We start from the raw sequence: 223447 nt of genomic DNA on the forward strand, positions 1-223447 counted from the left end.
CAGTACCCCGGGGTCGAGCAGCGCAATCACCGCGGCCGGGGGGCTGCCGCAGGGCGATCTTGGCATCGGGTAGAGTTTCCTCCGTCGCCGGCGCAGCCGGTGACGACGCGGACGTAGCGCAGCTGGTAGCGCATCACCTTGCCAAGGTGAGGGTCGCGGGTTCGAATCCCGTCGTCCGCTCGCGAACCGCCCGGGCGATTGGCGCAGTGGGAGCGCGCTTCCTTGACACGGAAGAGGTCACTGGTTCAAACCCAGTATCGCCCACTCGTTCTCCCCGACCGCCGCTCGACCCGCGGACATCTCCCACCGGCCGGACAAGACCGGCCACATCGGTCACCCCATCCCACCGAGGACCCGGTACGGGTCCACCGTGCGGGTTATGGAGCGCTCGACCGCCGCGTGTCAGGGTGAGGCCCGATACGCAGGGAGGCGGTCACATGGGGACGATCGGGCAGGGACGATGGCGGCGCACGGCCGCCCGGCTGGGCGTGGCGGTGGTCGTCGCGGCGGCCGGGGTGACGGTGGGGGCCGCGCCGGCGCAGGCCACCGCGACCCGCACCGTGGCGTTCTGGAGCATGGACGAGCCGGCGTCGTCGACCGTGCTGAGGGACAGCAGCGGCAACGGCCGGCACGGCGCGGTGGGCGGCGAGGTCGTCACCGGCGCGCTCTACGCCGGCGCCACCGCCCACCGGTTCGCCACCCACCTGCCGCCCGACCAGGAGTACGTGCCGGAACACGTGGACCTGGTGCCGCACAGCACCGACTTCAACCCCGACGCCGGGGACTTCTCGGTGACCATCCGCTACCGCACCACCCACTCCTTCGGCAACATCCTCCAGAAGGGACAGGGCAACGCGGTCGGCGGCTACTGGAAGTTCGAGGCGCCCGCCGGCAAGCCGAGGTGCCTGTTCCGGGGCGGTGACGGCGCCTCGCGCACCGGCTACACCGGAGTGTCGATCGCCGACGGCCAGTGGCACACGGTGACCTGCAACCGCACGTCCGCGTACGTGGAGATGTACGTCGACGGTGTCCGGACCAGCCGGCTGAACGGGCCGACCGGCACCATCGCCAACACGTGGCAGGTCTCCGTCGGCGGCAAGAGCCAGTGCGACGGTACGAAGGTCACCTGCGACTACTTCGCCGGCGACATCGACTACATCAAGATTCTGAAGGGTTCCGGCGGTCCGGCCAACCAGGCGCCGGTGGCCGACCTGGCGCCGTCGTGCTCCGGGCTGGTGTGCACGTTCTCCGGCGCGGGCTCCACCGACGCCGACGGCGCGATCCAGGACCACCGCTGGGACTTCGGCGACGGCGGGACCGCCGACACCGTCTCCGTGCCGACCACCTCCCACACGTACGCGACGGCCGGCACCTACCCGGTCACGCTCACGGTCACCGACGACCGGGGCGCCACCGGCACGGCGACCGTCGACGTCACCGTCGCGCCGGTCGCCGAGCGGATCTCCTTCGTCGGCCAGGCCACCGCGAACACCAACTGGACCAGTCACACGGTGACCGTCCCGGCGTCGGTGCAGCCGGGTGACACGCTACTGCTCCTGCTCAGCCAGAACACCCACACCGGCACCGGTGAGCCGACCGGCGTGACCGGCTGGACCCGTCTGGACCGGCTCGACGGCGGTTTCGCCACCACGACCGCCTGGTCGAAGACCGCGGTCGCCGGGGACGCGGGGACGCCGGTCAAGGTGACACTCGACGGCCAGGCGAAGGGCAACCTGGTGGTGGCCGCCTACCGGGGCGTCCGGCCGGGCGCGCCGGTCTTCGCCCGGGCCACCGACCCGGCCAGCAGCGCCAGCCGGATCACCCCGTACGCGCCGGTGACCGTCGCGCAGAGCTGGGCCGTGTCGTACTGGCTGCACGGCGACGGCACCTCCACCAGCCTCACTCCGCCGGCCGGCGTCGCGGTCCGCAGCAACAGCTCGCAGAGCGGCGGCGGCCGGGTGACCGGGCTGCTCGCCGATTCGGGCAGCAGCGTGCCGGTGGGCAGCTACGGCGGTCTGACCGCCACGGCCGCCGCCGCCAGCACGACCACCACCACGTGGACGTTCGTCCTGCCGCCGGCCTGACCCCTTTCCGGTACGCGTGAAGGCCGGCACCCCGGGTTCGGGGTGCCGGCCTTTCGCCTTGGTCTTACTTGGTCCAGTGCTGGGCCACGATGTCGGTGGCCTGCTTCTCCCACTGCGCGTACGCGTCGGGGTAGGCGGAGACCTGGACGGTCTGCGCAGCCTCGGTCAGCGGCATCTTCTCCCAACCGTCGACCTGCTTCAGGCCCTTGAGGAACGCCAGGGTCGAGTACTCGGGGTCGGTGATCTGCTCCGGCGTGCCCCAACCCGAGGACGGGCGCTGCTGGAACAGGCCCAGCGAGTCGTGGTCATTCTTGTCGCCGAGGTGCCCGAGGTTCTCCAGCTTCGACTCCTGCAGTGCGGTGGCGATCGAGATGACCGCGGCCCACTCCGGCAGACCGGCCTTCTTCGTCGCGGCGATGATCGCCTTCGCGTTGGCCAGCTGCTCGTCGTTCAGCTTGATGGTCGACTGCTCACCCTGCACGCTCGCGACAGCCACGACGGGCTTACCGGCGGCGGCATGGGCGGTGTCGGCGTGGGCGGCGACCGGACCGGCGAACACACCACCGGTGAAGGCCAGACCAGCGATACCAAGGATGCTCTTACGCAGGATCGTGTTCATCAGCGGGCTCCATTCGGGGGTCAACACACCGGGGGGTGTGGGCACCGTCAGGCGCTCGAAAAAGTCTTGGGGGGGTCCGGCACGCTCGCGGGGCCGGGGGGCCTGCTCACGGGGGCCGGGGTGTCCGGCTGGCTCGCGGGGCGGGGGCCTCGTCGCGGCGCCGGGATGATGTGTAACGACCGGCGGCCCGCCGTCATTCCCCGCCGGGGGCAGGGCGGCTCGGGGGTCGCCTGCTCGGTCGTTCACCCGTCTACAACGCCGCCGACCCGCCGTCGATTCCGCCGCCGGGGTGCCGCCCACCACCACCGAACCGGACACCCCACCCCACCCGGGCCGCGCGGGTGGAAGATCACGGGTGCATCCGGACCCCGCAGACACCCATGACGTTCCACCCACCGCCCGCCGAGCCCGTCGGTGGAACCCCATGGGTCCATCCCGCCCCCGCAGACACCCATGACGTTCCACCCATCGCACGCCAACCTCACGAGTGGAACAGCATGGGTGTGTCCCGGCTCCGCAGACACCCACCACGTGCCACCCACCGCCCGCCAACCCCGTTAGTGGAACGCCACGTGGTGTGTCCCGGCCCGGGAGACACCCACTCCTTTCCACCGGCGCCGTCTCCTGACCGACGCACCCTTTCCGATCCTCATGCTTGGGTTGATCGACTCCATCGCGGGGAGGTGGCGGCATCACGGCCCCACCGACCCCTCTACCTCCCCGACCTGGCGGCCCATCCGTGCCCACGGGCGCTGACTTGTGTGCGGGTGTCCGTTTCTGCGGGAGATCTTGGAAGTTCGGGGCCCCTCTGGGGGCCGTTTCCTTCCAAGATCTCGGCGGGGCGGGGATGTGGCGTCCCGCCCTCGCCGGGCGGTGGGAGGGAAGGGGGCGCAGACGTGTGCGGAGACGTCCCGGGCGGACGGCCGGCAGGTGCCGGTGCCGCAGGCCCCCGGGATGCACGCCGCCCGGACCGGGCAAGGTCACCGTCCGGTGGGCGTGGGTGGAGGGCGTGATCTCCTGTTCTGCCGTTGGCAGACGCGCTGTCCGGAACGGGGGACCGGCGGGCAGGCTGGGACGCATGCGACTGCTGATGCTGGGTGGTACGGGATTCGTCGGTGGAGCGGTGGTGGCCGAGGCGGTGCGCCGGGGCTGGTCGGTGACCGTGTTCAACCGGGGGATCCACGGGGACGTGCCGGCCGGCGTGCACCGGTTGCGGGGTGACCGCACCGCGCCGGACGGTCTGGCCGCGCTCGCCGGCGGCGAGTGGGACCTGGTGGTGGACACCTGGGACGGTGCGCCCCGGGCGGTCGGGGACGCGGCGCGGGCCCTGGTCGGGGCGGTGCCGCACTACGTCTACGTCTCCAGCGGCTCGGTGTACGCGCCGCCGGTGGGACTGGGCACCGGTGAGGAGGCGTCGACCGTGGCGGCCGAGCCGGACGCGGACGACGGCGACTACCCGCATAACAAGGCCGGCGGGGAGCGGGCCGCGGTGCGGGTGTTCGGGGACCGGGCGCTGCTGGTGCGGGCCGGCCTGATCCTCGGCCCGGGGGAGGACATCGGACGGCTGCCGTGGTGGCTGCACCGGGTGGCGTGGGGCGGCGACGTGCTGGCACCGGGGCCGCGGGACCTCCCGGTGCAGTACGTCGACGTCCGCGACCTGGCGGTGTGGATGCTGGATCGGGGGGTCGAGGGCGTCGGCGGGGCGTACAACGTGGTCGGTCGCACCGGGCACGCGACGATGGGTGAGCTGCTCGACGCGGCGGTGGCGGTGACCGGGTCGGGCGCGACGCTGCGCTGGACGCGGCCGGAGCCGATCCTGGCGGCGGGCGTGGAGCCGTGGAACGACCTGCCGATCTGGGTACCGCGCGGGCACGAGTACCGCTGGTTGCAGGAGCGCGACGTCGAGCGGGCGTACGCGGCGGGTCTGGTCTGCCGGCCGGTCACCGAGACCGTCGCCGACACCTGGCGGTGGCTGCGCGAGGTCGGCCGGGTCCCGGCCCGGGCGGGTCGGCCGGCGCGCGCGCCGGTGGGTCTGGCTCCCGAGCGGGAGGCGGCGCTGCTGGCCACCCCGGCGGTCTGACGCGCACCTGCCGGTCACCCCGGGTCGAGGGGCCGGGTGCGGCGGGGCCGGGTCCCGGCGGCCCCGCCGCTTCCCCGCACGCCGCCGTCGCACCCGGCGGCGCGCCCCGGGGTCCGTGTCATCGGCGCCGGCCGGTCTGCGGCGGGCCCGTGACACGGGCGCTAGGGGTGGGTGCCGACCTGGTTGGCCTCGGCCTCCCAGATGCCGTACTCCCGTTCGGCCGGGGGCAGGCCGTAGAAGCAGACGCTGTCCACCTGCCCGGACGTCTCGTTCGCCACGGACGAGCCGAAGTTGACGTAGCGGTAGCCGCGGTCGGACTTCGCCCCGTCGATGCCCGCCTCGGTGATCTTCATGCTGATGCCCGGGTTCCAACCCCGGACGTAGTCGATCATCTTGTACGGGTTGCGTTCGCCGCCGCCGTCCGCGCCCCGGGTCAGATAGCTGGAGCTGTAGCAGTGCACGGTGGCCACGTCCGGGCGGTACGGGCCGGTGAGCAGCGCGCCCAGCCCGTCGCCGGTGTCCCGGACGAACGCGTCGAACCAGCGTCCGGAACTGCCGAAGGTGAACCCGGAGCCGTCGCCGTTCCAGCGCCCGGCCGGCATGTTGATCGCCCAGAGCAGGTTGCCCCGGTCCTGGGCCGGCTTGTTGTCGCGGATGGTCGCCAGCCGGTTCCACCGGGCCAGCCACGGGTTGTCGGGCTGGTGCCAGTCCGGCTCGTTGCCGATCTCCCAGACGAAGAGCGTGTCCGGGTGCGCGTCCACGTAGGGCAGCAGCAGGTCCAACTGGCGGCGCGCCAGGCCCGGGTCGGGATCCTCCGAGGACTGGATGATCATTTCGGTGAGGCCGGTGCCCCGCAGCGCGTCGAGCTGCCCGTCGCTGAACTGGCGGCGGTTCGGGTCGCCCCAGAACATCGAGATCCGGGCGGTCTGGGGGCGCATCCGGCGCAGCAGGTCCACCTTGCGGGCGAAGTCGATGTTGTTGGTCGCGCTGCCCGGCGAGACCACCGCGCCCCACTTCATGTAGTAGGCGGCGGACGCCGGCGTGGCGGCGCCGAGCACGCCGCCGGCGCCCAGCGCGGCGGCGGACGCCCCGACGCCGCCGAGGAACCGACGACGGGACATCCCGGTCGCGTCGGCCGGTGCTGTGGTGATGCGGTCGGTCATCGGGAGCCTCCCCTGGTCCGATGCGGTTCGGCCCTCACCGTGCCGTCCGCCGGCCGCCTGGTCCTCTCACCCCGCTCTCACCGCGCTCGCGCTCCGCTCCGCCTCGCCCTCCCCGGTTCGGGCCCCGGCCTCACCGAGCAGCCGCAGCGCCCGCTCGCGTTCCTGGTCCTCGCCGTGCTCGCGGCACAGGGCCAGGCAGCCGTGCAGCGCCGACCGGGCCGCCGGAAGCCGGCCCAGGGCGAGGTGGGCCGCCCCGAGGCGGCGCAGCGCGATCAGCTCGCCGATGCCGTCGCCGACCTCCCGGCTGCCCGCGACCGCCTCGGTCAGCTCGGTCACCGCGCGGTCGTACTCGCCGGTGCGCAGGTGCAGGTCGCCGAGGTGGCCCAGGGAGATGGCCGCGCCCCGCCGGTAGCCCAGCTCCCGGCAGAGCGCCAGCGCCCGGCGCAGCAGGCGGGCCGCGTCCGCGTCCGCGCCGTCGCGACCCAGGACCAGGGCCAGGCTGGTGGAGGTGTACGCCTCACCGAACCGGTCGTCGAGCCGGCGGAACAGGCCCAGCGCGGCACGGAAGGCGCTCTCGGCCGCGCCGGCGCGCCCGGCCACCCGGTGCGCGGCACCGAGTCCGAACAGGACCTGCGCCTGCCCGGTCAGGTCGCCCAGCTCGACGGTGACCGTCTCGGCCCGGCCCAGCGCGGTCATCGCCGCCGCGTCGTCGTGACGCAGCCGGTGCGCGGTGCCGGCGGCGCGGAGCGCCAACGCCTGCCCGGCCCGTTCGTCGAGCCGTTCGAAGCCGGCCAGCGCCGCGTCGAGGCAGTCCAGCGCGTCGTCCAGCCGGTCCAGGTTGAGATGTCGCTCGCCGCGGGCGCGGAGCAGCCAGGCCCGTCCGGTCTCGTTGCCGGCGGCCTCGCACGCGTCGAGGGCCAGGCGGGTGGTGACGTCCCAGTCGTCCAGGTGCTCCCGCAGTTCGTGGAAGCGGCCGAGGGTGTTCGCCAGGTTCCAGGCGGCCTCGTCGAGCCCGGCGGACGCGGCCCGGCGGACCGCGCCGGTGAGGTGGCCGCGCGCCGCCTCGAACCAGGCCACCGGGTCGGCGAGCAACACCTCCAGGCCGGCCGGCGTCCATCCGGACCAGCGCGGGGCGGTGCCGGCCGCGCCGCGCCGGAAACCGCCAGGGGTACGCCGGTACGCCTCGTCGGTCAGCGTGAGCCAGCCGCCGACCAGGCGGCCCAGCGCCGCCCGCCGAACCTCGGCCGGCTCCTCCACGGCGCCGAGTTCCCCGGCGTACGCCCGGACCAGGTCGTGCAGCCGGTAGCCGGTCGGGTCGACGTCGACCAGCCGCGCCTCGACCAGCCGTTCGGTGAGTTCCTCGGCGGCGGCCGGCGGCAGGTCGAGCAGGGCGGCGGCGGCCCACGGTGGCACCCGGGGCAGGTTGACCGCGCCGAGCAGGCGCAGCAGCCGGCGTTCCTCGGCGGTCAGCTCCTGGTAGCTGGTGGCCAGGCTGGACCGGACGGCCAGGTCGCCGGTGCGCAGCACGTCCAGCCGGGCGCGTTCGTCGGCGAGCTGCTCGGCGAGCCGCCGTACCGGCCAGTGCGGGCGGGCGGCGAGCCGGGCGGCGGCGATGCGGATGGCCAGCGGCAGGTGGCCGCAGCGTTCGGCGACGCGCAGGCAGTCGGCGTGCTCGGCGGCCACCCGGGCCGGGCCGAGGGCGTGCCGGAGCAGGTCCACGGCCTGTTCGGGGGTGAAGATGCCCAGGTCGACGTGGACGGCGCCGGGCAGGGCGGTGAGCCGGCGGCGTGCGGTGATCAGCACCGCGCAGGCCGGTTCGGCGGGCAGCAGGGGGCGGACCTGGTTCTCGCCGGCCGCGTTGTCCAGCACCACCAGCAGTCGTCGCCCGGCGGTGCGGGCGCGGAACAGCGCGGCCCGGTCGTCCGTGCCGGCGGGCACGGCGCGGGGTTCCTCGCCGAGCGCCTGGAGAAACCGGCCGAGCACCGCGCCCGGGTCGAGAGGCTCGCCGCCGCCACGCAGGTCGACGAAGAGCTGCCCGTCGGGGAAGGCCGCCCGGGCCCGGTGTCCCACGTGGACGGCGAGGGTGGTCTTGCCGCCGCCGGCGACGCCGGACACGGCGACGACCCGCGGCGCGGTGCCCGGCTCGGCGGTCAGCCGGGCCACCAGGCCGGCGGCCACCTCGCCCCGGTCGACGAAGTCGGGAGCGTCCATCGGCAGCTGGGCGGCGGGGGGTGGGGGCGGGCCGGCGTCGTCGGGCAGCGGGTCCCCGTCGAGGATGCGCCCGTGCAGCGCCCGCAACGACGGGCCGGGTTCCAGGCCCAGGGCGGCGACACCGGCGGCGCGACCCTGCCGGTAGACCTCCAGCGCCTCGGCCCGCCGGCCGGCCCGGTGCAGCGCCCGCATCAGTCGTTCCCGCAGCTCCTCCCGGAGTGGTTCGTCGCGCACCATGCGGTGCAGCCGGGGGATCAGCTCGACGTGCCGGCCGAGGCCGAACTCGACGTCGATCCGGTCCCGCTCGACGGCGAGTCGCTGCTCGGTCAGCTCGGCCACGGCGGCGTGGAAGCCCGCGACCCCCGGGTGGGCGGGCAGTCGCACGTCGGCCAGCACCGGCCCGCGCCAGGCGTCGAGCGCGTCGCCGTAGCGGCGGGACGCTTCGGCCGGTTGCCCGGCGGCGGCCAGCGCGGCGGCCTCGGCGGCGGTGGCGGTGAACACGGTCGCGTCGAGGTCGCCGGGGGCGACGGTGAGTCGGTAGCCGCCGGGTCGGGTGTCGATGGCGTCGCCGAGCGCGCCGCGTAACCGCCAGATGAGCGTCTGCACCTGGCCGACGGCGGTCTCCGGCGGGTCGTCGCCCCAGAGCGCGGCGAGCAGCACGTCCAGCGAGGCGACGCGGCCGGCGTGCACCAGCAGGACGGCCAGGACCGTCCGCTGTCGGGGGCTGCGCAGCGGGACCGGCTGCCCGGCCCGGGTCACCTCGAGCGGGCCCAGGATCCGATAACTGACCATGCCGGCGTCACCGTACCACCGGATCGACCGCTGTCGCTGCGGTCGGGTGGCGCGGGTCAGGCCGGCACGACCGGCAGGTCGAGCACCTCCTCGACCGGGCGGCGCGGGGTGGCGCGGCCCGGCTGTCCGTACCCGACCCGCATCACCATCTGCGGGGTGCCGAAGCGGCCCAGGGACAGCCGCAGCGCCTCCCGCGCCGCCGGGACCTCGATCGGCTGGGAGAGCATCGAGGCGCTGAGCCCGGCGTCGGTGGCGGTGAGCAGCACCCGCTGCAACGCCTGCCCGGCGACGACCTGGTCGGTGGCGGTGTTGCCGGCGGTGCCGAGCACGGCGACCAGCGGCTCCGGCTCGAAGTCCCGGCCCGGGGCGCGGTTGCGGCCGCCGAATCCGCGTTGCGGCAGCAGGTCCTGCGGCTCGCTCTGCGGCCCGCCGGCCACGGCGGGCACCCCGTCGGGCGAGGGCTCCGAGCGGATCCACTCCACCCGCTCGGCCACGTACGCCGGGTCGCGCTCCAGCACCCGGTGCGCGCTGCGGGCCACCTCGGCCAGCGCGTTGACCGCGCTGGTGCCGATGACCAGTTCCAGCCAGCACTGCTCGGCCCGGGCCGCCTCGCCGAGACGCCAGCGGGCCTCGGCCGGCACCGGGTCGGGCCAGAACGGGGCCCGGTTGCTGAACCGGCGGCCGATCGCCGCGTACAGGCTCTGCTCGGTCGGGGTGGGCCGGCGCGGCACGTCGGGCACCAGCCGGGCCACCACGTCCGGGTCGGCCGGGTACGGGCGCAGCCGGACCGTGGCCGGGGTGCCCGCCACGGCGAGCGCCAGCCGCAGGTTGAACAGGGCCGCCCCGCAGGCGATCCGCGCGCCCCAGCCGCTGGGGTCGGTGGCCGGCAGCCCGCGCAGCGGGTCGACCGCGACCTCGATGCCGCCGTCGTGCAGCCGGAACCGCCACGGCTGGGTGTTGTGCAGCGACGGCGCGCGTACCGCGTCGGCGACCGCGGCCCGCAGCTGCGGGACGGTGTATCCGGTCGTCATGGTCGTGCTCCCTCCGTGCGGTGCCCGGCCGGCCGGTCGGTCCACCCCCACGGTGCGTCACCGCCGTGGGCCGTGAGCAGGGCCGGAGGTCCCCACCTGAGGAGGTCCGACCGGCCCGGCGACGCGGGACGTCGGGACCTTCGACCCATGCGCGGGTGCGGGGGAGCCGGTAGAAAGGACGGATGATCCGGGTGTTCCTGCTCGACGACCACGAGGTCGTCCGTCGTGGCCTTGCCGACCTGCTGCAGAGCAGCGGCGACATCGAGGTGGTCGGCGAGTCCGGCCTCGCCCAGGAGGCGGCGCGGCGCATCCCCGCGCTCCGCCCCGACGTGGCGATCCTCGACGCCCGGCTGCCCGACGGCAACGGCATCGACGTCTGCCGGGACGTACGGGCCGTCGACTCGTCGATCAAGGGGCTGATCCTCACCTCGTACGAGGACGACGAGGCGCTGTTCGCGGCGATCATGGCCGGTGCCGCCGGCTACGTGCTCAAGCAGATCCGCGGCACCGACCTGGTGGACGCCGTCCGCCGGGTGGCGGCCGGACAGTCGCTGCTCGACCCGGCGATCACCACCCGGGTGCTGGAGCGCATCCGCAGCGGCGTGGAGCAGCCGCGGGAGCTGAAGTCGCTCACCGAGCAGGAGCGCCGGATCCTGGAGTACGTGGCGGAAGGGCTCACCAACCGGGAGATCGCCGGCAAGATGTTCCTGGCCGAGAAGACGGTGAAGAACTACGTCTCCAGCGTGCTGGCGAAGCTGGGTCTGGAGCGGCGCACCCAGGCGGCGGTGCTGGCCACCCGGCTGCTCGGCAAGACCCACTGACCGCGGTCAACCGGCGGGACGCCCCGGTCAGTCCAGCGGGACGCCCCAGCGCAGCTCGGTGCCGTGCGGCTCCGCCCGGCGCAGCGTGAACTCCCCGCCCAGCCGCTCGGCCCGCTCCCGCAGGTTGACCAGGCCGCTGCGGGCCGCCTCCGGGTCGCAGCCGACCCCGTCGTCGGTGACCGTGACGTCGACCCGGCCGGCGTCCACCGCCACCCGCACCGCCACCCGGTCGGCGTGCGCGTGGCGGACGGCGTTGGACAGCGCCTCGCGCAGCACGGCGGTGAGTTCGGGGCGCAGCTCGTCCGGGACGGCGCTGTCGATCGGGCCGACCAGCTCCAGCTCGGGTCGCCACCCCAGCGACTCGGCGGCCACCTCGATCGCCTCGCGGATCTCGGTGCGCAGCGCCGCGCTCATCGGGGTGCGCAGCTCGAAGATGGTGCGGCGGATGTCGCGGATGGTGGCGTCCAGGTCGTCGACCGCCTGGTTGATCCGCTTGGCCGCCTCGGGGCGGGCGTTCATCGCCCCGCTCTGCAGTTGCAGGCCGGTGGCGAACAGCCGCTGGATGACCACGTCGTGCAGGTCGCGGGCGATCCGCTCGCGGTCCTCCAGGACCACCAGCAGTTCCCGTTCCTCCTGCCCGCGGGCCCGTTCCATGGCCAGCGCGGCCTGCCCGGCGAAGCTGGCCAGCAGGGCGAGGTCGTCGTCGGCGGCCGGGCCGTGGTCGGGCCGGTGGGCGATCACCAGCACGCCGTGCAGCGTGTCGGCGGCGGCCAGCGGGGACACCACCGCCGGGCCGGCGATCACCGGCCGGGGCCAGGGCGCCGCGGCGGCCAGGTCGTCGACCTGCTCGTGCCGGCCCTCGGTGACCGCCCCGGCGAAGCTGGTCTCGTCGGCCGGCAGCACCGTGCCGACCAACTCCCGGGCGACCGGGTCGGTGCCGTCGACCACCTCGACGGTGAACTGCGCCTCGTCCTCGTCGTAGAGCAGCACCAGGGCCAGCTCGGCCTCGGCGACCTCGCGGGCCCGGCGGGCGACCAGCGTCAGCGCGTCGGTGCGGCGCACCTCGCCGAGCAGCACCGAGGTGATCTCGGCGGCGGCGGCGAGCCAGCGTTCGCGGCGGTGCGCCAGCGCGTAGAGGCGGGCGTTCTCGATCGCCACGCCCGCCGCGGCGGCGAGCGCGACCACGATCTCCTCGTCGTCGTCGGTGAACTCGGCGGCGCCCTGCTTCTCGGCCAGGTAGAGGTTGCCCCAGACGTGGTCGCGGATGCGCACCGGGACGCCGAGGAAGCTGTGCATCGGCGGGTGGTGCGGGGGGAAGCCGTACGAGTTCGGGTGCTGGGTGATGTCCGGCATGCGCACCGGCTTCGGGTGGTCGATGAGCAGGCCCAGCACGCCCCGGCCGTGCGGCAGCTCGCCGATCTTCGCGTGCAGCTCGGGGCTGATCCCGTGGACGATGAAGTCGTGCAGCATCCGGTCGGGGCCGATCACCCCGAGCGCGCCGTAGCGGGCGCCGGCCAGGTCGCACGCGGACTGCACGATCCGTTGCAGGGTGCTGCGCAGGTCGAGGTCGGAGCCGATGCCCACCACCGCGTCGAGCAGCGCACGCAGGCGTTCCCGGCTGGTCACCACCTCGCCGACGCGGTCGAGCATCTCCTGGAGCAGCTCGTCGAGGCGGACCCGGGACAGCGGAGTCAGCCCGAGCGACGGCGTGACGTGCTCGTGCCGGGGGTTCGGTGCGGCGGTCACCGGGCGATGCTATCGCCCGGTGACGTACGCCGACGAGCCCGTCAGGACAGCTGGTCGCGTACCGCCGAGGTGTCGACGGTCTGCGCGGCCTCCAGGCGCGGGGTGTGCGGCGGGCCGGCGTGCGTCGGGTCGGCCACGCCGAGCCGCATGCTCAGGTAGGGGAAGCCGAGCCCGGCCAGCATCTGCCGGAGCACCTCGCGGGTGCCGTCGACCTCCACCACGCCGGACAGCGGCACCAGGGACACCCCGTGGCGGGTGGCGGCCAGCCAGGCGGCGGAGAGCGCCTCGCCGGCGCGCAACCAGCTCAGCGGCTCGTCCTCGGCGCCCCAGAGGATGGCGTAGACGGCGGCCTTGTCGTGGCCGGGGCCGATCGGCAGCGATCCGGGGTGGCCGAAGTCGCGGCCCGGCACGGTGGTCTGCGCCGGCTGGTCGGGCAGCACCTCCGGCGGCAGCCCGGTGCCGGTGCCGGCCCGGTTGACCCAGTAGGCCAGCTCCTCGCGCAGCTCCGGGCTGTCCGCCTCGACGGCGGCGGCCTGCTGGGCGGCGCCGGCCAGCTCGATCTTCTGCATGTCGTCGAGGAGTTGCAGGTTGACGCCCTCGGCGGTGGCGGCCCGGTCGATGTCGCCGAGTGCGGCGGTGGGGATCGGCTCGTCGCTGACCGGCCGCCGGTCGGTGTGCCGCACCCGCATGCACTGCACGAGGTGCATGGCGTCGGGGTCGGCGCCGGTGTGCCGCAGCCCGGTGATCCGGGCCAGCAGGTCGGGCTGGTTCGGGTCGGGCAGCCGCTCCACCACCGGGGTCCAGCCCTCGGCGGCCAGCGCCGTCCGGGCGTGGTGCAGCGCCGCGCCGCAGCTGACCACCAGCAGGCGGCCCTCCGGGTCCATGGCGCTGAGGTGCCGTTCCCGGACCACCCGCAACTCCAGCGCGTCGGGCAGGACCGTCCAGTGCCACGGCTGCGTGTTGTGCACCGAGGGGGCGTGGCCGGCCATTCCGGCGGCCTCCGCGAGCGCGGTGGTCAGCGGGCGATCGGTAGCCGGCGTCTCGTGGCTCATCGTCACGACCTTTCCTGTCTCTCCCCATCGTGCCTGACACCCGGGACGCCCGGGTGGGGTTGCCCGCTCCATCCTCGGTCATGCCCGGCCGGCCCGCACGGGGCCCTTCGACCTGTCGGATCGCCCGGTTCGCCCTACCTGGCCCGCGCCGACGCTGAGACGATCGGCACGTGGGGACCGAAGCGCCCGAGTGCGTACCCGAACGGCCGGCCCGGGCCCGGCGGCGGGCCTGGGTGCAGTGGGCCCCGCTGGCCCTGCTGACCCTGGCCGTGCTGGCCGGGGTCGCGCTCTGGTTCGCCGGGGCGCCCGGCGCGGCCCGGCTGGTGTGGGCGGCGGTCACCGTGGTCGCCCTGGTGCCGGCCGTCTGGACCACGCTGCGGCAGCTGTGGCGCCGGCAGTTCGGCGTCGACGTCATCGCCGTGCTGGCGCTGCTGGGCGCGTTGCTGGTGCGGGAGTACCTGGCCGGCGCGGTGATCGCCGTCATGGTCGCCACCGGGCAGGCGCTGGAGGAGTACGCCCGGCGCCGGGCCACCCGCGACCTGCGGGCGCTGCTGGAACGCGCGCCCCGGCAGGCCCGCCGCCGCACCGCCGACGGCGGGATCGAGGTGGTCCCGCTGGACGCGGTACGGGCCGGTGACCGCCTGGTGGTCGGCCCCGGCGACGTGGTGCCGGTGGACGGCACCGTGGAGGAGCCCGCCACGCTCGACGAGTCCGTGGTGACCGGCGAGTCGCGGCTGGTCGGGCGGGCGGCGGGCGAGCAGGTGGCCAGCGGCGTGGTCAACGCGGGCGCCGGCTTCGGGCTGCGGGCCCGTCGGAACGCGGCGGAGAGCACGTACGCCGGCATCGTCCGCCTGGCCGGTGAGGCGACCGCCCGCAAGGCTCCGATGGTGCGCCTCGCCGACCGGTACGCGGCGGCGTTCGTTCCGTTCACCCTGCTGCTGGCCGGCGCGGCGTGGCTGCTCTCCGGCGAGTTCGTCCGGGCGGTGGCGGTGCTGGTGGTGGCCACCCCGTGCCCCCTGCTGCTGGCCACCCCGATCGCGGTGGTCTCCGGGCTGTCCCGGGTGGCCCGCCGGGGCGTGCTGGTGCGCGACGGCGGCTCGCTGGAGCAGCTCGGTCGTGCCCGCACCCTGCTGCTGGACAAGACCGGCACGCTGACCGCGGGGCGGCCCCGGGCCGCGGAGACGGTGGTGGCGCCCGGCGGCGACCGGGACGAGGTGCTGCGGCTGGCCGCCTCGGTCGAGCAGCTCTCCCCGCACGTGCTGGCCGCCGCGCTGGTGCGGCAGGCCCGCGAGCGGGGGTTGCCGCTGGCCGAGCCGACCGGGGTGACCGAGGAACCGGGGCGCGGGGTGACCGGGCACGTCGACGGCCGCCTGGTCCGGGTGGGCCAGCTCGCCGGCGAGCCGCCGGAGTGGGCGGACCGGGCCCGGGAGCGGGCCGAGCGGGCCGGCCTGTCCACCGTCTGGGTCAGTGACGAGCACGGTCCGCTCGGCGCGATCCTGCTGGAGGACCCGGTCCGCCCGGACGCCCGGCGGACCGTGCGGCGGCTGCGCGAGGCGGGGCTGAGCCGGCTGGTCATGGTGACCGGCGACCGGCCGCGCACCGCGGCCCAGGTGGCGCAGGTCGTGGGCGTCGACGACGTGATCGCGCGCTGCTCGCCGGGGGAGAAGGCCCAACGGGTACGCGAGGAGTCCGCCCGGGCGGTGACCGTGATGGTCGGCGACGGCGTGAACGACGCCCCGGCGCTGGCCGAGGCGCACGTCGGGGTGGCGATGGGCGCGACCGGGGCCACCGCCTCCGCCGACGTGGCCGACGCGGTGCTCACCGTGGACCGGCTGGACCGGCTCGCCGACGCCGTGGAGATCGCCCGGTACGCCCGCCGCATCGCGGTGCAGAGCGCCACCGTCGGGATGGGGTTGGCCGTGCTGGCCATGCTGGTGGCCGCCGCCGGCCGGTTGCCCCCGGTCGCCGGCGCGTTCCTCCAGGAGGGCATCGACGTGCTGGTGATCCTCAACGCGCTGCGCGCTCTCGGTGGCGGCCTGCGGCGGCGCGAGGTCCCCCCGCACACCCGGGAACTGCTCGACCGGTACTCCGGCGAGCACGGCGGCGTCCGGGACGTGCTGGCCCGGCTGCGGGACACCGCCGACCTGGTCGCCACCCGCCCGGACGACCCGGGGTGCGTGCCGGCGCTACGGGACGTGCACCGACGCCTGGTCGACGAGGTGCTGCCGCACGAGACGGCCGAGGAACGGCAGCTCTACCCGGCCCTGGCCGGGCCGCTGGGCAGCGACGAGGCGACCTCGACGATGAGCCGCGCACACATCGAGATCGCCCGGCTGGTGGAGCGGATCGGCGGGCACCTCGCGGCGTCGCCGGACGGCCGGCTGCGCCGCGAGGAGGTGACCGACCTGCTGGCCGCGCTCTACGGCCTGGACGCGGTGCTGCGGCTGCACCTGGCCCAGGAGGAGGAGGACTACTTCTCCCTCAACCCGTCCGACGGTGAGGCGTCCCCCGACCGCTGACGGTCACCCCGGCGGTGCGGCGTGGCCGTCCCGGCACGCGGCCGTCCGCGCGGAGAGGGCACGCCCCGCGAGCGATATGACTGCTGGTCATATTCATGCCTCACAGTCATATCGCTGAGAAGGGCCATCCCCCCGCTCGGGCCGCACGCACGGTGAGGACGGTGCCCACGGGCACCGTCCCGGGTCCGAGCACCGGCGGATCAGGGCTCGCGGACCACCGCCACCGGGCACTGCGCGTGCTGGATGAGCTGCTGACTGACCGAGCCGAGCAGCATGCCGCGCAGCCCGCCCCGGCCCCGGCTGCCGACCACCACCAGCTGCGCCGACCGGCTCGCCTCCACCAGCAGCGCGGCCGCGCTGCCGGGCACCGCCTCGATCTCCACCGGCACGTCGGGGAAGCTCTCCCGCCAGGGCGCCAGCTCCGCCTCGGCGGCGGCGCGTTCGGTCGCGGCGGTCTCCTGCGGGTCGAAGTCCGGCGGCACCCAGCGGTCGCCGGGCGGCTCCCAGGCCCGCAGCACCCGCAGCGGCACGTCGCGCTGGGCGGCCCGCTCGACGGCGAAGCCGAGCGCCCGCAGCGCCGAGGGGGAGCCGTCCGAGCCGACCACCACCGGCCCCGACGTGGCGGCCTGGCCGTCGCGCACCACCACCACCGGGCAGTGGGCGTGCGCGGTCACCGACACCGCGGTGGAGCCGGCGAGCAGCCCGCCGAACCCGCCGTGCCCCCGGCTGCCGAGCACCAGCATCCCCGCCTCGGCGGAGCGTTCCTGAAGCACCAGCGCGGGCGGCCCGTCGAAGACCTCGCCGTGCACGGTGAGGCCGGGCCGCTCGGCGGCGGCGTCCGCCGCCGCCTTGCGGACCAGCTCCTCGACCTGCCGGCGGGCCGTCTCGTCCGGCCACACCCCGGGGGCCACGCCCGGACCGATCCACCCGGCCACGGTCAACCACTCGAAGACGTACGCCAGCCGCACCGGCCGACCGGAGCGGCCCGCCTCGTCCAGCGCCCAGTCCAGCGCCACCGACGCGTCGGTGGACCCGTCGTAACCGACCAGGATCTCGTCGTCGCTCATTCGGCACTCCGCACCGCGGGATCGGTCTCCCGGATCCAACGCCACTCGGCGACCCGCGGGTCGTCCTCGCCGAAGCGGCGGGTGTAGTCGCGGCAGGCCTGGCGGGTGTCCACCATCTCCTGACGCAGGTGCGCGGCGCGCGAACGCAGCCCGGGCACCCGGTCGATGACGTCGATGACCAGGTGGAAGCGGTCCAGGTCGTTGAGCATCACCATGTCGAACGGCGTGGTGGTGGTGCCCTCCTCCTTGTAGCCGCGCACGTGCAGGTTGTCGTGGTTGGCCCGGCGGTAGGTGAGCCGGTGGATCAGCCACGGGTAGCCGTGGTAGGCGAAGATGACCGGCCGCTCGCGGGTGAAGATGGTGTCGAACTCGTTGTCCGGCAGCCCGTGCGGGTGCTCCGACGGCGGTTGCAGGCGCATCAGGTCGACCACGTTGACCACCCGGACCTTCAGGTCGGGCAGGTGGCGGCGCAGCAGGTCGGCCGCCGCGAGGGTCTCCAGCGTCGGCACGTCGCCGGCGCAGGCGAGCACCACGTCCGGCTCGGCGTCGTCGTCGGTGCTGGCCCAGTCCCAGATGCCCAGGCCGCGGCGGCAGTGCTGGACCGCCTCGTCCATGGTCAGCCAGTTCGGCGCCGGCTGCTTCCCGGCCACCACCACGTTGATGTAGTGCCGGCTGCGCAGGCAGTGGTCCATGGTGGAGAGCAGCGTGTTGGCGTCCGGCGGCAGGTAGACCCGGACGACCTCGGCCTTCTTGTTGACGACGTGGTCGATGAAGCCCGGGTCCTGGTGCGAGAAGCCGTTGTGGTCCTGCCGCCAGACGTGGCTGGAGAGCAGGTAGTTCAGCGAGGCCACCGGCTCCCGCCAGGGAATCTTGCGGGTCACCTTGAGCCACTTGGCGTGCTGGTTCACCATCGAGTCGACGATGTGGATGAACGCCTCGTAGCTGGTGAAGAGGCCGTGCCGGCCGGTCAGCAGGTAGCCCTCCAGCCAACCCTCGCAGAGATGCTCGGAGAGCACCTCCATCACCCGGCCGTCGGGGGAGAGGTGGTCGTCGCCGGGCAGCCGGCGGCCGACGAACGCGCGGTCGGTGACCTCGAACGCGGCGCCGAGCCGGTTCGAGGCGACCTCGTCCGGGCCGAACAGGCGGAACGTCTGCGGGTTGCGGACGATCACGTCGCGCACCCACGGGCCGAGCGCGCCGGCCGCCCCGGCCACCGTGCCGCCGGGCTCCTCCACCTCGACCGCGTAGTCCCGGAAGTCGGGCAGGTCCAGGTCGCGCAGCAGCTTGCCGCCGTTGGCCACCGGATTGGCGCTCATCCGCCGGTCACCGGTCGGGGGCAGCGCGGCCAGCTCGGCCACCGGGCCGCCGGTGGCGTCGAACAACTCCTCCGGGCGGTAGCTGCGCAGCCAGCGCTCCAGCTCGGCCAGGTGCGCCGGGTTGTCGCGCACCTCCGCGATCGGCACCTGGTGGGCACGGAACGTGCCCTCGACCTGCTTGCCGTCGACGTCCGCCGGGCCGGTCCAGCCCTTCGGCGTCCGCAGCACGATCATCGGCCAGCGGGGACGCTCGACCTCGCCGCCGGAGCGGGCCCGGCGCTGGATCTCGGCGATCTCGTCGACCGCCCGGTCCAGCGTCGCGGCGAGCAACTGGTGCACCGCCACCGGGTCGTCGCCCTCCACCACGTACGGCTGGTGGCCGTAGCCGCGCATCAGGTCGAGCAGGTCGTCGGTGGGGATCCGGTCCAGCACCGTCGGGTTGGCGATCTTGTAGCCGTTGAGGTGCAGGATCGGCAGCACCGCCCCGTCCCGGGCCGGGTTGAGGAACACGGTGGACAGCCAGCTGCCGGCGAGCGGGCCGGTCTCCGCCTCGCCGTCGCCGATCACGCAGGCGACCAGCAGGTCCGGGTTGTCGAACGCGGCGCCGTAGGCGTGGCTCAGCGCGTATCCCAGCTCGCCGCCCTCGTGGATCGAACCCGGCACCTCCGGCGCCACGTGGCTGGGGATGCCGCCGGGGAACGAGAACTGCCGGAACAGCCGCTGCATGCCGGCCTCGTCCCGGGGGATGTGGTGGTACAGCTCGCTGTAGGTGCCCTCCAGCCAGGTGTTGGCGACCAGCGCGGGGCCGCCGTGGCCGGGGCCGGTGACGAAGATGGCGGACAGGTCCCGGTCGACGATGACCCGGTTGAGGTGCGTGTAGAGCAGGTTGAGACCGGGGCTGGTGCCCCAGTGGCCCAGCAGGCGCGGCTTGATGTGCTCGGGCTTGAGCGGCTCGCGGAGCAGCGGGTTGTCGAGCAGGTAGATCTGCCCGACGGTGAGGTAGTTGGCCGCCCGCCAGTAGGCGTCGAGCCGGCGCAGCTCGTCTTCGGTCAGGGGGCTGTGCAGGTCGAGAGCGGTGTCCATGCTGCGTTGGCCTCTCGTGGCTCGGGGTCGTCTGCCACTCGGGGACGGGATCGTCGTCCCCGGCGGGTCCAGCCTGGCCCTCCGCCGGGGTGGACGGTCAGGGCCGTTGGTCCCGCCTCGCGCGGGCGTCATGGCCCGTCCCCGGCGTCGTCGCCGACGCCCCGCACGACGATCAGCGGGGCCGGCGAGTGGTAGAGCAGGGCCTGGCTGACCGCGCCCAGTGTGGACCGTACCGGCCCGTCGCCGCGCGCGCCGACCACCGCGAGCTGCGCCGACCGGGACCGGTCGAGCAGGACCGCGCCCGGATCGCCGCGGACGGTCTGGCAGGCGGCGGCCACCCGGGGATGCCGTACGGCGTGCCGGTTGACCGCCTCCTCCAGCAGGCCGTCGTCGCCGTCGTGCCGGTCCGTCTCGACCACCCGGACGGCGAGCAGCCGGGCCCCCCGGCGTTCGGCGCAGTCGAAGGCGTAGCGGAGTGTGGCCCGCGAGCCGGGGGAGCCGTCGTAGCCGACCAGCAGCGGCCCGGGCGGCGCCGCCTCGGTGCGCCCGACCAGCACCGGGCAGCCGGCCCGGGAGGCCAGTTCCACCGCCGGGGCGTCGGCCGGGACGCAGGTGGGGCAGCTGGCCATGCCGCCGTCACCGAGCGCCACCAGGAACGCGGCGTCGGCGGCCCGCAGCAGCGCCTCGACCGGCGAGCCCTCGACGATCTCGCCGCTGACCGGCACGTCCGGCGCGGCGTCGGCGGCCACCTGCCCGGCCTTCTCCAGCAGGTTCTCCGCGTCGACGCGGGTGCCGCCGGCCGGCGCCGGTCCGGTGGACGCGGCCCAGTTGAACGCGTGCAGCAGGTGCAGCGGCCGGTCGTGGGCCGCGGCCTCGCCGGCGGCCGTCCGGACCACGGTCAGGTCCTTCGCCGACCGACCGACGCCGACCACCACCGCGCCGTGGCTCGGTGCGGCCATCCCGGCTCACCTCCCGACCGCGCTTTTTCCCCACCGTAGTCGTGGGGCCGGGCCGGCCGGACCGGGTCAGCGGAACTGGAGCCGGTTGACCGCGTCGAAGAGCCGGGCGCCGAGCAGCCGGCGGGTGTGCACCATCGCCCACGCGGCGGCGGTGACCAGGTAGCGGGTGCGCGGGCGGCGGGCGACGACGGACCGCTCGATCACCCGGGCCACCGCCTCCGGCGGCGCGGCGAGCAGCGGGTTGCGGTAGGACTTCGCCATCGCCGCGTCCACCGCGGCGACCATCCGACCGTACGGGCCGGTCTTGTCGGCGCCGGCGCCGAGCGAGGACGCGGCCACCGCGCCGAAGCCGGTGCGGATCAGACCCGGCTCGATGATCGCCACGTCCACGCCGAACGGGCGCACCTCCTGCCGCAGGGCGTCGGAGAGCGCCTCCACCGCGTACTTGCTGGCGTGGTAGTAGCCGCCGCCGGGGAAGACCAGCCGGCCGCCCATGGAGCTGACGTTGACGATCCGGCCCCGGCCGGCCCGGCGCATGCCGGGCAGCACGAGCTGGGTGAGGCGGGCGAGCCCGAAGACGTTGGTCTCGAACTGGGCGCGCACCCGGTCCATCGGGGTCTCCTCGACCGGGCCGTACTCGCCGTAGCCGGCGTTGTTGATCAGCACGTCGACCTGGCCGTGCGCGGCCTCCACCGCGGCCACGGCGGCGCGCATGGAGGCCTCGTCGGTGACGTCGAGGGGGAGGAGCCGGGCGCCGGCGTCGGCCAGGTCGGCGATCGCGTCGACCTTGCGCGCGGTCGCGTACACGGTGAGGTCGGGGCGGCGGGCGAGCCGGCGGACGGTGGCCCGGCCGATGCCGGAGGAGGTGCCGGTGATCAGGACGGCGGTCATCTGTGGTCTCCCTGAGGTCGGGGCAGGCCCGCGACGACCAGCGCGACGCCGTCGCGCAGCCGCCGTCGGGGCAGGTCGGGGTCGGTGAGGTCGGCCTCCAGGCCGCGGGTGAGCGCGACGAGGACGTCGGCCACCGCGCGGGCCCGCGGCCCGGCGGCGTCCGCCAGCGTGGCGGCCACCAGGTCGGTCAGCTCGGCGGTGTACGCGTCGACGAGGTCGCCGGTGAGCTTGCCGCTGGCGTCGAGCAGCTCGGTGGCGTGCCGGCTCTCCCGGTGCAGCGTGAGGGTGAGTTCCAGCTTGGCGGCGAGCACGTCGTGCACCCGCTCGGCCAGGTCGCCGCCGGGCGCGTCGGCCACCCGCCGGGCCCGGTCGAGCGAGTCGGCGAAGAGCCGCTCGGCCAGCCGCCGGTAGGCGTCGTCCTTGTTGCGCACGTACTGGTAGACCGCCGGCCGGGACATCCCGGCGGCCGCCGCGATGTCGTCCATGGTGGTGCGCCGCATCCCGTGCCGGGTGAAGCACTCGTACGCGGCGGTCAGGATCGTCTCCAGCCGGTCGTTCGACATGCTGACAAGTCTTGCACAAAATGTCAGACCGTCACACGTGTCCCCGGTCACGCCGGGGTGGGGAGGATCAGCGCGGCGCGGGCAGGGCGGGGTGGACGCGCAGCACCACGGCGGTGGCGTTGTCGTCGCCACCCGCGTCCAGGGTGGCGGCGAGCAGGGCGCGCACGGTCCGTGCCGGGTCCCGGCGGGCGGCGAGCAGGTCGCGCAGCCGGTGGTAGCCGAGCTGGTCGCTCACCCCGTCGGTGCAGAGCAGCCAGGTGTCCCCCCGCCGCAGCGGCACGGCGAGCAGGTCCGGTTCCGGCCGGTCCGGGTGCCCGACGTAGCGCAGCAGCTGGTAGCGGGCCCGCGCCGCCTCGGGGGAGTCCGCCGGCCACCACCCGTGCAGCAGGCCCAGCCATGCCATCGTGTGGTCCACCGTGACCAGCTCCAGCAGCCCGTCGCGCAGCCGGTACGCCCGGGAGTCGCCGAGCTGCGCCAGCCAGCCCTGGTCGCCGTCCGGCTCGACCACCAGCGCGGTGAGCGTGCACCCGGTCAGCCCGGGTCGACCGGCGCCGGCCCGGCGTACCCGCCGCTGGGTCTCGGCGACGGCGGCGCGCAGCCCGGCGGCGTCGACGGCGGGCCACCCGGCGCGGACCTGGGCCACGAACGTCTCCGCCGTGGTCGTGCCGGCCACCCGGCTGCCCTCGCCCTCGCCCATGCCGTCGCAGACCACGGCCAGCGGCAGCTCCGGGTCGAGGTGCAGCACGTCGTAGTTCTCCGGGTAGCGGTGCCCGACCACGCTGCCCCCGGCGATCTCCAGGGTGAGCCGCCCGGCGGTGAGCCGGCGGGCGGCCTCGACCGGCCGGTCCAGCGGACGGCGGCGGAACACCAGCGGACGGTAGCACCGGCCCGGGTCGCGGATGGGCAGGTCGCAGCCGTGTCATCCGTCAACCAGGGTTGACACGGGGCGGGTTGTCAACCTACATTGACAGCATGAGTCAGGCGACGGAACTCGCGGCGGCAGCCGGCAGCACCGACCCCAAGGTCGGCCTGCGGGCCGTGCTCGCCCTGCGCCGGCTGCTCGAGCGGCTCGAGGTGGTCCAGGTCGACAACGCCCGACGACAGGGCTGGTCCTGGCAGGAGATCGCCGACGCCCTCGAGGTCAGCCGGCAGGCGGTCCACAAGAAGCACGCCGGTCGACCGGCGGTGCCCGGAAGCTGGGAGGCGTGATGTTCGAACGATTCACCGACCGGGCCCGCGCGGTCGTGCACCACGCAATCGACGAGGCCCGGACCGAGGGCCGGCGCCCCGTCGGCACCGAGCACCTGCTGCTCGGGGTGTTGGCCGACCGCGACAACCTGGCGGTCCGGTTGCTCGCCGCCGCCGGCGTCACCGCCGACGACCTGCGCGCGGCCGTGGCCCGCCACGCGGCGCACGGCGTCGACGGCCTCGGCGCGGCGGACGCGGCGGCGCTGCGCGAGATCGGCATCGACCTCGCCGCGATCGTGGCCCGGATCGAGGAGTCCTTCGGCCCCGACGCGCTGCGTGCGGCGGCCCCGCGCCCGCGCCGCTGGTGGCGGCGCCGGCCCCACGTCGGCACGTTCTCGCCCCGGGCGAAGAAGGTGCTGGAGCTGTCGTTGCGCGAGGCGCTGCGACTGCGCCACCGGCACATCGGCACCGAGCACATCCTGCTCGGCCTGCTCCGGGAGGGCGACGGACTGGCCGCGCTGACCCTGACCGAGGCCGGGGTCGACCTCGACGAACTGCGGCGACGGGTCGAGGCGGCGCTGCGCGAGGCGGCCTGAGGCCGGGCCGGATCCCAAACCTGTTTGCGGTCCTCGCAACGTCCGCCTCCGCCGGGTCGCCGCCGCGCCCCGCGTCCTGCACACTGGCGCCGTGGACGGTGCAGACGACAAGCGCCCGGTGACCGCGGAGAACCGCACCCCGCGCTCGGCCGTGGTGGTCAACCCGGTGAAGGTGGCCGACCTGGACGAGTTCCGGCGGATCGTGGACGGCGCGCTCGACGCCGCCGGCTGGCCGGCGCCGACCTGGTACGAGACCACGGTCGAGGACCCGGGTCGGGGCCAGGCGGAGGAGGCGGTCAAGGCCGGGGCGGAGGTCGTCTTCGCCTGCGGCGGCGACGGCACCGTGATGGCCTGCGTGACCGCGCTCGCCGGCACCGACGTGGCGCTGGCCGTGCTGCCCCAGGGCACCGGCAACCTGCTCGCCGCCAACCTCGGCCTCTCCAACGACCTGGCCGCCGGGCTGGAGGTCGCCGTCGAGCGCGGGATGCGCCGCCTCGACGTCGGCGTGGTCGGCGACCAGTGCTTCGCGGTGATGGCCGGGATGGGCTTCGACGCCCAGATGCTCGACTCCACCTCCGAGACCACCAAGAAGCGGATCGGCTGGCCGGCCTACCTGGTCGGCGCCGCCCGACACCTGCGGGACCGGCCGATGCGGGTCTCCGTGCGCATCGACGGCCGCCCGCCGCTGCGCCGCCGGGCCCGCTCGGTCCTGGTCGCCAACGTCGGCCGCCTCCAGGGCGGCGTACGCCTGCTCACCGACGCCGAGCCGGACGACGGCTGGCTCGACGTGGCGGTGCTGACGCCGCGCACGCTCGGCCACTGGGTCGCCATGGGCTGGGCGCTGGTGCGCCGGCAGGGCAGCGTGCCCCGGATGGAGGTGTTCCGGGCCCGCACCGTCGAGATCGCCAGCAACCGTCCGCAGCCCCGGCAGCTCGACGGCGACCTGATCGATCCGGGCCGTTCGCTGACGGCCACCATCCGGCCCGAGTCGCTCTGGCTCTGCGTGCCGCGCCCGGCGGACGATCCCGACCTGGCGGTGGACGCCGACGCGGCCGCGGAACGCGGTGAGCAGCTGATCGAGGAGGCGCGCCGTGAGTAGCACCAAGCTGGTCCCCGAGACCCGGTTGATGACCTCCGACGAGCTCTCCGCCGACGACGCCTGGCACACGCTGCGCCGGCACGGCGGCTGGTGTCTGCTGCGCGACGCCTTCATCCGGTTCCGCTACGGCGACGGCTTCAGCCACTCGCGCGCCCTGGGCCTGCAACTGTGCCTGGCCGTGGTGCCGTTCCTGATCGCGCTCACCGGCCTGATCACCGACCTGGGCGTGGACGAGGGCGGCAAGGTCGTCGCCGACACCGTGCTGGCGATCACGCCCGGCCAGAGCGAGTCGATGGTGCAGGAGCTGCTGGCCGACACCGACCGCACCGAGGACGCCGGCGAGCTGGCGCTGACGCTCGGTCTGATCACCGGGCTGGTCGCGTTGACCACCACCATGGCGCAGATCGAGCGCGGCGCGAACCGGATCTACGGCGTCGAGCGGGACCGCCCGGCCCTCCCCAAGTACGTGCGCGCCACAGTGCTCGCACTGCTCGCCGGCGTACCCGCGCTGTTCGGCTTCCTGATCCTGGTCGGCGGCGGCGCGTTGGGCGACTCCGTGCGCCGCCACTACGAGTGGGGCGACGTCGCCACCGTGGTGTGGGACGTGGTCCGGTGGCCGCTCAGCCTCGGCCTGACCGTGCTCGCCGTGGCGGTGCTGTTCCGGCACGCGCCCCGGCGCAAGCAGCCCGGTCTGTCCTGGCTCTTCTTCGGCGCCGGCATCGCCATCGCGCTGTGGTGGCTGGCCAGCCTGCTGCTCGCCGCCTACGTGAAGTACAGCGGCGGATTCGGCCAGACCTACGGCGCGTTGACCGGCATGATGGCTCTGCTGCTCTGGGCCAACCTCACCGGGATGGCGCTCTTCGGCGGGCTGGCCTTCGCCGCCCAGCTGGAGGCGATGCGGATCGGGGTCGAGGAGCCGGCCCAGCCGGACCTGTGGGAGCCGGAGGCGCAGCGTGAGGAGCTGCTCGACACCGGTGAGATGACCGCGCTCTGACGCCGCGCCGGTGCGGCGTGTACGAGACACGCGGATCGGGTACAGCGCGCCTCGCAGAAGAACGAGGGAGGTGCGGTGTGACCGCGGTCAAGGAAACCGGGCGCCGGCCGCTCGGCCACTTCGCCGAGCGGAGCCTGGTGGGCCTGCTCGCGGTGGCCGGCGCGGGAGTCGCATTCGGTGTGCTGCTCATGCTCGTCCGGTTCCGCTGGAGCCCGCTCCAGCACGCCGACCACGAGGCGGCCGAGTGGTTCAACAACCTGGTGGCGCCGCACGGCCCGCTGGTCACCGTGCTCCAGGCGATCACCGACCTGGGCGGCCGACCGGTGCTCATCTGGCTGATCACCATCGCCGTGGTGGGCCTGCTGATCCGCCGCCAGTCGCGGCTGGCGGTCTACCTGATCGTCACCGGCGTGGGCGGCCTGATCCTCGACCCGTCGCTCAAGGCGCTGGTCGGGCGCCTGCGCCCGGTGGTGGACGTGCCGGTGGCCAGCGCCCCCGGCAACAGCTTCCCCAGCGGTCACGCGCTCGGCTCGTTCGTCGCGTACGGCGCGCTGCTGCTGGTGTTCCTGCCGGCCATGTCGCCGCGGTGGCGCAAGCCGGCCATCGCCATCGCCGCCGTGCTGATCTTCCTGGTCGGGCTGACCCGGATCGCGCTGGGCGTGCACTTCGTCTCGGACGTGTTCGGCGGCTGGCTCCTCGGCGCGGCCTGGCTGGGCGTCACCGCGTACGCGTTCCGGCTCTGGCGGCGCGAGCGCGGCCGGCCGGTGCCGCCGCTGACCGAGGGCCTGGAGCCGGAGGCCGGCGAGGAGATCGCGCCCGCCCCGGCCGAGGAGAAGGTGCTGGAGCACCCCCGCTCGGCGGTGGCCGAGCTGCTGGTCGGCTGGGTGATCGTCTTCGGCGCGCTGTACGCGTTCGGGATGTACGTCAGCTACCACGCCAAGGGCACCTTCTTCGCCACCCTCGACACCGAGGTGCCGCGCTGGTTCGCCGCCCGGCACACCGACGCGCTCACCGGGCTGAGCTGGTGGTGGAGCAAGTTCGGCGACACCCACGCCATCCTGCTGGTCTCGCTGGTGTTCTGCCCGATCGTGCTGGCCGTGTGGCGGCGCTGGCGACCGGTGCTCTTCGTGGTGCTGGCGATGTTCGGCGAGCTGAGCCTCTTCCTGGCCACCGCCCGGGTGGTCGAGCGCCCGCGCCCGCCGGTGGAGAACCTGGACGGGCAGATGCCCACCTCGTCGTTCCCGTCCGGGCACATCGCGGCGACCATCTGTCTCTGGGTCGCCATGGCGATCATCGTGTTCCCGCGCACCGACCGGTGGTGGCGGTGGCTGTTCGTGGCGATGGCCGTGATCATGCCGGTCGGGGTGGCCACCTCCCGGATGTACCGGGGGATGCACCACCCGACGGACTTCATGGGCGCGATCCTGCTCGGCACGCTCTGGCTGTCGCTGCTCTACTGGGTGATCCGGCCGAACGCCGACGTGCACGAGGGCAACCGGCCGGCGATCGAGTCCGAGCAGGTGGACGAGCTGGACGACGAGCTGGCCAAGGCCGGCCGGCCGGACTGACCCGATGCTGCGGGTGATGACCTGGAACATCCGGACCGGTGGTCGGGACCGCGACGGCACCGACCGCCGGGACCGGATCGTCTCGGTCGTCACCGCTCAGCGTCCCGACGTGCTGGCGTTGCAGGAGCTGCGCGGCATGGACGCCAGACTGGGCGGCCTGGCCGACCGGCTCGGGATGGAGGCGCACCTGGCCCGGTCCTGCTTCGGCCAGCCGGTGGCGGTGCTGGTCCGCCCGCCCCTGCGGGTGCTGCGCGCCGGGCGGGTCCGACGCCCGTTCCACCACGCCGCCGCCCGGGTCCAGATCGCCACCGGCGCGGGACCGCTGACCGTGTTCAGCACCCACCTGAACCCGTACTCGGGTGGGCGACGGCGGATGGAGGCGGACTGGCTCGCCGCCGCGCTCCGGCGTACCGGGGGAGCGCTGGCCCTGCTGGCCGGTGACCTGAACACGCTGGAACCGGCCGTCGACCACACCGCGCGGCTGGCCGGGCTCGCCACCCCGTACCGGCGGCGGCACCTGCGCCGCGACGGCCGGACGGTCGACACCCGGGCGGTGGCCCGGCTGCTCGACGGCGGTCTGGTCGACCTCTGGCCGCGATCCGGCGGCGACGAGCCGGGCGGGTGGACCGTGCCGACGCGCCACGGCGGCGCGGAGTTCGCCGGGATGCGGTTGGACTACCTGCTCGCCACCCCGGCGCTGGCCGGGCGCGTGCACGCGGTGCGGGTGGTGCGCGGCGGGGACGCCGACGACGCCTCCGACCACTACCCGGTGGTGGTCGAGCTGGACCTCGACCCCTAGGCCAGGTCGGACCCGACGATCGCCACGAAGATCAGGATGACCAGCTCGCTGATGATCCAGGAGTGGGCGTTGGACCAGTCGCGGACCTTCGGCAGCATCCGTTCGGCGCGCCCGCCGAGCAGTACCAGCGCGAGCAGCGGCAGCGCCAGCAGCAGCACGGTCAGCACCAGGAACGGCAGCAGGTGCCACCACGGCTTGTCGTGCCCGGCCAGGCTGCCCGCGACCGAGGCCATGGTGACCTCGTCGCTGGGCATGGCGAGGAAGAGCACCACGCCCAGGCCGAACGCGAACGCGGGCTTCGGGTCCTCCAGCCTGCGCATCCAGCCGGGTGGCTGGTTCCGTTTCCGCCGGAGGAACGTGATCACCATGAGGACCAGCAGCAGCGCCAGCACGATCCAGTCGATGAGCTGCCGGCTGCCGCTGTCCCTGGTCCCGTTGCCGGCGCTGTGCCGCACCAGCCGGAACACGCCGTACCAGACGGTCAGCGCGACCAGCATGCCCAGCGTGGCGCCCGCCAGGTAGGCCACCGAGCTGCGGCGTGGGTCGCGGCTGGCGGCCAGGAAGATCGCGCTCACCACCTGCGGCCCGGCGACCATCACGAAGGCCAGCGGCAGCACGCTCAGCAGGTTCATGACCACATTCTGTGGCCGCCGCCGGGCCGGAGCGGGAGCTTCTACAGGACCAGGTTGAGCAGGATGGTGAGCACCACCGACGCGACGATCGAGAAGAGGATCATCAGGAGGCAGCCGAACCCGCCGCCGGCGGGTCGGATCTCGGTGTTTCCGATACGCATGACATCAGCTCCTCGCAGCAGGCTCGGGCGTTGCCGCGAGTGCCGCGGCAACGCCCGAGCGGGTCACAGCTCGCGCAGCCGGGGCAGCAGTTCCTCCTGCGCCCAGTCGAGGAACATCGGCTGGCTGTCGCCGCCCACCTGGACCAGCGCCACGTGGGTGAACCCGGCGTCGACGAACTTCTTGAACGCCTCGACGTGCCGGTCGACGTCCGGGCCGCAGGAGATGCCCTCGGCCACGTCCTCCTCGCGGACGAACTGGGTGGCCGCGGCGAACGCGTCCGGGCCGGGCAGGTCGGCGTTGACCTTCCAGCCCATGCCGAACCAGCGGAACTGGTCGTGCACGATCTTGCGGCACTCGGCCTCGTCCGGGCCGTAGCAGATGGCGACCTGTCCGTAGCGGGGACGGCCCGCGCCGCCGGCCTCGTCGTACATGTCGACGAGGTGGGACAGCGGGTCGGTGGCGATCATGGCGTCCGCGTACTCGGCGGCCAGCGTCGCCGACTGCCGACCGGACGCGGCCACCGCCATCGGCACCGGGCGCTCCGGCCGGTCCCAGACGTACGCGTCGGGCACGTCGAAGTGGTTGCCGGAGAACGTCAGCGTCTCGCCGTTGAGCAGCGGCCGGATGATCTGGAGCGCCTCCTCGAACATCTCGTGCCGCTGCTGCACGTGCGGCCACCCGCCCACCACGTGCTCGTTGAGGTTCTCGCCCGCGCCGAGGCCGAGCGTGAACCGACCGTCCGAGAGCACCCCGATGGTGCTGGCCTTCTGCGCCACCACCGCCGGGTGGTAGCGCCGGATCGGGCAGGTGACGAACGACAGCAGCTCGGGTCGGCTGGTGGCGTGCGCGACCGCGCCGAGCACCGACCAGGCGTACGGCGAGTGGCCCTGCGACTCCAGCCAGGGGTAGTAGTGGTCGGACATGACCAGGTGGTCGAAGCCGGCGGCCTCGGCGCGGATGGCGTGGTCCACCAGCTCCTTCGGGCCGGCCTGCTCGCACATCAGGGTGTAGCCGACGTTCACCATGGCGCATCTCCTTCCGGGTGGATCGTCTCCGGATACCCCGCCTCAGGCGGATCAACCCGGGTGTCCGCTTCCCGGGCGACCGTCTTGACGCCGCGTCGGATGCTGCCTACAGTCCGGCTTAACCGGTTCAGACCGGGACGGCGCACCATCCTGTGGTGGGGATGACCGCCCCTGCGGCGGCCCGTGACGGCACGGGTCGCCGCAGGACTTAACCGGTTGCCTTCCGCGTCCCATCGGCCTACGCTGATGCCGGCGTCCGCCGGGAGTCACGGGCGCGGCTGTCGGGCTCAGCCGCCACCGCCTCGTCACCATCACCGCACCCCCGCTCGGGCACGGGGTGACACCTTCCCCTGAGGACAGCCATGAAGAAGATGCTCTCCGTCGCGGGCGCCGCCCTGCTGACGGCCCTCGCCGCCGTCTTCGCCTTCGGGCAGCCGGCGCACGCCGCCGCCGGTTTCTCCGTCTCGAACGGGCGGCTCTACGACGCCAACGGCACCGAGTTCGTCATGCGCGGCGTCAACCACGCGCACACCTGGTACCCGCAGCAGACCAGCTCGTTCGCCAACATCAAGGCGCTCGGCGCCAACACGGTCCGGGTGGTGCTGGGCAGCGGCGACCGCTGGACCAAGAACAGCGCCGCCGACGTGGCCAACGTGATCTCGCTGTGCAAGACCAACCGGCTGATCTGCGTGCTGGAGGTGCACGACACCACCGGCTACGGCGAGGACGGCGCCGCCACCACGCTGGCCCGGGCCACCGACTACTGGCTGAGCATCGCCGACGTGCTCAAGGGCCAGGAGAAGTACGTCATCGTCAACATCGGCAACGAGCCGTTCGGCAACCAGGGCTACAGCGCCTGGACCACCGACACCTCGAACGCGATCAAGCGGCTGCGCGCCGGCGGCCTCACCCACACGATCATGGTGGACGGGCCGAACTGGGGCCAGGACTGGTCGTTCACCATGCGCGACAACGCCGGCACCGTGTTCAACGCCGACCCGCAGCGCAACACCGTCTTCTCCATCCACATGTACGGCGTCTTCGACACCGCCGCCGAGATCAGCGACTACCTGGGGCGGTTCCGCTCCGCCGGGCTGCCGATCGTGGTCGGTGAGTTCGGGTTCAACCACTCCGACGGCAACCCCGACGAGGACGCGATCATGTCCTACAGCCAGGCCAACGGTATCGGCTACCTGGGCTGGTCCTGGAGCGGCAACGGCGGCGGCGTCGAGTACCTCGACATGACCACCGGCTTCAACCCGGCCCAGCTCACCAGCTGGGGTCAGCGCATCTTCAACGGGGCCAACGGCATCGCCGCGACCGCCCGGGAGGCGTCCGTCTTCGCCGGCAGCTCGCCCAGCCCGACCACCAGCCCGACCCCGACCACGAGCCCCAGCCCGACCACCAGCCCCAGCCCGACCACGCCGCCGACCACCACGCCCCCGCCGGCCGGTGGCTGCACCGCCACGTACACCGTCGTCAACTCGTGGCAGGGCGGTTTCCAGGGCGAGGTCAAGGTGACCGCGGGGTCCGCCGCGATCACCGGCTGGACCACGAAGTGGACGTTCGCCAACGGCCAGGCCGTCAGCCAGTCGTGGAACGCCACGGTCAGCAACAGCGGGTCGGCGTACACCGCCCGCAACGTGGACTACAACGGCCGGCTGGGCGCCGGCGCCAGCACCAGCTTCGGCTTCATCGCCAGCTGGAACGGCACCAACGCCGTGCCCGCGGTGACCTGCGCCGCGAGCTGACCGACCGGGTACGCCGGTGGCCGGGCCCGCACGGGCCCGGCCACCCCTGTCGTGCGTGGAACGACGTCTGCCACAGTGCTGAAGGGCGGGCGTCGGACGATCTCAGGTGTCCTCACTCACGAGCAGGGCTGCCTCTCTGCCCCGTACCCGAATCGCCGGCCGCGTCGAAGGGTGGTCGGCGGCCATCGTGATGATTGTGGATGCGAAGGTTGTGGCCGGCTTGGTTGATCTGGGCGTTGCCCGAGCCGTGGGCGTGCAGATTGACCGTCTTCCCCTGAGCCTGCGGGACCGCTGGCCGCAACTCCTCGCTGAGGAGGCGTCGGAGTTCCTCGGAAACTTGCGGATCCGCGGCGAGCAACCTCCGCACTCTTCCTTGCCACTCGCCGATCAGATCCCTCTCCGTGATCGAATCACCATCGTGGCGGGCCGTCATGAGTGCGGTACGAGCCTCCCCAAGCTCTTCCGCGATGAGGTCGGACCGCTGCGGATGAACTCGCTTCCACAGCGCGACCATGGCGTCTCGGGCAGTCGTCCAACTGTCGGTGGCGAGCAGGGTCACGACAGTCGTACCTGCGGTAGATGCCAAGGCCACCAATTCCGCTTCCACCACGCAACCTCCGGTTGGGGCGTCTGATCAGTCCGGTCAGCGAATCGAACGCGCGAAGTTCCGCACACGTCGGCGGCTCTCCCCGGACATCCTGCGCATGACCTCGCTGGATCGGCCGTAGGGCTGCATCGCCTCAAGTGCTGCCGCCGCCTCTCGGCCGGGCATCTCCTCGGCGACCACCGCTGCGAGTTCCAAGGAAAGTCGCGACAGTACGCGGGCAGCCTTGGCGGTTGGCATGCGACCGACGGCCAGGCCGCCGATCTCCGCCGGTAGCTCGCCGAGCACCTCGCAAACCATAGCGACGGAGAACTGGGAGACGGTCAGGACCGCCGACTCATCGGCCATCGTTGCCAGGGCCTCGACGGCTCTTGCGGGCGGGAACTGTGCCAGGACGGAGGCAGCCGCGTCGCCGGGAAGCGACCTGGCTATCGCGCCGGCGCAGCGTTCGGGGAGTCTCATCGCGATCGCCGCTGCCTGTGCTGCCGGCAGTAAGGGGGCCAACGCGACCAGCTGCGCCTCCGTCAGTAGAGACAATGCCTGGGCAGTGGACAACCGCTCGACGATGTCCGCCCGGCGTCGCTCAGTCAACCCGGTGATCAACGGTCGGAGGCGGTCCTTCGGGAGGACCGAGAAGATCGCTGACGCGTGGTCGGCGGTCGTGCCATCGAGGATCGCGGTAAGCGTCGAATCGGGGAGCCCCGAGATCACTTCCTGCAGCTCACAAAGATCTTGGGCGGACTGCAGGATGAGGGTTGTCTGGCGCAAGGGAAGGCCGGTCAACACCGCAGCGCCGGTTTCCGCCGGCATCGCGCGCAGCAGTTCCGCCGCGTGTGGTATCAGCATTGCCGAGAGAAGCGCGGACCTGTTGCTTGCGTTTATCGCGCCTATGAGTTCGGCCGCAGGTCGCGACGGCATTTCGATGAGGAGTGCCGCTAGGTGCGGGCGAGGAACCTCGGCGATGAGATCGCACGCAACGCCGGGTGGAATGTCCGCGAGCAGCGATGCAGCCACGTCGGTCGGCATGTGGGTGAGGCGCTCCGCCGCGAGTCGCTCGTCCATGGAGGTCAAGAGACGACCCGCGCGCTTCGTCGGCATCAGAACGAGACGCCGAACGGCGGCGGACACATCCATCTCCGCGACGACTGCCGCTGCCTCGGCCTCTTCCATCGCCAGCAGTGCGGCCGCTGCCGCCCGTGCGGGCATGGCCGTCAGCGTCTGTGCCTCGCTGCGTTCCTTGCCGAAGGTCACATAGGCGTCGCCGGCCGCCTGTACCACCCGTGCCGCGTCGGCCCCGGTGGCGGTCATGTTCACAGAACTGGGCGGAGGTGGTTGTTGGGGCAGGCCGATGTGGGCCGCGCGCGGCTCCGTCGTGTCGGAGAACGATTCCGGTTCCTCTTTAGGGCGAGGTGTGACTGGCCCGCCTGGCGCTCGGTCCTGTTCGTTGCTGTCCACCTTGAATCTCCGTAGCTGCGGTCTCTGCGGATCAGCTGTTGGCGAAGCGACAACTGACCGGTTCTTCACGGTTGCCTGGTTCGCATGGGCACTTGGTCACTTCCGAAGTGTCGTACCGCACGATCGCCGCTTAGAGGCGGCGAAGTTGGCCGGTTGCTTGCTCCGGAGCTTGAGGTCTTGTCATTGTGCACGCTGCGTCCGGAGTCAGCGCCGCCCGTTCCTGTCGGGCACACGACACTGTCTAGGGAAAGAGTGCGTGGGTGAAGACACTGCCCAGATGGAGAAATGGGAGTACGGCAGTCTCTTCACGCTGTATCCGCAGTTCGCTGGCACCATGTCGGGCCCGGTGTGCGTCTTCCAGACCGGCGCCGGGGAGCGCGTGATGGAGCATGTTGGTCTGTCCGCCTTCAACGAACTGGGCATGGATGGATGGATCATCGATTCGGCTGGACCGCTGCTCTCGAATCCGCCGGACTGGCTGATGAGTGCAGCTTTCAGTCCGGCAAGCGCGGTACGTTCGGCCCAATGGAGCATCCAGTTCTCACGCCGTCGTATTTCCTAGGCGACTCGCACACTGGGTCCCTCGAAGTCAGACGCAGACCACCTCCCAGCCGGCGGACGGGCAAGGGCCTGCGCCCTGCCGTACGATCTGCCGCGCGCCGGCCCGACCGGGCGGCGCGACCGTCGGGAGGGGACGCCATGACTGCGCCGGGGACCAGGGGACGACCGTCGGGGCTGGTGATCGGCTCGCTCGTGGCCATCTCGTTCGGGACCGTCTTCGTCCTGGTCAACAGCGGTGGCCTGGCCGCGCCGTGGCCGCTCGTGGTGCGGATGACCGGTCTGCTGGTGGCCGCGCTGCTCCTGGTCGGCGTGTTCCGGGTGGCCCGCCGGGAGACGCCGGCCCCGGAGCGGGAGGCGGCGGGCTTCATGGACCGCCGCTACTGGCTCGTGGTGGCGCTGGAGGCGGTCGCCCTCTTCGGCGGCCTGGCCGTGATCAACAACGTGCTGGACCGGCCCGCCGTGGCGGTCGCCTGGGTCGCGGTGGTGGTGGGTGTGCACTTCTTCGGCCTGGCCGCGGTCTGGCGGATGCCGCGCTACCACTGGCTGGGCGCCGTGATGACCGCGCTCGGCATCGCCGGCTTCCTGGTCCACGCGCTCGGCGGCAGCGCCGCCACGGTCGCCCTGGTCTCCGGCGTCGGCTGCGGCGCGGCCCTGTTCGCCACCGTCGCCCTGGCCCTGCGCGACGCCACCACCCCCCGCCCCACCGCCTGACGCTCGCGGAGTTCGTTGCGGCCCGACGCGAACTCCTGGATCAGCGCCGAGGGGGTGGCGTGGCCAGGTGGGCGGCGCGCATCTGGAGATACTCCTGCTCGGGGCGGCTGGTGGTCCGCGCGGCGGCGGCGCGGTAGTGGGTCACCGCGGCGTCGCGGTCGCGGGCCATCTCGTGCAGGTGGGCGCGGGCCGCGTCGAGCCGGTGCGAGCCGGCCAGCCGGGAGTCACCGGCCAGGCCGGCGAGCGCGTCCAGGCCGGCGGTCGGGCCGTGCACCATGGCGGTGGCGACGGCCCGGTTGAGCGCCACCACCGGGCTGCCGGTGAGGCGCTCCAGCACGCCGTAGAGCGCGAGGATCTGCGGCCAGTCGGTGTCCGCCGTGCTCGGCGCCTCGTCGTGCAGCGCGGCGACCGCGGCCTGGATCTGGTACGGCCCGACCGGCCCCCGGGCCATCGCGGCGGTGACCAGCGCCGTCCCCTCGGCGATCGCGGCGGCGTCCCAGCGGGAGCGGTCCTGCTCGGCCAGCGGGATCAACTCGCCCGACGGGCCGGTCCGGGCGGCGGCGCGCGCGTCGGTGAGCAGCATCAGGGCGAGCAGCCCGGCCACCTCGCTGTCGTCGGGCAGCAGCCGGCGCATCTCCCGGGTCAGTCGGACCGCCTCCTCGGAGAGGTCGACCCGGCGCAGGTCGTCGCCGAGGCTGGCGGTGTGCCCCTCGGTGAAGATCAGGTAGAGCACGTGCAGCACGGCGGCCAGGCGTGCCTGCCGGTCCGCCGGCTCGGGCATCCGGAAGGGCAGCCCGGAGTCGCGGATGCGCTGCTTGGCCCGGCTGATCCGCTGCGCCATGGTGGCCTCGGGGACGAGGAACGCCCGGGCGATCTCGGCGGTGCTCAGGCCGCCCACCGCGCGCAGGGTCAACGCGATCGCCGACGGGGTGCTCAGCGTCGGGTGGCAGCAGAGGAACAGCAGCACCAGCGTGTCGTCCCGCTCGCCGGTCAGCGGCTCGTCGGCGGCCGGCGCGGTCCGCCGGTCGCCGCCGGAGCGCCGGGCCGCGCGTTCCTCCCGGTCGCGCCGGGCCGTCTCGGCCCGCACCAGCTCGATCATCCGCCGGTACGCGACCTGCGTGAGCCAGCCGCGCGGATGCTCCGGCATCCCCTCGGCGGGCCACTGCCGGGTCGCCGCCAGCAACGCCTCCTGCACCGCGTCCTCGGCGGTGGCGAAGTCACCGAACCGGCGGGCGAGCACGCCGAGGACCTGCGGCGCCAGTTCGCGCAGCAGGTCCTCGACGGCGTGGTCGGTCAGCGTCACATCTCCTGCGGCGGGCCGGACATCACCGGGTGCACCTCGATCGGCATGTTCAGCGGCCGTCCGCCCGGGCCGGGCGCGGTGGAGATGAACGCGGCGATCTCGGCCGCCCGCTGCGGGGTCTCGCAGTCGACGATCCAGAAGCCGGCCAGGAACTCCTTGGTCTCCGCGAACGGGCCCTCGGTGACCACCGGCGCGCCGTTCGCGCCGGCCCGCACGATCCGGGCCTGCTGCGGCCCGCCCAGCCCCTCGCCCTGCACGAACTCCCCGTCGGCCACGAGCTTGGCGTTGACCTCGCCCATGAAGTCGATGTGGGCCCGGAACTCCTCCGTCGTCCAGGTGTCGACGGACGGGAACTCGGCCCCGGCGGCGCTGAACTGCATCAGCAGCATGTACTTCACGTCTCGCTCCTCACGCCCGAGCACCGATTGTCGGTGCCTGCACCCTCCGGTAGAAGCCGCCACCCCGGTTCTCGACATCCGCCGCCGAAGAAGTTCGGGGAGGTCCGGTCACCCCGTGATCGCGGTCGCCTCCAGTTCGACGAGCACGTCGGGCTCGAAGAGGTGCTCCACGCCGATCAGCGAGGCCGGCGGCAGCGGGCGGGGCAGATCCAGCTCCTCGGCGACCGACTCGATCCCGGCCATGAACGGCCCGATCCGCTCGGGCGTCCATCCGGTGACGTAGAAGGTCAGCCGGACCACGTCCGCGAAGGAGGCGTCGGCGCCGGCGAGGGCGCGGCCGGTGTTGCGCAGCACCTGCGCGACCTGCCCACTCAGGTCGTCCGGCGCCACCGGCGTGCCGTCGCCCCGTCGGGCGACCTGACCGCTGACGTGGATGTGGCGCGACCCGGTGGACACCGCCACGTGGTGGTAGGGCGTGTGCGGCTGAAGACCCTCGGGGCTGAAACGGATGACCGGCATCATGTCTCCTCTGGTGGAATCGCTGAGGTTTACCATTGATACCTAGTTGACGAAGGACACTTCAAGGAGACCTGGTTTCATGCGCGATACCACCGCCCCTCGGGCCGGTGAGCTGCGGATCGACGCGCCCCACCGCGACCTGCTCGACCAGGTGCTGGACAAGTGGTCGCTCAGCATCCTCAACGAGCTGTGCGAGCGGCCGTGCCGCTTCAACGAGCTGCGCCGCGCCGTTCCGGCCGTGACCCAGAAGTCGCTGACCGCGACGCTGCGCCGACTCGAACGCAACGGCATCGTCGAACGCCGCGTCGTGGCCACCCGCCCGGTCGCGGTGGAATACCGGATCACCCCATTGGGCAAGACGCTGCGCGGTCCCGTCGACGCCCTCCTCGAGTGGGCCGACGCGCACATGCCGCAGATCGAGAACGCCCGGCAGGCGTTCGACGCCGCGGAGGACTGACGCTCAGGCGGCGACGGCCTCCAACAGCAACGCCTGCTCCGGGTGCAGGGCGGGCAGTTGCAGACCGACCGACGCCAGCACCGACCCGCTCAGCGTCACCCCCGCGCCGGACGCCAGCCAGGCCGGGGGCGTCAGCTCCAGCAGCGCCGGCTCCGGCACCCCGGCCGGCGGGCGGACCCGATAGCGCCGGTGCGGGTCCAGCCCGGGCAACCGCACCGCACCCGGCACCTGGGCCGCGGAGGTGGCCAGCCGGCTGACCGCGTACACCGCCGCGGAGCGGTCGTGGGCGACCACGCCGTGGGCCTGCACGGCCGGGTCGGGGTGGTCGACCCGGACCACCCGGCCGCCGTGCAGCAGCGGACGCAGCCGCTTGTGCAGCGCCACCCAGGCGGTGAGTTCAGCGCGGGTGGTCGCGTCGATCGCGGTGATGTCCCACTCGATGCCGTGGTGGCCGAAGAGTGCGGTGACCGCCCGGAAACCCAGGTCGTGCACGCGGTGCGTGGTGTGCGAGCGCTCCGGCCCGATGTGCGTGCCGATCAGTTCCGGCGGGAGCAGCAGGCCGGTCCAGCGCTGGATGGACAGCCGTTCCAGCGCGTCGTTGCAGTCACTCGCCCAGACCCGGTCGGTGCGGCGCAGGATCTCCAGGTCGACCCGGGCGCCGCCGGACGAACAGCTCTCGATCTCCAGGCCCGGGTGGCGGGCGCGCAGCTCGTCGAGCAGCCGGTAGACGGCCACGGTCTGCGCGTGCACCCCGGGCCGGCCGGCGTGCCCGGCCTCGGTGAGGTCCCGGTTGTGGTCCCACTTCAGGTACGCGATGCCGTCGTGCTCGCGCAGCACCGCGTCGAGCCGGCCGAGCACGTACGCGTACGCGTCCGGGTTGACCAGGTCGAGCACCTGCTGGTGCCGCCACTCCGGCGGCAGCCGGCCGGGCGCCTGGAGCAGCCAGTCCGGGTGGGCCCGGAACAGGTCGGAGTCGGGGTTGACCATCTCCGGCTCGACCCAGAGCCCGAACTGCATGCCGTGCGCGCGGACGTGGTCGATCAGCGGTTGCAGCCCGTCCGGCCAGACCTCGCCGTCGACCCACCAGTCGCCGAGCCCGGCGAGGTCGTGGCGCCGGCCGCGGAACCAGCCGTCGTCGAGCACGAAGCGTTCCACCCCCACCTCGGCGGCCCGGTCGGCGAGCGTCCGCAGCCGGCCCAGGTCGTGGTCGAAGTAGACCGCCTCCCACACGTTCAACGTCACCGGTCGCGGCGTGCGCGGGTGCTCCGGCCGGGCCCGCAGGTGCGTGTGCAGCACGTCGCTGAGCCCGTCCAGCCCGTCGGCCGAGTGCGCGGCGTGGAGCAGGGGAGAGGCGTACTCCTCGCCCGGCCCCAGCACGATCTCGCCGGGGGCGAGCAGCTCGCCGCCGCCGAGCGTGGTCTCGCCGGTCGGGCGACGTTCGGCCACGGTGACGTGGTCGCCGCTCCAGGCGGTGTGCACCGCCCACACCTCGCCGTGCCCGAAGCCGAAGCCGGGGGTGCCGGCGACCAGCAGCAGCGTGGCGTCGTGCCCGGTGCGTCCGTGCCGTCCCTCGCGTACCCAGGCGCCCATCGGCCACGGGTGCCGCTGCGGCGCGCGTTCCCGGCACCAGCGGCCGGTGAGGTCGAGCAGCTCGGTGGCGACCGCCGGCACCGGCAGCACCGGCGTCAGCTCGCGCAGCTCGTAGCGTCCGTCGCCGTCGTTGCGCAGCCGGTGTCGCAGCGTCAGCAGCCCCGCCGCGTCCAGCGCGATCTCGACGGTCAGGCGCAACCCCGCCCCCGGGTCCACCGCCCGCACCTCGACGGTGGAAAGGAAGGGCCCCCTGTTAACGCCTGGTGCAGGTAAAGGGGCCCCTCCTAACAGCTCGGGCCCGACGGCCGCGGTGCCGCCGGGGGGTGGCGTCGCGCGTTCGTCGCGTACGTCGAGGTCGACCAGGCGGAACGAGGTGGACCAGTCCCGGCCGTCGCGGTGACCGGCCAGGCCGGGCCGGCCGCTCCAACCGGCGCTCGCCTCGGGCAGCAGCGACAGCACGGTTGGCGCGTCGAAGCTGCTCGGGACCACCGGCGGCACGGTGGCGTCGACCAGCGCGGGCAGGTCCTCGGCGGGCAGCGGCCCGAGGTCGGCGCCCCAGTGCACGACCCGGGGCAGGCCCGGTCCGCGCGCGTCGAGCACCAGGCTGGTCCGCGCGCGGCGCAGGTGGACGATCGTCATCCCTTGGAGGCTCCCAGCGTCAGGCCCCGGACGAACTGCCTCTGGAGCAGGAAGAAGATCACCAGGGTGGGGACCGCGACCAGCACCGAGCCGGCCGAGACCAGGTTGTTGTCGGTGAAGAACTCGCCGCGCAGGTTGTTCAGCGAACTGGTCACCGGGAACTTGTCGCCGGTACGCATGAGCACGGTGGCCCAGAAGAACTCGTTGTAGATCCAGGTCACCTCCAGCGTGGCCAACGCGGCCAGGGCCGGCCGGCACAGCGGCATGGTCACCTGCCAGTACTGCCGCCACACACTCGCCCCGTCGACCATCGCGGCCTCGTACAGCTCGTGCGGCAGCGCCTTCATGTAGTTGCTCAGCACGAACACGCAGAAGCCGCACTGGAACGCGACGTTGACCAGGATCAGCCCCCAGTAGCTGTCGTAGAGCAGCTCCGAGTCGCTCATCCAGGCCGGCAGCGGGATCTCGGTGAACATCCGGAACAGCGGGATGAGCAGGGCCTGCTGCGGCAGCAGGTTCGCGGCGGTGAACAGGCCGAGCAGCGCGATGTTGAGCTTCCAGCTGAACCGGGCGATCACGAACGCCACGCACGAGGCGAGGAAGAGCGTGAGCAGCACCGCCGGAACGGTGATGTAGACCGAGTTGAGGAAGTGCTTGCCGAACTCGGCGGTCCGCCACGCGGTGACGTAGTTGTCGATCGTCCACCCGCCGAGCGAGACGTAGCCGTTGGCGGCGGTGTACTCGTAGGAACGGAACGACGTGAGCACCGCCCAGATGATCGGGAACAGCCAGCCGATCGCGACCGTACCCAGGAAGAGGTGCAGGACCACCCGGGCCGGCCGCAGCGGCCGACGGCGCCCGGTGGAGACGGCGGCGGTCATCGCTTGTCCTCCCGCATCACGGTCCAGAGGTAGATGGTGATGAAGACCAGGGAGACCATCAGCATGATCGTCGCCAGCGCCGAGCCGAAGCCGATCCGGCTCGCCTCGCCGACCACGTTCTGGGTCACCAGCGCGGAGATCAGCTCCAGCCCGTTGCGGCCCTTGTTGATGACCCAGACCAGGTCGAACGCGCGCAGCGACTCGATCACGGTCACCACCAGCACGATGATGTTGATCGGGCGCATCACCGGGAACACGACCCGGAAGAACGTGCTCGTCTCGGAGGAGCCGTCCACCGCGGCGGCCTCGCGCAGCGACGGGTCGACGCCCTTGAGCCCGGCCAGGTAGAGCAACATGATGTAGCCGACGTGCCGCCAGCCGGCGGCCACCAGCACCGCCCAGATGTTGACGTTCGGGTCGCCGTACCAGTCGGTGTCGCCGCCGAACACGCCGTTGAGCAGGCCCTGGTCCCGGCTGTAGATGAGCTGCCAGACGAAGCCGATCAGCGCCAGCGACAGGACCACCGGCAGGTAGAGCGCGGTCTGGTAGAACCGGCTGCCGCGCAGCTCCTTGTCCAGCAGCACGGCGAGGAACATGCCGAACGGCGTGGCCACCACGAACAGCGCGGCCAGCCAGAGCAGGTTGTTCTGCACCGCGGGGACGAACGGCGGGTAGATGTTCACCACGTCGTCGTAGTTCTTCCACCCGACCCAGTCGATCTCGCCGATCGGGCCGATGCCGTCCCAGTCCGTGCCGGAGAGCAGCACGGTCGCCACCGCCGGCAGCCAGACCAGGGCGGTGACGAGCAGCAGGGGCACCAGCACCATCAGCGTGATCACCACGCGGTCGGTGCGGGACAGGAGCCGTAGCCGGCGACCGCGACCACCGGTGGTGGTGGTCGCGGCCGGCGGCGGCACGGCGCGATCCGCTTGGATCAGGGGCAGGTCGGACATGATGTCCTTCCCCCTTCCGCCGTCAGCTGGTGAAGATCGACTTCTTCTGGTTCTCGACGCTGGTGAGCAGCCCGCTGATGTCCTTCGGGTCCTTGATGAACTGCTGCAACGCCGGGATGATCACGGTGGAGGCGAAGTCCGGCCGGGTGTCCCGGTCGAGGAACTGGGCGATCTCGGTGGCCGAGCCGACCAGCTCGGCGGCCTTCTTCTGCAGCGCGGTGTAGCCGGCGGTGTCCGCGCCGCTGTTGGCGACCAGCGTGCTCGGGTCGTTCTTCACGGTGATGTTCGCGGCGTCCTTCGAACCCAGGTACGTCAGCAGCTTGGTGGCCGCGTCCTTGGACTTCGGCTTGCGCGCCATCATGTAGCCGTCGATCGGCGCGTCCAGGGCCTTCGCGCCGATCGTGGAGTCGATCTCGGGGAAGGTGAAGAAGTCCAGGTCCTCCAGGTCGGCGCCGCTGAACTGCTGGCCGACGAAGAGGCCGAGCAGGTACATGCCGCTCTTCTTCTGCTGCAGCGACTGGGCGGCCTCCTGCCAGGTGCGGCCGAGCGAGTCCGGCTGGTGCAGGGGGAGCAGGCCGGCCCAGGTGTCGAAGACCTTCTTGACCTTGTCGGAGGTCCATGCCTCCTTGCCGGCCATCAGGTCGATGTGGAACTGGTAGCCGTTGATCCGCAGGTTGAGGACGTCGAACGTGCCCATCGCCGGCCAGCCGTCCTTGTCGGCGAAGGCGATCGGGTTCAGCCCGTCTTTCTTCATCTGCGCGCCGAGCGTGTTCAGGTCGTCCAGCGTCTTGGGCACCTGGTAGCCGCGCTGCTGCCAGACCGACTTGCGGTAGAAGACCGCCCACGGGTAGTAGGACGCCGGCACGAAGTACTGCTTGCCGTCGTCGCCGGTCGACGCCTTCTTGAACGCGTCGGAGTAGCCGTCGAGCTTGCCCCACACGTCGCTGAGGTCACCGGCCAGGCCCTTGGCCGCGAAGAACCGCATCCGGTAGCCGGCGAACCAGGTGAACACGTCGTCCGGCTTGCCCTGCAGGTAGTTGTTGATGTTCTCCTGGAACGTGTTGTGGTCGACCGTGTTGACGGCGACGGTCACCCCGGAGGACGTCTTGAAGCCGTCCATCACCTTGGCGACGACGTCCTTGGGCTTCGGGTCCGACTGGTTCGAGCCGAGCGAGACGCTCTTGGCGTCCCCGCCGGAACCGGAGTCGGAGTCGCCGCAGCCGGCGAGCAGGCCGGTGCCGAGCAGCGCGCCCGCGCCGGCCGCGCCGGCCAGCAGGGAGCGCCGGTTCAGGCCGGCGACGGAGGGGGGTACGAGCCGGGCGAGGTACTCGGCCTGCGAGCGGGGACGGGACATTGTGCCTCCTGCGTGGAAGAGGTGCGCTACGAGATTCACCGAGAATCCACATGTCCGAACAGAAATAGCCGGTGGCGGTTGAAGCTACCCCTTGGTGCGGCGCTGTCAAGAGGGCAAACGGGCGGCGATAACCGAGCTGTGGCAGGGGAAAGAGTCGGTAAACGTTGTAACTTTTGTCGATGTTGGAAAGTGTTGACTTGGGTCGCGGCCGGGGGCACGCTCTGCTGTCATGCGGAACTGGCACGGCGAGGGCATCTGGTACGGCGCCGACTACAACCCGGAGCAATGGCCCGAGGAGGTGTGGGCCGAGGACGTCGCGCTGATGCGCCAGGCCGGGGTCAACCTGGTGTCGGTCGGCATCTTCTCCTGGGCCCTGCTGGAACCCGCCCCGGACCGGTACGAGTTCGGCTGGCTGGACCGCGCGCTCGACCTGCTGCACGCCGGCGGGATCCGGGTCGACCTGGCCACCGCCACCGCCAGCCCGCCACCGTGGCTGGCCCACCGGCACCCGGAGACGCTGCCCCGGCGTGCCGACGGCACCGTGCTCTGGCCCGGCGGCCGGCAGGCGTACTGCCCCAGCTCACCGGTGTTCCGGGACCGCTCGCTCCGCCTGGTCGAGGCGGTGGCGCGGCGCTACGCGGCACACCCGTCGGTCGTCCTCTGGCACGTCTCCAACGAGCTGGGCTGTCACAACGTGCACTGCTACTGCGACGTCAGCGCCGAGGCGTTCCGGCGCTGGCTGCGCGAGCGCTACGGCGACCTGGACGCGCTCAACGCCGCCTGGGGCACCGCGTTCTGGAGCCAGCGTTACCACGACTGGGCCGAGGTGAACCCGCCGCGCGCCGCGCCGACGTTCGCCAACCCGACGCAGCAACTGGACTTCCTGCGCTTCTCCTCCGACGAGCAACGCGCCCAGCTGCGCGCCGAGCGGGAGCTGCTGAACCGGCTCGTCCCGCAGCCGGTGACCACCAACTTCATGATCGGCACCGGCATCAAGTACCTGGACTACCACTCGTGGGCGTCGGACGTGGACGTGGTCGCCAACGACCACTACCTCACCGCCGCCGACCCGCAACCGCAGGTGAACCTCGCGCTCGCCGCCGACCAGACCCGGGGCGTGGCGGGCGGCGCGCCGTGGCTGCTGATGGAGCACTCCACCAGCGCGGTCAACTGGCAGCCCCGCAACATCGCCAAGACGCCCGGTCAGATGCGGCGCAACAGCCTCGCCCACGTGGCCCGGGGCGCCGACGGGGTGCTCTTCTTCCAGTGGCGCGCCTCCCGGGCCGGCGCGGAGAAGTTCCACTCCGCGCTGGTCCCGCACGCCGGGCCGGACACCAAGGTGTTCCGCGAGGTCCGCCGGCTCGGCGCCGACCTGCGGGCGCTGGCCGAGGTACGCGGCAGCCGGGTCGACGCCGACGTCGCGCTGCTGTTCGACTACGAGGCCTGGTGGGGCGCGGAACTCGACTCCCACCCGAGCGTCGACGTCACCTACACCGACCGGCTGGCCGCGCTGCACGGCGCGCTCTGGCGGGCCGGGGTCACCGCCGACGTGGTGCACCCGTCGGCGGATCTGTCCCGCTACCGGCTCGTCCTGGCGCCCACGCTCTACCTGACCCGCGACGCCGACGCCGACGCGCTGCGCCGCTTCGTCGAGGCGGGCGGCACCGCGCTGGTCACCTACTTCAGCGGCATCGTCGACGAGCACGACCACATCCGGCTCGGCGGCTACCCCGGCGCGTTCCGCGACCTGCTCGGCGTACGCACCGAGGAGTTCTTCCCCCTGCGCGCCGGCGAGACGGTCCGCCTCGACGACGGCGCCCGCGCCGACGTGTGGACCGAGTGGCTGCACGCCGAGGGCGCCGAGGTGCTCGCCGCGTACGCCGACGGGCCGTTGCCCGGCGTGCCGGCGCTGACCCGCCACGCGGTCGGCGCGGGCGCCGCCTGGTACGTCGGCACCCGGCTCGACGACGCGGCCACCGACCGGCTGGTGGCCCGGCTGCTCGCCGAGGCCGGCGTGCGGCCACCGGTGGCCGCGCCGGCCGGGGTGGAGGTGGTCCGCCGCCGCTCGGCCGAGCGGAGCTGGCTGTTCGTGGTCAACCACACCGACGGGTCGGCCCGGCTGCCGGCCACCGGTGTCGAGCTGCTCAGCGGCGAGCGGTGCGACGGTGAGCTGGTGGTGCCGGCGGGGGAGGTGGCGGTGGTCCGCGAGGTGGAGGTCTGATGCTGGCCCAGCAACGGCAGAGCGCCATCCTGGAACTGATCCGCCAGCGCGGCGGCGTCCGGGTCAGCCACCTGGTCAGCCGCTTCGGCGTGTCGGACATGACCATCCGGCGGGACCTGGAGGTGCTCGCCGAACGCGGCCTGGTCGACAAGGTGCACGGCGGGGCGACGCTGGCCGGCCCCGGCTCGACCGAGGAGCCCGGCTTCGCGGCCAAGTCGGCCCGACAGCGGGCCGAGAAGCAGGCCATCGTGGAGCGGGCCGCCGGGCTGGTCGAGCCGGGCATGGCCGTGGCGCTCTCCGCCGGCACCACCACCGCCGCGCTGGCCGCCCGGCTCGCCGAGGTACGCGGGCTGACCGTGGTCACCAACTCGATCCCGGTCGCCGACGCGCTCTACCAGAATCCCCGCGCCGACCAGACCGTCGTGCTCACCGGCGGTATCCGGACCCCGTCGGACGCGCTGACCGGCCCGGTCGCCGAGTCCGCCATCGCCGCGCTCAACGTCGACCTGCTCTTCCTCGGCGTGCACGGGATGAGCCAGCGCACCGGCTTCACCACCCCCAACCTGCTGGAGGCGGCGGTGAACCGCCGCCTGATCGGCGCCGCCCGCCGGCTGGTCGTGCTCGCCGACCACACGAAGTGGGAGACCATCGGCATCGCCACCATCGCCCCGCTGGAGGAGGCCGACGTGCTCATCACCGACGGTGGGCTCCCGGTCGAGGCCCGCCGTCAACTCGGCGAGCAGGTGGGCGAACTGATCGTCGTCCCCACCGACTGAGCGTCCCGGCGGCGCGTCCCGTCCGCTTTCAGGCACTTCTCAGCCGTCCCATTTAGGGTGCCCTGCACGGCCCGCGTGCTCCAGGGTGGAGCGCGCCTACGGCGGAAGCGGAGTTGCGATGGTCTTCAAGAAGATGCTGAGCGCGTTCGGCGTGGGTGGCCCGAGCGTCGACACCGTGCTGACCAACCCGAACACCCGGCCCGGCCTGGCCCTGGACGGGCACGTCAACCTGGTCGGCGGCGACGCTCCGGCGCGGATCGAGCAGATCACCCTCGGCCTGGTCACCCGGGTCGAGATCGAGGGCGGCGACACCGAGTACGCCGGCGTCATGGAGTTCCACCGGATGCCGGTCAGCGGCGCGTTCGAGCTGGCCCCGAAGCAGCAGCTCGCCATCCCGTTCCAGATGCCGGTGCCGTGGGAGACCCCGGTCACCGACGTCTACGGGCAGCGGCTGCGCGGCATGACCATGGGCCTGCGCACCGAGCTGGCGGTGGCCCGGGCGGTGGACAAGTCCGACCTGGACCAGGTGTCGGTGCACCCGCTGCCGATCCACGAGCGGATCCTGGACGCCTTCCAGGCGCTGGGCTTCCGGTTCAAGCACGCCGACCTGGAGCGCGGCCACATCCACGGGGTCCCGCAGACGTTGCCGTTCTACCAGGAGATCGAGTTCTTCGCCGCGCCGCAGTACGCGCAGACGGTCAACGAGGTCGAGCTGACGTTCGTGACCAGCCAGCAGGGCGTCGAGGTGATCCTGGAGTGCGACAAGCGCGGCGGCTTCCTCAGCGCCGGGCACGACGCCTTCGGCCGGTACTCGATCCCGCACAGCGACGCCGCGCGTACCGACTGGACCCAGGTGGTCGACGGCTGGCTGCGCGAGACCACGTCCCGCTACGGCGGCCTGCGCGCCCAGGGCTTCGGCGCTCCGCACGGCCACCACGGCTACCCGGGACACCACGGTCACCGGGGCTCCGGGATGGGCGGCATGATGGCCGGCGCCGCGCTCGGTATGGCCGGCGGTCTGGTCGCCGGCGAGATGCTCGAGGACGCCTTCGAGGGCGACGACGGCGGGGACTTCGGCGAGGAGTGACGGCACGCGACGACGCCCCCGGGACGCAGGTCCCGGGGGCGTCGCCGTTGGCGTGACCGTGCGGGTCAGTGCCGGCCTCGACGCTCCTTGCCGGAGCGACGCGCGCTGCCCGCCTTCGACAGGCCCCGGCTGACCAGGTACGCGCCGGTCAGCGCGGTCAGGTACCACCAGGCCTGGTTCGGGTTGTTGATGTTCAGGCCGTTGGTGGCGGCGCCCCGCCAGAACGCGGCGATCACGACGACCGCGACGGCCGCGGCGTACACCCAGAACTCGGTGGTGAGGAACGCCTGCTTCGTCTCGGTGCCGGGGCTGGGCATCTGCTCCCGGTGGCCGTCGTGCATCGACGGCATCTGACGGGTCGACGTGTCCTGCATGCTCGACCGGTTCTGGACGTCGGACATCGGCCGGTTCATCGGCCTGGTGGATGCAGCCTGCGTGCTCATCTGGTCCTCCTCAGGATTTGATGAGTCGTTACCTGCACACCCTCGCCCCGCTACCGCAGGTCGGCCACGGCACGGTTCGCGCTCTGTGGCGGGGGCACCCTCCGACTACCCGACCCCGGAGACAAGCTAACCGCCGGGTGCTCGGCCGTCGTCGCCCCGGCGGGGAACCGGACAGCGGGGCGTATATCCGGCGCCACCGGGGGTGGGCCGGTTTCAGCCACCGGCCCTCGGGCACGCATCACTGACACCCGACACCGGAGCGACGAGGTGGTTGACGTGCGTGAGGACGACATGCGGCAGGACGCCGCCCGGCAGGCCGAGCAGCGGGTCGCCGGCGGCGTGTACGGCGAGGGCGCGCTCGACGAGGTCACCGTGCCGCAGACCGACGTGGAGCGGATGATCCAGGAGTCGGATCCGGACGACCCGGCGCACGTTCCGGTCGACCCGACCGTGCTGCGCGACGGCGGCCCCACCCGGGGCCAGGGCGCGGTCACCACGACCGGTGGCACCGCCGGCCCGGCCAGCGTGCGGCGGGTGGCCCGGCAGCCGGAGCGGCACCCGGGCAAGGTGGCGCCGACCACCACCGGCGACGCCACGACCGGTGGGATGAGCACCCCGTCCGGCGGTTCCACCAGTGACGCCTCGGCCAGCGGCGCCCAGGTCGGCAACTTCACCGACGAGGGCGCCAACCCGGGCTGACAGTTGTTAAGAAGGGGCCCCTCCTCTACCGGATGCGTTAAGGAGGGGCCCTTCCTTACGTCCGCAGGACGCCGAGGCGCTGGGTGGCGCGGGTGAGCGCGACGTAGAGGTCGCTGTGCCCGCGCGGCGACTCGGACACGATCCGTTCCGGCTCCACCACCAGCACCGAGTCGAACTCCAGCCCCTTGGCCTGCTCGGTGGTCAGCACCACCACCCGGTTCGCCAGCTCCGGCTGCTCACCGACGGTCGCCTCGGGCAGCGCCGCGACGACGGCGGCGCCCAGCTCGGTCACCCGCCCGGTCGGCACGATCACGCCGAGCCGCCCGTCGCCGAGCCCGGCGGCCTCCCGCGCGGTCGCCTCGACCAGCGCGTCGACCAGCGAGGCCGCCGCGACGGTGCGGTCCCACGGCGGTACGCCGGTGGCGCGTACCGAGCGGGGCGGGCGCAGGGCCGGGTCGATCTCGGCGAGCACGTCGGCGGCGACCGCCATGATCTCGGCGGGGGTGCGGTAGCTGACGGTCAGCTCCTTTAGCCGCCACCGGTCCGCCACGTACGGCGCCAGCGCCTCGTCCCAGGACGGGGTGCCGGCCAGCGCGCCGGTCTGCGCGACGTCCCCGACGACGGTCATCGACCGGCTCGGGCAGCGGCGCATCAGCAGCCGCCAGGCCATCGGCGAGAGCTCCTGCGCCTCGTCGACGATGACGTGCCCGAACGCCCACGTCCGGTCCGCCGCGGCGCGTTGCGCGGTGGTGAGCCGGTCGGACTCCTCCTGCCGCTCGGAGAGCCGGGCGGCGTCGATCAGGTCGGTCACGCCGAGGATCTCACCGCCGTCGGCCTCGTCCTCCACGTCGATCGAGCGGGAGCCGCGCCAGATCTCCAGCACGCCCTCGGCGTACTCGCGTTCCATCGCGCGGATCCGTTCCCGGCGGGCGGCGGCGGCGCGTTCGTCCTCGCCGAGCAGTTCGGCGGCCTCGTCCAGCAGCGGCACGTCGGCCGGCGTCCAGCCGCCGGGCTCCCGGTGCAGGGCGGCCCGCTCGGCGTCGGTGAGCATCGGCGCGGCGGCGGCGATCCGCTCCGGCGACGCGAACAGGTCGGCGAGCAGGCGCTGCGGGGTGAGCACCGGCCACAGCTCGTCCAGCGCGGCCCGGATCTCCGGCTCCTCGCGCAGCTCGCGGCGGATCTCGGCCCGGTCCGCCTCGGAGAGCAGGTTCTCCCCGCCCAGCGGGTCCGCGCCGATGCGCTCGGCCACCTGGTCGGCGAGCGCGTGCACGATCTCGATGTCGAACAGCGCGCGGGCCAGGTTGTGCGCCCGGCCGGTGCGGCGGACCCGGTCGCGGGCCTGGCGGACCGTCTCCGGGTCGAGCGTGAGCACCTCGCGCTGGGGCAGCTCGATCGCGATCGGCTCGGCCGGCACCCACTGCCGGTCCCGGACCGCCGCGGCGAGCACCTCGGTCAGCACGGCGCGGCCCTTGAGCGCGGCGGTGGTGGCCGGCTCGACGCGCCGGGCGTGCACCCCGGGAAAGAGATCGGCCTGGGTACGCAGCAGCACGCCGGTCTCGGCCAGCGCCGGCAGCACCTGGGAGATGTAGCGCAGGAACGTGGCGTTCGGGCCGACCAGCAGCACGCCCCGGGTGGAGAGCTGCTGCCGGTGCGTGTAGAGCAGGTAGGCGGCCCGGTGCAGCGCCACCGCCGTCTTGCCGGTGCCCGGCCCGCCCTGCACCACCATCACGCCCGGCAGGTCGGCGCGGATGATCCGGTCCTGCTCGGCCTGGATCGTCTCGACGATGTCGCGCATCCGGCCGGTACGCCCGGCGTTGAGCGCGGCGAGCAGCGACGCCTCGCCGGTGACCTCCTCGTGGGCGGTGGGGGAGGCGGCGGTGATGTCCAGCACCTCGTCGTTGAGCCCGGTGACCTTGCGCTCGCGGGTACGCAGGTGCCGCCGCCGGCGTACGCCCTGCGGGTTGGCGGCGGTGGCCAGGTAGAACGGGCGGGCGGCCGGGGCGCGCCAGTCCATCAGCAGCGGGTCGTAGTCGCCGGAGGTGTCGAAGATGCCGATCCGGCCGATGTAGCGGGCGGTGCCGTCGTCGCCGTCGAGGCGGCCGAAGCAGAGGCCGGACTCGACCGCGGAGAACTGCTCGACCTGGTCGGCGTACATCGCGACGGTGGCGTCGCGCTGCGACCGCGCCTGCTGGGTGCCGCCGGTGTGGCGCAACTCCTCGTCGAGTCGGCGGGCGGCCTGGTCCCGCATGCCGTCCAGCCGGTCGTAGAGCATCGAGACGTACTCCTGCTCGCGACCGATCTCGTCGTCCTGGTGCAGGTCACCCGCCACGTCGGAGTGCATTGACAAGCCGGCTCCTCATTGACTAAAATTGCCGCAGGAATGGCATTCAAAAGCCATTCCTTTTTTGTGCCTGAACTGAGAAAGATAGCGCGTCGCCCGCCACCCGACCAAGCCCGGACACGGCTCGGGGCCCGGTCGACGTCCGCCGACCGGGCCCCGAGCGCGGCGGTTCAGCCCTTGGCCGCCTGGTAGAGCCGCTCCGGCGTGACCAGCCCGGCGAGCACCCGGCCGTCGTCGGTCAGCAGCACGCTGAACAGCTTGCCGCTGAGCAGCCGGCCGCTTCCCCAGTCGCCGCTGACCTTCGGCAGGTCACCGAGCACCCGGCCCAGCATCTCCGCGTCCGGCGCGTCCTTGCCGGCCTTCGTGCCGCCGGCGCCCGCGCCGAGCGCCTCGTCGAGCTTGGCGACCACCACGGTGGTCCAGCCGGTGCCGACGGTACGCACGTCGGGGTGGTCGGCGTCCGACCCGCCGGTGGCCTTGCCGGCCCCCGGCGCACCGGGCATCCGGCCGGCCGGCCCGGGCCGCTCGTCGGCCGGCGCCTCGGTGACCTTGACGCCGGGCGGCGGGTTGAAGCGGAACTGGTCGGCGTCCGGGGTCCGGAAGTCGACCTGGGTGAAGGCCACCTCGAACGCCGGCTCGTCGGCGCCGTCGGCGAGCACCTCGAAGCGCAGCGGCACGTGCTCCTTGGCATCCAGCGCGATCCGCACCTGGTGCACCAGCGACGCCTTGTCGCGCGGCGTGAGCACCAGCTCGTACACGTCCCGACCGGCCACCGTGGCCGAGCGGCCCACGGTCACCGCGGTGGTCGGGTCGATCGCGGCCAGCGCCTGCTCGGTGGCGTCGGCCGGAGTGGCCGGCGCGGACGCCAGGTCCTTGCCGTCGGCCGGCAGCTTCCGGTGGACGGCGGTGTTCTCCCGGCTGTTCCAGGTCCAGACGTCGCGCCCGTTGCGCAGCACGTCCTGCTCGCCGAGCGTGTCGACCAGGGCGAGCCGCTGCCGGTCCTCGCCGCCGTACCAGACGCGCAGCGTGTGCGTGCCGGAGACCAGGCCGGCGAGCTGGTTGCCGGTGGCCTGGCCGGCGAGCGCGGCGATCGGCGGCAGACCGAGGTCGGCGCGCTGCACCACGGTGCCGGAGAGCCCGTCCAGGCGGGACGTACGCAGGTCTTCCAGCAGCTGGGCCGCGCTGCGCGGCGGCAGGGCCGGGTCGGCGCCGGCGGCGAACGTGCCGACGGCGGCGCCACCACCGATCACGGCGACCCCCGCGGTCACCGGGACCAGCCAGCGCAGCACGGCGCGGTTCTTCATCACGGACATAGTGTGCACCTCCTGCGCTCCATGCTGCGCGATCGTCGCTGTGACGACGCTGAGGAGATCCCCTACGGGTGACCCCATGGTGGCACCCTGGACCGGTGCGGTTGCTGGTGGTGGAGGACGAGACGCGGCTCGCCGCGGCGCTGCGGCGGGGCCTGTCGGCGGAGGGCTTCGTGGTGGACGTGGCCGGCACCGGCCCGGAGGGGCTGGACGCGGCCCGGCACGGTGAGTACGACGCGATGATCCTCGACGTGATGCTGCCCGGCCTCTCCGGCTACGAGGTGGTGCGCCGGCTGCGCGCCGAGCAGCGCTGGCTGCCGGTGCTGATGCTCTCGGCCAAGGACGGCGAGTACGACCAGGCCGACGGGCTGGACTGCGGCGCCGACGACTACCTGACCAAGCCCTTCTCGTACGTGGTGCTGCTGGCCCGGCTGCGGGCGCTGCTGCGCCGCGGCGCGCCCCGGCGGCCGGCCGTGCTGACGGTCGGCGACCTGCGCCTGGACCCGGCCCGGCGGCGGGTCACCCGGGACGACGTCGAGGTGGTGCTGACCAGCCGCGAGTACGCGCTGCTCGACTACCTGATGCGCCGGGCCGGCGAGGTGGTGTCGAAGACCGAGCTGCTGGACCACGTCTGGGACGCCTCGGTCGACACCGCGCCGAACGCGGTGGAGGTCTACGTCGGCTACCTGCGCCGCAAGATCGGCCGGGAGCGGCTGGAGACGGTCCGCGGCGCCGGCTACCGGTTGGCCACGTGATCCGCCCGCTGCGCCGCCTGGGACTGCGGGCCCGGCTGCTGGCGCTGGGCGTGCTCGGGCTGGTGCTCGGGTTCGCGCTCGGCGGCGCGCTGCTGCTCGGCGCGCTCGGCTGGACGCTGCAACGGTCGGTGGACGAGGAGGCGCTGCGCACCGCCGACGCGGTCGCCCTGCTCACCGCCGAGGACGCGCTGCCGGACCCGTTGCCGGTGGCCGGCGGGCAGCTGCGGGTGCAGGTGGTCGACGGGCAGGCCCGGATCCGGGCCGCGTCGATCGACGCGGACCGCCTGGTGCCCATGCTCGGCCCGGACGAGCTGCGGCCCGGGCAGCGGCAGCGGCTGGTGGTGGACGGGCAGCGGGTCGGCATGTCCGGGCCGGTGCGGGTGGTGACGGTGCCGGCCGGCACGGCGCAGGAGCCGCGCACGGTGCTGGTGGCCAAGTCGCTCTCCGACGTCCGGCACAGCCTGCACGTGGTGCGCAACCTGCTGCTGGTCGGCTTCCCGCTGCTGGTGGCCGGGCTGGCGGTGGTGGCGTGGCGGGTGGTCGGCGCGACGCTGCGCCCGGTGGAGGAGCTGCGCAGCGGCGCCGCCGAGATCACCGGCCGGGCGGGGACGGAACGCCTGCCGGTGCCGGCCGGGCAGGACGAGATCCACCGGCTCGCGGTGACGCTCAACGACATGCTGGACCGGTTGGCCGCGTCCCGGGACCGGCAGCGGGCGTTCGTCGCCGACGCCGCGCACGAGTTGCGCAGCCCGCTGACCAACATGCGTACCGAGCTGGAGGTGGCCCGCCGGCTCGGCGGCGACACCGACTGGCCGGCGGTGGCCGACGACCTGCTGGCCGACACCGAGCGGCTGGGCCGCCTGGTCGACGACCTGCTGCTGCTGGCCCGCCTGGACGAGCAGGCGGCGCGACCGTCGCCGGTGGGTCCGGTGGAGCTGGGTGGGCTGCTGCGCGCGGTGGCCGCCCGCTACCCGTCCCCGCCCGTGCGGCTGGTCGTGCCGGACGGGGCGTGGTGGGTCGAGGGGGATCCGGGGGAGCTGCGCCGGGTGCTGGTCAACCTGGTGGACAACGCGCTGCGGCACGCGCACGGCGCGGTGGAGCTGGCCGTGACCGGCCCGGCCGGGGCGTACCACCTGGTCACCGTGACCGACGACGGGCCGGGCGTGCCGGCGGCGGACCGGGAGCGGGTGTTCGCCCGGTTCACCCGGCTGGACGACGCGCGGGCCCGGGACGCCGGCGGCGCGGGCCTCGGCCTGGCCATCGTGCGCGAACTGGTGCGCCGGGCCGGCGGCACGGTCGAGCTGACGGACGCGACGCCGGGCGCCGTCGCGCCCGGGCTGCGGGCGACGGTACGCCTGCCGGCGCTGGCCGAGCCGGACCCGGAGTGAGGCGTCAGCGGCGCCGTTTCGTGCAGACCGGCCCGGTCCGCGCGACGCTGTCGGTGGACCAGACGAGCGCCACGGTGAAGCAGTAGTCGGTGGTGCGGTCGAGGCCGTAGGCGATGTAGTCGGTGGAGCCGGCCGGCAGCGTGGCGAACGTGCCCTGCGGCTGGCCCGAGCGGCCCCCGGCGATCACCACCGGGCCCTCCGCGCCGGTCGGATAGGTCCAGCTCAGCACGATGCTGTCGCGCCGGTCGGTGAGCGCGAGCCGCCCGGGCGGGGTGCCCGGGGAGGCGGCCGGCGGCGTGGTCGGGGCGGGACGCGTCGAGGCCGGCGGGCCGCTGGACGCCGGCGGCGGCGTGTCGCGGGCGTCGTCCACCCGGGACACCCCGGCGATCACCGCGATGGTGCCGAGCAGCAGCGCCACCACCACCCCGAGCACCGCCAGCGGCAGCCAGGGCCGGGCGCGCGGCTCGGCGGCGGGCGGCCGGGGCACGTGCACCGGCAGGTAGCGCGACGGTGGCCCGGGCGGGTCGGCCGGCGGCACCCGGCGTACGCCCGGCGGCGGGTCGTCGGTGAGCCCGACCACGGTCGGGGGCAGCGCGTCCTCGCCGGGCCGCCACGGCTGGTCGACCGGGTCCTCCGGCGGCCACGGGTAGTCGTCGAACGCGTCGCCGTCGGCCTCGGGCGGGGTGCGGGGCGTGGGCACGTGCGCCGCGTCGGCGCCCCGGCCCGGTGGGTGGTAGAGCGGCGTCCGGACCGGGTCGTCGAGCGCGGGCGGGGAGTAGGGCGGCAGGTCGGGGGGACCCTCGGCGGGCGGGGGGACGCGGGCGGCGGGCACCACCGGGGTCTCCGGGGCGGGCGGCTCGGGCGCGGGGCAGACGTGGTCCGGGTCGGCGGCGGCCCGGGCCAGCCCGGCCACCTGCCCGGCGAGCGGGTCGTCGGAGTCCAGGTGGGCCCGGCACAGGTCCTCGGCGAGCGCCAGGTGCTCGTGCGCGTCGGCGTACCGGCCGCAGTCGCGTTCCATCGCGCCGAGCTTGGCCAGCATCTTGATGCCGCTGGGGTGGCCGTCGCCGTAGACCTCGCGGTGCAGCTCCCAGGCGTCCTGGAGCCGGTCGCGGGCCACCTCGCACTGGCCGCGCGCGTATTCCACCGTGGCCAGGTCGGCGTGGGCGGCCAGCACCCGCTGGGACTCCGGCCCGTCGCGGGCGGTCAGCTCGATGATGACGTCGGAGTAGAGGCGGGCCGCGCGGGCGTCGCTGCCGACCCGGTGCAGCACCGCGGCCAGGGTGGCGGCGGCGGTGACGGTGCGCTCGTCGGAGCGGCCGAACAGCCGGGTGGTCGCCGCGTACGCGAACGCGGCCCAGCCCCGGGCGGAGTGCGGCTCGCCGAGCGCGACCAGCAGCCGGGCCTGCAAGCCGGCGGCCTCGGCCAGCTCGGGGGAGGCGTTGGCGGGGCGGGGGTCGGCGTCGCTGAGCGCCTCGGCGAGGAGCCGTTGCGCGCCGGTCAGGTCGCCTTCGGACACCAGGTGGTGCGCCTGGACGGTCAGGTCAGCGAAGCCGGAGGACACGCCCCATCGTGCTCATCCGGCGACGGTAAGTACAACCCCCGGAGTGGATCAGTTTGGTCCCGATCCGGTCAGGTGGGCGGCGAGCGTCTCGCTGATCCGGCGGAGCTGGTCGACCTGGGCCGGGCTGAGCGCGTCGAACAGGTGCCGGCGTACCCCCTCGACGTGGCCGGGGGCGGCGGCGGCCAGGGTGGCGAAGCCGTCGTCGGTGAGCACGGCGAGCTGGCCGCGTCGGTCGGTGGGGCAGTCCTCCCGGCGGATCCAGCCGGCGGCCTCCAGGCGGGCGGCGGCGTGCGAGAGCCGGCTGCGCGAGGAGCCGGTGGCGTCGGCCAGGTCGCTCATCCGCAGCCGCCGGTCGGGGGCCTCGGAGAGCCGGACCAGGATCTCGTAGTAGGCGTGCGGCATGCCGGCGTCGCGTTGCAGCTCGCGGTCGAGCGTCTCCATCAGCGCCCGGGAGGCGGTGAGGAAGGCGCGCCAGGTCCGCTGCTCGTCGGGTTCCAGCCACCGGGTCATGACGACCATCATAACGCCGGTTGTTGAACGCTCAACCAAACCGGGGTACCGTCGGAGCCATGGGAATCCACCGGCTCAACCACGCCGTCCTCTACGTCAGTGACCTGGAGCGCAGCGTCGCCTTCTACCGCGACGTGCTGGGCTTCCGCCGGGTCCCGATGACGCCGGACGGCTTCCGCGGCGCCGCCTTCCTCCAGGCGCCCGACTCCACCAACGACCACGACCTCGGGCTGTTCGAGATCGGCGCGGCGGCCGGGGCGTCGCAGGCCGGCCGGGCCACCGTCGGCCTCTACCACCTGGCCTGGGAGCTGGACACGCTCGACGAGCTGGGCGCCACCGCCGAGCGGCTGGCTGCCGCCGGCGCGCTGGTCGGCACGTCGGACCACGGCACCACCAAGAGCCTCTACGGTCGCGACCCGGACGGGCTGGAGTTCGAGATCGTCTGGATCGTCCCGGCCGCCCTGCTCGACGACGCCGCGCTCACCGCCCGCAAGCGGATCGGCCGGCTCGACCTGGACCGCGAGCGGCAGCGCTACGGCGGCCAGACCCGCGGCGGCGTGGGCATCTCCGTCCCGGCCTGACCGGGGTACGCGGCCACCACGCCGCCCGGGTGCGGTAGAAACGGCACCATGTCGACCGACGCCGTCCTGCGCGAGCTGCTCGTCCGCCAGCTCGACCACTGGCTCCCCGCGGCGCTGCACCGGGCCCGGCGGGCCACGCTCGCGCTCGCGTACGCCGGGGGTTCCGCCGTCGGCGCGGAGGCGGCGCTGCGGGTGGTGGCCGAGTTCGCCGACCGGCTGCGCGGGCGGCGGCTGACCGTGCTGGTGCTGGCGGACGCCGACCCGGACCTGCCGGCGCGCCTCGGCGCCGCCGAGGCCGACCTGCCGAGCGACGTCGCCGTGCACGTGGTGCCCGGCTCGCCGGACCGGCTGCCGGTGGCGCTCAAGGCGGCCGGGGCGGCCGGCGCGCCGCTGTTCACCCTCGTCGACGGCGCCGAGCCGGACCCGGCCCTGCTGTCCGCCGCCGCGTCCGGCCGCCCGGCCGAGCTGCTGCTGGTCACCGCGCCCGGCCGGTCGCTGCGCCCGGCGCTGGCCGCGGCCGGCTTCCCGCTGGTCACCGAGGTCGAGCTGGTGGGGGACGGGCCGGCCCGGCTGCTCGGCTACGCCACCGGCTCCGACCGGGGCCTGGAGGCGGTCAAGGAGGCGCTCTGGGCGGTCGACGAATACGCCGGGGTGCGTTACCGCGACCCGGCCGATCCGCAGGGCCGGCTGCTCGACATCTCGCTGGAGCCCGAGCCCGGCCCGCTGCGGCGCGAGCTGCTGGCCGAGCTGGAGCGCTCCGGCCCGCTGACGGTCAGCGAGCTGCGCCGCTTCGCCGCGACGGACACGGTCTACCGGCCCGCCGACGCCAACCGCGCGCTGGCCTCGATGCTCGCCGCCGGCGCGGTGACCCGCGACCCGGAGCACGGCCGGCTCGGCGGCGACGTGCGGGTCAGCGTCGCCCGGCCCGCTGGGTCATCTGCCTGACCACCACGGACGCGCCGGTGGCGACCACGCCGATGCTGAAGACCATCTGGGCGCAGACGGCCACCCGGGCGATCTGCCCCTGGGCGTGCACATCGCCGTAGCCGATCGTGGTGAGCGTCGCCAGCGCGAAGTAGAGCGCGTCGATCCGGGTGTGCAGCCCGACGAACTCACCGGGCCGGGTGTCCGCCACCACGTAGTCGGCCAACGCGAAGACCAGCAGCCCGGCGATCAGCGCGACGGCGAGCCGGGTGAGCGCCCGGTCCTCCTCCCGGCCGGTCGGCTGCTCGCGGGTGAGCTGGCGGCGGACCTGGCCGGTGACCAGGAACGCGACCACGGCGACCAGCAGCAGCGTGCCGGCGGACCGCAGGGCCAGCCGCAGCCCGTTCGGGTCCGCCTCGACCGGCACCAGGAAGTAGCCGACCAGCATCAGCACGCAGGCCGCGACGGCCCGCCGCCGCATCCGCCGCAGGGTCAGATCCGCCATGTCGAGATTGTTCCGTCGGGGGGTCCTCGTCGGCGGCCGAACGGCGAACCCGGCCCGGACGACGAAGGGGACGACCGGCGAACCGCCGGCGTCCCCTTCGTCGTAACGGTCCGCGGACCGTCAGGCCTTGTCCTGCTTCCAGGAGAGCGGCCCCGGAAGGTCCACGCGGTGGGCGCGGGTGTTCGAGTTCCAGGACCAACGGCCGATCTTGATGCTCCACGAGGAGAACCCGTTCTGGGTGAAGTGGAGGATCAGCGGTCCGTACTTCTTGCGCTTGCGGAACTGGACGCCCATCGGGGGTGCCTCCTTCTTCGTCTCCCTGCCTCTGCGGCATCGAACATGCCCGGATCGACGTTCCGCGAAACCCGGTCGGATCCGCTCTGGACGGTGGGCCTACCGCCCGGCACAATCTCTATTTAAAGGGTAGGTGTTAAGGGGTGGTAAATGCTGGTGGCGACGGCTCGTAACAAAGCCAGCGATGAAAGTCTCACTGACTGGAAGGGCGTTGACCGGCGGAGAGAGCGGCCGGCAGCATGAGGACATGTCGCAGCGGAACGAGCTTCTCCTCACCGCTCGCGTGCACGTCGACCTGGTCCGGCACGCGAGCGCGCTCTGTTGAGCCGAGCGCTCGTCGTTCCCTCTCCGCCGGCCGACCTCACCACGCTCTCCCTCGCCACACCCCGGCGTCCCCTCGTCGCCGCCAACGCCCCGATCTGGTCAAGGTCCGGCCCGGTATCGCACCGGTGATCGGGGTACGGAGTCCGAAGCCCGTGCCCTCGCCGACGAACTGGAGGCGCTGATCGTGCCCGAGCACGCCCTCGCCCAACTCTCCGGCCGGCCCGCCGGGAACGGCTCACCCCGCAGGTTCACCCAGGGCGCCGCCGACGGCTTCAACGTCATCCCACCGCTGCTACCCCACGGACTGGAGGCCTTCGTGGATCACGTCGTACCACTGCTGCGCCGACGCGGGCTGTTCCGGTCGGAATACACCGGGCGCGCCCTGCGCGAGCACTACGGCCTGCCCCGACCGGCCAGCGTCCACGTCACCCGAGAGCTGGTGGCGTCGTGACCACCGTGGACCGCCCCGACGCCGGCACCGTCGAGCTGCGCCCGGTGGACGTCGACTCGTTCCGCGGCCTGCTGCGCCGGCAGGCGTCCACGGTCACCGTGGTCACCACGCCCGGCCTGCGCGGCAACCGGATGCGGGCGGACCTGCCGCCGGCCGGCTTCACCGCCACCTCGTTCACCTCGGTGTCGCTGGACCCGCCGCTGGTGTCGGTCTGCCTCGGCCGCACGTCGTCGAGCTGGCCCACCGTCGAGCAGGCCGAGCACGTGGCCGTGCACCTGCTCGCCTCCGGGCAGCAGGAGATCGCGCAGATCTTTGCCACCAGCGGCATCGACCGGTTCACCGCCCACCCGGGCTGGACCACCGGGCCGTTCGGCGTGCCGCTGATCGGCGACGCGCTCGCCGTGCTGCTGTGCCGGGTGGTCCGGCGGATCGAGGCCGGCGACCACACCATCCTGCTCGGCGAACCGCTCGCGCTGGGCGCCGGCGAGCACGGCGCCCAACCGCCGGACGCCTGCCGGGAGCGGCTGCCCCGGCTGCCCTATGAAGAGGTGGTCAGCACGCTGTGATCAGCGGGGCTCCCACGCGTCCGGCTGGGCGGTCAGCTTGCGCACGTGCGCCGGTAGCCGGCCGCTGACCAGCTCGTCCAGGCTCACCTCGTCGACCACCCGGCGCACCGAGGCGCGCACCGCCACCCAGAGCCGGGGCAGGTTCTCCGCCGCGCCCTCGTACCTCGTCTCCTCGGGGCGCAGCCCGCGGACCCCGGCGAGCGGGCCGTCGACGGCGCGCAACACCTGCCCGATGGTGGTCTCGCGCGGCGGGCGGGCGAGGGTGTAGCCGCCCTCGGCGCCGCGTTGCGCCCGGACGATCCCGGCCCGGCGCAGGTCGGCCAGGACCGCCTCGAGGAACTTGCGGGGCATGTCCTGCTCCGCCGCGATGGCCTGGGTGGACAGCAGGGTGGGGTACGCGGTGGCCAGGCTCAGGGCTGCCCGGACCGCGTAGTCGCCGCGCGCGGAGATCTGCACAGTGCCATCATGCCCGGCCGGCCGGCGCGGGGGAGTCGGCGGGCGGGCGGGGACGCACCAGACGGACGGGCAGCGGCCGTTCCCGGCCGGCCCGGAACGCGCCCGGGCTCACCCCGACCTCGCGGGTGAAGAAGCGCCCGAAGTTGGTCGGCTCGGGAAAACCGAGCCGCCGGCCGATCCGGGCGATCGGCTCGTCGGTGGCGGCGAGCAGCCGGCAGGCCTGCAACGCGACCCGCTCGTCCACCACCTGCTTCGCGCTGCGGCCGGTCACCGCCAGGCAGGCCCGGGTCAGGGTACGCACCGAGCAGCCGATCCGGGCGGCGTAGTCCTCGACCCGGCGGGTGTCCCGGTAGCCGCTTTCCACCTCCCGGCACAGCCGCCGGAACGTCTCCGCCTCGGCCCGTGGCGCGGGCGACCGGTCGGGGTGCGGCAGCAGGCTCAGCCGCAGCAGCAGCACGGCGAGCTGGTGGCGCAGCAGCGCCGCGGCGGCGGGCACCAGCGCGTGCCGGTCGGCGTCCACGGCCAGCTGGCTCACCTCGCCGATCACCGCGTCCTCGTCCTCGCCGGCGAGCTGACGGTGGGTCGGCACCGCGTCCGGGTCGACGTCGAGGCCGCGCAGCGCGTCCGGCCCCCAGCTCACCACCGTCGCGTCCAGCTGCGTGCCGACGCAGCGCAGCGCCTGGCCGGGGTGGGCGCGCAGCAGCGTGCCCGGCCGGCAGGGCACGGCCCGGAAGTCCAGCTCGGCGGTGCCGTGTCCGTGGGTGACCAGGATCAACACGTCCCGGTCGAGCAGGACCGGCCGGGACCAGCCGCGGTCGGCCGTGAGGTCGTCGAGCGCGCCGGTGACGATCTCGTCGGTGCCGAGGCGGGGCTCCGACAGGCCGGTGCGGGTGGCCGGGGAGGGCTGACCGGTAGTGACCATCATCCCGACGGTAACCGGCCCGGCGGCACGTTGCATCTCGACGCTTTCGCCCCGCTCGGGCCGCTCTTGTCGGCGCGTACGCCCGGCGGTTAGGTTACCGATCGGTAAGGCCCGGGCCGGGGGACCGGTCCGCGGCCCGGGCGACGGCGATGGGATGCGCATGACGGATCTGTTCTCGGTCGACGGCAAGACGGTGGTGGTCACCGGCGGCTCGCGGGGGATCGGGCTGATGATCGCCCGCGGTTTCGTCCGGGCCGGCGCCCGGGTCGTCATCTCCTCGCGCAAGGCCGACGTGTGCGAGTCGGTGGCCAAGGAACTCTCCGCCGAGGGCCACTGCGAGGCCATCCCGGCGGACCTGGGCAGCGACGAGGGCGCGCTCGCCCTCGCCGAGGCCGTGCGGCAGCGCCACGACCGGGTGCACGTGCTGGTCAACAACGCCGGCGCCACCTGGGGCGCGCCGCTGGAGGAATACCCGGAAGGCGCGTTCGACAAGCTCTGGGCGGTCAACGTCAAGGCCGTCTTCCGGCTCACCACCGCGCTGCTGCCCGAACTGCGCGCCGCCGCCGCCGACGACGACCCGGCCCGCGTGATCAACATCGGGTCCATCGACGGCATCCGGGTGCCGTTCATGGAGGTGTACGCCTACTCGGCCACCAAGGCGGCCGTGCACATGCTCACCCGCAGCCTGGCCCACCAGCTCGCCGGCGAGCGGATCACCGTCAACGCGATCGCGCCCGGCCCGTTCGAGAGCAAGATGATGGCGTTCGCGCTGGACGACCCGCAGTCGCGCGCGGTCATCGAGCAGCAGGTGCCGCTGGGCCGGATCGGGCGCCCCGAGGACATGGCCGGCACCGCGATCTACCTCGCGTCGCGCGCCGGCGCCTACCTGACCGGCGCGGTCATCCCGGTCGACGGCGGGATCACCACGCACGGCTGAGCGCGCGGCGGCGTACCCCCGGGGTGAGACGGCCCGGGGCCGCGCGGACTCGGCAGATCCGCGCGGCCCCGGGTGGTTGCCGTGTCAGCGCCCGGCGAGCAGCCGGGTCACCGCGGTGTCGACGTCCAGGTGCTCGGCCTCACGGCCGCGCGGGACGACGACGTAGGTCCGGCGCAGGAAGCGCACCAGCACGCTGCGCGGGACCTCGAACAGGGCGTTGCCGTCCGGGGACGACAGCGCGAGCGCGACGAAGTCGCCGCGCGGGGTGGCCCACGGCCAGACCCGGACGTCGCCGATGCCGGCCGGCTCGTCGAGCCCGGTGACCAGCAGTTCGCGGGCGAACGACCAGCTCACCGCCTCGCCGCCGGCGGACTCGGCATGGAACAGGACATGGACCGCATACGGGTCAGCAGGGTCGTAACGCAGGCTGGCACGCACCGGCAAGGCGGTGGCGTCAGGCGCGACGAGCCTTAGCGACGTCTCGACCTCTACGGTCGTCGGTCGGATGACACTCATGGACGTTCTCCCCCCGGCACCGCTGCGGAACGCGCGTGTCCCGCTTTTCCCATACTCAGGTGCTGCTCCTGGCTACGCTCCGCCATACGCTGACTTCACCCAGTGGTGGGAAGGGGGTCGGAAAGCCTTCGGGAACGTGAGAACCCTTGTAGGATTTCCGGTTCCGCCCACTCCGTCGTCCCGCCCGGCAACGGGTGGTTCAGTCGTCGACTTACTCCGGTAACGTCCAGTCGTCAGCAGGGGTGACGGTCCCGGGCGACACTGGGGGTGGAAATGGTCACGAGGGGATCCTCGGTGACGGCGCGGACCAGGGCCGAATCGCCGAAAGGTGCGGCCCGAGCAGCCAAAAGGCGGGGGTACGAGGTGTCGGTCGACGGGCGTTCGCAGGGCGCTCTGGCGGAGCGCAGGCGGGGCTGGCGAGGCCGCCTGCACACCACCCTGGAGCTGATCCGCGCCAACCCCACCGGCCGCGTCGCCCTCAAGGTCTTCATCGGCATCCTCGGCGCCCTCGTGGTCACCGTCGGCATCGCCCTCATCCCGCTGCCCGGCCCCGGCTGGCTGCTGGTCATCGCCGGCCTCGGCGTCTGGGCCGTCGAGTTCCACTGGGCCCGCCGGCTGCTCGCGTTCACCCGCCGACACGTCAACTCCTGGACGCGTTGGGTGACCAGCAGGTCGCTCGGCGTCCGCTTCGTGCTCGGCGCCGTCGGCCTGGTCTTCGTGTCGGTGGTGGTGTGGCTGTCGCTCAAGTACAGCCTCGGCATCGACGTGGTGGCGCGGGCGATGCACTACCTCGCGACGCACTGAGACCCGGTTTTTGGTCCGGGCCCTCGATCGGGTAGAGTCATGCGCGCTGAGGGCGATTAGCTCAGCGGGAGAGCGCTTCGTTCACACCGAAGAGGTCACTGGTTCGATCCCAGTATCGCCCACGCAGGTCAAAGGCCACTTCCCGGCAACGGGAGGTGGCCTTTCTGCTTGCGTACAGCAGCTTTGCGCAGCAGTTCTCGTCAGCGGCTCAGGGATTCGCCGAGGCGCTTGAGTGCTCTACTGATGGGATGCGTGCCCGACTTCTTCTCTGCGTCGCCTTGCTGGCTGCGGGCGTGACGGCGGCAGGGACCGGACTCATGGTCGCCTTGGGATACGTCGCGCAGCCAGGGCCCTTCAACGAGGCGATGCTGGGCGCGGTAGGCGGGGGGATGGCCGCGGCGGGCTTCCGCCGTTGGAGGAGGTACCACTCCTCGGCCTTGGGACACACACGGGGCACAAGACAGCGTGAAACGTCGGCAACCAACCGCCAATGACGTGAGCCCAAGACGGCACGGGACCAGCATGCGGAACGGGCCGGCGCAGGTCACGGGAGGACTCATCCCAGCTCCGCTTCAACGTCTGAGTTAGGAGTGCCTGGCCCGGACGAAGTCCGCGTAGTCCTCCCCCTGGCCGTCACGGACGTCGCGCGACCAGATGCCATATTCGAGGGCGCCGAGGATCGGTCGGTGTCGCAGCGGTCGGAGCACCGCCAGCCCACGATGCGGTTGGAGAACACATCCCGCACCGCGGCCAGCCAGAACACACCCACACCGCAGGGGATGCGGGTGGCGTCAGCGACCCACAACCGGTTCTGCGCCGCAGCCGTGATCTGCCGGTTCACCAGGTCCGGAGCCGGTGTCGCCCTCGGGTTCGACCGGGTGGACGGGATGCGCCACTTCTTGCGCAGGAACGCCCCTTGCAGGCCAGCGTCGCGCATCAACCGCTCGACCCGCTTGCGGTCCACGTGTCGGCCTTGGCGGCGCAGCATCGCGTGCACCCTTGGGCTGCCGTAGGTGCCGCCGGAGACGTCATGGGTCTCCGCGATCTCGACCGCCAGGTCGGCGTCCTCGCGTCGCCGCGCGGACGGGTTCGCGGTGTGGGCGAGCCAGCCGTAGTAGGTCGACACCGCGATGTTGAGGACCCGGAGGACGGGCTCGACCCCGAAGCGGTCTTTCAGCTCGTCGACGAGCGTCACGACCGTCGCCGGGTCGGGTCGAGTTCCGAGGCGAAAAAAGCCGACCGATACGCCGCGTCTGGACAGCGGAGGCATGACACACATAAACGTCGCTAACAGCAGGACGTCCCCGTCCAGCTTTCTCAGCTGGACGGGGACGTCGCTCTTCCTTCGGCTAGCTGGCGATCTTTTCGTAGGCGCCCCAGTTGAAGCCGAACTCGGTGCCGGTGCCGGGCAGGAAGCCTCCGCTGCCGTTGCCGGCGAAGAGGTGGAGGTTCGTGGTGGTGGCGTTGCGGGCGATGAGGTCGGCCTTGGTGTCGCCGTTCCAGTCGCCTACGGCGACGATCGTGTCGTAGGCGCCCCAGTTGAAGCCGAACTCGGTGCCGGTGCCGGGCAGGAAGCCTCCGCTGCCGTTGCCGGCGAAGAGGTGGAGGTTCTTGGTGGTGGCGTTGCGGGCGATGAGGTCGGCCTTGGTGTCGCCGTTCCAGTCGCCTACGGCGACGATCGTGTCGTAGGCGCCCCAGTTGAAGCCGAACTCGGTGCCGGTGCCGGGCAGGAAGCCTCCGCTGCCGTTGCCGGCGAAGAGGTGGAGGTTCGTGGTGGTGGCGTTGCGGGCGATGAGGTCGGCCTTGGTGTCGCCGTTCCAGTCGCCTACGGCGACGATCGTGTCGTAGGCGCCCCAGTTGAAGCCGAACTCGGTGCCGGTGCCGGGCAGGAAGCCTCCGCTGCCGTTGCCGGCGAAGAGGTGGAGGTTCTTGGTGGTGGCGTTGCGGGCGATGAGGTCGGCCTTGGTGTCGCCGTTCCAGTCGCCTACGGCGACGATCGTGTCGTAGGCGCCCCAGTTGAAGCCGAACTCGGTGCCGGTGCCGGGCAGGAAGCCTCCGCTGCCGTTGCCGGCGAAGAGGTGGAGATTCGTGGTGGTGGCGTTGCGGGCGATGAGGTCGGCCTTGGTGTCGCCACTCCAATCGATAGCACTCAGACGTCCACCGCCCCCGATAAGGTCGTAGCCGTACCAGTTGCTTCCGAACACGGTGCCGGTGTCTGGCAGGAATCCGCCGGATCCGTTGCCGGCGAAGAGGTGCATGTTCTTGGTGCTGGCGTTGCGGGCGATGATGTCTGGCTTGGTGTCGCCGTTCCAGTCGCCTGGGGAGAAGATGGTGTCGTAGCCGTACCAGTTGTTCCCGAACACGGTGCCGGTGTCTGGCAGGAATCCGCCGGATCCGTTGCCGGCGAAGAGGTGCATGTTCTTGGTGCTGGCGTTGCGGGCGATGATGTCTGGCTTGGTGTCGCCGTTCCAGTCGCCTGGGGAGAAGATGGTGTCGTAGCCGTACCAGTTGTTCCCGAACACGGTGCCGGTGTCTGGCAGGAATCCGCCGGATCCGTTGCCGGCGAAGAGGTGCATGTTCTTGGTGCTGGCGTTGCGGGCGATGATGTCTGGCTTGGTGTCGCCGTTCCAGTCGCCTGGGGAGAAGATGGTGTCGTAGCCGTACCAGTTGTTCCCGAACACGGTGCCGGTGTCTGGCAGGAATCCGCCGGATCCGTTGCCGGCGAAGAGGTGCATGTTCTTGGTGCTGGCGTTGCGGGCGATGATGTCTGGCTTGGTGTCGCCGTTCCAGTCGCCTGGGGAGAAGATGGTGTCGTAGCCGTACCAGTTGTTCCCGAACACGGTGCCGGTGTCTGGCAGGAATCCGCCGGATCCGTCGCCGGCAAAGAGGTGCATGTTCTTGGTGCTCGCGGTGCGCGCGATAATGTCATTTTTTCCGTCGGCGTCGAAATCGTCGCGACTGCTTCGACCCCCCTCGCCGATGATGTCGAAGGCCTTCCAGTCGTTGCTGAAGACCCCGCCGGTGCCGGCTTGGAAGTCGCCGGCTCCGTTGCCCTTGTAGAGGTGCAGGTTCTTGGTCTGGGCGTTGCGGGCGATGATGTCTGGCTTGCCGTCGCCGCTGAAGTCGCCGGGGGAGAAGATGGTGTCGAAGGCCTTCCAGTCGTTGCTGAAGACCCCGCCGGTGCCGGCTTGGAAGTCGCCGGCTCCGTTGCCCTTGTAGAGGTGCAGGTTCTTGGTCTGGGCGTTGCGGGCGATGATGTCTGGCTTGCCGTCGCCGCTGAAGTCGCCGGGGGAGAAGATGGTGTCGAAGGCCTTCCAGTCGTTGCTGAAGACCCCGCCGGTGCCGGCTTGGAAGTCGCCGGCTCCGTTGCCCTTGTAGAGGTGCAGGTTCTTGGTCTGGGCGTTGCGGGCGATGATGTCTGGCTTGCCGTCGCCGCTGAAGTCGCCGGGGGAGAAGATGGTGTCGAAGGCCTTCCAGTCGTTACTGAAGACGGCACCGCTACCAGCCTGGAAGCCGCCGGATCCGTTGCCCTTGTACAGGTGCAGGTCCTTGGTCCGGGCGTTGCGGGCGATGACATCCGGTTTGCCGTCGCCGCTGAAGTCGCCCGGAGAGAAGATGGTGTCGAACTTCGACCAGTCGTTGCTGAAGGCCGTGCCGGTACCAGCACGGAGACCGCCGGATCCGTTGCCCTTGTAGAGGTGCAGGTCCTTGGTCTGGGCGTTGCGGGCGATGATGTCCGGGTTACCGTCGCCGTCAAAGTCACCGCGCTTCCAACCCGGGCTTCCGCTGCCGCCGCCGGGATCGCCGCCGCCGCCCGGGTCACCGCCGCCGCCGCCGCCGCCATCACCTTCGGCGCAGCCATTGCCGTCGGTTGACCCGCAGCCCGCCTCGTGACCCCAGACGCCGGGGAAAGAATACCAACTAAAGAAGTTAACGTATGCGTAGTCCAGATACCTAGGCACCGTGCTCTCCCGGGAATACGCGGCGAACACGGCGGCCATATCTTGCACGCCCTCTTCAACGCAGGCGGCAAACCACCAGTAGTCCGGGCAATTCTGCCAGTTAAAGCTCATGTCGCCGGCATCGGCCGGCCTGTCAATATAGTCGATGTTGTAGGTCTCACAAGGAGTGAAGCTCGTAGCCACGTTGTACAAACCGACCTGCATGGGTTCACCGCAGTCTCCCTTATGGGGGCCAGGTCGGGGATCGAGACCACCCCAGCCCTCAAGGATTTCTCGCGAGGCGGCATCTGGATATGTCCGCATCCCCATGGTTTCGACGGCGTTATCTCGGCCCATGTTTGCGAACGGCGTCGCTACTGCCCACCGCTTGTACGCCCAGGCGTCACGATCCGTTCGTGTTTCGATGTAGTCTTTCTGCTGCTCCCAGTGGTAGTTGAGTTGCCCCCAATCGGTGCGCAATACAAATTCGCCCTCATTGTAATACGAGAACGTGTCGAAGCCCGGGCCGTTCGGGTAGACCAGCGTGTGGTTCTGTTGGCTGGAGACCGGCCCTCCAGTCGCGGCCGCCGATTCCGAATAGATCTTCCGGCCTTCAGCATCCGATTTGATACCAGCGCCGAAAACAACCGATTCGATCTTGTAGTCACGGGTAGCGACAACTTCGGCAACCTTGCCGTCGTCGCGCTCCAGGCGCAAGTAGTCCACTGAATCGGCGTCGAGGAACTTTCCAGAGGCGGCCGACTTGCGGAGGAACTTGTCTTTTAGTTCTGTTCCGCGCGCCTTGTTGCGGCGGCTTTCGGTGTACTGCTGCTTAAGGGTGGTGCGAGCGCCGGCAGTGGCCTCATCGTGGAACGTTACCGTTGAAAAGGCCTTTTCCTCAGGCTCTGGTTCGGCTGCCGTAGCGGCGGATGCAGGTACTAAGACTATGCCTGCCACGACAGATAGAACCAGCCCGATCCGGGCTCCTAGTTCTGATCCCAATTTTCCTGGGCTCCCTAGCTAGACTGAGGGGACGCAGATGCTGCGACAGGCGCAGGTAGCGACGCTCTCGTTGATGATCATCTGGACGCGGAGGATACACTCCGTCCGCACTTCTCGCTGACCCTCGTGGCGCCTGGCCTATTACTGCTGCTCAGGGGTGGTTTAGCGGCGCTCCCGCGAACGGGGTATGGCTGTCCATGAGGGCGGCATGTATCTTCACTCCTCCTGCGGTGAGCAGTACTGCCGACACACTCTTGACGGAATTGGACTTATGGGAAGAAGCGCCGGATCTCGGAGGCACCTCCGCTCGACCAGGCTGAACCAGATACTTATCGGTCTATTGCTGTTGGCCGGGCTGATTGCAGCGGCGGCGGCGTTTGTGCCCGATGGAGCGAGCTCGGATACGCCGACCTCCCACAGAAGTGGAGCCCCTGGCTCCGGCACCCGTCTCAATTCCGCTCGTGAATTTGACGCGTGCGCGGCGAAAACTGCAAGGTGCGGGAGCGTTCTGTCGGCAGATGCGGGCGCAGTTGAATATGCAATCATTGCGGGCAGTGGCCGTGCTGGGCTAATCCTGGTGGAAGTCGGCGGGCCTGGCGCGACTGCCCTTTCTCATCGCGATCTCGACTCCCTCGGTCTTCCGCCGGCTCTGTCCTCCTACGACATTCTCCTCGTTAACGAGCCGTGGCTGTCTAAGACCCAATCAAATCATTGCGAAGCAGTCTTGGCGGAATTCGTAGCATCGATTGGCAATCATCCGCCCGCCTCGCCTCTTGTCGTACCCGCATGCGACGTTCCGACGTGGACGTCTTCAACCTATACGGATGCAGTGCGCGCTATCCTCGCTCAGGAGAAGCGAACTCTCTCGGGGATCGTGGGACATTCCTATGGCGCGCTCCCGGCCGTTTCGGCTGCGCGAGAGCATCCGAGCGCCTGGCTGGTTCTTAATGCACCGATAGCCCCGTCTTCAACGTCAGGAAACTCGGTATTGGCGGCCCGAGTCCAATCCGTTTCTCGGGCACTCAACCGTAGTTACTCATCGACCTGCGGAAGCTTGGGTCTGGACTGCACTAAAAGCGGGACAGAAGTGGTGGCCAAGGCGATGCAGAGTGCATCTACCGATATTGCACGTGATGGGGAAAGCCAGATCACGCCAACTGATGTGGGAGGTGCGACGCTAGGCGCTGCCTATGCTCTGGGCGCCAACGAGCGGTGGTTGTGGACGACGTTATCGCGGCTGCCTCGCATCGATGCTGAGACGCTAGACCAGTTGCACAGAATGGCAAGCCAGGTCTTCATGCGATACGGATCCGGAGACGTCTCCCCCAACCTCGCTGCCTTCATAGCTGGCACGTGCCGCAGCTTTACTGGCTGGAGCAATGCAACCGGAAGCCGCGCCTCGGGCGCAGCTGCGCTCTTCGCGTCCATAATGCGCGAGTGCACCGCGGCTCCCACTAGTGTGGCAAGTTGGCCGGTTGCCAAGGTACCTAAACGCGCTGGGCAGGTTTGCCTGTTCCGAAACATCACCGACCCTGTAACCCCCGCAGAATGGGCTGACCAGTGGCAGGAAAATATTCCTGATGCAACGGTACTAACGTACCACCATAATGGGCATGCTAGCCTCTCCACCGCCGTCAGCCTTACGAAAACCTCCGGCTGCCGTGCACTCGCCGCCGTAAAGGCCAACCAAGGCTGACGTGCTCCATCTTCTTGAGCAAGAAGCACGTTCTGAGCTGAACGTCTTATTGGCAGGTGGTGCAGCATGAAAGCAGACCGTTGTAGATGTGGTGTCGGCAACTAGGGTCTGTCAAGCAGCGGCCGTCATCTCTCACCTCGCTCCTTGCGGTAGGTGCCGAGTGCGTTATCGAATCGCGTGCCGTTCCAGGGCAAGGTGTGGGTGTGGGTTTCGCCTGTAGAGCGATGCATCACCTCGACCGTAAGGGTGTCCCCCTCTACCTTCCAGCCGCCTGGGATTACGTATTGCCCGGCGTTCGCGATAGGCACATCAAGTACAACGAACTTGTCTGCGCCTTGGCCGAACAAGTAGAGAGAGTCGAAAGATCCCGTTGTATCTGTGCATTGCACCTGAGCTAGAAGCTCTTGGTTGCCGTCGTGGTCGAAGTCGGTAGGCCTGATTTTGCTTGTCATCCTGTACGTCGCGCCGTCAATTTGCAGCCCATGTACGTCGAATCGTGTGGTTCGACCCGGGCAGACGGACGCACCGTCCCGCAGGATCGTTGCCAGCTCCACGGGTGATCCAACCGATTGCTCCAATGACATCAAAAGCAGGGGGGACGTTCGGCCACCCACCTGTGTGAATTCGGTGCCGTTCCATTGGTAGGTGCGGGAGTGGGCCGGTGCGTACACCGCATTGGCCCTGGCGTCGGGGCCGATCCATCCGTACTGGACCTGCGCCATGAGTTTCTGGTTCTCCACCTTGAAAGATGGGTACTCGGCGTAAGGCTGCCCGGCATAGCCTAGACCGGCTAACGAATGGTCGGCTCGCATGGTGACCACGAGAAGTTGCCCGCCCCGAAGGCCGTTCCGCAGAGCCGTCGCGGGTAGGTCACTACACAAGATGTTGAGGACGGCCTCCGGCTCACCGTCGCCCGTGAGGTCGCCATAGGCGATGTCACGGGAATTCAGGATCAGTCTTTGGCCGCGATCTCCGGCTGGAGCCCATGCGAAGTCCGCCAGGGCCTCATCGCTTCCCACCGGCTGCATGTGCTGCCTGCCAGTGGGGCAGGGCATGTCGGAGTGCGTCGGTAGGTCGATCACTGCTTGCTGCCAGCGAACCTCGCCAATCACGCTGGCAGTCGGAACGTCGCCGGGCTCGTCCCCATCACCGACAACGAAGACCCCGACAACCAGGACCACCGCCAGGCTGACGATCACCGCAATGGCCGGAAGCCACCCTGGCCAAGGCCGGCGCGCGAACGGGGACTCAAGTTCAGGCACGGACGGCTCCCTTAGCGACCATAGGAATCCCAACCCGAGGCTGGGTGACCTATCCTGGCACGATCCGCTGCCCAGGCCGTACCTGCCTCGTCCCGGGACGACGCTGCGAACCTACCCCGCCGATGATCAACAGCCATTGGCCGAGGCAATCGAGACGGGGACGGCAAACCCCGCGAACGTGCCAGGCCCGCCAAAGACTGACAACAGGCGAGACGGAGACAGCGCTAAACCCCCAGCTGCGTAGACCAGGCAAAGGAAGTTCGCCGCGTCGCTTGGCGGCTCGACAGCACTGCTGACAGCAACGGCGCCACACGACAACAGTCCGACGAGCACTGGCACGGACGAAGCTCCGAGCATCCAGCCGGTCCTGGACGTGTGCGGACGAGCGGCACAGAGCTTGTAAGCGAGTGGTCCAGGCCGTGCCGGCTGACCTTGGGGAGGGCTACTCCGCGACGAAAACGCCCACGCCGGGCAGCGTTTCGGTCATCCCCTTGATCCGTAGTACCTGCATGGCCCGGTCAATAACCGGCTCGGTAACGCTGTAGTGCTCGATCAGCTCTCGCCGGCTGGGTAGCTTGGAGCCCGGCGGGAACTCGCCGTTAGCGATGCGTTCGGCGAGGTCGTCGGCGATCTGCTCGTAGCGGTAACGCGGTGGCACGGTGTTCCCCTCGGTTGGCAACACGAGTAGACCACCTACGTCAGCCCTGACTACCCAACGGTACCTATGGGTGTTGCGGAGGAGGTCGATTCCCCCGGTTGGCGCTGTGGGCCGTCCTCGCCGGCGTGGATGTCCGGCGCATCCCCCGCGATCGGGCATCCACGCCTCCGGACACCTGCGGCACCAGGAGGCGGCAGTGCTCCCTTCCCATTCCTCAATCCGGCGAATAGCGGACCCGATGGCTGTGGCGAGCCGATGAAGCGGGTCTCCTACGACGAGTACGTCCTGGCGGTAGCGCTGACCCTTGCCCGCCGCCATCGGCCTGTGTGGTCCTGGCGGCACTGGCGACACATCTACCGCTGCGGCGCCACTCTGCCGTGTGGAAGCCGCCACCGCATCCCGATCAACCGCGGCCACTGGCCCAGCCAGGGCGGTCCGCGATGACGACGCACCATCCGATCATGCCGGCCTGGACCTGCGGCGGCTGTGCGGGGGAGTGGCCCTGCCAGACCCGGCGGCGGGAGCTGCGAGCGGAGTACGACCGCGCCCTGGTGTCGCTTGCCCTGTATCTGGCCGCCCAGCTCGTCGACGCCGCCCAGGACCTGGCCCACGTCCCCGCCGGCCACCTGCACCACCGATTCCTGGGCTGGACGCGATGAGCATCCTGCGACGCGGTGATGAGAAGTTCCACTACAGCGATGGCTCCCACAAGTGGACCCCGCCGGACCCGGACTACGACCAGGAGGTCTGGGAGGAGCAGGTCCGCCAGCACAAGCAAGGCCACCTCAGAAACGAGCGCCCGAAGGTCCGCATCCAACGTCTAAATCTGATGCCGGCAATACAGCAGCGAAGTGCAGCAGCCGTGCCAGCCGAACCAGGCCGAGCAGCACACCAACAGGCCGTTTGACCTCGCATCGAACCCGATCCGACCGGCTCGCCGAGAGTTCACACCGAAGAGGTCACCGGTTCGATCCCCGTATCGCCCACGCAGGTCGAAGGCCACCTCTCAGCTTTGGGAGGTGGCCTTTCTGCTTGCGTACAGCAGTTCCGTCAGCGGCCGAGTGAGTCGCCGAGGCGTCTGAGTGCGTCTCTGCGGCTGTCGTACTAGCCGGCCACGAAGTGGCGTACCGAATCCTGGTCGGCCAGGTCCGGTGCTGTCGGTGAGCTCGGCGGCGGCCTGCTCGCCCGCACTGGTACGGCGCACGCCAGGACCATCGCTGCCGCCCGCACTGGCCAACGCCCGTCGGGTCTTGATTCCGATGCCCGCTCCGCCGCCGGTGACGACAGCGCGCCGGCCGGTGCGATCGACGCTGTCGACCACCCCGGCGGCGGTCGAGCGGAGTGGTGATCCGCTCCGCTGGGTCACGTCAATGCGACCTCAAGAGTTCGAGGCGCCTCGTCACTCGACCTCAATCACGATCTTGCCGGTACCGGTGCCGCCCTCCACGATGGCATGGGCGTCGGCCACCGTGGCGAGGGTGAACCGCCGTGGATCGACGAGCGGCTGCAACGCTCCCTGGTCAGCCAGGACGGCCGCCTCGCGCAGAATCTCGCCGTGGTGCTCGCGTCCCTTGCCGGTCAGCATCGGCAGCAGGGCGAAGACTCCGGAGTAGCTGGCACCACGGAACGACAGCGGCGCGAGGCTGTGCGTACCCCACCCCAGAATGCTGACGACACGGCCGGTGTAGGTGCGTACCGCGGTGAAAGACAGGTCCAGGCCAGCGCCGCCGACGGTGTCGAGGACCACGTCGAAGCCCTCGCCGCCGGTGTACTCGGTGACATAGTCCTCGACCGTCGTGCTCGTGTAGTCGATCGGAGTCGCACCGAGTCGAGCGATGGTCTCCAAGCTTCGGGTCGATCCGGTGGCGAAGACCTCGGCGCCGCGGGCGCGGGCGAGCTGGACGGCGATCCGCCCGACGCCGCCGGCGCCGCCGTGCACCAGTACCTGTTGGCCTGCCGTGACCCGCGCCCGGTCCACCAGCCCTTCCCAGGCGGTGATGACGGCCAGCGGCAGAGCTGCCGCCTCGCGCAGACTCAGCGACTCCGGCTTTCGGGCGAGCAACCGGGCGTCCACGGCGACGTACTCGGCGAGCGACCCTTGAAGATCACCCACGCCACCGGTCAGCCCGTACACCTCGTCACCGGCGTCGAAGCCGGTGACCTCCGGGCCGACCTCCGCCACGACACCGGCCAGGTCCAGACCGAGTACGGCCGGCGGCTGTATCCGGGCGTGGGCGGCCTTTCCAGCTCGGATCTTGGTGTCCAGCGGGTTGACGCCACTCGCCGCGACCCGGACCAGTACCTGTCCGGGACCCGGTACCGGCTTCTCGATCTCCGTCAGGACCAGCGGGGCGCCGAATTCCTTGAGCACTACCGCGCGCATGTTGCTACCTCTCCTTCCAGTTCCTGATGGGGGTGCGCCGGCGGGCCGAGCAGGGTACGCACGAACAGTACCGGCGCCCAGGAGGTCTGCCACCGGAATGCGATACCGGTCCGGGGCCGCGCCGACCAACTCGCCGGCCGGCTTACAACTCGATGACGAGCCGGCCTCGGACGCCGCCGGCCGCCAGGAGCCGATGGGCCTGCGCCGCCTGCTCCGGCGGGAAGGTGTCGGCGACCCGGAGGCTGAGCTGTCCTTCGTCGGCGAGCCGGCGGAGCAGGTCGAGCTTGTCGCGTCGCCCGTCGTAATCGTGCACGTGGGCGTAGACGAGGGTGACGCCGCTCGTCGCGGCCGCCCGCTCGAACGCCGCTTGGTCCGGCCCGCCGCGTACGTACGCCAGAGAGCCGCCGCGGCGGACGGCCGTGAGCAGCGGCGCGCCGATGACAGCGGCGTCGACGACGGCGTCGACGCCCTCGGCGGTGAGCGCGCGGAAGCGATCGGCGACCCCCGGCCCGCGGGCGACGACGCTGTCGGCGCCCAGCGACGCGACGAGATCGGCGTCCCGCGGGGCGGCGTCGGCCAGAACCCGGTGTCCGGCGGCCTTGGCCAGTTGTACGGCGTAGCCGCCGACCGCCCCGGCCGCGCCGGTGACGGCGAGCGTGCTGCCCTCCGCCAGGTGCAGCTGGTCCAGGGCGTGCAGGGCGGTGAGCCCGTTCATCGGGAGGGTGCTCGCCTCGGCGTGACTCGCCCCGACCGGTGCCGGGACGACCCACGACTCGGGAAGTACGACCCACTCGGCATAACCGCCGCCGGCGGGGCGGGTGGGGTTGACCATCGCCATCACCCGGTCGCCGACGGCGAGGCGGGTGTCGGTGCCGGGACCGATCTGGTCGATGGTGCCGGCCACGTCCAGGCCGGGGATGACCGGCTCGGTTCCGCGTTGCCGGATGGGCGTGACGCCGGCCCGGATCAGAGTGTCGGCGGGGTTGACGGACGCGGCGCGTACCCGGATCCGGACCTCGCTCGGTCCGGCGTGCGGGGTGGGCCGTCCGACGACCTCCAGTACGTCCGGTCCGCCGTGCCGTAGCAGTCCGATCGCTCTCATGTCATTGGCTCCAGATCTGTAGCGACCACCCGGCGCCCCGGGGTGCTGGCCGCCGGGTGGTCGCTACAGGGATTGGGCGATGCCGGTGGCCGACGAGCGCTCGACGGCGTCGATGAGTCGGTGCCGGTTGAGGGCGTGCGCGAAGTCGGGCACGGTGTGGGTGCCGTCGGCCAGGTCACGGGCCAACTGCGCGTAGAGCCGCGCGACGCTTCCGGCCGGGGTGCGGGCGAGATCCGCGGGGATCCCGTCCGAGTAGGACGCGGGGACTTCGATGGTGGTGGCGGTGGTGTCCGCGCCGCGGCCACCGGCGAGGGTGAGCTGGGCGACCTGCATGTTGCCCCAGTCCGAGGTCAGCACGAGGTCGCCGTCGCTGCCGTTGATCTCCCATCGGAGGTTGTCGCCGCGCGACGCGCCGCCCCGGTAGAAGACGGAGGCGGCCGCGCCGGAGGTGAGCGTGCCGATCAGGGCGACCTGATCGGGCACTGTGACGGGGATCCGGGTGCCGTCCTCGGCGATCGTCGTCTCCTTGCGCGCCACCACGAGGTTGGCCGCGACCTTGTCGAACTCACCGAGGACGAAGTGCACCGGGTCGAGGGCGTGCAGCGTGGCGGAGGTGAGCGGGGTGGCGCCGTTGGTGTTGTCGAACCAGTACGCCTGGCTGCGGTTGGCCACTCCGCCCCACACCATGCCGGAGCCGACCAGGGTGGTGCCGAGCACCTCGCCGACGTATCCGTCCCGGATCAGGTCACGGGCGTGCTGGACCTCGGGGGCGTAGCGTCCCTGAAGCCCGACCACGGTACGGACGCCGGCCTGGCGGGCCAGTTCGGCGAGGCGCTCGGCCTCGGCCAGGCCGTTGGCGAGCGGCCACTCGCTGTATACCATCTTGCCTGCCTCGAGCGCCGCCGAGATCAGCTCGAAGTGCTGGGTGACCTGCACCGCGACCACCACCAGGTCCACCCCGGGGTGGTTGATGAGGTCGCGGTGGTCGTCGTATCCGGGCACCCCGTACCTGGCCGCCGCGGCCTCCGCCGAGCTGCGCCGGGACGTGCTGACCGCGCGCAGGTCGAAGGACGGTGACGCCGCGATCGCCGGGATGTGCGAGACCGACGCCCACGCGCCGGGCCCGATGATGCCCACACCTGTCTGTTTCATTCTCTTCCTCCATCAGCTATCTTGAGTGTTCGTTACAGAATTGGTCCACGAAAAAGGGACAGGTGTCCCTGAATGGGTCAGTCCAGGCAGCTCAGCGCGACCTCGGCGGAACGCATCAGGGCCGACCGGTCGGGGTTGATCCCGCCCATCACCCGTAGGCCCTGAAGGCTGGTGACCAGGAAGGCGGCGAGGTCCGAGGCGCTGCGTCCGGCGCGGATCTGACCCCGCAGCTGTCCCTCGGCGAGCACGTCGAAGAGGGCGGACTCCAGCGAACGGGTGGTCGACCGGAGCCGCTCGGCGACCCGCAGGTCGTCGCGGGCCCGCTCGACCGTGGCGCTGACGATCAGGCATGCCCGGTGTTTCCCGTCCCGAGCGATCTCATCCACGGCGGCGACGAAAACCTCGCGGATCACCTCCCGGGCGTCGTTGCCCGAATGCAGCATGTCGATCAGGGGCGTCGCGTACCGCTGCCGGTAGAGGTCGAGCGCGGCCAGGTACAACCCTTCCTTGCTACCGAAGGCGGCATAGATCGAGCCGCTGCCCAGGCCGGTTGCCTCGCTCAGGTCGCGGATCGAGGTCCCCTCGTAGCCGTGGCGCCGAAACGCCTCCATGGCCGCGGCCACCGCCGCATCGACGTCGAACTCCCGGGTACGAGCCATGCGCCAACCGTACGGGAAACTGGAACGATCGACAAAGAATTGTGGCTCCGCCCACCCTTGGCCGCCAGACCCTCAGTTGGTGGGTGCGCCGGCGCGTAGGTCCGGGGCGATGTCACCGGTCGACTGCATGTGCCGGATGCCGTCGGTGATCGCCTTCTGCCAGCGCCACATGAGCCCGGTCCTGGGTGGTGAGCCCCGGCCTCGGTATCGGCGACAAGCCCGCCGGCTACGCCCCGCCGGTATTCAACGGCGCCACCCACCCCACCACGTGAAGGAACCCGACATGGCACCGAACAAGGACACCCTCGTTCGTGAGTTCGTCGAGGCGTTCAACACCAGAGACGCCGACCGCCTCGCCCCGTACCTGCACCCCGACGTGGTGTTCCACTGGCGCCGGTGATGAACATGGCGATCTACGAGATCCGGGACGGGAAGATCGCCGCCTGGCGGGACTACACCAACCCGCAGTACGCCAGCAAGCTCGTCAGCGGCTGACCCACCCACGTGCCCGTGGCCACGAACCCGCCGCCGGGTCTCGTGGCCACGGGCCGCAACCTTCTGGGGGACGACACGCGCAGGCTATGCCGTCGGCCTGGCGTCGTGCAGGATCTGGGCCAGCTCGGCCGGTCGGCTGAGCATCGGCCAGTGCCACGTCGGCAGTTCCTCGTAGCGCCACGAGTCGCCGGCCATGTGTCGGCACAGCGGCACGGCGGCGGCCATCTGGCGTGCCTGCTCGGCGCTGAAGCTCGACAGCACGCCGAGGCGGGGCAGCTTCTCCCACGCCCCGGTGAGCCGCACCGGGCTGGTGGCGGTCGCCCACGGTTGCGCCACCGACCGCTCGTCGAGCAGCGCGACGACCGAGTCGTCCACACCTGCTGCCGCCGCCAGTTGGGCCCACGGCGGGGGTGGCAGCCGCCAGCCGTCGCCGTGCTCGGCGACCAGCGCCGCGTTGCGGTCACGCTCCTGGGGTGGGTTGAAGTCGTCGTTCGCCGCCCCGTCGGGTAGCGGGCCGGTGTCGACGAAGACCAGTTGGGCGATGCGGTCGGTCATGCGGTCGGCGGCGGCGGTCGTCACCACCGCGCCGGCGTAGCTGTGCCCGACGAGGACCACGTCGTGCAGGTCCTCGTAGCGCAGCAGGTTGACCACGTCGGTGACGTGGACGTCGAGGTCGGTGTCCGGGCGGGCCAGGTGGGCGCGCTCGCCCAGGCCGGTCAGGCTCAGCGGATACACCTCGTGGCCCTGCCCACGCAGGGCGGCGGCGACCGGGCGCCAGGCCCACGCGCCGAGCCAGAACCCGGGAACCAGTACGAATGTCGTCATGCGTGCCACGCTACGATCAATACCGGACAGATTCCGCCCGGATGAGGAGTCGAACTTTGGCCCGGCCCACCGCGCGGGTGCTCGCGTTGCTGGAGATCCTCCAGGCGGGTGGCGGCTTCACCGTCGCTGACCTGGCCGGTCGGTTGGGTGTCGACGAGCGCACGGTCCGCCGCTACGCCGCGCACCTCGCCGACCTCGGCATCCCGGTCGAGGCCCGGCGCGGTCGCTACGGCGGGTACCGGCTCGCGCCCGGATACAAGCTGCCGCCCCTGATGCTCACCGACGAGGAGGCGGTCGCCGTCATGCTCGGGCTCGTCGCCGCCACCCGGGCGGGGCTGGTCACCACGGAGGGCGCGGCCGCCGAGAGCGCGACCGCGAAGATCCGCCGGGTGCTGCCGGCCGTCCTCGCCCGGCGGATCGATTCGCTGCTGGGCACCGTGGACTTCACCGCACCGATCCGCAGGTCCGCCCCGCCCGGCATCGAGGTGCTGCTGGTGCTCGCCGAAGCGGCCCGACACCAGCAACCGGTGAGCATCACCTACACCAGCTGGCGCGGCCGGTCCGGCGAGCGGCAGCTCGACCCGTACGGGCTGGTCTTCCACGCCGGCCGGTGGTACGTCACCGGTCACGACCACCACCGCGGGGCCGTGCGGACGTTCCGGCTCGACCGGATCGGGACGGCCCGCCCCACCCAGGGCAGGTTCGACGTCCCGGCCGGCTTCGATCCCACCACCCAGGTACTCGCCGGTCTGGCGGCCGTGCCGTACGCGCACGACATCTCCGTGGTCCTGCACACCAGCCTGGAGGAGGCGCGGCGACGGATCCCGCCGTCGGTCGGCGCGCTGACCGAGGTGCCCGGCGGAGTGCGCCTCACCACCCGGGTCGAACGGCTCGACGGGGCGGCACAGATGCTCGCCGGGCTCGGCTGGCCATTCACGATCGACCGGCCGCAGGAACTCAGGGACGAGGTACGCGCCCTGGCCGCCCGACTGCTCACCGACGCCGACGACGTGCGGGCCGGTGGTCGTTAGGCTGCCCTTATGGTCCGGGATGAACTGCTGCGGCTGCGTGCCAGGGCGGAGGCCGAGGCGGCGACGCTGGCCCAGGATCTGCAGGCGCTGTTCCTGGCGTCGCGGGATTCGAATGCCGACGACGAGCACGACCCGGAGGGCGCCACCATCGGCTTCGAACGCGCCCAGTTGACCGCGCTGCTGGCCGGGGCGCGCAAGCGGATCGCCGACGTCGACGACGCGCTGCGTCGGGTGGACGCGGCGACCTACGGCGTCTGCGAGCGATGTGGGCAGCCGATCGGCGAGGAACGGCTCGCCGCGCGGCCGTTCGCCCGCTTCTGCATCAAATGCGCGTAAGCCGTCAAGGGCCCGCGGATGCCGTCCGGCCTACAGGAAGCGCTCCGGATCGAAGCTGTCCAGGTCGATGATGCGAACCCGGGGAAGGACGTTGGTGAAGCAGCCCGCGTCCTCCTCGATGTCGAACACCTGCAGGCCCGGCAGGTCGGCGAAGCCGGCGTTGAGGAACTCCTTGAACCCGACGACCGCAACCTGGTGATCACTTCGTAGGAGGTCGTCGATCTGCGGCAGGAAGTCGCCGTCGTGGCTGGCCAGCATCACATTGCCCGAGCGCCGGGCGATAGCCTCCAACGTCCGCTGGATGCCGATGTCCACCACCTTCTGATCCGCGGATCCCGCGAGCGGAACGGGCCGGTAGTCCAAGCTCAGGAGGGCCCGGACGAAGGGCATCGGCAGACCGCCGCCCGAGGCGTTGAGAAAGAACAGCGCCTTCACCGGTTGCTGCCACGTGTCCTGCGCGAAGTCCCGCAGACGCTCCCACCGGGGTCGCTCCGCCGGGGCCGGCCGGCGCTCCAGAACACTGTTGCCGAGAGTGGCATCGATGTTCTCCCCGTCCACGATGAGGTACGTGACGGGTGCGGTGGTGCCGGGCATGGTGTGCCTTTCGAGTCGAGCAACGAGCGTGGACCGGTCGAGCCCGAGCGTCTGACGTGCCGGAGGATGCCGTGCTCATGGTCAAGGGTATGGCCTGCCGATCCGGCCGGCAGACAGCATCCGCCGATCCACTCGTTGCGCGCCGCAGGTTCGGCCCTCCTGGTCCGCGGTGCGGGTACGTCGCCCCCCTTGAACTGCCATTTGCTGCTTTACTATGGTGCTAGTAAAGCAGTAGGGGGTTCCGTGTTCGTCTTCCGGCTCGACACCCACTCCGGCGTGCCGCCGTACCTGCAACTCGTCCAGCAGGTCCGCCAGGCGGTGCTGCTGGGCTTCCTCCAGCCCGGTGACCGCCTCCCGCTCATCCGCGAGGTGGTCGAGGACCTGGCGATCAATCCGAACACCGTCGCCAAGGCCTACCGCCAGATGGAGCAGGAGAACCTGGTCACCGGCCGGCCCGGCCAGGGCACGTTCGTCAACGAGCAGCAGTCCGCCGCGATGCCGGCGTCGACGTACACGTCGTTGCGTCGCGGCCTGGCGGCCTGGCTGCGCCGCGCCTACGCGGCCGGCCTCGACGAGCAGGCGGTCAACGCGATCTTCACGTCCGTCCACCAGCAGACCAGGAATGAGGACGTGGCGTGACAGCGACCGGGTTCGCGCTGCGCACCGACGGCGTGGGCAAGCGGTACCGGAAGGGCTGGGCGCTGCGCGACTGCACCCTCGCCCTGCCGGCGGGCGGCGTGATCGCCCTGGTCGGGCCGAACGGCGCGGGCAAGACCACGCTGCTGCGCCTGGTCGTCGGGCTGCTGGCGCCGAGCACCGGCACGGTGGAGGTCCTCGGCCACGACGTCACCGCCAGCACCCCGCAGACGCTGTCCCGGGTCGGGTTCCTGGCCCAGGACCACCCGCTGTACAGGCGCTTCACCGTCGCCGAGCTGCTCCGCTTCGGCCGGGCCTGCAACCTGCGGTTCGACCAGCAGCTGGCCGAGCGCCGGCTGGCGAAGCTGGGCATCCCGCTCGACCGCCGGGCCGGCACGCTCTCCGGCGGGCAGCAGGCCCAGGTCGCGTTGGCCCTGGCCCTGGCGAAGCGCCCGGACCTGCTCGTCCTCGACGAGCCGGTGGCCAGCCTCGACCCGCTGGCCCGGCACGAGTTCCTCCAGGTCCTCATGGGCGCGGTGGCCGAAGGCGGGGTGACCGTCCTGTTCTCCTCCCACGTCGTGCACGAGCTGGAGCGCGTCTGCGACCACCTGGTCGTGCTCAACCAGGGCCGGGTCACGCTCACCGGTGACATCGACACCCTCCTCGCCGAGCACCGGCTGCTCGTCGGCCCGCGCACGGCCACCGACCTCGACCGGGCCGGCGCCGTCGTGGAGGCCGTCCACAGCGACCGGCACACGACCCTGCTGGTACGCGACGGTGGGCTCCCGACCGCGCCCGGCTGGCAGGCCCGACCGGTCGCGCTGGAGGACCTGGTGCTGGCGTACCTGCGCCGGCCGTCCGGGACGAGCGCCGCGGTCACCTCGGAGGTGGCGGCGTGACGTGGTTGATCTGGCGCCAGCACCGGACCGAGGTCTGCGTCCTGGGTCTGCTCGTCGGCGTGTTCGGCGTCGCCCTGCTCGTGCTCGGGACACAGGCCCACGACCTGTTCCCCGGCGGTGGCGCCCGCTGTGCGGGACAGGCCGGTGGCACCGACGCCTGCGCGGCCTCCTTCCGCCGGCTCGACGAGGAGTACGGCTACGTCGAGAACCTCCTGGCCGCCTTCTACCTGGTCCCGGTCGTCATCGGTGCGTTCCTCGGTGCGCCGCTGCTCGCGCGCGAGCTCGAGGACGGCACCTGGCAGCTCGCCTGGACGCAGGCCGTGCCACGGATGCGCTGGCTGGCGGCCAAGCTCGCGGCCCTGGCCGGCGTCACCGTCGCGCTCACCGGGATGTTCACCGCGGTGCTCACCTGGTTCCGTCAGCCGTTCGACGCGTGGGAGGGGCGGTTCCAGTACGACGCCTTCGACCTGGAGGGACTCGTCCCGGTGGCGTACGCGCTGTTCGCGTTCGGCGTCGCCACCGCCGCCGGGGCGATCCTGCGGCGCAGCCTGCCCGCGTTCGGCGTCGCGTTCGGGGCGTTCCTCGCCGCCCGGATGTCGGTGGCGCTGCTGGCCCGTCCCGCGTACGCCACGCCGCTGACCAGCATGGAGCCGGTCCCCGTCGGCGGCGCGACGGACCGGGCGGGGCACCTGCCGAGCTTCGCCGACTGGACCATCGACCACGGCTACGCGGACGCGACCGGGCGCAGGTTGAGCGGCGCCGAGTTCGCCGAACTGGAGGGCGCCGCCGACCGGGCCGGCACCAACCTCAACCAGTTCCTGCACGCGCGTGGCATCCAGCAGTTCGGGGTCTACCACCCGGCCGAGCGGTTCTGGACGTTCCAGCTCATCGAGGCGGCCCTGTTCGTCGCCGTCGCGGCGGTCCTGATCGGGGTGGTGGTGTGGCGGGTGCGGCGCCGCATGGTCTAGTGCCCTGACCGAGGATGGCTCCGGGGAAGCCTGACCCAGCGTCCGGGTGTCACGCCCGGCTCAGACCGAGCGCCTCGTCCACCCGGTCCAGCACCGTCGTGTCGTCGTGGCCGACGCCGCGCAGCAGGTCGATCGCGGTTGCCCGGATCTGTCCGACGATCATGGTGACCGGCAGCGGCGGGTCGGTCCGCAGCAGGCCCGCGGCGATCCGGACCGCCTCCAGGGCCGCCGCGTCGGCCTGCTGCGCGTGCCGGTCCGCGTCGGCGCCGCTGAGGTCGCGGGCCAGAGCCTCCCCGGCCGACCGTACGGCGGCGGTCAGCGCGCCGATCGCGGCGGCCAGCTCCGGCGGCGTGGCGGTGTGCCGGCGGGTCAGGGTCACGCCGGCGCGGGCCAGCACCCGGATGTTGCGGGCGGCGTAGTCGAGCTGCCGCAGCGTCGCCTCCACCTCGACGAGCTTGCCCAGGTGCCGGCGGCGCAGTCCCAGCCGCAGCGTCTCACCGGTGGCGAGCACGGCGGACTGCAGGTGGGCGACGCAGTCGTCCACCTGCCGGGCCTGGTCCAGCGCGTCCCGGGCGGCGTCCTCGTCGCAGCTCCGCAGCGCCGCGTTCACCTGGTCGAGCAGGTCGGCCAGGTCGGTGTAGCTGCGCCGGGCCTGCGCCACCAGCGGCTCCAGCGGGTCACGGGCGGCCATCACCTGGCTGGCGGCCAGTGCCACCGCGCCGCCGATGAGCGCGTCGACGAAGCGGAACGGCATCAGCGTCCCGCTGGGCGCGGCGACCACGACCAGGTACATGGCCGAGACGCTGGCCTGCACGACCAGGGCACGGCGGGCCCCGATCACCACGAGCGTCGTGGTGGTCAGCACCAGCACCAACAGGACCGTGCCGGTGCCCGGGCCCAGCGCGTACACCAGCAGCTCCGCGGTGAGCACGGCGGCGGCCACGGCGAGCAGGATCTCGACGGTCTGCCGCAGCCGTCGCCCGCGGGACTCGCCGAGCACGACGAGCGCGGCGGTCGGGGCGAAGAACGGATCCGGGTGACGGATCACCACCGCCGCCACGATCCAGGCGACCACCGCGGCGCTGGTCAGCTCGATCACGGTCATCCCGTCGCCCCGCAACCGCGCGACGGCGTCGCGCCCCCATGTCCGCACCGGTGGTGGTCCTCTCGCCGGGCGGACCGGGACCGGCCGCCGATCGATCTTCTGCGAGGAAGCCCACTACCCCGCCCGTGACCTGCTCAATCGCTCAGGCGGCGGGCGACCGACCGGCCGCGCACGCCGTGGTGGCGAACGCGCCGTGTTTGATCATGACGCGGTGGCGTTCTGCCGCGAGCGAACCCCCTTGTCCCGGTGCGGGGCGCTGGAGAGGATCCGTCGATGGATCTCCATGCTGCGGAACGGCAGCTGCAAGCCGCTCAGCGCGGGGGCGATGTCGATTCCCTCGACGCGCTCCTGCACCCCCGGGTCGTGGCTGCGGGACCGGACGGGTCGATCTTCTCGAAGGACGATGACCTGGAGAGCTATCGCTCGGGGGCCCTGCGCATCACCAACCTGGTGGAGGAGTCGCTCGACGTCCAGGAAGACGGTGAGACCGGGGTGACCCGCACGGTCGCTGTGGTCGATGCGGTTCAGGGCGGTGCCGTGGTGTCCGCGCGGCTGCTCTACACCCGGCTGTGGGTGCGTGAGGACGGCAACTGGCGAGTGTTGGCCGCCACATTCGCCCCGGTCCGGTGAGCCTGTTCGGCGGGTCCTCGGTGTGGCCACGGCGTTGCCCTCACTGGGCAGCGAATCATGTTTTGCTGTGTTTCCTCCAGAACGAAGTGTCAAGCTCCGCCGGCGCACGCGGCACGACGAGGCCGCTTCCAGCGATGAGCGAGCGGCGATCGGTTCCTTCAACGGCTGTCGAGGTTGGTGCACCGCAACTCGCTTGACCGGTGCGGTCCGCTCACGATGGGGTGGCGCCGTGAGTAAACTGTGGACCGCCCCCGGGGACGATCCCAGGACTTTCGGTGAGCCCGTCGGCGAGAAGGCGACCTACCGGGAGTACCTCGGCAACTACCGTCTCACCATTGAGATGAAGTGCGACGGACTGGACGCCGAGCAGTTCGGTCGACGCTCGGTGCCGCCCAGCACCCTGAGCTTGCTCGGCCTGGTCCGCCATCTGGCTGAGATGGAGAACCACTGGTTCCAGCGTGTGCTGCAAGGGCGGACCGACGCACCGTGCCTCTACCAGCACGAGGACGACCCAGACTGGGACTTCGGGGGCGCGGACCCCGACCCGGCGGTGGTGAAGGACGCCTTCGCCACCTGGAAGGCCGAGATCGCCAAGGCGGATGAATGGCTCGACGCCCTCGAGGAGGCCGACCTGGGCCGCGAGGTACCGGCCGACGGTGGCAGCCACGCCACGCGCGACGTACTTCTCCATGTGATCGAGGAGTATGCGCGGCACGCTGGCCACGCCGACCTTCTGCGCGAGTGCATCGATGGGCGAACCGGCCTGTGACCCATCGGGGCGGTGGGTCAGCGAAAGGAGCGCCGTCCGGGTGCGACCTCACCGCGAGGAACGGCGGTGAAGCAGAATCGAGCATCGTCACGCCGCCGACCTGCACCTGAGCGACGGCCGTCGCGACTGACAGGCGTCCGCCCGTACCGCGATCGCCGCTCGACGTGGATGCGGGGTGACGCCGGCAGGGTCCTCGGGCGGCGCCTGAATGAAGCTGCACGGCTCATCGCCGTCGGCGGGGGGTCCCGCATCCGACGTCGACGGTCATCCCTGCCGATCGGCACGACGCCGGTGGGCGATCGCCAGCGCGTCGGCGGCCAACGAGTCGGGGCCGCCGACGCGCCAGCTCGCGGTCTCGGCCGCGACTGCCTCCACGTCGCCGCGTTCGGCGTGCGCGTAGGCGCGGATGACGGCACCGCTCCACGTCCCGTCCGGCCACCGGCCGGCCCGCCACCGGCCGGAGGCGAGTTGCTCGGCGCGGGCCTGGGCGGCTCGTTCGCGGTCCTCCTCGATGGCGGCGAGCATCGCCTCGACGTCGCCGAGCCAGCTCTCCATGCGGGGCAGGTTCCGCGCCAGCCAGGTCCGCACGACGGCGGCGGCACGTTCCACGTCGGCTTGGGCGGACAGCGAGAACCTGTGGTCGGGCATCGCCGCGCCGTCGTCGGTCGCCACCAGGCGATGACGCCAGACGCCGTGGTGCGGCGTCGCGTCGCGGAGCGGATCGTCCGCGCCGAAGAAGTACCGCAGGTGCGGTGCGAGCAGCACCCCGACATTGATGAAGAACTCGACCTCACCCTCCAGCGCGGCGGTGCGTTGGATGTCGAGCGCAATCCCGTTGCCCTCTGGGTGGAAATGCCGGAAGACCAGCCCTCGGCGGACGAAGCCGGCGGCTGTCAGGTCGGCTTCGACGAGCTCGACGAACCGTCGCAGCAAGGCGTTCACGAGGCCGCAGAGTACCGTCCCCGCCCGCCGACCTCGTGGCCCTGTTCGGACCGGGACTCGTGCGCATCGAGCTGCCGAGCCGTCAACCCCGTGGGGTCGCTCCGCGGGCGCCACTGATACCGGCTGGTCGGCCCGTTCGCTGATCAGTGGTCCGGTTGCCGTGGGGGGAGCCGGTCGGTCCGCGCGAACGCCCGTCGACGGGCCCACCGGGCGAACAGGTTCAACCCCAGGGCGTACGCGGCGGCGCTCACCAGCAGCGCGACGCCGGCGCCGCGCCCCCCATCGCCCACCACCACCGGAGGTACGGCCCAGACATCCGTCGACAGTCCGGCCAGTGCGACCGCCGTGCCGGCCGCGATCGGCGGGACGACCCACAACAGCCCGGACGGCGCGTCGAACCGGTCGTCCTGCAGCAGCCCCGTCAGGGTGGCGGCGAACCAGCCGAGCAGGAACAGCAGCACGAGCGGCCAGCGCGTCGCGGGTCGGCGCAGGCGTCTCCCGAGCAGCGTGCCGAGGCCGACGCCGGCGGCGGCGTAGAGCGGGTACGCGGCCACCTCGCCCAGGAGGGCCCGCACCAGGACCGGGTCGTCGAGCGCACCGGTCGTGAAGAAGATGCCCTCGCGGGCCCGGGCGAGCGGGTACGCGACCGCGGCGGCCACCCCGGCCAGGAGCACCGCGAGCGGGACTGCCACCGCCAGCGCTCTCGCCTGCGTGTTCCGGACGGCGAGGGCGGCGCCGGCCAGTAACGCCAACGCCTGCCCACACAGGACGCCGGAGGTGTATCGGAAGATGCGCGTGGTGTGAAGCAGCTCGTACTGCTGTGCGTCGCCCTGCGCGTCGTAGTTGACCCAGAAACTGTAGAACCCGTCGTTGAACGGCATCGCCACGAACACCAACAGCGCCATCGCCGGCACCGACCAGACAGCAGGGTGCGTCACGGTACGCCGGAGGGTCGGCAGACGGCGGCCTGCCATCACGGCGGACATCTGCCAAGCCTGCCCGTCCCGGCCGGCGTGGGGCAAGGCGGTCGCCACGGTCGGGTCGGCTCCGTCGTCCGGACGGCCGCTGCCGGACCTATCCGAGCAGTGACGCCGCCGCGGCCAGGGTGGCCAGCGACAGCGTCGTGGTCACCACCACCGCCCGGTTGGCCACCGCCTCGCCGACGCCGTACTCCTGGCTGTAGATGAACGTGTTCTGCGCTGTCGGCAGGCCGGCGCACACCACGACGGCGAGCATCTGCGGCGCGGACAGGTGCAGGGCCAGCCCGGCCGCGTACGCGATGACCGGCTGGACGACGAGCTTCAGCGCGGCGATCACGGCCAGCTCGGCGGGCTGGGCCGGCTCGGCCCGCGACGGTGCCGGGCGGTGCAGCGACGCGCCGAGCGCGACCAGGGCAGCCGGGACCGCGGCGCCCGACAGCAGGGTCAGCGACGCGTCGGCCGCCGACGGCAGGCGCAGGCCGGCAGCCGAGCACACGACGCCGAGCAGCGACGCCAGGATCACCGGGTTGCGTACCGGCAGGGAGGCGATACGACGGACCCGTACCCGCCCGGCCGGGTCGCTGTGCCGGTCCAGGGCGACCAGGATCACCGGCGTCACCACCAGCACCTGCAGCAGCACCACCTCCGCCAGGAACGACACGCTGCCGACAACCTGCGTGGCGATCGGGATGCCGAGGTTCGCGGAGTTCACGTACCCGGCGGCCATGCCCCAGATCGGCCGTTCGCCGGGCGTGCGACCGAACAGCCGGCTCGCGCCGACCCACCCCAGCCCGACGACCGCGACCGTGCTCACCGCGAAAGCGAGCAGCGAGCGGTTGGCGAACCCGGAGAGCGGCATCCGGGACAGCGCCAGGAACAGGGCGGACGGCATCGCCAGATGGAACACGAACCGGCCGAGCACCGACGCGGCCGCCTCACCCAGCAGGCCCCACCGACAGGCCGCCCAACCGATCGCGGTGAGGACCCAGATCGGTACGAACGCCGACACCAGGCTCATGCGGTCACCGTCGGGCGGGCGTCGCGCGGGCCCGGGGACCGGCGGGCGTACGGGTCGAGGAAGCAGGCGGCAGTCTCCACCCGGGCGAGGATGTCATCGACCTGCCGACCGACGCGTGGTCGGACCTCGTCGAGGTGCCATGATCGGCGACGATGAGCAGCGCGGAAGCTTACGGATCCGGCCTCCACGAGGCACGGCGACACCACCTGACGCAGGTGAACGGGGTCCTGCGTCGCCCCGGCATGTACGGCAGGGACGAGATGGCCGAACGGCTTCTGCTGGAGGCGATGGCCGCCGTGGACGGCTGCCTGGATCGATGGTGGGCGGAGTGCGACGGACTGCGCGACCGCGACGCGTTCGCCCCGACGGGTGTCCGGGGCGCCTACAGCGGTGTCCTTCCGGCCGATGCCCTGCGTGACGCCACGGCCTCGGTCTACGCGGAGATCGCCGACCGCCTCGGCTGGCTCGAACTGGACCGGGCGTTGTCCGAGGCCGAGTTCCGGCGGTTGGGTACGGATGTCGGCGACTGGGTCACGCGGGACCGGACGTTGTCCGAGGTCGTCGAGACGTTCGGGCCGCCGTCGCTGTGGATCGGCGGAGCCAACCCCTTCTTCGCCAAGACGCTCGCCTACACCACTGCCGATCCCGCCCACGAGCTGATCTGCTTCCACCTGTGGAACGCCTTCGCGGAGGTCCCCAGCAGCGAGGGGCTCAAAGGCGTACACCCCGAACCGGTGCTCCTCGCCGTACGTCACCGGTCCGGCAGCTTCCCCGACTCGTTCTCGTTCACCCCCGAGGGACTGCGCCGCAGGCCGACCGACGACCAGCTGGGCCGACTCCGGTCGACCGTCTGGGTCTTCCACGGTGACCGCGCCCGATACGCCTCCGGCGTGTTCGACACCCTGGACGCGGGACTCGCGTGGGCGGGCGGGCACCGGCTGACCGGGACCCTGGCCGAGTACGCCATCGGGGGCGCCTACGACATCGCCGTCGACGAGGGCCGCTTCACGCCGTCGCAACCGCACCACGGCACCGTCGGGCATGTGGCCGCCTTCGGCCCGGGACTACGTCACGTGCACCTGACCGACGGGCGCCGCGACTGACAGGTGTCCGCCCCTGTCGGTCGGGTCGGTGGGTGCGGTGTGACGCGCGGGATGTCTCAGCGGTTCCGGTCGGGACGCCGTGCGCGGAGGAACGCCGTGGCCGCCGTGCGCCGCGTCGGCGTGTCGGCCGCCGCCAGGGCGGTCATGCACGCGTCGAGGCGCTCGCGCTCGTCGCCGCTCAGTGCGGCGGCAATGGCCTCGCCGTACGTGGGGGCCAGGGGGTTGGGGGCCGTCCGCTTGAGCGCCTCCCAGTCGCCGATCGGCTCGCCGGGCACGTCGAGCTGCGCGCGGTAGTCCAGCTCGATCGCCTCGAAACCCGCGGCCTGCGCCCAGGCGACGAGGTCGCGCTCGTCGAAGTCGACCATCGGCCGCTCGGCCGCTGCGGCCCGACCCCGGTAGACGTCGCTGACCTTGGCCACCAGGTCGTCGACCGGCGTGCCACCCCAGCCGAACAGATCCTCCGGGCGGTGCTCAAGCGCGAAGCGGTTGATCGGCTCGAAGAGGGAGAGCCTTCCGCCCGGCCGCAGCACCCGGAAGAACTCCACGAACGTGGTGGCCTTGCGGTCGGAGTAGATGAGCACCGACCGGGTGGTGACGACGTCGACGGAGGCGTCGGCGACGCCGGCGAGGTCTTCGGCCGACGCCTGGACGAAGCGGCACCGCTCGTCGCCGTCGGCGGTCCGCCGGCACTGGTCGAGCAGGTCCGGCGAGACGTCGCTGAAGATGACCCGGCCGTCCGGGCCGAGACGGTCGAGCGCACCGAACCCGATCAGTCCGGTGCCGCATCCGACATCGAGGAGGACGTCGTCGGGCTTCAGGTCGGCCCGGTCGAGAACGCCGTCGCGGAACCCGGCGAGGTCGGTGGCGTGCCGGGCGCGCAGGGTGGCGTCGCCGCCGTCTCGGCGCGCCGACAGCCACCGGGCCCACCTGTCGGTCGTCATCGGGTCACGATAGTGCCGGACCACGTGTCGTACCGGCCCGTGCCCGCCCGGGCCGGTGATCGCAGCTTCCACAGAGGCCGGTCGGGGCCGCCGCCGGTCGCGCGGTCCCGATACCATCCGCCAATCCCTCGCACACCCGGCGTGGGGACGGAGGAGGCTGATCCGATGGTGCCGTCACGTCGGGGGCGGCGCTGGATGCTGCTCGTGAGTGGGACAGCCGTGCTGCTGGCCGGTGGGTACTGGCTGCTGGACAGCGCTCGTGCGGAGGACGGCCAGAAGGGTCGGGCCACCGCCTTCATCGCCGTCACCGGTCTGGTCCTCGGGCTGGCCCAGGCCGTGATCGCCGGGTTGGCGCTCCGCCCGACCGGCTCGGCTCCCACCGTTCCGGCCGGGTCGGCGGAGGCGGCGACCTCGGGTCGGCCGGGGATGACGTCGTTGACCGCGCCCGATCTGGTCGCGGCGCACGTTCGCGGACGGGATCGGCTGGTCGACGAGCTCGCCGGTCTGTACCGATCGCGGGATCGACGTGAGGCACGGGTGCGCGTGGTGTACGGCATGGGCGGCGCGGGCAAGACCACCCTCGCGCAACTGCTGGCACGGCGGCTGGCCGGGCGTGGCGTGCAGGTCTGGTGGGTCTCCGCCGCGACCCGGACCGGGCTGCAGACCGGGATGCGGCAGCTGGCCGCCGTCCTCGGCGCCACCGACGGCGAGATCCAGCGGGCGTGGTCCGGCCTGGACGGCGCCCCGGACCTGCTGTGGCGGCTGCTGGCGGCCCATCGGGGACGGTGGCTGCTCGTCGTCGACAACGCCGACGACACCCGGCTGCTCACCCCGGACGACGAACCCGTCGCCGCCGGGCGCGGCTGGATCCGGCCGGTGCCGACACGTCGCGGGCTGCTGCTGGTCACCACCCGCGACGGCGACCCCGGCACGTGGATGCCGATGTCTCGCGCGGGTCGCCACGACTCCGACCGGTGGGCCTGGTGCCGCATGCACCCGGTCGGGGTGCTGAGCCCGGCCGACGGCGCCCGCGTCCTGGTCGACCACGCGGGCGAGCGGGCCGGCGGCATGCGGGACGCCGAGGCACTGGCACGGCGGCTGGGGGGACTGCCGCTGGCGCTGGGGCTGGCCGGCCGTGCGCTGGCCGACGCCCAGGAATGGGGCCTTCCCGGCGGCGAGTCCACCTTCGCCGGCTACCGGGCTGCCCTGGATGCCGGCGACGTCCTGGTCAAGGTGCCTGAGGGCCCGTTGTCGGAGGCTCAGGCGCGCGGGTTGGTGAGTCGCACCTGGGAGCTGTCGCTGAGTCTGCTGGACGGGCGAGGCATGCCGGAGGCGCGCACGTTGCTGCGGTTGATGGCGACCTTCGCCGACGCGCCGATCCCCACGACGGTGCTGGACTGGACGGCGATGGGTGCCTCCCCGCTGTTCGCCGGCCTCGGCCCGGACGCCCTGCGGAGTTCCCTGAGAGCCCTGGCCGGACTCGGGCTCGTCGGTCTCGACGAGAACCAGGTCGACCAGTCGGTCGGGAGGACGGTGCATCTGCACCCTCTGATCCGGGACACGAGCAACCACCACGCGCACCTCGCCGGTCATTCGGACGCCTACCTGACGCTGGCTGTCACTCTGCTGGCCGGACCGGCCCAGGGCGACCCGGACGACTCCCGGCAGTGGCCGCGCTGGCGTGCCGTGACCCCGCACGCGATCCACCTGCTCACCGAGGCCGCCCAGGCACCTGACGCCGACGTCGCCCTGATCGACTCCGCTGCCGACATCGCCGAACGCGCCTGCCGCTATCTGGCCGCGGTCGGCCTCTACGCCGCCGCCCGTGACCAGCTCGCCGGCCTACTGTCAGTGTGGGAGCGGGTCCGGGGCGTCGAGCACCCCTCCGCCCTGGCCGTTCGGCACCGACGCGCCCACTGGAGCGGAATGGCGGGGGATGCCGTGTCCGCTCGTGAAGATCTTGCCGATCTGCTGCCCGTGCGCGAGCGGGTCCTCGGCGCGCGGCACGCCGACACCCTGGCCACCCGGCACGATCTGGCCCGCTGGACCGGAGAGGTGGGGCAGGTCGTGAAGGCACGGGACGACTTCGCCGCGTTGCTGCCCGTTCGGGAGGAGGTCCTCGGCGTCGAGCATCCCGAGGCGCTGGCCACCCGGCACGCGCTCGCGCACTGGACCGGGTGGGCGGGGCACGCCCCGGTTGCCCGCGATCAGCTCGCCGCGCTGCTACCCGTCCGGAGCCGGGTCCTGGGCGCCGAACACCCCGATACGCTGGCCACGAGGCACAGCCTTGCGCTGTGGACCGGCTGGTCGGGGGAGGCCGTCGCCGCCCGTGACCAACTGGCCGCGCTGCTGCCTGTTCGCGAGCGGGCCCTGGGCGCCGAACATCCCGACACCCTGACCACCCGGCACGAACTGGCCCGCTGGACCGGGTACGCGGGAGACGACGTCGCCGCCCGTGACCAGCTCGCCGCGCTCCTACCCATCCGGGAACGCGTCCAGGGCGTCGAACACCCCGAGACCCTGTCCACCCGGCACGGGCTCGCCCGCTGGACCGGCGAGGCAGGGGACGCCGCGGCGGCCCGTGAGCGGTTCGCGGCGCTGCTGCCTCTTCGGGAACGGGTCCTGGGCGTCGAACACCCAGACACCCTGGGCACCCGGCACGAACTCGCCCGCTGGACCGGCGAGGCGGGCGACGCCGCGGCGGCCCGTGAGCGGTTCGCGGCGCTGCTGCCTCTTCGGGAACGGGTCCTGGGCGTCGAACACCCAGACACTGTGGACACTCGGCACGAACTCACCCGCTGGTCCCGGCCAACCGGACCATCCTGACAGGGCGCCGGGCGCGCCGTCACGCGTCGGGATCGAGGCCGGCCAGACCCTGACCTGTCTCCGGGTCCCACGGAATCGACTCGTGGTCGTGGACGACCACCCACCGCCCGTCGCGCCGGCGGCACACGAGCGTGGCGCGTACCCACATGGAGACGTCCATGCCCGCCTGCAACCGTCCCGTGACGTGGTAGAGGAAGGCGCAGTAGCCGAGGTCGCCGTCGGCGTCGACCTGGAGGTCCCGGACCTCGTAGCCCGGGCCGCTGGCGTATGCGTCGAACCACGCCCGGGTCTGGGGCGCCACCTGGTCGGCACCTCGTAGTCGCAGCGGCGGCAGGACGTTGAAGGCCAGCACGTCCGCGGCCTGGTGGGCGGCAAGCGCCTCGGCGTCCCGGCGCGCCACTGCCGCCACGCGCTCCTCGATCAGCTCCCGCAGCTCCTGCTTCGCCTGGTCGGTCGTCATTCCCTCGTCGTACCCGGGCCGTGGGGGCGCTAACGCGGTTCACGCGATCGTGGACGCAGTAGTCGATGTCGATCTGCGCCTGCCGCCTCCCGGGCGCTCGGGGCCGGGGAGCCGAACCCGTCCGACTCTGCTCCGCCGGTCCGGCCGGCGGAGCAGAGTCGTCTCAGGTCAGCCGCACCGTTGACCGTTGAGGGTGAAGGCGGCGGGCGCCGGGTTGGTGCCGCTCCACGTGCCGTTGACGCCGATGCTGGTGGTGGCGCCGGGGGCGAGCCTGCCGTTCCAGGTCATGCTCTCGGCGGTGACGCTGGTGCCGTTCTGCTTCCAGGTGGCCGACCAGCCCTGGCCGATCTTCTGGCCGGCGGTGGGGAAGTCGAAGGCGAGTTTCCAGCCGTCGATGGCGGTGGCGCCGGTGTTTCTGATGGTGACCGTGGCGGTGAAGCCGCCGGGCCAGCTGTTCGCCGTCCAGCCGACCGTGCAGCGGCCGGTCGGGGCGGTGGGCGCGGTCCGCACGGTCAGGCCGGGCGAGGCCGTCGAGACGTTGCCCGCCGCGTCACGCGCGGTGACCACGAAGGTGTACGAGGTGTCCGGGGTCAACCCGCTCACGGTGTACGAGGTGCCGGTGGCGCCACCCACCTTCACCGTGCCGGTGGCGTCGACCCGGTGCACGTCGTAGCCGGTCACGCCGGTGTCGTCGGTGGACGGCGTCCAGGTCAGGGCGACGCTGTCGGCGGTGACCGTGCCGGCGGTCGGCCTGCCGGGGGCGGTCGGCGCGGTGGTGTCGCCGGGCGTGGTGCCGCGCGGCAGCACCAGGTGGGTGATCGAGTTGGCCGGGAAGGTGGCGGTGAGGCCGCCGGCGGTCACCGGCTGGTCGGCCTCCCGGACGACGCCGGCGAGGTCGGCCCCGCTGTAGCGGTAGACCTGGGCGGTGTCGGCGGAGACGCCGGTGAGCGTGAGCGGGCTGGTCAGGTCGTCGCCGGTCTTGTTGACCACGACCAGGGTGAGTGCCTTGTCGGCGGCGCGCTCGGCGGCGTACACGGCCAGCTTGCCCTGGTCGGCGCTGGTCGCCTTGACGGAGGTCTCACCGAACGCGCCGCCCCTGCCGTCGTAGTCGCGGTAGATGCGGAAGGCGTTCGCCACCGGCTGGTCGGCCCCGGGTGCGGTCCAGAGGGTGGCCAGGTCGAGCCCTTCGCGGCCGAAGATGCCGAGCACGTCGGCCTGGGCCAGCGCGCCGTTGAGCGACCCGTGGCCGCCCCAGTTGTACTCGGTCATCGCGATCTTCGTGCCCGGGTAGTGCTGGTCGACCAGTTCCCGCATCCGGGGGATGAAGCGGACCGGCTGGTTGATCCAGCTCTCGTCCACGTACGTCGGGTCCCAGAGCTGGCGGGTCGAGCGCAGCCGCAGCGCCTGGGTGTCGGCGTCGCCGGCGGCGTCACCGAACACACCCGACTGCTGCGGGTAGAGGTGAATGTCGAAGTAGTCGAGGATCCGGGCGCCGTGCTGCTGCTCGTACTCGCGCATCCGGTCCAGGTACCACGGGCCGAGGTCCTGGCCGCCGTGCGCGGCCTTGTCCGGCGGGTTCGACCAGCATCCGGTGCGCGAGCAGGTGTCCTGGTCCAGCCCCGAGTAGAAGATCGAGTTCAGGCCCCAGCCGACCGGACCGAGCGTCTTCGCGCCGGGGTCGGCCGCCTTGATCGCGGCGGCGTACGCGTAGGTGCGGTCGCGCAGCTCGTCGTAGCCCAGGCCCGTCGGGCGGACGTCGCGGTGGGTGGAGTGCCACAGGTCCGGCTCGTTGTCGAGGTTGTAGAACTGGACCCCGCCGTCGGCGGCGGCGCCGAACTGCCCCTTGAGGTGGTTGACGAAGTCGGTCGCGTATTCCGGGCCGACCGCGACGCTGGTGTCCTCCGGGTCGTTGCCGGTGACCAGGCTCCCGTCGGGCTTCCTGCCGTTGCCGCAGTCCGGCGCCCACAGGTCGGTGGACTGCTGCGGCCCGTACGTGGCCACGCTGAAGCCGCACGCCTTCGCCCGGTCCTTGGCGATCCACCCGAGCATCGGCACGGTCATGACCGTGGCGGCGCCGGTGGCCTTGTTCCGCTGCACGAACCGGTCGCTCTCCGACCCCTTGGGCAGGCTGCCCGGGTCCGGGTTGTCGTTCGGGATGTTCTCGAAGTACCAGTCCGAGGCCCGGTTGGTGGTGTCGTTGCGGAAGTTGTAGCGGGTGGTGGCGTTGCCGCCGTACCGGTGCACCGGCAGCCGCAGCTCCCGGGCGAGGGCCTCGTCGGCGAAGTTCATGCCGTAGACGTACGGGCTGATCGGGTGCCGGTTGGCGGTGGTGTCGACGGCCAGCGCCGGGCCGGCCGCGGCCAGGGCGGGCTCCGGCAGGGCCAGGCCGCCGAGGGCCGTGGCCAGCACGACCGGGAGCAGTGCGGTGGTGGGACGCACGAGCATTCCTTCCCTCACGCGAATAGAAGCTCGACGATGGGAGCGCTTCCATAGGCTTGCGCCTTCCCGGCCCCGAGTCAATGCCGTGATCGGGCGCCCGATCAGCTGGCCCGGTGCTGTCCCTGATGGAGTGTCGTCAGGGCCCTGGTGAGCCACTCGCCCATCAACGCCCGCTCGGCGTCGGTGAGGCCGGGCAGGCCGGGTAGCGCGGTGGCGAAGGTGACCGCGATGGCGCCCACGTCGTTCGCCGGAGCCGCCGGGGCGGTGGTCAGGATGCTGGCGGCGACGGCGTCGAACATCTGGTCGGCCAGGCCGAGGTCGCGTCGGTCCGGTGGCATGCCGAGCAGTGCGCGTACGGTGCCGGTGCCGGCCGCGTGGATCATCGTGACCGCTCGCGGCTCGTCCACGCGCAGCAGCCCGGCTGCGGCGAGCCGGTGCACCTTCGCACGCAGCACCTCGATGCCTTCCGTGGTGGCCGGGGACTGCTCCGCCCGCGCGGGGTTGGTCATCAGCTCGTACAGCCAGGGGTTGGTCAGCCCGAACTCGATCTGTGCCCGCCAGCCTGCGCGCAGGTCGACCACCGGGTCGTGGTGCGGCCCGCCGGTCGCCTTCGCCGCCACCCAGGTGGCCATCACGTGTTCGGCCACGGCATCGATCAGGCCGTCCTTGTCGCCGAACAGGCGGTAGATGGTCGGCGCCTGCACCTGCGCCGCCTGCGCGACGGCGCGCGTGGTCACGGCGCGGGCCCCCTGCTCCCGCAGGATCCGTGCGGCCGCGGTGACGATCCGGGACCGGGCGTCGGTCCTCTCGGCAAGCTCCACGTACCAATGGTAACAGCGACCTGTTAGCGTTGAGGTTATCTCTGCTACCGTCATCCCTGTTAGCAACGGAAACCCCTCCTGGGAGCAAGCATGATCGTCATCACGGGCGCCACCGGCCACCTGGGCTCACGAATCGTGGCGGAGGTCCTGCGGCGGGTTCCCGCCGCCGCCGTCGGGGTCAGCGTCACCGACGTCGCGAAGGCCACCGCACTGCAGGCCCGCGGCGTCCGGGTGCGCCGCGGCGACTTCACCGACCCCGCCACCCTCGTGGACGCCTTCGAGGGTGCTGACCAGGTCCTGATCGTCAGTGCCGCGATCCGGGGGGCCGCCGCGACCGGGGCCAACATCGCCGCGATCGACGCCGCGACGGCGGCCGGAGCGCAGCGCATCCTCTACACCAGCCACCAGGGCGCGTCGACCGACTCGCTGTTCCCGCCGATGATCACCCACGCGCGCACCGAGGAGCACCTGGTCGCCACCGGCATCCCCCACGTCGCCCTGCGCAACGGCTTCTACTCCAGCACCCTCCGCTATTACCTCGACGAGGCGCCGGCCACCGGCCGACTGGCCCTCCCGGCCGACGGGCCCGTCTCCTGGACCGGCCACGACGACCTCGCGGCGGCGGCCGCCGTCCTGCTCACCGACGACTCCGTCGCGGCCGGCCCCACCGCGCCGCTGACGGCCCCGTCGACGCTCGACTTCGCGGCGGTCGCCGCTGTCGCGAGCGAGGTCACCGGCCGGGAGGTGACCCGCGTCGTCGTGGACGACGAGGAATGGGTACGGGCGGCGGTGTCCCGGGGCATGCCGCGCGCCGCCGCCGAGTTCAACCTCGGCATGTTCCGGGCGGCGCGACGTGGCGAGTTCATGGTCACCGATCCCACGCTGGAGACGCTGATCGACCGCCCGGCCGAGTCCGTCCGCGCCGCGCTGCGGCGCATGCTCGCCGCTCGCCCCTGAGGGTTGGACGACCGGTCGGGTAGCGTTGGTGAACGGCGCCCGGGTGCCGTTGGCGCGTGCGCGCGACGAGGAGGTCCAGGATGGAATCCTTGCCGGAACTGACCTTCGGGCAGCGGTTGAAGGTCTACCGGGAGCGGTCCGGGAAGACCCGCGCGGTGCTCGGCGGCCTGGTGGGCCGCAGCGCCGAGTGGGTCAAGGCGGTGGAGACCGATCGCATCCTGCCGCCTCGCATCCACATGCTGGATCGCATCGCGCGCGCCCTGAAGGTCGAGGTGTCGGTGCTGGCCGGTGAGTTGAGCGACCGGTCCGCCGTGGTCAACGGGCCGGAGCATCCGGCGTTGGCCTCCGTTCGGGACGCGGTGAACCGCTTCGTGCTCTCCGGCGAGACGTCCGCGGAGTCGTTGACGAGCCTGCGGGACCGGCTTGCGACGGCATGGCGGGCCCGCCACCAGGCGTCCGATCACCGTACGGTGCTGGGCGGGTTGCTGCCGGGGCTGCTGCGCGACGTGCAGCGCGCCGCCCTGGCGTACGAGGGGGAAGAGCGTCGGGAGGCGCAGGCCCTGGTGGCGGAGACATTCGGGCTGACGCAGATGTTCCTCGCCTACCAGCCCGCTGCCGAGTTGCTGTGGCGGGTCGCGGACCGGTCGATGGTGGCGGCGCAGGAGTCCGGCGACCCGGAGGCGTTGGCTGTCGCGGGGTGGTTCCTGTGCCAGGTGCATCGGGACGCCGGGGACTGGGACACCGCGACGGCGGTGACGCTGGACGTGCTGTCGGCCCTGGAGCCGCGCATCGCCGACGGGAACACGAACCTGCTGGCTCTGTGGGGGGCGCTGAATTTCGAGGCGGCCTACACCGCCGCCCGTGCCGGCGAGGAGGGTCGGGCCTGGCGGTACTGGGATCGCGCCGACCGTGTGGCGCAACGCCTGCCGCAGGAGTTCTACCAGCCGCAGACCTCGTTCTCCCGGGTCATCATGGGCGCTCACGCGGTGACGGTCGCGGTGGAGCTGCAGAAGTCAGGCGAGGCGGTGCGGCAGGCCGGCCGCCATGACTCGTCGGCCATCCCGTCACGGCCGCGACGGGCTCGCCACCTCATCGAAATCGCGCGGGCGCACTACGGCAAGGGCGACCGGGAGACGGCCGTCGCGACGCTGCGGCGGGCGTACGAGTCGGCCCCGGAGACGATCCGCTTCAACGGGTACGCCCGCCAGATCACCGTGGACCTGCTCGACGGCCCGCGCCCCACCCGCGACGAGGCCCGCGACCTCGCAGTGAAGGTCGGGCTCCTGTCCTGACACAGGGGTACGAACCCTACCCGTTCCGCCCCGCCACACACCGTAGCTTGCTGCTCACGGGATGCGGCGGGCGGTGCGGGTGTCGCCTGGTCGCCGCGTCCCTCTCAGCTTCGAGGGCGGAGGGCCGCCCTCGTGACGACGGGGAGGCTACGTGCGGCGCGTCTCGTACGACGAGTACCTCTCGGCAACGGCGTTGACTCTCGCGCGGCGGCATCGGCCGGCGTGGTCGTGGCGGCGGTGGCGGTGGGTGTGCCGCTGTGGCGACGAACTGCCGTGTCGGGTCCGGCACCGCGTTCCGATCGGTGTCGCGCACTGGCCGGGGGAGGAGCGGTGAGGGGTCAGGAGCAGCGCATCCTGCGCGTACACCTGCAGGGCCTGGAGGTGACCAGCCGGCAGGCGCGGCTGCTCACCGCGACCCTGCTCGCAGGTCGCGGGTGAGCACCCACGGGCCGGTCCTGCCGGTGTGGAGTTGTGGTGGGTGCGTGGCTCCCTGGCCGTGCGAGACGCGGCGGCGGGAACTGCGGGCGGAGTTCGCGGGCGCGCGGGTGTCGCTGGCGTTGTACATGGGTGCGCAGTTGGCCCGGGCGGCGCAGGACCTGCACTGGATGCCGGCCGGGCTGCTGCACCGCCGCTTCCTGGGGTGGCTGCGGTGAGCATCCTGCGGGCCGGCGACGAGCGGTTCCACTACAGCGACGGCTCGCACCGGTGGATCCCGCCGGACCCTGACTACGACCAGGAGGTCTGGGACGAGCAGGTCCGCCAGCACAAGCACGGCCACCTCCGCAACGAGCGGCCGAAGGTACGTGTCCAGCGGCTCGTCTGACGCCAGTAGACGTTGCCACGGGCGCGATCGTCCACGGCTCCGCCGACACCGGAGGCGCGGCAGGCGGACAATGGCGTCATGGCGATGCCCTTTCCCGCACCGACGACTCCCGCATCGGGACGCGACGAGGTCTTCCTGGGATACCTGGACTTCTTCCGGGAGACCCTCCTGTCCAAGGTGGACGCACTACCCGACGACGAGGTGCGGCGCAGCCGGCTTCCCTCCGGGTGGACCCCCCTCGAACTGCTCAAACACCTGCGCTACGTCGAGCTTCGCTGGATCGAGTGGGGATTCGAGGGCAACCAGATCGCCGAACCCTGGGGCGACCGGCGCGGGGACCGGTGGCACGTGGCGCCCGACGAGACACGCGACAGCCTGACGGCGTCGCTCCGCGCCCAGGGCGCACACACCGCCTCCGTGGTCGCGAGCAACGACCTGACGACGGTGGGCGCTCCCGGTCCGAGGTGGGACGGCGCGGCGCCGGCGACGTTGGAACGCGTGTTGTTCCACCTCGTGCAGGAGTACGCCCGTCACCTCGGGCACCTCGACGTCGTAGCCGAGCTCGCCGCTGGGCCGCTCGGCGAGTAGCGCGCTCAGTCGCCCCTGCTCGTGCCGGCGGCTGCATAGACTGCCGCGCCATGGGAGAGATTGTCACGCTCGGCGAGGTTCGGTGTCCGTCCGGCCAACTCGTCATCATCGACGGCGGGATGCTGGGCATGTGGTCGGGAAGCAGGCCGCCGAACGAGCTCGACCCGCGCGGTCTGGGATTCGAGGATCCGGACCTGCTGGCTGAGGTCGCCGGGTCCGCCGACTACGCGGTGGTCGGCCCGGACGCCGAGCCGGCGGGGGCGTCGTTCCCGGTACGGCCCGGGCGGTACCACTACGACATCCCCGCCTCACACGGCGACGGCTGGGCGCAACGGTTCGGCGATCACTGCCGGGAGCACGGGTGGACGGCTGCGGTGGAGCGCGCGCAACAGCAGGTGCCGCACCGGGAGCGGGCGCGGCGGTGCGCGGTGGAACGCCAGCCGGGTTTCCGGGTCTTCGGGATGCCCGCGGTGGCGGTGGACGGTCTTCCCGCCGGGACCGTCCCGGTGCAGGCGGAACGTTCCGACGGGCCGTGGGACGGCTGGTCCCAGATCATCGTCCGGGTCCGTGACGCGCCCGTCGCCGCCACGGTCGACGTGGGCATGGTGGGTGTCGACGCGGCTCGGCTGGCCTTCGCCGACACCGACGCACTCGCGTCGTGGCGCCACGAGGAGCCGTTGGACGGTCTCGCCGACGTCGCGTTCTGGGGTGTCGACGCCCCGACGGCGGCCCGGGAGTTCACCGCCGAACCGCTGGCCGCACCGGGTGACGAGGGGAGCTACGGCTGGACGGACCTGCCGCTGCGCTCGGCCCTGCGGCGGGCGACGACCGTGCAGGCCTGGCGCGACGCCGAGCCCGGTCGCAAGCTGGCCGTGGACTTCCGGCCACACTCACACCACTGGGAGGTGATGCGCCAGGTGCGGGCCAGCGACACGGAGAGCGGGACCCTGGCCCTCGGCGACGCGCAGATCCTGTTCGCGATGACCAGCTGGGGTGACGGGGTCTTCCCGGTCCAGGTCGATCGCGACGCCGCCGGGGACCTGCTCGCCGTCCGGGTCACCCTCGCCGAGGCGTGAACGACCGCCCGCAGCCCGCGACGACGTGCCCCGGCGGCGGCGCGGCTGGACCGCCCCGGCGCGCGATGTCGGCGATGCTGTGGGCGTGGAGTACGTGTCCCGAGTGCCGCGACCGCCGCTGGACGAGCTGATCGACGACCTCTACTACCTGGAGGGTGCGCCGCCGTACGCCCGGCTGGCGCTGCCGCCGATGCCGGCGGCGTTGCTCATCGTCAACCTCGGTGCGCCGTTCCGCATCCGCGCCGGCGCCGACCTCGGCACGGCCGAGTACGCCGACGGCTGTGTGGTCACCACGCCCACCCGGGCGCTGGAGTTCAGCTATCCGCCGCGGACCCGGTCCGTCGGCGCGCACGTCAAGCCGTGGGGATTGGCGCCGTTCCTGCCGATGCCCGCCGTCGAGCTGTGCGACCGGCCGGTGACGATCGAGCAGGTCTGGGGTCGGCCCGCCGTCGCGGAGCTGCGAGACCGGCTGGCCACGGCGGCCGGGCCGCAGCAGATGCTGACGCTGCTCGAGGAGGAGCTGACGCGACGGCTGGGCGAGACCGCCGGGCTGGCGCTGGTGCGCCGGACGAGCGGCGTCATCGCCGCGGCCGGCGGAGCGGTCGCCATCGGCGACCTGAGCGTGGCAGCCGGTGTCAGCAGCACCCATCTGGCGCAGCGGTTCAAGCACCTCGTCGGCGTCACGCCGAAGCGGCTTGCCCGCGCCCACCGTTTCGCCACCGCCGTGTTCTCGATCGACCCCGCCGAACCGGTCGACTGGGGCGACCTCGCCGGTCGCGCCGGCTACTTCGACCAGGCCCACTTCGGCCACGAGTTCCGGGCGTTCACCGGGCTCACGCCGACCCGGTACGTCGAGGTCCGGCGGCGGTTCCTGCGCGAACATCCCGGTCACGTGCTGGACGGCTGGCCGCTGCCGGCCGATTGATTTCCTACAAGAGCGGCAGCCCACGACACGTTAGGTTGAGGCGTCCCCGAGCAGAGGAGACCCCGTGGGCACAGTCGTCATGTACAGCTCGGTGTCGGTCGACGGCTTCGTCGCGGACGAGAACGACCAGCCCGGGCCGCTGTTCGAGTGGCTGACCAGTGGTGACGTCCCGTTGGACGCCGGCGGCGGGCTGACGGTGTCGCAGACGTCCTACGACTACACCCGGCCGTACTGGGACCGGATCGGGGTGACGGTCGTCGGCCGGCACGTCTTCGACCTGACGGACGGCTGGGACGGAAAGCCTCCGGGTGGGATCGACCACGTGGTCGTCGTGACGCACCGGCCGGCGCCCGACGGCTGGGACCCCGACGCGCCGTTCCACTTCGTCGACGGCGTGGAGGCGGCCGTGGCCACGGCGCAGGAGTTGGCGGGAGAGCGCACCGTCGAGGTCGCCGCCGGTGACGTCGGTGGCCAGGTGCTCGCCGCGGGCCTGGTCGACGAGGTACGCATGGACGTCGTACCCGTCGTGTTCGGGTCCGGCAAACGCTTCTTCGGGTCGGTCGACGCGCAGCACCTGTTGGACGGGCCGGACGAGGTGGTGCAGGGCAGCCGGGTGCTCCACCTGCGCTACCGGGTCCGCCGCTGACGACCCGAGCGGGTGGATCCTGATGGCAGCCACAGCAGGCGTGCGCGTACCGTGACGGCGTGTCCGAACCGGGTCTCACCAGCGACGTCAGTGGGGACTTCGAGGTCCACCTCACCGCCTACGAGGGAGACGCCGGCAGGCTGGCGGACTTCGCCGAGCACCACGGGCTGAAGTACACGCATGTCCTGCTGGACCGGGGCCGCGTCGCGTCCCAGCCGATGCTCACTCTCGTGGGATCGGGTTCTCTGCACCAGCAGCGTGATGCCGCCGAACGGTGGAGGACACGGCTGCGGGCAGCCGGTCTGTACACCGCGCGGACGAAGATCGAGGCCGCCCCGTGGTCCGCCGGCGTGCCGGTCACCGACGAGCAGGCGCTCGCGCAGCCCGCTGAGCGGTACTTCGAACACCACGTCAAGCTTCTGCTTCCCGCAGGCGTTCCTACGCTGGTGGCAGTGACCGCGGTGGCCGAGCAGCACGGTGCGCGGCTGTCCCGCAACGCCCGCCGCGCACGCGACGACGGACGTCAGGAGCGGTTCGTCACCCAGCGGTGCCACCGGATCGGGCGGGACCGCGCCCGGGCCCGGTTGGACGCTCTCGTCGCGGCCCTGCGGGGATCCGGCTGGGAGGTGCTCGCCGTCGAGCAGGAGTACGTCGTGTTCGACGACCGGACCGAACTCGACGCCGGCTGGCTGACGCACTCCCGACCAGGCGCATCGCAGCTGGCCAGGGAAGAGAGGATGCGCTCGGCGCCCGCCGGCACCCCTGGCTATCCCGACACCTACCAGCCGTTGCCGGCCCGGCCCGGCGTACGGCAACGGGCCGCGTTCGACCCCGCCCTGAAGCAGTACGGCAACGCCTACCGCGCCGGCGAACCGGTCTTCACCGATCCCGAAGCGGGCCGACGGTGGTACGCCGCCCGACGTACCGCGATGCGACACATGCTCAACGTCATCGCTGACACGCCCTGGGCGGCCCACCTGGTCCTGCGGGGCAGCGTCACGATGTCCGCATGGTTCGGATCCGCCGCCCGGGAGCCGGGCGACGTCGACTTCGTGGTGACCCCACCCTCGATGAGCGCCCAGAGCGACGAAGCCGAGGCCCTGCTCGCCGGCATCCTTGCCGCCCTGCGTGACCGGCCGGGCGCCGGCCTCGACCCGGACCACGTGCAGACGAGCGACATCTGGACCTACGAACGCGCCGACGGACGACGCCTGGTCCTCCCGTGCGTCACCGACGACGGCCTGACCGCATCGGTGCAGGCCGACTTCGTCTTCAACGAACACCTTCCCCTGCGACCCACCACGATCCGGCTCGACGGCGTCGACCGCCCGCTGAGGGCGGCGAGTGCCGAGATGTCGTTGGCGTGGAAACTCATGTGGCTCGCCACCGACATGTACCCCCAGGGAAAGGATCTCTACGACGCCGTGCTGCTAGCCGAGCACACCGCAGTGGACCTTGGGCTCGTACGCGACCTGCTGCGGCCGGAACTCGGGGCCGAAGCCGACGACTTCACGGCCGATTCCGTGCTCGCCTGGGACGTCGACTGGGACAATTTCGTCGACGAGTATCCCGATGTCACCAGCGACGCCGAGGCATGGAGACGCCGCCTGGCCATCGCCCTGGACCGAGGGTCGCGCGCCTCACGAGGTTGATGAGCATCGCTCCGGAATATCCTTTGCCTTCCGCGGACGTCGGCCTTACCGTAAAACGGCAAGGTCAACCGGCTCGAACCGAGGAGTTCCCCGTGCGGCAGTACGCCTCCACCGAAACCATGCGGCTCATGCCGCGCGGCGGTGTCGTGCTGCGTGCGATCGGGCGAGCCCACGATCTGTGCGCGAGCGAGCAGAACTGGAAGCCGGGGTGGCGGCGCGAATAGCGCCAGCGGAAGCTGACAAGCCGCCCACCCCGACCGGGACAGGGCGGCTTTTTCGTTACCCGGACAACCGCACAGGGGCGTAGCTCAACTGGTAGAGCACCGGTCTCCAAAACCGAAGGCCGCAGGTTCGAATCCTGTCGCCCCTGCTTTCGTCCCGGCCGCGGCCGGAGGCGTCGTTGATTCTCAACTCCACAGTGGATGGCATGGAAAGACCCCGGCCGGCGCCCGCACGGGCCGGCCGGGGGGCAGTACCTCCGGGACGAGGGAGACGGTAACCCGCCCGCTTTGGGAGCGGGAGAAACAGCGTTCGACTCGCTGGTCCCGGACCATGGGGTTGTAGCTCAGATGGTAGAGCGCCGCCTCGGCAGGGCGGAGGTCAGGGGTTCGATTCCCCTCTTCTCCACGATCGGAAGCCCTCCCGGCAACCGCGGAGGGTTTTACACGGGCCGTTGGAGCAATTGGCAGCTCATCCGGTTCTCAGCCGGACGGTTACGGGTTCGAGTCCCGTACGGCCTACGCAGGACATGCCACGCGATCGTGGTGAACTCGGCGGACACGTCGATCTTCCAAACCGAAAAAGCGGGTTCGATGCCCGCCGGCCGCTCGCAGAAAGCAGCGCCGAAACCGGCCGGCGGGACCGCGACCCGCCGGCCACCCTTCCCGGGTCGTCTAGTCGGCAAGACGCCGCACTCTGGATGCGGAGAGCTGGGTTCGAATCCTGGCCCGGGAGCGCCACGCCCTCGTAGCCCAACGGTAGAGGCCCGACGTTGAGGACGTCGCCAGTGCGCGTTCGACTCGCGCCGAGGGCACCACGCCGACGTAGCTCAGATGGCCAGAGCGCTCCGCTCATGACGGAGAGGCCCCCGGTTCGAGGCCGGGCGTCGGCACGCAGTACATGCCCGGGTAGCCCAACGGCAGGAGGCACCCCGTTCAGGGCGGGGACAGTGCGCGTTCGAATCGCGCTCCGGGTACGCATGGGGTCGTAGCTCAGGTGGTAGCAGCGCTTCGTTCGCACCGAAGAGGCCGGCGGTTCGACTCCGCCCGACTCCACCAGGTCCCGTTGGCTCAGTGGGAGAGCATCCGCCTGTCGAGCGGAGGGTCGCCGGTTCGATCCCGGCACGGGGCGCGCACGCAGAGGTGGCCGAGCCGCCAGGTCGTCGTAGCTCAGCTGGTCAGAGCGCTTCCCTGATGAGGAAGGGGCGGTTCGGGCCCGCCCGACGACACCATGCCCCCGTGGCTCAGCGGACAGAGCACTGGATTACGAATCCAGGGGTCGCGCGTTCGAATCGCGCCGGGGGCACGCATCGAGACGAGGCGCGGTCGGCGGCGTTCGGCTCCCTCCCTCACCGCACGCCTCCGTAGCTCAGAGGAAGAGCAGCCGGCTCTTAACCGGCGGGTCGGGATGTCGGAATTCCCCGGAGGCACGACGTCGTGGTCCACGCCGCCCGGCCGTCGGTCGTGGGCCGGACATCCCGCCTCGCCCCGGTAGCTCAGCGGGAGAGCGTCGGCTCGACAAGCCGAAGGCCGCTGGTTCGACACCAGCTCGGGGCACACGGACGCGCGTTCGGTCATGGGTAGGCCCCCAGCCTTTCACGCTGGTGAAGCGGGTTCGAGTCCCGCACGCGCGACCATTCCGGCGTCGCCCAAACGGTAGGGCAGCGGATTGTTGATCCGTACAGGTACTGGTTCGAGTCCAGTCGCCGGAGCGATGGAGGGGGCTCGTCGGTTCGAATCCCACCCCTTCCGCGTACGCCCGCGTAGCTCAACGGAAGAGCACCTGGTTCACATCCAGGGGGTCGGAGGTTCGACACCTTCCGCGGGCACCGGCCTGCGGCCGAGGGAGCGCGCCACCGACGGTGAGGTGGGCCGGCCTGTAAAGCCGGTGCGTTCGCGCTGAGTGAGTTCGAATCTCTCCGCTCCCACGCCTTCGCGGGTGCTTCCACCCGGCCATCCACTGTTGGCGCACCGACCCGCCACCTCCGCGACGAGCGGTCGAAGCGCCGTATCCGACGCCGAGGGCTAGTCCGGCGGTGACGGCGGCTCGGGTGGTCGTCCGCGGGCGCGGTGCGCGTCGGACAGGGCGATCCCGGTCAGCACGACGGCGGCGGCGGCCGCGACCACGACCGGCGGCACGAGGAGCATCGCCGGTGCCAGGACGGCCAGCGCGAGCACGCCGATCGGTCGGGACCGGGACACCCGGCCGAACACCGCGTGTTCGAAGCGGGCGCGCCCGGCCAGGTACAGCGCGGGTCCGCCGAGGAGGACGGCGATCCAGGCCGGTGGAGTGTGTTCCAGCGGATGCGCGATGACGAGTTCACCGCCGACGGCGGTGACGACCACGCCGGCCACCATGGTCAGGTGGGTGTAGGACGCCGACCGGGCGAGGCGGACCGGGTCGGCGGACGCGACGATCGCCTCCGCCAGGACCTCACCGGCGCGGTAGATGTAGATCCGCCACAGCAGCACGGTGGTCGCGATCGACACGGCGAACGCGGCAGCCCCGGCGGGTGCGAAGCCGCTGCCGTTCAGCGCCAGTCCGGTGACCAGGATCAGCTCGCCGAGAGCGATGATGAAGAACTGCCGGTAGCGCTCGGACAGGTGCTCGCCGGAGATGACGAGGTCACGGCCGGGGATGCGCCCCGCGCCGGGGGTGGGGAAGCCGATTCTGCCGGCCGTGTGGTCGAGGAGCACCGCGAGTGCCCAGAGCGCGCCCCGCGCCGTACCGTGCACCAGCGCCCCCGCGATCCACGGCAGCGCCGACAGGCCGTACCAGAACAGCCCGCGCATGGCGTTGCGTTGCAGCTCGTGGCCGCGCAGCACGGCGGTGAGGACGATCCCGCGGCTGAGCTGGACGGCGACGTAGGCGCCCGCGAAGATCAGGCCGGTGTCGCCGAACGCCTCGGGGACCGCGGCCGCCATGACCAGGCTGCCGACCATGGTCGCGATGACCAGCGCCTGGATGACCGGTCGTTGCGGGTCGGTCCGGTCGGTCAGCCACGCGGTGCTCGACCAGACCCACCACATGGCGCCCAGCAGCACCAGTGCCCGGAAGGCGCCGCTCCACCCGAGATCCTCGGCCAGGCTGCGGGAGAGCAGGGCGAGCGCGAGCACGAACACCAGGTCGAAGAAGAGTTCCAGGAATGTGGCCCGCTGCGGACCCCCGGGTCTACGCAGCAGCTCGGCCGCCCTGCCTGTCGTCATCGGCTCGCCCGTTCTGCAGCTCTGCTCCAGGTTTGGGGGCATTCTGACATGCGGCAGCGGCTGCTGAGGGCCTCCCGCCGGGTCGGGTGCGACAGGGCGGTGGCTTCCGTGACGTGCCGGGCGGCGTCAGCCGATGCCGTCGACCGCCGCCCGGAGCGCGTTGATCGACGGATCCCAGGTGAAGTTCAGGACGGGGAGGCCGGAGGCGGCGGCGTTGCTGTCGCCACCGAGGACCACTGCCCGTGGCTTGGCGGTGCCCTGGGGGACGACGAGGTACCAGTTGCCTCGCACATTCGCGATGAACACGTCATCTACCTCCTGGTCGGGGGAACTCGGGTTGGGGGCGTCGCCGACGTGGTTCTCGAAATCCACCGTCGCGCCGAAGTTCGTCGGGCTGCCGGTGTTCAGCCAGAGACTGGTGTGCACGTGCGGTCCGACCCCGGAGTCGCTGCCGTTGGCCGAGGCGCCGGAGTAGGCGATGGTCTGGCCTCGCGACACGCGTTGGCCGGGGGAGACGGCGATCGTCGACAGGTGCAGGTGCCGGGTGTAGTTCCCGTCGTCGTGGGCCATCCCCACGACGCGCCCGGTCGCGGTGGAGGTGTCGGCCTTCACCAGGCGGATCGTGCCGTTCGCCGCGGCCCGGACGGGAGTGCCGGTGCCGACCGCGTAGTCGGTGCCCGGCTCACCCGACGGCGGCGTCCGGTTCCGGTGGTCCTGCCACGAGCTCGATATCCGCACATTGCCGCAGGGTCGCAGGTAGCTTCCGGCGGCCCGAGCGGAGTCGGGCAGCAGGACGAAGGCGGCCGACACCCCGGACGCCGCCAACGCGGCGCCGGTGAGGAAGCCCCGCCGCGACAGTCCGCGCAGGTAGGCGATGCCGCCGAGGTCCTCGGGGCGCAGATCGTCGTGACCGGCCTCCGGGGGAGGGCCGTGCGGTTGACTACCGATGACCATCAATGGAAGGTAAGGCTCCTCCCGATGAGGGGCAAGGGCTTCTCCCGGATCTCCACCTGCCGCTGGGCGCGTTGGTGCGCGTCGACGATCGCATCGGCGGCTACCCCTTCGACGAGTCCAGTGGCGCGGAGTCGTTGTCGTGGCGCGGTGCGCTCGACCGGTGGTTGGCGGACGTGGCCGTGGCCGTGCACGGCGAGGTGCCGATCCACCGGGCGCTCATCGGCTTCGAGGTCGACGAGGACCACGACGTCACCGCCGGCCGGCGGTACGCCGCGGTCGTCACGCCGGGCGTGGACGGCGTGGAGTACCGCCCGGCCGACGCCTGACGCGGGGCGGGTCCCGACGGTTACCGTGCCGGAATGGCCATGTCCCCGTATCTCGCCCGGCTGCGCGCCGTGATCGGCCATGAGCTGATCCAGATGCCGTCGGTGTCGGTCGTCGTCGTCGACGACGACGCACGGATCCTGCTGGTGCGCCATGCCGGGCACCACGACGGGTGGGCGGTGCCCGGCGGCGCGGTCGACGTCGGCGAATCGCCCGTCGAGGCGGCCGTGCGGGAGATCCGTGAGGAGATCGGCGTGCGGATCGGCGAGCCTCGGCTGCTCGACGTGCTCGGCGGCGCCGACTACGAGGTGACCTATCCCAACGGCGACCGGGTCGCCTACGTCACCGCCGTCTACCGGGCGGGCGTCGCGCAGGGTGCACCGGTCCCCGATCACGACGAGATCAGCGAGCTGCGGTGGTTCGCCCCGGACGAGTTGCCCGGCGTGGAGCTCAGCCGGTTCACCAAGGCGCTGCTGAGGGCGACCGGCCACCTCGCCGGGTGACGGCCGCCCACGTCAGGGGCGCGGCGAGGCGAGCAGCAGGCGGGCACCGCGGCGGACCGCCGCCCAGTCGGTCGTCGGGGGGCGGTCGAGGTTCCGGGAGAGCCAGTGCCGCCGGTCCTCGTGCTCGCGTCGTAACTGGACGGGGTCGAGGTCGACGCCCGGTAGCCCACCGCGGCGTTCCAGCTCCTCGACCCGCTGTCCCATGGCGTCCATCAGCTCGCGGTCGAGGGTGTGCACGGCCTCGAGGTACGCGATGGTCGGGACGCGGAGCCGGACCGCGGGCCCGGCGCTGAAGCCGATCTCACCGTCGTCCTCGTGCCGCCAGTCCACGGTGACCTCGTCGCGGTCGTCCCGGAGGGTGCGCCAGAACCGGAGCCGCGGTGGGTTGCGCAGGTATCCGAGGTCCAGGTGGTGCTCGCCGTGCCAGATCGCCGCCGTGACGGCGGGGTGGTCGGGTCGGTCCGGGTCGCCGCCGATGGTCCGGTGGTCCTCCGGCTCGAACTCGAACGGGTCGCGGGTCCACTGCCCGCGACGGGACTCGATGAAGGACACCAGATCCGCGGGCACCGGCTCCCGTACCTCGGGGGTGAGGGCGATGACGTCCTCCCAGAGCCGGGCCAGGTAGTGGTCGACGTAGGGGAGTGGTCCCGGGTGCCGGGTGCGGCGCAGCAGCTCCCGCCCGCCGGCTTCGAGCCAGTACCAGCCCTCGGTGAGCCCGAACCAGTGGAGTGTCGGCCGGTCGCCGCCCCACGGCGACACCTCGTCCAGGGGGCACAGCGCGAACCGGAACGTGATCACCGAGGCAGTATGCACCGGCCGGCGTCGCGTCAGCCGCGACCGCGTACCAGGGGCAGGAACACCTCGTCGACGATGTCGACGAGCACCTCGTCGGGGACCGAGGGGATGCCCCGCATCGCGTACTCGGCGCGGAGCAGCATCATCGGCGTGGTCGCCACCCGGGGGCGGACGGCCGCCGCCGGCGCTTCGCCCCGGGTCACGGCCCGTTCGAGCATGGCGATCCAGGCCAGGTCCATGGCGTCGGCGCCGGACCGGGCGCGCATGAGGGTGAGCAGTTCCGGGTCGTCGGCCGCGGCGGCGAGCAGGCCGCGCAGGATGGCTCCGTGCGGCGACGACCACGTCTCGTTGGCCCGCCGCAACATCTCCAGCGCGTCGCCGCGCAGCGTGCCGGTGTCCGGGTTCGGCAGGGCGGCGTCGGACAGGTGGCGGTACGCCGCGATGCCCAGCGCCGCCCGGTGCGGCCACCGGCGGTAGATGGCGTTCTTGTTGGTTGCGGCGCGGGCGGCGACCCGGTCCATCGTCATGCCCGCGTATCCGGACTCGCGCATCACCTCCGCGGCGGCCCGCAGGATCGCCTGTTCCAGTTCCTCACCCCGACGCCGCGTGCTCATGTCTTGCAGGGTACTCGCCGTACCTTGTAGGGTACGCGGCGTACCTTGGAGAGGGGTTGGCTGATGCGCGTCTTCGGCATGAACTACGACACCGGCTTCGTGAGCGCCGGGTCCACCACCCACGAGCCGTTCGACCCCGAGACCGTACGGAGCGACCTGCGGGTCATCCGCGACGAGCTGCACTGCGACGCGGTACGGATCACCGGCGGCGTCCAGGACCGGCTGGAGCTGACCGCGCGGCTGGCGGCCGAGGCGGGGCTCGAGGTGTGGTACTGCCCGTTCACCAACGGGCTCGACCGCGACCAGCTCCTGGAGTTCCTGCTCGACGGCGCCGAGCGCGCCGAGCGGCTGCGGCGTGGCGGCGCCTCGGTCGTGTACCTCACCGGCTCCGAGATCTCCATGTTCACCGACGGCTTCCTCCCCGGCCGTGATCTGGCCGAGCGGATGGCGCTGTTCACCGACCCGATGCGGATGCGGGAGGCGGTCCCGGCCGCCCGGGCCGCGGTACGCCACTTCCTCGCGCGAGTGGTACCCGCGGTCCGCGAGCGCTTCGGTGGCCCCGTCGGCTACGCCTCGATCCCGCTGGAGGACGTCGACTGGGCGCCGTTCGACATCATCGCCAGCGACGCCGGCTACCGCGACGCGACCAACGCCGAGGCATTCCCGCAGAGTCTGGCGGCGGCCGTGGGGCAGGGCAAGCCGTACGCCGCGACGGAGTTCGGCTGCTGCACGTACCGGGGCGCGGCCGACGTCGCGGGCGCGACGGAGCCGGTGACCTACGACGACCACGGCCGAGCGGCGACGCTCACCCGGAAGCTGGAGCGCGACGAGGAGGGCCAGGCCCGCTACGTCGTCGACCTGCTGCGCGACTACGAGGCCGGCGGGGTGGAGGCGGCGTTCGTGTACACGTTCGCGAACCGGCACCTGCCGACGACCGGCGACCCCGAGCACGACTACGACCTGGCCGCGCGGGGGATCGTGCGGGTGTTGCCGGACGGCTCGTGGACCCCCAAGGCCGCGTTCCACGCCCTCGCCGAGTACGGACGCTCCCGTCGGGCGGCATGAGCGCGAGGGCGCCCACCGGCCGCGGCGGTCGGTGAGCTGAACGAGGGGAGACTGCGGCAGGTGCTCGACCGGGCCTCCCGGGTCGCGGCGGTCACCTGCACGCGGGCCGGCGCCGACCCACCCCACCGTGCCGAGCTGACCGCCCTCGTCTGACGGTGCGAGCGTGCGGAGGCGGTACGAGAATTCCCCAACCCGCACGCACATCGTGGTCGTCCAGGCGCTGTGACGTATCGCCCACGCTCCGGGTCGGTACATCCGGCCGCCGGTGCCTACAGTCGGGCCATGAGCACCGACAGGGACGTGCGGGACTGGCTGCGCCGGCGCGGCGCCGACCGGATCGCGCATCCCGGGGGCACCCTCTACGCCCATCTGTGCCGGGTCGGCGAGCGGCTCGCCGTGCTCGGTTGCGGCAGTGAGGTCCGGGCCGCGGGCCTCACCCACGCCGCCTACGGCACCGACGGGTTCGACCTCGCCCTGCTCGATCGGGCCGACCGCGCGGTGCTGCGGGACCTGGTCGGCCCGGGCGCCGAGGAACTCGTCCACCTGTACGGCGCCTGTGACCGCGGCCGCAGCTGGCGGACGTTGGCCGAGACGGGCCAGGTGGTCGACCGCTTCACCGGGCAGGTGCGGACGCCGGATCCGGATCGGCTCCGGGCGCTCGTGGACCTGAGCATCGTCAACGAACTGGACGTGATCGAGCAGGATCCGGGGATCGCCGAGCGGCACGGCGTCTACTTCCGCGACCTGTTCGCCTCCTGGGCTCCGCTGGCCTCGGCGCGGGTCATCGACGACGCGCGGCGGGTGCTGGGGTCGTGACGGCCGAACCCCATCCGGCGGCACCCGGCGTCGGTCGCGTACGGGTGCGTGCTGTCTACCCGGGCAGCTTCGATCCGGTCACCCCCGGGCATCTGGACGTGGTGCGCCGGGCGCGTGACCTCTTCGACGAACTGGTGGTGCTCGTCGCGGTCAACAGCGCCAAGCATCCGGGCCGGAGCGAGGAGGAACGCGCGGCCGCTGTCCGGGCCGCCCTGCCGGCCGGCTGGACCTCGGTCACCGTGGCGGCCTGGAGCGGGTTGACCGCCACCTACTGCCGGAGCCACGAGGTAGGGGTGATCGTTCGCGGCCTGCGCAACACCACCGACCTCCAGGCCGAGTACCGGCTCGCCGCGATGAACCAGTCGCTCGGCGTTCCCACGGTGTTTCTGCCCGCGCTGCCCGAACTCGTCGCGGTCTCGTCGACAGCACTACGCTCGCGGAGCCAGGACACGCGAACGAAGGACGCACATGGCCCGCCCCTACAGTCCCGGACCGAAGCAGTTCGTCTTCGCCGCCGGTGACGGCGCCAGTCAACAGGTCTCGGTGGGTGACGCTCAGGAGGCCTACGAGGCGTTCGCCGCGTTCATCCGGGAACGAGAGTCCGACACCTACACCATCACTGACGAACCGGCGGGGCAGAGTCTGATACTCATGCCCGGGCAGGGGGTGATCTCCCGGATCGAGGATGGGCACCCACCTCGGTCGGAACACCTCCGGGAGGACAGGGGCAACCGCTACCTTTCGGGCGCGATGCTGTTCTTCGAGAACGGGTATGCCGGCCTCGACTACTTCGGCCAGTGGCTCTCCGACCTCTCCGACCTCGACGCGTCACCGGAGGCCCGCGGCGCCGCCCGCGCTGCCATGATCACGACGGAAGCCGCGGCGATGGACGAGCTGTTCCGGATCTGGGCGGATTCGGGCTACGTCGACCCGACCGACCAGTTCTACATCTTCTTCGACTCGCACGGTCTCGACGAAGACCGTGCGGAACGGGCCGAACTGCTCCAGCTGATCGAGTTCCTCGGTCTCGAACGGGTCGACGCCCCGGCCGGGGCCACCGGCGGCGAGGTCTGGGTACGCGCCGAACCACGCCTCGACGCCGAATGCGCCCGGTGGGCGTGAACGATCATGAGAGACATCGTCTTCACGCGCGGCAGCGGCTGGATCCCGAAGGTGATCCACGAGGACGGCCGGCTGAAGCTGATGCTCGCCGCCGGCGCCGACGCCAACCATGAACCTCGCGAGTTCACCGTCCCGATCTCCGAGGCCCATCTTGCGGTGATCCGCGAGGACCTGGCCCGGCACCTGCTGCTGTGGAGCGCGGTCCTTCCGCTGTGCGACGCCGCCGGGACCCGCGGCCGGCTCGACGAGGACGCTGCGGTCGCCCTGTTGGACCCGGTCCTGCTCGCCGCGCCGGCGGACGTCGACGCGCTGTTCCGGCGTATCCCGTGGGACCGGAGTCGGCCGGTGGCCCATGGCGCCGACATCGCTCTGCTGGAGCGCGGTCAGGTCTGCCAGGCGATGCGCGCGGCGACCGAGGGATCGAACGAGAGACGTGCCCAGGAACATCACGCGAACCGCCGTCGCGCCGCGCGCGGCACGGTCCTCGGGCCGCTCGACGCGGCGATCCTGAGATACACGGGCCAGTACCTGCACGGCGCGACGGTGCCACGGCGGATGCCCGATGCCGTCGACCCCGCACTGCTGCCCCAGGTCATGCGTGTGATCGCCTCGGCGGAGCGGGCGTGCGCCGGGATGCGGATCGGCCTCGATCCGAGGCGGGGACACCGGGTGACGGACAAGCGCGACTGGGATCGGATGGCGGCGACGGTCGACGCGGCCGTGCGCCGGGCACATCCCGAACTCGTCGACGACGTGGTGCGTACGGTGAGCTTTCTGATGTGCTCGGAGGCCGCGGACCGCTCCAGGAGCATCCCGGCGGACGACCCCGAGGACCACACCGACGTCGGTGACGGCGCCAAGACGGCCCTGACGTTCACCGACGACAAGGGCGGCGAGCAGAAGTGGCGACGAGACGGCCCGCGCACCGCCTCCGGCGAGTTCTGGGAGTTCGTCGCCGACCGCTCCGCCGGCGACAACGAGGTGTTCACCATCGAGGACGAGGAGATGGGTGAGGGGATCCAGCTGCACTTCTACGCGGACTCCGTCGCCCGGATCACGACCGTGCGATCCGGAGAGGCCGGGTCGGATCCGCAGTACCAGGTCGAGTACAGCCTGGTCGACGGGATCGGCGGATACCGGAACATGGTGAGCGCCTTCGTCCGCGGCGGCTGCGCCGCGCTCGACCGGCACGGGCCCTGGATGTCGGACGTCGCCGAGTTCGAGCGCGTGCGTCGTCGGCGCGACGCCCGTTAGCCCCGGAGACCGGCCGTCGCCACCAGCACACCCCCACCGCCCGCCGGTGGGGCACTAGGCTACGGCCCTGACGCCGCGAGCCATTGGGGGAGAACGACATGTCGCAGGGGCGAGCCGACCAGCCCGTCGAGGAGTTGGCCTCCAAGCTGGACACGACGGTGCCCCACTCGGCGCGGGTGTGGAACTACTGGCTCGGCGGCAAGGACAACTTCGCTCCGGACCGGGCCGTCGGCGACCAGGTCCGGGCGGTCTTCCCCGAGATCGTGGAGGCGGCGCAATACTCGCGGGCGTTCCTGCGCCGCGCGGTGACGTACCTCGCCGGCGAGGCGGGGGTCCGCCAGTTCCTCGACGTCGGCACCGGTCTGCCCACGGCCGACAACACCCACCAGGTCGCTCAGGGAATCACGCCGCAGGCGCGCATCGTGTACGTCGACAACGACCCGATGGTCCTCACCCATGCCCGGGTGTTGCTGACCAGCAGCCAGGAAGGCGCCACGCGGTACGTCGACGCCGACCTGCGCGACCCGGAGAAGATCGTCCAGGGCGCCTCCGAGACGCTGGACTTCGGCGAGCCGATCGCGTTGATGATGCTCGGTGTCATGGGCCACGTGCGCGAACCGGCCGAGGCGCGGGCCATCGTCGGCGCCCTGGTCTCCACCCTGCCGTCCGGCAGCTTCCTGGCGATGTCCGACGGCACGGCCACCAGCGAGCGGGTGATCGAGTCGCACCGGCAGTACAACGAGAGCGGCGCCGTGCCGTACCACCTGCGTGAGGTGGCCGACTTCGCGGCGTTCTTCGACGGCCTCGACCTCGTCGAGCCGGGTGTCGTTCCGCTCGGCCGGTGGCGACCGGAGAGCGAGCCGACCGCCGTCGTGGACGGCTACTGCGGGGTCGCCCGCAAGCCGTGACCGCAGAGGACTGCTTCACGCCGCCGCGGCAGTCCATATCCAGCGTTCGGTGGTAAAGCCGGTCCGCGATGATGTGGTGCCTGGAATGTGGGACACCCACACCCCAGGCACCACGATGATCAGAATCCGCCGCAGTACCGGGAGGCGGCGAAGTACGCGGCTCCCGCCCAGTTGTACGGGTCGACGCGGAACGAGTAGTAGCTCTCGCCCGCCTTCGCGCGGTTGAACACCGCCTTGCCGCCGTTCTTGCCGGTGTAGGTGACCACGTCCGCTTCTGGATACGAGGAGTCGGTGAGGCTCAACCGGTTGTCTGCCGTCTTCCAGGTGTTGAGTCCGACCACGCCGTCGGCGGAGAGGCCATAGCGAGACTGGAACTGCTTCGTGGCCGTCTCGGTGCCCGGCCCGAACTGGCAGTCGATGCCGCTCTTGCTGATGAGTCCCTCGGCGTACAGAATCCACTGCCACAGCGCGGTCGCATTGGTGTAGGCGTAGCTCCCACCGCGCTTGAGAGTGCCTTCGTCCCCGAAGTCGTCGGTGACGGTGCTGGCTCCCGAGATGTAGCCGTAGGAGACGGAGGCATGGGCCGCTGGGGTGTGGATCAAGCCACTGGCCAGGACCGCGGTGACAGCGGCTGCCAGCAGCCGAATACTCCTTGGACGAATGGCGGTAAGAACGCTCACGTAAACATCCCCTCGTGACGTATAGCGTGTGGCGGAGGTTATCGCATCCGCCGAAGGCGTGGGGGGCAGCTTTTTCGCCACAGCATGGATACCACTGATATGCCCTATTGGCACGAGTTGATGTTTATTGTTCATGGCGGGGGTCGGCAAGCGGCGACCAGGGTCCTCCTCTCGTCGGAGGCGAACGCAAGGGGGCGTCACATCGATTCGCCAACCGGCCCGGGCAACGGTCGAGCGGATCACCTCCGGCGGTCAGCTCGCCGAGGCGGGGGCGACCGGCTGCCGGAGAATGGTGCGCTGCCTGTCGGGTGCGACCCTGCGGAAGTCGCTGAGATAGATCTCGTGGTGCTTCCCGGTCATGCGGAGCCGGTTGCCGGGGACGTACTCGTGGTGCAGTCGGTCGAGCACCTCGGCCTCGTCGTCGAAGGACCCGACGTGCAGCGTCTGCACGCACCGCCCCTCGGACAGCGTTTCGAGGCGGACGTCGTCGAGGCGGGCCGGTGGGTTCTTGGCGCCGGCCTGCTCGACGGCGTCGGTGACCATCTGTGGCGCGATCCAGTCGGGGACCATCAGCATCAGCGTCCAGTTCCACTGTGACTTCCGCTGTGCGGTGGTGAACGACGTCATGTCCTCGGCCCACCACAGACCCTCCAGGGGCGGGACGACGTAGTCACGCCCGAGGGCACGCCTGCTGGCGAACTTCAGTTTGTACGCCGTCGGGTAGAGCGCCTCGATCGCCTCGGTGAAGGCGGGTGACGTGTTGGGGTCGCCGTGGCCGTCGATCATGAGGTAGCGCATGTCGGGCACTTCGACCAGCCGGAACCGGCCCTGCGGCGCGCGGTAGGCGTCGAGTGTCTTCTTGAAGTCGATCTTCTCAGCGGTCGGGTTCGTCATCGGGTACCTGGACTCGGTGGGCGAGCCACTGCCTCTCTGCCTGCATCAGGCTCAGGGAGTAGGAGAAGACCTCGCGGGCCGCGCGCGGGAGGGAGCCTTGCGCGTGCTGCGCCGCGCGGACCGCGGCGATCCGGCCGTCGAGCTGCGTCAGCCGGGTGCGCAGCGCCTGCTCGTACTGCTGCGGGGTGAGCAGGGCCAGGTTGGCGACGCCGACCAGCAGGGGCTGCGGGTGCGGGCGTGCCTCGGCGATGACCGCCAGCGTGTTCTGCGCGGCGACCCGGCGGCCCTCGTCGGTGGGGTGGAAGACGCGGCGGGACCTGGCGGCGGCCGGTGCCTCCGGGACGTGGAGCAGGCCGCGCTGTTCCAGCTTGGCGAGCAGGTAGTAGATCGAGGAGAACCCGATGTCGGCCCACTGCCGGATGCCCCGCTGCTCGATGACCCGCTCCAGGTCGTAGCCGTGCTGCGGCCGTTCGACCACCAGGCCCAGGACGGTCAGCTCGGCGGGGGTCAGCTCCACCCCAATACTCTAGCACTGGAATAGTGGCTCGCGTGGCCCTCCTGGGCAGGCGAGGGGCGTCGTCCGGAGTGGACGGGGACGGAGGCGTCGGCCGACGTCGTCAGTCAGTCGGTCGGGCGGCTCACGATGTCCCGCACGGTGAGGAAGTCGGCGGTGTGGTCGGTCTGGGGCCCCGACGAGGTGAAGCTCACCACGCCGACCGTTTCCCGGTCGGCCCAGCCGCACGTGGTCAGGTAACTGCCGTCCTCGGTTCGTCCGCGCCCACAGCGTGCCTCACCTCCGAGTGCGCCGGCATCGACGGCGGTGACCTTGGTGATGCGGTACGGCCTGAGCGCCCTTTCCAGGACGCCGGCCGGATCGCCGATCGTTCCGGACGCTCCGCTGACGAAGACGATGTCCCCATCGGCCGTGCCGTCCTCGTAGGCCTCGCCGATCGCGCTGGTCGCCTGGCCGACCTCGCGCTTGAGCTGCTCCAACTGCTGGATGGCGGCGCCGTACAGACCCCTGCTCGTCGTCTTGGGGAGACCGAGGAGCGTGGTCGGCGCGGACAGCTTCCGGGAGGGCGAGGCGCTCGCCGAGGCCGGTGGAGCGGAAGCCGACGACGCGACGTCCGTACCGGGCGCCGGCGACGTGCAGGCGGCGGCCAGCAGGAGCACGGCGGCGAGCAGGGAGGCGGTCACGCCGGCGGCGCGCGCCGTCCCGGTTCGGTGAGTCGTCACGATGGCGCCCCTCTCGAAAGGTGATCAAGGCGGAGCCTAGACGAGTGAGTCGGTCGACATCGGAGCGGTAGAGGACACGGAGGCCGAGGCTGTCCGCGCGGCAGCCACCGGCCCCGACGGGCCGGCGCACCCCGAGGACTAGACGTCGGCCCGGTCGACGGTCTCCCCCCGCCGCAGCTCGGTGTGTGCCTCGGCGAGGAACCGGTCCCGGTCGTCCCCGTGGGCGATCGCCGTGTTGTAGAACGCGTCGATCGCGGCGGCCAGCGGGTCGTCGTCGGCCAGGGCGGTCAGGGCGGGCAGCGCGACGGCCTGCTGGAGCATCTCGGTGACATCCTGTGCGCCGAACGCCTTCGGGTTCGGCCGGAGCGGGACAGTGGTGCGGGGCGCCTCGGGGTCGGAGAGCATGCGCCGGAACGCGGCGGCGCCGTGCTGCTCGGTGAACGCCGGGGGGAGTGGCCGACCGGCTTCGGCGGCGGTGAGGGCCTCGGCGATCCAGTCGAGCTGCTCCAGCCCGGCCACCCGCATCGCCCGGCGGGCCGCCCAGCAGGCCGCCTCCCGCTGGCGGGCGGCGGGCAGCGCGTCGAGGCGGTCGAGCATCCGGCGGTCCATCCGCGCCAGGGACTGCGTCTGGCCGCGGAGCCGGCGGATTCGATCGGACGGTGGCGGGCCACCCCACCGCTCGGCCTCCTGCGCGGCCCGGAACCGGCGGTGCTTCTCGGCGCGCGCGGTCGCCTCGGCGGCCTGCGCCCGCAGCGTCCCGACCCACGGATACGTCCCGTCGCCGTCGAGCAGGTGGTCCCAGATCAGGCCGAGGGCGGCGGCGTGCCGGCCCCGCACTCCCTCGTGCCGCAGCGTCACCCCGTCGGGGCCGGTCGTCAGCCGTACGGTGGTGGGCTCGTCGTCCGGCAACGTGGTCAGCGGTTCGGGGAAGATCGACTCTTCGGCGCTCGCCCACGACCAGCGGAGGGTCTCCGCGTCGATCCGCTCCAGGCGCACCTCCAGGTCACCGACGGGGAGCACGCCGACCGGCAGGTCCACCGGGCCGGGCCGGTGGCGGACCACCGTCACCCGGGCCAGGCCGGTGTCGTCCTCGTAGGGGTCGGGTGGGAGCGGGGGCAGGATCGCCGGCCGGGTGGACGGGCGCGGCACCAGGGACAGCATCGCCCACTCGGCGGCCTTCGCCGGCTTCTGCTCCCAGGCGCGTCCCTCCGGGTCGGCCCGCACGGTGCGCCAGGGTGTCTCCTCGCGCACCGCCCAGACGTGCAGTTCGTGCTGCTCGGGCGGGTCGTCGTCGGTGCGTACCGTCTCGTGCAGGCGGTGGCGGGCGTGTATGCGCACCCGGATCAGCCCGCGCGGAACGGCGACGTCGACGAGGGCGTCCGCGACACCGCCCATCAGGCCGACGACCGACAACCGGCCGCTCGGGCTCCAGAGCGTCGCCTCGCTGACCGCGTCCCAACCGGAGTCGACAAGCGTCGGCGGCCCGGACCGGACACGCAGGCGCGCCTCGATCGGTGCGGTGTGGACGCCGCAGAAGCCGGTGACCTGATGCGGCCCGCCCACGTGCAGGAGGTCGTCGCCGACGGTGTAGATCGGCGTACCGGGCGCACCCGGCACGGTGATCACCTGGTACTGGCAGTAGTCGACGTGCAGTCGCGCCCAGGCGGTCATGCGGCGAGCTGCCGCAGCACGGTGGGGTCGGTGATCGAGTCGTCGGCGGCGAGCATGATCGCCTTCGACAGGATCGTCGACAGCATCGGATCGTCCTCGAACGGCAGGTGCAGCCGCCCGGTCCCCCCGCGCGCGGGGACGATGCACAGGTAGGCGTCGTTCGGCTCCATCATGATGTTGCCCGAGCCGAGGTGGATCCGGTAGCCGCGCAGGTTCCCGCGTACGTGCAGGTAGCGGTCGGCGAGGGTGACCCGGCCGGCGATGGCCATGCGGGGGAGCAGACGGGCCAGGGCGTCCCGGCGCACCTGCGCCGACGGGGTCAGCTCCCCGACGACGGTGCGGTGCCAGTAGTCCCGGAACCGGTCCGCGCCGCGGTCGGCCCACTGCGGGTCGGTGGCGATCGAGGTGACGCCGACGAACAGGTCCACGTCCCGCATCGCCTCGGTGAACACCAGCGGCGGTACGTCCGTGACCGGTGCGGCATGCCAGGTCGTGCCGTCGTGGCGGGCGAAGCGCACCTGGTCGGTGGAGCAGTGGTGCACGTCGTAGTCGCGCGGATCGTCGGTGTCGACCAGCTGGTGGTGGAAGGACGCCCGCCACGCGCCGCCGCCGAAGAGCTTCGTGGCCTCGCTGTCGTAGCCGCCGTCCCACGTGCCCAGGTAGCCGGCCTGCCAGCCGCGGGCGCGCATGAGCGCGTTCGCCTGGCGGTAGCGCAGAATGTGCGCGGCGAACCGGTTGGAGTAGGCGCTCGTCCGCTCCTCGGCCGGCGTGAGCAGGTAGACCTCGCGGAAGGCCTGCTTGAACGGCTGCGTCAGGCCGGTCGCGAGCACCCGTTCGCGCCAGGCCAGCGTCTCGTCCACTCCGGCGCGGACGGGATGCCACAGCCGGACGCGGTCCCCGCGCGCCGGCCGCCCGTCGAGACCGACGATCGCCCACCCGTCGTCGTCCTGGCGGGGCACACCCGCCGACCAGTCACTCCCGTCGGTGCTGGTCTCCCAGATCAGGCGCCGCCCGTACGTCCCGGTGATCGGGTGGTCCAGGAACCGGGACACCCAGTCCGGGTGGGCCCAGGTGCGATCCTCGGACAGCAGTGCCTCGACCCGCTGCCGCTCGGCGGTCAGCGTCGCGTTGACGCCCTTCACCAGGTCGCGCAGCTGCTTCAGCTCGTCGGCGTGGGTCTCCTTGACCGCCGCCGGGACGCCCCTGAGCGCGGTGCCGCCGCGGGCGAAGGTCAGGCGCGACTTCTCGCCCTCGACCCGCACCATTGCCTCGTACGGGCCGACCTGGACGCGCCGGCTCCCGTCGGGGTCCAGCCCGTGGTCGTCGACGGCGAGTTCCATCACCTCGCTCAGCGACCATCCCCGCAGGGCGCCGAGGCCGGCCAGCGCGGTCTGCACCCGGGCGCGCACCGCCTTGTTCTTCACGGTCGCCGCGAGCCGCGCCAGGGTCCGCACCGGCGCCTCACCGTCGCGCCCCGCGAGCAGGTGCACGGCCGCGATCGCGGTGCGCTGGGCGTGCGGGAACCCGGACGCCTGGCGGGGTGCGGCCGAGGCGGCGGCGGTGACCGCGGCCAGCAGATCCGTGGCCGCCTCGTCCGACTCCCGCGACAGCGCCCAGACCAGGCCACGGAGGAGGCGGTCCGAGTCGTCGTGCACGGACCGCCCGTGGGCGGCGAACGCCTCCAGGATCGCGCGGACCGCCCCGCTCCCGTCGGTCGCGGTGCTGAGGTGCTGGTCGAGGGCGCGGAGCCATCGCGCCGGCGCCGCCGGCTTGTCCAGCGAGGCGCAGTGCGCCAGCAGCTCGGGCACGCCCGGCGCGGCGATGACGTCGCCCAGGCCGGCGCGTACGAGCGGGCCGAACTCGTCCCCGTGGTGCAGCAACCAGGACGGCACGCGACAACCGGTGGCGCGGTCCAGCGCCTCCCCGATCAGCGTGACGACCCGGCGTCGAGGGCCTGCCGCCGGGTAGTGGCGCGCGGTGAGGTCGTCGAACAGGGCCGAGAGCGCCGGCACCAGATCGGCCAGGTCGGCGGGGGCCAGGTGCGCGGCGATCGTCGCCGGCAGCTCCAGGTCGGCGCCGTCGTCATAGCCGTGCCCCCGGCCGGCGACCTCCAGGCACCACAGCAGATCCGCCCGGGTCCAGTCGGGCCCGCCCTCTGCGAGATTCCGCAGGACGTCGTTCAGCGCCGTCGGAGTCGAGCCGGTCGCCGCCTCCAGGTGCATGGCCAGCGCGGCGCCTCGGCGACGCTCGGCCGACCACGACTCGGTGACGGCCCACTCCGATGTGCGGGTCACCGACGCTCCCCAGTAGTAGGTGGCCGTCCTCCGGAGCACCGCCCGGATCCGGGCATCCGCGTCGACCAGGCCGGTCTCCACCGTCCGGCGGTCCGCCGCGCTCAGCGCGGGAAGCAGCCGTGACCAGCGGGCCACCTCAGCCACCCACCAGGGGAACGAGCCGCACGAAGGCCACCTCGGGATCCGCACGCAGGTCGATCTCCTCGTCCAGGTCCTCGACCTGGCGGTCACCGAGCAGCAGCACGAAGCCGTTGCGGGCGAAGGCGGCGCAGGCCGCGTCCGCCTGACGTTCCCAGTCCAGCCGCCGGCCCCGGCCGACCCGGTAGCCGTTCAACGTCGTCTCCGCGTCGGTCGGACGCACCAGGCCCCGGAAAAGGTCGGCCTGGGCGGCGTTGAACCGCGCGACCTCCTCGCGGACGCGCAACCGCACCAGCTCCCGCGCGGAGATGCGCTCCGGCAGGCCGGTCAACGGCCACTGGTCGATCGCCCTGCCCGTCGCTGTCTCGTCCCGAACCGTCACCGTGGCCATCGCGCCGTGCTCCTCGCCCTGGGGTGAGCGGGATCATGGCACGCGGGTCCGACGAAAACGTCCGGTCAGCCGCCCGGGCAGCGGGTGTCGCCGCCGCTGTGTTCCACGCAGTGCCCGGGCGGGCCGGGCGTCGCCGCCGGGGCCGGATCGAGGTCCCGGCCGGCGAGCACGGCGAACGGTACGGCGGGCACGGCGATCACGACGGTCAGCACCAGGAAGACGACCGCGGTGCGGACCAGCCGCAGGTGGTAGGCGACGAGCGCGACGAGGGCCGGCCCGGCGGTCGCCACCAGCGCGCCGACCAGCAGGGCCAGGCTCGCCCGGCGCTGAAGGGCCTGGAACTCGCCGGGCTGGTCGCCGTAGCTGACGCTCCACTGCTCCAGGCCGATGCCCACCCACCAGACGGCTGTCGCGATCAGCGCGCACACCCAGAGCAGGACCAGGAACGCCACGACCGGGCCACACCGTCGGCCCGTGCCGACCGCTTCCGAGGACATGCGGTCCAGCCTGGACGGTCCGGGTGCGACGGGCATGAGTCGGCGTACTCAGGACCGTCGGGCGAGGAAGCGCAGATACTCCACCCGGTCGAACGGGTTGCCGTCGGTGCGGGGCCGGCACGGCGGGTCGCCGGACACCGGACGGTCGCCGCCGGACGTCGACCACCACAGTCCTTCCCCGCGGGACAGGTCCGGCAGCCGCCGCTGCGCCTCCGGTTCGAGCCGGGCCGGCAGCATCCCGCCGATCCGCCAGCCGGCCGCGGTCTCCTCGGCGCCGTCGACCCGGGCGCCGAGCCGACCCAGGTACGACGTGACCGGGCCGAGCCGGTCGGCCGGCACCTCCGCCTCGAACCGACGGCACGGCTCGAAGACCCGGGTGCCGGCCTCGGCCAGCGCCTGCATCAGGACGTACGGCGCCAGGTCCCGGAAGTGCCCGGCCGTGGTGATCGGCGACCAGTAGCCGCTGTGCGTGAGGGTGACCCGGACGTCGGTGACCGGCCAGCCGTGCCGGCCCTGGTCGAGGGCGGCCCGGGTGGCCTCCTCGACGGCCTTGTGGAACGACAGCGGCAGCGCGCCGAGTTCCACCTCCAGCCGGTAGTCGACCCCGGCGCCCGGCTCGACCCGGAAGCCGACGGTGCCGAAGAAGCCGTTTCCGATGATCTCCACCGCCGTTCCGGTGCCGGTGGGCCGCTCGACGTGCACGATCCGGCCCGGTTCGAACTCCGCCTCGATCCCGTACGTCTCGGCCAGCGTGGCCGCCAGCACCTCGCGCTGCACCTCGCCGTAGAGGAGCACGCTCGTGCCGCCCTCCGGGGCCACCCGGGTGCGCAGGAACGGGTCGGTGTCCGCGAGGTCCAGCAGCGCGGCGTGCAGTGCCACCGACCGGGCCGGGTCACGGGGTCGGACCACCGCCTCCACTGTCGGCGCGGGGAAGTGCGACCGGCCGTCCAGGCCGGTCGGGCTGCCGAGCTGGTCGCCGAGGCGTACCCCGGTCAGGCCGGTGACCCGGGCGATGTGCCCGGCGGTCAGCGTGGCCGGCCCCGTGTGGTCGGCGGTCGCGCCGGCCACGTCGAGCCGGGTGATCCGGGCGCGGGTCGCGGTGGTCCGGCCGTCCGGCTCCCGGCGGTACGCGACGACGCGCTGCCGCGCCCGCAGCTGCCCGCCGTAGGAGCGCAGGTAGGCCACCCGCTCACCGCCCGCGTCGCGCTCCACCGCGAAGACCCGGGCCCGCGGCGCGGGCTCGGCCGGCGGTGACGCGGGGAGCAGGGACACGACGGCGTCCAACAGTTCCGGTACGCCGGCGCCGGACAGCGCCGAGCCGAACAGCAGCGGGTGGACGAGCCCGGCCGCCGTCTGCGCCCGCAGCGCCTCGTCGATCCGGTCCTTCCCGGGCGGCAGGTCGTCCACCAGGGCGGCCAGCAGCTCGTCGTCGTGGTCGGCGAGGACCTCGGCGACGCGGTCGGCGTACCCCGGATCGTCGGGCCGGACGGTCGCCCCGGGGGTGCCGGGCGCGCGGACCGTGCCCAGCGGGGCGACGGCCGGGGTGAGCAGCCGGCGCACGTCCGCGACCAGCTCGTCGGTGCGCGCGCCCACCCGGTCGATCTTGTTCACGAAGATCAGTGTGGGCAGCCGGAGTGACCGGAGGATCCGCATGAGCCGCCGGCTGTGCGGCTGCACCCCCTCCACGGCCGACAGCACCAGCACGGCCGCGTCGAGCACCCCGAGCGCGCGTTCGACCTCCGCGACGAAGTCGCTGTGGCCTGGGGTGTCGAGCAGGTTGACCTGGCGGTCGCGTACCCGGAAGGGGGCGACCGCGCTGCGGATGGTGATGCCCCGGCGACGCTCGATCTCGCCGGTGTCGGTCCGGGTCGTGCCGGCGTCGACGCTGCCGAGCCGGTCGACGGCGCCGGTGGCGTGCAGCAGGCGTTCGGTCAGGCTGGTCTTACCGGCGTCGACATGGGCGACGATGCCGAGGTTGACGGTCTGCATGGGTCGACGGGTCCTCGAAAGCTCGCGTCCGGATGGGCGGGAAGGTTTCGAGTCCTCGCATCGCCGTGCTCCCGTCGGTCGGTTCGGCCCGTCTCCGGGTCAGGCTGGCACGGTCGGACGCCGCCGGTCCACCGAAATAGCCGACCGCTTGATTCGATAGGCGACGGTCAATAGATTGTCGGTGGGCGCCGCCGACGCCCGGGTGACCGGCCCGTCGGCGGCTGACAGGTCCACCCCGAGCCGGGCACGTCGGTCGTACGCACCGACCAGTCGCCGTGGCGCATCGCCGCGCCGCACCCAGGGCACGTCGTCGCACCGCGTCCCCGCCGGACGCGCGCCGCCGCGCCGCCTCCGCCCGCTCGACGCAGAAGGACTTCCCATGACGATTCTCCGCGCCCGCCCCGCCCCGACCCTGGCGGTCGTCGCCGCACTGGCCGCCGCCGTGGCCGCGACCGGAACGGCGGTGCTCACCGGCCCGGCCTCGGCCGCGCAGGGCTGCCGGGTCGACTACACCCCCAACCGGTGGCCCGGCGGATTCACCGCCACCGTCAAGGTCTCCCCGGGCGACACCGCCGTCTCCGGGTGGACCGTCACCTGGACGTACGCCGGGGACGACCGGGTCACCAACGGCTGGAACGCCACGGTCAGCCAGTCCGGCGCCACGGTCACCGCCCGCAACCTGTCCTACAACGGCAGCATCCCGGCCGGCGGCTCCACCGAGTTCGGCGTGCAGGGCACGTACGGCACCGGCGGCGGCACGCCGACCGGGTTCACCCTCAACGGCGTGGCCTGCAACGGCGTCGGGCCCACGCCGACCGGAGCGCCCACCACGACGGTGCCCACCACCGCCCCGCCCACCACGGCCCCGCCCACCAGCGCGCCGCCCACGACCGTCCCGCCCACGACCGAGCCGCCCCCGCCGCCGACCGGGTGCGCCGGGGCGGTGCTCTGCGACGGCTTCGAGACCCAGACCGGCTCGACGCCGTCCGGCGACTGGACCGTGGTCAACCCGGACTGCTCCGGCGCCGGCACGGCCACCGTCGACACGAGCACCACGCACAGCGGCAGCCGGGCGATCCGGATCACCGGCGCCGCCGGATACTGCAACCACGTCTTCATCCGGTCGACGCGGAACCTCGCCGGCCTGGGCAGCGTGCGCTACGGCCGGATCTGGGTCCGGCACACCACCGCCCAACCCACCGACCACACCACGATGATCGCGATGACCGACGCCGCCGACGGTGACAAGGACCTGCGGATGGGCGGCCAGAACGGGGCCCTGCAGTGGAACCGCGCGTCCGACGACGCGACGCTGCCCGAGCAGAGCCCGGCCGGGGTGGCGCAGAGCGTCCCGCTGCCCACCAACCGGTGGGCCTGCCTGGAGTTCATGGTGGACGGCGCGGCCGGGCAGCTCCGTACCTGGCTGGACGGGGCCGCCGTCGCCGGGCTGACCGCCGATGGCGTACCGACGCACGACATCGACGGCCAGTGGTACAACCGCACCTGGCGACCGCAGCTCACCGACCTGAAACTGGGCTGGGAGAGCTACGGCGGCGGGGCCGACACCCTCTGGTACGACGACGTCGCGGTCGGGTCCAGCCGGATCGGCTGCTGACGCCGGGAGGGAAGCCTCAGCGGAAGACCTGTTCCCAGAGTCGCGCGTCAGCCCGGTCGTACCAGCGCGTGAAGCCACACGCCCAGGCGACCGGGTCGCGCAGCCGGGCACTGCCCCAGCGGTCCTCGCCGGAGACGAGGAGCCGCGAGCCGATCGTGTAGCCGTTGCCGGATTCGGAGGCGCGCTCGTCGGGCGGGAACATCGCGACGGTGGTCCGATCTCCCTGCCCACCCCGATACCAGCGGGTGACGGCGAAGGTCACCGACACGTACGGGTCGGATCCGTCGCCGTCGGCCGGCCGATCGGCGACGCCGAGCACGGTGCCGTCGAAGGCGAATGCGCGGCCCGCCAGGGTCGCCCGGCTGTAGGCCTCAAGGCATGAGGTCGCCACACCGGGCACGAACGCGTCACCCTGCCGGGCCGGAGCCGGCGCCTGCTGGGTCGACCGGGACGGGCCGGACGTCGCCAGCGGCGCTCGGCCGTCGGGGCCGGTCAGGCCGCTCCATGCGAGAACCCCCACGGACACGACGACGACGCTCGCCGCGACGGCCACCGGGCCGACGAGGCGCCGAGCCCGGGCGCGGGGGACTGGTGGCCGGTCGTCGACACCCATCCGGCTGATCTTGTCGAACATGGCCTGCTTGGCTTCTTCGTCGGTGAGCAGCGCGGATCGGTCGCTGTCGAGACGGGTCGCCTGCCGGACGTACTCGTCCAGGCGCTCGCGTCTGCGCGTCATCGGGAACCCTCCTGTCCGCCGAGGGCGGTCGGCCTCGACACCTGTTCATGTCCGGGCTGGCCGCGGCGTTACACCGGCAGGCCCTCGGCAGCCAGCTCGCGGGCGAACCGGGCCCGGGCCCGGTGCAGGCGTACCCGGGCGGTGGTGGTGGTGCAGTCCAGGACGCGGGCGATCTCGCCCGCGCTCAGACCCTCCGCCGCCACCAACGTCAGCAGGTCACGGTCGTCGGCCCTCAACCGGCCGAAGGCGCGGGCGATGGCGATCCGGGTGCCGGCGATCGCGGAGGCCGGACGGGCGTCGTGGCCGTTCTCGGCCACGCCGGCGCGGAGCCGAGCGTTCAACCGCTCGCGTCGCCGGGCGCCGCGCGCCTGATTGGCGAGGACGTTACGCGCGATGCCGTAGAGCCAGAGTCGCGCGCTGGACCCGTCGGGCGCCTGGTCCTGGCGACGCCAGGCGACGAGGAAGGTCTCGGCCACCACGTCTGCGGCGTCGTCGGGGGACGGCGCACGGCGAAGCGCGTACCTCATGATCAGCTCGTAGTGCGCCGCGTAGAGGCGTTCGAACCCGGCGCGGTCGAGGCGAGGGCTGCCGCGGCTGGCCGTACCGTCTGTCGCCCGCATGCCCTCGCCTCACTTCAACCCTCGCTGGACGCACCTACCGTGAGATGTCCGGTTCCGCCGGGAGCGTTACACCCCGGTCCCGGATCGAACGTGCGGGCCGGCGCGCGCCTGCCCGCACGGACCGGTCAGCGGGTGATGGAGTAGAGACCGGCGAGAAGCACGGGATTCTCACCGCCGATGTCCTCCCGGGTGTTCGCGACGTAGTAGAGCACGTCGTTGCTGAACACGTTGTGACCCAGGCCGAGGGTGTGTCCGACCTCGTGGGTGGCCACGTTGTTGCGGGTGAAGGTCGTGGGCGAGTAGTAGTCGTTGAGCTGGATGCGGTGACCGGACTCGGCGAAGGCGCCGCTGGTCGCGCCGGACGGGTAGGTACGCGTCGCCCGGCCCACCCAGCCGGTGGCGCCGTAGTTGCCGGAGAACACGTCGACGCACCGGGCGCCGGCCAGGGACGGGCAGCTGTTCCAGTAGTACCAGCTGTCGATGTTCGCCACCTGGTTCCACTTGGGCACCGCTTTGCTTACCGGCCAGCTGGAGCCGGAGTGGTCGTTGAACCGGACGATCGGGTCCTCGTGTCCGTTGTTCCGCCAGAACGACACCGGGCAGGTGACCGTCCGGGCACTACCGTAGGAGCAGGAACTCGGAGCCGCCGTCGAGAAGTCGGACGACCGGGTCACCCGCACGTCGCCGTGCCCCTGCGCACGCAGGCCGGCGGCCAGCTGGTCCGGCGTGACCCCGGGCACCGGCAGGTAGGTCTGCACGATCGTGGCGTCCTTCGTGACCCGCACGGTCTGTACGGTGGCCTGAACCGCGGGATCGATCGTCGCCACCTCGCCCGTCCGGCCGCGCATCCCGGCGAGCTGCCGGTCGGTGAGCTTCGGGTAGGTGTGCAGAGAGGTCACCGGGCTCTTCGCCTTGACGCCCGGGTCGGGCGCACCCGGCCAGCTACCGTCGGGCCGCCGGGTCGCCAGATAGTCCGCATACTGCTGGTCCGGGTCGATCGTCGTGGCCGGTGTGACGGTCGCGCCCGCTCCCGTGACGGCGTCGGCGTGCGCGGAGCCGGCCATGGCGAGTGACACCAGCACGGCGGTGGCCGCCGCCATGCCGAGGAGCCGTCGTGGCCGTTCGGAACCCTGTGCTTCGAGCATCGTTCGTCCCCGTTCCGTAGAGGGTGTGATCGCCGCTTCGGTCTGCTCGGCTGCGGCGGACGCCGAGGATGTCCGGTCCGGGCCCTGTCGTCGGACCGTGCTGGATCCATGGTGGACGTGCTGCCTTGACGTCGTCTTGCAGGACCCTTGCACGCGGCGCGCGTACGTCTGCGCGGTCGGTTAGCCGACTCCGGGTCGCCGTCGAAAGGGCCGGACAGTGTCGGACGCGTGTGAAAGTATCGGTGACGGACGATGCGTCACGGGGGTGGGCATGTTCCGGTTACTCGGTCCGTCGGGCCTCCACCTGGCCGACTCCGCGGTCGACCTGGGGTCGACGAAGCAGCGGCTCGTGTTGGCGGTTCTCCTGGCCGAGGCGGGACGCACGGTCACGGTGGCGAACCTGACGGAGCGGGTCTGGGCCGATGGGGCGCTGCTCGATGCCCGCAATGCCGTCTACACGTACGTCAGTCGGCTCCGCAGGGTGCTGGAACGGGCGGCGGTCGCCGGCGCGGAACGCGCCCTGGTGGTCCGGCGTCCAGGGGGGTACGCGCTCGACGTGGACCCCGACCTGGTGGATGTGCACCGGTTCCGGCGGTTGGTCGCCACGGGCATGCGGGACACCTCCGGCCCTGCGGCGCGGGCGATGGTGTTGCGTGAGGCGTTGGACCTGTGGCGGGGAACGCCGCTGATCGATCTTCGCGGTGAGTGGGCGGCGCGAACGCGGGCAGCTTGGTGTCAGCAGCATTTGGAGGCGACAGTGGCATGGGCGGACGCCGAGCTGCGGCTCGGCGTCGGCGCCCCGGTCGTCGGCCCGCTGGTCGAGCTGGTCGCACAGCACCCCTTCGACGAACCCCTGCTCGCCGCGCTGATGCGAGCCCTGCACAGCACCGGGCGCAGCGGGAAGGCGCTGGACCTCTACGCCCAGATTCGCCGACGGCTGCTCGGCGAACTCGGCACGGAGCCGGGCGGTGAACTCCAGGCCGTCCACCTGAGCATTCTGCGGGCAGGTCCGGTCACGACGAGCGCGACCGGGACCGATCACCCGTCCGCCGCCGGCACCAGACCGGCTCAGATCCCGCCTGCGGTCGCGGCGTTCACCGGCCGGTCGGAGAGCCTCGACCAGTTGAACGCCATGGCGCTCGCGGCCCGGGAGGCGGCGGCCTGCACGGTGGTCGCAGTCGTCGGCACCGCCGGGGTCGGCAAGACGGCGCTCGCCGTGCAGTGGGCGCATCGGGCGGCCGGGCGTTTTCCGGACGGGCAGTTGCACCTGAACCTGCAGGGGTACGCTGCCGGCCCGCCGACGCGCGCGATCGACGCGCTCGGCGAGCTGCTGCGGTCGCTCGGTGTGCCGAGCACGCAGGTGCCGGTCGACCTGGCGGAGGCTACGGCGCGCTACCGCTCCGTTCTCGCCGGCCGGCGGGTGCTGGTGCTGCTGGACAATGCCCGGTCGGCCGACCAGGTCCGTCCACTGCTGCCCGGGAGCGCCGGCTGCCTGGTGCTGGTCACCAGCCGTGACCGACTCGGTGGACTGGTCGCCCGCGACGGTGCCCATCACCTCACCCTGGACGTGCTGACCAGCGGGGAGGCTCAGATGCTGCTGGAACGCCTGCTGGGCCACGACCGTGTCCGCGCCGAGGCCGGTGCCGCCGCCGAACTCGCCGAGGCCTGCGCCTATCTACCCCTGGCGATGCGGGTCGCCGCCGCCGACCTCATCTGCCGCCCGACCCTTGGCATCGCCGACCGGGTGGCCCAGCTTCGCGACGGCAACCGGCTCGCTGTCCTCTCGCAGCACGGGGACCGAGAAACGGCGGTCAGCGAGGCCTTCGATCTGTCCTACCGGTCGGTGTCCGCCGAAGCCCGACGCCTGTTCCGCTTGCTCGGACGAGCGCCGGGCACCGACTTCGCCGCTGCCGTGGCCGCCTCGCTCAGCGCCGCCACCCCGGCGGAGGTGGCACCCTTGCTGGACGAACTGGCTGCGGCCCATCTGATCAACGAACACGTGCCCGACCGGTTCACCTTTCACGAACTGCTCCGGCAGTACGCGAACGACCGTGCCGAGTCGGTCCAGCGGAGGCGGCGTCGAAGGCGGGCGCTTCGCGTGCGCGGACGGCAGACCGTCGACCCGACGCAGGTGCATGCCGGACGATGATCGAAAGAGGGCCGCCGGGCGTGACGGCCTTGCCTCGGTCCGGATCGAACTCTAGGAGGATCCCGCACCCGGAACTGGTGTGACCGCTAGCCGAGTACGAGGCGCTCGACCAGAGTGCACCGTGACGGGTGTACCGCTAGTCGGATTCGCCCGGTCGACGGTTCCCGAGATGCTCCTCGATTCCGGCGGTCATTCGAGCGAACTCGGCGGCCAGATCGACGCCGTACCGGTCCGCGAGGACGAGGATCGACCACAGGCAATCGGCCAGTTCATGCCCGAGCCGTTCACGAGCATTGGCGATCTCCCGGCGTCCGTCGACAGCCATGACAAGTTTCGCGAGGTCACCGACGTCACCGACGAACCCCAACGCGAGGTCGCCGGTGTTCCACACCGCTCGGCCCGCTGCGATGTTGTGACGATCGTAGGAGTCGGCGATGGCAACGGCCCTCAGCCGCAGACTTTCAAGATCCATCTGCGTAACCTACAGCGGTTACGCCGGCCGACGTGCTGCTGCCTGCTCAATGCCGACAGGGCGGCTCGGTCCGCGTCTTCTGGCCTGCCAAGCGGTAGGTGACCCGTCCCCGGTGCCCGCAGGGCACCGGGGACGAGGCACGTTCAGGGGCTGGTGCAGGTCAGGCCGCTCGGCGCGGTGGCGCCGTCACCGGTTGCGGTGAACCCGAACGTCGTCGAGGCGTTCGGGCCGAGCGTGCCGTTGTAGGGCGCGTTCCGGACGGCGACGGTGCCGGTGGTGCCGGTGTTGACGCCGCTCCAGAGGCTGCTGATGGCCTGGCCGCCGGCCAGGGTCAGCCGGACCGTCCAGCCGTTGAGGGTGGCGGTGCCGGTGTTGGCCACGGTGACCTCGCCCTGGAAGCCGCCCGGCCAGGTGTTGACGCTGCGGTACGTGGCCGCGCAGGGGCCGCCGGTCGGCGGGGGCGTCGTGGGCGGCGTGGTGGTCGGGGGAGTGGTGGTCGGGGGCGTGGTCGTCGGCGGGGTGGTGGTGGGCGGGGTGGTGGACTCGAACTGGGAGAAGAACCGCCAGATCTCCGCCGACGTCCAGGTCCGGGAGTCGTTCGGGCTGGGCGAGCCGTCGACCGGGCTGGGCGTGTGGTCGCCGTCGAAGGCGGCCCACTGCACGGGGTATCCGGCCCGGCAGCCGGTGTAGGTGGTGGTGACGTGGGTGAGGCTGCCGCGGCTCGGCTCGCGCGGGCTCTGCGCGGTGCAGCCGTTGTTGCGGACGAACGTGTCGCGCAGGGACCGGCCCATCGAGATGTTCAGCACGCTGTCGTAGATGCCGTGGATGCCGAAGTAGGCGACGGGCTGGCTGCCGCCGTTGCAGCCGCTGAGGTTGGCGCCGGACAGCACGGTGACCGCGCGGACGACTGTCGGTCGGGCGCAGGCGACCGCGTAGCTCATCGCCCCGCCGTAGCTCCAGCCGAGGGCGAAGCGCTGGGTCGTGTCGACGCAGAGGTCGTTCTCGACCTGGCGGGAGATGTCGTCGAAGAGCGTCAGGTCCCGGCCGTTGGTGTTGGCCCAGCCGTTGTCGATGCCCTGCGGCGCCACGAAGATCGTGCTGTTGTTCGACAGCGGCAGGAGCCCGTAGTAGCCGGCGGAGGCGACGTTGTTCGCCGAGCCGTTCAGCCAGTGGAAACCGAAGATCAGCCGGTAGGGGCGGTTCCGGTCGTACCCGTCCGGGATCCGCAGGATGTAGCTGCGGTTCTGTCCGCTGCTGGTGATGGTGCGGGTGCCGCTGGTGAGCGTGGGGGCCTTGCCGCAGCCCGCGGTCGCCGCGAGCGTGCCGTTCGTCGCGGCCTCCGCCGCGCCGCCGAGGCCGCCGCTCAGCGCGCCGGCGGTCGCCGCGAGGAGGACGGCCGCCGCGGCCAGGGACGATAGGAGCTGTGTACGTTTCACCATTGCTTGCCTCCGTGCCGTGGGGTGGTGTGGTGCCGGCGGTGCGCGCAGGGGTGTCCGTCGCTGCCGGGATCGCCCGCGGGGTGGCGTGGAGGCGTGGGCGTGCGGCCGGGGCCTGACGCGTCCGGCGGCCACCTGTGGCGGCTGGCAACGGCGGATCGGCCCGGACTGGTCATCGGCCGGTCGGTCGGGCGGCGAGAGCAGGTGCCTCGAAGCGCCGTGCCGAGTGGCGGGTGACCGGGAGCGTGCCCTGGCGCTCCCGCGCCAAAAGATAGCAGGTTATCGATAACATACTCAACCGCCCCGGCGGCGAGCAGGGCAGGTGTGAGCGATAACAGGATCCGGGTGGCGGTCGGTGCGGCCCGCTGGGCGGTTATCGTTCGGGCGTGCACATTCGCTTCGCCGTCCCGGCCGACCCCGCCTACCCGGGCCGCGTGGCCGCCGTGCTCAGCGGCGTCCGGCTGCGCCGGTTCGGCCGGATCGGCGCCGTGCTGGCGGCGGTCGGGGCGCTCGGTCTCGTCGTCGCCCGGACGTCCGGGTGGGGCGACCGGTTCTCGACGCTCTGGCTGGCGCTGCTCGTCGGCGGCGTGCTGTCGATGCTCTACGCGCCGTGGGTGCGGTGGCGGGCCCGACGCCGCTCCGCCGGCTACGCCGTCGAGGGCGGCTACGACATCACCGACGACAACATCATGATGCGCAGCGGCTCGGAGTCCGGCGGCATCGCCTGGGACGGCGTGGCCCGGGTCGAGGAGACGCCGGAGTTCTGGATCGTCTACGTCGGCCGGATGCCGGCCACCGTGATCCCGCGCCGGCTGATGTCCGCCGGCGACGACGAGACGTTGCGTGCCTTCATGGCCGGACGAGGGCTCCTGACACCCCGGTGAGCGCGGGCGGGCACGGCCGGCGTGCCGGGCGGCCCGTCCCGCCGTAGAGATGCACGCGGTGGTCGAGGTCGCGCTCCGGCTGGCCCCGCTCGAAGTGGTCGCGGTCCACCCAGCCGTGGCTGACGTGCACGACCCAGTCCTCGAAGTACCAGCTCGGGCTGCACGAGCAGCCGGTGAACCGGAAGTTGGCCCGGTAGCGGCCCACCTGACCCGGCGCGAGCGCGAACAGGTGGCTCGACGCGCGCGGGTGCGGGTAGGCCGTCCAGGTGGGCAGCCGGTCGACGCCGACCGTCACCTCCCGGCGGCTGAGCCACAGACCGACGGCGTGCGCGCGACCCGGGCTGCCGGCCAGCACCTCGTGCCGGGGCGCGTAGCCGTCCGCCTCGTCGACCAGGACGTCGTGGATCACCACCTCGGCCTCCGGCAGCTCCCGGGGCAGAGCCACCGGCTGGTTGAGGCCGCGCCGGGCGTTCGCGGCCGGCGCGCCGCGCGCCGCGGCCGGCCACCGGACCCGAACCCGCTGGATGAGGATCACCCCGCCAGAGTGACCCAGCCCCGCCGGGCACGCCAGCCGATTTCCTAGGCGAACCGGTCCGCCAGCGTGGTCAACCTGCCGACGTACGCGGGCCAGTCGTACTCGTCGGGGACGTTGGTGTTGGTCTCCCGCAGGCCGATCGCCGTGTCGAGCTGCTCCCGCAGGATGTCGGCGTGGCCGGCGTGCCGGGCGAGGTCCACGGTGACGTGGGTGATGATCCGGTGCAGCGTCACGGCCTGCCGGCCGGGTCGCCACCACGGCACCTGCCCCGGCGCGTCCAGCGGGAGCTGGTCGATCGTCTCGTCGGCGAACGCCGCGACCCGGCGGTAGAGGTCGATCAGGCCGTCCTTGGTCTCGTCGTCCCGCGCGTACCAGTCGGCCTGCGGATCCGCGTCGTACGCCTCCATCGGGACCAGCTCGCCCGGGGTGGGGAACTCCCGGCCGAAGGTCGGCCCGAAGTAGCCGGCCTCGACGTTGAGGCAGTGCTTCACGATGCCCAGCAGGTTGTTGCCGGTCGCGGTGCGGGGGAGCCGGGCGTCGCGTTCGCTCAGCCCGTCGAGCTTCCAGAGCAGGTCCTCGCGGGTCTCCCGAAGATAGAGGTGCAGTGCGTTCTTCACGTCGCCCAGGTCAGCCATGCCCGCCAGTCTCGCGCACGGGTCGGACACCGTGGGTCAGCCCACCTGGCTGTTGTCCTTCAGCTCACCCCACCCGTGCCAACGGTCGACCTCGATCAGCGCGCTGACCCGGGCCCGCTCGCGGCGCGGGTAGGGGTTGCCGGTGTAGTGCCGGGCGAGTCGGTCGATGTCCGCCAGGTCCACGTCGTCGCGCAGCTCGGCCACGTGCCCGATGATGCTCAGGTGGGTGTACCAGCCCTGCTCGTCAAGCACGGTCAGGGTGACCCGGGGGTCGTTGCGCAGGTGAGCCAGCCGGCGACGGCCCTCGTCCATGTTCACCAGGATCCGGCCGTCGTCCCACAGGTACCAGGTGGCCGCGGAGACCGGTTGACCGTCGGGGCGCAGGGTGGCGATGACGGCGGGGTTCGGCTTGCGCAGCATGGCGACGGCGGGCTCGGGCAGCGGCGGCTTCGACATGGCTCTCCTCTTCGCGACGGTGCTGTCTTCGCACTGTACGGACCGGTCGAGCCCGCCGCTGGGGATGCGCGGCGGCCGCCCGTCCCGGCCCCGCCGGTCCCAGGATGGGCGGTGCCTGGTTGCGCCGGCCGCCGGCGGGCACCGTTCGGGGTGCGGCCGGAGACTCCGGCACGCGGAAGGGAACCCATGACCGGCGACAAGCTCCCCGGCGGCACCTACCAGGTCGGGGACCTCACCCTCACCCGGGTCGGCTACGGCGCGATGCAGTTGGCGGGCCCGGGCGTGTTCGGGCCACCCCGCGACCGCGACGCCGCCGTCGCCGTCCTGCGGACCGCCGTCGAGCTGGGCATCCGGCACATCGACACGGCGGACTTCTACGGCCCGCACGTCACCAACGAGATCATCCGGGAGGCGCTCGCGCCGTACCCCGACGACCTGCACATCGTCACCAAGGTCGGCGCCCGCCGGGACGAGCAGGGCGGATGGCCGCACGCCCGCACCCCGGCCGAGCTGACCCGACAGGTGCACGACAACCTGCGTCGCCTCGACCTGCCGGCGCTGGACGTGGTGAACCTGCGGGTCGGCGGCCTCGACGCACCCGAGCCCGGCTCGATCGCCGAGCAGTTCGGCGCGCTCGTCGAGCTGCGCGACCAGGGGCTGATCCGGCACCTGGGGTTGAGCACGGTCACCGCGGAGCAGCTTGCCGAGGCGCAGTCGATCGCCCCGGTGGTGTGCGTGCAGAACTTCTACAACCTGGCCCACCGTGGCGACGACGAGGTGGTCGACAGCACGGCCCGGCAGGGCATCGCGTACGTGCCGTACTTCCCGTTGGGCGGCTTCTCGCCGTTGCAGTCGGACGTCCTGGACCGGGTCGCGAAGCGGTTGGGGAGCACGCCGATGGCCGTCGCGCTCGCCTGGCTGCTGCACCGCTCGCCGAACATCCTGCTCATCCCCGGCACGTCCTCGGTCGCGCACCTGCGCGAGAACGTCGCCGGCGCGGCGTTGGACCTGCCCGCCGACGCGCTCGCCGAGCTGGACGCGATCGGCGCACCGGCGGGCTGACCACCTCGGCGGCGCCGCGTGTCCGGTGCGCCACCCAGGGTAGACATCCATCGATAGAGTCGGGGCGGCCGCAGCGAGGTGACCGACCGGAGGAGGAGCCGTGAGATTCCTGCCGTCCCGATCTCGACCGATCCCCGCCGACCTGGAGCGGCGCGCGCGTTCCGGCCTGGCCCTCTTCGAGGCCGGCCAGTACGCGGCCGCCGAGCGCGCCTGGCGCACGCTGTTCGCCGACTGCGAGCGGCAGCTCGGCCCGGCCCATCCCGAGACGCTGCGCACCCTGGACCGGTGGGGGTCCGCGCTGTTCCGCCTGCGTCGGCTCGGCGAGTCGGCGCAGCGGCACCGGGAGGCCCACCACCGGGCCGCGGCCGGCCTGGGCGCCGGCGACCCGGTCACGCTGGTCTACGCCTACAACCTCGGGTGCGCGCTGGTGGTCATGCACCAGTGGGGCGAGGGCCTGCCGTTGCTGGAGGACACGCTGCGCCGCCAGCGGCGCAGGCTCGGCCAGGACCACCCGCAGACCCTCGCCACGGCCAAGACGCTCGGCGTCTCGCTGTTCATGGCCGGCGACGCCGGAGCCGCGCTGGACCTGCTGCGGTCCAGCTACGAGCGGGCCGCCCGGGCGTTCGGCCCGGACGACCCGCTGACCCGCGACATCGGCGAGAACCTCCGGGTGGCGCTGCGCAACACCCGGACGTACTGAGAGCCGCCGTCCGGGGCCCGGCGCCGGTGGTTCACCGGCTCGGGCGGGTCGCCGGTCGCCCGACGGCGCCGGCGACCGCGCGCCCGCCGGGGATCCGGCCGGCGTCGACCAGCCGTCGCACCGCGGCCTGGTGCGGCACGGCATGGCTGGTACGGCCACCCGCCCCGGACGTGGTGGTGGCGGTGAACAGCGAGTTGAGCACGGCCTCCTCGACCGAGTCCAGAACCGCGGCGATGACCGGGTCGAGCTGCGCGTCGGGAATGGCCGGTCGGCCCGGTTCCGCCGTGCTGAAGGCGATCGCGTAGTCGCCGCTGCCGTTGGCGTACGCGGCGCCGACCCGGCCCATGGCGAAGACCGCCCGGCGGGCGAGCCGCCTGAGCTGCCGTGCGTCCAGGCAGGCGTCGGTGGCTACCACGATCATGCACGAGTTGCCGGGCGGCTCGGCGCGGTCGGCCTGCGGGACCAGCTCGTCCACCGGCAGCGGAACACCGAGCACGGTCAGCACACCGCCGAAGTTGGCCTGCACCAGAACGCCGACGGTCACCGGGGTGTCCGGCGCGCCCACCACCCTGGACGAGGTGCCGATGCCGGCCTTGTAACCCAGTGCCGTGGTGCCGGCGCCGGCACCCACACACCCCTCCGGTGTCGGCCCAGCGGAGGCTCGGTCGATGGCGTCGAGCACGTGCCCCTCGGTGATCGGACGTCGGCGGATGTCCGACAGATGACCGTCGTTGGTCTCGCCCACCAGGGGGTTGAACGACAGCCCGTCCGGTCGGCGCCGCATCAGGTGGGTCAGCACCGCGTCCGCCGCCCGGAAGACCGACAGCGTGGCGGTCAACACGATCGGCGACTCCAACACGCCGAGTTCGTCCACCTGGGTGGAGCCGACCAGCTTCCCGTACCCGTTGCCGGTGTACACCGCCGCGGGCAGCGACCACCGTTGCGGGCCGAGCTGCGCCGGCACGACCGCGGTGACGCCGGTGTGCAGCTCGACACCGTCGTCGACGGTGGTGTGCCCCACCGACACGCCGGCAACGTCGGTGATCCCGTTGTGGCCCCCGGTCGGTAGCCCTCCGACCACGATGCCCAGGTCGCGGGCGCGGCGGGCGGCCAGCCTCATGACGCGGCCGAGCGGTCGTCCGCCGGCGCCGCCTGTCGTGGCTCACCGAGCCGTATCGCATTCGCCATGGCGGCGGAGCCTAGTGCCGGACGGCGGTCGAGTCACGAGCGGGCCGCCCGGGCGTTCGGCCCGGACGGCCCGCTGACCCGCGGGACCGGTTCCGGCGGGTCAGGCGCGGATGCTCCACTGCTGGTTGGCGCCGCCGTGACAGTCCCAGAGGTTGATCCTGGTGCCGTTGGCGGTGCCGTAGTTGGCGGCGTCCAGGCAGCGCCCCGACTGGACCCCGCTGATCGTGCCGTTCGCGTTCAAATTCCACTGCTGGTTGGCCTGACCGGTGCAGTCCCAGACGATCACGCTGGTGCCGTTGGCGGTGCCCCGCCCGCTGGCGTCCAGGCACTTGCCGCCCAGCACCTGCAACTGCTTGGCGGAGGTGTAGGTCCAGCGCTGCGGGGTGCCGCCCCAGCAGTCGTAGAGCTGCACCGCGGTGCCGTTGGTGGTGCTGCCGTTCGGCACGTCCAGACACCGGCCCGACCCGGTGTTCACCACCTGCACGTTCTGGTAGGTGCTCCCGCCGCTGCCCGGCGTACCGATGCTGCCGGACACCGACTGGAGCGCGCGGTACCAGACGGCGGCCATCTTGTCGTAGCCGGTGGCGGTCGGGTGGACGCCGTCGATCAGGTCGGCGGTGGTCAGCGCCGAGTGCTGGTCGACCAGGTGTACGCGCCGGCCGGCGTTCACCTTGGCCTGGACGATGCCGGGGACGGCGGCGTTGAACGTGCGTACCGCCGACTCCTGGCCCGGGTTGGCCAGCGGGATGATCTGGGCCACGAACACGTCGGCGTCGGGCGCGGTCGTGGTGATGCGGTCGATCAGCGCGGAGAGCCGGTTCGGCGCGCCGGCGACGTTGTAGTTCTGGAGGATGTCGTTGGTGCCGATGTGCAGCAACACGGTGCGCGGCCGGTAGTTGTTCAGCCAGCCGGTGATGTTCGCGTCGATCTGGTCGATCCGCCAGCCGGGGTGACCCTCGTGGTCGTGGTCGCCGAGGTTGCCCGGCCCGTTGAACTGGGAACCGACCAGGTCGACCCGGTAGCCGGCACCGGCGAGCCGCTGCCACAGACCGATCCGGTAGCCGCCGGGGACCTGGGTGCCCTCGGTGATCGAGTCACCCAGCGGCATCACCCGGACCCCACCGTTGGACTCCGCGCCCGCCGGACCGGCCGGGACCAGCAGGCCGGCGACCGTCATGGCCAGCGCGGCGAGCCACGCTCCTGCCCTCGTTCGCATGACTGTTCCTCTCAGGGACTGGTGCAGGTCAGGGACGGCGTCGACGGGGAGCCGTTCGCCAGGAAGCCGAACGTGGTCGAGCCGGCGGCGGGCACGGAGCCGTTGTAGGACACGTTGCGCACGGTTGCGGCGGAGCCGCTGGTGCTCAACGTGCCGCCCCAGATCTGGCTGACGCTCTGCCCGGTGGCCAGACTCCAGCCCACGGTCCAACCGTTGATCGCCGCGGCGCCGGCCGTGACGGTCACCTCGCCCTGGAAGCCACCGGACCAGGTGCTGGTGGTGCGGTAGCTCGCGGTGCAGGCGTCGGTGGTCGGCGGCGGGGTGGTGGGCGGCGGGGTCGTCGGCGGCGGGCTGGTCGGCGGCGTGCCGCCGCCGGTCGGGGTGAACCGCCAGTGGTCGACGTTGAACAGCGAGCCGCTGCCACCGGTGAACCGTAGGTAGAGGTCGTGGGTGCCGGTGGCGCCGCTGACCGCGCACGTGGTGTCGGTCCAGGTCTGCCACCCCCCGGTGCCGGACACCCGGCAGGTGCCCACCACGGTGCCGGTGGCGCTGTCGAGGCGGACCTCGATGGTGCCCCCGCCGGCGGCCGAGGCCACCCGGGCGGTGTACGAGGCCGCGCCGGTGCCGAAGGCCACGCCCTTGACCTTGATGTAGTCCCCGTTGTCGATCCATCCGACGTTCATCCCGCCGGCGCTGCTCGGCTCGGTCTCCACCCCGGAGCCCCAGGCGATCGTCTCGGCCTCCTGCCGGACGTACGGGTTCAGCGTGCCGACCTGCGGGGCACCGGCGGTCGACATGCTGATCGTCGGGATGGAACCGTCCGCGCCGTAGGAGAACTTCTCCACCGCCACGGAGCGGGTGAAGCCGCCCCCGCCCGGTAGTGCCCCGTTGTGGTAGAAGAAGTACGAACCGCCCTTGAAGTCGACGATCCCGGGGTGGTTGGTGAAGCTGCTGCCCTGGGTGGGCATCACCGTTCCGCGGTAGGTCCACGGCCCCAACGGGCCGGGCGCGGTGGAATAGGCGATGAACTCCGAGCAGCACTTGGCCGCGTAGACCAGGTAGTAGAGGCCGTTGCGCTTGTAGACCCAGGGCCCCTCCTCGAAGAGGGTCGGCCGGGTCGCGTCCCCGGTCCGGGTGCCGAAGCCCGCCGTGGTCAGCGGGATCTGCGTGGGGCTGCCCGCGTACGAGGTCATGTCCGCGTTCAGCTTCACGTACCACAGGCGCGGGTTGCCCCAGTAGAGGTACGCCTGGCCGTCGTCGTCGATGAACACGGTGGGGTCGATCTCGCCGTTGCTCACCAGCGGGCGTCCGATCGCGTCCCGGAACGGGCCGGTGGGGCTGTCCGAGACCGCCACGCCGATGCCCATCTGGCCGGTCGCCCGTACGGTCATCGGCACGTACCAGTAGAACTTGCCGTTGCGGTAGACCGCCTGGCCGGCCCACGCGTCGGACTTGGCCCAGCTGAAGCTGGCGATGGTGAGCGGGGAGCCGTGGTCGGTCCAGTTCACCATGTCGTCGGACGAGAAGACCCGCCACTCCTTCATGGTGAACCAGGTCGAGTTGTCCTCGTCGTGACCGGTGTAGAGGTAGACCCGGCCGTTGTGGACCAGCGGCGCCGGGTCGGCCGTGTAGATCGTCTGCACGATGGGGTTGTCGGCCCGGGCGATCGCCGGGAACAACCCCAGCAGGGCGAGCAGGCTGGCGACCAGGGCGATCCGGCGCCTGGTCCGATGCCGGGACCGGGCTGACGTCGCTCTCCGTCGCCCCGGACCGCCGGCGACCGGGTCGGCCGCGGCGGGCACGACGAGCGGATGGGAGCGTCCGGCCCGGCCGGGCCGGAGACGGGAGATGACCATGACGGCTCCTCGGGTACGCGAGGCTCCCGGACCGTCCGTGCCGGCGAGAAGCCTCGCGGGTGGTGGATTGCCGTCGATGGAAACGCTAACAGTCGCGGCGTCGACTCAACCGCTGGAACCACGACCTCGGGACGGAGATCGTGCAGGCGGCGGGGTCGGGTGTGCCGACGGTGGTGGCCTGCCGGTCACCGATGTTATCGCAAACATCGACGCCGGTAATTAGAGCACACTCCGGGAGTGACGGGGAGTCCCGCCGGGCGCCGGCACCCGGCGGACCGGCGGTCGGAGCCGCCGCGCACCAGCGGCTTCGCTCAGCGAGCCTTCTTCGTCGCCCGCTTGCGGGGCGGGGTCAGCAGGTCGGCGATCGCGGCGACCGCGGCGGGGACCACCCGGTAGTAGGCCCACACCCCGCGCTTCTCGCGCTCCAGCAGGCCGGCCTCGGTGAGGATCCGGAGGTGATGACTCACCGTCGGCTGGGACAGCCCGAGCGGGGCGGTCAGGTCACTCACCGACGCCTCGCCCTGCGGGGCGGACTGGATGAGGCTGAGCAGCCGCAGTCGGGCCGGGTCGGCGAACGCCTTCAGCACCCCCGCGAGCCGTTCGGCGTCGGCACGCTTGATCGGCTCGCCGGACAGCGGCGAGATGGAAGGCATGGCGGTCTTGGCGGTTCCCACGCCGTCCATCGTCGCACCCGAACATCGACGACGCGGCGGAAACCGGGATCGGATCGACGTAACGGGCACATTCCTCGCCGGAGGTGAGCCGGCCTCAGGCGCGGCGCAGGACCAGGGTGGCGAAACCCAGCACGTCGCGGTATCCGCGCAGCCACTGGTCCCGGTGTTCGCGCGCGACCGCCAGCGCCTCCGCGGCGTCCGGGTGGCCCGGGTTGTCGAGCGCCCACTCGGTGAGCGACCCGACCCAGGACCACTCGTAGTGGTCCCACTCGGCGGCGTCGCTGACGTGCGCGTACACCGGGGTCCACCCGACCTCCTCGGCGACGGCCACCAGACCGGCGAGATCGGTGAAGTCCTCCGGCTTCGCGTCCAGCGCCGCCAGCGCCTGCGGGGTCGGCGGAGCCTGCCAGAAGCCCTCGCCGACCAGGAGGATCCCGTCCGGGTGCACGTGTCGCCCGGCCAGCCGCAGCGTCCCCGCGAATCCGTCGAAGACGTGCGTCGACCCGACACACATCACCAGGTCGTGGTCGCCGTCCGGCACGTACGCGCGGGCGTCGCGCTCGTGCAGCGTGAGTCGGTCGGCGAGGCCACGTTCGGCGGCGGCGGTCGCGGCGCGCTCCAGGGCGTACCGGCTGATGTCGACGCCGTCGGCGTGCCCGTCGGGGTGGTGGGCGAGGGCCTGCAACGCCCAGGCCGCCTCGCCGCAGCCGAGGTCGAGGATGCGGGCGGACGGTCGCCGGTCGGCCCGGCGCAGGAGCCGGTTGACGTTGACGCCGGAGATCGGCGCCGCGATCGGGTGGTGCGAGTGCGCGATGCTGCTGAGCCGTTGACGATCCACGGGGAGACAGTGAACACCACGACGGGACGGGCGGCATCCGGCTTTGCCCGCCGCCCGCGACCGGGCGGCCGGCGAGCACCGGCCGCCCGGTGGCCCTACCGCTTCACCAGGTTGCGCAGCGCGGCGAGCAGCGACCGGTCGCTGACCTCGGCGTAGATCTTCTTGTCCGCGCCGACCAGCACGACGTACGGGCAGGCCTGGTCGTCGCCGCCCAGGGTCTTGTCGAGCAGCCTCCGGCCGGTCGCCACCTCGTGGACCCGGAGGCGGTAGGTGGCCTTCAGCAGCGTCAACGTGTCCGGCTTCGGGTCGTCGTAGCGGCACTTGCGGATCGTCGCGCCGGTGCTCACCCGGTCGAGGCAGGCGACCATCTGCACGGTCTTCGGATCCTCCGCCGCCCAGATCCGTTCCACCTGCTTGGACAGGCCCTCGTCGTAGTAGTAGCCGTTGTCCTGGCGGCGTTGCCCGCCCGGGGTGTCACCGATGAGCAGCGCCACCGGGTGCGGGGCCTTCCCGGCCCGCTTCGGCGACTGGGGGTAGTAGAGGACGCCGTCGCACACGTTGTTCAGGTCGGTGATCTCGGCGGCGGCGAAGTCGCTGGCCTGGGGTCCCTGCGGCGCCGGCTCCGCGCTCCCGGTCGGGTCGGGCGCCGGCGGACTGCCGGCCGTGGTCGACGGCCAGGTGGCCGGCACGGGCTCGGCCGGATCGTCGGCGCCGGCGCGCAGCAGGAAGGCGCCGCCGACCAGGCCGGTGCACGCCAGTAACAGCAGGACGCCCAGCGTGACCACGGCGATGATCAGGCCACGATGGGCCCGGCCCGGTCCCGGCGGGCCGGCCCCGAACGGCGGCCCGTACGCAGGGACCGCCATCGGCGGCCCGTACGGCTGGCCGGCCGGGGGTGGCGCGTGTGGTGGTGGTGGCACCTGCGATTGCTCGGGTTGCTCCTCCGTCGATCCGAATTCCGATCCGGCCCCCGTGTCGGACATGCTCAATCCTCTTGTCGACGCTTGGCGAAGCGCGAATGTATCAACATCTCATCGACCGGGTGGGCCGCCGATCGGCGGTGGGGCGCCCGTCCCGGACCCCTGGTGATGGACCCCCACCCGGTCCCGGTCCGGGTCGTACGGCTGTCTGACCAGCAGCGCCACCAGCACCTGGATCGGCAGGTAGTAGGCGAGTTGCCGCGGTTCGGGCGTGCAGACGGACGGCAGGCAGCACAGCACCACGGCGGCCGCCCGGAAGCAGACGGGTCCGACGTCGCGGAACAGGAAGAGCACCCCGAGCGCGACCGCGAACGGCAGGACCGAGGCCAGCCCGATGTACGCGGCGGCGAGGGTCGCCTCGACCACGAACCCCTCGACGCTCGGGTCGTTCGCCAGCCGGCGGTAGCCGACGACGGTGCCGATGCCGAGGAACGCGCAGTAGAGCGCCAGGTGGACCAGGACGAAGCCGGGCAGCGGCAGCGCCTTGAGCCGCGCGAGGAGCCGGCGAGGGGGAGGAGCCGCCGAGGGCGGCGGGACGGGGGTGGGTCGACAGGTCATCGTCCTCTCCGGCGGGTCGGGAGCCAGCGGACCGTGTGGCACTCACGCTAGGCGGTCGGGCGGCCCCGCCGTCGTCCCGATTCCGGTGACCCGTTTCACCCGCCGGTCCGCGTGCTCCCGACGGTGATGACGACCTTCGCCCGCGCGTGCTCGCCCTCCAGGTAGCGGATGGCCTCCGGCACCTCGTCGAGCGGATAGGTGCGGTCGACCACCGGGGTGAGACGGCCGGCCTCGACGTGGGCGCGCAGCAGGTCGAGGTGGGGCCGGCTCGGCGTCGCGGTGAGCACGGCGACGCGGTGCCGGACCAGCGGCGCCGACAGGCGTCCGCGCGCGATCAGCCACACCGGGCCGACGAGGTTGCCGCCGCGGTAGACGCCGCCACCGGAGAGCACCAGCGTGCCGGTGGGGGTCAGCGCCCGGCGGAGCGCGCGGAGCGAGCGGTTGCCGACCAGATCGAGCAGGACGTCGTGGCGGCGCCCCTGGCGGGTGAAGTCCGCCCGGGTGTAGTCGACGACGTGATCGGCGCCGAGCGAGCGGACCAGGTCGACGTTGCGGGTGCTGCACACGCCGGTGACGGTGGCGCCGAACGCCTTGGCCAGCTGGACCGCCAGGGTGCCGACGCCGCCGGACGCCCCGTTGACGAGGACGTGGTGGCCGGGCTCGACCCGCCCGACGTCGCGCAGCCCCATCAGCGCGGTGGTGCCGGCCAGCGGCAGGGCGGCCGCCTGTTGCGGGGTGAGGTTCGTCGGCGACGGCGCGACCACGTCCTCGGGCACGCACGCGTACTCGGCGAACGCGCCGTTGGCGTCACCCAGGTCGGCGAAGACGGCGTCGCCCGGGCGGAACCTGCGCACCCGCGCGCCGACCGCCTCGACCCGGCCGGCGACGTCGCGGCCACGGATGCGGGCCCGGGGTCGGGCCGGTCCCATCGACAGGCGTGCCAGCCACGGGTCGCCCCGCACGGCGTGCCAGTCGTAGGCGTTGAGCGCGGCGGCCTCGACCCGCACCAGCACCTCGTCGGGTGCCGGCGTCGGCGTGTCGACCTCCGCGAGCGTGAGGGTCTCCGGTGGGCCGTACCGGTCCTGGACGATCGCCTTCATCGTGACTCCTCCCTCGGTGTACGGCGTACACCTGCCTTGTCAGGATGGGTGTACGGCGTACACCTGTCAAGACGGTTAGGGTGCAGACACCGCCACCGGAGGACGGGGACGAGATGGCCGAGCAGGCAGAGGTGCTGCGCCGCGCGCCGCTGAGCAGGGACCGGATCCTGCGCGCCGCCGTCGCGCTCGCCGACGGGGCCGGGATCGAGTCGCTCAGCATGCGCAACCTCGCCCAGGACCTGGGCGTCGTGCCGATGGCGCTCTACAAGCACGTGGCCAACAAGGACGAACTGCTCGACGGCATGATCGACGTCGTGGTCGGCGAGATCGAGCCGCCGGAGCCCGACACCGACTGGAAGCCCGCGCTGCGCCGCCGCGTGCTCGCGGCGCGACAGGTGATGCGTCGCCACCCCTGGGCGCCCCTCGCGATCGAGGCACGGAACATGGCGACGGCCGCCGTCCTCGCGTACCTCGACTCGGTGGTCGGGACGCTGCGGGCCGGCGGCCTCTCGGTCGACCTCACCCACCACGTGATGCACGCGATGGGCAGCCGGGTCCTGGGCTTCAGCCAGGAGCTGTTCGACGACGCCCGGCGCGCCGGGCGTTCCGGCGCCGTCGAGTCCGGCCCGCCGGCCGCCCTGCCCCCGGAGGCCGCCGCCCGCTTCCCGCACCTCGCCGCGGTCGCGGCGGCGGCGTCGCACGACGACGACTCCGTCGTGGGGTCGGGTTGCGACGACCAGTTCGAGTTCGAGTTCGCGCTGGACCTGCTGTTGGACGGCGTCGAACGGCTGCACCGGCGAGGATGGACGTCGCACGGCCGACGTTGAGCGATCCGGGGAGGGTGTGGTGACGCAGCCACGGCAGATCCTGTTCGTCCAGGGCGCCGGCGCCGGCACGCACGACGAGTGGGACGACAAGCTGGTCGACAGCCTGCGGCGGGAGCTGGGTACGGGCTACGAGATCCGCTATCCCCGCATGCCCGACGAGGACGACCCGACGTACGCCGCGTGGAGCGCGGCCGTCCGGCGGGAGCTGACCACCCTGGACGACGGCGTGATCGTCGTCGGGCACTCGGTGGGCGGGACGATCCTGGTCAACACGCTCGCCGAACGGGCGCCGGAGCGGGCACTCGGGGGAGTCGTGCTGATCGCCGCCCCGTTCGTCGGCCCGGGCGGGTGGCCCGGCGACGAGTTCACGCTGCCACCCGACCTGGGCGCGCGACTGCCACGCGACGTGCCGGTGCACGTCTTCCACGGGCTGCGCGACGAGACCGCCCCGCCGTCGCACGCCGACCTCTGGGCCGGTGCCGTCCCGCAGGCCCGGGTGCACCGGCTGCCCGGGGCGGACCACCAGATGAACGACGACCTCGGCGCGGTGGCGGAGGCGATCCGACGGTCCGAAGTGGCCTGACGGGGCATCACCGACCGTCCCGGATCGCTAGCATCTGCGGCCATGCGCACCCCCAGGAGAACCCGGGCCTGCCTGGCCACCGCCGGCCTCGCCGTCCTGATCCTCACTCCCGTGCCGGCGTACGCGGCCGAGCCCGGCACGCTCACCCTGATCGACGCCGCGCCGGACGGCGCACCCGGCAACGGTGGGGTCGGCGGCTCCGACATCTCCGACGACGGCCGATACGTGGCGTTCGCCTCGACCTCGGACAACCTGGTCCCCGGCGACGTCAACGACGCCACCGACATCTTCGTCCGGGACACGCTCACCGGCACGACCACGCTGGTGAGCGGGGGCACGGGTGGGCAGCCGGCCGACGACTGGGCCGAGTACACGGCCGCCGTCTCCGGCAACGGCCGGTACGTGGCCTTCACCTCGTACGCGTCCAACCTGGTCCCCGGCGACACCAACAACGAGCGCGACGTCTTCGTCCACGACCGCGACACCGGCGTCACCACCCGGGCCAGCGTCTTCGCGGGCGGCCGGCAGATCCGGGGCCTGAGCAGCGCCGCCACGATCTCCGACAACGGTCGCTGGGTCGCGTTCATCACGACGGCGTACGGCGAGGTCGACGACGCGGGCGCCCCGCTGAACGGTCAGGCGGCGTTCGTCCACGACACGCGGACCGGCCGGACCACCCGGGTCAGCGTCCAGGCCGACGGCGGGACGGACCTGTCGGCGTTCCAGGTCGCCATCTCGGGCAGCGGCACCAGAGTCGTGTTCAGCGGCGCCGGTGACTGGGTCGGCGACGGCGGCACCAGCACCGGCGTCTTCGTCCACGACCTCGTCTCGGGTGCCACCGTCCGGGCGAACCGACCGGCCACGGGCGACGGCCTCCTGGACGCGACGAATCCGAGCATCAACCGGGACGGCACCCGGGTCTCCTGGGAGTCGTCCTCGCCGTACGTCGCGGCGGACACCAACGACCGGGGCGACGTCTACGTCCGCGACCTGATCGCCGACACGACCACGCTGGTGACCGCCAACCGCAGGGGCACCGGCGCGGGCGACAGCTTCAGCTACTCCGGTCGGCTCACCGCCGGCGGCCGGTACGTGACGTTCTACTCCGAGGCCACGGACCTGGTCACCCGGGACGTCAACGGCAACACCAACGACGTGTTCGTGCGGGACCTCAGCACCGGCCGGACCACCGCGGTCAGCGCCGGCGCCGACGGCACGACCGGCAACCGCGCGAGCTTCGACGGGGTCGCCTCGGCCAACGGCAGCCGCGTGGTCTTCCGGTCCAGCGCCACCGACCTGGGCGTCGACCCGGGCGACGGTCACGAGCACCTCTTCGAGCGCTGCCTGCGCAACTGCTGACCGGAACGTCGTCCGAGCGGCCCGTCACCCGGTGGTGGCGGGCCGCTCGGCGTCCCAGGTGCCGCTCCGGACGCCGACGCCTGGGGCCGGCGCGCGGGCGGAGACCGACCGCGCGCCGGGCCGACGAGCACGGCGACCCGTGGTCGAAACGGGGACGGGGCGGAAGGTCGGTGAGCCGCCCGCTCTGCCGGGCCGGAGCCTCCTCCGGCTCTCTGAGCTACCGCCGTGCGCGGACAGCTTCACCGATCGGGCCCGCCCGCCGCAAGGCCATTCCTCACCGCCCCGGCGACGTCCCGGCGGACTGCGCCTGCCCGGAGAACACGCCGATCCGTCGCAGTGCCCCCGCCAGCAACGGCGAGGACACCGTCACGCCGTGCACCAGGTCCGGCGCCGGCGCCGGCAGCTCCGCCAGGTCCTGCCGGTACGGCTGCGTCCAGCCGTCCGCCTCCGGGTCGATCCCGTGCCGTCGGCACGCCTGCCGGACCAGCTCGGCGGGGCACTCGTCGTCACCCAGCACGACATCCCACGGATAGGGCAGCTCGGCCCAGACCTTGACGTCCACGTGCTGGTCGTGCCCGTCCAGCCGGTGCCACGCTGCCACATCCGACGCCACGAGTGCCGGCACCTTGCCCGGGCAACTCGCCTCCACCACGTCGTCGTACCCGAGCGCGCGGGTCAGATTCAGCCAACCGGTCCGGGCCTGGTTGAACGCCCGCGAGGCGATGTTCCAGGTCGAGGTGTCGTCACCCATTCGCATGATCATGTGGGTGGGGTCCCGGTGCGGGTCGAAGCCGGCCCGGAGCAACCGCGCCGACGCGGCGAGCTGCTCGTAGTAGCGGCCCATCAGCTCGCCGCACTGCGCGTCGTCGAGCAGGTCCAGCACCCGCCAGCGGGTGAGCACCGAGGCCAGCACCCGGGGCCGCAGCGTCGGCGCGGCCAGCGCCCCGGACAGCAACTCCTCCGCCAACGTGTCCATCGGCCGGGTCTGACGCCCCGACGTGAACCGCGTCCGCATGGCCAACCGGGCCACGTAGTAGGCGGTGAAGGCGGCAGTGGCCGGACATGCGACGAAGTCCTCCTCGGTCACCAGGTGCGCCAGCCGCGCCTTGCCGAACGCCACCGCGGCCTCCCGGTCGCGTTCGGCGGCCAGGACGTCGGTGCGCTGTTGCAGGTGCAGCACGACCCGGACCGCGCGCCGGTACGCCCGGACCGACACACCCGGCAGGCGCTCCCGGCGCGTGGCGGCATCCATCCGATCCCGCGCGTCGACGTGCCCACCCCGCTCGCCCCGTGCGCCCCGTGGCTTCCCGCGACGGTGGTACGTGCCGCCGGACCAGGTCACCGCCGCCGGCCGGCGTGGGACTCTCGAACGGGTCGGCGGCGGCTCGTCGTCGGGCAGGCCGAGCAGCGCCAGCGCCGCACCGAGCCACTCGCGCAGGGACGCCGGATCGGCCGGGTCCGCGTCCCGGGGGACCGGACGTCCCGCGTCGACCGCGACCGTCGTGACGGCGACGGCGGCCGTCGCGTACGCCCGCGCGAGCCCTGGATGGTGCCGCCAGGTCGTTGGCATCGACGAACCCACCGGGCCCTCCCACCGCGTCCACGGCTCCGCCGCTCGTCGGGCCCGCTCGTGGCGCATCATCGCGTAGAGGTCACGGGCGCCCGCCGCGCTCAACCACCGCTCCGCCCCGAGTTCCACGAGGTCGAGCACGACGTCCTGCGGTGGCCGACGCTCGCGGAGCCCGCGGTGCAGCCGGCGCAGGATCTCGATCTCCGAGCGCTTCTCGGCTGCCACCGGGTCACCTCGCCTCTCCCACGACCGCCTCGTGGGCGCGACCGGCCCCCGAGCGCCGGTCAGGCAGACCAGCCGGCCAGTATCAGCTCGGCCCACGTGGGACGTCCAGCGATTTCGGCTCGCTCGCCGCTGTGCCGCAGGGGGCGGCGCACTCGTCGACCCGGGGAGTCGTCTCCCGCAATTCCTATGGAAATTGCGGATTTTCAGCCGACTCCCAGGTTGTCGGGATTGACATTAATTGGACGGTCGGGGATATTCCTAGCGGCGCGTCGGGGCGCAGGCGGAGCAGGCGGGGACTGCGGATCCCACCTGCGCGACGCGCGCGGAAAACGCCGTGTTGCCCCTGCGCCGCAGGGTGCGGATTGGGTTTGGAAAAGTGATCAATCGCGCTGTCGAATTTGCCAAGCACAATACGCCGAATTCCATGCGCGTCGCGGCCCGGCGGGCGCAGATGGACGCGCGCAACGCGCGCATGCGGCTTTCCGTTCCGGTGGTCGCCCGAAATGAATTCGACAACATCTTCCACTGCACCGTCCGGAAGACCGGCAGTCAGTGGATCAAGGCGTTGTTCAGCGATCCGACCGTCTACCGGCACTCCGGTCTGCTGCCCTACGACCCGCGCTTCTACAAGGGCGGCGCCACCGCGCCCGTCCCGGCCGGCCGGGTGGGCCTGGCCATCTTCCTCTCCCACAAGCGTTTCGAGGCCGTCCCGAAGGCCGGCACGTACCGGGCGTTCTTCGTGATCCGCGACCCGCGTGACGTGGTCGTGTCGAGCTACTTCTCGCTGCGGAACTCGCACGCCCCGATGGGTGACATCCCGCAGGCCCGCAAGGCCCTTCAGGAACTGCCGAAGAAGGAGGGGATGCTGTACGTCATCGACCGCCTCCGGGACAAGAAGCAGTTCGGGCAGATGCGGTCCTGGGCGGTGGCGCCGCCGTCCGAGACGTTCCGCCTGTTCCGCTACGAGGACCTGACCGGCGAGGGGCAGGCGGAGGAGGTCGACCGTCTGATGCGCCACTGCGGGATCGTCCTGCCGCCGTCCGAGCTGCAGGCGCTCCTGGCCCGCTACAGCTTCACGAAGATGAAGAAGGACAAGGAGACCCCCGGGCGCATCTCCCACTACCGCAAGGGCGCGGCCGGGGACTGGCGCAACCACTTCGACGACGACATCCACGCCGCCTACCTCCGGGCGGCCGGTGACCTCGCCGAGGTGCTCGGCTACCCCTCCCGGGACGGGGCGACCGACCGGCGCAACGGCCAGGAGCCGGCCGCCCGGTAGGGCGACGACGCGGCGACGGCCGCCGTATCCTCCTGCCGTGGAGCTGCGGTTCACCACCCGGGCGTCCGACTCCGCGTGGGTCGACACCGTCTGGACCTGCGCGAGCGACCGGGTCGCGGAGATGACCTCGGTGGCGACCCCGTGCTGGGGGTTGGTCTTCTGGCAGCGCGACGGGCGGGCGTACGCGAGCGTCTCCGGTCCGGAGACCGGCACCGGCACGGCGCCGGTGCCGGAGGGCGCGACCTTCGTCGGCATCGAGTTCGCCGTGGGCACGGCGCTGCGGATCGTTCCCACGCCGGCCCTGGTGAACCGCGGCGCCGAGCTGCCCGACGTCACCCGCCACACGTTCCGGCTCGACGGCGCCCGGTGGGAGACGCCCGGCCCGGACGACGCGGAAGCCCTGGTCGACCGGCTCGTGCGGGCCGGCGCGGTGGTCCGGGACCCGCTGGTGGCCGAGGTGCGTCGGGGCGACCCGCCGTACGCCTCCCCGCGTACCGTGGAGCGCCGGTTCCGGGCCGCGACCGGACTGACCCAGGGCGCGGTCCGGCAGATCGAGCGGGCCCGCGAGGCCGCCGCGCTGCTGGCCGCCGGCATCCCGGTCGCCGAGGCGGTGGTGCGGCTCGCGTACGTCGACGAGCCGCACCTGGCCCGCGCGCTGCGCCGCTACGTGGGGCGCACGGCGCGGCAGCTACGCGCGGGCGACGGCGGCGCGATCGCCCTGGACCTCGGTCAGCGGGTGACGTCGTAGATCAGCTTGACGATGCCGTTCGGGTAGGTGGCGGAGTCCCGCAGCCGCAGCAGCTGCTTGTCCCGGTCGGCCTGGCCGAACAGGCTCTTGCCGGCGCCGAGGAGCACCGGGAAGACGAGCAGGTGGTAGCGGTCGATCAGGCCGGCCTCGGACAGGCGGCGGGCGAGTTCCGCGCTGCCGTGGATGAAGATGGCGCCGCCCTCGCCCCGCTTCAGCGCGGCGACGTCGTCGGTCGAGCGCAGGACCGTCGTGGGGCCCCAGCCGTCGACCAGGGCGTCCTCGGCCAGGCCGGTGGAGACCACGTACTTCGGCAGCTCCCGGTAGGGGGCGTGGTCCTCCGAGTCGCGCCAGGTCGGCGCGAACGCCTCGTAGCTGCGCCGGCCGAACATCAGCGCCGTGGTGTCCGCGAGTTCCTCGCCCTTGAGCGAGAAGGCCTCCGGCGAGAACTCGATGTCCTTGACCACCCACCCGCCGCTGCGGTGGTCCTCGCCCGGCCCGCCGCCGGGGGAGTCCACGACGCCGTCCAGGGACATGAAACCGGTGTACACAAGATCACGCATGCGGCCATGCTAGGAATCCGCGCACGCCCCTGTCTTGTACGGAAACGACAGTCGCGTGCCAGGATCCGTGGCGTGAAACGTGACCATCTCGCGCGTCAGGTCGTGGCCACCGCCCGACTCACCGGTGACTTCACCCTGCGGTCCGGCCGGGTCGCCCACGAATACTTCGACAAGTATCAGTTCGAGGCGGACCCGGTGCTGCTGGACGGGCTCGCGGAGCGGATGGCCGACCTGGTGCCGGACGGGACCGAGGTGCTGGCCGGCCTGGAGATGGGGGGCATCGCGGTGGTGACCGCGCTGGGTCGCCACACCGGCCTGCCCTGCGCGTTCGTGCGCAAGACGGCGAAGTCCTACGGGACGGCCCGCCTGGCCGAGGGCGCGGCGGTGAACGGCCGGACCGTGCTCGTGGTGGAGGACGTGGTGACCTCGGGCGGGCAGGTCGTGCTCTCCACCCGGGACCTGCGCGACCTGGGCGCCCGGGTCGACGCCGCCGTCTGTGTGATCGATCGCCAGGAGGGCGGGGCGGAGGCGTTGGCCGCCGAGGGCGTCACGCTGCACGCGTTGTTCACCCGCGCGGATCTCGACCGGAGCGGGCGGACACCGGCGTCGTGACCACGGGCGAGCGGTCGGGAGCGCCCGGCGAGGGGGGTGACGGCCGGCGGCCGGCGTGGGCCGGTGGCTTCCGGTCGCTGGTCGGGGGCGGCATCGCGGTCGCGGTCGCGCTGGTGATCCTCGACCCGGTCCTCGACGCGCGGGACTGCCCCAACTACGGCGGGAGCGGGAACGCGAGCGCTTTCGGCGACGAGCGGTACGACCTCGCGTTCCTGCTGGTCCTCCTCGCCTGGCTGGCGGCGGTGCTGGTGGAGCAGGCGTTGCCGGTGGCCTGGCGGAACCGGGGCGCGGGGGAGGTGGCGCTGCGGGCCGTCGCCGCCGTCCTGCTGGCCCTGACCGTTGCCTGTTGCCTCGCCGCGAGGCTGCTCACGGTCTGCCACTGAGGCAGGCCCCGAGCAGCCGGGTCGGTGCGGGTCAGGGCAGCGGGACCACGTAGGAGTCGACGCGGGCGATGAGGCCGTCGCGGAAGGTGAACAGGTCGTTGAAGGCGAAGCGGAACGGCCCGTGCTCGACGCTGATCCCCCGACCCTCGCCGGTGGCCACGACGACCGGACCGTCCTCGTGCACCCGCTGGACGTCGAGTCGTGGGCTGCCGGTGAAGGCCGGGTTCTCGATCTCACCGTCGAACTCCGCCCGGCCCCGGGTGGTGCGGTGGCCGTGGATGACCCACTCCACGTCCTCGGTGAGCGTCGCGAGGATGCGTCGGTGGTCGCTCGCCCGGAAGCCGGCGAAATACTCGGCGACCAGGTCACGCTGGCTCGGTCGGGACATTCTCGTCACCTTTCTCGGATGGCTCGTCGTCGCGCAGGTGGGCGGCGAGGGCGTCCAGGATCGCGGCGAGCCCGTCGGCCGCCTGGTCGGTGCGGAGCGCGGGAGGTAGCCGTCGCTGGTGGACGGTGAGTTCCGTGCCGTCGCCGGCGGGCCGGAGCGTGACGGTCGTGCGCAGGCCGGTGACCGGCTCGTCGAAGACGAGTTCGCGCGGCGCGGTGACGCTCACGTAGACGAAGCGGAGTCGACGGGTCCGGCCGTCCGGCGCGCGGGTGTCCAGCGCGAACTCCCCGCCGGGACGCAGGTCGACGGTCACCGACCCGGGCGGCACGGTGGCGTGCGAGCCGCCCCAGAACGCCGCGATGCTCGCCGGCGAGGTGAAGGCCGCCCAGACCCGGTCGGGCCCGGCCGTGAGGCGGCGGTGGGCGATCAGCTCGTCGCCGTGCCGCTCGGCGCGGGCGGTCATCGCGGGTCCGTCCGGCCGCCCAGGTGGGCGTCGAGGGCGTCGAGCCGGTCGTTCCACGTCCGGCGCTGGTCGTCGATCCAGGTGCCGAGCAGCGCGAGCTGGTCGACCCGGAGCCGACACGGCCGCCGGGTGCCGTCGCGTCGTTGCTCGACCAGGCCGCAGCGCCGCAGCACCCCGACGTGGTGCGAGATCGCCTGCGGGGTCAGGTCGAACGGCTCGGCCAGCTCGCCCACGGTGGCCTCGCCGCGGGCGAGCCGGGTGACCAGCGCGCGACGCACCGGGTCGCCGAGGGCGGCGAAGGCGTGGTCGAGGTCCGGATCCGACGTGGCGGGGGAGGGCATGCCGTCACCGTACAACAAACGCCCGTTTGCGCAAGCACATGTTTTCCTATCGAGTTCGGCGTGGCGCCAGGCGCCGCCGGCGCGTTGGGACAGCAGGTGCCGGTTTCGCGCGCAGCGGCATCGGGCAGGTCGAGGGGACGGCGCGACACGGAGGTCGATGTGACGGAACCGGGACGGCGCAACCGACGACTGCTGGGTCTGCCGCTGCTCGCCACCGCGCTGCTGGCCGGCGCGTGTGCCGACGGCGGGGGCGACGCGGGGCAGGGCCCGACCTCCACGCCCGCCCCGACACCGACGACCTCCAGCACGCCCTCGCCCTCGTCATCCGGCCGCGGGCCCGTGACGATTCCCCGGTCCGCGTTCGTCGACCTTCCCGACGACCTGCGCAAGAGCGCCTCGCAGCCGATGGAGGTGACCGACGCCCTGCCCCGGTTGTGCGCCGAGGAGTTCGCCAGCGGCGGGCGTTCGGTCACCGCGAGCGCCGCCATGACCGCCATCTACAAGCAGCCGACGGACCGGCCCGAGAACGTCCCCTACGGCACGCTCCACCAGACCGTCTTCGCGTTCGAGGACACCGGCGCCACGGACTATCTCCACCGCGTCCGTGCGGCGGTGACGTCGTGTCGCAGCTTCCCGCAGTCGGAGGTCACCGTCACCGTCCGGTCGGAGCCGATGGCGGGCGTGGGCGACGACGCCCTGCTGGTGACGCTGACCCGGCCGGCGACCGGCCTGGACGGCACCCGCACCGGCGGCACCGCCACCAGCCAGATCACGGTGGTCAAGGTGGCGGACGCGGTGTCCGTCGTGCACGACCAGGGCTGGGAGGGCACCAGCAACAACCCCGACCTCACCGACGACTTCGCCCGCGCCACCGTCCGGAGCCTCGACTCCTGGCAGCGGTGAGACCGACCGGGCCCCAGCGGCGCCGGCGCCGGCCACCCGGCGTACGAGCAGATACGCGACGCCACCGGCGACCCCGACCGGAGGAGGGCCCACCGCGAGGATCGGGGGACAGACGGGTGGATTCGCACCGGACAGAATGGGCGTCGCGGCCCGTGCCGCCGAGTGGATGGAGGTCCGCCATGACCGTACGTCCGGACGTCGTCGTCCTCGGCTCCGGCGTGATCGGCCTCAGCACCGGCATCCGGCTGGCGGAGGGCGGCGCCCGGGTCCTCGTGCGCACCGCCGCGCCGCCCGCGCGGACGACCTCGGCCCTGGCCTCGGCGATGGTCGGGCCGAACCTGTCGCCGCCCGACGACCCGCAGCACGCGTGGACCGACGAGACGCTGCGGGTGCTGTGCGCCGAGTCGATGCCGGGCGTGGCGGTGCGGGACGGCACGCTCGCCGCCCGACCCGCCGGGGCCACGCCCCCGTTCGCCGAGCGGACGCCGGGTTTCCGGCCGCTCGCCGACGACGAGCGGCCGGCCGGGTTCGGCACCGCGTTCGCCGTCCGGCTGCCCCTGGTCGACATGCCGGTCTACCTGGCATACCTCCTGGGCCGCCTCCGGGAGGCGGGCGGTGCGGTCCGCGAGGAGCCGGTCGGCTCGCTCGACGAGGCGGCGGTCCTGGCCCCGGTGGTGGTCAACTGCACCGGGCTGGCGGCGCGGGCCCTGACCGGCGATCCCGACCTGCACCCGGTGCGGGGCCCCCGGATCGTGGTGCGCAACCCTGGACTCGACCGGTTCTTCATGGAGGCGCCGATGGCGCCGACCTGGGCGTCGATCTTCCCGCACGGCGACCACGTGGTGCTCGGCGGCGCGCAGCGGCGCAGCGACGACACCACCCCCGACCCGGCCGAGGCGGCCGACATCCTCGCGCGGTGCGCCGCGATCGAGCCCGCCCTGGCCGGCGCCGAGGTGCTGGAGCACACGGTCGGGCTGCGCCCCGGCCGCGCGGCGCCCCGGGTGGAGGCCGAGCGGCGCGGCGGTGCGCTCGTCGTGCACAACTACGGTCACGCGGGCAACGGCGTGATGCTGTCCTGGGGCTGTGCCCGCGACGCCGCGGCGCTGGCCCTGGGCGCGCCGCCGGCCTAGCGGGGCGGCGGCGTCAGGAGACCGCCGCCCGCACCAGCTCCGCGAGCTTCTTCTCCACCTCCGGGCTCCACCTGGTCAGGGCGTACGCCACCGGCCAGAGGTCACCCTCGTCGAGGTTGGCCGCGTCCTGGAAACCCACCGTCGAGTAGCGGTAGTTGAACTTCCCCGAGTCCTGGAAGAAGACGACGATCTTGCCGGCCGCGTTGGCGTACGCGGGCATGCCGTACCAGGTCTTCGGCGACAGCTCCGGGGCGGCGGCGGTGATCGTCACGTGCACGCGCTCGGCCAGCTCGCGGTCGTCCGGCGCCATCTGCGCGATCCGGTCGAGCAGCGCCTGCAACTCGTCCGCCTTCTTGGCGCCCTTCTTCCCCTCGGCGCGCAGCTCGGCGGCGCGCTCCTTCATCGCGGCGCGCTCCTCGGCGCTGAAGCCCTCGGACATCTCGATTCCCCCTCGTCAACCGCGGTCCGCGTGGTGCCGACCGCCCGAGGGAAACGGTATGGCGTGGCGCCGGCCGGCCGCTTCTCGATTCCTGATCAGCTGCCCGCCCGCTGTGTCCAGCGGGCCCGCCACGCCGGCGCGGGATCCGAACCCGGACAGGTCCAGTATTCCCGGCCGTCGATCACCCGGCCGTCCCGCACCGTCCAGAACGACGCCACGCGGTGCAGCCCCACGGCATCGTGCGGGACCTCGACCTCGGAGACCACCGAGCCCCCGTCGGCCACGATCCGGAGCACCCGGATCGACCAGCCCTCCGGATATTCCGCGTTGATCCGGACGTAGTTGTCCCGCCCCACGATCCGCTCGGCGCTGACCGGCCACTCCACCACCAGATCGTCGGCCAGCAACTCGCCGAGCCCGACCCAGTCACGGGCCTGCATCCGGTCCCACAACTCCTGAACGACCTCCGTCGGCTCCATGCCGGCATCGTGGCAGGCCCCACCGACAGACCCGGGTGCCGTCACCCGGCGGCGCGGGCCCGGGCGTGCGGCCACGGCGGCATCTCGCCCACGTCGTCGCCGTCCTCCGCGCGTACCCACCAGCCGGTGTCCTCGACGTAGTGGTCGAGCCACTGCGCCAGGCTCGGCGAGTCCACCCACCAGGCCAGGTCCGGATCGCCGGGATTCGGCTCGAAGAGCAGCACCGTGCCCTCCTCGGTGCGGCAGTCGACGCACGCGTACATGCCGCAGCCCCAGTCGAGGATCGGCAGGACCCCCTCGGGCCAGGCCCAGTCGCTGCCCCCGTCGGCCGCGCGGGCCTCCAGATAGGAGTCGACCGCCTGCTCGTCGGTCGGGCCGTCGACCAGGCTCAGCAGTTGGTAGTCGGGCCCGAACCCGCCGTTGGCGAACTCCCGGTAGATCAGGGCCAGCAGGGGGTGCAGCGGAAAGCCCAGCCTGCGCTCGGCCTCGGCGATCCGGGCGGCGGAGAGCGGCGGGGGCAGCGGCGACTCGGGCTCGTCCGCGCGGACCCGACGGGTGAGGCGGTCAAGCAGAAGCGAGTGATCGGTCACGGCCGTTGATCATGCCGGAACGGTCCGACAGTCCGCGACGAGCGGCGGACCGGGACGCCTGAGGTCGTGCGGCCAGCAGGTGTCCAATCCGGACCGACCGTGCACCGCCGTCCACTGCCGGTCAGCCCGCCCGCTGCTCCGACCGGAACTCGTGGATCACCTCGATGGGTCCGACGATGTGCCGGTTGAACTCGTCGAGGTCCTCGGCCGGCACCCAGAGCTCCAGGATGTCCCGCCCACCGACCTGCCGGACCGGGTAGCGGGCGGCGAAGGCGCGCTGTACGTGGAAGCGGGTGACGTAGCCGACGCCGGAGGCGGGCACGTTCCAGTCCCGGGCGATCATGACGGCATACTGCTCGTTGAGCACCGGGTAGAAGATCGGTTGGTCCGGCAGCCGCGGCGGCCAGGCGCGCCAACCGGAGGCGCGGACGAGGTCGAGCTCCTGCGGTCCCGTCGGGCGCCACAGCGTCGTCGTCTCCGTCACCTCGTGCCCCTTCCATGGTCGGTCGTGGCACCGTACCGGTGGCCCCTCGCCCGACGCGACGGCTTTGGGCGGCGCCCGGCGCCGACGTCCCCCGTCGCGGCCGATGAGTTTGGCATGCTGCGGCGGTCAACCCGTCGACATCCCCGACGCAAAGGAGCACTGCGATGGCCAAGGTCATCTCCACGCTGTTCATCTCGGCCGACGGCGTCGCCGAGATCGACCCCGACTGGCACTTCCCCTACTTCGACGACAACATGGGCCGCGCCGTGACGGAGGACTACGACACCTCCGACGTGCTGCTCATCGGGCGCGAGACCTACGACAGCTTCGCCGGCGCGTGGCCCGACCGGGAGGCCGCCGGCGGCGAGGACGCGCCGTTCGCCAAGCAGCTCGGCGACATGCGCAAGGTGGTCGTGTCCCGGCAGCCGCTGGAGTTCTCCTGGCGCAACTCGGAGCTGGTCGACGGCGACCTCGTCAACGCCGTGACCGCGCTGAAGGCCGACGCCGGCGTCAAGGGCATCCTGATCCCCGGATCGATCTCGGTGGTGCAGCAGCTGCTCGCCGCCGGTCTGGTCGACGAACTGCGGCTGCTGATCCACCCGGTCGCGGCGCGCAAGGGCCGTCGGCTGTTCGACGACGGCGACGGCGCCTACCACCTGCGGGTGACCGCGACCGAGGTGTTCCCGACCGGCGTGATCCGGGTGATCTACGCGCCGGCCGAGGCGCCCGGCGCGGTCGGCTACGACGACATCAAGGACCAGGTGCCCGCCGGCAGCTGACGGGTCGAGGGGGCAGCGGCCGACCGTCCCCTGTGACAAGATCCGCCGGGTGCGTCGTGGACCCCTGCTCCTGAGCGCCGCCGTGGTGTGCGTGGCGCTGCACGTCGTCGGCGTGCTGGTGGCCCGGCCGGTCTGGCGCGGCGCCGAGGTGCTCGCCCTGGTGCTGCTCCTCGCGTACGCGCTCGTCGGCGGACCCCCGGCCGGTCGGTGGGCGACGCGGACGGCGCTCGTGACGCCGGCGGCGCTGGCCCTGCTGGCCGCGGACGCGCTGCGGACCATGCCGCCGGAACCGGGCTCGGCCGACATCGGCTGGCAGGTGCTCCGGCCGGACGAGGTCCGGGTGGAGCTGACGGCCGGCCTCGACGCCGGGCTCACCGCCTGCTGGGCGACGCTCGGCGCGCTGGCCGTGCTGCTGCTCCGGTGGCGCGGCCCGGTCCCGCCCCGCTGGGTGGTCGCGGCCGGCGCGGCGGCGGCACCGGTCGTCGGGTACGCGGTCGTCCGGGTCGTCGACATCTGGCGCGACCTGGCCGCCGGCGACCCGGCCCACGCCCGCGACGCCGACGGCGCCGACCCGGTGTCCGCCGTGATCCTCGCGGTGGTGCCGTCGGTGGCCCTGGCCACCCTCGCGCTGACCCTGGCCGCCCTGCTGGCCGGGCACGGCCGGCTCCTGGCGGCGGCCGGCGCGGCCCTGCTGGCGGTGATCGCGCTGCCGTTGACCGACAGCAGCATCGGCGCCGTGCCGCTGTCCGGCTTCCCGGGCGAGGGAACCGAACTGTTCGCCTGGCACGCCATCACGCCCACGTCGGCCATGCCGCAACCGGTGCCGGCGCTGACCGTGGCGGTGGAACTCACCGCGTACCTGCTGCTCGTCGTCGGCCTCCGCGGTGCGGACCGCGACGAGCCGGCGGCGCCCTCCCTGGTGGTCGGACAGGCGGATTAGCACTGGCGGTCACGCGGGCGCGCGGTTACGCTCCACCGCGATGACTCTCTCGTGCAGATTGGGGGCCCGGTTCGCGCAAGGTGAGTGCTGATGCGCTCCCCGGCCGCGAACGCGGAATCCCGTCTCTCCCTCTGGCTGCGGGTGCGTGGGTACGCCGTCCCGCCGTCGATGATCCAGACCGCGACCGAGCGTCGGCGGGTCGGTGACTGGGCCGGCGCCTGTGCGGCGGCACGCGTCGACGTCGACCTGAGCCTGCGCGCGGTGACCGACCGGCACGGTCGGGAGGTGGCCGCCCGGCTCCGTTCCGACCTTCGACATCTGGCGCCCGACCTGCTGCGCTGGCACCTGCCGAGGGTCGCCCCGGACGGGCTGTTGCGTCCCGGGCTGACCGTCTCGCTGGCGCGGTACGGTCCCGCCGGCGGGGCCGGCGCCGTACACCTGGTGGCGCGGACACCGCCGTCCTGGGCGGACGCCGGGCAGCGGATCAGCCTGGCGGTGTGGAGCGGGCCGGGCGACGACGTCCGCGCCCACCCGCACCCCCGCCCCGACCGCCGCTACCGGCTGGACCTGCACCGCCACCTGTGGGACGCGCGCCGCGCCCCCGAGTTGCGGACCCGGTCCGGCGCCGACCGGCCGGCCGACGAGGCGCCGGCGTTCGGCCCGACGGTGCCGCCGCGGGGGTACGCGGTGCACCGGTGGCCGGACGAGGCGGCGAGGCTGCTGCGGACGGAGGACCCGGCGGGTCGGGCGGTGTCGGTGCGGCTCGGACCGCGTCGTCGGCTGCTCCTGGCCGCCGACGGGGCCGGCGGATGGACCGCCCGACCGGTCCGGCCGGGCCGGGTCGCCGAGGTGCCGGCGCTGCCCGACGCGGCGACCTGGACGTCGCCCGACCTGGACCTGCTACGCCACGGGCTGATCGAGGCGGAGCGGCTGCACCCGCTGGTCGCGTCGGCGTTGGCCCCGGAGAGCCGGCCCGTCCCCGCGGTCGCCGGTCCGCCCGCGGACCCGCCCGGCCTGGTGACCTGCCGAGGTGCCCGGCACCGGATAGCCCTGGTCGACGGGGTCCTCACGCCGCTCGACCACGACCCGGCGGAGATCCGCCGGGAGGAACTGCTCGCCGCGCTGACCGGCACGCCGCTGCCCTGCCTGCGGGCCGTCGACGAGGCGCACCGCCGTCCCGGGTCCCTCCCGGAGATCCGGGCGCGCCTGGACCACGGCGACCTGGCCGGCGCGGTGGCGACCGTCGAGGCGCTGCTCGGGCCGGACGCGCTGCTGCGCCCCGGCGACCTGAGGACCGAACTGGAGACCGCCGCGCTGCGGCGGATCACGCACGGGCTGTTCCGGGCCGGACTGGCCGGGCACTGCCCGCCCCCGTCCGCGCGGGACCGGCGGCGGACCGCCCCGGCGCGACGCTCCCGTGCCCGCCACGCCCACGCCCGCTGACCCCCCGGCCGCGACCCGGCCCCGCACAACCTCGGTGATCACCATGCCTGCTCGCTCCACCATGCCCGCCTGCCCGCCGTCGACGCAGCTCGACGTCGCCGCCGACCTGCTCACCCTGCTCGGTGACACCGCCACCGAGCCGCGTCCCGATCCGCAACTGGAGGCGCTGACCCTCGCCGTGGCGGCCGACCTGCCGGTGCTGCTCTGGGGCGCCCCCGGCATCGGCAAGACGGCCGCGCTGACCCAGCTCGCCGCCGCGCTGGATCTGCCCCTGACGACCGTCATCGCCAGCGTGCACGAGCCGTCCGACTTCGCCGGACTGCCGGTGGTCGGCGACGACCCGGCGACCCAGGGCGTGCCGATGGCGCCACCGGACTGGGCGGTCCGCCTGGTCCGCGCCGGCCGGGGGCTGCTGTTCCTGGACGAGCTGTCCACCGCCCCGCCGGCGGTGCAGGCGGCCCTGCTCCGCCTCGTCCTCGAACGGTGCGTCGGCAGCCTGCGCCTGCCACCGGAGGTCCGGATCGTGGCCGCCGCCAACCCCCGCAGCGCGGCCGCGGACGGCTGGGAACTGAGCCCGCCGCTGGCCAACCGCTTCGTGCACCTGCAGTGGAGCCACGACCACGAGGTCGTCGTCCGGGGTCTCGGCGGGACGTGGCCCCGCGCCACGATGCCCCGGCTCGACCCGGCGCGGCTGACCGACGCCGTCGGGTACGCCCGGCGGGCGGTGTGCGGTCTGTTGTCGGCGCGCCCCACGCTGGTGCACCGGCTGCCCACCAGCGAGGCCGGGCGCGGCGGCGCGTGGCCGTCGCCGCGCAGTTGGGAGATGGCGCTGCGGCTGATCGCCTTCGCGGAGGCGGCGGGCACCTCCCGGGACGTGCTGTCCACCCTGGTCCGGGGTGCCGTCGGCGACGGTCCGGGGCTGGAACTGCTGGCCAGTCTGGACCGGATGGACCTGCCCGACCCCGAGGATCTGCTGGCCGACCCGGCGGCCGCCGTCCTGCCCGAGCGGGGAGACCTGCGCCAGGCGGTGCTGGACGCGGTGGTGGAGGCGGTCCGCCGACGCCCGGACCGGTCCCGCTGGGACGCGGCCTGGACGGTGCTCGGCCGGGCGGTGGAGACCGGCGCGCCGGACCTGGTGGTCGTCCCGGCGGCCACGCTGGCCAAGCTGCGCCGCGAGGAATGGGACGTGCCGGCGGTGATCGACCGGGTCATGCCCGTGGCGTCGCTGGCCCGGCGGGCCGACGAGACGGCCGAGCGGGTCGCGGCGACCACCGGAGCCCGCCGATGACCGCCGCGGCGACGGTCCTCGACCGGGACAAGCTGCTCACCGCGCGCCTCTACGCCGCGCGGGCCCGCCCCTACCTCGCGACGGCGCTGTTCGCGCTGCACGTGGTCGAGTCCCGACGCGTCCCCACCATGGCCGTGGACCGGCACTGGCGGTGCTACGTCTCACCGCTGTTCGTGGACCGGACGCCGGTCGAGGACCTCGCCGGCGTGTGGGTGCACGAGGTGTCCCACCTGCTGCGGGACCACCACGGTCGAGGCGACCGGGTGGTTCGGGAGCAGGGGCTGACCGGGCCGGGGGAGCGGCTGCGGATCAACATCGCCGCGGACTGCGAGATCAACGACGACGCGTACGGCGACGGGCTGGTCAAGCCCGAGGGCGCCGTCGAACCCCGCAGCCTGCGGCTGCCCGACGGCGAGCTGATGGAGGAGTACCTGCGGCAGTTCCGGCTCGGCCCGCTCACCCAGCACCTGGCCTGGTTGGACTGCGGCAGCGGCGCCGACGGTCTCGACCGGGAGTGGGACCTCGGGCCGGACGGCGCGCACGGGCTGACCGAGCAGGAACGGGACGCCGTGCGGTTCCGCGTCGCCGAGGGCATCACCGGCCGCCCCGGGACCGCGCCCCGGGGCTGGCGACGGTGGGCGGAGGAGGTGTTCCATCCGCCGCAGCCCTGGCGGGAGCTTCTGGGCGCCGCCGTCCGGTCGGCGGTCTCCGCCTCCGGCGCGGGCGACGACTACACCTACGGCCGCCCGTCGCGGCGGTCCACCGGCGTCCCCGGAGTCGTCCTGCCGGCGCTGCGCCGACGACCGCCACGCGTCTGCGTCGTCGTCGACACCTCCGGTTCGGTCAGCGACAGCGAGCTGGGCAGCGCGCTGCTGGAGGTCACCGCGATCGCCCGCGCCGTCGGTGGCCGTCGTGACCTGGTGAGCGTGCTGCCCTGTGACGCCGCCGCCGACCGGGTGCTGGCGCTGTGCCGGGCCGAGGACCTCCCGCTGGTCGGTGGCGGGGGCACGGACCTGCGTGCCGGTTTCGCCCGCGCGCTGCGGGACAGCCGCCGCCCCGACGTCGTCGTCGTGCTGACCGACGGGCAGACGCCGTGGCCCGCCGCGCGGCCGGCCTGCCGGACGGTCGTGGGGCTCTTTCCCCGGCGCACGCGGTGGAGCGAACACGGCGACCGGGTGCCGACGTCACCGCCGGACTGGGCGCGGGTGGTCACCATCGGTTCGGGGCCGAGGTGACGGCGCCGGTCAGGCGGTGGACTCCAGCTCGTCGAAGGCCATGTTCCACCAGGACTCCGGGTCGGCGAACGCCGCCGGGTCGACCGTCCGCAGGTCCTCCCGGATCGCTGCCGCCCGGGCGGCCCGCTCCCGCCCGCCCGGGTCGGTCGCGATGAGCTGCCCCAACCGGTAGAGGAACTCCACGAACGCGGCGAAGGTGCGGTTCACCGTCTCCAGGTTGGGCGTGTCCAGGTCGAGCAGGAGCACCTCGCCGGTGCCCGCGTCCAGGCAGAACAGCAGCGCGGGATCCTCCGGGGAGCAGCCCAGCACGACGTACGGGCGGGGGCCCTGGTCGCCCAGCTCGATCGCCAGGGTGGAGAACAGCTCGACGTCGGGGACCGTGACGTCCACGGTGAACAGGATCGGCACCTCGACCGGGAGGGCGCCGTCGGGCGGGAAGACCTCCGGGCCGAGCGGCCCGAGGACGGCGTCGAAGCGCTGGTCGGGGAAGTAGACGACGCCCCGCTCACCCCAGAGCGCGGTGAGCTGCTCGCGGGTGACGGTCACGGCTGTGCCTCGTCGTCCTCGTCCGCCTCGTCGAGCAGGCCCTGCCGGTGCAGGAACGCATACCACTGGTCGTCGTCGGTGACCAGCTCGGCGTAGCCGGGGCCGAGGACGTAGTAGTGCACGAACGAGTCGAGGTCGGGGGCCAGCTCCGCGAAGGCGTCGCCCATGAACCACTCGGTGCCGGTCGGGGGGAAGTACCAGACCGCGCCGGTGGCGCGTTCCAGGAAGATCGGCTCGTCGCTGCGGGTGCCGACGACCAGCCAGCCGGCCTTGTCCTGGGGGATGGGGGAGAAGTCGGGCGCGTAGTCGAGGAAGTATTGCACCGCGGCCAGCCGGCCGGTCGACGCCAGCTCGATCGCGCCGGCCCGCAGGCCGTCGGCGACGAGCAGGAACTCGCGCAGGCCGGTCGGCAGCTCCGCCGGCACGTCACCCTCGTCGGCCGGGTCGCCGATCCGCGCGTACGCGAGGCTGGCCGGCTCCTCCTCGGCCAGGTCGGCGCGGAGTTCGTCGAGCAGCTGCGCAAGATCGGGAGTCAATCCACTACCTCTATTCGGATCGGGGTCCCGTCCGGCAGATTCTGGATCTGCCCCCAGATCTGGGAGCCGATGTCTGTGTTGGTTCTACCATGCAGCAGCTTGAGGTTGTCGACGGTGTCCGGCCCGCCGAGCTGCAGTTCCCACACGTGGTCGGGGTGGTAGTCGCTGAGTCGTTGGCTGAGCCGGTTGGCGAGGTCCTTGTCGTGCGGCCAGTACTTGTCCCAGATCTTCTGCCGGATCCGCTCCTTGTAGCCGTCGGTGATGCTCTTGTCCCGCTGGACCGGGTTGGTGGCCTTGTAGAGCTTGCCCTCGTCGCTGAGCTTCTTGAGCGCCGCCATCTTGCGCCGGAACTGGGCGGTGGCGTGGAAGTCCCGGCGCTCGACCCGGACCACCCTGGTGGGCAGGCTCCGGTTGGGCCCGGTGACCCGGACGATCGGCTTCTCCAGCTTCTCGACCGCCTTGCGGACGATCCGGCCGGCGGCCGGCTTCGCGGCGGCGCCCCGGCCGCGTCTCGGGCTAGGCATCGAGCAGCCGGCCGATGACCTGGTCGATCAGCGCGCCGACGATCTCCCGGGTGATCACCTGGAAGATCGGGATCTCGGCCAGCGACGCCCCGAACGTGACCACGGCGGTGGCGATCGCCTGGGCCACCTCGAACGCGAGGATCGCCAGTTGCACGATCACCGCGATCTTCAACGCCAGCACGATCGCCGCGCAGATGATCAGCCCGGCGCCGAGCAGCACGGCCGCCGGCATGCTGTCGTGCAGCACCAGCGGCCCGTTCTGCTCGCCGCCCCACCACTTCTGGAACGCGGCCACCGCCGGCCCCACGTTCTGCGTCCACACCTGTGCCGCCGCCGCGTCCGCCTCACCGGCCGCCGCCCCGATCCGGCCGGCGAACTCGATCCACGCCTGGCCCATCTCGAAGAGCTTCACCTCGTCGGCCTCCGGCCAGGTGTAGCCGATCCAGCCGAGCGCGGTGATCAGCTCACCGGGCGGTTGCAGTCCCACCGGTCACCCCAACTCGCCGGCCAGCGACCGCATGGTGCCCGCGCCGTCGTCGTCGACCCGCTCGTACGCGTCGGCCATGCCGGTGATGTCGGCGCCGGCGGAGGTGAACTCGTCCGTCGCCATGCCCACGCAGTCGACGATGTAGTTGGCCACCTCGGTGTAGGCGATGCCGATGAGCGAGCCGATGTCGTCGGCGCCCCACGGCTCGCCGTAGCCCCGCATCCGCGCCTCGAACGCCTCCAGCTCGCCGGAGAAGCGGGTGGCGAGGTCGGCGACGCCCTTGCCGGCGGCCCGGATCAGCGGCGGGTGCACCTCGAACCCGTCGCCGCTCACCGCTGTGTCCCCCGCGCCAGCCGCTCCTGCGCCTCGGTGAGCGCGTCGAGGAACGACCCGAGCCGGGGTACGGCGGTGTCCCGCACCTCCCGCAACTGCTCGCGCAGCTGCGACATGTCCGCCACCTGCGGTGCCGGCGTCGTACGCAACCCGTCGATCGCCGCGTTGACCGCGGTGACGACGTGCGCGGTCAACTCCTCGGAGCCGAGCCGCATCAGCCGCGGCTCGACGTGCAGCGACCGGAGCCGGCCGTCCGGCCCCATCTCCGCGCGGACCTGGCCGTCGGCGGCCTCGCCGACGGCCGGTGTGTCCGCGTCGTCGCCGGGCGGCGGGCCGACCGTCCGAAGTGCCGCCATCGTCGCGTCGAGCATGCGGGTGAAGTCGCCGCTCATCGAAGGATCCGCAGTCATGAGCCCTCCCCAAGGCCGAGCGTCCTGAGCGTAACCGAGGCGGACATACCGATCGGTCCCGCGCTCAGTCGAGCAGGGCCAGGAGCGCGTGCAGCGCCGGGTTGGTGCTCTCCGCCGGCCAGGCCAAACCGACGTCCACAGTGGGCGTCGGGGCGGTGAACCGGCGCAGCCGCACGCCGGGCAGCCGCAACGCCCGGGCCCGACCGGCCGGCACGGCCGCGACCACGTCGCCCTGCGCCACCGCGCGCAGCAACTGCTCGTCGTCCGGCTCCTGCCGGACCAGCCGGAAGCCGCCGCGCGGCCACACCTGTGCGATGGTCCGGTCGAACATGCCCGGCCCGTTCTCCCGGGGCCACATCACCGCCGGCAGGTCGACCACCTCGGCGCGGCCGATCCGGCGGCGGCCGGCGGCCAGGGGATGACCGGCCGGCAGCGCCAGCACCAGTTCCTCGGTGTCGACCGTGCGGCAGGCCAGTGCCGGTTCGTCCACCGGGGGACGGACGAACGCCGCGTCCAGCCGGCCGGCGAGCAGCCCGGCGACGTTCGGCGCGGTCCAGGCCGTCTCGGCGACCACCTCGACGTCCGGGTGGGCGGCCCGGAAGCGGGCGACCAGCGCGTCCACGCGCCCACCGCGCGCCGAGCGGGTGTACGCCAGCCGCAGCCGCCCGCCCCGGCCGCGTACCAGGTCACGGATGCGGGCGGCGGCGGCGTCCACGTCGGCGAGCATCCGGCCGGCCTCGTCGGCGACCCGGGCGCCCACCTCGGTCAGCGTGCAGCCCCGGCTGGTGCGGTGCACCAGCGGCACGCCGAGCTGCCGCTCCAGGGCCCGGATCTGCTGGCTGAGCGCGGGCTGGGCGATGCCGAGCCGGGCCGCCGCGCGGGTGAAGTGCCGTTCGTCGGCGAGCACCACGAAGGAGCGCAGCCGGCGCAGGTCCGACCAGGCGCCCGGGGTCTCCGCCACGCCGCCATCATAAGCGCCGCTTATCGCCGGCTCCCCGATTCGTCTTGGACCGGACGCCGTCCGGGCGGTCACCATCGACGGAACACCGACGGTACGGGCGACGGGAGCGGACGATGACGGCAGCGGACGTGGTGGTGGTCGGCGGCGGGGTCGTCGGGATGACGACGGCGCTCACCCTTCAGCGGCGGGGCGCCCGGGTCACCGTGCTGACCGCGCACGACCCGGCGGACATCGTGTCCGCGGTGGCCGCCGCGGTCTGGTACCCGAGCCACACCGACGAGGACCCCCGGGTGTTGCGCTGGGCCCGGGACACCCACGCCGAGTTGCGCCGCCAGGCGGTCGACGGCGTGCCGGGGGTGGTCGACCGGCCCACCCGGATGTGGCTGCGCCACCCGTACGACGGGCCGCCGTGGTGGGCGGACGCCTGCGGTGACCTGGTGGCCGAGCCGGCCCGGCCCCCGTACACCACGCTGTTGCGTTTCACCGCCCCGACGGTGGAGATGAACCGATACCTGACCTGGCTGTACCGGCAGGTGGAGAACGGTGGCGGGCGGGTGGTCCGCCGCCCGGTGGACACGCTCGCGGAGGCGTACGAGATCGCGCCGGTGGTGGTCAACGCGACCGGCCTGGCCGCCGGCCGGCTCGCCGACGACCCGGCGGTCCATCCGGTCCGCGGGCACGTCCTGCTGGTGGCGAACCCCGGCCTGACCGTCTCGGTCCGCGACGAGGACGACCCGGCCGGCATCACCTACGTGCATCCGCGCCGCCACGACGTGGTGCTCGGCGGCACGTACGAACCCGGGGTGGCGCACACCCGGCCCGACCCGGAGGCGGCGGTGGCGATCCGGCGTCGCTGCGTCGCACTGGTGCCCCGGCTGGCCGACGCGCCGGTGCTGGGGGAGCGGATCGGGCTGCGGCCGGCGCGGCACGGCGGGCCTCGGGTCGAGGTGGACCCGGCGGACGGGCGGCTGGTGCACGCGTACGGGCACGGCGGGGCGGGGGTGACGCTCTCCTGGGGGTGCGCGGCCGAGGTGGCGGACCTGGCCCTGTCGGCCGGAGCGGAAACGGGACCGGGGAGCGCCGACCGTCCGGCTCCCCGGCGCCAACCGGCTTGACGACGTCGGTTGATCAGGTCAGCTGCTCGGCCAGCCCGACGATGATGCCGCTCGGCCCGCGCAGGTAGCAGAGCAGGAAGACGTCCTCGAAACGCGTCACCTCGCCGACGAGTTCGGCGCCGTGCGGGCGGAGACGGGCGAGCGTTTCCTCGATGTCGTCGACGGCGAACATGACGCGGTGCAGGCCCAGCGTGTTGGCCGGGGCGACACTCGGCTCCGGGATGATCGCCGTCGGGGAGTGGTATCGCACCAGTTCGAGCTTGCCGGGCGCGTCCGGGATCCGCATCATCGCGATCTCGCTCCGCATGTCGTCGAGCCCGACGACCCGTCCCGCCCACCTCCCGTCGATCGGCATCCGGCCTTCCAGTTCCATGCCGAGCGCGGTGAAGAAGGCGATCGCGGCGTCGAGGTCGTCCACGACGATGCCGACGTTGTCCATGCGTTGAATCGTCATGCCTGCGAGGGTAGGACGAAGGGTGACCCGGATTCGGGATGTGCACGCGTCGGCCGGCCGTCGGACGGCGGTCACCGCTCCAGGACGGTGGGCCAGTTCGTGGCCGTGACCGTTCGGCCGGTCGAGGACTGCCTGGCCAGATCAGGGGCACCGTGGGTTGACGGAGCGGACGTTATCCTCGGCCGGTGCTCGCCCGCCGTGCCGCCCTGGCCGCCATCGCCGCCCTGACGACCGTCCACATCGCATACACGGTCGTCGCGCTCTCGAACTACAGCTACCGGATCGGCCTGGTCACCCACGACGGCGCCGGCTTCGTGGCGGAGTTGCTCGACCACCTGGTGCCGTTGCGTGAGCTGCTGCCCGCCATGGTCGGCCTGCTGCTGCTCACGCTGCTCGTCACGTTCGCCGCCGTCGGCATGTGGGCCGTCCGTCGGCCGGCCCGGACCGCCGGGGAGCGGCCGCCCGCGGCCGGGTGGACGGCCCTCGCCGCGGTGCTGCTCAACCCGCTCGCGCTCGGGTGGTACGGGTTCGCCTCGTCGAACGGTGCCGACCACATGCGTACCGTCCAGCCGGCGACGGTCCTGCTGATGGTCGCCGCCTGCGCGGCCACCGTCGTCGCCCTGGGGAACCTCGCCCGCGCCGTCCGCCGGTGACGCCGGTGCGGTGGGCGCTCACCGCTCGAGAACGGTGAGCCATTCCGCGGCGCGTGGACGGTAGCCGTGCAGCTCGAAGAGCCCGCGCACGATCGCCGGCACGTGCCCGGCGCCGTAGACGACCGCCACGTCGATGCGTTCCTCCGACCGGCTACGGATCAGCTCGGACAGGGCGGCGAGGAGCCGCTCGTCGCGTGCGCCGCCGAACGCGCGCTCGGCGTGCTCGGTGAACTCGTGGTCGGCGTACCGCTCGTCGGTGGGCGACGGCAGGTCACTCATCTCGATCTCGGGCGAGAGCAGCCGCCTGGTGCCGCCGAAGAACTGGATCACGGTCACCACCGGGATCATCAGCCACATCTGGAGGCGGTAGCGCAGCGGCATCGCCCGCCAGCCCTGGGCGAACTCCGCCGCGGTCACGTCCGGGTTGAGCACCTCGACGCCGAGAGACGAATACGGAATGGGATCGGTCACCAGGCCGGAGCGCCGGTTGGCCGGCATGGCCCGGTAGGTGAGCGTCAACGCCGAGCCGAGAGCCGACCGGCCGCCGATGCCCTCGACGACGAGCAGGTCGCACCCGCGGAGCCGCTGCGTCACCGCCGCGTAGAACCCCGGACTCGCCACGTGGAGCATCGGGAACACCAGGAACTGCAACTGGCTGCCGGGACGGCGCAGACGAAGCACGGCGGACCGGGTGCCGACGACGCTGTGTTCGATGATCTGCATGCCTGCCCCCGTGGCGTCGGCTGCTGTTGTCGGCAGGGTAGGGCTGGCGGGCAACCCGTCGCGTGTGCGGCCGGGCGGCGGCGCGGCGTGGACCGGTCAGGAATCGAGAAGCCTCGGGCGGGTGGGCGGGCCTAGCGTTTCCGGCACGGGCGTCCCGCCGGGGAGGCCACCGGCGAGAGGCCACCACCCATGGACACGCGCATCCGTCAGCTGCACCGCTGGTTCTCCGTCGCCTTCACCGTGACCGTCGTGATCACCTTCGTCGCGCTGGCCCGGAAGGACCCGATCGTGTGGGTCTCCTACGTGCCGCTGCTCCCGCTCGCCCTGCTTCTGGTCAGCGGCCTCTACCTGTTCGCGCTGCCGTACCTGCGGCGCCGCCGTTCCGCCGCGCGTCCGCGCTGACCTGGGGGGTTACCGGGGCCGGTCGGCGGGCATCACAGGCTGATGGACCAGAAGGTGATGGTGTTCGCCCCGGCCCCGCTGTTGACCGTGACCATCGAGCAGCAGGCCGGCGCGACCGAGCTGCATCTGCACCCGGGTGGGCAGGGGGTGTGGCAGACCCGGATGATCGCGGCGCTCGGGGTGCCGGTGACGATGTGCGTCGGTCTCGGCGGCGAGGTCGGCGACGCGGTCCGCAAACTGCTCGACGACGAGGACGTGACGGTCCGCGTGGTCCGGCGGGAGTCGGGCACCGGCTGGTACGTGCACGACCGGCGCGACGGCGAGCGGACCGAGATCGCCGAGCACCCGGGCGCGCCGATGGTGCGCCACGACATCGACGAGCTGTACACCGTGACGCTGACCGAGGGACTGCGCGCACCGGTCAGCGTGCTCAGCGGCCCCGCCGACCCGCAGGTGGTGGACCCGGACATCTACCGCCGGCTGGCCGCCGACCTGACCGCCAACGGTGGGACCGTGGTGGCGGACCTGTCCGGCCCGTACCTGGAGGCGGTGCTCGACGGCGGCGTGACCGTGCTCAAGGTCAGCCACGAGGAACTTCTCGACGACGGGCTGGCCACCGACGACAGTGTCGAGGCGCTGCGCGACGCCGGCCGCCGGTGCCAGGAGCGGGGCGCGACGTTCGTCCTGATCAGTCGCGCCGGGGAACCGGCGTTGGCGCTGCTCGACGACGGCGAGGCGCTGCTGGTGCACGCGCCGCCGCTGGAGCTGGCCGACCACCGGGGCGCCGGCGACTCGATGACCGCGGGCGTGGCCGCGGTGCTGGCCCGGGGCGGTGACATGCGGGCGGCGCTGCCCGTCGCCGCCGCCGCCGGTGCGCTCAACGTGACCCGCCACGGACTGGGCACCGGCCGGGCCGAGGCGGTGCGGGAACTCGCCGGCCGGGTCCGGCTGACCCCGCTGGAGGGCGGCGACGATGACCGGTGACCGGCCGGCCCGGGTGCTGGTGACCAACGACGACGGCGTGCACGCCCCCGGCATCCGGGAACTGGCCCGGGCCGCCCACGAGCGCGGGCTCGACGTGGTGGTCGCCGCGCCGCAGGCCGAGGCGAGCGGGATGAGCGCGGCGCTGTCCGCGGTCACCGACGACGGGCGGCTGGTCTTCACCGGCACGGAGCTGGACGGGCTGCCCGACGTGCCGGCGTACGCGGTGGCCGCGTCGCCGGCGTACATCGCGGTGCTGGCCGGGCTCGGTGTGTTCGGGCCGGCCCCGGACGTGCTGCTGTCCGGCATCAACCGGGGCGCCAACGCGGGCCACGCGATCCTGCACTCGGGCACCGTCGGCGCGGCGCTGACCGCCGGCAACAGCGGCATCCGGGCGTTGGCCGTCTCGCTGGACGTGCTCACCCCGGCGGCGGCGAGCGCCGGCAGCGGCGGCGCGGCGATCGCGGTGCTCGACACCGTGGACGACGAGTCCCGGCACTGGTCCACCGCCGCCGAGCTGGCCGCCACGCTGCTGCCCTGGCTGCTCGACGCCGACCCCGGCACGGTGCTCAACCTGAACGTGCCCGACCTCCCGGCCGACCAGGTGGCCGGGCTGCGGCAAGCGACCCTGGCCCCGTTCGGCCAGGTGCAGGTGTCCGTCGCCGAGCGTGGCGAGGGCTTCGTGCGGACGGCGGTGGAGGAGAACGCGGTGCGGGCCGTCCCCGGCACCGACCTGGCGTGGCTGGCCGACGGCTACGCCGCGGTGACCGCCGTGCGGGCGCTGGGCCACCTGCCCGAGGTGGAACTGCCGATCGACAGGTGAAAGGCCCCGCCACCGTCGACCGGTGGCGGGGCCCAGGGGTCGGTCACTCGTCGGCGGCCCGCTCGCGGTCGGCCTCGGCGTCGGCGGCCCCGACCGGGGTGCCGTCGCTGTCCCGGGTGGCCGCGGACAGGTCCACGTCGGCGCCGGCCCGGGCGGCGTCGGCCGCCGCGTCGTCCGCGCCGACGACCTCGCCACCGCCGGTCTCGCCGTCGTCGGGCACCAGCCGCCCGGCGGCGGCCAGCCCGATCGGTGCGTACCTGGGGTCGGTCATCTCGTCCTCCTCACCGGTGCTCCTGACTCTGCGGTACCCCGGGACGGGAGGTGGCACACCGCCCGGCCGGGAGCCCGGCCGGGCGGCGGGCCTGGTCAGTGGCAGCTGCCGGTGCCGCTGTCGCGGTACGTCTGACCGGCCACCGGCACGAACTGCCAGTCGTACGTGCCGGCGTGCAGGGTGAACTTCAGGACCCCGTACGCGCTGCTGTTGCGGGCCTCGCTGTTGGGCTGGATGGTGCCGAAGCCGTAGTGGCCGGCCCCGCCCATCCCGGCGACGAAGCTGCGCAGACCTCGGGAGGCGTCGTAGCCGCCGTTGGCGTTCATCGGCGCGAACCGCTCGTACACGTGGTTGTGACCCCACACCACGACGTCCGCGTCGTAGTCGTAGAGCGCCTGGTAGAGCGGACGGGTGCCGGTCGACGGCGCGTGGTTGGAGCTGGACGTGTAGAGCGGGTGGTGCCAGTAGGCGAGCGTGCACGGCTTGGTGCTGGCGGCCAGGTCCGACCGCAGCCACTGCTCCTGCGCCGAGCCGGCGGACATGCTGATGTTGGAGTTGAGCGACACCACGTGCCAGTTGCCCAGGTCGTACGAGTAGTAGCCGCGCCCGCTCGGCCCGGCCTGGCTGCCGAAGTAGCCGTAGTAGCCGCTGGCGCCGGAGGTGTTGTAGTCGTGGTTGCCCGGCGACGGGCGGGTACGTGCCTTGTGCCGGCCCCAGGTGGGGTTGTAGTAGGTGCTGAACTCCGACGCGGTGCCGCTGTTGTAGACGTTGTCACCGGTGGTGAACACGGTGCCGGGGATGCCGTCGAGCAGTGCCGCGGTGGCGCTGTCGCCGGATCCGGAGTTGCTGATGTCGCCGGCGCCGACCAGCACCGGGTCACCCGACGGTGGGGTGCTGCCGGTGGTGATCACCAGCTGCGGGGCGTTGCCGCCGCTCTCCCGCGAGCTGTAGTAGGCGCCGTCGCTGCTGGTGGAGGTGGCGCCGAAGCTGAACGTGCCGTTGCCGGTGACCGCCGCGGTGACGTCCACCTCGTACCAGCTGCCGGCGCCGACCGACCCGATCGAGCCCATGGTCGCGCCGTCGACGGCCGGCTGGTTGTTCCAGGTGGTGCCGGTCTCCGACCAGGAGGTGGACGACATCGCCCGCACCGTGCCGCCGACGTTGCTGCCGTCGTTGCCGCTGATCGTGCGCAGCCGCAGCGTGGCGTTGGTGATCGTGCCGCTGACGCCGCTGACCGTGAACCGCAGGAACATCCGGCGGACCGGGGAGTTGTCCACCACGATCTGCGTGGCGGTGCCGTAGTTGGTGCCGGCCGCGTCGCTCTGCACGTACGTGTCGGCGACCGGGGTGAACGTGACGCTCGCGGCCGACGCGGCGCCCGGGCCGGTGAGCACGGCGGCGGTGCCGGCGGCGACCAGCAGCACGGCCGCGCCCAGCGTGACCGGCGGGCGGGGGAGTCGAATGCCCATCCAGGGCCCCTTCCATGGGGGTGATGACAGCCCACGGAATGTAGGAAGGTCGATGGACCGGCGGTTGACGGCCGGGTGAACGACACACCCTGGCAGGGAAACTCCTCGATGTTTGCGGATCGTTCGTCCGCCGCACGCCTGGCCGGCACCGACCGTCCGTTGTGGTGTCCGGCCCCCGCCCGCACGATGGCTGCTCGTTCCGTCGTCGAGCCGGAGGGGACCGCCCGTGTACCTGTCGACCGTGTCCCGGCCGGCGACCGACCCGCCCGCCGGGGACCGGCCGCGCCGCCGCCTCGCCGGAGTGGGCGGCACCGTCCTCGCCCTCGGCACGGTCAGCCTGATCACCGACGTGTCCGCCGAGATGGTCACCGCGGTGCTGCCGCTGTACCTGGTGCTGGGGCTCAACCTCAGCCCGCTGGCGTTCGGCGTGCTCGACGGCGTGTACACCGGCGCCACCGCCGTGCTGCGGGTGGTCGGCGGCTTCGTGGCCGACCGCTTCCGGCGCCGCAAGCTCGTCGCCGGCGCCGGGTACGCGCTCTCCGCCGTGGCCAAGCTCGGGTTGCTGCTCGCCGGCCGGTCGGTGCCGGCGATCGGCGCGGTGATCGCGGTGGACCGGCTCGGCAAGGGCATCCGCACCGCGCCCCGCGACGCGTTGATCACGCTGGCCACCCCGCCCGACGCGCTGGGCCGGGCGTTCGGCGTGCACCGGGCGATGGACGGCGTCGGCGCGTTCCTCGGCCCGCTGGTCGCGTTCGCGGTCCTGGTCGCCGTCGGGCCGAACTACGACGCGGTCTTCGTGACCAGCTTCTGCGTCGCCGCCCTGGCCGTCGTCGTGCTCGTGCTCTTCGTGCGGGAACGGCCGGCGCCGGTCGGGCCCGCCGGCGGTACGGACGAGCGGCGGGTCACCGTACGCGAGGCGGCCGGCCTGCTGCGCGACCGTCCGGTCCGTCGCCTGGTCCTGGCCGCCGCGCTGCTCGGCCTCGCCACCATCGGCGACGGCTTCGTCTACCTGCTGCTGCAACGGCGTGCGGACGTCGGCCTGCGCTGGTTCCCGCTGCTCGCGGTCGGCACCAGCCTGGCCTACCTGCTCCTCGCCGGCCCGCTCGGCGCGCTGGCCGACCGGATCGGCCGGCTGCCGGTGGTGGTCGGCGGCTACGTCGCGCTCGGCGGGACCTACCTGCTGCTCGCCGGCCCGGTGCACGGCTGGCCGCTGCTCGTGCTCACGCTCGCGCTCTACGGCCTGTTCTACGCCGCCACCGACGGCGTGCTGATCGCGCTCGCCGGCCCGGTGCTGCCGGCCCGGGTCCGCACCACCGGCATCGCGCTCGTGCAGACCGGTCAGGCGCTGGCGTATCTGGTCTCCTCGGTCCTGTTCGGCCTCGCCTGGCAGGTCTGGGGCCCGCGCGCGGCCAGCGGCGTCGCGGCCCTGGCCGTCGTCGTCGCGCTGCTGGTCAGCGTGTTCCTGCTCGCCCCGCTGCCCGGGAGGTCGCCCCGATGACGTCGATGCGCGCGAAGCTCGCCACGCTGGCCGCCTCGGTGGTCGTCCTGGGGGCGTCGGCCGCCGGCTACGCCGTCGTGTCGGCGCGTCCCGCCCCGGCGCCCGCGTCGGCCGCCGACCGCGCGGTCACGCTGCGCCCCGGACCCCGGCTGCTCGCCGTCACCGACCGCCACGTCTCCACCGCCGCGCTGGCCGACCCCGCCGGCCCGCGCGCCGTCTCCGACACGGAGTGCCTGCGGGTGTACGCGGCCGCCGGCACCGGCGTCTGCCTGGCCCCGAGCAGTCCGTGGTCGTACCAGGTGGTGGTGCTCGACGCGGCGCTGCGCCCGACCCGACGGTTGGACGTGCCGGGGCTGCCCAACCGGGCCCGGGTGTCGGCCTCGGGCCGGATGGTCTCCTGGACCACGTTCGTCGGCGGGGACTCCTACACCAGCAGCGGCTTCTCCACCCGCACCGGCTTCCTCGACACCCGCACCGGCGCGACGGTCACCACGCTGGAGGACTTCACGATCCGGCGCGACGGCCGGCCCTACCGCAGCGCCGACGTCAACTTCTGGGGCGTCACGTTCGCGGGCGACGACAACGCGTTCTACGCCACCATGTCCACCGCCGGGAAGCGTTGGCTGGTCCGGGGCGACGCCGCCGCCCGGACCGTGACGACGGTACGGGAGAACGTCGAGTGCCCGTCCCTGTCGCCGGACGGCACCCGGATCGCGTTCAAGGAGGCGGTCGACGCCGACCCGGCGAAGGGCTGGCGGCTGTCCGTGCTCGACCTGCGCACCATGCGGGTGACCGCCACCGCCGAGCGGGCGAGCGTGGACGACCAGGCCGCCTGGCTGGACGGCGCGACGCTGGCCTACACGCTGCGCCAGGACGACGGCAGCCCGGACGTCTGGTCGGTGCCGGCCGACGGCTCCGGCACGCCCCGGCTGCTGCTGCCCGGCGCGGAGTCGCCGTCCCCGCTCACCTGACGGCCGACCGCCAGCAGCAGCCCGGCGGCGGCCAGGACCACCCCCGCGCCGGCCGCGTACTCGGGCAGCTCCACCGGGACGCCCAGGTAGACGGTGATGCCGAGGATCCGGGACAACCCCCACGGCAGCAGCGCCATCTGGTCGTTCCACACGGTCAGCGCCCGTTCCGCGCCGACCGACGCGACCAGCCCGGCGAGCACCGCCAGCGGCACCCCGGCGGCGGTGAGCGTCCGCCCCACGGCGCGGCGGCGGGCCAGCCCGTAGCGGTCGCGCAGCACCACGGCGGTCGCCACGAACAGCCAGCAGAACGCCGCCACCGCCACGGTCAGGTAGACCGCCCGGCGGGCCGGCGCGGTCCAGAACACGAACCAGTAGCGGCCCGGCCCGCGCCCGGCCAGCACCGCCAGCAGCAGGGCGCTGCGCAGCACCGCCACCCCGCCCAGCACCGCCCACAGGTGGAAGGGGTCCCGCCGGCCCACCGCCAGCCGGGCGACCAGCGCGAACAGCGCCCACCCGCCGAGCGTGACCAGCAGGTGCGCGGGCGCGGCGAACCAGGTGAACGCCAGCCGGCTCCCCACCAGCACCACTGCCGGCACAAGCCAGACCAGTACCCGGTCCAGCCGGGACGCCGGCGCCGGGAACGCGGCCAGCCGCCACGGCCGCAGCGCGCCGAGCAGCAGGGCCCGGGCCGCCGCGCCGCCCGGCCCGCGCCCCCGCAGACCCCACCCCACCACGACCGCGACCAGGACCAGCAGCGCCCGCGCCACCCAGGCCATCGCCGGGTCGCGGTCCGCCCGCTGCGCGCCGAGGTCGGCCGCGGTGAAGCGGTACGCGGGCAGGTCGAGGTCCCCGCCGTAGCGCTGCCGGTGGTGGTCGCGCGCCTCCCGGTACGCGTCGGCGGCCGACCGCCAGCGCGCGTACGCGGCGTCGGCGCCGGTGTCCAGCCACTGCGCGTGCCGCAGCACCATGGCCCGGTACGCGCCGAGCGTGACGAACAGGTCCACCTGGTAGTCGAGCGTGTCGACGAACCGCTGCCGCAGGCCGGCGTCCCGCCACGTGGCCGGGTCGGTGGCGGCCACCAGCTCGCGCATCCGCCGGGCCGTGGCGACGGCCTCGTCGCCCTCGGCGACCGCCGCGTCGACCCGGTCGCGGGCGACCGCGTAGATGCTGTCCAGGGCGGCGGAGTCACCGGTCGGGATGTCCCACTCGAAGATCCACATCATCGGCGGCGGTTCCAGCCCCAGGGCCCGCACCGACGTGTCCGCGTACGGGCCGACGTAGAGGCCCGTGGTCACCGCCGCCCGGGACAACGCCATCGCCTGCCCGATCGCGGCCACGGTGACCGGGTCGGCGGAGAACGTCCGGTACGCCCACTCCGCGGTCACCTGGGCCGGGTCGGTGTCCGGGTCCCAGGCCAGCCGCGCCACCGCGTCCGTGTTCAGGTCGTAGAGCTGCCAGAAGCCGGTGCGCAGGTAGAGCGACATCGGCCCGGCGCGCAGCGGACCGCCGTCCTGGGTCCAGTTCCACACGCCCTCGACGCGCGGGTTCGCGGCGAGGAACGCGCGCAGCGCGTCGCGGTGCAGCGGGCCGAGGTCGTTGGGCAGCGCGCCGAACCCCTCGAACTCGCGCCGGGCCTGGAACTCCACGATCCGCCGGTGCGTGCCGCCGAGCAGCGTGGTGTTCAACGGCAGGTGGCTGTAGAAGTCCCCGAGCGTGTACTTGGTGGACACGATCAGGTGCGGGTCGTCGAACCGGCCCAGCACCTCGGCGTACGCGTCGGGGTTGGTGTGCAGGTCGCCGACCGCGCCGACGCCGACCGTCCAGGTTCGGAAGATGATCTCCTTGCCGGCCGGTCCCGCCGTGTCGAGCAGCGCCCGCAGCATGGCGCGGACGCCGGCGGGCGTGGTGACCGCGAGCTTCGACGTGTAGTCCCAGCCGCTGCCGGCGTACACCTCGCCGCCCTCGCCGATGCGGACCATCAGGCCGGCGACGAACGGCATGCTGCCGAACAGTTCGGTCAGCCCGGCCCGGTAGGCGTCCCAGAGGCGGGTGTCGGTGGTGTCCAGCCCGCCCACCGTCCTGCTCAGGTACGCCTCCAACGGCGGCGAGACCGCGAGCATGTCGGTGAGCAGGAAGACCCGCAGCCCCATCTCGTCGGCGTACCGGAAGACCGGGCCGAACGCCGCGACCATGGCCCGCGCCCGGTCGACGTGCGGGTCCCCGGCCGGATAGACGGCGTGCCCGTCGCCGACGCCGGCGAACGTGACGTACTCTAGGAAGCCCGGCACCACGACGCCGTTGTAGCCCTGCGCGACGGCGTGGTCGACGAACTGCCGGAACTGCGCGTCGATCCGGGCCACCGCGGCGGCGTCCACCCAGGGGGCCCGGGGCAGCAGTGCCGGAGCGACCACGTCGGTGTTCAGGCTGTAGTCGTCACCGGCCGCGAACGCCGCCGGATCCGGTTCGCGGCCGACCGACCCGGCGTCGGTCAACCGCAGCCCCAGGCGGGGCGCGACCGGGCGGCCCGTCTCCGCCGCCGGCAGCACGTCAGCGCCGGAGCGGATCCGGTCGGCCAGCCGGTAGAGCCCGGCCGTGACACCCGCGAGGTCGCCGGTGACCGTCAACTCCGCGCGCCGCACACCGATCCGGTACGACTCCGGCGCGTCGCCGGCACGCAGCTCCGCCCGGAGTGTGGTCACCGCCGACGTGTTCCCCGCGCCTGGGCCGGTGGTCGGCGCGGGCGGCGTGCTCGCCGGATCCGGGCGGGTACTCGGTCCGGTGGTCGGCGCGGGTGGCACGACCCTCTCCGGTGCGGTCCAGGTGACGGTGGGGCGGGGACGGCCCCGTGCGGACAGCGCGTCCGCCACCGCTGCGGCGGCCTTGTGCGCGCGGACGTGATCGGGCACCACGATCGAGGACAGCGGCGGCACCGGCGCGGCCGGTCGAAGCGGCGCTGCCACGACCGTCTCCCGTGGCACGTCGGCGGGGGTGTGGCTCAGCCCCAACGCGTCGTCGACACCCCAGGCCACGCCCGCGCCGAGCAGCACCGCCACAGCGGCGGCCACCAACGCGTACGGACTCCGAACCCGAGCCACGCTCGCATACTAGTGCCGACCGCCCCCGGTCCTCGCGCCCGAACCCGTCGATCTTGGACTTGCGGTGTCTCGGATGCCCTCTTCGCGGTCTTCGCGCGGTGCCACAACTCCATGATCGACGGAGCGGTCGGAAGGGCACGACGGCGGCGCGGCCGACCCGTGGCAACCCGGGGTGCTCACGGTCAGCGGGGCTGGTCGAGGAAGGCCAGGGTGACGGCGGCGAACAGCGGAGACTGGTCGATGTCGTAGTGGGTCAGGCCGGGCAGGATCGCCAGCGCGTGCCCGCCCGCCGGGCGGCCCTCGCCGGTCCAGCCGCCGTCCCGCAGGCCGCCGTCGAGCAGCTTGAACACCTCGACGTAGTGGCTCGGCGGGGCCATGTCGGCGTCGGCGGCGACGATCAGCGTCGGCACCCGGAGGCCGCGTACCTGCTCGGTGAGGTCGAAGTCCTGCGCCATCGCCTCGCCGATCTTGTCGAGCAGCCGGGGGAAGTCCTCCGGGCGCGGCGCGACCCGCTGGTACAGCTCGTACATCGGGGTGTCCTTCATGAACTCGGCCGCCGCGCCGGTGACCTGACCCTGCTGCGCCAGCAGCTCCGGGTGGACGGCGTCACGCCGGATGTGCGCCGACGCGGAGACCAGCCGGCCCACCTTCTCCGGGTGCCGGAAGGCCACGTGCATGGCGACGCCGCCGCCGAGGGAGAAGCCGACCAGGTCGGGCCGGTCCAGCCCGAGGTGGTCGATGAGCGCGGCGATGTCGTCGGCCATCAGCGCCATGTCGAGCGGCCGGTCGACGTCGGCGGTGCGGCCGTGGCCCTGCAGGTCGACCAGGATCACCTGGTGCGTGGCGGTCAACGTGGGCAGGATCGGCGCGAACAGCTCGCCCGACATCAGGCCGCCGTGCAGGAGGATCATCGGGCGGCCCGACCCGTGCGTCTCGTAGTAGAGGTGGACGCCGTTGACGTCGGCGTACCGCCCCGGGGCGGTGGTCTCGGCGCTGTGCTGCGTCGTGCTCATCTCGCGCTCCTCGTGTGTTCCGTGCTGACGAACTGTGGACCGGCCGGGACGGGCGGACTCATCGGTGCCCACGCCCCGGATCTTCGGGTGTTCGCGTTCGCGCAGCATGTGGGCTAGTTTCGGCGGGGTGAGCGACGTGGCGAGCGTCCCTGTCGAGACGCAACTCGAGGCGTACCGGCCGGAGCTGACCGGCTACTGCTACCGGATGCTGGGCTCGGCCTTCGAGGCCGAGGACGCGGTGCAGGACACCTTTGTCCGGGCCTGGCGCAACTTCGACCGGTTCGAGGGGCGGTCCGCGCTGCGGACCTGGCTGTACCGGATCGCGACGAACGTCTGCCTGAACATGACCGCCAGCGCGCAGCGCCGGGTCCGGCCGATGGACCTCGGCCCTGCCGGCAGCGGCACGGCGACCCACCCCGGCGAGCCACGACCGGAGCAGATCTGGCTCGGCCCGGTGCCGGACGACCGGGTCCTGCCCTCCGCCGGCGACCCGGCCGAGGTGGTCGCCGGGCGGGAGTCGGTCCGCCTGGCGTTCGTCGCGGCGTTGCAGCACCTGCCGCCGAAGCAGCGCGCCGTGCTCATCCTGCGCGAGGTGCTGGCCTGGTCGGCCCAGGAGGTCGCGGAGCTGCTCGACACCTCGGTGGCGAGCGTCAACAGCGCCCTGCAGCGGGCCCGGGCCACCATCGCGTCCGCCGACACCGGCGCCGAGGCGCGCCGCCCCCTCGACGAGGAGCAGCAGGCGCTGCTGGCCCGCTACGTGCGTGCGTTCGAGGCGTACGACCTGACGGCGCTCACCGCGCTGCTGCACGAGGACGCGACCCTGTCGATGCCGCCGGTGCCGCTGTGGCTGCGCGGTCCCGACGACATCACGGCCTGGATGACCGGTACGGGCAGCGGTTGCCGCGGCTCCCGCCTGGTGCCGGTGGCGGCCAACGGCATGCCGGCGTTCGGGCAGTACCGGCGCGACCCCGACTCAGGGCACGTGCCCTGGTCGCTGATCGTGTTGGGGCTCTCCGGCGGCCGGATCACGTCGCTCAACCACTTCCTCGACACCGACCGCCTGTTCCCGCTCTTCGGCCTGCCGGCCCGGCTCGAGGAGGGCGCCGGCCAGCCCGAGCAGGCCGGCCAGGTCGCATAGGTCGACGTTCGCGCCCCGGACCTCCAGCCGCCACCCGAACCGGCGGGCGGTCAGGCCCAGCCGCGCCAACGCCTCGACCGTGACCAGGTCCGGCCGGGTCACGCCGGAGACGTCGCAGACCACCACGCCGCCGCCCCGGCCCCGCAGCGCCTCGGCCAGCTCGGCACAACGGACGGCCACGTCCGCGCGGGTCAGCGTGCCGCCGGCCAGGACGAGCAGGAGCGTGGTCACGCGGATTGGACCGGGGGGCGGCCCGGTTCTCATCGGTACCCGCCCCGTCGGCTCCCCGGCAGGCGGGTGACGCAATTTCTCCCGGTCATCTTGCCGACCGCAGTTACATCGACGTTAACTGCTATACCAATCATCGGTGCACGGCTATATGATCCCCGGTAGCTCACCCCGAAGCCTCACGAAACCGCAGCTCCAGCACGCCTCACGTCGTTCGCCGCGCCCGGCGCCCCCGCAGCCGCCGCGCCCGGTGAACGGCCCGATCGCCGGCGCCGGAATGGGCGCGGGTAATTGCTCGGCGCTGCGCCACGGCCTGCCGGAAAGGTGGGAACGGATGACAGGGATACCGTCCTTGGTCATCGGCATCGCGTCCTCGTCGGCCGAGCGCCGGCAGCTCGCCCAACTGCTCGGCGGCACCGAATCGTTCCTGATCGTCTCCAGCGCCAACCAGGCGCGCCGATTCCTCGATCTGGTCCGCCGGCCGCCGGCGTCGCTCGCCCCGGCCGGGGACGCCGAGCCCGCCGCAGCGACGCCGGGGCTGGAACTGGCCGTCGACTCCGACCGGCGGGTGTTGCGCTGGCGGGAGCGGGAGGTCGGGCTGACGCCGCTGGAGCACGACCTGTTCGTCTGTCTCGCCGGGACCCCCGGCCAGGTCTGGACGTACGCCCGGCTGCACCGGGCGGTGTGGGGCAACGACCACCTCGGCCGGGGCTCCGACATGCACTCCGTGGTCCGCCGCATCCGGCACAAGCTCGGCCGCCTGGGCTCCCCCGCGACGATCCACGCCGTCCGGGGTGTCGGCTTCCGCCTCACCCCGTCCTGACCCCTGGCGCGGCGCCCCCGTGCACCGCCCGCCGGGCGCCCGCGTGCCGTGTCGCGCCGGCTCGTTCCGTCGATCTTGGACTTGTGGCACCTGATTCGCACGGATTTGCGCGCCTTTTTAGGTGCCACAACTCCATGATCGCCGGGTCGCCGGGTCGCCGGGTCGCCGGGTCGCCGGGGCGCCGGGGCGCCGGGTCGCCGGTCGGGGCGCGGCGAGGGGTGAACGGGGTGGGTGGAGGTGGAGCGGCCCGCCCGGTGCGGGGCACCGGGCGGGCCGATCGGCTCGCCGCTGGGGTCAGCAGCGGGTGGGGGAGAGGGTGAAGTCCTCCACGGTGGGCGTGGCGGAGCTGATCTTCGTCTGGCGCGTCTGGGGCTTCCAGCCGTCCTTGGCGACGATCAGCGTGAGCGGGTTGTTGCGCCGGTCCATCCAGTAGGCGTACCGGCCGTCGGCGTCGGTCGTGAAGGTGTAGGAGCTCGCCCAGGAGTCGACCTGGACGGTCGCGCCCGGCAGCGGCGCCGTGGCGCCCTGGCAGCTCCTGCCGGAGACCGTCCCGGACAGCTTGCCCCAGGTGGTCGGCGGCTGCGCGATCATGGTGACCGCCACCGGCGGCACCGTGTACGGCGTGTTCTCCTTGATCACCACGGACGCCGAGTAGGTGCCCGGCTGGTCGACGTTCGCGGTCATGCCGACCGTGACGGTGACCTTCTCACCGGGCGCCAGGGTGACCTTCGACTTGTCGACGGTCAGCCAGCTGACGTCGGCCGCACCCTCGGCGCACTCCGAGAAGCCGGGCAGGACCTCGCTGTCCTTGGTGGCCGTGAAGCCGCCCGACGAGCCGCCGACCTTGTAGAACCCGCAGGCCGCGCCACCCCGGTAGCGGGGCGCGTTGGCGTTGGGCAGGTTGGCCCACGAGTCGGTTGCCGGGTCGAACGCGAAGCCGGCGTTGGTGATGGCCCCGCCCTGCGACCCGCCGACGACCAGGAGCTTGCCGTTCGCCACCGCGTACGAGGCGGCCCAGCTGTCGGCCGGCGCGTCCGGGATGGGGGTCCAGGCGTTGGCGCCCGGGTCGAACGCGTACCCGGCCTTCTGCGACACCGTCCCGTCGTTGCCGCCGGTGCAGTAGACGGTGCCGTCGATCCCGCCGCAGGACAGGAACGCCACCGACTTCGGGTAGGCGGGCAACGTCTCCCAGGTGTTCGCGCCCGGGTCGTAGCGGACCACCGAGTTGGACATCGGCAGGCAGCTGGCCGTGGTGCAGCCGCCGATCGCGTACAGCTTGCCGCCCGCGACCGCCTGACCCGCCGCCGCCCGGGGCGCCGGGTTGCTCGCCCCCGCGGTCCAGGTGTTCGCCGCCGGGTCGTACGACCAGGTGGTGCCGTCCGGGCCCGAGGCGCCCCAGCCGCCGGTGGCGATGATCTTGCCGTCGATCACGCCCACCGTCATCGCGTTACGCGCGCCCGGCAGGTCGGCGATGGCGGACCAGGTCTGGGCGACCGGGTCGTACCGGTAGTTCTTCGCGCTGGAGGTGGTGCCGTCGCCGCCGGCGATCGAGTAGACCTTGCCGTCGACGGTGACGACCCGGTTGTCCATCACGTTCGCCGGGTAACCCGGGATGGCGGTCCACGGGTCCGCCTGCGGGCCGGCCGCCGGGGTCACGCCCGTGGACGACTTGCCGGACGAGCGGGCGGCGAACGACGTCGCGGCGGTCAGCCGCTGCGCCGGCGCGCCGGTCGAGCCGAGCAGCGCCTGCTCGGACAGCCGGGAACCGTCGGCCCGTTGCAGGACGAACCCGCCGTCGCGCTCACCGAACTCGACGTCGACCGGCGCCCCGCCGGTGTTGGTCACGGTGAACGTCTTGCTGACCTTCCCACTCGGCATCCGGGCCGTTCCGGTCAGCGAGGTCGGCTGCACCGACAGCCGGCCGGAGGCGAGCTGGAAGTTCGCCGCGGTGGCCCAGTCCGCCTCGACCGTGACCTGCTTGGTCTGGCTGACGTAGTTGCCGGCGCTGGCGGTGAACGGGTGCTTGCCGGTCAGCGACGAGAACATCCAGTAGAAGCCGTCCGGCAGCTCGGTGTCGTCCGGGGTGGCGACCGTGGTGGCCTTCTCCGCCGGGCGGTCCTTGCTGGTCACGGTGGCCCCGTTGACGTAGCCGTTGTCGTTCTTGTCGCGCACGTGGCCGAGCACCAGGCCGCCGGCGACCGGCTTGCAGACGAGCTTGCTGCCGATCAGGACGTTGTCGACCTCCCACCACCACTCCCAGCTGGCGTTGTAGTAGTGGAAGCGCACCTGCACCTGCGACTGGTTCGCCGCCTGCGGAATCGCTATCTCGGTCACCTTCGGGCCGCGCACGTCGGCCGCCTGCCGGAGCACGTTGCTCCAGGTGGCGCCGCCGTCGAGGCTCAGGTCCACGTCCGCGCGGTCGCTGTTCAGCCAGTTGTAGTCCTGGTTGAACCGGATCACCGGTGCGCTCACCCCGGTCAGGTCGACGACCGGGCTGACCAGCGAGGTGTCCTGCTGCCCGCCGCTGCCGTAGTTGTCGCTGTCGATGATGGCGAAGGTGCCGCTGCCGCCGGTCAGGTTGCCGCGCTCACCGCTGTCGCTGAACTCCCAGACCTGGCCGGTGCCGGCGTTGTCCACCACGGACCAGCCGTCCGGCACGCCGGTGCCGTCGAACGTCTCGTACTCGCCGTCGGAGCTGACGGTGTAGCCGGGCGCCGTGGTGCACGCCTCCGGGTCCGCCGGCACCTCGATGTCGGCGGTGAGGTTGCCGGTGCCGACCGTGACCTCCTTGGTGACGGTGAGGTAGCCGGCGTACTGCGACTCGACGGTGAGCCGGTAGGTCGACCCGGACGGCAGCGTCAGGCTGTAGCGGCCGGTGGCGGGCGTGGTGTAGTCGGAGATCGGCGTGCCCTCGACGCTCACCTTCGCGTAGAGCGGCCAGCCGTGGCCGGACCCGTCGGTGACCTGCCCGCCGATCGTGACGCTCGGCACCGCGCTCAGCGCCACGTCGAGCGTGGTGGTCGTGTTCTTGGTGACGGTCGCGGAGAGGGTGCGGCTCGCGTAGCCGAACGCGGAGACGACCACCTGGTAGTCGCCGGCCGGCAGCAGCGAGGAGTAGGTGCCGTCGGCGCCCGTGGTCAGCGTGCGGTCCGCCGCGCCGGTCAGGGTGACCGTCGCGCTGGCGATCGCGGCGCCGGTGGCCGCGTCGGTGACCGTGCCGGCCAGCGTGCCGTTGTCCCCGATCGGGGCGGCGGCGATGAGCGCGAGCGCGTCCAGCCGACCCTCGCCGTAGACGTTGTTGTCGTCCGCGGTGCCGCCGCACTGGGTGTCGGCCTTGTCGGTTGCCGTGTCGTTGAGCAGGGCGCGCGTCGCCGCGACGTCACCGACCAGGGTGGGCGCCGCCGACCAGAGCAGCGCGATCGCGCCGGCCAGGTGCGGCGCCGCCATCGAGGTGCCGCTGATGCTGGCGTACGAGTTGGTCGGCACGCTGGAGCGGACGTTCACGCCGGGGGCCGAGATGTTCGGCTTGATCTCGCCGTTCTGCCCGGTGCCCCGGGACGAGAAGCTGGCGATGTTGTTGTTGATGTCGTACGCCCCGGCCGAGTAGTTGCTGGCCAGGCTGCCCGGCGAGCCGCTGGTCTGGCAGGACGGGCCGTTGTTGCCGTTGGACCAGACGCCGAAGATGCCGGAGGCGGTCCAGGCGTCGGTGACGTCCTCCATGAACGGCTCGTTGGACGGCGCCGTGGTGCCCCACGAGTTGTTGATGATGTTCGGCCGCTTGCTGGCGTCCGGGTTCTGGCCGCTGAGGTCGGTGGGCTCCAGCATCCACTGCCCGGAGGAGATCAGCGCGGCGTCGGTCGGGCAGCAGCCGTTCGCGGCGATCCACTTGACCTCGGGGGCGACGCCGATCTGGTTCGCGCCGTCCGCGCCGGCCATGGTGCCCATGGTGTGCGTGCCGTGGCCGTCGGAGTCGCACGGCGCGGTGGCGCACTCGCCGGCCGCGTCGAACCAGTTGTAGTCGTGGTCGAAGGTGCCGTCACCGTTGTTGCCCCGGTAGGAGTTGACCAGCGCCGGGTGGTCGAACTGGACCCCGCTGTCGATGCTGGCCACGGTGATGCCGGCGCCCTTGACGCCGTACTGGGACCAGACGTCGTCGGCGTTGATGTTGGCGATGCCCCACTCCAGGGCGTTCGGCGCCTTCTCGTCGGTGCCCGGGGTGGTCTCGGGCAGCTTGTACTCGACCGGGGCGTAGATGCCGTCCACCTCGGCGTGGGCGGCGAAGTTCTGCGCCATGGTCAGCGAGCCGCCGGTGACCTTGATGGCGTTGGTCGCCCAGAACGTCTGGTACTTCGTGCCGGAGCGGTCCAGCTCGGCGCGGATCTTCCCCTGGCTGTCGGCGGCGGTCTTGCGCAGCGCCGCCGCGACGGCGGCGCCGCGCTGGTTCCAGTCCTTGAGCGCGGTGGCCTTGCCCAGGTCGGCCCGGGCGGAGAAGTGGATCCAGAAGTCGCCCTCGCTCTTGCCCTGGAGCTGCCGGGTGAGTTCGGGGCGGATCTTGTCGCCGGCCGTGGCGCCGGCGCCCGTACCGGCCTGCGCCTGTGCTCCGGTGCCGGTGGCGGCCAGTGCGGTCGCGGCGAGCACCAGGGCGGCCCCCGCGCTCACCAGCCGCCGGGCCAGGCCCCTTCGGTGTGGACGTCTCAGCATCGGTGCTGCCTCCTCCTCCGATGACCCGCGGATGTTCGAGCCATGACAGAAGGGCCAGGAGCTGCGCTCCCGACTGGTCACTCCGGTTTGAGACGAACCCCCCAGGCCCCCTAGGCGCCGTGCGGGTCTACGCCGGCCACCTGAATGGACACTATGATCGACACCGAAGGACGATCAATGACCGTACGTGAGCAACTTGTCACCAACAGGCCCCCTGATCGCGGACCGGTTGACAGTGACTGTCACGGTGGGGTGCGGTGACGACTGACGACACGAGCGCGACGACCGCCGGCACCGACGCGGCGGAGCGTCCCTTCTCGCTGGTCATCGGCGTCACGCCGTCACCGGCGGAACGGTTGCGGCTCACCGAGCTGCTGGACGGCGTCGCGCCGTTGCTCATCGTCGCCGACCTGGACGAGCTGCGCGAGTTGATCAATCCCGGTGAGGGTGTCCGGCGGGGTCCCCCGTTGGCGCTCTCGGATGTGGCGGGGCCCCCGCCCGACATCCGGGAGCCCTCGCCCGACCGCGCGTTGGTGATCGACGCCGCCCGGTCCACCGCCCGGTGGGGTGACCGGGAGGTCGCGCTCACCCGGCTGGAGCGGGACCTGCTGACCTGCCTGACCGCCGAGCCGGTGCGGGTGTGGAGCTACGCCGAGCTGCACCGCGCGGTCTGGCACGACGCGGCGACGCAGCGCCGGGCCGACGTGCAGTCCCTGGTCAAGCGGCTGCGCCGCAAGCTCGACGGGTTGGGCACCGGGGTCACCGTCGTCGCGGTACGCGGCGTCGGCCTGCGGTTGACCGACCACCGCCGCCCGCCGGTCCGGGGCGACTGACCCGCGATTCCGTCCGCACGATTCGTCGAGTCCGAAAGGGGCATCTCCCGGACATGTCACGCTGGCGCTGGCTCCTGGCGGACCAGGTGGGTCCCCACTTCCTCGACGACGACGCGCAACGCGTCCTGCTGGTGGAGACCCGGTCGCTGTTCGCCCACCGGCGACTGCACCGGCAGAAGGCGCACCTGATCCTGTCCGCGCTGCGACACCGCGCCGCCGAACTCGGCGACCGGGCCCGGCTGGTACGCGCGGACACGTTCCGCGAGGCGCTCGCCGGGCTGGGCGAGCCGGTCGAGGTGGTGCACCCGGCGTCGCGGGCGGCGCTGGCGTTCGCCCGTACCGTCGACGGGTTGACCGTGCTGCCGCCGCGCGGATTCGTCACCGACCGCGCCGACTTCGCGGCCTGGGCCGACCGGCGGCGCGGCCAGCTGCGGATGGCCGACTTCTACCGGTACGCGCTGGACCGCCACGACCTGCTGCGCGACCTGCCGGCCCCGGCGCGCCGGCCCCGCCGGCGGCCACCGACCGACGTGCCGGCACCGCCGGCGATCGTCGAGGACGACATCGACGCGCAGGTCCGCCGCGACCTGGACCGGTGGGAGGCGGAGGGGATCCGGTTCGTCGGCCGGGACGCGCCGCGCCGCCACCCGGCCACGCACGCCGAGGCGCGGGCCCGGCTCACGCACTTCCTCGACCACCGGCTGCCCTGGTACGCCGACACCGACGGCCTGCTCGTCGACGGCGACGGCCGGCTCGCGTCCAGCGTGCTGTCGTCCTCGTTCAACCTCGGGCTGCTCGACCCGGAGCCGGCGATCCGCGCCGCCGAGCGCGCCGGCCGGGACGGCACGGCGCCGCCCGCGGCGGTGCACCGGTTCGTCCGTGGCCTGTTCGGGTGGCGCGAGTTCCTGTGGCAGCTCTACTGGTACTTCGCGCCGCGCTTCCGCGGCGTCGGCTGGCTCGCCGCCACCCGGCCGCTGCCGGACTGGTTCGACCGCCTCGACGCCGACGCGGTGGAGGCGCGCTGCCTGGCCGACGTGCTGGCCGGCGTACGCGACACCGGTTGGGCGCCCGGGACCGCGCGGCTGACCGTGCTCGGCAACTACGGCCTGCACCGCGGCTGGCGCCCCGCCGACCTGGCCGACTGGTTCCAGCGTAGCTTCGTCGACGGCGCCGACTGGGTCATGAACGCCACCGTCATCGGCATGAGCCAGTACGCCGACCTGGCCCGCATCGACACCCATCCGTGGGCGTTCGACGGCACGCACGTCGACCGGATCAGCGACTACTGCGGCGGCTGCCGGTACGAGCCGACAGCGGCGCTCGGCGACGACGCCTGCCCGTACACCGCCGGGTTCGACACGTTCCTGCACCGCAACCGGGAGCGGCTCTCCGCCGACCCGCGCCTCGCCGCCGCACTGGCCGAGCGCACCGACCCGCAGCGCCGCGACGCGGTGCTGGCGCAGGAGGAGAAACGCGGCGACGAGGCACCCTGACCGGGGGTGCGGAAAACCCCAGGGTCGCGCTCCGGTCGACCCGCTCAGGCATGCGTTCACCCTCATGGTCCGCGCCCCGCCACGGCCATAGCGTCGGGACATGATCGATTCATGGCACCTCACGACCCCCGCCGCCGCGCCGACGCCCGGTGACACCGGCGGCCTGGCCGGATTCGCGGCCGACCTGGTCGAGCGCGTCGGCGCTCCCGGCGCCGGGCTGGCGGTGGCGCTGGAGAACCTGTTCCCGCCGATCCCGAGCGAGGTGATCCTGCCGCTGGCCGGCTTCGCCGCCAGCCAGGGCCGGATGAGCCTGGTCGCCGCGATCGCCTGGACCACGCTCGGCTCCGTCGTCGGCGCGGTGGTCCTCTACCAGGTCGGCGTGGTGCTCGGCCGGGACCGGGTACGTGCCATCGTCCGGCGACTCCCGCTGGTCAAGCTCAGCGACCTCGACCGGACCGAGGCGTGGTTCGCCCGGCACGGCACGGCGACCGTGTTCTTCGGGCGCATGATCCCGATCTTCCGGAGCCTGATCTCCGTTCCGGCCGGCGTGGAACGGATGCCGATCGGGAGGTTCCTGCTCTACACCACGCTCGGCAGCCTCGTCTGGAACACCGTGTTCGTGCTCGCCGGCTACCAGCTCGGCGCCAACTGGCACGTGGTCGAGGAATGGGCGGGGGCGTTCCAGAACGTCGTCATCGTCGTCTGCGCGCTGGTGCTCGGCGCGCTCGTGGTGGCCGGGCTGCTCCGGCAGCGGCGACGTCCGGTCGCCGCGGAGGTCGCCGGTGACCCGACTCCGCGTGGCGGTCCGCACCGGCCGGTGCGATCCGGCACCGTGTACCGCAGCCGGGGTCACCTGGGGGAGGATCGGTGAGCGGCGGCACCGGCAGGCCGGCGGGGAGGGGCGGATGGTGGTGACCGGGGCGCCGACCGGAGGCGTGCGGATCGGCCGGTGGGCGCGGCCCGTGATCGGCGTCGCCGCCGGTGTCGTCTCCGCCGCCGTCGAGGTGGCGATCCTGGTCGCGGCCGGCCTGCTGCTGACGCTCACCGTGCCGGCTCCGGTGCTGCGCCGCCGCGTCCTCGCCGCCGTCCTCCGGTACGCCCCGGTGGCCGCCCGGTGGGAGCGGCGGCGGCTGGCCTGGGCCGCGAGCCGCCCGGCGTCCGCCCCCCTGCGCGCCACCGGCCGGCGGGCCGTCGGCTACCTCGCGCTACGGGTCGTGCCGGGCCTGCTCGGTGCGCTCACCGTCGGGGTGCTGGCCGTGGGCGTGGTGCTCGCGGCAATTCTCCTCCGTGCCGTCGTGACCGGCGGCGTCGCCGTGCCCGATCTGCTGCTGCAACTCGTGATCGGGGCGGGCCTGCTCCTGGTGAACCTCCAGGCGGTCGCCAGCGTCGGCGCGCTGGACCGGCATCTCGCGCGCCGCATGCTGGAGCCCGACGGCGAAGACGCGCTGCGGCGCCGGATCGACGAGCTGACCGAGAGCCGGGCCGGCGTCATGGCGGCGGTCGACGCGGAGCGCCGCCGGATCGAGCGGGACCTGCACGACGGCGTGCAGCAGCGTCTCGTCGCGCTCGGCATGCTCCTGGGTCGCGCGCGGCGCAGCCGCGACCCGGACCGGGCGCGGGCCCTGCTGGACCAGGCGCACGCCGACGTGCAGTGGGCCCTCGACGAGCTGCGGGAGGTGGCCTGGCAGGTCTACCCGTCCGCGCTCGACCACAGCCCGCTGGACGAGGTGCTGACCATGGTGGCCCGGCGCACCCCGATCCCGGTGCGGATCAGCCACGCACTGCCCGACCGTCCGCCGCGTCCGGTCGAGGCCGTGCTCTACTTCATCGCCTGCGAGGCGATAACCAACGCGGCGAAGCACGCCGGCGCTACCGTGATCGACATCGAGATCAGGGCCGGGGACGGAGGAGTGGACATGTGGGTCCGTGACGACGGCCGGGGCGGGGCCGATCCCGCCGGCAGCGGGCTGCGTGGCCTCGCCCGGCGGGCCGCGGCTCTCGACGGCAACCTCGACGTGTCCAGCCCGCCGGGCGGTCCGACCACGATCCGGGTGACGCTCCCGTGCGAATAGTCCTGGCCGAGGACTCGACGCTGCTCCGCGACGGGCTCACCCGGTTGTTGGTCGACGAGGGGCACGAGGTGGTGGCCGCGGTGGGCGACGCCGACCACCTGGTCGCCGCCGTCGCGCGGCACCGTCCCGAGGTGGTGGTCACCGATGTGCGGATGCCGCCCACCAACAGCGACGACGGGCTGCGGGCCGCGCTGGAGATCCGCCGCGAGTTCCCCACCGTCGCGGTGCTGGTCCTGTCCCAGTACGTCGAGAAGCGCTACGCCGCGCAGCTGCTCGCCGACCGCTCCGAGGGCGTCGGATACGTGCTGAAGGACCGCGTCGCCCAGGTCGAGGACTTCCTCGACGCGCTCGACCGGGTCGCCGCCGGCGCCACCGCGCTCGATCCGGAGGTGGTGCGGCAGCTCATGTCGGGCACGAGCCGCACCGATCCGCTCAGCCGTCTCACCCCACGAGAACGCGACGTGTTGCACCACATGGCGCAGGGCCACACCAACGCCGCCGTCGCCCAGCGGCTGCACGTCTCGCAGAGCGCGGTGGAGAAGCACGTCAACGCCATCTTCGACAAGCTCGACCTCTCCGACGCCACCGGCTACAGCCGACGGGTGCTGGCGATCCTGCGGTATCTGGGTTCCTGACCCGTCAGGCCGGCACCCCCTCCAACGCGGTCCGGAAGTCGGCCACCAGGTCGTCGGTGTCCTCGATGCCGGTGGAGACGCGGACGAGGCCCGCGCCGATCCCGGCGGCGGCGAGCTGGTCGGCGTCCACGATGCCGGCCCACATCGAGCGCGGGTGCACCACCAGCGTGCTGACGCTGCCGAGGCTGGCCGCCCGCTTGCCCAGGCGCAGCCCGGCCAGCAGCGCCGCCGCGCCGGCCCGCCCGGCCGCCAGCTCGACGCCGAGCACCCCGCCGAAACCGGTCATCTGCCGGCGGGCCAGCGCGTGCTGGGGGTGCGAGGGCAGCCCCGGATAGCGGACCCGGGCCACCGCCGGGTGACCCTCCAGCGCCGCGGCCAGCGCGAGCGCGTTGGCGTTGTGCCGCTGCACCCGCAGCGCCAGCGTGCGCAGGCCGCGCAGCAGCAGCCAGGCGTCGACCGGGCCGAGCGTGGCGCCGGTGACGATCGCCGTGCGCCACACCCGCTCGATCAGCTCCGCGCCGCCGACCACCACCCCGGCGGACACGTCGGAGTGCCCGCCGAGGAACTTGGTGCCGCTGTGCCACACCAGGTCCGCCCCGGCGTCCAGCGGACGCTGGTTGACCGGGGTGGCGAACGTGTTGTCCACCACCACCAGCGCGCCGGCCGCGTGCGCGGTCGCCACCACGGCGGCCAGGTCGGTCAGCTCCAGCAGCGGGTTGCTCGGCGTCTCCACCAGCACCAGCCGGGTCTGCGGCCGCAGCGCCCGGGCGAACGCGTCCGTGTCGGTCTGGTCCACCTGCGTGCAGGTGACGCCGAAGCGGTCCAGCAGGCCGGTGGCCAGCGACGTGGTGCCGCCGTAGGTGCTGCGCTGCACCACCACGTGGTCGCCGGCGGCGAGCAGGGCCAGCGCGACGGTGCTGATCGCGCCCATCCCGGACGCGGTGACCAACCCGGTCTCCGCGCCCTCCAGCTCGGCGACCACGGCGGCCACCTGGGCGTGGTTGGGGTTGCCGTAGCGGGTGTAGAACGCGCTGCCCCGCGCCTCGGTGGCGATCTCGGTGAACCGCTCGTCGGACTCGGCGCTGAACGTCGCGCTCTGCACGATCGGCGGGGCCACCGACCCGCCCGGAACCAGGCCGTCGTCGCCGTGCACCGCGATCGTGCCGAACCCGGTCATCCGCGGGCCACCCGGTCGACCAACGCCCGGTAGCTGCCCAGCGCGGTGAACTCGGGCAGCGTCAGGTCACTGCCGTGGCGCTGTCGCAGCACGGTGACCAGACGCAGCGCGCGCAGCGAGTCGCCGCCCGCGGTGACGAAGTCGGTCGCCGGGTCACGCGGCGCAGCGCCGAGCACCTCCTGCCAGGCCGCCGCCACCCGGTCCGCCCACCGCTGCCGCGCGTCCCCGCCGGCCGCCGGGGACGCCACCGCCGGCAGGGGTGCGGCCGGGTCGGCGGCCAGCAGCCGGCGGAAGCCGTCGGCGAGCGCGTCCACCCGCTCGGCCGGCACGTGCCGGTGGTCGTACTGGATCATCAGCCCGAGGCGGCCGGCGTCCAGCTCGGCGTCGACGGCGAGGCTGAACGCCACGTCCACGGTGACGCCCCGGCTGTCCACGATGCGGCTGCCGGCACCGGCCGGCCGCGCCGGGAAGTGCGTCCAGTTGAAGAAGTGGTCGAAGCGCGGACCCGCGCCGCCGGCCCGGACGATCTCGGCCAGCGGGAAGCGGTGGTGACCCATCAGCTCCCGCTCGGCCCGCCACGCCTCGGCGGCCAGCTCGGCCACCGACCGGGTGCCCAACGCGACCCGCACCGGCAGCGTGTTGAGGAACAACCCGAGCGTGGCGTCGCTGCCCTCCCCCTCCGGTCGGCCGCCGACCACCAGGCCGCTGACCACGTCGTCCCGGCCGGCCAGCTCGCCGAGCAGGCGCAGGTGCAGGGCGAACAGCCAGGACTTGACCGGCACCCCGGCGTCCCGGGCCACCTCGGCCACCCGCTCGGTGGTGCCGGCCCGCAGCGGCACCCGCTGGGTGGTGGTGGTCCTCGGCTGCGCCCCGCCGACCAGCAACGGCGGCGCGGCGCCGGCGCCGTCGCGCCAGAACCGCCGGGTCGCCGGGTCCGCCAGGGCCGCCCGCTCGGCCGTCACGTACTCCCGGAACGGCAGACCCGGATCGGCGGCGGCCGGAGTGCCGGCCCGCTCCCGGTCGTACGCGCCGAGCAGGTCGGTGAGGAACAGGTGCAGGCTCCAGCCGTCGAGGACGGCGTGGTGCTCGGCGACCAGCAGTGTGAACGTGTCCCCGTCGGCGCGCAGCGCGTGCAGCCGCAGCAGCGGCGGCCGGGTGAGGTCGAACGGGCGCAGACGTTCCTCGGCGACCAGCGCGTCGATCCGGTCGCGGCGGGCCTGCGGGTCCAGGCCGGACAGGTCGGTCACCGGCAGGTCGACCGGTACCCGCTCGTGCACGAGTTGCAGCGGTTCGGCGTACGCGCCGAGCGCGAAGCCGGTGCGCAGCACCGGGTGGGCGTCGACCAGGACGGTCAGCGCGCGGCGCAGCGCCGCCGGATCCAGCGGCGCGGCCACCTCGTGCGCGGTGACGTTGTGGTAGACGGCGGGGTCACCGGTCAACTCGCCGTGGTAGACCATGCCGAGCTGGAGCGCGGTCATCGGATACGCGTCCACCAGCCCGTCCGGCAGCAGCTCCCGGTCGGCCACGCCGACGAGCGCGAATCTGTCGGCCGCGCCGACGAGGGAGATCCGGGCGGCCGGTTCGGGCACGAGGCCGTCCAGCGTGATCCGGCCGTGGGCGACCAGCTCCCGGATCGTCTGGTGCGTGAAGATGTCGTTGAGCTGGAACGACAACCCGCGCTTCTGCGCCGCGACCTGCATCTGGATGCTGCGGATGGAGTCGCCGCCGAGCGCGAAGAAGCTGTCGGTGACGCCGAACGAGGCCACGCCGAGCACCTCCCGCCACGCCTCGACCAGGATCTCCTCGGCCCGGTTGGCCGGGGCCGTCGCCGGGTCGTCGGCCGGCCGTTCCACCCGGGGCGCGGGCAGCGCCGCCCGGTCGAGCTTGCCGTTGCGGGTCAGCGGCAGCTCGTCGAGGACCACCACGGCGGCCGGCACCAGGTGTGCCGGCAGCCGCTGCGCGAGCCACTCCTGGACGGTGGGCGCCGGCCCGGCCTCGGCGGCGGGCGTCCCCTCCGAGGCGGCGGCGTACTCGGGGCGGACCGCGTGCAGGGTGTGCCGGTCGGTGCCGGCGAGCAGGTCGTCCTGCCGGGTGACCACGGTGAACCCGCGCGCCTCCAGCAGTGCCACCAGCTCGGCCAGCCGGCCGGCCGTGGCGGTGCCGGGCGCGTCGTGCACCTCCATGGCGACCTGCGCGACCAGTGGCCAGTGCCGGTCGTCCAGCCCGGCGAGCACGTCCGCCTCGGCCCGCTGCACGTCGATCTTCAGCAGGTCGATCCGCTGCGGGGCCAGCTCGTCGAGCACGGCCGACAGCGGCCGGACCGGCACGGTCAGCTCCCGGCCGGCGAACCGCTCGGCGAGCAGCTCGTCGGCCCGGTCGAGCAGCACGTCCCGCTCACCGGCGCCGGCGTCGCGCTCGTTGGCCAGGTACCGCTTGATCACGCCGATCTCGGCGTCCGGGTCGGCGTACGCGGCGTGCCCGGACATCATCGAGTAGCCCGGGTAGTAGGTGAAGGAGACCTCCCCGGCGGCCCGGGACAGCCCGTGGGCGTGCACCGTGGCCGGCACGCCGAACTCGGCGACGTTGCGGCGCAACGCGTCGGCCACGGCCGGCACCGGCTCGAACGCGTGGATCGTCGCGTCCGGACAGACCTGGTGCACGAAGAGCGAGAACATGCCGATGTTCGCGCCCACGTCGAGCACCGTCGCGCCGGGGCGCAGCGTGATCCCGTCGCGCAGGTAGACCCGCTGGACGAAGATCTCGTCGTACAGGTAGCGGGTCTCGTGCGGGTTGATCCCGGTCACCCGCCCGAGGTCGAGCGGGGCGGACCCGGGCCGCGGCCGGACGTAGGCGACCAGTCGGTCGCCGTACCCGTCGTCGTCGCGGGCGACCACGGCGGCGTCGGCCACCTCCGGGTGGTCGCGCAGCACGGCGGCGACCTCGCCCGGCTCCACCCGGAAGCCGTGGATCTTCACCTGGTCGTCGAGCCGGCCCAGGTAGCGCAGCCGCCGCTCGGCGTCGAAGCGGACCCGGTCGCCGGTGCGGTACACCCGCTCGGTGCCGCCGGCGGGCAGCGGCAGCGCGACGAACCGGCGGGCGGTCGCCTCCGGGTCGCCCGGGTAGCCCTCGGCCAGTTGCGGACCGGCCACGCACAGCTCGCCGGCGACGCCGGGCGGGACCGGGCGCAGCCGCTCGTCCAGCACCCGGACCGCGACGCCGGGCAGCGGCCGGCCGATGGTCGGCGGCTCATCCGCGCGGATCTCCGCGACGGTGGTGTCCACCGTGCACTCGGTGGGCCCGTACAGGTTGACCGCGCGCACGCCGGGCAGCGCCGCGACCGCCGTCCACAGGTCCTCGGGGACCGCCTCGCCGCCGAGCAGCAGCAGCCCGGGCAGCCGGCCGTCGCCCGCGCCTGCGAGCAGGATGCGCAGCTGGGAGGGGGTCAGGTCGAGCACGTCCACCCGGTGCTCGGCCAGCGCCCCGGCGAGCGCCGCGCCGTCGCGGCGCACGTCGTCGGGCACCAGATAGAGGGAACGGCCGTGGGCGAGCTGCACCAGCTGCTTCACCGAGGCGTCGAACGTCAGCGGCGCGTTCACCGCCACCCGCAGGCCCGGCGGGCTGCCCGCGTACACGGTCGCCTCCAGCGCGCCGGCCAGGTGCGCGGCGGCGGCGTGCGACACCCGCACCGGGCGGGGCGTGCCGGTGGAGCCGGAGGTGAAGATGACGTACGCCGGGTCGGTCGGGGCCGGCGCGGTCGCGGGCGCCGGGCCGCCGGCGGCGACCAGCTCCGCGACGGACACCGTCGCCGGGCCGCCGACGCCGACCACGCAGTCGGCGCCGACCGCGCGCAGCTGCGCGGTCAGGCGCGGCGCCGGGGCGTCCGGGTCGAGCGGCACGAACACCGCGCCGGCACGCAGCACGCCGAGGAACGCCACCACCGTGTCCCGGGAACGGGCGGCGAGCACGCCCACCGGCGCGCCGGCCAGGCCGCGCGCGGCCAGCGCCGCGGCCACCCGCGCGGCGCGGTGGTCCAGCTCCTCGACCGGGTACGCGCCGTCGGCCGCCGACACCGCCGTGGCGCCCCGGTCCATCCCGGCCAGGCCCGCGTCGATCAGGTCGACGAGGGTACGCCCCGGCGTCGCGCCCACCGTGCCGCCGGCCTCGGCCAGCCACCCGGCCTCCCCGGCGCCGAGCACGGCGAGCGGGCCGTCGCCGGCCAGCGCGGCCGGCAGGCTGCGCAGCACCGCCACGACCGAGTCGAGCAGCCACCGCCCCCCGGTCACCCGCAGTGTCACCTCGTCGCCGCCGGTGCGCACGGTGAGCCGCGGCCCGGCCGGCGCGGGCGGGACGGGCACGTCCGCCGACGTGCCGCCGAGACCGGCCACCACGGCCGGCGCGACGGCCGGTTCCAGCGCGAACCCGGCGACCGCTCCGGTGCTCTCGTCGACCGGGTCGACCAGGTGGAACGTCTCGTCGGCGACCGTCTCGGCGGCGCGCACGGCGGCCAGCAGCGCGGCGGGTTCCGCCGGCAGCGGCAGCGCCAGGCGCAGCGGTCCGTAGCCGCCCAGTGGGCCGACCACGCCGGCGGTGCCCTCGGCGTGCCGGCCGTCGTGCCAGCGGGCCAGCACCAGGTCCGCCTCCTCGGCCCCGTCGGGCGCCTCGGCCCGCCGGGACACCGCGAGCGCCCAGGCGGCGAGCAGCATCGTGCCGACGGGCGTGTCCGCGACGCGGGCGACCTCGGCCAGCTCGGCGGCGGGCAGCGTCGCGGTGACCGTGGCGACCGGGTCGTCCCCGTGCGGCTCGACCAGCCGCGCGGCCGGCGCGCCCGGCGCGGCGGCCGGGGCCGCCTCCCGCTCCTCCACCTGCCACTCGGTGACGTCGAGGAACTGCAACGCCTCCTCGTCGGCCGGCGGCAGGTCACCGGCGTAGGCGCGGGCCAGGTCGGCCAGGACCAGGCGCAGGCCGGCCGGGTCGGCGATCAGCGGGGTGGCGGCCAGTTCCAACGCGTCGTCGGTGAGGGTGACCGACAGCTCGCCCTGCGCGCCGACCGTGACCGCGCGGTCGTCGTCCACGTCCTGCAACGGCACCCGCAGCCCGGGGTGGTGCACCAGGGTCAGCCGCAGCGCCTCGTGCCGGGCCACCACCGTGTCGACGGCGGCCTGCAACCGGGCCGGGTCGAGCGGCCGGTCCAGCTGGACCCGCGCCCGGACCAGGTCCTGCTTGCCGGACCAGGCCAGCCGCTGGACCGGGGACAGACGGTATCCGTTCACAGCACACTCCGGTTCACGTAGAGGTCGGACATGGCGACCAGGATCTGCCGGTCGCCGGTGAAGGGTTCCCGGCCGTGGGTGGCCAGGAAGTTGTCCACCACCAGCACGTCACCGCGCCGCCAGGGCACGGAGAGGGCGTGCTGCCGGTACAGCTCGCGGATGCCGGTGACCACCTCGTCGGCGATCGGCTCGCCGTCGCCGTGGTAGGCGTTGCGGGGCAGCCCCTCCGGGCCGTACTCGCGCAGCAGCGCGCCGGCCACCTCGGGCGGCATGTTCGAGACGTGGAACAGGTGGGCGTGGTTGAACCACACCGTCTCCCCGGTACGCGGGTGCGTCGCCGTCGCCTGCCGGCGCGCCACGGTCCGCAGCCCGTCGGAGCCCAGCCAGGTGAACTCCGTCGCCGAGGCGGCGCAGTACGCCTCGACCTCCGCCCGGTCGGTGGTCTGGAACGCCTCCTGCCAGGGCAGGTCCAGGTGCGGCCCGTAGTTGCGCACGTAGCGGACGCCGTCGCGGCCGAACCGCTCCCGCACCTCGGCCGGGATCAGCGGGGTGATCACCCGTTCGGCGGCCAGCGGGGTCGCGCCGCCGTCGCCGGTGGCCGGCTGCGCGCAGTAGAAGAACAGGTGCGTCGGCCAGTTGTGCGAGTACGACATCTCGTGGTGCAGCGGGATCCACTGGGCGGCGTTGAACTCGGTCGAGGTGAACACCTTGTCCGCCACCTCGTGCCGGGGCGCGGCCCGTTCCAGGTAGCCCAGCAGCTCCGGGCCGATCTCGCGGGCCGCGCGCCCGAAGTCGTCGGCGCTGCGCACGTCGAACCCGCGGAAGAACACCGCCGCGTGCCGGTCCAGGTCGGCCAGCAGCTCGGCCCGCCGCCCGGCGAGCCAGCCGGCCAGGTCGAGGTCGGGCACGGCGGCCTCGACCAGCAGCACGAAGTCGTCAGCGCCGAGCGTGCGCCGGGTCACCGGCGCGGAGACGGTGCCACCGCTGCCGCGCCGACGCGGCCCCGGGGCGCTCACGCGGCACCGTCCCGGGTGCGGCGCCCGACCAGCTCCGGGGCGGCGACCGGGTCGGACATCGCGGTGAGGATCCGCCGGGGCGGGGTGAACGGCTCCCGGGCGTGCGCGGCGAGCATGTTCTCCACCAGCAGCACGTCCCCCTGCCGCCACGCGAAGGAGCGGGTCTCCGCGGCGTACGCGGCGCGCAGCTCGGCCAGCACGTCGTCCGGCAGCGGCGTGCCGTCCCCGTACGCGGTCTGGTAGGGCAGGTCCTCCTCGGCCAACGCGGCCCGCAGCCCGGCGCTGACGTCCTCGGGCAGCGACGTGACGTGGAAGAACAACGCGTGGTTGAACCAGGTCCGCTCCCCGGTGACCGGGTGCCGGCGTACCGCCGGGCGGACCTGCCGGGTCCGCAGCTGTGTCTCGCCCACCCACTCCACGTCGATCAGGGCGCGGGCGCAGTACGCTTCCACCTCGGCGCGCGAGTCGGTCTGGAACGCGGTCTGCCAGCTCAGGCTGATCCCGGGCAGGTAGCTGCGCCGGTAGAGCACGCCACGGCGCTCGAACTCGGCGACCGTCTCCGGGCGCAGCCGGGCCAGCACCCGACGGCTGTCCGCCAGCGGCGTACGCCCACCGGCGGCCGGTTCGACCTCGCAGTGGAACACGATGCGCAGCGGCCAGGTGACCGTGTACGACTGTTCGTTGTGCAGCACGATCGGCTGGTCGGCCGGGTGCTCGGTGGAGGTGTAGACGCCCTCAGTGACCCGGCTGCGCGGCGAGGAACGCTCGCCGTAGGACAGCACGTCGCCGGAGAGCGCCGCCATCACGGTGCGGAAGTCGTCGGCGCCGGCCACGGCGAAGCCGCGGAACAGCACCGCGCCGGCGTGCCGGGCCAGCTCGTCGACGTCGGCGCGGTGCCCGGCCAGCCAGCCGGCCAGGTCGACGTCGGGGACGTTGGCGCGGACCAGGGCCGGCAGCGGGCCGCCGGGCCAGTCCGGCCGGACGTCCACCAGGTTCCGGTCCCGGCCGCGACGGGGGACGGGCCGTGCGACCCGGGTCTGATCGGTCATCTCTCACTCCCAGCGGTGTCGACGCAGTCGGCCAGACTGCGCCGGGGGTCGACGGCGGCGGCGCGCAGCAGCGCGGTGAGGCGGCGGTGCCACGTCGCCACCCCGTCGTGGTCGAACAGGTCGGTGCGGTAGGTCCAGAGCGCGTCCAGCCCGCCCCGGCGGTCGTCCAGCCAGAGCGTCAGGTCGAGGCGGGCCGCGTCGGGTGTCAGCTCCACGCCGGTGAACTCGCCGCCGACGGTGCTGCGGTGCCGGGCCGCCGGCGCGTTCTGCACCCCGAACGCGACCTGGACGAGCGGGTTGCGGTGCGGCCGGCGGGCCGGGTTCAGCCGTTCCACCAGCAGGTCGAACGGGACGTCCTGGCGGGCGGCGGCGAACAGGGTGACCCGCCGCGCCTCGGCGAGCAGGTCGGCGAACGAACGGTCGAGGGCCGGTCGCAGGCGCAGCGGCAGCGTGTTGACGTGGCAGCCCACGCTCTGCTCGGCGGCCACGCTGGTGCGTCCGGCGAAGGCGACGCCGACCAGCAGGTCGTCCCGGCCGGTGGCGGCGCCGAGCAGGGCGGCGAACGCGGTCAGCCCGACCATGTGCAGGCTGGCCCGGTGGGCGCGGGCCAGCTCGCGTACCGCCGTCGCGGTCGCCGGGTCCACTGTGGTCCGCAGCGCCCGACCGTCGAGCGGGGTCCCCGGACGCGTCGGGCGGCCTTCCCGCCGCGCCTTTAGGTCGAGCACCGTGGGGGCGCCGTGCAGCTCGCGCAGGAACTCGTCCACGGCCCGCCGTCCGGCCGGCCCGGCCAGCCAGGCGCGCTGCGCGGCGGCGACGGCGGCCGGTCCGGGCGCCGGCTCGCCGGGTGGCGCGTCGGGGTCGTCGTAGGCCGACGCCAGGTCGCGGACCAGCACCCCGAACGACCAGTCGTCGGCGACGGCGTGGTGCACGACCAGCAGCAACGCCTCGGCCCGGCCGGCGGCGTCGGGCAGCAGGCACGCGCGCAGCAGCGGCCCCACCGCCAGGTCCATCGGGGTACGGGTGACCTGGGCGGCGAGCCGGGCGAGCCGGTCGTCGAGCGGGGCGCCCGGGTCGGGCGGCGCGACGGTGAGGTCGGGTCGGGCGTCGGGCAGCACCACCTGCACCGGACCGTCCGGCCCGGCGGGCAGGACCGTGCGCAGCGCGGGATGTCGGTCGACCACCCGGTGCAGCGCCCGGGTCAGCCGCTCCGGGTCCAGCGGGGTGGCGAAGCGGACCGCGAACGCCAGCAGGTAGGACGTGTCGGCCGGGTCGAGCCGGTGCAGGAACCAGAACCGCCGCTGCGCGGGGGAGAGCGGCGCCGGCCCGCCACCGTCCGGCCCGCCGGTCGCCGTCACACCGTCGGCCGGGTCCGCGCCGCTGCCGTCGGGCGTATCCGTCGGGTGGGCGTCCGGGGTGGGCGGCGCGTCGAGGTGGGCGGCGAGCGCGGCGAGCGTCGGGTGGGCGAAGAGGTCACCGGGGCGCACCGGGCGGCCGGTGGCGGCGGCCAGCCGGGTGGCGCAGCGGACCGCCAGCAGCGAGTCGCCGCCGAGCGCGAGGAAGTCGTCGTCCGGGCCGGTCACCGGCACCCCGAGCAGTTGCCGCCACACCGTCGCCACCGCGACGGCGGTCGGGCCGAGCGTCCCGTCGTCCGGACCGCTGCCGTCCGGGTCACCGCCGAGCGCCGGCGCGGGCAGGGCGGCCCGGTCGACCTTGCCGTTGGGCAGCGTGGGCAGCCGGTCCAGCCAGACCACGGCGGCCGGCACGAGCGGCCCCGGCAGCACCTCGGCCAGACGTGCCCGGACGTCGTCGCGCCGCTCGCCGACCAGGTAGCCGACCAGCAGCGGGTCCCCGCTCGGGCCGGGCCGGACGGCGGCGGTCGCCTCGCGTACGCCGGGCAGCGCGGCGAGCCGGGCGGCCACCTCGCCCAACTCGATCCGGTAGCCGCGCAGCTTCACCTGGTCGTCCAACCGGCCGAGGTAGGCCAGTTGCCCGTCCGGGCGCAGCCGGACCCGGTCCCCGGTGCGGTACATCCGCTCGCCCGGGCGGAACGGGTCCGGCCGGAACCGGGCCTCGGTCTCCGCCGGCCGGTCCAGGTAGCCCCGGGCCAACCCGGCGCCGGCCAGGTACAGCTCGCCCGCCTCGCCGGGCGGCAACGGTCGCCCGTCCGGGTCGAGCACGTACGCCCGGGTGCCCGGCAGCGGCCGGCCGATCGGCGGCTCCGTCTCGTCCGGCGGCACCTCGGCCCAGGTCGAGTACGTGGTGTCCTCGGACGGGCCGTAGAGGTTGCACAGCCGGCGGACGTGCGGACGGGCCCACACCCGGGCGGCCAGCGCGGCGGTCAGCGGCTCGCCGGCCAGGCAGACCGTACGCACACCCGGCGGCAGCGCCCCGGCGGTGAGCAGCTCGCCCATCGCCGCCGGCACGGTGTTGACCAGCGTCACCGGCAGCCGGTCCGCGCCGGGCGCGGCCAGCGCCAGCACGTCGTCGACCAGCACCACCCGGCCGCCCCAGGCCAGCGGGCCGAAGATCTCGAAGACGGACAGGTCGAAGCAGACCGAGGTGGCGGCGAGCATCCCGCCCAGCTCGGTGTCGTCGAAGGTCTGCCGGACCCAGTGCAGCAGCACCGCCGCCGAGCGGTGCTCGATGGCGACGCCCTTGGGTCGCCCGGTGGATCCGGAGGTGTAGATGACGTACGCCAGGTCCCCGGGCGTCACCGGCGTCGCCGGGTCGGTGCCGTCGCCGTCCGGGTCGAGCCGGTCGACGAGCACGGTCGGGCCGGTGAACCGGTCGGCCAGGTCGGCCCGGGTCAGCACCAGCCGGGCCCCGGAGTCGGCGGTCATGAACGCCACCCGGGCCGCCGGGTACGCCGGGTCCAGCGGCACGTACGCGGCACCGGCCTTGAGCACGGCCAGCAGCGCGACCACCAGCTCCGGCGTGCGCGGCAGGCAGACGCCGACCCGGTCGCCGACACCGACGCCGCGCGCCAGCAGCACCCGGGCCAGCCGGTTCGCCGCCGCGTCGAGGTCGCGGTAGGAGAGCGGGGTGTCGCCGCGCCGGACCGCCTCCGCGTCCGGAGTCCGGGCCGCCTGGGCGGCGACCATCCGGTGCAGACAGTCCACGGTGGTGCTGCCGCCGGCCCGCCGGGTGGCGGTGCGGCGGGTCGGTCCGGCGGGCCGGGCGGGCGCGCTCACCGGGAACCACCCACGGCGGCGAGGCGACGGTCCGCCTCCTCCTGGATGCGGTCCTTGTCGGCGAGCACGACGCTGCCCGGGTCGTTGTCCGGCAACTCGTCCTCCAGCCGCCGGATCCGCCGGTACGCGATGCCGCCGGCGGCCAGCGCCAGCGCGCACAGGCCGGCCAGGATCGCGGCCAGGGCCATGCCGCGCCCCGGACCGGTGCCGACCAGCCCGGCGAGCGGGCCGTCCGGCCGGGCCAGCGGGGCGAGCACGTGCTCGGCCAGCGGGCCGGCGCTGAGGAAACCGGCCGGCACCATCAGCCAGGACAGCATCTGCGCCATGGCCAGCACCCGGCCCTGGAGTTCCAGGCCCACCTTGGCCTGCACGATCGCCAGCCAGTGCGTGTTCACCAGCGCGGTGGCCAGGCCCATGCCGAACAGCCCGAGGGCGGGGAACAGCGGGTCCGGCCGCAGCCCGACGGTGAGCAGCGAGACGCCGAGCAGCACGACGCTGGCCAGGATGCCGGTGGTCCGCCGGGCGGTGCCGCCCCAGACGCCCATCAGCACCGACCCGACCACCATGCCGACGCCGCTGGCGGCGAGCACCCGGCCGAGCACCGCCGGGTCGCCGAAGGAGAGCGTGAGCGGGGTGACCAGCACCTCGACCATGGCGAAGAAGTAGTTCAGCGACGCCACCAGGACGACCAGCGCGACCAGCCCGTGCCGGCGGACGATGAACCGCCAGCCGCCCAGCACCTCGCGGCGGAACGGCTCCTCCCGCCGGACGAAGAGCGTGTCGGGGAAGCGGACCGACAGCGTGACGGTCACCGCCACGACGAACGTGACCAGGTCGATCACCACGATGCCGCGCAGTCCGACGGCGAGGACCAGCGCACCGCCGACCAGCGGCGCCAGCACGGTGCTGGTGGCGGTGCCGAGCGAGACGATGCCGTTGGCCCGCCCGTAGTAGCGCTTGGGCACCAGCTGGGTGACGGCCGCCTGGTAGGCGGGTTGCTGGAAGGCGGTGGCCACGGCGGTGACGGTGATCGCGGTGAGGATGTGCCAGAGGCGCAACTGGCCGAACCAGAGCAGCAGCGCGAGACTCACCGTGCCGGTGGCGGCCAGGCAGTCGGCGAGGACCATGATTCTTCGGCGGTCCCACCGGTCGGCCAGCGCGCCGGCGATCGGGGAGAGCACCACGGCCGGCAGCAGCGCCAGCACGGTGGCGGTGGCGAACAGCGACACCGACCCGGTCCGCTGGTAGACCCACAGACCCATGCCGAACGCGGTCAGGCCGCTGCCGATCAGCGAGACCAGTTGACCGATCGCGACCAGGTAGAACACCGCCAGGCTGGGGGTCGCCGTCCGCCGCGCCGGGACGTCCGCCGGGGCCGGGGCGGTCCGGGCCGCCCGTGCCTCTGCAGGTACGGCGGCGGGCCGGGCCGCGTCCGCCGGCGCGGGTCCGGTGCTGGCGCCGTCCGGCGCGGCGGCGCAGTGCGTCAGGATGACGTCGGCCAGCTCGGCCGGCTGGTGCTTGGCGAAGTAGTGGCCGGCGCCCTCGATCACCGCCAGCGACACCCGGTCGGCAAAGAACTCCCACTCCAGGTAGCGCTCCTGGTAGAGCTCGGTGGCCCGGTCGCCGCTGCCGACCACGCAGACCAGCGGCGCGGACAGCTTGCGGGGCAGGCCCCGCGCGTAGACGTCGGTGTAGTAGTCCTCGCCCCGGGCCGAGTCGGCCAGGACCACCCGCATCACGAAGTCCTTCTCGGCGGAGTCGAAGACCTCGGTGAAGAAGCCCATCGCGCGCAGCGACTCCAGCGTCCGCCGCTTCGACGCCCACCGCTCCACCGGGAACCACCGGCGCAGCCAGCCGAACACCCGGCCGGGCAGCCGGGGGGCCGGGAAATGCGCGCCGATCACCACGCCGGTGACCTCGACGCCGGCCGCCTCCAGCCGGCGGGCCAGCTCGACCGCCTCGGCGCCGCCCACGCAGTGCCCGTACACGGCCACCGGGCCGGTGATCTGTCCGACCACCTCGGCCACGCAGCGGTCCACCAGCTCGCCCAGGTCGAGCATCGGCTCGTCCGGGCGGTTCAGGTCGTGCCCGGGGCGTTCCAGCGCGTACAGCGACACCCCGGCCGGCAGGGCGTCCGCGAGCGGCTGGAAGGTGATCGCGCTGCCGCCGCCGAACGGTACGCAGAGCAGCGTCAGCGTGGTCGGCGTGCCCGGCCGGGCCGGGGTCAGCTCGTGCAGCAGCCGGCCGGCCGAACCGCCGGTCTCGGCCAGGTGTGCGGTGAGCCCGCGGATGGTCGGGTGCCGGAACAGGTCGAGCACGCTGATCGCCGGGTCGGTGCCGGCCAGCGCCTTGATCGCGCGGAACGAGTCGCCGCCCAGGTCGAAGAAGTCGTCGTCGATGCCGACGCGCTCGTAGCCGAGCACCTCCGCCCAGCGCCGCGCCAGCGCCTCCCGCAGCGGCGTGTCCGGCGTGCCGGCGCCGACCTCGGCGCGCTCGCGGCGGGGCGCGGGCAGGGCCGACCGGTCGACCTTGCCGTTGGCGTTGAGCGGCATCCGGTCCAGCGGCACGAACGCCGACGGCACCATGTAGTCCGGCAGCCAGGTGCGCACGAACGCCCGCCACGGCGCCGGGTCGGCGGCGAAGTCGGCGGTCACCTCGCCGGAGGTGTCCGGCTCCGGCCCACCGGTCAGGGTCAGGTACGCCACCACGGCCTTCTCGCCCGCGTCCTCGCGGACCACCACGGCCGCGTCGCGGACCGCGTCGTGCCGGCGCAGCACCGCCTCGATCTCGCCCAGCTCGATGCGGAACCCGCGCACCTTGACCTGCGAGTCGCCCCGGCCGAGGAACTCGATCCGCCCGTCGGCCAGCCGGCGGCCGAGGTCGCCGGTGCGGTAGAGCCGCCCGTCGCCGTGCGGGTCGGGCACGAAGCGCTGTGCGGTGAGCGTCGGGTCGTCGTGGTAGCCGCGGGCCAGCCCCGGCCCGCCCAGGTAGATCTCGCCCGGCACGCCGACCGGCACCGGAGCGAGCCGCGCGTCGAGCACGAGCGCCCGCATGTTGCCGATCGGACGACCGATCGTGGGCCGGGTCTCGTCCGGCGTGATCCGGTCCATGGTGGCCCACACGGCGGCCTCGGTCGGCCCGTACAGGTTCCACAGCGCCTCGACCCGCTCGGCGAGCTGCCGGGCCAGCGGCGCGGGCACCGCCTCGCCGCCGCAGACGGCGGTCAGCCCGGGCGTGCCGGTCCACCCCGACTCGATCAGCAGTCGCCAGGTCGTGGGCGTGCCCTGGGCCAGCGTGACGCCCTCGGTGGCGAGCAGCGCGGCGAGGCGGGCCGCGTCGTAGGCGACGTCCCGGTCGACCAGCAGCATCCGGGCGCCGACCACCAGCGGCAGGAACAGCTCCGGTACGGACATGTCGAAGGCGAAGCTGGCCATCGCCAGCATGGTGCCGTCGCGGGTCAGGCCGGGCCGCTCGCGCATCGCGGCGAGCGTGTTGACCACGGCGCCGTGGGTCACCCGGACGCCCTTGGGCCGGCCGGTCGAGCCGGAGGTGTAGATCAGGTATGCCAGGTGGTCCGGCCCGGCCGTCACCGGGGGAGCGGTGTCCGGCCCGTCGGCCGTGCCGGCGGTCACCACCGCGCCGGCGAAGCCGGCGAACCGGTCGGTCAGGGCCGCGTCGGTGACCAGCACCGTGGCGCCGCTGTGGGTCAGCACGTACCGCTGCCGCTCCACCGGATACTCCGGATCGACCGGGACGTACGCGCCGCCCGCCTTCAGCACGCCCAGCAGCGCGACCGGCAGCTCGGCCGAGCGGGGCAGGCAGACCGCGACCGGCACGTCCGGCCCGACGCCGGCCCGGCGCAGCCGGTGCGCGAGCCGGTTGGCCCGGGCGTCCAGCGCGGCGTAGCTGAGCGTGGTCCCGCCGAAGGTCACGGCCGGCCGGTCCGGGTTCGTGGCCACCTGGTGCGCGAACAGGTCGACCAGGGTCGGCACCCGGTCCGGCGCGGCGTCCCACGCCGCCGGCGCGGCGGTGTCGTTCCATTCGGCGAACCGGGCCAGCTCGGCGCCGGTCAGCACCGGCAGTTCCGCCAGCCGGGCGCCCGGGTCGGCGACCGCCGCGGCGAGCAGCGTGTCCAGGTGGCCGATCATCCGCTCGGCGGTGCTCGCGTCGAAGAGCGCGGTGTTGTACTCCAGCCGGAACCGCAGCCCCTCGGCCACCTCGTACGCGTACAGCGCCAGGTCCTGCTGGGCGATCCCGGGCTCCACCGCGAACGGGGTCATCCGCACCCCGGCCGCGTCCACGTCCCGCTGCTCGGGCACGTTGAGCAGGTTGAACATCACCTGGAACAGCGGGTTGCGGCTCAGGTCCCGGGGCGCGTCGACCAGGTCCACCAGCCGCTCGAACGGCACCTCCTGGTGGTCGTACGCGCCCAGCGCGGTGCGCCGGACCTGCCGGAGCAGCTCGGTGAAGGTCCACTCGCCGTCGAGCACGGTGCGCAGCGGCAGCATGGTGACGAAGAAGCCGACCATCGGCTCCAGCTCGGCCCGGACCCGGCCGGCGACCGGCATGCCGACGCAGACGTCGCGCTGGCCGGTCCAGCGCCACAGCACCGCCTTGAACGCGGCGAGCAGCGTCATCGCCAGCGTGGCGCCGTGCTCCTGGCTGAACCGGCGGAGCCGGTCGGCGGTCTCCCGGGGCAGGACCAGCGTGCGGACCGCGCCGTCGAACGTCTGCACCGGCGGGCGGGGCCGGTCGGTGGGCAGCTCCAGCACGGCGGCCACCCCGTCGAGCTGCGCGCGCCAGTACCGCAGGTCCGCGCTGTCCGGGTCGGCCAGCCGGTCGCGTTGCCAGCGCGCGTAGTCGCCGTACTGGACGGCCAGCTCGGGGAGCGGGTCGGGCCGTCCCGCGCGGGCGGCGGCGTAACCGGCGGCCACCTCCCGGGCCACCACGCCCAGCGACCAGCCGTCGGAGACCGCGTGGTGCATGGTCAGCGACAGCACGTGCTTCTCGTCGGCGACCCGCAGCAGCACGGCCCGGAACAGCGGGCCGGTGGCCAGGTCGAACGGTCGCCGCACGTCGGCGGCGAGGGCGGCGTGCACCCAGCGGGGCACCGCCTCGGCCACGGCCGGCTCGACGATGCTGACGGGCGCGGGCGCGTCCGGTTCCGCCGGGGCCTCGACGACCGGCAGCTCCACCGGCCCGGCCGGCAGCACCCGCTGCACCGGGTCGCCGTCCGGCCCGATCGGGAACACGGTCCGCAGCGCCTCGTGCCGGCGCACCAGCCCGGCCAGCGCCGTGCGCAGCGCGTCCCGGTCGAGCACGCCCTCCAGCAGCAGCGTGGTGCCGACGGTGTAGGCGTTCTGCGCGTACGCCTGGTCGAGGAACCACAGCCGGTGCTGCCCGGAGGAGAGCGGCGTGGGTCCGGCGTCCGGATCGGCGCGGGGGATGCGCGCGAGCGCCGTCGCCGCCGGGGCGACCGGCGCCGGTGGCGTTGCCGCGCCACCGGCCCCGGTCGCGGACCCGGCCGGGGCGCCGTCCTCGGTGGGCGCGGAGGTCGTGGGGGCCGTGCCGGCGGGCAACGCCGCGGCGAGACCCGCGACGGTGGGTCGGGCGAAGACCGTCTCCAGCGGCACCGCGACGCCGAGGCGGTCCCGCAGCCGCACCACCACCTGGGTGGCGAGCAGCGAGTGCCCGCCCAGCGCGAAGAAGTCGTCGTGCGCGCCGACCGGCCGGATGCCGAGCAGGTCGGACCAGATCTCCGCCACGCACTCCTGCGCGGGCGTGGCCGGCGGGACGTACGCGGTGCCCAGCTCCGGCCGGTTGCCGGTGTCCGCCGGTGCGGCCACCGGCGGCTCGGCCGGCGTCGCGAGCGGCGTCGGGGCGACCGCGCCGGGCCGGGGCGCCGGCGCGATCCAGTAGCGGTGCCGCTCGAACGGGTAGCCGGGCAGCGGCAGCCGCCGGTCCCCGTCGCCGGCGAACCGCTCCCGGTCGACCGGCACCCCGGTCAGCCAGAGCCGGCCCACCGCGTCGAGCAGCGTGTCGACGTCGTCGGCCTCGGCGCGGGGGTGCCGCATCATCGCCACCGCCTGCGCCGGCCGCAGGCCGGCCAGCCGGACCAGGCCGCCGAGGGCGTGCCCGGGCCCCACCTCGGCCACCGTCGCGTCCTGCTCGGCGAGGAGCGCGGCCGACGCGGCGAAGCGGACCGGCTCGCGCAGGTGCCGCACCCAGTAGGCCGGGTCGGTGACCAGCCCCGGGGTGACCGGACCGCCGGTCAGGTTGCTCAGGTAGGGGCGCTCGGGTTCGGCGTACCGGACCCGGGCGGCGTGCGCGGCGAACTCGTCGAGCACCGGGTCGAGCAGCGCCGAGTGGTAGCCGCGGGCCACCCGCAGCGGGCGGCAGACGACACCGTCGGCGGTGAGCCGCTCCCGCACCCGGCCGACCGCCGCCGGGTCGCCGGAGACCACGCACAGCTGCGGGGCGTTCACCGCGGCCAGCGACACGCCCTCGTCGAGCAGCGCGGTCACCGCCGACTCGGGCAGGGCGACCGCGAGCATCGCGCCGACCGGCGTGCGGTCCACCAGCTCGCCGCGGATCCGCACCAGGCGCAGCGCGTCGTCCAGGGAGAACACCCCGGCGAGGCAGGCGGCCACGTACTCGCCGAGGCTGTGACCGACCATCACGTCCGGCGTGACGCCGCGCGCCAGCAGCGTCCGGGCCAGCGCGTAGCCGGTCACGAACAGCGCGGGTTGCACCAGGCGCGGGCGGGCCAGCAGTTCCTCCGCCGGCGCGTGCCCGCCCGGCTCCGGGCACAGCACGGCCCGCAGGTCCCGGGCCAGGTCGCCGCCGAGCAGCTCGGCGCACTCGTCCACCACGGCCCGGTAGGTCGGCTCGGCCCGGTGGAGCCCGGCGCCCATCGCCACGTGCTGGGCGCCGTGCCCGGGGAAGGCGAACGCCAGCGTCCGCCGGCCACCCGGGTGGACGCCGGTGAGGCGGCGCTGCGGGGCGTCGAGCGCGGCCACCGCGTCGGCGCGGTCCGCCGCGACCACGTACCGGCGGTGGGGCATCGCCGCCCGGCGGCCCAGCGCCGCCGCGACGTCCGCGAGCACCAACCGGGGGTGGGCGTCGAGGTGGTCGCGCAGCTGCCGGGTGGCGCTCTCCAGCGCGGCCGGGGTACGCGCCGACAGCGTCAGCAGCCGGGGCCCCGGCGCGGGCGGGGCCGGCGGCGCGACCGGCGGTGCCGGCGGCTCCTCCAGCACCACGTGCGCGTTGGTGCCGCCCATGCCGAAGGAGCTGACCCCGGCCCGGCGCGGACCGTCGCCGGGCCACGGCCGGGCCGTGCCGTCGAGCCGGAAGGGGCCGGACGCGAAGTCGATGCCCGGGTGGGGACGCTCCACGTTGATCGTCGGCGGCAGCGTCCGCGTCCACAGCGCCATCACCGTCTTGATCAGACCGGCCACCCCGGCCGCCGCGTCGGTGTGGCCGATGTTCGCCTTGACCGAGCCGAGCGCGCAGAAGCCGCGCTCGTCGGTGCCGCGCCGGAACGCCTCGGTCAGCGCGGCCACCTCGATCGGGTCGCCGAGCGTGGTGCCGGTGCCGTGCGCCTCCACGTAGCCCACCGAGCGCGGGTCCACCCGGGCGGCGGCCAGCGCGCTGCTGATCACCTCGACCTGCCCGGCGATGCCCGGCGCGGTGTAGCCGGTGCGGCGGGCCCCGTCGTTGTTGATCGCCGAGCCGCGGATCACCGCGTAGACCGTGTCGCCGGCGGCCAGCGCGTCGGCCAGCCGCTTGAGCACCACCACGCCCACGCCGCTGGACTCGATGCTGCCGCGCGCGTCGGCGCTGAACGGCCGGCAGTGCCCGTCCGGGGAGTAGATGCCCCCGTCGTGATGCAGGTAGCCGCGTCGCTGGGCCGGGAAGACGCTGACGCCGCCGGCCAGGACCACGTCCGACTCGCCGGCCAGCAGGCTCTGCCGGCCCAGGTGCACGGCCACCAGCGAGGTCGAGCAGGCGGTGGCCACGGTGACCGCCGGACCGGTCAGGTCGAGCTGGTAGGCGACGCGGCTGAGCAGGAAGTCCTTGTCGTTGCCGAGGGAGATCTGGTGCTCGCTGAGCGCGTCGGTCAGCTCCGGCCGGCCGTTGAGGTGGTCGAGCAGGTAGGAGCTGCGGCCCGAGCCGGCGAACAGGCCGACCCGGCCGGGGTGGCGGGACGGGTCGTGCCCGGCGTGCTCCAGGGCGTGCCAGGCGCACTCCAGCAGCAGGCGGTGCTGCGGGTCGAGCGTCTCCGCCTCCCGGGGCGTGAAGCCGAAGAACGCCGCGTCGAACTCGTCGATGCCGGGCAGGTGGGTGCCGGCGCGCACGTAGGCCGGGTCGTCGATCCGGGCCGGGTCCGCGCCGTCGGCGAGCATCTCCTCGACGGTGAACTCGCGGACCGACTCCACCCCGTCGCGGATGTTGGCCCAGAACTCGTCGACCGTGCGCGCCCCCGGGAACCGGCAGGCCATGCCGACGACGGCGACCAGCGCCTCCGCCGGGCCGGCGGCCACCGCGGCGCCGGCGCGCGGCGGGGCCTGCGGCGCGGGCTCCGGCTCCGCCCCGGTCGTCGTCACCGAGACCAGGTACGCGGCCAGCGACTCGACGGTGGGGTGGCGGAACAGGTCGGTGGCGGTGAGCACGTCACCGAGCCGGGCGCGCAGCCGGTCGAGGACGGCCAGCAGCCGCATCGAGTGCCCGCCGAGATCGAAGAAGCTGTCCCGGACGCCGACCTCGTCGACGCCGAGCACGTCGCGCCACACCTCGGCGACCAGCCGTTCCAGGCGTACCCGGTCGCCGTCCCAGCGGACGGGCCGGACCGGCTCGACGGGCCCGGTCCGGGCGGTGGCCGCCGGTTGCGGGGATGCGGGCGCGGTGGTCGCCGCCGGGCCGGGCGCGGGCAGCGCGTCGACGTCCACCTTGCCGTTGCCGGTCAGCGGCAGCGCGTCGAGCCGGACGAACGCGTCCGGCACCAGCCAGGACGGCAGCTCGGCGGCGAGCGCGGCCCGCAGGTCCGCCGGGTCGGTCCCGTCGCCGCCGGCCAGGTACGCGACCAGCCGGGGGTCGGCCGGGTCGTCGTGGCGCAGGTGGACGGTCACGTCGACGTCCGGCCGGTGCCGCCGGACGGCCGCCTCGATCTCGCCGCACTCGACCCGGTAGCCGCGCACCTTGACCTGCCGGTCGGTGCGGCCCAGGTACTCCAGGACGCCGTCCGGTCGGCGGCGGACCAGGTCGCCGGTGCGGTACAGCCGCGCGCCCGGCGTCCCGGCGAAGGGGTCGGGAAGGAACCGCTCGGCCGTGACGTCCGGCTGGCCGAGGTAGCCGCGCGCCACCCCGGCGCCGCCCACGTACAGCTCGCCGGCCACGCCCACCGGCGCCGGGTTGCCCCACGGGTCGAGCACGTGCAGCGCGGTGTTGGCGATCGGCCGGCCGATCGGCACCGAACCGTCAGCGGGCGTGCCCGGCTCCACCTCGTACGCGGCGCAGCCGACCACGGTCTCGGTCGGGCCGTACTCGTTGACCAGCGCGGTCTCCGGCGCGTGCCGCCGCCACGGCGCCACCTGGTCGGCGCGCAGGTTCTCGCCGCCGATCACGAAGCACCGGGTCCGCCCGGCCAGCTCGTCCGGGCGCAGCTGGTGCGTGACCAGCTCCAACTGGGCCGGAGTGATCTTGACCAGGCCGAACGGCGTCGCGGTGTCGCGCAGCGCCTCGCCCAGCGCCGCCGGGCCGAGGTGCTCGCCGATCATCCGGACCGTGGCGCCGGCGGCCAGCGGCACCAGCAGGCTGGTCACGGTCAGGTCGAACCCGACCGAGGAGTGCAGCGGCACGACGTCGCCCGGCCGCAGCCGGTACGCCTGCGCGGCCCAGCGTACGTAGTTCGCCACGCCCCGGTGGGTGACCATCACGCCTTTGGGGCGGCCGGTCGACCCGGAGGTGTGGATGACGTACGCCAGCTCGTCGGCCGACGGCGTGGGCCGGCGACGCGCCCGCCGTCGTGGTCCGCCGCCGCGCGCCGGCCCGGCCTCCGTCGCCGGCGCTTCCGGCCCCGGCACCAGCAGCGCCCGGTCCCCGGGTACGAGGTGTGCCAGCTCGGCGCAGGTGAGCACCACCGGAGCGGCGGTGTCCCCGATCAGGTGGCGCAGCCGGGCGGGCGGGTTGGCCGGGTCCAGCGGCACGTAGGCGGCGCCGGCCCGCAGCACCGCCAGCACCGCCACGGTGAACGGCGCCGCGCGCGGCAGCAGCACCCCGACCAGGGAGCCGACGCCCACGCCCCGGCCGCGCAGCGTCTCCGCCAGCGACTCGGCCCGGTCGTGCAGCTCCCGGTAGCTCAGCGCGCCCTCGCCGTCGGTCACCGCCACCCCGTCGGGGGTGCGCCGGGCCTGCTCCTCGATCAGCGTGTGGACCAGCTCGTCCGGCTCGTCCGGCGTGGCGGTGCGGTTCCACTCGTCGACCAGCCGGCGGTGCTCCTCGGCGGTGAGCATCGCGGCCGAGCCGACCGGCGCTCCCGGGTCGGCGAGCAGCGACGCCAGCAGCGTCTGGAAGTGCCCGGCGAGTCGGGCCATCGCGTCGTCGTCGAACAGCTCGGTGCGGTACTCCAGCACGGTCCGCAGACCCTGTTCGTTCTCCCGGACCGCCACGGTGAGGTCGAACTTCGCGGTGGCGGGCGGCACCTCCACGGCGCTGACCTCGAGACCGTCCAGGCGGGGCGGGGCCGCCTCCCGGCCGTGGACGAACATCACCTGGAACAGCGGGCTGAAGCCGGCCCGTCGGGGCGGGCGCAGCGTCTCCACCACCGTGGAGAAGGGAAGCTCCTCCCGGCTCAGCGCGTCCAGCACGGCGGTGCGTACCCGCTCCAGCAGCGTGGCGAAGGACGGGTCGTCGTCCAGCCGGGCGCGGATCGCCACGGTGTTGAGCAGCAGGCCGACGAGCTGCCGGGTCTCCGGGCCGCGCCGGCCGGCCACCGGCGTGCCGACCACCACGTCGCGCTCGCCGGTCCACCGGGCCAGCAGCACGTGCAGCACGGCCAGCAACACCATGTACGGCGACACCCGCGCCTGCCGGCAGAACGCGGCCAGCGCCTCGGCCGGTACGTCCAGCGGCACGCTCAGCGTGGCGCCGGCGTCGGACGGCACCGCCGGGCGTGGCCCCCGGGTGGGCAGGTCCAGCGCCGCCGGGGCGCCGGCGAGCTGCCCGCGCCAGTAGTCGAGCTGCTCGGCCGCCTCCGCCCCGGCGAGCCAGTCCCGCTGCCGCAGCGCGTGGTCGCGGCAGTCGTGCGTGACCGGGTCGAGCCCGGCCGGCACCCCGGCGCGGTGTGCGGCGTAGAGCCGTTCCCACTCCTCGTGGAGGATGCCCAGCGACCACTCGTCGACGGCGACGTGGTGGATCGTCAGCAGGAGCACGTGCTCCTCCGGCGCGCACCGCAGCAGGTCGGCCCGGAGCACCGGTCCGCGTACCGGGTCGAGCGGGTCGCGCGCGGCGGCCCGGAGCCGGGCCCGGACCTCCCGGTCGCGTTGCCAGCTCGGCAGCCCGCTGAGGTCGTGCACCCGCAGCAGCCCGGGGCGCGGCGCGTGCACCACCTGGACGACCCGGGTCGGATCGTCGTCGCCCGGCCCGGTCGGCTGTCCGGCGTGCGCCTGCGGTCGGGCGAGCGTGGTGCGCAGCGCCGCGTGCCGGGCCACCAGGTCGTCGAGCGCGGCGGACAGGGCCGCCACGTCGAGCGGGCCGTGCAGCCGGTAGGCCAGCGGCACCAGGTAGGCGGCCGAGCCCGGGTCGAGTCGGTCCAACTGCCACATCTGGCGCTGGGCGGCCGTGGCCGGCGCGGGCCGGTCGGAGTCGGGCCGTGCCGGTGGGGCGGGCACCGGTCGCCGGGTCCGCAGGACGTCCGTCATCGCCTCCGCCTTCGTCGCTGCCCGGCCGTGAGGTGGCCGCGTCCGGGCGCGGGCAGCCGCCGCGCCGGACCGTGCGGTCAGCCGGATGGTGGGAAAAGATCAGGATTCCTCGATGGGAACCTCGCCCATCATGTCACCGTCGATCTTCACTCGCCGATCCCCGAATCGTGTCGGCAGTCGATGCGTTCGGTGACCGGGGCGGCACGTTCGGCCAATTCCCGCGCGCCGGTAAGAAATGCGATTGCGATCCGGTCCGGTCGCCACCCGTGTCGCCCACCGCCGTGATGTCGCCCGTGTCGGTCATCGCCTTTCCCGCCACCTCCACCGCACTGTGGAGGGATTTGCCTGATGCGTGCGGCGATGACGTCTATGTGGGCGCATTGAAGGGCATTTTCGCAGCTCACGCCGCGTCCGGTGTGGATCGTTGACAGGGTGATCTTCGATGGCATACCGTCACGAGGAATCCTCGCGCCGGCCCGGCGGCGCGACCGGTGATCTGCGTGCCGGAGCCGATCGCGCCGTTCTCCGGCGATTGTGTCGACAATTGTGCAGTCGCGTGCGCCGCCCGGTCGGATATCCGCGCCCTCCTCGGAGCACTTTGCGTCCCCCGTTTTCGGTCGACATTTGACACTCCGTCAGTCGTCCGCCCGTCACCCGCACGCCCAGCTCCTCCTTCCCCCGGAGACCCCCTGACCCACGGCCGCGCCACCTCACCCGTCACCGCGGCGTCGATCATGAGGTTGGCGGTGACGAATCGGGGGCGGATCGAGCGGTCAACTTCATGATCGACGGGATGGGTGGGGGTGGGTGGGGTGGGGTGGCCGATCGGTGGAGGGGGGCCACCGGTGTGGGCGGAATTGATGTCTGGCGGTCGATTACCGGTGCGGCGGCGTATCGCGAGAACTCCTTGCCTCCTACGGTGACGTCCGGCACGCGGACGGATGGACTCGGGAACCACCCGAGGGCGCGGTCCCGGCGGACAGGGAGAGTTGTCTCGATGCGAGTTTGGAGTCGCGCGGTCGCGGTGCTCGCCGCCGGCGCGGTCGTGGTGGCCGGAGTGCCGGCGATCGCCGGCACCGTCACCGTCCGGGACGCCGGCGCCACCGGACGCGGCGGCGCGGAGACGTTGGGTGGCAGCGCGGCGATCGGCGCCGCCCGTACGGTCGCCACCAGGGCGCAGGTCACCCCCGGGGACACCCGGCTGGTGCCGTCCACGCCCCGCACCGACACGCCGCAGATCACCAACGGCGAGATCACCGACATCGAGGTGATCGGCAACCGCGTCTTCATCGCGGGCACCTTCACCTCGATCGCGAACGTCGGCGGGACGGCGATCGCCCAGAAGTCGCTGGCCTCGTACAACCTGGACACCGGGAAGGTGGACACCGGCTTCCGGCCGACCATCGACGGCGCGGTCGCCGCCGTGGAGGCGTCGCCGGACGGGTCCTCGCTCTACATCACGGGCTCGTTCAACACGATCAACGGGGTCACCAAGCGCAAGATCGCCCGGCTCAACCCGACCACCGGCGCGCCGGTCGCGGCGTTCACCGCGAACGCGAGCGCGCGGGGGACCGCGCTGGCCGTCAGCCCCACCGCCGTCTACGTCGGTGGTCAGTTCGCCACCGTCAACGGCGTCGCCCGCAGCGGCCTGGTCGCGCTCAACCCCACCAGCGGCGCGGTCGACACCGCGTTCAACCTGCCGCTCACCGGCGGCATCGGGGTGGGCGGCATGCTCACCGTGCAGCAGCTCAAGCTCACCCACGACCGCAGCAAGCTGCTGGTCGTGCACACCGGGCGGCAGATCGCCGGGCAGGACCGCTACGGCGTGGCCCTGATCGGTACGGCCAGCAAGGCCCTGCTGCCCTGGCGTACCCGGCTGTGGGAGGACAACCTCTCCTTCGTCGGCGGGATCCAGCGCGTCTTCGCCGGCGACATCGCGCCGGACGACTCGTACTTCGTGGTCACCAGCGGCTCGGGCGGCGACCGGCCGCCGATCAACGACACCGCCATCGCGTACCCGTTGAGCGGGAACGACCACGTCGAACCGCTCTGGATCTCGCGGCACTTCGACAGCATCTACTCCGTCGCGATCACCGCCACCGCCGTCTACGTCGGCGGGCACTTCAGCTGGCAGGAGTCGCCCACCTCGAACGTGCCGTGGCCCGGGCTGGACAACGTCGGCTACGGCACCGGTCAGGGGCTCAGCGGCTACGGCCTCGGCGACCAGGTGGTGCGCCGCGACCACCTCGGCGCGCTGGACCCGATCACCGGCACGGCGTTGGAGTGGAACCCCGGCTCCAACTCGTACGAGGGGGAGAAGGCGATGCTGGCCACCTCGCGCGGCCTGCTCGTCGGCGGCGACGGCAACACCAAGGGCGGCAAGACCACCGGCCGGGTGGCGTTCTTCGACCTCTCCAGGGAGCCCGCGCCGGCGGCGCTGGACACCACCATCACCACGCCGATCGAGGGCGCGGTGAAGCAGGCCGGCGAGTCCTTCGCCATCGGCGGTCAGGCGCTCGCCCCGGCCGGCGTGGCGAAGGTCCAGGTGGAGATCCTGGACCGCAGGAGCCGCAGGTACCTCCAGGACGACCTGACCACCTGGGGCGCGTCGAACAGTGTCCTCGCGACCGTGGCCAGCCCGAACGCCACCTCCACCACGTGGACCCTGCCGGTGTCCCTGCCCGCCGGCGAGTACCAGTTGCAGGCGAAGACGTTCGACCGGAACAAGGCCGGCGACACCACCAAGGCGATCAAGAAGATCGAGGCGTTCCGCTTCGACGACCTGCCGCCGTCGACCCGGATCAGCTCGCCGGCCGCCGGCCTGCTCGCGACGAAGAGCTTCGTGGCCACCGGCACCGCCACCGACGACAAGGGCGTCAACGCGCTGGTCTACTCGTTCCGCACCTCGGACAACCGCTACCTGCAGGACGACGGCACCGTCGCGCCGGTCTACAACACCTTCCGGGGTGAGCCGGACGTGATCGGCGCGGTCTCCACCACGTGGCAGTTCGAGGTGACGCTGCCGGCCGAGGGGCAGTGGCGGATGGCGGCCACCGCCGTCGACACCGCCGGGCAGAGCGACCTGCGTGGCGACACCCGGGACTGGACGGTCTCCGCGACCGGCGTCCCGCCGACCGTGGCGATCACGGCGCCGGTGGCGATGACCCCGCCGACCGCCGCCGCGCCGCTGACCGTGGCGCCGGGCGCCACGGTCACGTTCGCCGGCCGGGCGAGCGACGACGACGCCCTGAAGTCGGTCGAGATCTACCTGCGCAACAACACCACCCGCGAGGCGTTGGCAGCGGACGGCACCTGGGGGGCCGACTCGGTGGCCGCATACCACCGGATCTCCCCGCTGAACCTCGACGCGGCGACGTTCGACTGGTCCTTCACCACCGTGCCGCTCACCCCGGGCGTCTACGACTTCCGGGTACGCGCCACCGACAAGCTGGGCCTGACCACGTCCACCGGCAACCTGGGCCGGCTCACCGTCACCGCCCAGGTGCCCGGCGACGCCTTCCCGAACGGGTTGCTCAGCTTCACCGGCGTGAACCAGGACGTCGACCGGCTGCACCTCGACCTGAGCGGCACCGCCACCGACGACAAGGGCGTCCGGGCGGTCCGGGTGGCGCTGCGCGACCTGGACACCGGCCGGTACGTGCAGCCCAACGGCACGATGGCGGCGGCGTTCGCCACCGTCGACGCGACGCTGGCCGCGCCCGGCGCGACGAACACCGCGTTCACGCTCGCGATCGACCTGCCCACCAAGGGCACGTTCACCGTGGAGGCGTGGGCCGTGGACACGGCGGGGCAGCAGGACGGGTCGACCACCGGCGCCACCGCCCGGTACCTCGTCTACCCGGGTGACCTCGACCCGAGGCTGGAGCCGAGCGTCACCCCGGTCGAGGGGCAGGCCTACACCGGCG

The 223447-nt window shown here is 73.1% G+C and carries 202 protein-coding genes, 21 tRNA genes and 1 pseudogene (1 of these 224 cut by a window edge); 114 read left to right on the plus strand and 110 right to left on the minus strand.

The annotated features are described in order from the left end of the window. The first annotated feature begins 107 nt into the window (after positions 1–107). The 3 genes from ACN27B_RS18535 (at position 108) to ACN27B_RS18545 (ending at position 2084) form a co-directional block, all read left to right on the plus strand. Positions 108–180 (plus strand) — tRNA-Gly (locus ACN27B_RS18535). A 12-nt stretch (positions 181–192) separates the two neighbouring features. After that, positions 193–264: transfer RNA gene (locus ACN27B_RS18540), tRNA-Val, on the plus strand. Between the two features lie 173 nt (positions 265–437). Further along, positions 438–2084, plus strand: a complete 1647-nt coding sequence (locus tag ACN27B_RS18545) for a PKD domain-containing protein (protein ID WP_099161918.1) — start codon at positions 438–440, stop codon at positions 2082–2084. 64 nt (positions 2085–2148) lie between these two features. On the opposite strand, the gene ACN27B_RS18550 is transcribed toward ACN27B_RS18545, so the two are convergent. Beyond that, entirely contained in the window at positions 2149–2703 is a 555-nt protein-coding gene (locus tag ACN27B_RS18550) for a hypothetical protein (RefSeq protein WP_422741091.1), read from the minus strand. A gap of 1078 nt (positions 2704–3781) precedes the next feature. Here ACN27B_RS18550 and ACN27B_RS18555 point away from each other — a divergent pair. Continuing rightward, positions 3782–4783 (plus strand): NAD-dependent epimerase/dehydratase family protein, encoded by a 1002-nt coding sequence (locus tag ACN27B_RS18555; RefSeq protein WP_422741092.1) that lies wholly within the window; start codon positions 3782–3784, stop codon positions 4781–4783. Between the two features lie 161 nt (positions 4784–4944). On the opposite strand, the gene ACN27B_RS18560 is transcribed toward ACN27B_RS18555, so the two are convergent. From ACN27B_RS18560 to ACN27B_RS18570, 3 genes are all read right to left on the minus strand, one after another. After that, entirely contained in the window at positions 4945–5946 is a 1002-nt protein-coding gene (locus ACN27B_RS18560) for a hypothetical protein (RefSeq protein ID WP_422741093.1), read from the minus strand. A 66-nt stretch (positions 5947–6012) separates the two neighbouring features. Next, entirely contained in the window at positions 6013–8949 is a 2937-nt protein-coding gene (locus tag ACN27B_RS18565; RefSeq protein ID WP_422741094.1) for a BTAD domain-containing putative transcriptional regulator, read from the minus strand. A gap of 56 nt (positions 8950–9005) precedes the next feature. Continuing rightward, the gene (locus ACN27B_RS18570; protein ID WP_091579194.1) at positions 9006–9980 is read right to left on the minus strand and encodes an Acg family FMN-binding oxidoreductase; all 975 of its coding nucleotides are present in this window, start codon (positions 9978–9980) and stop codon (positions 9006–9008) included. Between the two features lie 182 nt (positions 9981–10162). Between ACN27B_RS18570 and ACN27B_RS18575 the strand changes: the two genes are divergently transcribed. Beyond that, positions 10163–10801, plus strand: coding sequence for a response regulator (locus tag ACN27B_RS18575; protein ID WP_091096280.1), 639 nt, complete (start codon positions 10163–10165; stop codon positions 10799–10801). Between the two features lie 27 nt (positions 10802–10828). On the opposite strand, the gene ACN27B_RS18580 is transcribed toward ACN27B_RS18575, so the two are convergent. Then, positions 10829–12496 (minus strand): GAF domain-containing sensor histidine kinase, encoded by a 1668-nt coding sequence (locus ACN27B_RS18580; RefSeq protein WP_172968009.1) that lies wholly within the window; start codon positions 12494–12496, stop codon positions 10829–10831. A 92-nt stretch (positions 12497–12588) separates the two neighbouring features. Beyond that, positions 12589–13599 carry an Acg family FMN-binding oxidoreductase gene (locus tag ACN27B_RS18585; protein ID WP_422741095.1) on the minus strand — a complete coding sequence of 337 codons (1011 nt, stop codon included), beginning with the start codon at positions 13597–13599 and terminating at the stop codon, positions 12589–12591. Between the two features lie 170 nt (positions 13600–13769). On the opposite strand from ACN27B_RS18585, the gene ACN27B_RS18590 reads away from it, so the two are divergent. Then, the gene (locus ACN27B_RS18590; RefSeq protein WP_422741096.1) at positions 13770–16118 is read left to right on the plus strand and encodes a heavy metal translocating P-type ATPase; all 2349 of its coding nucleotides are present in this window, start codon (positions 13770–13772) and stop codon (positions 16116–16118) included. Between the two features lie 200 nt (positions 16119–16318). Here the strand turns inward: ACN27B_RS18590 and ACN27B_RS18595 are convergent, their stop codons facing one another. The 6 genes from ACN27B_RS18595 to ACN27B_RS18620 all read right to left on the minus strand — a co-directional run bounded on the left by ACN27B_RS18595 (position 16319) and on the right by ACN27B_RS18620 (position 22865). Further along, positions 16319–17185 (minus strand): universal stress protein, encoded by an 867-nt coding sequence (locus ACN27B_RS18595; RefSeq protein ID WP_422741097.1) that lies wholly within the window; start codon positions 17183–17185, stop codon positions 16319–16321. Next, positions 17182–19584 carry a phosphoketolase family protein gene (locus ACN27B_RS18600; protein ID WP_422741098.1) on the minus strand — a complete coding sequence of 801 codons (2403 nt, stop codon included), beginning with the start codon at positions 19582–19584 and terminating at the stop codon, positions 17182–17184. Before ACN27B_RS18600 ends, ACN27B_RS18595 begins: the two co-directional genes overlap by 4 nt. Positions 19585–19712: 128 nt before the next feature. Continuing rightward, a complete protein-coding gene (locus tag ACN27B_RS18605) occupies positions 19713–20543 on the minus strand; it encodes a universal stress protein (RefSeq protein WP_422741099.1) in 831 nt (276 codons plus the stop codon). 66 nt (positions 20544–20609) lie between these two features. Then, a complete protein-coding gene (locus tag ACN27B_RS18610) occupies positions 20610–21434 on the minus strand; it encodes an oxidoreductase (RefSeq protein ID WP_099161908.1) in 825 nt (274 codons plus the stop codon). Then, positions 21431–21997 (minus strand): TetR/AcrR family transcriptional regulator, encoded by a 567-nt coding sequence (locus tag ACN27B_RS18615; protein WP_099161907.1) that lies wholly within the window; start codon positions 21995–21997, stop codon positions 21431–21433. Before ACN27B_RS18615 ends, ACN27B_RS18610 begins: the two co-directional genes overlap by 4 nt. Before the next feature lie 67 nt (positions 21998–22064). Beyond that, the gene (locus ACN27B_RS18620; protein ID WP_422741100.1) at positions 22065–22865 is read right to left on the minus strand and encodes a PP2C family protein-serine/threonine phosphatase; all 801 of its coding nucleotides are present in this window, start codon (positions 22863–22865) and stop codon (positions 22065–22067) included. 104 nt (positions 22866–22969) lie between these two features. Here ACN27B_RS18620 and ACN27B_RS18625 point away from each other — a divergent pair, with 104 nt between their 5' ends. From ACN27B_RS18625 to ACN27B_RS18650, 6 genes are all read left to right on the plus strand, one after another. Beyond that, a complete protein-coding gene (locus tag ACN27B_RS18625) occupies positions 22970–23206 on the plus strand; it encodes an HTH domain-containing protein (RefSeq protein ID WP_073836364.1) in 237 nt (78 codons plus the stop codon). Beyond that, complete coding sequence (locus ACN27B_RS18630; protein WP_422746008.1) at positions 23206–23781, plus strand: Clp protease N-terminal domain-containing protein; 576 nt, start codon at positions 23206–23208, stop codon at positions 23779–23781. Before ACN27B_RS18625 ends, ACN27B_RS18630 begins: the two co-directional genes overlap by 1 nt. Before the next feature lie 91 nt (positions 23782–23872). Beyond that, positions 23873–24880 carry a diacylglycerol/lipid kinase family protein gene (locus tag ACN27B_RS18635; RefSeq protein WP_422741101.1) on the plus strand — a complete coding sequence of 336 codons (1008 nt, stop codon included), beginning with the start codon at positions 23873–23875 and terminating at the stop codon, positions 24878–24880. Beyond that, a complete protein-coding gene (locus ACN27B_RS18640) occupies positions 24873–25874 on the plus strand; it encodes a YihY/virulence factor BrkB family protein (RefSeq protein WP_422741102.1) in 1002 nt (333 codons plus the stop codon). The genes ACN27B_RS18635 and ACN27B_RS18640 overlap by 8 nt, the downstream gene beginning before the upstream one ends. 77 nt (positions 25875–25951) lie before the next feature. Beyond that, on the plus strand, positions 25952–27442 hold the full coding sequence (locus tag ACN27B_RS18645) for a phosphatase PAP2 family protein (RefSeq protein WP_099161902.1): 1491 nt from the start codon (positions 25952–25954) through the stop codon (positions 27440–27442). A gap of 4 nt (positions 27443–27446) precedes the next feature. Beyond that, positions 27447–28241: an endonuclease/exonuclease/phosphatase family protein gene (locus ACN27B_RS18650; protein WP_422741103.1), complete on the plus strand. Its 795-nt coding sequence runs from the start codon at positions 27447–27449 to the stop codon at positions 28239–28241. Here ACN27B_RS18650 and ACN27B_RS18655 read toward each other — a convergent pair. Together ACN27B_RS18655 and ACN27B_RS18660 are read right to left on the minus strand one after the other, a co-directional pair. Further along, on the minus strand, positions 28238–28873 hold the full coding sequence (locus ACN27B_RS18655) for a GAP family protein (protein ID WP_422741104.1): 636 nt from the start codon (positions 28871–28873) through the stop codon (positions 28238–28240). The two genes, ACN27B_RS18650 and ACN27B_RS18655, sit on opposite strands and share 4 nt — an antisense overlap. Before the next feature lie 224 nt (positions 28874–29097). Beyond that, the gene (locus ACN27B_RS18660) at positions 29098–30060 is read right to left on the minus strand and encodes a TIGR03557 family F420-dependent LLM class oxidoreductase (RefSeq protein WP_099161899.1); all 963 of its coding nucleotides are present in this window, start codon (positions 30058–30060) and stop codon (positions 29098–29100) included. Between the two features lie 362 nt (positions 30061–30422). Between ACN27B_RS18660 and ACN27B_RS18665 the strand changes: the two genes are divergently transcribed. Further along, positions 30423–31811: a cellulase family glycosylhydrolase gene (locus tag ACN27B_RS18665; RefSeq protein ID WP_422741105.1), complete on the plus strand. Its 1389-nt coding sequence runs from the start codon at positions 30423–30425 to the stop codon at positions 31809–31811. A 112-nt stretch (positions 31812–31923) separates the two neighbouring features. On the opposite strand, the gene ACN27B_RS18670 is transcribed toward ACN27B_RS18665, so the two are convergent. Beyond that, positions 31924–32370, minus strand: coding sequence for a hypothetical protein (locus ACN27B_RS18670; RefSeq protein WP_422741106.1), 447 nt, complete (start codon positions 32368–32370; stop codon positions 31924–31926). A gap of 84 nt (positions 32371–32454) precedes the next feature. After that, complete coding sequence (locus tag ACN27B_RS18675; RefSeq protein WP_422741107.1) at positions 32455–33870, minus strand: magnesium transporter MgtE N-terminal domain-containing protein; 1416 nt, start codon at positions 33868–33870, stop codon at positions 32455–32457. Between the two features lie 277 nt (positions 33871–34147). Here ACN27B_RS18675 and ACN27B_RS18680 point away from each other — a divergent pair, with 277 nt between their 5' ends. Together ACN27B_RS18680 and ACN27B_RS18685 are read left to right on the plus strand one after the other, a co-directional pair. Further along, entirely contained in the window at positions 34148–34432 is a 285-nt protein-coding gene (locus tag ACN27B_RS18680; protein WP_422741108.1) for a hypothetical protein, read from the plus strand. 137 nt (positions 34433–34569) lie between these two features. Next, positions 34570–35142, plus strand: coding sequence for a hypothetical protein (locus ACN27B_RS18685; protein WP_422741109.1), 573 nt, complete (start codon positions 34570–34572; stop codon positions 35140–35142). Between the two features lie 40 nt (positions 35143–35182). On the opposite strand, the gene ACN27B_RS18690 is transcribed toward ACN27B_RS18685, so the two are convergent. From ACN27B_RS18690 to ACN27B_RS18700, 3 genes are all read right to left on the minus strand, one after another. Continuing rightward, positions 35183–36439 carry an RNA polymerase sigma factor gene (locus ACN27B_RS18690; protein ID WP_422746010.1) on the minus strand — a complete coding sequence of 419 codons (1257 nt, stop codon included), beginning with the start codon at positions 36437–36439 and terminating at the stop codon, positions 35183–35185. Between the two features lie 2 nt (positions 36440–36441). Then, entirely contained in the window at positions 36442–36834 is a 393-nt protein-coding gene (locus ACN27B_RS18695; protein WP_253866723.1) for a YciI family protein, read from the minus strand. A 117-nt stretch (positions 36835–36951) separates the two neighbouring features. Beyond that, positions 36952–37362, minus strand: a complete 411-nt coding sequence (locus tag ACN27B_RS18700; protein ID WP_099164699.1) for a RidA family protein — start codon at positions 37360–37362, stop codon at positions 36952–36954. 79 nt (positions 37363–37441) lie between these two features. On the opposite strand from ACN27B_RS18700, the gene ACN27B_RS18705 reads away from it, so the two are divergent. Next, a complete protein-coding gene (locus tag ACN27B_RS18705; protein ID WP_099161894.1) occupies positions 37442–37819 on the plus strand; it encodes a winged helix-turn-helix transcriptional regulator in 378 nt (125 codons plus the stop codon). A gap of 3 nt (positions 37820–37822) precedes the next feature. Here the strand turns inward: ACN27B_RS18705 and ACN27B_RS18710 are convergent, their stop codons facing one another. The 4 genes from ACN27B_RS18710 to ACN27B_RS18725 are packed head-to-tail and all read right to left on the minus strand — an operon-like array spanning position 37823 to position 43236. Continuing rightward, positions 37823–40048: an alpha-galactosidase gene (locus ACN27B_RS18710; protein ID WP_422741110.1), complete on the minus strand. Its 2226-nt coding sequence runs from the start codon at positions 40046–40048 to the stop codon at positions 37823–37825. Continuing rightward, positions 40045–40929, minus strand: a complete 885-nt coding sequence (locus tag ACN27B_RS18715; RefSeq protein WP_422741111.1) for a carbohydrate ABC transporter permease — start codon at positions 40927–40929, stop codon at positions 40045–40047. The genes ACN27B_RS18710 and ACN27B_RS18715 overlap by 4 nt, the downstream gene beginning before the upstream one ends. Beyond that, positions 40926–41882 (minus strand): carbohydrate ABC transporter permease, encoded by a 957-nt coding sequence (locus tag ACN27B_RS18720; RefSeq protein ID WP_099161892.1) that lies wholly within the window; start codon positions 41880–41882, stop codon positions 40926–40928. The genes ACN27B_RS18715 and ACN27B_RS18720 overlap by 4 nt, the downstream gene beginning before the upstream one ends. 22 nt (positions 41883–41904) lie before the next feature. Next, complete coding sequence (locus ACN27B_RS18725; protein ID WP_099161891.1) at positions 41905–43236, minus strand: ABC transporter substrate-binding protein; 1332 nt, start codon at positions 43234–43236, stop codon at positions 41905–41907. A 229-nt stretch (positions 43237–43465) separates the two neighbouring features. Between ACN27B_RS18725 and ACN27B_RS18730 the strand changes: the two genes are divergently transcribed. The 3 genes from ACN27B_RS18730 (at position 43466) to ACN27B_RS18740 (ending at position 47320) form a co-directional block, all read left to right on the plus strand. Next, complete coding sequence (locus ACN27B_RS18730) at positions 43466–45457, plus strand: beta-galactosidase (RefSeq protein ID WP_422741112.1); 1992 nt, start codon at positions 43466–43468, stop codon at positions 45455–45457. Continuing rightward, complete coding sequence (locus ACN27B_RS18735; RefSeq protein WP_098745698.1) at positions 45457–46233, plus strand: DeoR/GlpR family DNA-binding transcription regulator; 777 nt, start codon at positions 45457–45459, stop codon at positions 46231–46233. Before ACN27B_RS18730 ends, ACN27B_RS18735 begins: the two co-directional genes overlap by 1 nt. A gap of 118 nt (positions 46234–46351) precedes the next feature. Continuing rightward, entirely contained in the window at positions 46352–47320 is a 969-nt protein-coding gene (locus tag ACN27B_RS18740; RefSeq protein ID WP_099161889.1) for a sporulation protein, read from the plus strand. A gap of 65 nt (positions 47321–47385) precedes the next feature. Here ACN27B_RS18740 and ACN27B_RS18745 read toward each other — a convergent pair whose 3' ends face one another. Next, positions 47386–47721, minus strand: a complete 336-nt coding sequence (locus tag ACN27B_RS18745) for a hypothetical protein (protein ID WP_172968008.1) — start codon at positions 47719–47721, stop codon at positions 47386–47388. A 318-nt stretch (positions 47722–48039) separates the two neighbouring features. Here ACN27B_RS18745 and ACN27B_RS18750 point away from each other — a divergent pair, with 318 nt between their 5' ends. Then, positions 48040–48462: a hypothetical protein gene (locus tag ACN27B_RS18750; protein WP_172967824.1), complete on the plus strand. Its 423-nt coding sequence runs from the start codon at positions 48040–48042 to the stop codon at positions 48460–48462. Between the two features lie 55 nt (positions 48463–48517). Here the strand turns inward: ACN27B_RS18750 and ACN27B_RS18755 are convergent, their stop codons facing one another. Together ACN27B_RS18755 and ACN27B_RS18760 are read right to left on the minus strand one after the other, a co-directional pair. Continuing rightward, positions 48518–50803 carry a HelD family protein gene (locus ACN27B_RS18755; protein ID WP_422746013.1) on the minus strand — a complete coding sequence of 762 codons (2286 nt, stop codon included), beginning with the start codon at positions 50801–50803 and terminating at the stop codon, positions 48518–48520. Positions 50804–50973: 170 nt separating this feature from the next. Beyond that, positions 50974–52116 carry a LolA family protein gene (locus tag ACN27B_RS18760; RefSeq protein WP_422741113.1) on the minus strand — a complete coding sequence of 381 codons (1143 nt, stop codon included), beginning with the start codon at positions 52114–52116 and terminating at the stop codon, positions 50974–50976. A gap of 95 nt (positions 52117–52211) precedes the next feature. Between ACN27B_RS18760 and ACN27B_RS18765 the strand changes: the two genes are divergently transcribed. Together ACN27B_RS18765 and ACN27B_RS18770 are read left to right on the plus strand one after the other, a co-directional pair. After that, positions 52212–52868: a response regulator transcription factor gene (locus ACN27B_RS18765; protein WP_091579106.1), complete on the plus strand. Its 657-nt coding sequence runs from the start codon at positions 52212–52214 to the stop codon at positions 52866–52868. A gap of 38 nt (positions 52869–52906) precedes the next feature. After that, positions 52907–54256, plus strand: a complete 1350-nt coding sequence (locus ACN27B_RS18770; protein ID WP_422746015.1) for a sensor histidine kinase — start codon at positions 52907–52909, stop codon at positions 54254–54256. Positions 54257–54260: 4 nt separating this feature from the next. Here the strand turns inward: ACN27B_RS18770 and ACN27B_RS18775 are convergent, their stop codons facing one another. Beyond that, positions 54261–55817: a tetratricopeptide repeat protein gene (locus tag ACN27B_RS18775; RefSeq protein WP_422741114.1), complete on the minus strand. Its 1557-nt coding sequence runs from the start codon at positions 55815–55817 to the stop codon at positions 54261–54263. A 48-nt stretch (positions 55818–55865) separates the two neighbouring features. Next, positions 55866–56336, minus strand: a complete 471-nt coding sequence (locus ACN27B_RS18780) for a MarR family winged helix-turn-helix transcriptional regulator (protein WP_091583884.1) — start codon at positions 56334–56336, stop codon at positions 55866–55868. Between the two features lie 50 nt (positions 56337–56386). On the opposite strand from ACN27B_RS18780, the gene ACN27B_RS18785 reads away from it, so the two are divergent. Both ACN27B_RS18785 and ACN27B_RS18790 read left to right on the plus strand, forming a co-directional pair. Next, on the plus strand, positions 56387–56908 hold the full coding sequence (locus ACN27B_RS18785; protein ID WP_099161884.1) for a VOC family protein: 522 nt from the start codon (positions 56387–56389) through the stop codon (positions 56906–56908). A 48-nt stretch (positions 56909–56956) separates the two neighbouring features. Further along, positions 56957–57853, plus strand: coding sequence for a hypothetical protein (locus tag ACN27B_RS18790; protein ID WP_422741115.1), 897 nt, complete (start codon positions 56957–56959; stop codon positions 57851–57853). Here ACN27B_RS18790 and ACN27B_RS18795 read toward each other — a convergent pair. Further along, positions 57819–58337 (minus strand): potassium channel family protein, encoded by a 519-nt coding sequence (locus ACN27B_RS18795; RefSeq protein ID WP_099161882.1) that lies wholly within the window; start codon positions 58335–58337, stop codon positions 57819–57821. The genes ACN27B_RS18790 and ACN27B_RS18795 overlap by 35 nt on opposite strands. A gap of 120 nt (positions 58338–58457) precedes the next feature. Then, positions 58458–58631: a DUF4236 domain-containing protein gene (locus ACN27B_RS18800; RefSeq protein ID WP_064498970.1), complete on the minus strand. Its 174-nt coding sequence runs from the start codon at positions 58629–58631 to the stop codon at positions 58458–58460. 247 nt (positions 58632–58878) lie between these two features. Here ACN27B_RS18800 and ACN27B_RS18805 point away from each other — a divergent pair, with 247 nt between their 5' ends. From ACN27B_RS18805 to ACN27B_RS18815, 3 genes are all read left to right on the plus strand, one after another. Then, the gene (locus tag ACN27B_RS18805) at positions 58879–58956 is read left to right on the plus strand and encodes a putative leader peptide (protein WP_355097166.1); all 78 of its coding nucleotides are present in this window, start codon (positions 58879–58881) and stop codon (positions 58954–58956) included. Between the two features lie 183 nt (positions 58957–59139). Further along, on the plus strand, positions 59140–59406 hold the full coding sequence (locus ACN27B_RS18810) for a hypothetical protein (RefSeq protein WP_422741116.1): 267 nt from the start codon (positions 59140–59142) through the stop codon (positions 59404–59406). After that, positions 59403–59972, plus strand: coding sequence for a flavin reductase family protein (locus tag ACN27B_RS18815; protein ID WP_253866605.1), 570 nt, complete (start codon positions 59403–59405; stop codon positions 59970–59972). The genes ACN27B_RS18810 and ACN27B_RS18815 overlap by 4 nt, the downstream gene beginning before the upstream one ends. Here the strand turns inward: ACN27B_RS18815 and ACN27B_RS18820 are convergent, their stop codons facing one another. Further along, on the minus strand, positions 59973–60428 hold the full coding sequence (locus tag ACN27B_RS18820; RefSeq protein ID WP_098745685.1) for an RrF2 family transcriptional regulator: 456 nt from the start codon (positions 60426–60428) through the stop codon (positions 59973–59975). Positions 60429–60435: 7 nt separating this feature from the next. After that, positions 60436–61353 (minus strand): helix-turn-helix transcriptional regulator, encoded by a 918-nt coding sequence (locus tag ACN27B_RS18825; RefSeq protein ID WP_091579076.1) that lies wholly within the window; start codon positions 61351–61353, stop codon positions 60436–60438. Positions 61354–61510: 157 nt separating this feature from the next. Between ACN27B_RS18825 and ACN27B_RS18830 the strand changes: the two genes are divergently transcribed. Continuing rightward, entirely contained in the window at positions 61511–62287 is a 777-nt protein-coding gene (locus tag ACN27B_RS18830) for a glucose 1-dehydrogenase (RefSeq protein ID WP_422741117.1), read from the plus strand. An 84-nt stretch (positions 62288–62371) separates the two neighbouring features. Here the strand turns inward: ACN27B_RS18830 and ACN27B_RS18835 are convergent, their stop codons facing one another. Beyond that, entirely contained in the window at positions 62372–62803 is a 432-nt protein-coding gene (locus tag ACN27B_RS18835; protein ID WP_053653619.1) for an SsgA family sporulation/cell division regulator, read from the minus strand. Positions 62804–63076: 273 nt separating this feature from the next. Between ACN27B_RS18835 and ACN27B_RS18840 the strand changes: the two genes are divergently transcribed. After that, on the plus strand, positions 63077–63607 hold the full coding sequence (locus tag ACN27B_RS18840) for a TIGR02611 family protein (RefSeq protein WP_172967823.1): 531 nt from the start codon (positions 63077–63079) through the stop codon (positions 63605–63607). A 50-nt stretch (positions 63608–63657) separates the two neighbouring features. Next, positions 63658–63729 (plus strand) — tRNA-Val (locus ACN27B_RS18845). A gap of 434 nt (positions 63730–64163) precedes the next feature. Here ACN27B_RS18845 and ACN27B_RS18850 read toward each other — a convergent pair. Both ACN27B_RS18850 and ACN27B_RS18855 read right to left on the minus strand, forming a co-directional pair. Then, entirely contained in the window at positions 64164–64802 is a 639-nt protein-coding gene (locus ACN27B_RS18850; protein ID WP_157779102.1) for an IS3 family transposase, read from the minus strand. A 154-nt stretch (positions 64803–64956) separates the two neighbouring features. Further along, positions 64957–68505, minus strand: a complete 3549-nt coding sequence (locus tag ACN27B_RS18855) for an FG-GAP-like repeat-containing protein (protein ID WP_422741118.1) — start codon at positions 68503–68505, stop codon at positions 64957–64959. Positions 68506–69979: 1474 nt separating this feature from the next. Between ACN27B_RS18855 and ACN27B_RS18860 the strand changes: the two genes are divergently transcribed. After that, the gene (locus ACN27B_RS18860; RefSeq protein ID WP_422746018.1) at positions 69980–70246 is read left to right on the plus strand and encodes an alpha/beta hydrolase; all 267 of its coding nucleotides are present in this window, start codon (positions 69980–69982) and stop codon (positions 70244–70246) included. Positions 70247–70371: 125 nt separating this feature from the next. Here ACN27B_RS18860 and ACN27B_RS18865 read toward each other — a convergent pair whose 3' ends face one another. Both ACN27B_RS18865 and ACN27B_RS18870 read right to left on the minus strand, forming a co-directional pair. After that, entirely contained in the window at positions 70372–71508 is a 1137-nt protein-coding gene (locus tag ACN27B_RS18865) for a hypothetical protein (protein WP_422741119.1), read from the minus strand. Positions 71509–71950: 442 nt separating this feature from the next. Beyond that, positions 71951–72190: a winged helix-turn-helix domain-containing protein gene (locus ACN27B_RS18870; protein WP_174526213.1), complete on the minus strand. Its 240-nt coding sequence runs from the start codon at positions 72188–72190 to the stop codon at positions 71951–71953. A gap of 416 nt (positions 72191–72606) precedes the next feature. Here ACN27B_RS18870 and ACN27B_RS18875 point away from each other — a divergent pair, with 416 nt between their 5' ends. Next, positions 72607–72825 (plus strand): flavin reductase, encoded by a 219-nt coding sequence (locus tag ACN27B_RS18875; RefSeq protein WP_422741120.1) that lies wholly within the window; start codon positions 72607–72609, stop codon positions 72823–72825. Between the two features lie 740 nt (positions 72826–73565). Here ACN27B_RS18875 and ACN27B_RS18880 read toward each other — a convergent pair. The 4 genes from ACN27B_RS18880 to ACN27B_RS18895 all read right to left on the minus strand — a co-directional run bounded on the left by ACN27B_RS18880 (position 73566) and on the right by ACN27B_RS18895 (position 77462). Beyond that, on the minus strand, positions 73566–74549 hold the full coding sequence (locus ACN27B_RS18880) for a zinc-dependent alcohol dehydrogenase family protein (protein ID WP_422741121.1): 984 nt from the start codon (positions 74547–74549) through the stop codon (positions 73566–73568). A gap of 142 nt (positions 74550–74691) precedes the next feature. Further along, positions 74692–75651 (minus strand): NADP-dependent oxidoreductase, encoded by a 960-nt coding sequence (locus ACN27B_RS18885; protein WP_422741122.1) that lies wholly within the window; start codon positions 75649–75651, stop codon positions 74692–74694. Positions 75652–75714: 63 nt separating this feature from the next. Then, positions 75715–76803, minus strand: coding sequence for a Gfo/Idh/MocA family protein (locus tag ACN27B_RS18890; RefSeq protein WP_422741123.1), 1089 nt, complete (start codon positions 76801–76803; stop codon positions 75715–75717). A 77-nt stretch (positions 76804–76880) separates the two neighbouring features. Continuing rightward, positions 76881–77462 carry a TetR/AcrR family transcriptional regulator gene (locus ACN27B_RS18895; RefSeq protein ID WP_422741124.1) on the minus strand — a complete coding sequence of 194 codons (582 nt, stop codon included), beginning with the start codon at positions 77460–77462 and terminating at the stop codon, positions 76881–76883. 283 nt (positions 77463–77745) lie between these two features. Between ACN27B_RS18895 and ACN27B_RS18900 the strand changes: the two genes are divergently transcribed. Together ACN27B_RS18900 and ACN27B_RS18905 are read left to right on the plus strand one after the other, a co-directional pair. Then, entirely contained in the window at positions 77746–77862 is a 117-nt protein-coding gene (locus tag ACN27B_RS18900; RefSeq protein ID WP_281591358.1) for a nuclear transport factor 2 family protein, read from the plus strand. Between the two features lie 5 nt (positions 77863–77867). Further along, positions 77868–77957 (plus strand): limonene-1,2-epoxide hydrolase family protein, encoded by a 90-nt coding sequence (locus tag ACN27B_RS18905; RefSeq protein ID WP_281591359.1) that lies wholly within the window; start codon positions 77868–77870, stop codon positions 77955–77957. A gap of 84 nt (positions 77958–78041) precedes the next feature. Here the strand turns inward: ACN27B_RS18905 and ACN27B_RS18910 are convergent, their stop codons facing one another. Continuing rightward, positions 78042–78782 carry an alpha/beta fold hydrolase gene (locus ACN27B_RS18910; protein ID WP_422741126.1) on the minus strand — a complete coding sequence of 247 codons (741 nt, stop codon included), beginning with the start codon at positions 78780–78782 and terminating at the stop codon, positions 78042–78044. Positions 78783–78838: 56 nt separating this feature from the next. On the opposite strand from ACN27B_RS18910, the gene ACN27B_RS18915 reads away from it, so the two are divergent. Both ACN27B_RS18915 and ACN27B_RS18920 read left to right on the plus strand, forming a co-directional pair. Beyond that, the gene (locus ACN27B_RS18915; RefSeq protein ID WP_422746020.1) at positions 78839–79813 is read left to right on the plus strand and encodes a helix-turn-helix transcriptional regulator; all 975 of its coding nucleotides are present in this window, start codon (positions 78839–78841) and stop codon (positions 79811–79813) included. A 9-nt stretch (positions 79814–79822) separates the two neighbouring features. Then, positions 79823–80149, plus strand: a complete 327-nt coding sequence (locus tag ACN27B_RS18920; RefSeq protein WP_091579045.1) for a TraR/DksA family transcriptional regulator — start codon at positions 79823–79825, stop codon at positions 80147–80149. 30 nt (positions 80150–80179) lie between these two features. Here the strand turns inward: ACN27B_RS18920 and ACN27B_RS18925 are convergent, their stop codons facing one another. Next, positions 80180–80743, minus strand: coding sequence for an NYN domain-containing protein (locus tag ACN27B_RS18925; protein WP_099161869.1), 564 nt, complete (start codon positions 80741–80743; stop codon positions 80180–80182). Positions 80744–80986: 243 nt separating this feature from the next. Between ACN27B_RS18925 and ACN27B_RS18930 the strand changes: the two genes are divergently transcribed. The 3 genes from ACN27B_RS18930 to ACN27B_RS18940 are packed head-to-tail and all read left to right on the plus strand — an operon-like array spanning position 80987 to position 83246. Then, complete coding sequence (locus tag ACN27B_RS18930) at positions 80987–81382, plus strand: GntR family transcriptional regulator (protein ID WP_091579039.1); 396 nt, start codon at positions 80987–80989, stop codon at positions 81380–81382. Beyond that, positions 81379–82278, plus strand: a complete 900-nt coding sequence (locus tag ACN27B_RS18935; RefSeq protein ID WP_422741127.1) for an ABC transporter ATP-binding protein — start codon at positions 81379–81381, stop codon at positions 82276–82278. The genes ACN27B_RS18930 and ACN27B_RS18935 overlap by 4 nt, the downstream gene beginning before the upstream one ends. Then, positions 82275–83246, plus strand: a complete 972-nt coding sequence (locus ACN27B_RS18940) for an ABC transporter permease subunit (RefSeq protein ID WP_422741128.1) — start codon at positions 82275–82277, stop codon at positions 83244–83246. Before ACN27B_RS18935 ends, ACN27B_RS18940 begins: the two co-directional genes overlap by 4 nt. 49 nt (positions 83247–83295) lie before the next feature. Here ACN27B_RS18940 and ACN27B_RS18945 read toward each other — a convergent pair whose 3' ends face one another. Further along, complete coding sequence (locus ACN27B_RS18945) at positions 83296–84399, minus strand: FUSC family protein (protein WP_422741130.1); 1104 nt, start codon at positions 84397–84399, stop codon at positions 83296–83298. A gap of 225 nt (positions 84400–84624) precedes the next feature. Between ACN27B_RS18945 and ACN27B_RS18950 the strand changes: the two genes are divergently transcribed. Further along, positions 84625–84981, plus strand: a complete 357-nt coding sequence (locus ACN27B_RS18950) for a nuclear transport factor 2 family protein (RefSeq protein ID WP_422741131.1) — start codon at positions 84625–84627, stop codon at positions 84979–84981. Between the two features lie 229 nt (positions 84982–85210). Then, positions 85211–85750, plus strand: coding sequence for a DinB family protein (locus ACN27B_RS18955; RefSeq protein WP_422741132.1), 540 nt, complete (start codon positions 85211–85213; stop codon positions 85748–85750). A 264-nt stretch (positions 85751–86014) separates the two neighbouring features. Here ACN27B_RS18955 and ACN27B_RS18960 read toward each other — a convergent pair whose 3' ends face one another. The 3 genes from ACN27B_RS18960 to ACN27B_RS18970 all read right to left on the minus strand — a co-directional run bounded on the left by ACN27B_RS18960 (position 86015) and on the right by ACN27B_RS18970 (position 88690). Next, complete coding sequence (locus ACN27B_RS18960; protein ID WP_422741134.1) at positions 86015–86692, minus strand: hypothetical protein; 678 nt, start codon at positions 86690–86692, stop codon at positions 86015–86017. A gap of 143 nt (positions 86693–86835) precedes the next feature. Next, positions 86836–87630, minus strand: a complete 795-nt coding sequence (locus ACN27B_RS18965; RefSeq protein ID WP_157779101.1) for a hypothetical protein — start codon at positions 87628–87630, stop codon at positions 86836–86838. A 136-nt stretch (positions 87631–87766) separates the two neighbouring features. Beyond that, positions 87767–88690 carry an AEC family transporter gene (locus ACN27B_RS18970; RefSeq protein ID WP_099161862.1) on the minus strand — a complete coding sequence of 308 codons (924 nt, stop codon included), beginning with the start codon at positions 88688–88690 and terminating at the stop codon, positions 87767–87769. Between the two features lie 152 nt (positions 88691–88842). On the opposite strand from ACN27B_RS18970, the gene ACN27B_RS18975 reads away from it, so the two are divergent. Beyond that, complete coding sequence (locus tag ACN27B_RS18975; RefSeq protein WP_157779100.1) at positions 88843–89793, plus strand: DUF7710 domain-containing protein; 951 nt, start codon at positions 88843–88845, stop codon at positions 89791–89793. Positions 89794–89849: 56 nt separating this feature from the next. Here ACN27B_RS18975 and ACN27B_RS18980 read toward each other — a convergent pair whose 3' ends face one another. After that, complete coding sequence (locus ACN27B_RS18980) at positions 89850–90734, minus strand: class I SAM-dependent methyltransferase (protein ID WP_422741135.1); 885 nt, start codon at positions 90732–90734, stop codon at positions 89850–89852. 204 nt (positions 90735–90938) lie between these two features. On the opposite strand from ACN27B_RS18980, the gene ACN27B_RS18985 reads away from it, so the two are divergent. Further along, positions 90939–93560, plus strand: a complete 2622-nt coding sequence (locus tag ACN27B_RS18985) for a tetratricopeptide repeat protein (RefSeq protein ID WP_422741136.1) — start codon at positions 90939–90941, stop codon at positions 93558–93560. Positions 93561–93579: 19 nt separating this feature from the next. Here the strand turns inward: ACN27B_RS18985 and ACN27B_RS18990 are convergent, their stop codons facing one another. From ACN27B_RS18990 to ACN27B_RS19000, 3 genes are all read right to left on the minus strand, one after another. Then, a complete protein-coding gene (locus tag ACN27B_RS18990) occupies positions 93580–94020 on the minus strand; it encodes a YybH family protein (protein WP_422741138.1) in 441 nt (146 codons plus the stop codon). A gap of 168 nt (positions 94021–94188) precedes the next feature. Then, positions 94189–96459, minus strand: a complete 2271-nt coding sequence (locus ACN27B_RS18995) for a glycoside hydrolase family 44 protein (protein WP_422741139.1) — start codon at positions 96457–96459, stop codon at positions 94189–94191. A gap of 101 nt (positions 96460–96560) precedes the next feature. Then, positions 96561–97280: a TetR/AcrR family transcriptional regulator gene (locus ACN27B_RS19000; RefSeq protein ID WP_422741140.1), complete on the minus strand. Its 720-nt coding sequence runs from the start codon at positions 97278–97280 to the stop codon at positions 96561–96563. A 90-nt stretch (positions 97281–97370) separates the two neighbouring features. Between ACN27B_RS19000 and ACN27B_RS19005 the strand changes: the two genes are divergently transcribed. The 28 genes from ACN27B_RS19005 (at position 97371) to ACN27B_RS19140 (ending at position 107385) form a co-directional block, all read left to right on the plus strand. Beyond that, positions 97371–98237, plus strand: coding sequence for an NAD(P)H-binding protein (locus ACN27B_RS19005; RefSeq protein ID WP_422741141.1), 867 nt, complete (start codon positions 97371–97373; stop codon positions 98235–98237). Positions 98238–98317: 80 nt separating this feature from the next. Then, the gene (locus tag ACN27B_RS19010) at positions 98318–99529 is read left to right on the plus strand and encodes a helix-turn-helix domain-containing protein (RefSeq protein ID WP_099161856.1); all 1212 of its coding nucleotides are present in this window, start codon (positions 98318–98320) and stop codon (positions 99527–99529) included. A gap of 434 nt (positions 99530–99963) precedes the next feature. Further along, on the plus strand, positions 99964–100182 hold the full coding sequence (locus ACN27B_RS19015; RefSeq protein ID WP_422741143.1) for a hypothetical protein: 219 nt from the start codon (positions 99964–99966) through the stop codon (positions 100180–100182). Then, a complete protein-coding gene (locus ACN27B_RS19020) occupies positions 100179–100352 on the plus strand; it encodes a hypothetical protein (protein ID WP_172967820.1) in 174 nt (57 codons plus the stop codon). The genes ACN27B_RS19015 and ACN27B_RS19020 overlap by 4 nt, the downstream gene beginning before the upstream one ends. 78 nt (positions 100353–100430) lie before the next feature. Then, positions 100431–100940 (plus strand): DUF664 domain-containing protein, encoded by a 510-nt coding sequence (locus ACN27B_RS19025; RefSeq protein WP_422741144.1) that lies wholly within the window; start codon positions 100431–100433, stop codon positions 100938–100940. Positions 100941–100990: 50 nt separating this feature from the next. Further along, on the plus strand, positions 100991–102016 hold the full coding sequence (locus tag ACN27B_RS19030; protein ID WP_422741145.1) for a hypothetical protein: 1026 nt from the start codon (positions 100991–100993) through the stop codon (positions 102014–102016). An 85-nt stretch (positions 102017–102101) separates the two neighbouring features. Next, positions 102102–102941 carry a helix-turn-helix domain-containing protein gene (locus ACN27B_RS19035; protein ID WP_422741146.1) on the plus strand — a complete coding sequence of 280 codons (840 nt, stop codon included), beginning with the start codon at positions 102102–102104 and terminating at the stop codon, positions 102939–102941. A 64-nt stretch (positions 102942–103005) separates the two neighbouring features. Continuing rightward, positions 103006–103587, plus strand: a complete 582-nt coding sequence (locus ACN27B_RS19040) for a dihydrofolate reductase family protein (protein ID WP_422741147.1) — start codon at positions 103006–103008, stop codon at positions 103585–103587. Positions 103588–103646: 59 nt separating this feature from the next. Continuing rightward, positions 103647–105239 carry a nucleotidyl transferase AbiEii/AbiGii toxin family protein gene (locus ACN27B_RS19045; protein ID WP_422741149.1) on the plus strand — a complete coding sequence of 531 codons (1593 nt, stop codon included), beginning with the start codon at positions 103647–103649 and terminating at the stop codon, positions 105237–105239. Positions 105240–105331: 92 nt separating this feature from the next. Further along, a complete protein-coding gene (locus ACN27B_RS19050) occupies positions 105332–105463 on the plus strand; it encodes a hypothetical protein (protein ID WP_422741151.1) in 132 nt (43 codons plus the stop codon). Between the two features lie 73 nt (positions 105464–105536). After that, positions 105537–105609, plus strand: a tRNA-Trp gene (locus ACN27B_RS19055). A gap of 184 nt (positions 105610–105793) precedes the next feature. Continuing rightward, a tRNA-Ala gene (locus ACN27B_RS19060) sits at positions 105794–105866 on the plus strand. Between the two features lie 40 nt (positions 105867–105906). After that, positions 105907–105979: transfer RNA gene (locus tag ACN27B_RS19065), tRNA-Glu, on the plus strand. A 15-nt stretch (positions 105980–105994) separates the two neighbouring features. Further along, a tRNA-Gly gene (locus tag ACN27B_RS19070) sits at positions 105995–106067 on the plus strand. Between the two features lie 54 nt (positions 106068–106121). After that, positions 106122–106193: transfer RNA gene (locus ACN27B_RS19075), tRNA-Gln, on the plus strand. A 6-nt stretch (positions 106194–106199) separates the two neighbouring features. After that, a tRNA-Leu gene (locus ACN27B_RS19080) sits at positions 106200–106275 on the plus strand. 1 nt (position 106276) lies between these two features. After that, a tRNA-Met gene (locus ACN27B_RS19085) sits at positions 106277–106350 on the plus strand. 10 nt (positions 106351–106360) lie between these two features. Continuing rightward, positions 106361–106434: transfer RNA gene (locus ACN27B_RS19090), tRNA-Leu, on the plus strand. A gap of 5 nt (positions 106435–106439) precedes the next feature. Then, positions 106440–106516 (plus strand) — tRNA-Ala (locus tag ACN27B_RS19095). A 1-nt stretch (position 106517) separates the two neighbouring features. Beyond that, a tRNA-Asp gene (locus ACN27B_RS19100) sits at positions 106518–106589 on the plus strand. Positions 106590–106616: 27 nt separating this feature from the next. Beyond that, positions 106617–106689: transfer RNA gene (locus tag ACN27B_RS19105), tRNA-Ile, on the plus strand. A 1-nt stretch (position 106690) separates the two neighbouring features. After that, positions 106691–106763, plus strand: a tRNA-Arg gene (locus tag ACN27B_RS19110). A 52-nt stretch (positions 106764–106815) separates the two neighbouring features. Further along, positions 106816–106887 (plus strand) — tRNA-Lys (locus ACN27B_RS19115). Positions 106888–106942: 55 nt separating this feature from the next. Beyond that, positions 106943–107014, plus strand: a tRNA-Val gene (locus tag ACN27B_RS19120). A gap of 6 nt (positions 107015–107020) precedes the next feature. Then, positions 107021–107094 (plus strand) — tRNA-Glu (locus ACN27B_RS19125). Position 107095: 1 nt separating this feature from the next. Continuing rightward, positions 107096–107169: transfer RNA gene (locus ACN27B_RS19130), tRNA-Asn, on the plus strand. Between the two features lie 45 nt (positions 107170–107214). Then, positions 107215–107286 (plus strand) — tRNA-Val (locus ACN27B_RS19135). A 15-nt stretch (positions 107287–107301) separates the two neighbouring features. Then, positions 107302–107385, plus strand: a tRNA-Tyr gene (locus ACN27B_RS19140). A gap of 97 nt (positions 107386–107482) precedes the next feature. Here ACN27B_RS19140 and ACN27B_RS19145 read toward each other — a convergent pair. Both ACN27B_RS19145 and ACN27B_RS19150 read right to left on the minus strand, forming a co-directional pair. Continuing rightward, positions 107483–108664, minus strand: a complete 1182-nt coding sequence (locus ACN27B_RS19145) for a low temperature requirement protein A (RefSeq protein WP_422741152.1) — start codon at positions 108662–108664, stop codon at positions 107483–107485. Between the two features lie 126 nt (positions 108665–108790). Next, positions 108791–109618 carry a M23 family metallopeptidase gene (locus ACN27B_RS19150; RefSeq protein WP_422741153.1) on the minus strand — a complete coding sequence of 276 codons (828 nt, stop codon included), beginning with the start codon at positions 109616–109618 and terminating at the stop codon, positions 108791–108793. Between the two features lie 74 nt (positions 109619–109692). Between ACN27B_RS19150 and ACN27B_RS19155 the strand changes: the two genes are divergently transcribed. Together ACN27B_RS19155 and ACN27B_RS19160 are read left to right on the plus strand one after the other, a co-directional pair. Next, positions 109693–109944, plus strand: a complete 252-nt coding sequence (locus tag ACN27B_RS19155; protein ID WP_422741154.1) for a hypothetical protein — start codon at positions 109693–109695, stop codon at positions 109942–109944. Positions 109945–109977: 33 nt separating this feature from the next. Continuing rightward, positions 109978–110445 (plus strand): NUDIX domain-containing protein, encoded by a 468-nt coding sequence (locus ACN27B_RS19160; RefSeq protein ID WP_422741155.1) that lies wholly within the window; start codon positions 109978–109980, stop codon positions 110443–110445. Positions 110446–110457: 12 nt separating this feature from the next. Here the strand turns inward: ACN27B_RS19160 and ACN27B_RS19165 are convergent, their stop codons facing one another. Together ACN27B_RS19165 and ACN27B_RS19170 are read right to left on the minus strand one after the other, a co-directional pair. After that, positions 110458–111243 (minus strand): DUF5984 family protein, encoded by a 786-nt coding sequence (locus ACN27B_RS19165; protein ID WP_422741156.1) that lies wholly within the window; start codon positions 111241–111243, stop codon positions 110458–110460. A 29-nt stretch (positions 111244–111272) separates the two neighbouring features. Further along, positions 111273–111854, minus strand: a complete 582-nt coding sequence (locus ACN27B_RS19170) for a TetR/AcrR family transcriptional regulator (RefSeq protein WP_099161844.1) — start codon at positions 111852–111854, stop codon at positions 111273–111275. 63 nt (positions 111855–111917) lie between these two features. Here ACN27B_RS19170 and ACN27B_RS19175 point away from each other — a divergent pair, with 63 nt between their 5' ends. From ACN27B_RS19175 to ACN27B_RS19200, 6 genes are all read left to right on the plus strand, one after another. Beyond that, positions 111918–112919, plus strand: a complete 1002-nt coding sequence (locus ACN27B_RS19175) for a hypothetical protein (RefSeq protein ID WP_422741157.1) — start codon at positions 111918–111920, stop codon at positions 112917–112919. 282 nt (positions 112920–113201) lie between these two features. Next, the gene (locus ACN27B_RS19180; RefSeq protein ID WP_422741158.1) at positions 113202–113735 is read left to right on the plus strand and encodes a DUF6817 domain-containing protein; all 534 of its coding nucleotides are present in this window, start codon (positions 113202–113204) and stop codon (positions 113733–113735) included. Further along, a complete protein-coding gene (gene coaD / locus ACN27B_RS19185) occupies positions 113732–114256 on the plus strand; it encodes a pantetheine-phosphate adenylyltransferase (RefSeq protein ID WP_099161841.1) in 525 nt (174 codons plus the stop codon). Before ACN27B_RS19180 ends, coaD begins: the two co-directional genes overlap by 4 nt. Next, complete coding sequence (locus ACN27B_RS19190; RefSeq protein WP_422741159.1) at positions 114204–114857, plus strand: hypothetical protein; 654 nt, start codon at positions 114204–114206, stop codon at positions 114855–114857. The genes coaD and ACN27B_RS19190 overlap by 53 nt, the downstream gene beginning before the upstream one ends. A gap of 6 nt (positions 114858–114863) precedes the next feature. Continuing rightward, a complete protein-coding gene (locus tag ACN27B_RS19195; protein ID WP_422741160.1) occupies positions 114864–116111 on the plus strand; it encodes a DUF6357 family protein in 1248 nt (415 codons plus the stop codon). 98 nt (positions 116112–116209) lie between these two features. After that, complete coding sequence (locus ACN27B_RS19200; RefSeq protein WP_099161838.1) at positions 116210–117019, plus strand: SAM-dependent methyltransferase; 810 nt, start codon at positions 116210–116212, stop codon at positions 117017–117019. 119 nt (positions 117020–117138) lie between these two features. On the opposite strand, the gene ACN27B_RS19205 is transcribed toward ACN27B_RS19200, so the two are convergent. The 9 genes from ACN27B_RS19205 to ACN27B_RS19245 all read right to left on the minus strand — a co-directional run bounded on the left by ACN27B_RS19205 (position 117139) and on the right by ACN27B_RS19245 (position 126809). Then, positions 117139–117699 carry a peptidoglycan-binding domain-containing protein gene (locus ACN27B_RS19205; RefSeq protein WP_157779099.1) on the minus strand — a complete coding sequence of 187 codons (561 nt, stop codon included), beginning with the start codon at positions 117697–117699 and terminating at the stop codon, positions 117139–117141. Between the two features lie 252 nt (positions 117700–117951). Further along, positions 117952–118593: a GyrI-like domain-containing protein gene (locus ACN27B_RS19210; RefSeq protein WP_422741161.1), complete on the minus strand. Its 642-nt coding sequence runs from the start codon at positions 118591–118593 to the stop codon at positions 117952–117954. Beyond that, positions 118574–119110, minus strand: a complete 537-nt coding sequence (locus tag ACN27B_RS19215) for a PadR family transcriptional regulator (protein WP_099161835.1) — start codon at positions 119108–119110, stop codon at positions 118574–118576. Before ACN27B_RS19215 ends, ACN27B_RS19210 begins: the two co-directional genes overlap by 20 nt. A gap of 104 nt (positions 119111–119214) precedes the next feature. Beyond that, entirely contained in the window at positions 119215–119766 is a 552-nt protein-coding gene (locus tag ACN27B_RS19220) for a hypothetical protein (RefSeq protein WP_157779098.1), read from the minus strand. Between the two features lie 201 nt (positions 119767–119967). Then, positions 119968–121500 carry a hypothetical protein gene (locus ACN27B_RS19225; protein ID WP_422741162.1) on the minus strand — a complete coding sequence of 511 codons (1533 nt, stop codon included), beginning with the start codon at positions 121498–121500 and terminating at the stop codon, positions 119968–119970. After that, positions 121497–123929 carry a DUF4132 domain-containing protein gene (locus ACN27B_RS19230; protein WP_422741163.1) on the minus strand — a complete coding sequence of 811 codons (2433 nt, stop codon included), beginning with the start codon at positions 123927–123929 and terminating at the stop codon, positions 121497–121499. Before ACN27B_RS19230 ends, ACN27B_RS19225 begins: the two co-directional genes overlap by 4 nt. A 1-nt stretch (position 123930) precedes the next feature. After that, complete coding sequence (locus ACN27B_RS19235; protein WP_099161830.1) at positions 123931–124323, minus strand: hypothetical protein; 393 nt, start codon at positions 124321–124323, stop codon at positions 123931–123933. A 65-nt stretch (positions 124324–124388) separates the two neighbouring features. Then, positions 124389–124820, minus strand: a complete 432-nt coding sequence (locus tag ACN27B_RS19240) for a hypothetical protein (RefSeq protein WP_422741164.1) — start codon at positions 124818–124820, stop codon at positions 124389–124391. Positions 124821–124868: 48 nt separating this feature from the next. Further along, positions 124869–126809 (minus strand): GTP-binding protein, encoded by a 1941-nt coding sequence (locus tag ACN27B_RS19245; RefSeq protein WP_422741165.1) that lies wholly within the window; start codon positions 126807–126809, stop codon positions 124869–124871. Between the two features lie 379 nt (positions 126810–127188). Here ACN27B_RS19245 and ACN27B_RS19250 point away from each other — a divergent pair, with 379 nt between their 5' ends. Continuing rightward, complete coding sequence (locus ACN27B_RS19250) at positions 127189–128424, plus strand: cellulose binding domain-containing protein (protein WP_422741166.1); 1236 nt, start codon at positions 127189–127191, stop codon at positions 128422–128424. A 16-nt stretch (positions 128425–128440) separates the two neighbouring features. Here ACN27B_RS19250 and ACN27B_RS19255 read toward each other — a convergent pair whose 3' ends face one another. The 3 genes from ACN27B_RS19255 to ACN27B_RS19265 all read right to left on the minus strand — a co-directional run bounded on the left by ACN27B_RS19255 (position 128441) and on the right by ACN27B_RS19265 (position 130925). Beyond that, positions 128441–129160, minus strand: a complete 720-nt coding sequence (locus ACN27B_RS19255) for a hypothetical protein (protein ID WP_099161827.1) — start codon at positions 129158–129160, stop codon at positions 128441–128443. Positions 129161–129228: 68 nt separating this feature from the next. Next, positions 129229–129780 carry an RNA polymerase sigma factor gene (locus ACN27B_RS19260; protein WP_396824661.1) on the minus strand — a complete coding sequence of 184 codons (552 nt, stop codon included), beginning with the start codon at positions 129778–129780 and terminating at the stop codon, positions 129229–129231. Positions 129781–129905: 125 nt separating this feature from the next. Beyond that, complete coding sequence (locus tag ACN27B_RS19265; protein WP_396824662.1) at positions 129906–130925, minus strand: hypothetical protein; 1020 nt, start codon at positions 130923–130925, stop codon at positions 129906–129908. Positions 130926–131196: 271 nt separating this feature from the next. Between ACN27B_RS19265 and ACN27B_RS19270 the strand changes: the two genes are divergently transcribed. Next, complete coding sequence (locus tag ACN27B_RS19270) at positions 131197–133074, plus strand: BTAD domain-containing putative transcriptional regulator (protein WP_422741167.1); 1878 nt, start codon at positions 131197–131199, stop codon at positions 133072–133074. 136 nt (positions 133075–133210) lie between these two features. Here ACN27B_RS19270 and ACN27B_RS19275 read toward each other — a convergent pair whose 3' ends face one another. Together ACN27B_RS19275 and ACN27B_RS19280 are read right to left on the minus strand one after the other, a co-directional pair. After that, positions 133211–133546, minus strand: a complete 336-nt coding sequence (locus tag ACN27B_RS19275; RefSeq protein WP_099161823.1) for a nucleotide pyrophosphohydrolase — start codon at positions 133544–133546, stop codon at positions 133211–133213. Positions 133547–133689: 143 nt separating this feature from the next. Beyond that, complete coding sequence (locus ACN27B_RS19280) at positions 133690–134985, minus strand: cellulose binding domain-containing protein (protein ID WP_099161822.1); 1296 nt, start codon at positions 134983–134985, stop codon at positions 133690–133692. A 383-nt stretch (positions 134986–135368) separates the two neighbouring features. On the opposite strand from ACN27B_RS19280, the gene ACN27B_RS19285 reads away from it, so the two are divergent. After that, positions 135369–135866: a YcxB family protein gene (locus tag ACN27B_RS19285; protein ID WP_422741168.1), complete on the plus strand. Its 498-nt coding sequence runs from the start codon at positions 135369–135371 to the stop codon at positions 135864–135866. Here ACN27B_RS19285 and ACN27B_RS19290 read toward each other — a convergent pair. From ACN27B_RS19290 to ACN27B_RS19300, 3 genes are read right to left on the minus strand one after another with little or no spacing between them, the layout of a single operon-like run. Beyond that, on the minus strand, positions 135832–136401 hold the full coding sequence (locus ACN27B_RS19290) for a hypothetical protein (RefSeq protein WP_157779095.1): 570 nt from the start codon (positions 136399–136401) through the stop codon (positions 135832–135834). The genes ACN27B_RS19285 and ACN27B_RS19290 overlap by 35 nt on opposite strands. A 44-nt stretch (positions 136402–136445) precedes the next feature. After that, the gene (locus ACN27B_RS19295; protein ID WP_099161820.1) at positions 136446–137036 is read right to left on the minus strand and encodes a DinB family protein; all 591 of its coding nucleotides are present in this window, start codon (positions 137034–137036) and stop codon (positions 136446–136448) included. 36 nt (positions 137037–137072) lie between these two features. After that, on the minus strand, positions 137073–137492 hold the full coding sequence (locus ACN27B_RS19300; protein WP_099161819.1) for a PPOX class F420-dependent oxidoreductase: 420 nt from the start codon (positions 137490–137492) through the stop codon (positions 137073–137075). Positions 137493–137678: 186 nt separating this feature from the next. Here ACN27B_RS19300 and ACN27B_RS19305 point away from each other — a divergent pair, with 186 nt between their 5' ends. Both ACN27B_RS19305 and ACN27B_RS19310 read left to right on the plus strand, forming a co-directional pair. Continuing rightward, positions 137679–138554, plus strand: coding sequence for an aldo/keto reductase family oxidoreductase (locus ACN27B_RS19305; protein ID WP_099161818.1), 876 nt, complete (start codon positions 137679–137681; stop codon positions 138552–138554). Between the two features lie 100 nt (positions 138555–138654). Further along, positions 138655–139254: a tetratricopeptide repeat protein gene (locus tag ACN27B_RS19310; RefSeq protein ID WP_099161817.1), complete on the plus strand. Its 600-nt coding sequence runs from the start codon at positions 138655–138657 to the stop codon at positions 139252–139254. Positions 139255–139285: 31 nt separating this feature from the next. On the opposite strand, the gene ACN27B_RS19315 is transcribed toward ACN27B_RS19310, so the two are convergent. The 8 genes from ACN27B_RS19315 to ACN27B_RS19350 all read right to left on the minus strand — a co-directional run bounded on the left by ACN27B_RS19315 (position 139286) and on the right by ACN27B_RS19350 (position 147664). Continuing rightward, entirely contained in the window at positions 139286–140374 is a 1089-nt protein-coding gene (locus tag ACN27B_RS19315; RefSeq protein WP_099161816.1) for a P1 family peptidase, read from the minus strand. A 168-nt stretch (positions 140375–140542) separates the two neighbouring features. Then, positions 140543–141658 (minus strand): RICIN domain-containing protein, encoded by a 1116-nt coding sequence (locus tag ACN27B_RS19320; protein WP_357627128.1) that lies wholly within the window; start codon positions 141656–141658, stop codon positions 140543–140545. 11 nt (positions 141659–141669) lie between these two features. After that, positions 141670–143514: a family 43 glycosylhydrolase gene (locus tag ACN27B_RS19325; protein WP_422741169.1), complete on the minus strand. Its 1845-nt coding sequence runs from the start codon at positions 143512–143514 to the stop codon at positions 141670–141672. Between the two features lie 311 nt (positions 143515–143825). Next, on the minus strand, positions 143826–144197 hold the full coding sequence (locus ACN27B_RS19330) for an ArsR/SmtB family transcription factor (protein WP_091578905.1): 372 nt from the start codon (positions 144195–144197) through the stop codon (positions 143826–143828). Positions 144198–144282: 85 nt separating this feature from the next. Continuing rightward, a complete protein-coding gene (locus tag ACN27B_RS19335) occupies positions 144283–145026 on the minus strand; it encodes an SAM-dependent methyltransferase (RefSeq protein WP_099161813.1) in 744 nt (247 codons plus the stop codon). Between the two features lie 95 nt (positions 145027–145121). Continuing rightward, entirely contained in the window at positions 145122–145892 is a 771-nt protein-coding gene (locus tag ACN27B_RS19340; RefSeq protein ID WP_422741170.1) for a hypothetical protein, read from the minus strand. Between the two features lie 165 nt (positions 145893–146057). Continuing rightward, positions 146058–146564: a hypothetical protein gene (locus ACN27B_RS19345; protein WP_422741171.1), complete on the minus strand. Its 507-nt coding sequence runs from the start codon at positions 146562–146564 to the stop codon at positions 146058–146060. Between the two features lie 95 nt (positions 146565–146659). Beyond that, complete coding sequence (locus ACN27B_RS19350; RefSeq protein WP_422741172.1) at positions 146660–147664, minus strand: NAD(P)-dependent alcohol dehydrogenase; 1005 nt, start codon at positions 147662–147664, stop codon at positions 146660–146662. A gap of 113 nt (positions 147665–147777) precedes the next feature. Here ACN27B_RS19350 and ACN27B_RS19355 point away from each other — a divergent pair, with 113 nt between their 5' ends. From ACN27B_RS19355 to ACN27B_RS19365, 3 genes are read left to right on the plus strand one after another with little or no spacing between them, the layout of a single operon-like run. Continuing rightward, the gene (locus tag ACN27B_RS19355; RefSeq protein ID WP_422741173.1) at positions 147778–148491 is read left to right on the plus strand and encodes a TetR/AcrR family transcriptional regulator; all 714 of its coding nucleotides are present in this window, start codon (positions 147778–147780) and stop codon (positions 148489–148491) included. A gap of 19 nt (positions 148492–148510) precedes the next feature. After that, the gene (locus ACN27B_RS19360) at positions 148511–149074 is read left to right on the plus strand and encodes an alpha/beta fold hydrolase (RefSeq protein WP_099164690.1); all 564 of its coding nucleotides are present in this window, start codon (positions 148511–148513) and stop codon (positions 149072–149074) included. A 42-nt stretch (positions 149075–149116) separates the two neighbouring features. Then, a complete protein-coding gene (locus tag ACN27B_RS19365) occupies positions 149117–150433 on the plus strand; it encodes a hypothetical protein (protein WP_422741174.1) in 1317 nt (438 codons plus the stop codon). A 274-nt stretch (positions 150434–150707) separates the two neighbouring features. Here ACN27B_RS19365 and ACN27B_RS19370 read toward each other — a convergent pair whose 3' ends face one another. Beyond that, entirely contained in the window at positions 150708–152228 is a 1521-nt protein-coding gene (locus ACN27B_RS19370; RefSeq protein ID WP_422741175.1) for a hypothetical protein, read from the minus strand. Positions 152229–152604: 376 nt separating this feature from the next. On the opposite strand from ACN27B_RS19370, the gene ACN27B_RS19375 reads away from it, so the two are divergent. Both ACN27B_RS19375 and ACN27B_RS19380 read left to right on the plus strand, forming a co-directional pair. Then, positions 152605–153507, plus strand: coding sequence for a sulfotransferase domain-containing protein (locus tag ACN27B_RS19375; protein ID WP_099161808.1), 903 nt, complete (start codon positions 152605–152607; stop codon positions 153505–153507). A gap of 37 nt (positions 153508–153544) precedes the next feature. Then, complete coding sequence (locus ACN27B_RS19380; RefSeq protein WP_422741176.1) at positions 153545–154255, plus strand: helix-turn-helix domain-containing protein; 711 nt, start codon at positions 153545–153547, stop codon at positions 154253–154255. Here the strand turns inward: ACN27B_RS19380 and ACN27B_RS19385 are convergent. Next, positions 154237–154815: a dihydrofolate reductase family protein gene (locus ACN27B_RS19385; RefSeq protein WP_099161806.1), complete on the minus strand. Its 579-nt coding sequence runs from the start codon at positions 154813–154815 to the stop codon at positions 154237–154239. The two genes, ACN27B_RS19380 and ACN27B_RS19385, sit on opposite strands and share 19 nt — an antisense overlap. Positions 154816–154887: 72 nt before the next feature. Between ACN27B_RS19385 and ACN27B_RS19390 the strand changes: the two genes are divergently transcribed. Beyond that, on the plus strand, positions 154888–155427 hold the full coding sequence (locus ACN27B_RS19390; protein WP_253866591.1) for an orotate phosphoribosyltransferase: 540 nt from the start codon (positions 154888–154890) through the stop codon (positions 155425–155427). Continuing rightward, complete coding sequence (locus ACN27B_RS19395) at positions 155424–155810, plus strand: hypothetical protein (RefSeq protein ID WP_422741177.1); 387 nt, start codon at positions 155424–155426, stop codon at positions 155808–155810. Before ACN27B_RS19390 ends, ACN27B_RS19395 begins: the two co-directional genes overlap by 4 nt. A gap of 31 nt (positions 155811–155841) precedes the next feature. On the opposite strand, the gene ACN27B_RS19400 is transcribed toward ACN27B_RS19395, so the two are convergent. From ACN27B_RS19400 to ACN27B_RS19410, 3 genes are read right to left on the minus strand one after another with little or no spacing between them, the layout of a single operon-like run. Then, positions 155842–156198, minus strand: a complete 357-nt coding sequence (locus tag ACN27B_RS19400; RefSeq protein ID WP_099161803.1) for a nuclear transport factor 2 family protein — start codon at positions 156196–156198, stop codon at positions 155842–155844. After that, positions 156176–156661, minus strand: a complete 486-nt coding sequence (locus tag ACN27B_RS19405) for an SRPBCC family protein (RefSeq protein ID WP_422741178.1) — start codon at positions 156659–156661, stop codon at positions 156176–156178. Before ACN27B_RS19405 ends, ACN27B_RS19400 begins: the two co-directional genes overlap by 23 nt. Beyond that, positions 156658–157002: an ArsR/SmtB family transcription factor gene (locus ACN27B_RS19410; protein ID WP_099164689.1), complete on the minus strand. Its 345-nt coding sequence runs from the start codon at positions 157000–157002 to the stop codon at positions 156658–156660. The genes ACN27B_RS19405 and ACN27B_RS19410 overlap by 4 nt, the downstream gene beginning before the upstream one ends. A gap of 159 nt (positions 157003–157161) precedes the next feature. Here ACN27B_RS19410 and ACN27B_RS19415 point away from each other — a divergent pair, with 159 nt between their 5' ends. Both ACN27B_RS19415 and ACN27B_RS19420 read left to right on the plus strand, forming a co-directional pair. After that, the gene (locus ACN27B_RS19415) at positions 157162–157905 is read left to right on the plus strand and encodes a hypothetical protein (protein ID WP_422741179.1); all 744 of its coding nucleotides are present in this window, start codon (positions 157162–157164) and stop codon (positions 157903–157905) included. Positions 157906–158084: 179 nt separating this feature from the next. Further along, positions 158085–159035 carry an FAD-dependent oxidoreductase gene (locus ACN27B_RS19420; RefSeq protein WP_422741180.1) on the plus strand — a complete coding sequence of 317 codons (951 nt, stop codon included), beginning with the start codon at positions 158085–158087 and terminating at the stop codon, positions 159033–159035. A 13-nt stretch (positions 159036–159048) separates the two neighbouring features. Here the strand turns inward: ACN27B_RS19420 and ACN27B_RS19425 are convergent, their stop codons facing one another. The 4 genes from ACN27B_RS19425 to ACN27B_RS19440 all read right to left on the minus strand — a co-directional run bounded on the left by ACN27B_RS19425 (position 159049) and on the right by ACN27B_RS19440 (position 161027). Continuing rightward, positions 159049–159474, minus strand: coding sequence for an iron chaperone (locus ACN27B_RS19425; protein WP_091578872.1), 426 nt, complete (start codon positions 159472–159474; stop codon positions 159049–159051). 95 nt (positions 159475–159569) lie between these two features. Continuing rightward, the gene (locus ACN27B_RS19430; RefSeq protein ID WP_099161800.1) at positions 159570–159953 is read right to left on the minus strand and encodes a nuclear transport factor 2 family protein; all 384 of its coding nucleotides are present in this window, start codon (positions 159951–159953) and stop codon (positions 159570–159572) included. A 41-nt stretch (positions 159954–159994) separates the two neighbouring features. After that, positions 159995–160543, minus strand: coding sequence for an SMI1/KNR4 family protein (locus tag ACN27B_RS19435; RefSeq protein WP_172967819.1), 549 nt, complete (start codon positions 160541–160543; stop codon positions 159995–159997). 121 nt (positions 160544–160664) lie between these two features. Then, positions 160665–161027 (minus strand): ADP-ribosylation/crystallin J1, encoded by a 363-nt coding sequence (locus tag ACN27B_RS19440; RefSeq protein WP_099161799.1) that lies wholly within the window; start codon positions 161025–161027, stop codon positions 160665–160667. A 164-nt stretch (positions 161028–161191) separates the two neighbouring features. Between ACN27B_RS19440 and ACN27B_RS19445 the strand changes: the two genes are divergently transcribed. The 5 genes from ACN27B_RS19445 (at position 161192) to ACN27B_RS19465 (ending at position 166712) form a co-directional block, all read left to right on the plus strand. Beyond that, positions 161192–161806: a dihydrofolate reductase family protein gene (locus ACN27B_RS19445; RefSeq protein ID WP_422741181.1), complete on the plus strand. Its 615-nt coding sequence runs from the start codon at positions 161192–161194 to the stop codon at positions 161804–161806. 49 nt (positions 161807–161855) lie between these two features. Continuing rightward, positions 161856–162746: a hypothetical protein gene (locus ACN27B_RS19450; RefSeq protein ID WP_099161797.1), complete on the plus strand. Its 891-nt coding sequence runs from the start codon at positions 161856–161858 to the stop codon at positions 162744–162746. Positions 162747–162836: 90 nt separating this feature from the next. Then, positions 162837–164189: a hypothetical protein gene (locus ACN27B_RS19455; RefSeq protein ID WP_422741183.1), complete on the plus strand. Its 1353-nt coding sequence runs from the start codon at positions 162837–162839 to the stop codon at positions 164187–164189. Between the two features lie 43 nt (positions 164190–164232). Next, a complete protein-coding gene (locus ACN27B_RS19460) occupies positions 164233–165477 on the plus strand; it encodes an AAA family ATPase (RefSeq protein WP_422741184.1) in 1245 nt (414 codons plus the stop codon). After that, entirely contained in the window at positions 165474–166712 is a 1239-nt protein-coding gene (locus ACN27B_RS19465; RefSeq protein WP_422741185.1) for a DUF2201 family putative metallopeptidase, read from the plus strand. Before ACN27B_RS19460 ends, ACN27B_RS19465 begins: the two co-directional genes overlap by 4 nt. Before the next feature lie 9 nt (positions 166713–166721). On the opposite strand, the gene ACN27B_RS19470 is transcribed toward ACN27B_RS19465, so the two are convergent. The 7 genes from ACN27B_RS19470 to ACN27B_RS19500 all read right to left on the minus strand — a co-directional run bounded on the left by ACN27B_RS19470 (position 166722) and on the right by ACN27B_RS19500 (position 170509). Further along, positions 166722–167258: an SUKH-4 family immunity protein gene (locus ACN27B_RS19470; protein ID WP_091578852.1), complete on the minus strand. Its 537-nt coding sequence runs from the start codon at positions 167256–167258 to the stop codon at positions 166722–166724. Next, entirely contained in the window at positions 167255–167794 is a 540-nt protein-coding gene (locus ACN27B_RS19475) for an SUKH-4 family immunity protein (protein WP_099161793.1), read from the minus strand. The genes ACN27B_RS19470 and ACN27B_RS19475 overlap by 4 nt, the downstream gene beginning before the upstream one ends. Then, positions 167791–168318: an endonuclease gene (locus ACN27B_RS19480; protein WP_099161792.1), complete on the minus strand. Its 528-nt coding sequence runs from the start codon at positions 168316–168318 to the stop codon at positions 167791–167793. Before ACN27B_RS19480 ends, ACN27B_RS19475 begins: the two co-directional genes overlap by 4 nt. Further along, positions 168311–168805, minus strand: coding sequence for a hypothetical protein (locus ACN27B_RS19485; RefSeq protein ID WP_422741186.1), 495 nt, complete (start codon positions 168803–168805; stop codon positions 168311–168313). The genes ACN27B_RS19480 and ACN27B_RS19485 overlap by 8 nt, the downstream gene beginning before the upstream one ends. Positions 168806–168808: 3 nt before the next feature. Then, positions 168809–169138: a hypothetical protein gene (locus tag ACN27B_RS19490; protein ID WP_281591476.1), complete on the minus strand. Its 330-nt coding sequence runs from the start codon at positions 169136–169138 to the stop codon at positions 168809–168811. After that, positions 169135–169548: a YbaB/EbfC family nucleoid-associated protein gene (locus tag ACN27B_RS19495; protein WP_091578840.1), complete on the minus strand. Its 414-nt coding sequence runs from the start codon at positions 169546–169548 to the stop codon at positions 169135–169137. The genes ACN27B_RS19490 and ACN27B_RS19495 overlap by 4 nt, the downstream gene beginning before the upstream one ends. A gap of 64 nt (positions 169549–169612) precedes the next feature. Continuing rightward, a complete protein-coding gene (locus tag ACN27B_RS19500) occupies positions 169613–170509 on the minus strand; it encodes a LysR family transcriptional regulator (RefSeq protein ID WP_422741187.1) in 897 nt (298 codons plus the stop codon). Positions 170510–170622: 113 nt separating this feature from the next. On the opposite strand from ACN27B_RS19500, the gene ACN27B_RS19505 reads away from it, so the two are divergent. Then, positions 170623–171624 carry an FAD-dependent oxidoreductase gene (locus tag ACN27B_RS19505; protein ID WP_422741188.1) on the plus strand — a complete coding sequence of 334 codons (1002 nt, stop codon included), beginning with the start codon at positions 170623–170625 and terminating at the stop codon, positions 171622–171624. A 13-nt stretch (positions 171625–171637) separates the two neighbouring features. Here the strand turns inward: ACN27B_RS19505 and ACN27B_RS19510 are convergent, their stop codons facing one another. Continuing rightward, complete coding sequence (locus ACN27B_RS19510; RefSeq protein WP_099161788.1) at positions 171638–172078, minus strand: VOC family protein; 441 nt, start codon at positions 172076–172078, stop codon at positions 171638–171640. Positions 172079–172263: 185 nt separating this feature from the next. On the opposite strand from ACN27B_RS19510, the gene ACN27B_RS19515 reads away from it, so the two are divergent. Next, on the plus strand, positions 172264–172731 hold the full coding sequence (locus ACN27B_RS19515; protein WP_422741189.1) for a hypothetical protein: 468 nt from the start codon (positions 172264–172266) through the stop codon (positions 172729–172731). A gap of 18 nt (positions 172732–172749) precedes the next feature. Here ACN27B_RS19515 and ACN27B_RS19520 read toward each other — a convergent pair whose 3' ends face one another. Next, positions 172750–173454 carry a hypothetical protein gene (locus ACN27B_RS19520; protein ID WP_422741190.1) on the minus strand — a complete coding sequence of 235 codons (705 nt, stop codon included), beginning with the start codon at positions 173452–173454 and terminating at the stop codon, positions 172750–172752. Between the two features lie 189 nt (positions 173455–173643). Between ACN27B_RS19520 and ACN27B_RS19525 the strand changes: the two genes are divergently transcribed. Genes ACN27B_RS19525 through surE form a run of 3 tightly spaced genes read left to right on the plus strand, consistent with a single transcriptional unit; the run spans position 173644 to position 175660 of the window. Then, positions 173644–173856 (plus strand): hypothetical protein, encoded by a 213-nt coding sequence (locus ACN27B_RS19525; protein WP_099161785.1) that lies wholly within the window; start codon positions 173644–173646, stop codon positions 173854–173856. A 42-nt stretch (positions 173857–173898) separates the two neighbouring features. Further along, entirely contained in the window at positions 173899–174840 is a 942-nt protein-coding gene (locus tag ACN27B_RS19530; RefSeq protein ID WP_422741191.1) for a 1-phosphofructokinase family hexose kinase, read from the plus strand. Next, positions 174830–175660, plus strand: coding sequence for a 5'/3'-nucleotidase SurE (surE, locus tag ACN27B_RS19535; RefSeq protein WP_098745580.1), 831 nt, complete (start codon positions 174830–174832; stop codon positions 175658–175660). Before ACN27B_RS19530 ends, surE begins: the two co-directional genes overlap by 11 nt. Before the next feature lie 43 nt (positions 175661–175703). On the opposite strand, the gene ACN27B_RS19540 is transcribed toward surE, so the two are convergent. Then, entirely contained in the window at positions 175704–175931 is a 228-nt protein-coding gene (locus tag ACN27B_RS19540; RefSeq protein ID WP_091578815.1) for a hypothetical protein, read from the minus strand. Between the two features lie 95 nt (positions 175932–176026). Further along, positions 176027–177400 (minus strand): DUF7594 domain-containing protein, encoded by a 1374-nt coding sequence (locus ACN27B_RS19545; protein ID WP_422741192.1) that lies wholly within the window; start codon positions 177398–177400, stop codon positions 176027–176029. A gap of 226 nt (positions 177401–177626) precedes the next feature. Here ACN27B_RS19545 and ACN27B_RS19550 point away from each other — a divergent pair, with 226 nt between their 5' ends. Continuing rightward, positions 177627–178898 carry an MFS transporter gene (locus ACN27B_RS19550; protein WP_422741193.1) on the plus strand — a complete coding sequence of 424 codons (1272 nt, stop codon included), beginning with the start codon at positions 177627–177629 and terminating at the stop codon, positions 178896–178898. Continuing rightward, entirely contained in the window at positions 178895–179869 is a 975-nt protein-coding gene (locus tag ACN27B_RS19555) for a TolB family protein (RefSeq protein WP_422741194.1), read from the plus strand. The genes ACN27B_RS19550 and ACN27B_RS19555 overlap by 4 nt, the downstream gene beginning before the upstream one ends. Here ACN27B_RS19555 and ACN27B_RS19560 read toward each other — a convergent pair. Together ACN27B_RS19560 and ACN27B_RS19565 are read right to left on the minus strand one after the other, a co-directional pair. Beyond that, a complete protein-coding gene (locus ACN27B_RS19560; protein ID WP_422741195.1) occupies positions 179755–182964 on the minus strand; it encodes a hypothetical protein in 3210 nt (1069 codons plus the stop codon). The genes ACN27B_RS19555 and ACN27B_RS19560 overlap by 115 nt on opposite strands. Positions 182965–183146: 182 nt before the next feature. Then, the gene (locus ACN27B_RS19565; protein ID WP_422741196.1) at positions 183147–183977 is read right to left on the minus strand and encodes an alpha/beta fold hydrolase; all 831 of its coding nucleotides are present in this window, start codon (positions 183975–183977) and stop codon (positions 183147–183149) included. 106 nt (positions 183978–184083) lie between these two features. Between ACN27B_RS19565 and ACN27B_RS19570 the strand changes: the two genes are divergently transcribed. After that, the gene (locus ACN27B_RS19570) at positions 184084–185115 is read left to right on the plus strand and encodes a sigma-70 family RNA polymerase sigma factor (protein WP_091578811.1); all 1032 of its coding nucleotides are present in this window, start codon (positions 184084–184086) and stop codon (positions 185113–185115) included. Between the two features lie 30 nt (positions 185116–185145). On the opposite strand, the pseudogene ACN27B_RS19575 reads toward ACN27B_RS19570, so the two are convergent. Beyond that, positions 185146–185379 (minus strand): annotated as a pseudogene (locus ACN27B_RS19575) (hypothetical protein); the annotation flags it as partial. 298 nt (positions 185380–185677) lie between these two features. Here ACN27B_RS19575 and ACN27B_RS19580 point away from each other — a divergent pair. Continuing rightward, the gene (locus ACN27B_RS19580) at positions 185678–186166 is read left to right on the plus strand and encodes a winged helix-turn-helix domain-containing protein (protein ID WP_422741197.1); all 489 of its coding nucleotides are present in this window, start codon (positions 185678–185680) and stop codon (positions 186164–186166) included. A gap of 294 nt (positions 186167–186460) precedes the next feature. Here the strand turns inward: ACN27B_RS19580 and ACN27B_RS19585 are convergent, their stop codons facing one another. Continuing rightward, positions 186461–190867, minus strand: a complete 4407-nt coding sequence (locus tag ACN27B_RS19585) for a S8 family serine peptidase (RefSeq protein WP_422741198.1) — start codon at positions 190865–190867, stop codon at positions 186461–186463. Positions 190868–191124: 257 nt separating this feature from the next. Here ACN27B_RS19585 and ACN27B_RS19590 point away from each other — a divergent pair, with 257 nt between their 5' ends. The 5 genes from ACN27B_RS19590 (at position 191125) to ACN27B_RS19610 (ending at position 195900) form a co-directional block, all read left to right on the plus strand. Beyond that, positions 191125–191700, plus strand: coding sequence for a winged helix-turn-helix domain-containing protein (locus ACN27B_RS19590; RefSeq protein WP_422741199.1), 576 nt, complete (start codon positions 191125–191127; stop codon positions 191698–191700). 53 nt (positions 191701–191753) lie between these two features. Next, positions 191754–193193, plus strand: a complete 1440-nt coding sequence (locus ACN27B_RS19595) for a cryptochrome/photolyase family protein (protein WP_422741200.1) — start codon at positions 191754–191756, stop codon at positions 193191–193193. A 100-nt stretch (positions 193194–193293) separates the two neighbouring features. Continuing rightward, a complete protein-coding gene (locus tag ACN27B_RS19600; RefSeq protein WP_422741201.1) occupies positions 193294–194064 on the plus strand; it encodes a DedA family protein in 771 nt (256 codons plus the stop codon). Between the two features lie 34 nt (positions 194065–194098). Further along, on the plus strand, positions 194099–195265 hold the full coding sequence (locus ACN27B_RS19605; protein ID WP_422741202.1) for a histidine kinase: 1167 nt from the start codon (positions 194099–194101) through the stop codon (positions 195263–195265). After that, complete coding sequence (locus tag ACN27B_RS19610) at positions 195256–195900, plus strand: response regulator (RefSeq protein ID WP_098745571.1); 645 nt, start codon at positions 195256–195258, stop codon at positions 195898–195900. Before ACN27B_RS19605 ends, ACN27B_RS19610 begins: the two co-directional genes overlap by 10 nt. 4 nt (positions 195901–195904) lie before the next feature. Here the strand turns inward: ACN27B_RS19610 and ACN27B_RS19615 are convergent, their stop codons facing one another. The 6 genes from ACN27B_RS19615 to ACN27B_RS19640 are packed head-to-tail and all read right to left on the minus strand — an operon-like array spanning position 195905 to position 219521. Further along, the gene (locus tag ACN27B_RS19615; protein ID WP_422741203.1) at positions 195905–197077 is read right to left on the minus strand and encodes a trans-sulfuration enzyme family protein; all 1173 of its coding nucleotides are present in this window, start codon (positions 197075–197077) and stop codon (positions 195905–195907) included. Then, the gene (locus ACN27B_RS19620) at positions 197074–202347 is read right to left on the minus strand and encodes an amino acid adenylation domain-containing protein (protein ID WP_422741204.1); all 5274 of its coding nucleotides are present in this window, start codon (positions 202345–202347) and stop codon (positions 197074–197076) included. Before ACN27B_RS19620 ends, ACN27B_RS19615 begins: the two co-directional genes overlap by 4 nt. Next, on the minus strand, positions 202344–203363 hold the full coding sequence (locus tag ACN27B_RS19625) for a TauD/TfdA family dioxygenase (RefSeq protein WP_098745567.1): 1020 nt from the start codon (positions 203361–203363) through the stop codon (positions 202344–202346). The genes ACN27B_RS19620 and ACN27B_RS19625 overlap by 4 nt, the downstream gene beginning before the upstream one ends. Continuing rightward, the gene (locus tag ACN27B_RS19630) at positions 203360–204412 is read right to left on the minus strand and encodes a TauD/TfdA family dioxygenase (RefSeq protein WP_099161770.1); all 1053 of its coding nucleotides are present in this window, start codon (positions 204410–204412) and stop codon (positions 203360–203362) included. The genes ACN27B_RS19625 and ACN27B_RS19630 overlap by 4 nt, the downstream gene beginning before the upstream one ends. Further along, positions 204409–207603, minus strand: a complete 3195-nt coding sequence (locus ACN27B_RS19635) for an amino acid adenylation domain-containing protein (protein ID WP_422741205.1) — start codon at positions 207601–207603, stop codon at positions 204409–204411. The genes ACN27B_RS19630 and ACN27B_RS19635 overlap by 4 nt, the downstream gene beginning before the upstream one ends. Continuing rightward, a complete protein-coding gene (locus ACN27B_RS19640; protein WP_422741206.1) occupies positions 207600–219521 on the minus strand; it encodes an amino acid adenylation domain-containing protein in 11922 nt (3973 codons plus the stop codon). Before ACN27B_RS19640 ends, ACN27B_RS19635 begins: the two co-directional genes overlap by 4 nt. A 167-nt stretch (positions 219522–219688) precedes the next feature. Between ACN27B_RS19640 and ACN27B_RS19645 the strand changes: the two genes are divergently transcribed. Together ACN27B_RS19645 and ACN27B_RS19650 are read left to right on the plus strand one after the other, a co-directional pair. Then, entirely contained in the window at positions 219689–219949 is a 261-nt protein-coding gene (locus tag ACN27B_RS19645) for a hypothetical protein (RefSeq protein WP_422741207.1), read from the plus strand. 569 nt (positions 219950–220518) lie between these two features. Further along, positions 220519–223447: the 5' portion of a hypothetical protein gene (locus ACN27B_RS19650; protein WP_422741208.1), read on the plus strand. Its footprint extends 302 nt past the window's final position; the window shows 2929 of its 3231 coding nt (coding positions 1–2929); its start codon is at positions 220519–220521; its stop codon lies beyond the right edge, outside the window.

The organism is Micromonospora sp. WMMD754, assembly GCF_049315235.1.
GTDB lineage: Bacteria > Actinomycetota > Actinomycetes > Mycobacteriales > Micromonosporaceae > Micromonospora > Micromonospora sediminicola.

Excerpts from the sequence above, each read along its gene's own strand:
- ACN27B_RS18760 (WP_422741113.1), bottom strand. The coding sequence starts at position 52,116 with ATGTCCGTGATGAAGAACCGCGCCGTGCTGCGCTGGCTGGTCCCGGTG.
- ACN27B_RS18585 (WP_422741095.1), bottom strand. The coding sequence starts at position 13,599 with ATGAGCCACGAGACGCCGGCTACCGATCGCCCGCTGACCACCGCGCTC.
- ACN27B_RS19325 (WP_422741169.1), bottom strand. The coding sequence starts at position 143,514 with ATGGTCATCTCCCGTCTCCGGCCCGGCCGGGCCGGACGCTCCCATCCG.
- ACN27B_RS18550 (WP_422741091.1), bottom strand. The coding sequence starts at position 2,703 with ATGAACACGATCCTGCGTAAGAGCATCCTTGGTATCGCTGGTCTGGCC.
- ACN27B_RS19595 (WP_422741200.1), top strand. The coding sequence starts at position 191,754 with ATGTCACGCTGGCGCTGGCTCCTGGCGGACCAGGTGGGTCCCCACTTC.
- ACN27B_RS18875 (WP_422741120.1), top strand. The coding sequence starts at position 72,607 with ATGACGACGCACCATCCGATCATGCCGGCCTGGACCTGCGGCGGCTGT.
- ACN27B_RS19305 (WP_099161818.1), top strand. The coding sequence starts at position 137,679 with ATGACCGGCGACAAGCTCCCCGGCGGCACCTACCAGGTCGGGGACCTC.
- ACN27B_RS18785 (WP_099161884.1), top strand. The coding sequence starts at position 56,387 with ATGGGAATCCACCGGCTCAACCACGCCGTCCTCTACGTCAGTGACCTG.
- ACN27B_RS19010 (WP_099161856.1), top strand. The coding sequence starts at position 98,318 with ATGGAATCCTTGCCGGAACTGACCTTCGGGCAGCGGTTGAAGGTCTAC.
- ACN27B_RS19520 (WP_422741190.1), bottom strand. The coding sequence starts at position 173,454 with ATGCAGATCATCGAACACAGCGTCGTCGGCACCCGGTCCGCCGTGCTT.
- ACN27B_RS19330 (WP_091578905.1), bottom strand. The coding sequence starts at position 144,197 with ATGGACGGCGTGGGAACCGCCAAGACCGCCATGCCTTCCATCTCGCCG.
- ACN27B_RS18660 (WP_099161899.1), bottom strand. The coding sequence starts at position 30,060 with ATGGTGAACGTCGGCTACACCCTGATGTGCGAGCAGGCCGGCCCGAAG.
- ACN27B_RS18975 (WP_157779100.1), top strand. The coding sequence starts at position 88,843 with ATGAGCAGCGCGGAAGCTTACGGATCCGGCCTCCACGAGGCACGGCGA.
- ACN27B_RS19315 (WP_099161816.1), bottom strand. The coding sequence starts at position 140,374 with ATGAGGCTGGCCGCCCGCCGCGCCCGCGACCTGGGCATCGTGGTCGGA.
- ACN27B_RS18880 (WP_422741121.1), bottom strand. The coding sequence starts at position 74,549 with ATGCGCGCGGTAGTGCTCAAGGAATTCGGCGCCCCGCTGGTCCTGACG.
- ACN27B_RS18990 (WP_422741138.1), bottom strand. The coding sequence starts at position 94,020 with ATGACGACCGACCAGGCGAAGCAGGAGCTGCGGGAGCTGATCGAGGAG.
- ACN27B_RS19425 (WP_091578872.1), bottom strand. The coding sequence starts at position 159,474 with ATGTCCGAGGGCTTCAGCGCCGAGGAGCGCGCCGCGATGAAGGAGCGC.
- ACN27B_RS18565 (WP_422741094.1), bottom strand. The coding sequence starts at position 8,949 with ATGGTCAGTTATCGGATCCTGGGCCCGCTCGAGGTGACCCGGGCCGGG.
- ACN27B_RS19210 (WP_422741161.1), bottom strand. The coding sequence starts at position 118,593 with ATGACGAACCCGACCGCTGAGAAGATCGACTTCAAGAAGACACTCGAC.
- ACN27B_RS19545 (WP_422741192.1), bottom strand. The coding sequence starts at position 177,400 with ATGGGCATTCGACTCCCCCGCCCGCCGGTCACGCTGGGCGCGGCCGTG.
- ACN27B_RS19235 (WP_099161830.1), bottom strand. The coding sequence starts at position 124,323 with ATGGCCACGGTGACGGTTCGGGACGAGACAGCGACGGGCAGGGCGATC.
- ACN27B_RS19200 (WP_099161838.1), top strand. The coding sequence starts at position 116,210 with ATGTCGCAGGGGCGAGCCGACCAGCCCGTCGAGGAGTTGGCCTCCAAG.
- ACN27B_RS19565 (WP_422741196.1), bottom strand. The coding sequence starts at position 183,977 with ATGAGCACGACGCAGCACAGCGCCGAGACCACCGCCCCGGGGCGGTAC.
- ACN27B_RS19150 (WP_422741153.1), bottom strand. The coding sequence starts at position 109,618 with ATGGTCATCGGTAGTCAACCGCACGGCCCTCCCCCGGAGGCCGGTCAC.
- ACN27B_RS19445 (WP_422741181.1), top strand. The coding sequence starts at position 161,192 with ATGGCCAAGGTCATCTCCACGCTGTTCATCTCGGCCGACGGCGTCGCC.
- ACN27B_RS18890 (WP_422741123.1), bottom strand. The coding sequence starts at position 76,803 with ATGAAACAGACAGGTGTGGGCATCATCGGGCCCGGCGCGTGGGCGTCG.
- ACN27B_RS19265 (WP_396824662.1), bottom strand. The coding sequence starts at position 130,925 with ATGCTCGAAGCACAGGGTTCCGAACGGCCACGACGGCTCCTCGGCATG.
- ACN27B_RS19005 (WP_422741141.1), top strand. The coding sequence starts at position 97,371 with ATGATCGTCATCACGGGCGCCACCGGCCACCTGGGCTCACGAATCGTG.
- ACN27B_RS19225 (WP_422741162.1), bottom strand. The coding sequence starts at position 121,500 with ATGACCGCCTGGGCGCGACTGCACGTCGACTACTGCCAGTACCAGGTG.
- ACN27B_RS18575 (WP_091096280.1), top strand. The coding sequence starts at position 10,163 with ATGATCCGGGTGTTCCTGCTCGACGACCACGAGGTCGTCCGTCGTGGC.
- ACN27B_RS18665 (WP_422741105.1), top strand. The coding sequence starts at position 30,423 with ATGAAGAAGATGCTCTCCGTCGCGGGCGCCGCCCTGCTGACGGCCCTC.
- ACN27B_RS18980 (WP_422741135.1), bottom strand. The coding sequence starts at position 90,734 with ATGACGACCGACAGGTGGGCCCGGTGGCTGTCGGCGCGCCGAGACGGC.
- ACN27B_RS19555 (WP_422741194.1), top strand. The coding sequence starts at position 178,895 with ATGACGTCGATGCGCGCGAAGCTCGCCACGCTGGCCGCCTCGGTGGTC.
- ACN27B_RS18600 (WP_422741098.1), bottom strand. The coding sequence starts at position 19,584 with ATGGACACCGCTCTCGACCTGCACAGCCCCCTGACCGAAGACGAGCTG.
- ACN27B_RS19400 (WP_099161803.1), bottom strand. The coding sequence starts at position 156,198 with ATGTCCCGACCGAGCCAGCGTGACCTGGTCGCCGAGTATTTCGCCGGC.
- ACN27B_RS18680 (WP_422741108.1), top strand. The coding sequence starts at position 34,148 with ATGGAGAAATGGGAGTACGGCAGTCTCTTCACGCTGTATCCGCAGTTC.
- ACN27B_RS18595 (WP_422741097.1), bottom strand. The coding sequence starts at position 17,185 with ATGAGCGACGACGAGATCCTGGTCGGTTACGACGGGTCCACCGACGCG.
- ACN27B_RS19170 (WP_099161844.1), bottom strand. The coding sequence starts at position 111,854 with ATGAGCACGCGGCGTCGGGGTGAGGAACTGGAACAGGCGATCCTGCGG.
- ACN27B_RS19580 (WP_422741197.1), top strand. The coding sequence starts at position 185,678 with ATGACAGGGATACCGTCCTTGGTCATCGGCATCGCGTCCTCGTCGGCC.
- ACN27B_RS19530 (WP_422741191.1), top strand. The coding sequence starts at position 173,899 with ATGGACCAGAAGGTGATGGTGTTCGCCCCGGCCCCGCTGTTGACCGTG.
- ACN27B_RS18610 (WP_099161908.1), bottom strand. The coding sequence starts at position 21,434 with ATGACCGCCGTCCTGATCACCGGCACCTCCTCCGGCATCGGCCGGGCC.
- ACN27B_RS19540 (WP_091578815.1), bottom strand. The coding sequence starts at position 175,931 with ATGACCGACCCCAGGTACGCACCGATCGGGCTGGCCGCCGCCGGGCGG.
- ACN27B_RS18545 (WP_099161918.1), top strand. The coding sequence starts at position 438 with ATGGGGACGATCGGGCAGGGACGATGGCGGCGCACGGCCGCCCGGCTG.
- ACN27B_RS19320 (WP_357627128.1), bottom strand. The coding sequence starts at position 141,658 with ATGCGAACGAGGGCAGGAGCGTGGCTCGCCGCGCTGGCCATGACGGTC.
- ACN27B_RS19525 (WP_099161785.1), top strand. The coding sequence starts at position 173,644 with ATGGACACGCGCATCCGTCAGCTGCACCGCTGGTTCTCCGTCGCCTTC.
- ACN27B_RS19340 (WP_422741170.1), bottom strand. The coding sequence starts at position 145,892 with ATGGCGGTCCCTGCGTACGGGCCGCCGTTCGGGGCCGGCCCGCCGGGA.
- ACN27B_RS19495 (WP_091578840.1), bottom strand. The coding sequence starts at position 169,548 with ATGACTGCGGATCCTTCGATGAGCGGCGACTTCACCCGCATGCTCGAC.
- surE (WP_098745580.1), top strand. The coding sequence starts at position 174,830 with ATGACCGGTGACCGGCCGGCCCGGGTGCTGGTGACCAACGACGACGGC.
- ACN27B_RS18840 (WP_172967823.1), top strand. The coding sequence starts at position 63,077 with ATGGTCACGAGGGGATCCTCGGTGACGGCGCGGACCAGGGCCGAATCG.
- ACN27B_RS19195 (WP_422741160.1), top strand. The coding sequence starts at position 114,864 with ATGAGAGACATCGTCTTCACGCGCGGCAGCGGCTGGATCCCGAAGGTG.
- ACN27B_RS19245 (WP_422741165.1), bottom strand. The coding sequence starts at position 126,809 with ATGCAGACCGTCAACCTCGGCATCGTCGCCCATGTCGACGCCGGTAAG.
- ACN27B_RS19270 (WP_422741167.1), top strand. The coding sequence starts at position 131,197 with ATGTTCCGGTTACTCGGTCCGTCGGGCCTCCACCTGGCCGACTCCGCG.
- ACN27B_RS19275 (WP_099161823.1), bottom strand. The coding sequence starts at position 133,546 with ATGGATCTTGAAAGTCTGCGGCTGAGGGCCGTTGCCATCGCCGACTCC.
- ACN27B_RS18885 (WP_422741122.1), bottom strand. The coding sequence starts at position 75,651 with ATGAGAGCGATCGGACTGCTACGGCACGGCGGACCGGACGTACTGGAG.
- ACN27B_RS18745 (WP_172968008.1), bottom strand. The coding sequence starts at position 47,721 with ATGTCCGACGTCCAGAACCGGTCGAGCATGCAGGACACGTCGACCCGT.
- ACN27B_RS18910 (WP_422741126.1), bottom strand. The coding sequence starts at position 78,782 with ATGACGACATTCGTACTGGTTCCCGGGTTCTGGCTCGGCGCGTGGGCC.
- ACN27B_RS18780 (WP_091583884.1), bottom strand. The coding sequence starts at position 56,336 with ATGGTCGTCATGACCCGGTGGCTGGAACCCGACGAGCAGCGGACCTGG.
- ACN27B_RS19175 (WP_422741157.1), top strand. The coding sequence starts at position 111,918 with ATGCGCGTCTTCGGCATGAACTACGACACCGGCTTCGTGAGCGCCGGG.
- ACN27B_RS19460 (WP_422741184.1), top strand. The coding sequence starts at position 164,233 with ATGCCTGCTCGCTCCACCATGCCCGCCTGCCCGCCGTCGACGCAGCTC.
- ACN27B_RS18735 (WP_098745698.1), top strand. The coding sequence starts at position 45,457 with ATGCTGGCCCAGCAACGGCAGAGCGCCATCCTGGAACTGATCCGCCAG.
- ACN27B_RS18605 (WP_422741099.1), bottom strand. The coding sequence starts at position 20,543 with ATGGCCGCACCGAGCCACGGCGCGGTGGTGGTCGGCGTCGGTCGGTCG.
- ACN27B_RS18830 (WP_422741117.1), top strand. The coding sequence starts at position 61,511 with ATGACGGATCTGTTCTCGGTCGACGGCAAGACGGTGGTGGTCACCGGC.
- ACN27B_RS19190 (WP_422741159.1), top strand. The coding sequence starts at position 114,204 with ATGGCCCGCCCCTACAGTCCCGGACCGAAGCAGTTCGTCTTCGCCGCC.
- ACN27B_RS19280 (WP_099161822.1), bottom strand. The coding sequence starts at position 134,985 with ATGGTGAAACGTACACAGCTCCTATCGTCCCTGGCCGCGGCGGCCGTC.
- ACN27B_RS19510 (WP_099161788.1), bottom strand. The coding sequence starts at position 172,078 with ATGACGATTCAACGCATGGACAACGTCGGCATCGTCGTGGACGACCTC.
- ACN27B_RS19480 (WP_099161792.1), bottom strand. The coding sequence starts at position 168,318 with ATGCCTAGCCCGAGACGCGGCCGGGGCGCCGCCGCGAAGCCGGCCGCC.
- ACN27B_RS19420 (WP_422741180.1), top strand. The coding sequence starts at position 158,085 with ATGACCGTACGTCCGGACGTCGTCGTCCTCGGCTCCGGCGTGATCGGC.
- ACN27B_RS19455 (WP_422741183.1), top strand. The coding sequence starts at position 162,837 with ATGCGCTCCCCGGCCGCGAACGCGGAATCCCGTCTCTCCCTCTGGCTG.
- ACN27B_RS18625 (WP_073836364.1), top strand. The coding sequence starts at position 22,970 with ATGAGTCAGGCGACGGAACTCGCGGCGGCAGCCGGCAGCACCGACCCC.
- ACN27B_RS19430 (WP_099161800.1), bottom strand. The coding sequence starts at position 159,953 with ATGGAGCCGACGGAGGTCGTTCAGGAGTTGTGGGACCGGATGCAGGCC.
- ACN27B_RS19300 (WP_099161819.1), bottom strand. The coding sequence starts at position 137,492 with ATGTCGAAGCCGCCGCTGCCCGAGCCCGCCGTCGCCATGCTGCGCAAG.
- ACN27B_RS18705 (WP_099161894.1), top strand. The coding sequence starts at position 37,442 with ATGCGCGATACCACCGCCCCTCGGGCCGGTGAGCTGCGGATCGACGCG.
- ACN27B_RS19255 (WP_099161827.1), bottom strand. The coding sequence starts at position 129,160 with ATGACGCGCAGACGCGAGCGCCTGGACGAGTACGTCCGGCAGGCGACC.
- ACN27B_RS18715 (WP_422741111.1), bottom strand. The coding sequence starts at position 40,929 with ATGACCGCCGCCGTCTCCACCGGGCGCCGTCGGCCGCTGCGGCCGGCC.
- ACN27B_RS19240 (WP_422741164.1), bottom strand. The coding sequence starts at position 124,820 with ATGTCCTCGGAAGCGGTCGGCACGGGCCGACGGTGTGGCCCGGTCGTG.
- ACN27B_RS19605 (WP_422741202.1), top strand. The coding sequence starts at position 194,099 with ATGGTGGTGACCGGGGCGCCGACCGGAGGCGTGCGGATCGGCCGGTGG.
- ACN27B_RS19160 (WP_422741155.1), top strand. The coding sequence starts at position 109,978 with ATGGCCATGTCCCCGTATCTCGCCCGGCTGCGCGCCGTGATCGGCCAT.
- ACN27B_RS19145 (WP_422741152.1), bottom strand. The coding sequence starts at position 108,664 with ATGACGACAGGCAGGGCGGCCGAGCTGCTGCGTAGACCCGGGGGTCCG.
- ACN27B_RS18725 (WP_099161891.1), bottom strand. The coding sequence starts at position 43,236 with ATGTCCCGTCCCCGCTCGCAGGCCGAGTACCTCGCCCGGCTCGTACCC.
- ACN27B_RS19025 (WP_422741144.1), top strand. The coding sequence starts at position 100,431 with ATGGCGATGCCCTTTCCCGCACCGACGACTCCCGCATCGGGACGCGAC.
- ACN27B_RS18755 (WP_422746013.1), bottom strand. The coding sequence starts at position 50,803 with ATGCACTCCGACGTGGCGGGTGACCTGCACCAGGACGACGAGATCGGT.
- ACN27B_RS18805 (WP_355097166.1), top strand. The coding sequence starts at position 58,879 with ATGTCGCAGCGGAACGAGCTTCTCCTCACCGCTCGCGTGCACGTCGAC.
- ACN27B_RS19600 (WP_422741201.1), top strand. The coding sequence starts at position 193,294 with ATGATCGATTCATGGCACCTCACGACCCCCGCCGCCGCGCCGACGCCC.
- ACN27B_RS19345 (WP_422741171.1), bottom strand. The coding sequence starts at position 146,564 with ATGACCTGTCGACCCACCCCCGTCCCGCCGCCCTCGGCGGCTCCTCCC.
- ACN27B_RS19355 (WP_422741173.1), top strand. The coding sequence starts at position 147,778 with ATGGCCGAGCAGGCAGAGGTGCTGCGCCGCGCGCCGCTGAGCAGGGAC.
- ACN27B_RS18555 (WP_422741092.1), top strand. The coding sequence starts at position 3,782 with ATGCGACTGCTGATGCTGGGTGGTACGGGATTCGTCGGTGGAGCGGTG.
- ACN27B_RS19570 (WP_091578811.1), top strand. The coding sequence starts at position 184,084 with ATGTGGGCTAGTTTCGGCGGGGTGAGCGACGTGGCGAGCGTCCCTGTC.
- ACN27B_RS19410 (WP_099164689.1), bottom strand. The coding sequence starts at position 157,002 with ATGCCCTCCCCCGCCACGTCGGATCCGGACCTCGACCACGCCTTCGCC.
- ACN27B_RS18695 (WP_253866723.1), bottom strand. The coding sequence starts at position 36,834 with ATGCTGCTGATGCAGTTCAGCGCCGCCGGGGCCGAGTTCCCGTCCGTC.
- ACN27B_RS19615 (WP_422741203.1), bottom strand. The coding sequence starts at position 197,077 with ATGACCGGGTTCGGCACGATCGCGGTGCACGGCGACGACGGCCTGGTT.
- ACN27B_RS19465 (WP_422741185.1), top strand. The coding sequence starts at position 165,474 with ATGACCGCCGCGGCGACGGTCCTCGACCGGGACAAGCTGCTCACCGCG.
- ACN27B_RS19365 (WP_422741174.1), top strand. The coding sequence starts at position 149,117 with ATGCGCACCCCCAGGAGAACCCGGGCCTGCCTGGCCACCGCCGGCCTC.
- ACN27B_RS18560 (WP_422741093.1), bottom strand. The coding sequence starts at position 5,946 with ATGACCGACCGCATCACCACAGCACCGGCCGACGCGACCGGGATGTCC.
- ACN27B_RS18970 (WP_099161862.1), bottom strand. The coding sequence starts at position 88,690 with ATGAGCCTGGTGTCGGCGTTCGTACCGATCTGGGTCCTCACCGCGATC.
- ACN27B_RS18615 (WP_099161907.1), bottom strand. The coding sequence starts at position 21,997 with ATGTCGAACGACCGGCTGGAGACGATCCTGACCGCCGCGTACGAGTGC.
- ACN27B_RS18825 (WP_091579076.1), bottom strand. The coding sequence starts at position 61,353 with ATGATGGTCACTACCGGTCAGCCCTCCCCGGCCACCCGCACCGGCCTG.
- ACN27B_RS18895 (WP_422741124.1), bottom strand. The coding sequence starts at position 77,462 with ATGGCTCGTACCCGGGAGTTCGACGTCGATGCGGCGGTGGCCGCGGCC.
- ACN27B_RS19260 (WP_396824661.1), bottom strand. The coding sequence starts at position 129,780 with ATGCGGGCGACAGACGGTACGGCCAGCCGCGGCAGCCCTCGCCTCGAC.
- ACN27B_RS18920 (WP_091579045.1), top strand. The coding sequence starts at position 79,823 with ATGGTCCGGGATGAACTGCTGCGGCTGCGTGCCAGGGCGGAGGCCGAG.
- ACN27B_RS19405 (WP_422741178.1), bottom strand. The coding sequence starts at position 156,661 with ATGACCGCCCGCGCCGAGCGGCACGGCGACGAGCTGATCGCCCACCGC.
- ACN27B_RS18710 (WP_422741110.1), bottom strand. The coding sequence starts at position 40,048 with ATGACGATCGTCCACCTGCGCCGCGCGCGGACCAGCCTGGTGCTCGAC.
- ACN27B_RS18655 (WP_422741104.1), bottom strand. The coding sequence starts at position 28,873 with ATGAACCTGCTGAGCGTGCTGCCGCTGGCCTTCGTGATGGTCGCCGGG.
- ACN27B_RS18860 (WP_422746018.1), top strand. The coding sequence starts at position 69,980 with ATGCGCGAGTGCACCGCGGCTCCCACTAGTGTGGCAAGTTGGCCGGTT.
- ACN27B_RS19640 (WP_422741206.1), bottom strand. The coding sequence starts at position 219,521 with ATGACGGACGTCCTGCGGACCCGGCGACCGGTGCCCGCCCCACCGGCA.
- ACN27B_RS18630 (WP_422746008.1), top strand. The coding sequence starts at position 23,206 with ATGTTCGAACGATTCACCGACCGGGCCCGCGCGGTCGTGCACCACGCA.
- ACN27B_RS18950 (WP_422741131.1), top strand. The coding sequence starts at position 84,625 with ATGGATCTCCATGCTGCGGAACGGCAGCTGCAAGCCGCTCAGCGCGGG.
- ACN27B_RS18730 (WP_422741112.1), top strand. The coding sequence starts at position 43,466 with ATGCGGAACTGGCACGGCGAGGGCATCTGGTACGGCGCCGACTACAAC.
- ACN27B_RS18720 (WP_099161892.1), bottom strand. The coding sequence starts at position 41,882 with ATGTCCGACCTGCCCCTGATCCAAGCGGATCGCGCCGTGCCGCCGCCG.
- ACN27B_RS19505 (WP_422741188.1), top strand. The coding sequence starts at position 170,623 with ATGACGGCAGCGGACGTGGTGGTGGTCGGCGGCGGGGTCGTCGGGATG.
- ACN27B_RS18835 (WP_053653619.1), bottom strand. The coding sequence starts at position 62,803 with ATGAGTGTCATCCGACCGACGACCGTAGAGGTCGAGACGTCGCTAAGG.
- ACN27B_RS19350 (WP_422741172.1), bottom strand. The coding sequence starts at position 147,664 with ATGAAGGCGATCGTCCAGGACCGGTACGGCCCACCGGAGACCCTCACG.
- ACN27B_RS19180 (WP_422741158.1), top strand. The coding sequence starts at position 113,202 with ATGAGCACCGACAGGGACGTGCGGGACTGGCTGCGCCGGCGCGGCGCC.
- ACN27B_RS18700 (WP_099164699.1), bottom strand. The coding sequence starts at position 37,362 with ATGCCGGTCATCCGTTTCAGCCCCGAGGGTCTTCAGCCGCACACGCCC.
- ACN27B_RS18795 (WP_099161882.1), bottom strand. The coding sequence starts at position 58,337 with ATGGCGGATCTGACCCTGCGGCGGATGCGGCGGCGGGCCGTCGCGGCC.
- ACN27B_RS18905 (WP_281591359.1), top strand. The coding sequence starts at position 77,868 with ATGGCGATCTACGAGATCCGGGACGGGAAGATCGCCGCCTGGCGGGAC.
- ACN27B_RS18900 (WP_281591358.1), top strand. The coding sequence starts at position 77,746 with ATGGCACCGAACAAGGACACCCTCGTTCGTGAGTTCGTCGAGGCGTTC.
- ACN27B_RS18685 (WP_422741109.1), top strand. The coding sequence starts at position 34,570 with ATGACTGCGCCGGGGACCAGGGGACGACCGTCGGGGCTGGTGATCGGC.
- ACN27B_RS19250 (WP_422741166.1), top strand. The coding sequence starts at position 127,189 with ATGACGATTCTCCGCGCCCGCCCCGCCCCGACCCTGGCGGTCGTCGCC.
- ACN27B_RS19585 (WP_422741198.1), bottom strand. The coding sequence starts at position 190,867 with ATGCTGAGACGTCCACACCGAAGGGGCCTGGCCCGGCGGCTGGTGAGC.
- ACN27B_RS18790 (WP_422741115.1), top strand. The coding sequence starts at position 56,957 with ATGTCGACCGACGCCGTCCTGCGCGAGCTGCTCGTCCGCCAGCTCGAC.
- ACN27B_RS19295 (WP_099161820.1), bottom strand. The coding sequence starts at position 137,036 with ATGGCTGACCTGGGCGACGTGAAGAACGCACTGCACCTCTATCTTCGG.
- ACN27B_RS18925 (WP_099161869.1), bottom strand. The coding sequence starts at position 80,743 with ATGCCCGGCACCACCGCACCCGTCACGTACCTCATCGTGGACGGGGAG.
- ACN27B_RS18650 (WP_422741103.1), top strand. The coding sequence starts at position 27,447 with ATGCTGCGGGTGATGACCTGGAACATCCGGACCGGTGGTCGGGACCGC.
- ACN27B_RS18570 (WP_091579194.1), bottom strand. The coding sequence starts at position 9,980 with ATGACGACCGGATACACCGTCCCGCAGCTGCGGGCCGCGGTCGCCGAC.
- ACN27B_RS18800 (WP_064498970.1), bottom strand. The coding sequence starts at position 58,631 with ATGGGCGTCCAGTTCCGCAAGCGCAAGAAGTACGGACCGCTGATCCTC.
- ACN27B_RS19630 (WP_099161770.1), bottom strand. The coding sequence starts at position 204,412 with ATGACCGATCAGACCCGGGTCGCACGGCCCGTCCCCCGTCGCGGCCGG.
- ACN27B_RS19385 (WP_099161806.1), bottom strand. The coding sequence starts at position 154,815 with ATGCGTGATCTTGTGTACACCGGTTTCATGTCCCTGGACGGCGTCGTG.
- ACN27B_RS19030 (WP_422741145.1), top strand. The coding sequence starts at position 100,991 with ATGGGAGAGATTGTCACGCTCGGCGAGGTTCGGTGTCCGTCCGGCCAA.
- ACN27B_RS18740 (WP_099161889.1), top strand. The coding sequence starts at position 46,352 with ATGGTCTTCAAGAAGATGCTGAGCGCGTTCGGCGTGGGTGGCCCGAGC.